Here is a 201,187-nt window from a genome sequence, read left to right as displayed (position 1 = left end):
CTGTTTGATTACTAAGAACATTAAGTACTTAATCTACAAAGAGTAGTTATTCTATATTTTAATCGACGATTGGTAAATCAATTAAAAATTGTATGGTGGCTACTACGGGATTTGAACCTGTGACCCCATCATTATGAGTGATGTGCTCTAACCAGCTGAGCTAAGTAGCCAAATTGTTTCTTACTTTCTAACTCGTCTCTCTTTCGCCTTAGCGGTGAGGACGGAGCGCATTATGCTTTTCTGAGCCCTATGCGTCAACACTTTTTTGAAAAAAATATGAATTCTTTGTTTGTTCGAACGGATTTTAATCAAAGCGTACTTTTTATATGCAAATTAGAGTGAATTGGGGTAAAAGAATAAGAATAAGAGTAGAAAACAAGATGTAGTGGTTAGGTCGATATTAGGTAAGAATGTGTTTTAACTGATTGAAATGTAGACAAGTAATAAAAAGGCCAGCAAATATGCTGGCCTTTTTTATTATACGTTGAAGCGGAAATGCACTACATCACCATCTTTAACGATGTAATCCTTTCCTTCAAGGCGCCATTTACCTGCTTCTTTAGCTCCGCTCTCGCCACTAAATTCGATAAAGTTGTCGTAACCAACAACTTCAGCACGGATAAAGCCCTTTTCAAAGTCAGTATGGATCTTACCAGCTGCTTGTGGTGCTGTTGCACCTACAGGGATAGTCCAAGCTCGAACTTCTTTAACGCCCGCAGTAAAATACGTTTGTAAAGTAAGTAGTTCATAACCAGAACGGATCACACGGTTTAGACCTGGTTCTTCGATTCCCATATCTGCAAGGAACTCTTCACGATCTTCATCGTCAAGTTCAGAAAGTTCTGATTCGATAGAAGCACACACAGGAACAACAACGTTGTTTTCTTTTTCTGCGTATTCACGAACCATATCTAAGAATGGGTTGTTCTCAAAACCATCTTCACTAACGTTAGCAATATACATTGTTGGTTTTAGTGTTAGGAAATTAAGATAAGAAACTGCTGCGATTTCTTCTTTTGCTAGTTCAACCGTACGAGCCATGCCACCTTCTGTAAATACAGGAAGTAGTTTCTCAAGTACTGAAATTTCAAACTTAGCGTCTTTATCGCCACCTTTTGCTTTCTTCGCTTGACGGAAAATAGCACGTTCACATGAATCTAAATCAGCAAGAGCAAGCTCAAGGTTGATGATTTCGATATCTTCAATTGGTGAGATTTTACCAGCGACATGAATAATGTTTTCATTTTCAAAACAACGAACAACATGACCAATAGCATCAGTTTCACGGATGTTAGCAAGGAACTTATTACCTAGACCTTCACCTTTAGATGCGCCAGCTACAAGGCCTGCAATATCCACAAATTCCATTGTAGTTGGAAGAATACGCTCTGGATTTACGATTTTAGCTAATGCGTCTAAACGTAGATCAGGAACCGGAACCACACCCGTGTTTGGTTCAATAGTACAGAAAGGGAAGTTTGCCGCTTCGATTCCTGCTTTAGTTAGTGCATTAAACAGTGTTGACTTACCAACGTTTGGAAGACCAACGATTCCGCATTTAAAACCCATGATGTAAACCTTATCTTTAGTTATACCAAGCTAAATAGAAATTTATTTAATTACTTATTCAGCTTTGAATGTATGTAAACGATTTTGTGCTTTACTTAATCCGTCTTTAAGCAAGATATCTAGACAGCGAGTAGACTCATCTACAGCAGCATCGATTAACTCTTGCTCTTTGGTAGGCGCTTTTCCTAAAACAAAACCGGCAACTTTGTCTTTATGGCCGGGATGACCAATACCAATACGAAGTCGATAAAACTCTTTCGTATTGGCTAATTTGCTAATAGTGTCACGTAAGCCATTATGGCCACCATGTCCACCACCTTTTTTGAATTTGGCAACACCAGGAGGAAGATCTAGCTCATCATGAGCGACTAAGATCTCTTCTGGCTTTATTTGATAAAACTTAGCTACAGCAGCAATAGCTTTACCTGATAAATTCATAAATGTTGTTGGGATCAATAAACGAAGATCTTGGCCATTAGTTTGAATTCGACCAGTTAATCCGAAGAATTTCGTTTCTTCTCGCAGTGATACGTTATGTACACGAGCGAGTTCTTCAACAACCCACGCGCCTGCGTTATGGCGAGTTCTTTTATATTCAAGACCAGGGTTTGCTAGTCCAACAAGAAGTTTAATTTGATTGCTCAAAGACTTATCTCTCTATTTGGATACTAATATCATTAATACACTTATCTAGAGCGTAATCGAACTAAAGACAATTAATGGTATTAGTATGTCCCATTAAAAAGGCGCGCCATATTAACACAAGAATTCCAAATACAAAAACGCCCCGCATAAGCAGGGCGTTTGAATAGATTTTTTGTTTGATTAGTGGTCAAACATTGCAGAGATAGACTCTTCATTGCTGATTCGACGGATCGCTTCAGCTAGCATGCGAGAAAGGCTAAGTTCAGTTACTTTGCCTGTTGCAGCCATTTCTTTCGATAGAGTAATCGAATCAGTAACAACAACTTGGTCTAATACTGAGTTTGCGATGTTTTGTGCAGCAGAACCAGAGAATACAGCGTGAGTTGCGTAAGCAAATACACGTTTAGCGCCACGTTCTTTAAGTGCTTCAGCTGCTTTACATAATGTACCACCAGTATCAATCATGTCATCAACGATAACACAATCGCGACCGTCAACATCACCGATAAGGTTCATTACTTCAGAAACGTTAGCACGCGGACGACGCTTATCTACGATAGCTATATCCACATCACCTAGCGCTTTAGCTGTTGCACGAGCACGGACAACACCACCTAAGTCAGGAGAAACTACAACAGGGTTTTCTAGGCCACGAGTACGCATATCATCAAGCAGTACAGGAGTACCGAAAATGTTATCTACTGGTACATCAAAGAAACCTTGAATTTGTTCTGCGTGTAGATCGATAGTTAAAACGCGGTCAACACCAACGTTTGAAAGCATATCGGCAATTACTTTTGCAGTGATTGGTACACGAGCAGAACGTACACGACGGTCTTGACGAGCATAACCGAAGTAAGGGATTACCGCAGTAATACGGCCAGCAGAAGCACGGCGAAGTGCATCGATCATCACTACTAATTCCATAATATTGTCATTAGTAGGAGCACAAGTAGACTGGATGATGAAAACATCACTGCCACGTACATTCTCGTTAATTTGAACAGCTACTTCGCCGTCAGAAAAACGATCGACAGTAGCGTCACCAAGTGAAATATATAGTCGATCAGCGATACGTTGCGCTAGTTCAGGAGTTGCATTACCAGCAAATAGCTTCATGTCAGGCACGGTGGAAACCTCAGGGTTGCGTCCAAATTGTGAGAATTTTATATTTTGCATAATGATTTATACTCTTCCAGTTGGTGGTTGAGTGGCGAAGTATTCATACCTCGGGCGATAAATCCTGTTGCATTATCAGAGATTAAAGAGTAGACGTGCTTAGCTTCTTTTTCACTGTTAAATTCAGCAAAAACACAAGCACCTGTTCCAGTTAATCTTGATGGCGCATATTCTAACAGCCATGAAAGTTGGTAATCAACCTCTGGATACACACTTCTGACAATTTTTTCGCAATCGTTTTCGTACGGAGCGTCCAAAAGTACGTTAAGTGGCTGTTTTGGTGTATTTCTAATCAAATCTGGATGAGTGAAGACATCAACAGTAGAAATGCTCACCTCTGGTTTGATCAGTAGATACCATAACTCTTTAGGAGTGGCTGGCTGTAGTTTTTCACCAATCCCCTCGGCAAAGGCGGCAAAACCATGAACAAAAATCGGTACATCTGCTCCAAGTTTGATACCTAAATCGGCTAGTACCTCATTACTTAAATTAAGACCCCAAAGAAAATTGAGGGCAACTAATACGGTTGCTGCATTTGATGAACCACCACCAATTCCTCCACCCATAGGTAATATTTTTTCTATTTCAATATGAGCACCAAAAGAGCACTGAGTGTGTTGTTGAAGTAGAGTTGCTGCTTTCCATATTAAATTGTCTTCTGTTTTAACTCCTGGAATATCAGGAGAAAGAGTAATCTTATTTGATGGATTTGCAGTGATGGTGAGGTAGTCGCATAGGTCGATGAATTGAAATAAGGTTTGCAATTCATGATAACCATTAGCTTGCTGGTCATTGATATAAAGAAATAAGTTTAATTTGGCTGGGGAAGGCCAACGAGTTGATGTCGTGATCATTGAGAAACAGTCCAATTTGAAGCAATGATTTTAATGGTTGTCTTTTGTTGGGAGAGTTTCATTGAATTAGGCAGTAGTGCTTGTCCTTTTTCAATATAACTATTGTAACGTAGGTGCCAATTAGTCTGGCCAATTTGTTTTACTAGGTGTTCAACCGTATTTAGTTCATTAAGTTGAAAGTCATCAGCAGCGGTTGGTAGTCCTTTTATCCAATCCCCTAAGTAACCAATAGGAAGATTTAACCCGGTAAGACCATACATTAATCGTCCAGGGTCTTGGCCTTCAAATGTTTGGCCATCACCGGTTTCAATAACGGTATGTCCATCAGTTATTGAAGCCTTTATTACTGTTTGCCCTAAAAAAGTGGTGAGTAATAATTGGCTACTTTCGGGTTTTTGTACCCATTGAAAATTTAAGCTATGACGTTCTTCTGGAGACTGATAACCAATTTTACCGGTGACTTGGTAATTGGTTATATTTTCTAATCGAGTTTGATGCTTATCCCAATTGGTCGATTGTTGCGGCGTTAATGGAACACTAGAACAAGCATTCAGAAAAAGAGTGATGATGAAAATAACAAAAGGGGAACGAGTAAAACGAGAACACTTCATTAGAAATCTCATGCATAATTCGAAGTAGATTTTCAGATTGTAGCAAATTGTTAGTGCATTTGGAGTTAAATAGTGTTTATTCGTCACTAATTTTCGGACTGAACGTCCTGATGCCTTTTAAAATTCTGTCGCATCAAGTAAAATTCGTCCTTGTTATTTTTTTATTGGTCTGTTTGCCGAATGTCATTGCTTGTTATTGGAATCAATCATACGTCAGCCTCTGTTGATTTGCGGGAGAAAGTTGCTTTCTCTCCTGACAAATTAACCAAGGCGCTAGATGAATTAAAAAATAGTGATGCGATCCAAAGTGGCGTGATTCTATCGACCTGTAATCGAACTGAAATTTATTGTGAAGTGAAAGTTGGGATCAGTAGTGGTTATGTACTTAACTGGCTGGCAGAGTTTCACCGTGTCTCTTTAGACATATTAATGCCAAGTATTTATGTGTATGAAGAACAAGCAGCAGTAAAACATTTAATGCGAGTATCATGTGGATTAGACTCATTAGTGCTAGGCGAACCACAAATTTTAGGTCAAGTTAAAAAAGCCTTTGCAGACGCAAGAGAGCACAATGCGGTTGAAGGGATAATAGAGAAGTTATTTCAAAGTGATTTCTCTGTAGCTAAACGAGTTCGTACTGAAACAAATATTGGCGGTAATGCCGTTTCTGTTGCGTATGCCGCTTGTATTCTTGCTCGTCAAATCTTTGAATCTCTTGCTGAATCAACTGTTCTTCTTGTTGGCGCAGGTGAAACGATTGAATTGGTCGCTAAGCATTTAGATGCAGCAGGCTGTAAACAACTTATTGTTGCCAATCGAACTCGTGAAAGAGCAATGGGGCTTGCAGAGCAATTTAACGCGGATGTTATTAGCCTTCCTGAAATTCCAGAATATCTACCAAAAGCCGATATCATTATTAGTTCAACTGCCAGTCCCTTACCTATTATTGGAAAGGGAATGGTTGAAAGTGCATTAAAGCAACGTAGGCATCAACCTATGTTATTTGTTGATATTGCTGTCCCTAGAGATATTGAAGGGGAAGTCGCAGAATTGAATGATGCGTATTTGTATTCGGTAGATGATCTTAAATCGATAATTGACCACAATATTGAGCAGCGAAAAATTGAAGCGATTCAAGCTGAAGCGATCGTTAGTGAAGAGAGTGCAAGCTTTATGACGTGGATCCGCTCTCGCCAAGCGGTGAATAGCATTCGTCAATATCGAAATAATTCAGAAGCGATTAGGACTGAATTATTACAAAAAAGTATTCAAGCATTAGCCTCTGGTCAAAATGCAGAAAAAGTATTAGCAGAATTAAGCAATAAATTAACCAATAAACTCATTCATGCACCAACACTTGCGATGCAGCAGGCTGCCAAAAATGGTGAGCCAGACAAACTTGCTGTGATCCGTACTAGTATTGGTCTAGACAACTAAGTGTAGCGTTCGCTACCAACATAAAGAATAAATATTATATGAAAGCATCAATTCGAGTAAAACTGGAGACGCTGGTTGAGCGTTATGAAGAAGTTCAACATTTATTAGGTGATCCCGGAGTTATTGGTGATCAAAATAAATTCCGAGCTTTATCTCGTGAATACTCTCAATTGGAAGAAGTGACACAATGTTTCCAAGCGTATGAACAAGCTCAAGAAGACTTGGTCGCTGCAGAAGAAATGGCTCAAGAAGATGATGCTGAAATGCGCGAAATGGCGCAAGATGAGATTAAAGAAGCAAAAGAAGCGATTGAGCGTCTTACTGATGAACTGCAAGTTTTGCTTATTCCAAAAGATCCAAACGATGAGCGTAACTGTTTCTTAGAGATCCGTGCTGGTGCTGGTGGTGATGAAGCGGGTATTTTTGCGGGTAACCTTTTCCGTATGTATTCTCGTTTTGCAGAGAAAAAAGGTTGGCGTATTGAAGTCATGAGCTCGAATGTTTCTGAGCAAGGTGGCTTCAAAGAAATGATTGCAAAAGTAAGTGGCGATGGCGCTTATGGCGTATTGAAGTTTGAATCAGGCGGTCACCGTGTACAACGTGTACCTGAAACTGAATCACAAGGTCGTGTACATACGTCTGCGTGTACTGTTGCAGTAATGGCTGAGATCCCAGAGGCGGATCTTCCAGAAATTAAGGCGGCAGATTTAAAAATCGATACCTTCCGTGCATCTGGCGCGGGTGGTCAGCACGTTAACACCACCGATTCAGCAATTCGTATCACTCACTTACCAACAGGTACTGTTGTTGAGTGTCAAGATGAACGTTCACAGCATAAAAACAAAGCAAAAGCGATGTCTGTACTTGCAGCTCGAATTATTCAAGCTGAACAAGCTCGTCGTGCAGAAGCTGTATCTGACACGCGTCGTAACTTACTAGGTTCGGGTGATCGTTCTGACCGTATTCGTACATACAACTACCCACAAGGCCGTGTTTCTGATCACCGTATTAACTTAACTATTTACCGTTTAAACGAAGTATTAGAAGGTGATCTAGCTGCGTTGATTGAACCTGTTGTATTAGAATACCAAGCAGATCAACTAGCTGCATTAGCTGAAAATAACTAATGAACCAATCTATTGATGCGCTATTAAAGCGTTCAATTCAATTGCTGCAACTTGAGGGGAGTGATTCTCCTCAAATTGATGCATCTGTTCTGCTTTGTCATATTTTAGATAAACCAAGAAGCTACTTGCTTACTTGGCCTGAAAAAGAATTGACTGATTCAGAACTTATGGCTTTTGAATCATTGCTTTCTCGTCGCCTCTCTGGTGAGCCAATCGCTTATATTATTGGTTATCGCGAATTTTGGTCATTACCGCTAAAAGTGTCACCCACTACGCTAATTCCTCGCCCTGATACAGAACGTCTTGTTGAGATTGCTCTCGACCATCTTGATGTGTCATCAACAAAAGTCCTGGACTTAGGAACAGGAACAGGAGCGATAGCATTAGCCATTGCTTCTGAGATACCAACGCTTAGTATTATTGGTGTCGATTATCAACAAGATGCGGTTGAGTTAGCACAAGGTAATGCGAAAGATAATTGTATTATGAATACTGAATTTCGTCAGGGAAGTTGGTTTGACCCAATTCAGCCTGATGAGCAGTTTTCTATTATTGTGAGCAATCCACCTTATATTGATGGTAATGATCCTCATTTATCTCAAGGTGATGTACGGTTCGAACCTCAAACGGCATTAGTTGCAGAACAAGAAGGTTTTGCGGATTTAATTCACATTATGGAACACAGCCGTACTTATTTAGTTGAGAATGGTTGGTTACTAATGGAGCATGGCTTTGAGCAAGGTAGGCAATTGCGTACTTATTTTGAAGCGCACGGCTTTGTTAATGTCAAAACAGAACAAGATTATGCTGGCAATGACCGTGTTACATTAGGTCAATGGTCAACAAAAACAGAGAATAAAGGATAATTCATGTATACCGCTGTTAAACATATTCACTTATTTATGATTGCTTGTAGCGTACTGCTATTTGTTGTTCGCTATGTATTGATGATGGTTGATTCAGATCTTCGTAATAAAGCATTTTTAAAACGAGTTCCTCACGTTGTTGATTCAGCTATGTTGTTAAGTGGTATTGCACTTATCTTTATTACAGGTTTTATTCCATTTACAGGGGCAGCTCCTTGGTTAACTGAGAAATTGACATGTGTAATGGTATATATCGCTTTGGCTTTTGTTACGTTGAACAATGGCAAGAATAAAGTATTTAAAACCTTTGCCTTTCTTGGTGCATTAGGATGGTTAATGGTTGCTGCTAAAATTGCGGTAACTAAAGTACCAACGTTTCTGGGGTAACTATGTTTCAGTTGCTTGATGAAAATTTAGAAGACCTTAATCTTGTTGAAGGAGCATTAGCGCTTAACTTAGCGATTAATCCTGAGATACAAAGACTACGAGTTGACATCAAACTGCGAGAAATGTGTATTGAGGCAGAGCAAACACTCGCTCATGAAACCAATGATGAGCAGCGTTTGGAGCGGTTGATTCAACTTTTTTATGGGGAATGGGGCTATCAAGGGGATACTTATACTTATTTTAATTCTGAAAACGCATTTATTGATCATGTGCTTGAGAGTAAAAGAGGTATTCCTGTTACGTTGGGCGCTATTTTCTTGCATCTGTGTGAATATGTAGATTTACCTGTGAGTGCGATTAATTTCCCTACTCAATTAGTGTTAAAAGTAGAGCTACCAAACCAAGAGCCTCTTTATTTGAATCCATTTGATGGGCAATATGTTAGTACCCATTTGATGACTGCGTGGCTTATTGGTTATGGCGGACCATTAGCAAAGATATTACCCGTACATTTAGAATCAATAGACAACCCAACATTGATTGGACGTTTATTAGCAGTAATTAAAACGGCATGTATTAGAGAGCGAAAGTTCTCGTTTGCTTTAACCTGTAGTAATCTTGCATTGCATATGGTGCCTGATGATCCTTTTGAGATCCGTGATAGAGGTTTGATCTATCAGCAACTACACTGTAATAATGTCGCTAAAAATGACTTAACGTATTTTATTGAACAGTGCCCTAATGATCCTTCAGCTATGCTGATGAAAGAGCAAGTTCAACTATTATTAGAACAGCACCCTACCGTTCTCCATTAAGAGTGAAGATAATGCAAAATCAAAAAACAGTAAAAATTGGCAATATCGATGTAGCAAATGATAAGCCGTTTACCTTATTTGCAGGTATGAACGTATTAGAATCTCGTGATTTAGCGATGAGAATGTGTGAGACTTACGTAGAGATCACTGACCGTCTAGGCATTCCGTACGTATTTAAAGCCTCTTTTGATAAAGCAAACCGCTCATCTGTTCATTCATACCGTGGTCCAGGTATGGAAGAGGGTCTAAAGATCTTCCAAGAACTAAAAGATACTTTTGGCGTGAAAATTATCACTGATGTTCATACAGAAGCACAAGCTCAACCTGTTGCTGATGTGGTGGACGTTATTCAACTTCCAGCTTTTCTTGCTCGCCAAACAGATTTAGTTGAGACAATGGCAAAAACAGGCGCTGTGATTAATGTGAAAAAACCACAATTTATGAGCCCTGATCAAGTGGGTAATATCGTTGATAAGTTTGCAGAGTGTGGTAACGAAAATATCATTCTATGTGAGCGTGGTTCGTGCATGGGTTACGACAATCTAGTGGTTGATATGCTAGGTTTTGGTGTAATGAAAAAAGCATCAAACGGTAGCCCAATCATTTTTGATGTAACACATTCTCTACAGAATCGTGATCCAAGTGGTAAAGCTTCTGGCGGTCGTCGTTCACAAACAGTTGAACTTGCTAAAGCAGGTTTAGCAACTGGTATTGCGGGTTTATTTATTGAAGCGCATCCAAACCCTGATAAAGCGTTATGTGATGGGCCTTCTGCATTACCATTAGATCAACTGGAGCCTTTCTTGAAACAAATGAAAGCGTTAGATGATCTAATTAAAGGTTTTGAGCATATCGATATTAAATAATCGAATGCTACAAAGATAAATAAGACAAAGCCCAAGAGAGATAACTTTCTTGGGCTTTTTTGTGTTTGGTTTAAATGCTTATTCAGTATCTGCTGAGCTTGGTGAAAACCAATCTAACTTCTTATGTAATGTTGTTACACTGCCCACAACGATAAGAGACGGGCTAATGGCTTTTTCTGCCATTTGAGCTAATTCTGAAATAGTACCTGTGAATACTTTTTGTTTTGCTGTCGTTCCACGTTCAATAATGGCACAAGGCGTATTAGCTGCTAAACCGTGTTCAATTAATTGAGTTGATATATGAGGTGATTGTTTTAACCCCATATAAAACACTAATGTATTGTTTGAACGCACTAAAGCATCCCATTCAATCTCAGCCCCATTTTTTTGTACGTGAGCAGTAATAAATTGAACGCTTTGAGCATGATCTCGATGGGTTAGGGGAATACCAGCATAAGAGGTTGCTCCTGCAGCTGCAGTAATACCTGGAACTACTTCAAATTGAACACCATTCTCAGCGAGAGTTTCTAATTCTTCGCCACCACGACCAAAAATAAATGAATCCCCGCCTTTAAGACGGACAACGTGCTTACCTTCTTGTGCTTTATCCACTAAGAGTTGATTAATTTTGTCTTGTGGTACGAAATGAAAATCGAGCTTTTTCCCGACATAAATCATTTCAGCATTGTCATTGGCAAGCGCTAAAATTTCTTTGGAAACAAGACGGTCATAAACAACAACATCAGCTTGCTGTATAAGGCGGTAACCTTTTACCGTTAATAGGTCTGCATCGCCAGGACCTGCGCCAACAAGAGAAACAAGTCCGTTTTGTTTTTTCTGCTCAGACTGAGCTTGAATACTTGGCATAATAGATTCCTGCATCATGTTTTTATTTCACTCTAGTATGTAAGAGGTGATAAAAAAAATCACCCTTAATACTTGATTAAGAGTGATTTAATTTGAATGAGTTATAACTAACTCTTCGTTATTTGTTTTTAGTTAGAGCTTAGAGATGGTGCTGTTTTTGCGTGTGTTAGATATAAAGGAACACACGTAAAGATAAGGCCACCAACTAGGTTACCTAGAATGGTTGGGATAAGGTTGAAGTTCAACCAAGTTGCAATAGTAAAGTCAGCACCTAGCATCATACCTAGTGGGAATAGGAACATGTTTACAACAGCATGTTCAAAAACTAATGCAAAGAAAATGAAGATTGGAAGCCACATTGCAGCAATCTTGCCAGCAACAGTACGAGCTGACATGTTACCAATTACACCCAAGCAAACCATTAGGTTACAAAGAATACCTTTAACAAAAACAGTGATCCAACCATTCATGCCGTGTGCTTCATAACCTGAAGTTCGAGCAGTTGCCGCTGCAATGAACTTTTGACCTACCGCTCCAGGTTCAATACTAAAATTCATCGTAAATGTTAGTGCAACAAGAAAAGCAACAAGTAGAGAGCCTAGAAGGTTGCCAAGGCCAACATAGCCCCAACAACGTAGGATTCGGCCCCAAGTTACTCCTGGACGATTATCAAATTTTGCTAGTGGAGCAAGACCAAATACACCGGTTAATAGGTCGTAGCCCATTAAACTAAGAATACAGAAACCAACAGGGAATACGAGAGCGCCAACAAGTCCAATGCCTGTTTGTGTTATTGCTGTAATTGCAACAACAACGGCTAAAGAAAGGATAATACCAGCCATAGTGCCGCGCAATATCAGGTCTCGAGTTCCTGTTTTGATTTTCGCTTCACCAACATCGATCATAGTTTGAACAATTTCTACAGGTTTTAAAGCAGACATAAATGTGCCCTTACAAAAAGTTAAAAGTTAAAATTGGATAGGAAAGGGCTCTAATCATTATTTATTATCAACAATATGAAACTAGAACCCTTGAACTATCAAATCTTATACAGCGATCTCTACTGAGCCTTTTATTACACGAGCGTTATATGTTTTTACATTAAATTGCTCGTTTTCCATGCAGACACCAGTTGTTAGATTGAAACGCTGTTTTTTCAGTGGGCTTGCTACCCAAAGTTCACCTTGGTGCTCAACAATCAAACCTCGTGATAATACATTTGCTTGGAAGTAAGGATCTGTATTGCTGATTGCGAGCACTTCTTCGCCTTGAGTTGGGCGAAATACTGCAACTTGTTCACCATTAACTAGAGCACAAACACCAGTACCCGGAACAATATCTTCTAGCTGACAGATTTTTACGAATTTAGAAGCCATGATTAATTCTCTCGCTCTTACTCAGTTGCTGCTACGTGTAGGATGTCACCCTTTGCTTCAGGGTGTTTTTCCGTAAAGCTTGCTGGACGGTGTTGTTGACGACCATCCGTAACGAACATAACGTTGTTATCACGGTCATCCGCATTAATGAAGTGAGCAAAACGTTTTAGTTGAGCTTCATCATTGATTGTGTCTGTCCATTCACATGCGAAGTTATTTACTAAGCTAGCAACATCGCTTTCAAGCTGCTCATTAATACCTAGTTTGTTATCAACAATTACTTCACGTAGGTAGTCAACACCACCTTCAAGGTTATCCATCCATACAGACGTACGTTGTAGTGGTGCTGCAGTACGAATGTAGAACATCATGAAGCGGTCGATGTATTTGATTAATGTATCTTGGTCTAAGTCGCTTGCTAATAGGTCTGCGTGACGAGGTTTCATACCACCGTTACCACATACATACATGTTCCAACCAGCATCTGTTGCGATAATACCTAAATCTTTACCTTGTGCTTCAGCACATTCACGCGTACAGCCAGATACACCAAACTTCATTTTATGAGGAGTACGAATACCTTTGTAACGATTCTCGATCATTACGCCTAGACCAACAGAGTCTTGAACGCCGTAACGACACCACGTTGAGCCTACACATGTTTTTGCCATACGCAGTGCTTTAGCATATGCCTGGCCAGTTTCGTAACCCGCAGTGATTAGTTTTTTCCAAATCGCAGGTAAGTCGTCTTTTTGAGCGCCAAATAGACCAATACGCTGAGCACCCGTGATTTTGGTATATAGGTTATATTCTGCAGCAACGTCAGCAAGAACACTTAGTGCTTGAGGAGTTACTTCACCACCCGCCATACGAGGGATCACAGAGTAAGTGCCGTCTTTTTGTATGTTACCTAGGAAGTTATCGTTGGTATCGTGCAATTTTACTAGTTCAGGCTTCAGGATGTGCTCACCCCAGCAAGACGCTAGAATAGAACCGACTAATGGTTTACATACTTCACAGCCGTAGCCTTTACCGTATTTTTCAAGCAGTTCATCAAACGTTTTGATTTCTTCGATACGGATAAGGTGGAACAGTTCTTGGCGAGAATAAGCAAAGTGCTCACATACGTCGCTTTTTACTTCAATACCCGATTTAGCTAATTCAGCATTAAGGACGGAAGTTACCAGAGGGATACAACCCCCACAGCCCGTACCCGCTCCAGTAACCGCCTTAATGTCTGCCATCGTGTGGTGACCATCTGCAACCGCTTGAGCAATTTTGCCTTTAGTTACATCGAAGCATGAACAGATAACTGCTGTTTCTGGTAAAGAATCAGCACCTAATGATGGCTTTTCTGCTCCCGCATGTGCAGGAAGGATCAGAAGATCTGGATGTTCAGGAAGATCAATATCATTAAGTTTAAGTTGAAGTAAATCGCCATAGTCAGATGTATCTCCAACCATTACCGCGCCAAGCAGTTTTTTACCGTCTTCAGAAACGATAATACGTTTATATACTTCTTGTTCTTCGTTTTGGTAAACGTAGCTTTTACAGCCTGGAGTTCGACCATTTGCGTCACCAATTGAACCTACTTTTACACCAAGTAATTTCAATTTAGCACTCATATCAGCGCCTTCAAATGCACTTTCATTGCCTAGCAAATGATCAACAGCAACTGTTGCCATTTTATAGCCAGGAGCTACTAAGCCGTAGAAAGTACGGTTCCAAGAAGCACACTCACCAATTGCATAGACATTACTATCTGTGGTTTGACAGTGGTTATTAATTTCAACACCACCGCGAGGAGCAACGCCTAGTCCCATTTGACGAGCTAATTTATCTTGAGGGCGAATACCTGCAGAGAAGACGATGAAGTCAGTCTCAAGTTCAGTGCCATCAGCAAAACGCATGACATTACGCGCATTTTTGCCTTCTGGGGCAATTTCTAATGTATTTTTGCTTGTATGAACTTGAACACCCATGCGTTCAATTTTATTACGTAGTTGTAAACCACCTTGTTGATCCAGTTGCTCAGCCATTAATACAGGAGCAAACTCAACAACGTGTGTTGTAACGCCTAATGCTTTAAGTGCGCCAGCCGCTTCAAGTCCAAGTAGACCTCCGCCAACAACAACACCGCTTTTACTGTTTTTAGCGGTTGCTTCGATAGACTTAAGGTCTTCAATAGTACGGTAGACAAAACAGTCTTTACCTTCATTACCTTTAATTGGTGGTACGAATGGGAAAGAACCGGTAGCAAGAACCAGTTTGTCATATTGAATTTCACGACCAGTGCTCGAATAAACCACTTGTTTTTCGCGGTTAATGTTAATTGCACGTTCGCCAATTAAGACATTAAGGCCATGCTTTTCATAGAATCCTTCTTTTACAAGAGAGAGCTCATCAGCCGTATGGTGAGAAAAGTAAGAAGAAAGGTGAACACGGTCATAAGCGATACGTGGCTCTTCACAGAACACTGTGATATCCATGTTTTGAACATCAGTTTTCTCTACTAAATCTTCGATATAGCGGTGCCCAACCATGCCATTACCGATGATAACTAGCTTCATCTTGCTCATAAGAATTCCTATTATATTTGATATGCATATATGATGAATTATGAATGATTATGTAGATATGACGTGGATCAATTACGAAATAAAACTACTCCAAAGGGGTAGTTCTTAGGTGGTATTAGTCTTTAATTCTAATAATTCAAAGGTTTATTTGTAGCACGTGGCTTGTGTTTGTAGTTTTTTTACAAAAATTAGAAGGATATTCGGAAATTTAAGGGATTAATGGATAAGATTCTGAAAAAAAAGACAGAATATGATATTCACATTCTGTCTTTTTTCGTTAATGAATGAAATAAGGTGATTATAATTTAAATCGTTCGATTTCTTGTTTTAATTCATTAGATAGCTCTGAAAGTTCAGAAGCTTGAATTACGGATTGTTTCGTTTCTTCTGTTAGCTCATTTGATACATCACGAACGGCTTCCGTATTGCGGGTAATTTCTTCAGTTACTGATGATTGCTCTTCCGCTGCGGCTGCAATTTGTGCTGCCATATCACTGATCTGAGTAACCGAGTTTGTAATTTGAAGTAGGCTAGCGGATGCCGATTGAGCGTCTTCTACGCTAGTATTTGCCAAGTTTTGGCTATCTTCCATTATTCCCACTGCTTTTTGAGTCGTACCTTGAAGCGTTTCAATCATTTGTTGAATTTCTTGAGTTGAAGCGTGAGTTCGTTGACTTAAAATTCGTACCTCATCAGCGACGACGGCAAAACCACGACCTTGTTCACCAGCGCGAGCAGCCTCGATTGCCGCGTTTAATGCAAGCAAGTTGGTTTGTTCTGCGATGTTTTGAATTGTTGAAAGGATCGTATTGATGTTTTGTGCATTGTGGTGAAGCTCTTCAATTACACCAGTTGCGGTTTCAACCTCTTTTGCTAGATTATCAATTGAATGCTGGCTTTGGCTTACTTGCTCGGCACCATGATTTGATGCACTTACTGTTTGTTCTGCCGTTTGAGCTGTATTGTCAGCATTTCCAGCGATTTCTTGTGTCGCTGCTGCCATCTCATTAATAGCAGTTGCTACCATGTTAATTTCATCCATCTGGTGTTGGATGCGAACATTTCGCTCTTCAGCACTTTCTGCTGTTGAGTTTGCTTGATTAGCAAGAGTGATAGAAATACTACGTAGACGACATACCATTGAGTGCATATTGCCAACAAAGGTATTAAAGTTAATCGCTAATTGACCCACCTCATCATTACTGTTTGGCTCTAAGCGTTGAGTTAAATCGCCTTCACCTGAAGATATTTCAGCAAGTGCATCAGAAACTCGAAGTAAATCTCTGAATAGAATATTCACTAACATTGTTACACCAATAGCAACAATAATCGTTAGAACAATACTAAGTAGAATAATTTCACGAAGTAGGGCTGTGTGAGCAGCTTCCTCTGTTGCTTGTGTCATCTCAACAGCAAATGTCCAATTGGTGTTTGGTACTTTTGCAAAATACACTAATTTAGTGTCGCCATTGATTTCGGCAACATCAATACGCTTTAGAGAGATAGATTCTTGGATGCTTTGTGGAGTCATATCAGAGAAGTAGCGGTTTACTTCTTTTTTGATTAGAGATTTATTTGGATGAGCTAAGAAAGTCCCATCACTGTCAATCAGCATTGTAATAGTATCTTTACCTGCATCAAGGCTGATTACATCATCAATTAATTGGTCAATAAGAACATCAGCGCCGATTACGCCTAAAAAAGTCCCATTTTTGTATATTGGTTCAGCGATGGTTACGAGGAGAGATTGAGTTATCGCATCTTGGTATGACGAGGTAATGATTTGTTTGTTTTCACGTTGAGCTTCTTGATACCAAGGACGCTGACGAGGGTCGTAATCAGCACGGTTCCTTTCTGGATGAGAACGGTACATATCACCCTGAGGAGTCCCAAAGAAAATATCATCGAATCCACCGGCTTTACGGCTAAGTTGTAAAAAAGAAACGATGTCGCTTTCTTGAGTGTAATCATTGGTTGCATGAGCGATTTCAGCTTTAATTGAAATCCAATTTGAAATACCTGTTGTAGCAGCTGAAGTGACACTTTCCGCACGAGAATAAACACCATTACGAGTTTGTTCAAAAAGTTGGTTTGAAGCCAGCCAAGTTAAGGCTGATGCAGTAATAACAACAGCGAGTACACTCGCGCCTATTAGCTTATGTTTTAGTTTCATAGTGTTACCTAAGTCCGTGGGTTCATGTTGCCATTACATTAGTTTGTAATATTGATTGCTTAATTAAGCACTGCACTTGTTATCGGAAATAACTGACAAAACTTAATTAAAAATTATCTAAAATTTTAATTTTTCTTATTTTTGCATTAATGAATTTTGTTTTTATAGCGCAGGGATTGAGGCGTAAACGTTTGCTTTGTTTGTTAAATATTCAATTGCGGATGATTTACTTTTTTTTATTTATTTATCCGCAATTTTTAGTGATCTAATAGACATATTTATGAGATCAATGTGAGAGTCCTCCGTAATTCTTTTAAACTTGGTCTGGTTATTTGACTGGATCAATCAATTATTGATTAATTTGGGCTAAATCATCCTCTTTTGAATTAATGGTGAAACATGATGGAACGTCTTTCTCTAAAAACAGCGATTGCTGCGGCATTGGTAACTACTCTTGCTGGTTGTGCTACAACAACTGAACACGCGTGGCAAGAAGATACAACATATAAACTAACGGTATTACACACGAACGATAACCATGGTCGTTTTTGGCAAAATAAATACGGTGAGTATGGCATGGCGGCACGTAAAACGCTGATTGATGAATTACGAGCAGATGTTCAAGCGGAAGGCGGTAGTGTACTTCTTTTATCTGGTGGTGATATTAATACGGGTGTTCCTGAATCAGATCTTCAAGATGCTGAGCCCGATTTTAAAGGCATGAATAAAATCGGGTACGATGCAATCGCATTAGGTAATCATGAGTTTGATAACCCATTAGATGTTCTTCAAAAGCAAATTGATTGGGCTGAGTTCCCAATGCTTTCTGCAAATATTTACGATAAAGAGACAGGTGAACGTAAGTACCAAGCTTATGAAATTTTTGAAAAACAAGGTATTAAGATAGCGGTTATTGGTTTTACAACAGAAGATACCGCAAAGATCGGTAATCCTGAATACATTGATGAATTAGAGTTCCGAGATCCAAAAGAAGAAGCGAAAAAAGTAATTGCAGAATTAGAAGAAAATGAAAAACCAGATCTTATTTTCGCTGTGACTCATATGGGTCACTATGAGAATGGTCAACGTGGTATTAATGCACCTGGTGATGTTGCATTAGCACGTTCGCTTGAGTTAGGTGAATTAGATATGATTGTTGGTGGCCACTCACAAGAGCCTGTGTGTATGGAAGGCCCTAATGTCATGAAGAAAAATTTCAAGCCGGGTGATGAGTGTCAACCAGATCAGCAAAACGGTACTTGGATTGTTCAAGCTTACGAATGGGGTAAGTATGTAGGTAAAGCTGATTTTGAATTCCGTAATGGTGAATTAGAAATGGTTAGCTACAATTTAATCCCTGTGAATTTGAAGAAAAAAGTGAAGATCGATGGTAAAAAACAACGCGTCTTTATTCAAGATGAAATTGTTCAAGATCCAGAGCTACTTGCATTCCTAACACCTTACCAAGAAAAAGGTCAAGGTCAGTTGAATGTGAAAATTGCATCAACTAACGGCAAGCTAGAGGGGGATCGCAATGTGGTTCGTTTTGAGCAAACAAACTTGGGCCGTTTAATCGCGACTTCTCATATGGTTCGTGCCAAAGCAGATTTTGCAGTAATGAACTCTGGTGGTGTACGTGATTCAATTGAAGCTGGCGATGTTACGTATAAAGACGTTTTAACGGTTCAGCCATTTGGTAACATCGTGACTTACGCAGATATGACGGGTCAAGAAGTATTAGATTACCTAAATGTAGTTGCAACTAAACCAATCGACTCTGGTGCCTATGCTCAGTTTGCAGGGATCAAGATGACGATTGAAAATGGTAAGGTATCAAATGTATTTATCGGTGGTAAACAATTACGTTTAGATAATACGTATCGCTTTACAGTACCAAGCTACAATGCCGCTGGTGGTGATGGTTACCCGAAAATTTCGGATCACCCAGGCTATGTGAATACTGGTTTTGTTGATGCTGAAGTACTTAAAGAGTTCTTAGAAACAAACAGCCCAATAGATGTGAACAAATTTGCACCTCGTGGTGAAATTACTTATAAGTAATTATTAAAAGAAGATCAGCCCCTGAATCGTTATAGTTTCAGGGGCTTTTGTTTATCAATTCAACAGTTTGTTGTTTTTGTAAGCGAACGGAAAGAAAAAACAAAATAATGCTTGTCAAAAAACTCACAGACAGTATTATAGCCCTCGTTGACACGGATAAGGTCTTTATTTAAAACCGATATCTAGTTAACAGCTCGGTGAATAGCGCAGCTTGGTAGCGCATCTGGTTTGGGACCAGAGGGTCGGGGGTTCGAATCCCTCTTCACCGACCACTTTTAAGAAAGCCGCATCAGAAATGATGCGGCTTTTTTGCGTTTGTAATATTAATTCTAATCATTTAATTTCGATATAATAGGTATTGATAGCTATCAATACCTATTATGCTTTAAAGACCTTAGTTATGTGTATTAAAGAGTGATAATTTTCCATTTTCTTTAAATGCAACAACTTGGTATTTATCTTTCTTATCGCCGTATTCCATACCTGGAGACCCCATTGGCATACCAGGAACAGCCAGACCTTTAAAATCACGAGGGTCAGCTAAAAATTTCTTGATGTCATCTGCAGGGATATGGCCTTCAAACACATAACCGTCAATAACTGCGGTATGACAAGAAGCAAGACGAGGTTCGACACCCAGTTTTTCTTTAATTGGGTTCATGTCTTCATGATCTTCGATTTTTACCGTAAATCCATTCTCTTCCATATGTTCAACCCACTCGCTACAACAACCGCAGTAAGGTGATTTGTAAGTCATTACTTCGGTAGATGCAAACGCTGAAGTGCTAAATAAAACAAAAGAAACAAAAGCAAATTTAAGGTTTTTCATAGTGGGTTTTCCTAAGGGTTATTTTGAATGGGGTGATAGCCAAAACCAGTAGATAATGGCAATAATCAATGCAATACCAAATAGATTAATCATGTAATACCTCTTGTTTTGATGATGGAGTAAATTGTTGAACTCCTAATTGAGCTCTAGGTGTAAAGAGTCTTAATCGGTTTGCATTAGTTACGACGGTAATTGAAGATAGTGCCATTGCGGCTCCTGCAACAACAGGGCTTAATAACATGCCTGTGAGTGGGAATAAAATACCTGCGGCAATAGGAATCCCAATGGTGTTATAAACAAAAGCACCAAATAGGTTCTGCTTCATATTTTTCATCGTGGCTTTAGAAAGTTCAATGGCACTTACTGCGGTTTGCAATGAGTGATTCATTAATGTCAGATGTGCACTTTCAATTGCCACATCGCTACCATTACCCATCGCAATACCAACCTCGGCTTGTGCGAGTGCTGGTGCATCATTAATACCATCCCCAATCATGGCGACTTTGTGGCCTTGTGACTGAAGATCTTTTATTACTTGTGCTTTACCGTCAGGTAATACCCCTGAAATTGCTTGAGTAATGCCTAATTGTTTGGCGACATGTTCTGCGGTTTCTTTACGATCACCGGTTAGCATCACGACAGTAATACCTAATTGAGTAAATTGTTCAACTGCGAGAGCAGAATCTCCACGGATCGCATCACTGACCTCAATAACACCAATGCATTGTTTGTTTACAGCAACAAATAAAGGCGTAGATGAAGGAGAAAGATCCACTTGGGGTACGGGTATGCCATTTTTTGATAAATAAGTCATATTACCGATAAATACTGTATCACTATCTACTTTTGCCGAAGCACCAAGACCTAGCTGAGCGGTAAAATCAAGACTAGCAATCGTCTCCCATGAATGTTGTTTTAAATAAGCCATCACAGCAAGGGCAAGTGGATGTTCTGAATGACTTTCAACCGCAGCTGCCAACGTAATTATCTGTTGTTCAGTATAGTTATTAAAGGGTGTAACCTTACCCACGGTTGGTTTTCCCTTTGTTAGTGTCCCTGTTTTATCTACAACAACCGTATCTATCGTACTTGCTGTTTGAAGTACATCAGCATCTTTTATTAAAGCACCAAATTCAGCTGCTTTACCAATTCCTACAGTAACGGACATTGGAGTAGCAAGCCCTAAAGCACAAGGGCACGCAATGATAAGTACAGTAGTGGCAACCACCAACATATAACTTGATATTGGCTCGGGACCAAAGTTATACCAAATGAGTGCTGAGAAAATAGCAATAATGATGACACTTGGAACAAATACAGATGATATTTTATCGGCCAATTTTGCAATATTAGGCTTACTGCTCTGTGCATTTCGTACCATGTTAATAATTCGAGCTAGCATGGTATGCTCACCAACGTTGGTTGCTTTAAAAGTAAAGCTTCCTTGCTGATTAATTGTCCCTGCATGCACAGTATCATTGGTTGTTTTTAAGTTAGGGAGGGGCTCTCCAGTTAACATAGCTTCATCAAGATAACTTTCACCATTAATCAAAACACCATCAACCGGAATTTTTTGTCCGGGTTTAATTTTAATGATCATTCCCTGAAGCACTTGAGATACTGGTAGCTCAACTTCTTTACCATCCTGAATAACCATGGCGGTTTGTGGTTGAAGGTTTAATAGTTTTTCAATCGCACTAGACGTTCTATTTCGTGCTTTTGTTTCAATCAAATTACCAAGCGTTATTAAACCTAAGATCATTGCTGTTGCTTCAAAATAAACATGGCGTGCTTGTTCAGGAAAAAACTCAGGTGAAATAACTAGAGCCATGGAATAAAGCCAAGCAGATCCCGTACCTAGAGCTACAAGTGTATCCATTGTTGCTCTGTGGTGGGTGAAAGCTTTCCATGCATTAACAAAAAAATGTCTACCAGCAGTGAGTAACAAACCCAAACAAATTAACCCAACTACACCCCATGTAAGTTGATCATTTATGGTGTTGATTTTCATATTGCCACCAAACACGCCCCATAACATTAATGGCGCCCCAATCGCTAATGAGGTGATGGTATTTTTTTTATGTGCAGTGGTGGTCTTTAGGTATAGCTCTTTTTGTCTTTCACGGCGTTGTTCTTCATTTAGGCTTATTTCTGCACCATACCCGCCTTTTTCTATTGCTTGAATTACCTCCATCTCATTAATATCACCAGTAACTAGAGCAGTACGTTCTGCGAGATTTACGCGAACAGATTGAACATTATTGGTGTCTGAAATGATTTTTTCAACAGACGCAACACAGCTAGCGCAAGTCATTCCGGATAAAATGAGTTGAGTTGTTTTGGTTGTATTAGGTTCTAGTATTTCTGGTTTGCTAGTGATGGCTTTGTTATCTGATTCTTCTGATGATTTATCTTCAAGAACAAGTGGAATTGTAGAGGCGTGAAAACCAATAGATTTAATCAGCGATACCACATTTTCTGTTGAGTGTATGGTATTGAGATTAAGTTCTGCTTTTGAAATAGAAAGAATAGTGGAGTGAGATAAGGTTTCTAATGCCTCTGTGGTTTTTTTTACGCACTTACCGCAATTTAATCCTGCTAAATAAAGCGTTATTACTTTTTCTTCAGGTACAGAATAACCAAGCTGAGAAATTATCTCGATAATATGTTGTTTAGAAAGGCTAGTGGTAAGAGTCAGTTCTGTTTTGGTAACAAAATATTGAGAGATATCAGTGTTGGTAGAAAGTGCTTGTTCTACTTTAGCGATACAGCGACCACAATTTAATCCTGATAAAGGAAGAGTGAATTCCTGACTCATAATAACCTCATTAACTATTCTTGATATTGCTAAGAATAAACCTTACAGTAAATGGAAGGTCAAGCAGTTAAATGAGTAAATTAAAATGAATATTAGTGAAGTGGCGAATTTAACCGGATTAACATCGAAAGCGATTCGTTTTTATGAAAGCAAAGGTGTGATCAGAGAGGCAAATAGAGGTGCTAATGGTTACCGCCAATACACCACAGCCCAAGTTGAAGAGTTACAGTTGATCAGACGTTCAAGATTAGTTGGATTTAGTCTAGAAGAATGCCAAGAACTATTAAGCTTATCAAATAATCCAAATCGTCGTAGTGCAGATGTAAAAAAGAAAACGTTAGAGAAAGTCACAGAGATAGAAGCCAAGATAGAAGAGTTAGAAGGAATGAAGCAGACATTATTAGAGCTAGCGAGTGCTTGCCCTGGTGATGAGAGCAATGATTGCCCTATTATTAGAGGGTTAACCTGCTGTCACGATAAAAAGTAACAACAGGATTAATTCGTTAGTCAGTAAGCTAGTAAAGTAGAGAATACAGCTGACGGCGGTATTTACCTGCAACTGGATTTCCTTGGCCAAGAGCAGAAAGAATATCCATCATTGTTTTCTTTACTTGTCCATCTTGAGCGTTAAGATCTTTTAATAAAATGTTCATTAAAATTTCCAAGGCTTCTTCTTGGCGATTTACTTGGCTGTATTGAACCGCAAGTTCTAAAGCCAGCTCGGTGTTGCTTTGATCTGCATTATATTTGTCTTCTAACGCTTGGATTTCAGGCGTATTTCCTGCTTGTTTATGAAGCTCTAGTTTTGCGATTAATTCTTTGTATTTACTGTCTTGATCTTGCATTAAAATTTCAGACAACATTGTTTCTGCTTGATCATAAGCTTGAGTTTCAATATAGCATTGAGCAATATGAAGTTTAATCTGGCCATTACCACCAAAATGCTCAAGCAAAGCGAGAAGGGTAGGAAGTGCTGCTTGAAATTCACCTTCTTCAACTAACTTAAATGCCTGACCTAATTGTAGCTCTTCTTGGCTCGGCAGGTGTTTATTTAACATTCCTTGAATGGCTTCGATCGTTTGAGGACCGCCCATACCATCAACCGCTTGGCCGTTTTTAAATAAAGCAATCGTTGGTAGCGCTTGAACTCCAAATTGTTGTGCAAGACCTTGCTGTTCTTCACAGTTAAGTAGAGCAAGAGTTACTGCATCGCCGTATTGCTGCGCTAGTTGTTGTAATGCAGGAATAACTGCAAGGCTTTCTTGACTCATTGGTGCCCAGAAGTGAATTAACACTGGGGTCTGCATTGAGCCTTCGAGAATTTGCTGGAAGTTTTGTTCGTTTAGTTCAACGCTATGTTCTGGCTGCATGGTCTTTTCCTAAAATCAGTATTGTCTCTGTATATATACAGTTATATGGGGTATTGCACTGATTTTCAAGGAGCCAAAGACGAAGAAAGCCACTATGAATAACATAATGGCTTTACTATCGTAAGCGAAGACAACCGTTAGATCAGTATGAAGACTGCAACCGCCACACTCACACAGATCCAGTTGATTTTACCTAGTGTCATATTCCCTCCCGAAAAAACACTTTCTACCAGATAGGAACAAATATACTTATACAATATGACACTAATATTACATTTTTGTTCTTTTCTTATATTTCTTAATTGTTACACCAAACTGACATGATAAAGCTAAGTTAATCACTCTTATTTAAGATCTTATCAAGGTACTTTGTTGGTAATAATCGTTTTAGAATAGCAAAGAGGTGGGTGGGGAAGGTTACTCGATAGCGTGCTTTTGGTCTTGATGAATTGAGAGCATGTAATAATGGAGGAACGATAGATTCAGAGGGTAAAACAAAGGTACTACCAGAGTGTTCTTTCTCAAGTCGTGTTTGTTGAATAAGGTATTTTTCTTTATGAGGGCTTTTTTCAATATCAACCCATTTTTTAAATGCTTTCAATGCATTAGATCTAAATTCTGTTTCTATTGGCCCTGGTTCGATTAAGCTTATTTTGATATTTGTATCGGATAACTCTAAGCGTAAAGTATCAGTCCAGCCTTCGATCGCAAATTTTGACGCGTTATAAGCGCCACGATATTTCATCGCAACAATACCTAAAACAGAGCTATTTTGAATAATTCGACCTTCCCCTTGTTTCCTCATAACAGGAAGAAGTTCTGTGACTAATTGGTGCCATCCAAAGAAGTTTGATTCAAACTGTTCTTTTAAGGCATCTCTTGGTAAGTCTTCTAGTGCTCCAGCCTGTCCATATGCGCCATTATTAAACAATGCGTATAATTTTCCATCAGTAAGTACAAGTAACTCCTGAATCGCTTGAGTAATTGTTTCTGGTTTACTGTAATCCAAATGCAAGCATGTTAAGCCTTCTTTTTCCAGTCGTTCAACGTCCTTAATTTGTCTGCATGATGCGATAACTTGAAATCCGTGTTGCTGTAACTGATGGGCAGCGGTATACCCAATGCCCGTAGAACAGCCAGTGATAAATATTGAACGTTGCATAGATTAACTAACACTCTGTTTATGGATGTGATTTTATAATGAGTCTAAACTAAATCTATTGCAACCAGAGCTAATTATCCTAGCAATTGTTTTAATGCTGATTCGATGCGGGAATAACGAAATTTAAACCCTTCATGAACTAAACGCTTGGGACGGATCCTTTGACTATCAGTGAGTAACACAGACGCTTCTCCTAGAATCGCCTTAATTACTATTGTTGGAGTAAAAAGAAAGTGAGGGCGTTTTAGTGTTTTTGCTAAAGTTTGACTAAAGGTAGCATTAGTCACTGGGTGAGGGGCTGTTAGGTTATAAATCCCACAACTGTCCTCTTTTTCTATTAAATGTAATATAGCAAGCACCATGTCATCGATATGAATCCACGACATGTATTGCTTACCATTGCCTATTGGTCCTCCTAAACCGCATTGGTAAGGTAATTGCATTTTTTTAAGTGCACCGCCTAAAGGAGATAAAACGACACCTGTACGCAAAATACAAACGCGGGTTTGGTTACTTTGTGCTTGTAAGGCTTTACTCTCCCATTGCTGACAGATTTGATGTGCAAAATCAGACGATAAAATTTGGGTTGTCTCATCTATATCTTGGTTGCCGTTATCGCCATAATAGCCAATCGCGGACCCAGAGATAAAACACCGTGGTGGGTTGGTTGATTTAAGACAGAGCTCGGTTAGGCTTTCTGTAAGAATACATCGACTGTTGGTTATGATTTTCTTTTGTTTGTTTGTCCATTTTTTTTCAGCAATAGGTTCACCAGCGAGATTTATGACGACATCAATATCATTAAAATTCTGGAAAGAGCTAAGACTTGAAATAAACTCAGCATGAGGTAAAGCAAGATGACTTAAGGCCGATTCTGCTTTTTTTGTATCACGGGTTAAAAGTATTAAGTTGTGACCTTTAAGGTGATCTAATAGCTGTTTTCCGATTAATCCGGTACAGCCTGTAATAAGTATTTTCATCTCGTCTCCTGCAAGATATTCCTAATATCTAATGAACTAAGTATAAATTGACTTCACTGATTGGCAACTTTCGTGCAATTTTCCTTTATACTTCTGGTTTGAAGCACCTCTTTAAATTTAAGGATTCTTTGTGAAGTTATTTTTTGCCTCAGATCTGCATGGCTCATTGCCTGCAACTCAGCGTGTTATTGATACGTTTCTTGCCTCTAAAGCGGATCATTTAATTCTGCTTGGAGACTTAATTAATTTTGGCCCAAGGAATCCAATACCTGAAGGGCATAACCCTATCGGGGTTGCTGATTTATTAAATCAATATGCAGAGTCTATCATTGCAGTAAGAGGTAATTGTGACAGTGAAGTCGATCAAATGTTACTTTCTTTTCCAATCATGTCTGATTACAACATCGTACTATTGCCAACAGGAAAAAAAATATTTTTAACTCATGGTCATATCTATAATGCGGATAAACGTCCTTTACTAAAGAAAGGCGATGTCATTGCACATGGACATACTCATATAACCGTTGCTGAATGGCAAGGGGAGCAAATTATCTTTAATCCTGGTTCGACGACCTTCCCACGTAATGAAGGCGGAAAGCCAAGTTATGGTTTGTTGGATGGAACTAACTTGTCAGTTCTAGATTTTGATGGGAATATTTTGAATTCTATTAAGTTGTAATCATACTAATCTAAATTTGTATTGGGTTGGTCTTACTTAATTTTATAACAGGTATAAAAAAATCCGAGAAGATTATCGTCTCGGATTTTTTATATTAAGCGCTATACAGTTAACTTAATGAGAAAATAAAATCCCTGAACCATAGTTGAGGCTAGTCAGTAATAATGTTTTATCATTAATCACATCAACACGTTTGCTTTGTTGAGCATCCATTCTGAATACTCGCATGATTAATTTTTTCTGTGCTCCTGTGAATTCTTTATTGTCACTTGATGTCACATCTTTAAATTCGATAGGGTCAATAAGAAGGTAATCACCGCTATATTCCCAGTTACCTGTTTCCATCACATTGATGGTTAATGGGTGCTGAGCGTTATCTAAAACACTATAAATTGTCAATTTTGACGATTTAGAGTAGGTTTTATTGGGTAAGTAAACCACATTAGATTTAATGTCAGCTCGCTTTAATGGTCCCATGTCTTCGTAATCAACGTTGCTGTCGATACGAACAGTGCTCATGCTTTGCCATTCTTTAGATGTCAGCAGTTGTTCTACTTTACTGTCACTTTCCCAGTAAAACCAGCCACTACCTATCATTGAAATAAGAAGAAGAATTACAGGGAAAAAACGCTTCATTAGAGGCAGTTGTTCGTTATTTAACCACATACTTTATCTACCTCTTTTTGATTTATTAGCAAACGAACGCTAATGCTTTGATCACTGTGTTCTTCATTATGAATATAATTCAATGTAATTTGATTTGGTTGCCCACTAGTCGCGATAACTTCTATAGGCTTTAAGGTATCAGTATGCTTTGAATTATAAAAAATGGTGCATTGTTCAATCAGAGGTTGCCATTGATCGATATTTGGGTGATTAATAGGAACTAATACTGGCGTTTCATCGTAAATTGCGACTTGGGTAAACGCGTCCGATTTTGGTGTATGATTGAAATAAGCGATGACAGGTAAGATAAAGGCAATAATTAACGTTATTGTTCCAAGCAGAGAAAGGTGTGCTTGAGGTTTATTTATATTTGATGCTACTTGGTTTGGCTGAGTGTTTTCCGCTTGAATAGTATCCACAGACTCTTCTAGCTTGATATCTTCGTGGCTATCCATAGAGATAGTATCGACATCTTCCATTGGCTCAGTGGTTAGCTCTGTATCAGAGTTAGACTCTTGAGCTACTGCTGTTGAAATAAATTGATATCCGCGCTTAGGCACTGTTTTTACATAAACAGGTAGCTTTGTTGGATCTTGTAGCATTTTTCGTAACGTAGAGATCGCTTGAGTTAAGCTCGAATCATCAACTTCAAATCCTTGATCTCTCCATACGTATTCATGTAGTTCATGGCGACTAACAACCTTCCCTGGTTCTTGAATAAGTAGGCTTAATACGCGACTTTCATTACCACCTAAGCGGATAATTTCTTCATCATTTAATGTATCGATGAGGCTATTATCGTTTGGATCGAATAGAAACCGGTTGCCAATAATAATTTTGTTATTTTCTATATTCATTGGTTGCTAACTCAGTAATGGTGATTCTTATTTATGATATCCAAGTATCATTTTTAGAATGTCTATTTTATGTCAAAACTTATCATTACGCATTTTATAGTATAAAAAAAGCAAAAAAACAGTGTTTTTTACATTGCTTTACCTTGAATTGCCATTTTAAGACCTCATTTTAATTAATAAGTTAAATACATTGCACTAATTTTGGAGTTTATTGATGAGCGAGCAAACAATTAATAATAAAGAAACACGCGGCTTTCAGTCTGAAGTGAAACAATTACTTCATCTAATGATCCACTCTTTATATTCAAATAAAGAGATCTTTTTACGTGAATTAATATCAAATGCTTCAGATGCCTCAGATAAATTGCGTTTCAAAGCACTATCAAATGGTGACCTATACGAAGGCAATGCTGACCTTGGTGTAAAACTGTCTTTTAACGAAGAAGCAAACACATTAACCATTTCTGATAATGGTATTGGTATGAGCCGTGAAGATGTTATCGAACATTTAGGTACGATAGCAAAATCTGGTACTGCTGATTTTTTCTCCAAATTATCAGATGACCAAAGTAAAGACTCTCAACTTATCGGTCAATTTGGTGTTGGTTTTTATTCTGCATTTATTGTTGCTGATGCCGTAACAGTACGTACTCGCGAAGCTGGTGTAGCAAAAGATCAAGCAGTTCAGTGGCACTCTGAAGGTGAAGGTGACTACACAATTGAAGACATTACTAAAGAAACTCGTGGTACAGATATTATTCTTCATATGCGTGAAGAAGGTAAAGAGTTCTTAAGTGAGTGGCGTCTAAAAGAAGTGATTGGTAAATACTCTGACCATATTGGTATCCCTGTTTCTCTTTGGAGTGTTGAAAAAGACGAAGAAGGAAAGGATAAAGAAGGTAAGTGGGAACAGATCAACAAAGCTCAAGCGCTTTGGACTCGTAGCAAATCAGAAATTGAAGATGCAGAGTATCAGGAGTTTTATAAGCACGTATCGCATGATTTTGCCGACCCATTAACATGGAGTCACAATAAGGTAGAAGGCAAGAACGATTACACTAGTCTGCTTTATATTCCTGCGAAAGCCCCATTTGATATGATGAACCGTGATCATAAAAGTGGTTTGAAATTGTATGTTCAGCGTGTATTCATTATGGATGATGCAGAGCAATTTATGCCAAGTTACCTACGTTTTGTTAAGGGTTTAATCGATTCAAATGATCTACCACTAAACGTATCTCGTGAAATTCTTCAAGATAATAAAGTGACTCAATCATTACGCAGCGCGTGTACTAAACGTGTATTAGGTATGCTTGAGAAAATGGCGAAGAAAGATAACGAGAAATACCTAACGTTCTGGAAAGAATTTGGACAAGTTCTAAAAGAAGGTTTAGCAGAAGATTTTGCTAACAAAGAAAAAATTGCAGGTCTTTTACGTTTTGCATCAACAGAAGCAGACAGTTCTGATCAAGCTATGGGTCTAGCTGATTACATTGAACGTATGAAAGAAGAGCAAGATAAGATCTTCTATTTAACAGCTGATAGTTATGCGGCAGCAAAAAATAGTCCTCACCTAGAGCAATTTAAAGCGAAAGGCATTGAGGTTATTTTAATGTATGACCGTATTGATGAGTGGCTAATGAGCTACTTAACTGAGTTTGATGGTAAGCAGTTCCAATCAATCACAAAAGCTGGTTTAGATTTAAGCAAGTTTGAAGATGATGCTGAAAAAGAGAAACAGAAAGAGACGGTAGAAGAATTTAAATCAGTGGTTGAGCGTACGAAAGCTTATTTAGGTGATCGTGTTAAAGAAGTTCGTACTACCTTTAAGTTAGCATCTACTCCTGCCGTTGTCGTTACTGATGACTTTGAAATGGGTACACAAATGGCGAAACTTCTAGAAGCGGCGGGTCAAGCTGCTCCTGAAGTTAAGTATATTTTTGAAATTAACCCAGAGCATGCACTAATTAAGCAAATGGCCGATGAAGCAGACGAAGAAGCATTTGGTCGTTGGGTTGAAATGTTACTTGGTCAAGCAATGTTAGCAGAACGTGGTTCTTTAGATGATCCATCTCAATTCTTAAGTGCAATGAATCAATTATTATCTAAATAATAGATAATGCCGTAATGAGATAAGTATAATGAGACTGATGTGTTTTACACTAAGGTCTCATTGTTTTTTTATTGTTACGAAATAGACTTTATTTAGCGCTTATTTTTGCTTTTTTCATCGCAAACTTGATAGCTTTATCAGTTCCGTGTATCTTTCACAGCTTATTTTTAGAAATAAAACTTATACCTAAGTTTATAAGTAGTTGTCATTTTTACTTGTAAGGTTTGGTATAAATTCCAAGATTATTTTTTAAGGGGAAAACAATGCGTATCATCCTTTTAGGTGCACCTGGTGCGGGTAAAGGTACTCAAGCTCAGTTCATCATGGATAAATATGGTATTCCACAAATCTCTACAGGAGACATGCTACGTGCTGCTATTAAAGCGGGTACTGAGCTAGGAAAACAAGCTAAATCTGTAATTGATGCTGGTCAACTTGTGTCTGATGAGATCATTCTTGGTCTTGTTAAAGAGCGTATTGCTCAAGAAGATTGCGCTAAAGGTTTCCTACTAGATGGTTTCCCTCGTACAATTCCTCAAGCTGATGGCTTAAAAGAGAATGGCGTATCAATTGATTACGTTCTTGAATTTGACGTTGCTGATGAAGTAATTGTTGAACGTATGTCTGGTCGTCGTGCACACCTTCCTTCAGGTCGTACATACCACGTTACGTTTAATCCTTCTAAAGTTGAAGGCCAAGATGATGTAACTGGTGAACCTCTTGTTATCCGTGAAGATGATAAGCCAGAAACGGTTCTTGCTCGTCTAGGTATCTACCATGAGCAAACAGCACCACTTATCGCTTACTACAATAAAGAAGCGGAAGCGGGTAAAACTCAGTATCTTAAATTTGATGGTACTAAGTTGGTTGCTGAAGTTAGCGCTGAGATCGAAAAAGCACTAGCGTAATCTTACGCAGTCAGTAATTTATTGTTATATTGAAGGCGACCTTATTGGTCGCCTTTTTTTATAGAAAATATGGATGATGATAGTGAATAATAAAAAAGCAGGGGTGCTACTTGTTAACCTAGGAACGCCGACTGCTCCAACAGCGTCAGCAGTAAAAACATTTTTATCTGAATTTTTACATGATAAGCGAGTGGTCGATCTAAATCGTTTTATCTGGTGTCCCTTGCTTCATGGTGTAATTCTTCCTATTCGAGCACCTAAAGTGGCTAAATTATATCAAAGTGTCTGGATGGATGATGGATCCCCTTTGATGGTTTATTCACAGCGACAGGTGGTTGCCTTACAAAAGCGTCTTTCAATGCCAGTGGCATTGGGAATGACTTATGGTGAGCCAAGAATTAAATCAGGTATTGAGTTATTAGAGCAACAAGGTTGTGATAAGATTATTATCCTTCCTCTATACCCTCAATATTCTAGAACGACAACCGCCGCTGTTTTTGATCAAATTGCAAAGCAATATAAAAGCACTCCTGTGTTACCAAATTTTTCGTTTGTTCATAATTATCATGATCACCCTCTCTATATAAAAGCGCTTGCTGAGTCTATCCGTCTTTCATGGGAGAAGAAGGGGAAAGGTGATTATGTTTTGTGTTCATATCATGGGATACCACAGCGCTTTGTTGATAATGGTGATATTTATGCACTGCATTGTGAGCGAACAACGGAATTGCTTGCTCAAGAATTAGGACTAACTCCTGAACAAATAGGCATGAGCTATCAATCTCGTTTTGGGCGAGAGGCATGGCTACAACCTTATACTTCTGAGACGTTAACTGAACTTACACCAAAAGGGATTAAGTCATTAGACATCATTAGCCCTGCATTTTCTTCTGATTGTTTAGAAACACTAGAAGAGTTATCAGAAGAGTGCAAAGAAATATTTATGGAAGCAGGTGGTCAAAAATACACCTTTATTCCATGTTTAAATGATGATGATCTACATATTGAAATGATGGCAGATATTGTGAGTCAGAAGATTTCTCATTAATTAAACGTATTTTTTAGAAAAAAAGTATTTATTAGGGTTGAAAAGTACTACTCATTGCCCAATTTCTTATTAAAGATTATCAACGTGTGTAGTGAGCCTCGACATAGATGGGTCAGATCGCTACAATATCGCGTCTTATTTTGCCACTTGGCTAAATGTCGTATTTTATTCAATGAAATACGCGATCTGCTTGTTGATTTAAAATGAGTAGATAAAAGAAGGTACCCACTTGGTACCACGAATCATAGGGGTTACGGTTTCTATCTTATTAGGCCTGTAACACAAGGATGCGACACGTATTTTTTGTCGCAAACTCAGAGAACCTGAGTCGATTTTGAGGTTTATATAAACATGCAAGTTACTGTTGAAACTAAAGAAGGCCTAGAGCGCGTTCTAACTATTACTGTTCCAGCTGCAAACATTGAAGATGCTGTAAATGCTGAGCTTCGCAATATCGCTAAAAATCGTCGCTTCGATGGCTTCCGTAAAGGTAAAGTGCCAATGAAGATGGTTGCTAAAATGTACGGCAGCGCAGTTCGTCACGACAAAATGGGTGAAGTTATGCAACGTCACTTCATTGAAGCGATCGTTAAAGACAAAATCAACCCAGCAGGCGCACCAACATTTGCTCCAGTAGAATTTGCTGAAGGTCAAGATTTAGTATTCACAGCAACATTTGAAATCTACCCAGAAGTAACACTTCAAGGTCTAGACAAAGTTGTTGTTGAAAAACCACAAGTTGAAGTTAAAGACGAAGACGTTGCAGAGATGCTAGAAACGCTACGTAAGCAACAATCTACTTGGACTGATGCAGACGTTGCTGCTGAAGACGGCACTCGCGCTACAATCAACTTTGTTGGTTCTATCGACGGTGAGCTATTTGAAGGCGGAAAAGCGGATAACTTCCCTCTAGAAATGGGCCAAGGTCGTATGATCCCTGGTTTCGAAGACGGCATCAAAGGTAAAAAAGCAGGCGACGAACTAACTATCGATGTTAACTTCCCTGAAGATTACCACGCTGAAAACCTAAAAGGTAAAGCTGCACAATTCGCTATCACAGTAGTTAAAGTTGAAGCTCGTGAGCTTCCAGAACTAAACGACGAGTTCGTTACTAAGTTCGGTGCTGAAGGTGGTGTTGAAGGTCTTAAAGCTGAAGTTCGTAAGAACATGGAGCGTGAATTAGCTCAAGCGGTTAAAAACAAGATCAAAGAACAAGCTATCAACGGTCTAGTTGAACAAAATGACATCGACGTACCTTCTGCTCTTATCGATCAAGAAGTTCAAGTTTTACGTCAACAAGCTGTTCAACGTTTTGGCGGCAACGCTGATACTGCGCCTGAGCTTCCACGTGAATTGTTTGAAGAGCAAGCTAAACGTCGCGTAGTTGTTGGTCTTCTTCTTGGTGAAGTAATCAAGACTGAAGAACTAAAAGCGGATGATGAAAAAGTAAAAGCACTTATCAATGAAATGGCTTCTGCTTACGAAGATCCAACTGAAGTTGTTGCTTACTACGAAGGTAATGAGCAAATGATGAACAACATGCGTAATGTTGCTCTAGAAGAACAAGCAGTTGAAGCAATCCTTGCTAAAGCACAAGTTTCTGAAAAAGCGGTAGGCTTTAACGAACTAATGAATCAACAACCTGCTTAATTTCTAAATTAATTAAGTAGTTAGTTGACTTAGTTTCACAAGATCTGCTAATAATGGTCCGAATGAAGCGTCATTCGGACCATTTATTTTATAAGGGATACGGTTATGAGCTATCAAGAAAACAATGCAATGCCTTCTATTATGGATGCACTTGTTCCTATGGTTGTTGAGCAAACTTCACGTGGTGAGCGTTCGTATGATATTTATTCCCGTCTGTTAAAAGAGCGCGTTATCTTTTTAACAGGTCAAGTTGAAGATCACATGGCCAACTTAGTTGTGGCACAGTTGCTTTTCCTTGAGTCTGAAAACCCAGATAAGGATATCTTCCTATACATTAATTCTCCAGGTGGTTCTGTTACTGCTGGTATGTCTATCTATGACACAATGCAGTTTATCAAGCCAAATGTGAGCACAGTGTGTATGGGGCAAGCATGTTCTATGGGTGCCTTCTTACTTGCAGGTGGTGCACCAGGTAAACGTTATGTATTACCTAACTCTCGTGTGATGATTCACCAACCACTTGGCGGCTTCCAAGGTCAAGCATCAGATATTCAAATTCATGCTCAAGAAATCTTAACGATTAAGAAGAAATTGAATACGCTACTTGCTGAACATACAGGCCAGCCTTTAGAAGTGATCGAAAAAGATACAGATCGTGATAACTTTATGGCAGCAGACGATGCTGTGAAATACGGTCTTGTAGATGCTGTGTTAAATAAGCGTGACTAATTAAGAAAAAAGCAGTAACGTTTACAGCAAAGAAGGTAAGTTAGTATAAACTTACAGCATAAAGGCAACGTTTAAGAGGTTAGCAAATGACAGACAAGCGTAAAGACGAAAATAGTGGAAAGTTACTATATTGCTCTTTTTGCGGAAAAAGCCAGCATGAAGTTCGTAAACTAATTGCAGGTCCTTCTGTTTATGTTTGTGATGAGTGCGTTGATTTATGTAACGACATTATTCGCGAAGAGCTAAAAGATAATACTCTGTCTCCAAAAGAGAGTAGTGAAGCATTACCAACACCGCAAAATATTCGTGAACACTTAGATGATTATGTTATCGGACAAGAGCACGCGAAAAAAGTACTAGCGGTAGCGGTGTACAACCACTACAAGCGTTTACGTAATGGCGATACTACAAAAGATGGCGTTGAATTAGGTAAGAGTAATATTCTACTTATCGGTCCAACAGGTAGTGGTAAAACATTACTTGCTGAAACGCTAGCTCGTTTCTTGGATGTTCCGTTTACTATGGCGGATGCAACCACCCTAACAGAAGCCGGCTATGTAGGTGAAGATGTAGAAAACATCATTCAGAAGCTACTACAAAAATGCGATTACGATCCAGCGAAAGCGGAACGTGGCATTGTATATATCGATGAAATTGACAAGATTTCTCGTAAGTCTGAAAACCCATCAATCACACGTGATGTCTCTGGTGAAGGTGTTCAGCAAGCACTACTGAAATTGATTGAAGGTACAATTGCCTCAGTACCACCTCAAGGTGGTCGTAAACACCCACAACAAGAATTCTTACAAGTAGATACTTCTAAGATCTTATTTATTTGTGGTGGTGCGTTTGCAGGCTTAGATAAAGTAATCGAGCAACGTGTTGCAACAGGAACTGGTATTGGCTTTGCTGCTGATGTTCGTTCTCAAGATGATAAAGCAACTGTCGGTGATTTATTGAAGCAAATTGAACCTGAAGATTTAGTTAAATTTGGTTTGATTCCTGAGTTTATTGGTCGTTTACCAGTAACCACAACATTAACTGAATTAGACGAAGAAGCGTTGATTCAAATTCTAAGTAAACCTAAAAATGCATTAACTAAGCAATATGCTGCGTTATTTGATTTAGAAGGTGCAGAGTTAGAATTCCGTGAAGATGCGTTAAGAGCGATTGCGAAAAAAGCAATGAACCGTAAAACCGGTGCTCGTGGTCTTCGTTCAATTTTAGAAGCGATATTATTAGATACTATGTATGAATTACCATCGAAAGAAGGTGTTTCTAAAGTAGTTATCGACGAGTCTGTAATTAATGGTGAGTCAGAACCACTGTTAATGTTTGAAAACACAGAAACGAAAGCAATATCTGCAGAATAGTCGATATAAGCTAATAAACAGTATAAAAAGGAGGCATTGGCCTCCTTTTTTATTTTTAATTGAAAATAATGTTGAATCTTAGCGACTTGCCCCCATATTATTTCTAAAGATACTGACGGAAAGAGAGAAGAATATGAACCTGGAGCGTTCCGAGCGCATTGAGATACCAGTTCTACCATTACGTGATGTAGTGGTGTATCCGCATATGGTTATTCCACTATTTGTGGGCCGTGAAAAGTCTATTCGTTGCTTAGAAGCAGCAATGGAGCAGAATAAACAAGTCCTACTTGTGGCACAAAAAGAAGCCGCTAAAGAAGAACCACAATTAGATGACTTACACGGTGTTGGTACAATCGCGACAATTTTACAATTATTAAAATTGCCTGATGGCACAGTTAAAGTATTAGTTGAAGGCCAACAGCGTGCAAAAATTCATCAGTTTTTAGAAGCTGATTTCTTTACTGCAGACGCTGAATTTTTACTGACACCGATTATTGATGATGCTGAACAAGAAGTGATTATGCGCTCTGCAATTAATCAATTCGAAGGCTTCATTAAACTAAATAAAAAAATCCCACCAGAAGTGCTTACGTCGCTTAATGGAATTGAAGATGCTGCACGTTTAGCTGATACCATTGCTGCTCATATGCCACTTAAATTGGTTGATAAGCAAGAAGTCTTAGAGCTTACAGATGTTATTGCACGTTTAGAATTCCTAATGGGAATGATGGAATCGGAAATCGATTTATTGCAAATCGAAAAACGTATTCGTGGCCGTGTTAAAAAGCAAATGGAAAAAAGTCAGCGTGAGTACTATTTGAATGAGCAAATGAAAGCTATTCAAAAAGAACTGGGTGACTTAGATGACGCGCCTGATGAGTTTGAAGCGCTGCAAAAGAAAATTGCAGACGCAAAAATGCCAAAAGAAGCACAAGAAAAAGCAGAACAAGAATTACAAAAGCTGAAAATGATGTCTCCGATGTCAGCAGAAGCAACGGTTGTTCGTAGCTATATTGATTGTATGGTTGCTGTGCCTTGGTATAAGCGTTCTAAAGTGAAAAAAGATTTAGCTAAAGCAGAAGAGATCTTAAACTCTGACCATTATGGTTTAGATCGCGTAAAAGAACGTATTCTTGAGTATTTAGCGGTTCAAAGTCGAGTGACAAAGCTAAAAGGTCCAATCCTTTGTTTAGTCGGTCCTCCTGGTGTTGGTAAAACATCGTTAGGTCAATCTATTGCGAAAGCGACAGGTCGTAAATATACACGTATGGCATTAGGTGGCGTGCGTGATGAAGCTGAAATTCGTGGTCATAGACGTACATATATCGGTTCTCTTCCTGGTAAATTGATCCAGAAATTGTCTAAAGTTGAAGTGAAAAACCCACTTTTCCTACTGGATGAGATCGATAAAATGTCTTCTGATATGCGTGGCGATCCTGCTTCAGCACTTCTTGAAGTACTAGACCCAGAGCAAAATAATAAATTTAGCGATCATTATTTAGAAGTTGATTATGACCTTTCTGATGTAATGTTTGTTGCTACGTCTAACTCAATGAATATTCCAGGTCCGTTACTTGACCGTATGGAAGTGATTCGTCTATCTGGTTATACCGAAGATGAAAAACTGAACATTGCTAAAAATCACTTGTTAATGAAACAAGTAAAACGCAATGGGCTTAAAGAGCATGAGATTGAAATTGATGACTCGGCTATCATGGGCATTATTCGTTACTATACGCGTGAAGCAGGTGTTCGTAGTTTAGAGCGTGAAATTTCTAAGTTATGCCGTAAAGCAGTTAAGCAAATCCTATTAGATAAATCGATAAAGAAAGTAACCATTAACCAAGACAACTTAAAAGATTTCTTAGGTGTTCAACGTTGTGATTACGGTAAAGCAGACGATGAAAATCGAGTAGGACAGGTTGTTGGTTTAGCATGGACTGAAGTCGGTGGTGACTTATTGACGATTGAAGCGGAATCAATGATTGGTAAGGGTAAATTAGCTTATACCGGTTCTCTTGGTGACGTAATGAAAGAGTCGATTCAAGCAGCGATGACAGTGGTACGTACACGCGCAGATAAATTGGGTATTAACCCTGATTTTTATGAAAAACGTGATATTCATGTGCACGTACCTGAAGGTGCAACACCAAAAGATGGCCCAAGTGCTGGTATTGGAATGTGTACTGCTTTAGTCTCAAGCCTAACGGGTAATCCTGTTCGTTCAGATGTTGCTATGACAGGAGAGATCACTCTACGTGGTGAAGTATTACCAATTGGTGGTCTAAAAGAGAAATTATTGGCAGCGCATCGTGGCGGTATTAAAACTGTCATCATTCCAAAGGATAATGAACGTGATTTAGAAGAGATCCCTGCAAATGTTATTGCTGATCTCTCGGTTCATCCAGTTAAATGGATTGATGAAGTATTAACCTTAGCACTTCAAAATGACCCTCAAGGTTTTAGTCTTGAGCAATCTAAAAAGTGATGTGTAGCAAAAAACGTTGATATAACAGGGCTGACAGGTCGAAATGACTTGTCAGTTTATATTGATGCAGCTAAGTTAAACCTTATTGCGTGATCATAACTTCACACATTTATTATCAAAATATGGACTCGTTCATTAATCATTGAATGAATAATTTAAAGGGGAATACCGTGAATAAATCTCAATTAGTTGATCAAATTGCTGACAATGCAGATATCTCAAAAGCAGCAGCTGGCCGCGCTCTAGATGCATTAGTTGAAACAGTAACTGAGACACTAAAAAGTGGTGATCAAGTAACTCTTGTTGGTTTCGGTTCATTTGTTGTTCGTGAGCGTGCTGCTCGTACAGGTCGTAACCCTAAAACAGGCGAAGCGATTGAGATTTCTGCTGCAAAAGTACCTGCATTTAAAGCTGGTAAAGCACTGAAAGATGCGTGTAACTAAGCGAAATATAGATAAAACTCTACACAAGCTAGCATAAGGCTAGTAGACTAGAGTAATGAGTCATAGGCGCATCCAATGATGCGCTTTTTTATTGTTAAAATTTTCTTTTGTTGAACTATTTTACATTTTCACTATCAATAGAAATTGACACGCTACTTGTATAAATAGTGTATTCCACTTGGTGATTAGGAGTTAAAACATATTATGATGGATCGAATTCGCGAAGGTTCAACAGGCCTCGTAGTTAAGATCATTCTCGGTCTAATTATTTTCTCATTTGTATTTGCAGGTGTAGGTAGTTATTTAGTCGGTGGGGGTCAACCACTAGCAGCTAAAGTTGGTGAACGTGAGATTACACGTAATGATTTTGAGCAAGTGTATCAAAATGAACGTAATCGTATGCAATCTCAACTTGGCGAGTATTTTTCAACATTACTTGGCGACCCAGCATACGTAGAACAATTTCGTAAATCTGTTTTAGATCGTATGGTGAACGATGCGCTATTAGATAACCAAGCTCAAGACTTAGGTCTTCGTGTTGGCGATGAACAAATTCGCCAAGCTATTTTATCTATGCCTCAATTCCAAAAAGACGGCAAGTTTGATGAAGAGATTTTTAATATATCACTTCGTCGCGCAGGCTTTAGTTCAGATAGTTTTGCTGAATATTTACGCCAAGATTTAGTTCGAAATCAACTTGTTCTTGCTCTTGAATCAACAGAGTTTACGTTAGATAACGAAGTAAAAGCACAAGGTGCTTTAGAGGCTCAACAACGTGAAATTCGTACAATTACGCTTGATACTGCCGAGTTTGCAAAGCAAGCGACAGTAACAGATGAAGAAGTCGCTGAATATTATAATGCAAATAAACAGCAGTTTGTTCGTCCTGAGCAAGTAAAAGTTTCATATGTTGAATTATCTGGTGACTCTTTAAAAGCGCAAGCGCCAATAACGAATGAAGAGATTCAAACGTATTATAATGAAAACCAAGATAAGTATTCTACGCAAGAGAAACGTGAAGTAAGCCATATCCTGATTAAAGGTGATGAAGCTGACGCTCAAGCGGTTCTTGCTCGTTTAGATGCTGGTGATGATTTTGCTACAGTAGCAAAAGAAGATTCACAAGATATCCCAACAGCAAAAGAAGGCGGTTCTTTAGGTTGGATTGAACGTGGTGTTATTGATCCCGCTTTTGAAGATGCAGCTTTCCAATTGGTTAATGTAGGCGATCATTCAGGCCTTGTTAAATCTGCATTTGGTTACCACATTATTCAACTTGATGGCGTGGAAGCACCAAAAACTAAACCACTTGCTGAAGTAAGTTCTGAAATTAAATCGTTCTTAGTTGATGAGCATGCAGCAGATGCATTTTATAGCTTACAAACAGAGCTTGCAGAAAAAGCATTTGAATCACCAGATTCTTTAGATGATGCCGCAGAAAGTGTTAATGCTAAGGTAATAACATCGGATTTCTTCTCACAAGAAGATGCGCCTGAACTTCTATCAAACCCTACGGTTCTGCAAGCTATTTATAGCCCAGAAGTGAAAGAAGATGGCTTGAACTCAGACGTTATTGAGATTGCACCAGAGCATATTGTTGTTGTTCGTGTTGAAGATGTTCGTGATGAAACGGTATTGCCTCTAGGAGATGTTAAATCTGCAGTAACCGCTCGTTTATCTCAAACAAAAGGTGAACAAAAAGCGGTTGAATTAGCTCAAGGAGTTATTAATGCACTAGATAAAGGTGAGGTTAATTATCTAACTGATAATGGTTTAAGCTTTACTGAAGCGCGAATGATTACTAGAGCAGATGAGCTGGCAAATGATGTATATCGTCTGCAAAAACCGGCACAAGGTACATCAACTTATGCTCAAGTGATGGACCGTCAGGGAAACAATGTGATTGTTGCACTTGATGGAGTTCTAGAATTAAGTAACGACGCAATGGCTCAACAAGTGTCAACGCGTTTACTTAGAACTCAAACTCAACAAGATTTAACGGCAACGTTAGATACGCTTAAAGCTAACTCTGATATTAGTTACCCATTATTAGAACAATAATCAATTTATTTGTAATTGATAAATAAGATAGACGGGCCCCTTATTGGGGCCCGTCGTGTTTTTGGGGTAAGTATAAACCTACCAGTAGGATTTCTTTCTTGGATTAATTATTATTTTTTAATGACAGGTAGGGAGTGAATCTCTGAAGTACCTGACATTATTATTTAAATATTGAACAAGGAATAGGAATGACGCGTATAACAAACTTTATTAGTGCTTTTTTATTTTCTCTTATTTTATTTTCGAGCGGTATCGCTCAGGCTAAAGAAGAAAGTGTAAATAAGCATGAAGGTATTGAAATAGTCGTTAATATTAATGAGGCAGGAGCAGAGGAGCTAAAAACATTATTAATTGGTGTTGGGGACTCAAAAGCAAAAGCTATTGTTGATTATCGAACTCTTAATGGAAAATTTGCTGCGGTCGATGACTTATCTAAGGTGAAAGGAATTGGTGTTAAGTTATTAGAAAAGAATCGCAGTAGAATTATATTATAACTTTACCTTTTACAAAAAAGGCAGCCTTAGTAAATAAGGCTGCCTTTTTATTTAGATTATCTTTAGGTTAATGAGCTTTTTCAGCACCATGCATCCAACGAATTAGTGTGCCTGAAATTGCCAGCAATAAAACACCAGAGATAGTTGCTGTAATTGCGATACCTGCAAAAATATCTAAAGCTCCAAGAGTTTCAACATGTGAGCCCACGATGCCCGCAATATAATTAGAGATAGCATTGAAACCAAACCATGTCCCCATCATGAGAGAAGCCAGACGTAATGGCGCGAGTTTAGTCACTAATGATAGTCCAATAGGTGATAAACATAATTCACCTAGCGTATGGAAGAAATAGGCACCGACAAGCCAGTACATAGATGTTTTAACAGTTAAGTCGCCACCTTGCTCCATTACTGCTCCAACCATGCAAAGAAAACCAATGGCTAAGAAAAAGAGAGCTAAAGCAAATTTAATCGGTGAACTAGGCTCTTTTGGCCCTAATTTAACCCATAGCATAGCTATTAACGGTGCGCATACAATAATGAAGAAAGGATTTAGAGATTGAAACCAAGCTGCTGGTACTTCAAAAGAACCTATCATTCTATCGGTATATTGTTGAGAGTAGATATTCATTAAGCCACCAGCTTGTTCAAAGCCAGCCCAGAAAACGATAACGAATAATCCCATAACCATAATTACTTTTAAGCGATCAATTTCGATTTTACTTAACACGTTATGAGATTTACCTTGTGCATTTTCTTTTGCTATATGGGCTGCTGGACGAACACCGATATCACCTAAGAAACGTTGAGCAAATAAAGTTTGAATGATTAAACTGATAATCATACCAATACCAGCAGCAGCAAATCCTGCTTTCCAGCCCCATATCCCTGTCACTGAGCCAGAAACAACCCCAGCAAGTAGAGAACCTAAGTTGATACCCATATAAAAGATAGTAAATGCACCGTCACGACGATTATCACCATCTTGATATAAATCTCCAACCATGGTTGATACGTTTGGTTTGAATAAACCATTACCTGCAATTAAGAAACCTAAACCGATATAAAAAAGTGCTTCAACAGAGAATGGTAATAAGTTATGAGGAAGTGCCAGTGTGAATTGACCAACGACCATCAGAAAGCCACCAATAAGCAGTGATTTTCGTTGCCCTAAGTAGTTATCTGCTAACCATCCACCAATAAGAGGAGTGATATACATTAATGCGGTATAAGTACCATATAAGCTAAGGGCGTCTTTAACTGTCCAACCTAAACCACCATTAATGGTTCTGTCTGTTAAGTATAAGACTAAAATCGCCCTCATGGCGTAATAAGAGAAGCGTTCCCATAGTTCAGTTCCAAAAAGTAAGAACAATCCCTGAGGATGCCCCATAAGTGTTTTGTTGTTGTTTGGCATAATGCTCTCTTTTAAATAGAATTTTATTCTTTTTATATAAGACAAATTTATACCCCTCGAATGATTCAACTGCAATGTTGTACATATTAATGTGATTTAGTTAACATTTTAAATCGTTGAAATATTTAGAAACAATTATTTAGTGTTACATATCGCTCATCTGTTTTTTGTGATTATATTGGCGGTTTATTTTGTTTTTATCTTTAATTGTGGTGTTTAATTTCTTTGATATCTAGTTTTTAGAGATAATGCATTTCTTTTGCCTGTTTTTTATCATTTAACATCTGAAACAAGATAGTTGTCGAGTTATTGAACCTATTTATTTAGTTGTGGTTTATGGCGTGCTATGATCTTCAGTTGGTTAGCTAGGTATATAAATAATGAAAGAATGGTATTTACTCTACTGCAAACGTGGGGAGCAACAGCGAGCAAAAGCACATCTAGAAAATCAAAATGTAGAGTGTTTTTATCCTGAGGTTGAAGTTGAGAAAATAACGAGAGGCAAAAAAAGGGCAGTTAAAGAACCTTTGTTCCCTTGTTATATGTTTGTTCGGTTTGATTTTGAAGATGGCCCGACGTTTACGACTGTTCGTTCAACTCGTGGAGTGAGTGATTTTATTCGTTTTGGTGGACAGCCTAAAATATTGTCGGGTGATCTTATTTATTCTTTGAAATTGATAGATCAAGACAATGTTAAAAATAAAGATGCAATTGAGGCATTGCCAGAAGTCGGACAAAAGGTGGCGATCAAAGAAGGCCCTTTTGTTGGTGTTGATGCTATTTATAAAGAAGCTGATGGTGAGAAACGGTCGATTTTATTAATTACTCTTATTAATAAACATGTTGAAATTAAAGTAGATAATAGTGATATTGATTATTCGAAATAAAAAAAGCGCCAAGGGCGCTTTTTTATTTCAATGATTTAATTAATCATAAGCTTTATTGTGAATCGCTTGAACAGCTCGACCTGAAGGGTCGACACAGTTTTGGAATGATTCATCCCACTCTATTGCTTTTGCTGAAGAACATGCAACTGAAGGTCCTCCAGGAACACATTTAGCAGCATCCTCAAGAGGGAATAACTCTTCAAAGATTTCACGATACACGTAGCCTTCTTTAGTTACTGGCGTATTGTAAGGGAAACGGAATTTTGCAGACTCCATTTGCTGATCTGTTACTTTTGCCTCTGCGGTTTCACGTAATGTATCAATCCAGCTATAGCCTACACCATCAGAGAATTGCTCTTTTTGTCGCCATGCAATCGCAGCAGGTAAATCGTCTTCAAAACATTCACGAAGAATGTGTTTTTCCATTTTGCCGTTACCACACATTTTATCTTGTGGATTTAATCGCATTGCGATATCAATAAATTCTTTGTCTAAGAAAGGCACTCGTCCTTCTACACCCCAAGCTGCTAATGATTTATTCGCTCGAGCACAATCAAACATATTTAAAGCCAACAGTTTTCGTACTGTTTCTTCATGGAATTCTTTTTTATTTGGTGCTTTATGGAAATATAAATAACCACCAAAGATTTCATCAGCACCTTCACCAGAAAGTACCATTTTAATGCCCATAGCCTTGATCTTACGACCTAATAAATACATTGGTGTAGAAGCGCGAATAGTTGTGACATCATAAGTTTCAATGTGATAAATAACATCACGAATAGCATCAAGACCTTCTTGAATTGTGTACGTCATTTCATGATGGACTGTACCGATTTGGTCTGCAACTTCTCGAGCCGCTTTTAAATCAGGGGCGCCTTCTAACCCTACTGCAAATGAGTGAAGTTGAGGCCACCATGCTTGAGATTTCTCGTTATCCTCAATACGCATTGCCGCAAACTTCTTTGCAACCGCTGATGTGATTGATGAATCAAGACCACCAGAAAGAAGTACTCCATAAGGAACATCTGTCATTAATTGGCGTTTAACAGCATCTTCTAGTGCTTGTTTAAGATCTTCTTTACTTGTTGGGTTGTCTTTAACTGCATCATATTCCATCCAATCACGTACATAATAACGCGTTGGCTCAATATCTTTTGATGAGTAAAAGTGACCAGGAGGAAACTCACTGATTGATTTACATACAGGGACAAGTGCTTTCATTTCAGAAGCAACGTAATAGTTACCATGTTCATCATAACCGTGATACATAGGGATTATACCAATATGATCACGGCCAATTAAATATTCATCTTTCTCTTCATCATAAAGGATAAAGGCAAAAATACCATTTAAGTCTTCTAAAAGATTGGCACCTTTTTCACGGTATAGTGCCAGAATAACTTCACAATCTGAGTCTGTTTGGAAAGCGTAATCGTCGGCATACTTTTCGCGTAATTCTTTATGGTTATAGATCTCCCCATTTACAGCTAAAATGTGTTTTTTATCTTCACTATAAAGAGGTTGAGCGCCGCTGTTTAAACCAACAATTGCAAGGCGTTCGTGTGCTAGAATTGCTTTGTCTGATGAATAAACGCCTGACCAATCGGGTCCACGGTGACGAAGTTTTTTTGACATTTCAAGTGCAGCTTTACGCAGTGGTGTTGGATCGGTTTTAATATCCAGTATTCCAAAAATTGAGCACATAAGTTCCCTCTAATCTCTTCTTAATTTTTATCATAAATTATTGTCTTAACTACAATTTGCCACGATCGCTAAAAAAAGCAACCAAGAAATACAAATAAAATTACAAATAGGCAACCTAATTAGATAATATTTAATATTTTAACCATTTTAGTTTTGAATCGTTAGTTGCAGATGGTTTTTTAAACAAAAAGAATGAAAAATGAGGGGGCATAAATAAAAAACCAGATTAGACTTTAATTAAATCCTAATCTGATTTTTGGTAGGAGAGCGGCATTAACTAAAGAATTAGTACTTCATATATTCTTTTTGTTGATTAAATTGTGGATTTAATTGTTCGCTCACATGTCGTGCAAAACCACTACCAGCCTCATGATAAATATTAAATGCGGCATCAACACCTTGTTCAAGTAATCCATCAATTTGGTCATTGTAGGCAGCAATGGCGGCGGTTTGACCTTGATAGTTTCGTGATTGTAATTGCTCTAGTGCGAACTGATTACCCTGATGATTGGGCATCGCTAATAATACTAGTTTTACATGTGAAGTTGATAAGATACGTTCCCAAAAATCTGGATCGGTAGCATCGCCAGAAATAACATTCCGTCCAAGCTCTTGGTGACGATTAGCTGATTCTTCTCGTAGCTCTATTCCTAAAATAATATCACCATATTTATCTTTTAATTCATCATAAGCACCACTACCAATACGACCCATACCAAGGATTAAGATCTGAGCTCGTCCTGGGTTGATCAATTTATCCATTGGATTTAAACGTTCGGCGGTATGTTCTTTTAACCAATGGCGAGAACGTTGATAAATCGTATGACCAAAGTTATTTAAAGGGGCTGAAATAATAAAAGAAATAGAAACGGCAATGGCAATAGCAACAAGGCTGTCAGCGGGTAACCATCCCATTTTGAATGCTAAGCCACCGACAATAAGACCAAACTCACTATAGTTGAATAACGTAAGAGAGGTAAGAAGCGAGGTTCTTACTCGGAACTTAAATTTATTAATAATTATAAAATATAGGAAGCCTTTTACTGGCAGTAATAAAATAAGGAAAATAGCGAGCGTTAAGCCTGCAAATGTTGGCGCTGCGGATAAACCGATATTTAAGAAAAAACAGATAAGAAGTATTTCTTTTAAATTAAATAATGATTTGGATAATTCAGAGGCTTTAGAGTGACCAGCCAGTAACATTCCTAAAATAAGAGCGCCAAGATCTGGCTTCATTCCAACCAGTTCAAAGGTACCAGCACCTGCAACCAAGGCTAAGAAGATACCGTAAAGTACCAACATTTCCCCATGTCCAGCCCAATCTAATAATTTAAAAAATAGAGGTCGAAGGAGAGGGAGTGCAAATAATGCTAATGCCGTTATCTCGGGTATTTTTCCTGTGGATGCGGTTAGAAAAACAACCGCAAAGATATCTTGCATGACAAGAATACCAATGGCCAAGGTTCCGTAAGTTGCATTCATTTCACCTTTTTCTTGGAGAGCTTTCACGGCAAATACGGTACTAGAGAAAGATAGAGCAAAACCAAAGAGGACTAACTGTGCAGTATCAATGTCTGCAAGCATAGTAATGCCAAGCAATTTTAGGCCAAGAAGAGCAAAAGTAAAAAAGAGAGTAGAGAATACATTATGAAGTGTTGCCCCTAGCCAAATTTCTTTAGCTAGTAAGGTTTTTATATCTAATTTTAAGCCAATTGAGAATAGAAGCAGGGTGACGCCAAGATCTGCAAAGGTAGATAGCGCATCGTTAGATTGAAAGCCAAGTGCATGTAATCCGAATCCTGCCAATAGAAAACCAACTAATGGAGGTAAATTAATTTTTAATGCTATAAACCCCATTACAAATGCTGCAATGATAAAAAGTAACTCCATATACTATTGTTCCTAAAAGTGGTCGAAAAAAAGGGCCGCAAAAAGCAGCCCTAGAGTAACATGTTAAAAATTATTTATGATTATTCATCTAATAATTTTTGTAACAATACGCCATTAAGCATTGCACGTTTCACCATTGAAAAAGCACCAATGGTTGGTTGTTCATGAAGTTCAGATGCTACGATTGGTAGATCTTTGTGGAAAGCGGTTAATGATTGGTTTTTAATACAATTACGGATCGCAGCAAAAAGAATCTTATCTGATTGAGTAATGGCACCAGAGATAACAATTTTTTGTGGATTAAATAAATTAATTGTCATTGCTATTGCTTTACCAAGCTGATTACCTACTCGTAGTAATGTCTGTGTTGCTAGTTCATCGCCATGGTTTGCAGCATGGCAAATATCAGCCATTGTAATGTTCTCTAATTGAGAAAGGCTTGAAGGGTAGCCTTGTGCAAGCAATGTTTTAATTCGTGCAATAATTGCAGGGTTTGCAGCTACAGTTTCTAAACAACCAAAATTACCACATTGACATTTATCACCAATTGGATCGATTTGAATGTGACCGATTTCACCTACATTTCTATTATGGCCTAAGAAAACTTTTCCGTTAACAATGATACCTGCACCTGTACCACGGTGAACACTGACTAGAATTGAGTCATAGCAATCTTTAGATGCACCAAAGTAGTGTTCAGCTAGGGCTAAACCACGTACATCGTTACCTACAAAACATTGGGTATTGAAAGTGTCTTTAACAAAGTCAGCTAAAGCTAATTTATCAATATCGGTATTTGGCATGTATTCTACAACACCAGTTTCTGGGTTTACTAAACCAGGGAGAGTAATACCTATAGCAATTAACTGTTTAATTGTGTCTTGATTACGAGTAATGAACATTTGAACTAATTGACGTAATCCATCCAATAGTTCTTGTTGATGTGAGTAGTTAAACTCATGATATTCTGAAGCTAATTCTTTTGTTGAAAGATCAAAAAGACTTAGCTGGATATAATCACGCCCTAAACGAACTGCAATAGAATGAAAAGGGTCGGTTTCGGTAGTCAAAGAAATAGCTCTTCGACCACCAGTTGATGCTTGTTGCGCGACTTCTTTAATTAAGCCGCGCTCTAATAGTTGACGGGTAATCTTGGTAACACTTGCTGGAGCAAGCTGACTAACGTCTGCGATTTGAATTCGAGAAATCGGGCCTTTTTGGTCGATTAAACGATAAACAGCCGCACTGTTTAATTGTTTTACTAGGTCTACATTACCAATTTGTCCGTCAGTCATATTAACTTTGCTCGTATTGTCCGTTAACAACAGTCGCTTTTACATTGAAGTCACGATCAAAAATAGCAAGGTTAGCAACCATGTTCTTTTTGATTCGGCCAAGTTTATTATCCACACCAATTGCTTGAGCAGGGTATAACGTAGCCATACGTAATGCTTCGTCTAAAGCGATTCCAACGTGCTCAACTGTATTCTGAACTGCTTCAATCATAGTCAGAGCTGAGCCGCCTAATGTGCCATTCTCATCAACACATTTACCATCCTTGTAATATACTTTCTTACCAACAAAAATAAAGTATTCCATGTCAGCACCTGCAGGAGCTGTGGCATCCGTCACTAATACTAGCTTTTCTTTCTTTATTTTGTGTGCAATACGGATGTTTGCATAGTCAACATGGAAGCCATCCGCAATGATGCCAGCATAAACATCTGGAGTATCGTAGATAGCACCAACAACACCTGGTTCACGACCAACCATTGGCGTCATCGCATTAAATAGGTGAGTTGCGAAAGTAATACCAGATTCAAAACCTTGGCGAGCTTCTGCATAGGTAGCGTTCGTATGACCAATTGACACGACAATACCTGCTTTACATAAACGTTCAATATGCTCTGGATCATTTTGTTCTGGAGCAAGCGTTACTTTTGCAATTAAATCAGCGTTATCACACATAAGTTGAATCATATCTGAATCAGAGTGACGGATATGATCAACGCTATGAATGCCTTTTTTCATTACATTCAGGTACGGGCCTTCAAGGTGTAGACCTAAAGATTGGTTTTGATATTTATTGTGGTATTCACGAGCTGCTTCAATAGAAGTACGCATGTCTTCATCTGAAGAGGTAATTAAAGTAGGTAAGAAGCTAGTACAACCTGATTTTAGGTTCGCTTCATGCATCGTTTGCATTGTTTCTGCCGTAATTTCATCATTCAACATTACGCCACCACAGCCGTTTAGTTGAAGATCAATAAAACCTGGGCTTAGAATTGCGCCATCTAAATCCTTTAACTCAATACCTTCTGGTAGTTCTGATGTTGGGCAAACGGCCTCGATTTCTGTTCCATTAATGATTACAGAATGGTTAACAAGAACATCGTTACCAGTATAAACCTTACAGTTAGTTAGCGCATACATAGCTTGAATCCTTAAGTTATAATTTATGGTACGAAAAAAATATAAACTTTTTTCGTTGAAATTTTTAAGCAAGTGAAAATAGAACTGCTTACTGAGCGGTACACTCAGTTACCTAAATGTTACGTTCAGTAATGACAAAGTTTGGTCTTTTATAGACCAAATTTTATTCCTGATGTTTTATTCTTTCGAATGATAAAATAAGTTTTATGATCTCGCTAGCAAAATACCTTAAATATTCCCTCCACAGGTGATAATGATCACAATTAGCTTGCTTTTAATTTGCGGGGCGAAATTAATCCCTTACACTGACCCTGTTAATAACGAGTAGCGAAATAAGTTTATAATGGACAAATTAAGCTATTCAAAAAAATCTAAAATCCTTATAGGGGGAATCTAAAGGTGAATATTTTAGGATATTTTCAAAAAGTAGGTAAAGCACTGATGGTACCAGTTGCTACATTACCTGCAGCAGCAATTTTAATGGGTATTGGTTACTGGATTGACCCAGTGGCTTGGGGCGGCAACAGTGCACTAGCAGCGTTTTTAATCAAAGCTGGTGCGGCTATCATCGATAACATGTCAGTACTGTTCGCGGTCGGTGTTGCTTATGGTATGTCTAAAGATAAAGATGGTGCAGCGGCACTTTCTGGTTTTGTTGGTTTCCTTGTTGTAACTACTCTTCTTTCACCAGGAGCGGTAGCTCAAATTCAAGGTATTGATCCTGCTGCAGTTCCTGCTGCATTTGGTAAAATCAATAACCAATTTGTTGGTATCCTAGTTGGTATCGTATCTGCTGAGATCTACAACCGTTTCTCTACTGTTGAACTGCATAAAGCACTTGCATTCTTCTCAGGTAAGCGTCTTGTACCTATCTTAACTTCTTTTGCAGGTATTTTAATTGCGTTCGTACTTATGTACATCTGGCCTGCAATTTACGGTGGCCTTGTACACTTCGGTGAGTCAATCCAAGGTATGGGTTCTGTTGGTGCTGGTATTTACGCATTCTTCAACCGTCTACTTATTCCTGTAGGTCTTCACCATGCACTTAACTCAGTGTTCTGGTTCGACGTTGCTGGTATTAACGACATCCCTAACTTCCTAGGTGGTGCACAATCTATCGCTAATGGTACTGCAACTGTTGGTGTTACAGGTATGTACCAAGCTGGTTTCTTCCCAATCATGATGTTTGGTCTACCAGGTGCGGCACTAGCGATTTACCACACAGCAAAAGTTGAGAACAAAGAAAAAGTTGCATCTATTATGATTGCTGCTGGTTTCGCATCGTTCTTCACAGGTGTTACTGAACCACTAGAATTCTCATTCATGTTCCTTGCTCCTGCACTATACGTAGTTCACGCAGCATTAACAGGTATCTCAGTATTCATCGCTGCATCTATGCAGTGGATTGCAGGTTTCGGTTTCTCAGCAGGTCTAGTAGATATGGTTCTTTCTACTCGTAACCCACTAGCTGTTAACTGGTATATGCTAATTATCCAAGGTATCGTATTCTTCGCAATTTACTACTTCGTATTCCGCGCTGTAATCGTTAAGTTTAATCTTAAGACTCCAGGCCGTGAAGACGACGACGAAGAAGAAAGTTCAGTTCGTGGTTCTAAAGAAACTGGTGAACTAGCTAAGCAATACCTTAAAGCTTTAGGTGGTCACGAAAATCTAGAAAACATCGATGCTTGTATCACTCGTTTACGTCTAACTCTTAAAGACACTAGCGTAATTAGCGAGAAACAACTTAAAGCATTAGGTGCAATGGGTGTGGTTAAACTTGGTTCTAACAATGTTCAAGTTATCCTTGGTCCTCTTGCTGAAATCGTTGCTGGTGAAATGAAAAAAATTCCAGCTTCTGAAGACCTAACAGCGGTTGCATTACCATAATTATTGAGTAAATTAACTCAAATCAATAAGCCGCTCTAATTAGAGCGGCTTTTTTATGGAAATAAAGCAACTATTTGATTCTATATATTGAGTATTGGTCCATAATTGTGGATCATAGGGAGATATGAACAATCTGTTCTTTCTACTAATACCAATGAGGTGCTTTAGATGAGTGAAACTGAAACTCGTCCTACCAACTTTATCCGTCAAATTATTGATGAAGACCTAAAGTCAGGTAAACATTCCAGTGTCCATACTCGTTTCCCGCCAGAGCCAAACGGTTATCTGCATATCGGACACGCAAAATCTATCTGTTTGAATTTTGGTATTGCTCAAGATTACCAGGGACAGTGTAATCTACGTTTTGATGATACTAACCCTGAAAAAGAAGATATTGAATACGTTGAATCAATCAAAAATGACGTTAAATGGTTAGGTTTTGATTGGAGTGGTGATATTCATTACTCTTCAAACTATTTCGATAAACTGTATGGTTACGCGGTTGAATTAATTGAAAAAGGCTTGGCTTATGTTGATGAGCTAACTTCTGATCAAATCCGTGAATACCGTGGTTCGCTTAAAGAGCCAGGCAAAAACAGTCCGTACCGTGATCGTAGCGTAGAAGAGAACCTTGCGTTATTTGAACAAATGCGTGATGGTAAATTCAAAGAAGGCACTATTTGTCTACGTGCAAAAATTGATATGGCATCTTCTTTCATCGTAATGCGTGATCCAGTTATTTATCGTATTCGTTTTGCTTCTCACCACCAAACGGGTGATAAGTGGTGCATCTACCCAATGTACGACTTTACGCACTGTATTTCGGATGCGTTAGAAGGTATCACACATTCAATCTGTACGTTAGAATTCCAAGATAACCGTCGTTTATACGATTGGGTATTGGAAAATATCACGATTGATTGTCAACCACATCAATATGAGTTCAGTCGTCTAAACTTAGAATACACAATTATGTCTAAGCGTAAGCTTAATGAACTTGTGACTGAGAAGTTAGTAAACGGTTGGGACGATCCACGCATGCCTACTGTTTCTGGTTTACGTCGTCGTGGCTTTACTGCGGGTTCTATTCGTGAATTCTGTAAGCGTATTGGCGTTACTAAACAAGAAAACATGATTGAGTTTGGTTCGTTAGAATCATGTATTCGTGATGATTTAAATGAAAATGCACCTCGTGCAATGGCAGTTCTTGAGCCTGTTAAAATCGTTATTGAAAACTATGAAGAAGGCAAAGTTGAAATTCTTAACGTTGCTAATCATCCTAACAAACCTGAAATGGGCACACGTGAAGTACCATTTACTCGTGAAGTGTATATTGAGCAAGATGATTTCCGTGAAGAAGCGAACAAAAAATACAAGCGTTTAGTGCTAGGTAAAGAAGTTCGTTTACGTGGTGCTTATGTAATTCAAGCCGATCGCATTGAAAAAGACGAAGCAGGTAACATTACGACTATTTTCTGTAGCTATGATGCAGAAACGCTAGGTAAGAATCCAGCGGATGGTCGTAAAGTTAAAGGTGTTATTCACTGGGTATCAGCAGATAAAGCTGTACCAGCTGAGATCCGCTTATACGATCGTTTATTTACAGTTCCAAACCCAGCGGCTTTAGAAGATTTCTCAGAGAGTATTAACCCTGAGTCATTAATTACTAAGAATGGTTTTGTTGAACCAAGCTTAGCAACAGCAGAAGCAGAAGCAGGTTACCAATTTGAACGTACAGGCTATTTCTGTATTGATAACAAAGACTCTACATCTGAGGCTCTTGTATTCAACCGTACAGTAGGATTACGTGATACTTGGGAAGGTTAACTCTCACTAAGTACTCAATTAATTGATAATAAAAAACCAGCAGATATGCTGGTTTTTTTTATGACTAAATTTTGTGAAATTGATGATTAACCGTTATGAGCATCATCATTATCAATGCAGTCACCAGTAATGCAGTGGCCGTATAGATATAAACTGTGGTTCGTTAGTCGAACATTGTATTTTTTAGCGATCTCTTTTTGACGTTCTTCAATCATTTCGTCAGAGAATTCAATTACTTTCCCGCAATCTAGACAAACAAGATGATCATGGTGGTGTTGAGTTGCTAGTTCAAAAACAGATTTACCGCCTTCAAAATGGTGACGGGTCACAATGCCGGCATCATCAAATTGGTTTAATACACGGTATACGGTAGCAAGACCAATTTCTTCACCAATATCGATTAATTTTTTATATAAATCTTCTGCACTGATGTGTTGGCAATCTGGCTGTTGTAACACCTCTAAAATTTTCAGACGTGGAAGAGTAACCTTTAAACCGGCTTTTTTTAGTGCTTGGTTGTTATCTGACATCGACTTTTCCTGTATTGACATTCTGCATCGATTTTTTGTGCAGTTTTAATAAGTTAATTATAGGGAACATTCAATCGAGTTGATACCTTATCTGCACGATCTCTTACAAAAAAATAGATGTTGATCTTTTGTTAAGAAAACTATTACTATGAGGTCAGACCAGAATCAAGGATGATAAATATGTATAAATACTTTACCCCAAAAATTGTCAGAAGGGCATTGAATATTTGGCCTCCATTTTGGGGGGCAGGGATCTCTATCCAAAATATTGCACCAGATTTTCAAGAAGTGCGGGTGATATTAAAAGATCGATTTTGGAATCGTAATGCAAATAGAAGCCAATATGGAGGCAGTATTTTTTCTATGACAGATCCCGTATTTTCGTTAATGCTCATGGGGATCTTGAGGGAAGAGTACTTCGTCTGGGATAAGCAGTCTGAAATAGATTTTATTTCCCCTGGAACTAGTGATTTGAATGCACACTTTTTTATCTCAAACGAAAAAATTCAAGAAATCAAGCAACTTACTGAAAGTGGGGATAAGTGTTTCCCGAAATTTGAAGTGTATATTTATGATAAAAAAGGAAAGGTGGTAGCAAGAGTGAACAGAACATTATATGTGAGAAAAAAACCAGAATTTAGATAATGCTCTCTATCTATTTTAAGAGATAAGTAGAGAGCATTATAGGAACTAGGATATTAGTCTTCTAATTCTGCAAGGCACATTTCTTCATGAATTTGTTTAACCCATGCAGTTACGCGATCTTCTGTAAGCTCTGGTTGACGATCTTCATCAATACAAAGACCTACAAAGTTATTTTCATCAACGAGTGCTTTAGAAGCTTCAAATTCATAGCCTTCAGTTGGCCAGTAGCCAATAACTGTGCCGCCTTTAGCTTCAACGATATCACGGATGTTACCCATCGCATCACAGAAGTATTCAGCGTAATCTTCTTGATCACCACAGCCAAAGATAGCAACAAGCTTAGTTGAAAAATCAATGCCTTCTAATTCTGGGAAGAAATCATCCCAATCACATTGAGCTTCACCGTAGTACCATGTAGGGATACCTAAAAGAAGAAGATCGAAGTTATCGATATCTTCTTTGCTGCTTTTTGCAATGTCTTGAACATGAACGAGCTTTTTACCAAGCTGTTTTTGAATCATCTTGCCAATAGCTTCAGTATTACCTGTGTCGCTACCAAAGAAGAGTCCTACACTTGCCATATGATGAATACCTGTATTTGTCTGTATTAATTAAAAATAGATGTTATTAGATCAGTGATTAGCCTAGACCTGCACCTTCCCAGCTTAGCTGAATAATCCCTTTAGCAATGAAACCTGTACATCCTAAAAAGAGTACTAGCCAAACAATTTTTCGGCCAAAAGCAGGTACGTTTGCTTGCTTTAAGACATCTTTAATAGCCATACCGATAAAAAAGAATATCGAGGCAAACAATAAATCTAAACCAATAGATTCAATGAGATCAAAATGTTCATATAGCATGAATCAGCCTTATCTTAGGTAAGTGACCTAAATCTGAACGAATAATTTGGCAAAACTATATCATAGCTTTGACATTGTTGGTATGGATTATCTATTACCAACTTTTGCTAAAAATCGATTTATGACCCGATAAATGGCTTCAGGCTTTTCTGCATGGAGCCAATGACCTGTGCCACTTACAATATGTGCTTTAGCTTTTGGAAATTGCAGCATAATTTCTTTTTGATGTGAAGCTTGGATGTAATCGGAGTTTTCACCTTTTATAAACAGGACATCGCCAATAAATGGAGAGATCGCTTTCCAGCCTATAATATGATGATAATTAGCTAATAATGCTGGCACATTAAAACGTAAACTTAACTGTTCGTTTTTTTTATATAATGACTTGCTTAGAAATTGTCGTACACCAGGGTCTACGATTGACGTTGCAAGTAATTGATCTGCTTCTTTTCGAGTTGTTGGCGGGGTATCTATAACGTGTTGAAGCCCTGAAAAGACAGCATCGTGACGACGTTCAGGGTAAGCAACAGGAGCCATGTCTAAAACAACTAATGAGGAGACGATTTCTGGTTTTTGACCAGCAATAGCCATAACAACTTTCCCTCCCATTGAGTGACCAATGAGATGTGCAGATGAAATAGATAAATGTTCAAGAAGAGTAATTACATCTAATGCGAGCGCTTGATAATTATGATCTTCTGAATGAAAAGAATGACCATGGTTTCGAAGATCAATACTGATCACTCGATAAGATGATTCTAATTGGCGCGCGAGCAGACCTAGGTTATCTAAATTCCCAAATAAGCCATGAATTAGGATCAATGGATCCCCATTTCCTTGTTCTTTATAGTTAAGTAGCTTCATTTTTCTGCGTTGTGTTAGGTTTGTCGTAGAGTATCACGATTATACAATGTATAATCGTGCCTTCATAAATAGATTATAGAATACGAACCATATAATGAAGACAATTGAAGTAGACGAAGAACTATACCGCTTTATTGCGAGCCAAACTCAACACATCGGTGAAAGTGCCTCTGATATTTTACGTCGTCTCTTAATGCAGTCATCACCTTTAGACTCTGTTATTTCTGTTTCAACACCTGTTGAAGTACAGAAAAAGGGCATAGTAGTCAGTAAGGATGCTGGTAAAGAGGCATCTGTAGATCGCGTTAAAGCGGTACGTACCTTATTAATCTCTGATGAATTTTCCTCATTAGATAAAGCGATTGATCGTTTTTTAACTGTGCTATCAGAATTATATAAAATTGACTCAAAGGCGTTCTCTGAAGCGACGGAAGTAAAAGGAAGAACTCGAGTTTATTTTGCAGACAATCAAGAAACATTGATTGCAAGTGGTAAAACGACCAAACCCCGTGAAATTAACGGCACTCCATTTTGGGTTATCACTAATACAAATACTAATCGCAAGCGCCACATGGTTGAGTTGTTGATGGAGCGTATGGGTTTCCATCATGATTTGACAGAAAAAGTGTGCGCGGCGATTTAATTTTTTGAGTTACAGCTCAAAACATAATTTGTCACAAGGAATCGTCAAATGGCTATACATCCTCGTGCTGGGCAGAAAGCTCAGCAAGAAGATTTACACAATATCCCAGCATTAGTCTCTAATTATTTCTTATTAGAGCCTGATGCATCAAATCCAGATCAAAAAGTACAATTTGGTACTTCGGGTCATCGTGGGACAGCAGATAAAGCAACGTTTAATCAGCATCATATTTGGGCGATTGCTCAAGCAGTTGCTGATGTACGTAAAGAAAATGGGGTAACTGGCCCGCTTTTCTTAGGTAAAGACACGCACGCTTTGTCCGAACCTGCTTTCATTTCGACTATTGAAGTATTAGTTGCTAATGGCGTAGAAGTTATTATCCAAGAAGATAATGGCTATACACCAACCCCTGGCATTTCTCATGCAATCTTGACGCATAACGTTAAATTTGATGATAAAGCTGATGGTATTGTTATTACCCCTTCTCATAACCCCCCTCAAGATGGCGGAATTAAATATAATCCGACTCATGGTGGACCGGCTGAAGGTGAGTTAACGACGGCAATTGAAAATCAAGCAAATCTACTTATCGCAAATGAATTGAATGGTGTGAAACGCATTCCAATCAATGAAGCGATGACATCCGATCTAGTTAAACAAGTGGATTTAGTGAAGCCATATATTGATGATTTGAAAAATGTCATCAATATAGAAGCGATTCAAAAAGCAAATTTAAAACTAGGTGTAGACCCATTGGGTGGTTCTGGCATCGAGTATTGGCGTCAAATTGGTCAAGCATTTGAGCTGGATTTAACTCTAGTGAGTGAAGCTATTGATCCTTCATTCCAATTTATGTCATTAGATAAAGATGGTGTAGTGCGTATGGATTGTTCTTCTCCATACGCAATGGCAGGTTTATTATCATTAAAAGACGATTATGATTTAGCGTTTGGTAATGATCCTGATTACGATCGTCATGGCATTGTAACTCCATCAGGTTTAATGAATCCAAATCATTACCTAGCGGTTTGTATTGATTATTTATATCGTAATCGTCCAGAGTGGAAAGCAGAAGTTGCCGTTGGAAAGACATTAGTATCTTCGGCGATCATTGACAAGGTTGTGGCTGATTTAGGCCGAGACTTGTGCGAAGTTCCAGTTGGATTTAAGTGGTTTGTTGATGGCTTATATACTGGATCTCTTGGTTTTGGTGGTGAAGAGAGTGCGGGAGCATCTTTTTTACGCTTTGATGGCACTCCTTGGTCTACTGACAAAGATGGTATTCTTTTATGCTTACTAGCGGCTGAAATCACAGCTATTACGGGTATGAATCCTCAAGAATACTATAATAAGCTTGCTGCTCAGCATGGTGAATCAAGCTATAACCGTATTCAAGCAGTAGCAAATAAAGCTCAAAAAGCAGTATTAAGTAAGCTATCTCCAGAGATGGTATCTGCTACAACGCTTGCTGGTGATGAAATTACGGCTCGTTTAACGCATGCTCCTGGTAATGGTGCAGCGATTGGTGGACTTAAAGTAACGACTGCAAACGGTTGGTTTGCTGCTCGTCCATCAGGAACAGAAGAAATCTACAAGATTTACTGTGAAAGCTTTAAAGGTGCCGAACATTTAGCATTGATTGAACAAGAAGCTCAAGAAATTGTAAGTAACGTGTTTAAAGACGCTGGCTTATAATTAAAACCAGTAAAAAATTAATAAAAAGCAGCGCATGTCGCTGCTTTTTTATTATTAAAAATGGACGGTAATGATGAATAATTTTCAGTTAGAGCAACTATTAAATAAAGAATTAAAACCTCAACTTATTAAAGATTATTGTCCTAATGGACTTCAAGTTGAAGGGAAGAAAGAAGTCATAAAAATTATTACAGGTGTAACTGCTTCTCAAGCGCTTATTGATGCTGCAATTGAAAGAAAAGCAGACGCCTTACTAGTTCACCATGGTTATTTTTGGAAGGGTGAAAGTGAATCAATTAAAGGAATGAAGGGTAATCGTATTCGTTCTCTAATTAAAAATGACATTAATCTATTCGCTTATCATCTTCCTTTAGATATTCATCCTATACTTGGTAATAATGCTGAATTAGCACGTTTATTTTCGATTGTAAATGTAGAAGGGCTAGAACCGACCCCGCAATCTATTGCGATGAAAGGTGAGTTTGAAGCGGCGCTATCTGGCGAAGAGTTAGGCGCACGAATTCATCAAGTATTGAATAGAGCTCCTCTACATATAACACCTGATGTTGATAAAGAAATAAAAACGGTGGCTTGGTGTTCTGGTGGTGGACAAGATTACATTGAGTTAGCAGCACAACAAGGGATTGATGCGTTTATTTCTGGCGAGGTATCTGAAAGAACGACGTATATTGCGCGTGAACTAGGTATTCACTATTTTGCCGCTGGTCATCATGCGACAGAACGTTATGGTGTTAAAGCTTTAGGCGAGTGGTTAGAAAAAGAGCATGGCTTTAATGTGGAATTTATCGATATTGATAATCCCGTTTAAGCTATTTTAAATAGTTACTGCCGTTATTTATATGTAAAAAAGGTTGATGCTCATGCATCAACCTTTTTTTCTTATATGTCTAATTACTTTAATTAGTATTATTCACGTTCATGAAGTGGTTTGAATTCACGAAGCTCTTCACCAGTGTAAAGCTGACGCGGACGTCCGATACGATTATTAGGATCACTGTGCATTTCGCTCCAGTGTGCAATCCAACCAACAGTACGAGACAGTGCGAAAATAACGGTAAACATAGACACAGGAATCCCAATTGCTTTTAAGATAATACCTGAGTAGAAATCTACGTTTGGATACAGTTTCTTAGAGACAAAGTATTCGTCAGAAAGTGCAATACGTTCAAGTTCCATTGCAACATCTAACAATGGATCTTTAATATTGAGTTCTTTTAGTACTTCATGACACGCTTCACGCATTACGGTTGCACGCGGGTCATAATTTTTATAAACACGGTGACCAAAGCCCATTAGACGGAATGGATCATCTTTATCTTTTGCTTTTTCAACGTATTCATCAATGTTGTCAAGAGAGCCAATTTCTTCAAGCATACGCAGACAAGCTTCGTTTGCACCACCATGAGCAGGCCCCCATAGCGAAGCAATACCTGCTGCGATACATGCAAATGGGTTTGCGCCAGAAGAGCCAGCTAGACGAACGGTTGATGTCGATGCATTTTGTTCGTGATCTGCATGGAGTGTAAATATTTTATCCATAGCACGTGCAACAACTGGATTCACTTCATACTCTTCACATGGATTTGCAAACATCATGTGTAAGAAATTTTCTGCGTAAGTTAAGTCGTTACGCGGGTAAATGAATGGTTGGCCAATTGAGTACTTGTAACACATTGCAGAAAGAGTAGGCATTTTAGATAACAGTCGGAATGCCGCGATTTCACGGTGTTCATCATTACTAACATCTAATGAATCATGGTAGAAAGCAGCCAAAGCCCCAACAACACCACACATAACAGCCATTGGGTGAGCATCACGGCGGAAACCGTGGAAGAAGCTTGAAATTTGCTCATGAACCATAGTATGGCGAGTCACAATATCTTTAAATGCTTCGTATTCTTCACGACTTGGTGCCTGACCATTAAGTAATATGTAGCAAACTTCTAAATAATCCGCATTATTGGCTAATTGATCAATAGGGAAGCCACGATGTAATAGAACACCTTTGTCGCCGTCGATATAAGTTATTTGAGACTCACAAGATGCAGTGGCAAGAAAACCTGGGTCAAATGTGAAGTAACCACTTGTTCCTAATTTTCGCACATCGATCACTTCAGGACCAATAGTACCGTCCATGATCGGCATGTCTACTGGGGCTTGACCTTCGATGTGAAGGGTTGCCTTTTTATCAGCCATAACATTCTCCTTTTGTTATATTTTTATATTATCCCGGATATGAGAGTGACAACTTTGTACCCATTACACGGGCTAATGTCAATTTTTGTGCGCTTATGTGTGCACTTGTTTATATTTTTAATGAAAAGAAAGTTAATTTTCTGTGGTGTGATGTAGGTATTATTTAACCGTTTGTAATCAGATGTTTCACATCGTATACTGCGGCTGAGTTTCTGTTCTGTCCCTTATATTATATAGGGTTAACGAGATTTTCATCTACTTAAAAATAGAGTTAGATTTGTTAAATGACTCACATAAAGAGATGTTGCTCACAATGAAAGTTATGAAAATGTTAAATTTGCATGGCTTTTGATAGATCAGAGGTATCTATAACAATAAAATGCTCAATGGAGCTGAGTGAGCCCCTTGTGAAAGTTAAAAAGTCAAGACCTGTCAACCTAGATCTACAAACGATCCGTTTTCCCTTAACGGCTATCGCCTCAATTTTACATCGCGTAAGTGGTGTGATTACTTTTGTTTCTGTTGGAATACTGCTTTGGTTGCTTAACCTATCGCTTTCTTCACCTATTGGATTCGCACAAGCTACTGATTATATCGATGGTTTTTTTGTGACATTCATTATGTGGGGGATTCTGACTGCACTTGCTTATCATATTGTCGTCGGTGTTCGTCATTTATTGATGGATATGGGCTATTTTGAGGAGCTTGAGTCAGGTACTCAAAGTGCTAAAGTTGCGTTTGCAATTACAGCGGTATTATCTCTTTTAGCAGGAGTATTGGTATGGTAGCTAACGTATCTTCTTTTGGTCGTAATGGCGTACACGATTTTATCTTAATTCGTGCTAGTGCGATCATTCTTACCCTCTACACATTATACATTGTTGGTTTCTGTGCATTTGGCCCTGAACTGACGTACCTATCATGGACAAGCTTCTTTGGCGGTTTGTTTACAAAAGTGTTTACGATGCTAGCACTTCTTTCCATATTAATTCATGCATGGATTGGCTTATGGCAAGTACTCACTGATTACATTAAACCTATGCTGTTGCGTGCTCTGCTTCAATTAGGCTTAGTGTCTGTTCTTTTAGGATATTTCTTCTCTGGTTTAGTTATTGTGTGGGGTGTGTAGTGAGTATTGCTGTTAGAGAATTTGACGCCGTAGTAATCGGTGCGGGTGGTGCAGGTATGCGAGCTGCACTACAAATTTCAGAGCAAGGCCTATCATGTGCTTTGTTATCAAAAGTATTTCCAACGCGTTCTCATACTGTATCAGCTCAAGGTGGTATTACCGTTGCTCTTGGTAATGCACACGAGGATCACTGGGAACAACATATGTACGATACGGTAAAAGGTTCTGATTATATTGGAGACCAAGATGCGATTGAATACATGTGTAAGAATGGACCTGAGTCTGTTATTGAATTAGAAAAAATGGGTTTACCGTTTTCTCGTTTTGACAACGGTACTATCTACCAACGTCCATTTGGCGGTCAATCTAAGAATTTTGGTGGTGAACAAGCGGCACGAACAGCTGCTGCTGCAGACCGTACTGGTCATGCTTTACTTCATACGTTATACCAACAAAATATTAAGCATAAAACGACTATTTTTTCTGAGTGGTATGCGCTTGATCTTGTTAAAAATGAAGACGGCGCAATATTAGGTTGTACCGCTCTTTGTATGGAAACAGGCGAAGTTTGTTACTTTAAATCTAAAGCAACAATTCTTGCTACTGGTGGTGCTGGTCGTATTTATGCATCAACAACCAATGCACACATCAATACTGGTGATGGCGTAGGTATGGCTATTCGTGCTGGTGTTCCAATGCAAGACATTGAAATGTGGCAGTTTCACCCAACAGGTATCGCAGGAGCTGGTGTTCTTGTAACTGAAGGTTGTCGTGGTGAAGGGGGGTATCTTCTTAATAAAGATGGTGAACGTTTCATGGAGCGTTATGCTCCAAATGCGAAAGACTTAGCGGGCCGTGACGTTGTTGCTCGTTCAATGATGGTCGAAATCCGTGAAGGCCGTGGTTGTGATGGTCCTTGGGGTCCTCATATTAAGCTTAAATTGGATCACTTAGGTAAAGAAACACTTGAATCTCGTTTACCTGGCGTGTGTGAATTGTCTCGTACTTTTGCTCACGTAGATCCTGTGAAAGAACCAATTCCAGTAATCCCGACTTGTCATTACATGATGGGTGGCGTACCGACACAAGTTTCCGGTCAAGCTATTAAACAAGATGAAGCGGGTACAGATGTTGAAATCCAAGGTTTATTTGCTTGTGGTGAGATTGCCTCAGTGTCAGTGCATGGTGCTAACCGCTTAGGTGGTAACTCTCTGCTTGATTTAGTGGTATTTGGTCGTGCAACAGGGCTTCATTTAGGTGAAACACTGAAAAAGCAAGCAGAAGCAAAACCAGCAACAGATGCAGACATTGAAGCCTCTCTTGAGCGCTATAATCGTTGGGAAAACAGTACGGGTGGTGAAGATCCAGTTCAAATCCGTAAAGATTTACAACAATGTATGCAAAATAACTTCTCGGTATTCCGTGAAGGTGATGCTATGGCAAAAGGCCTTGAAGAGCTTAAAGTGATTCGTGAACGCCTTAAAAATGCTTACCTTGCCGATAAATCAACAGAATTTAATACTCAACGTATTGAATGCTTAGAGTTAGAAAACTTGATGGAAACGGCATTTGCGACGGCGGTTGCTGCAAACTACCGTACAGAGAGCCGTGGTGCACATGCTCGTTTTGACTTCCCTGATCGTGATGATGCGAATTGGTTGTGCCACTCAGTATACAACCCTGAGACTGAATCAATGACAAAGCGTAATGTAAACATGGAACCTATCCATCGTGAAGCATTCCCACCTAAAGCACGTACGTACTAAGAGAGGGCAGAAAGATGAAACTGAATTTTTCAATCTACCGTTACAATCCAGACGTAGATAATGCTCCTCATATGAAGGCGTATACGTTAGAAGTAGAAGAAGGTTCTGATATGATGGTGCTAGATGCACTTATCTTATTAAAAGAGCAAGATCCTACGCTATCGTTCCGTCGTTCATGTCGTGAAGGTGTATGTGGTTCAGATGGTTTGAACATGAATGGTAAAAATGGACTGGCTTGTATTACGCCATTGTCTGAGCTTATAGGTAAGGGTGATCTTATTATTCGTCCACTACCTGGCTTACCTGTTGTTCGAGATCTGATTGTCGATATGGCACAGTTCTATGAAAATTATGAGAAAGTAAAACCTTTCTTAATCAGTGATGCTGCAACACCGCCTTCGAGAGAAAACCTACAGTCTCCTGAAGAACGTGAACACTTAGACGGGTTATATGAATGTATTATGTGTGCATGTTGTACAACATCATGTCCATCATTCTGGTGGAACCCTGATAAGTTCATCGGACCAGCTGGTTTGCTTGCGGCGTATCGTTGGTTAATTGATAGCCGTGATACAGCGACAAATGAACGTTTGTCTAATTTAGATGATGCTTTCAGTGTTTTTCGTTGCCATGGCATAATGAATTGTGTAAGTGTATGTCCTAAAGGGTTAAACCCAACAAAAGCAATTGGTCATATTAAAACAATGCTATTGAAAAAAGCGGTATAACCGATATCTCCTCAGCTAATATGTTGGTTTAGTCATATATTAGTTGAGGCTTATAAGCCCGGCACAAAAGACCGGGATATACGTGAAACTACTGGATTAAGGGAAAATAATGCAGAATAGCGTGATGAAGGCATGGTTTGAGTCTTCACATTTAGCTGGCGCTAATGCAACGTACGTAGAAGACCTCTACGAACTCTATCTCAGTGACCCGGAAATCGTTAGCGATGAATGGAGAGACGTTTTTGATTCGCTTCCAGTTGATAAGACTGGTGTATCAGAGCAAGCCCATTCCCCTGTACGAGATTATTTCCGTCGTCTTGCGAAAGAAACAAAGCAAGTTAGTGCTCAAGTTAATGATCCAGATGTAGATGCTAAGCAAGTAAGAGTATTGCAGTTAATTAATGCGTACCGTTTCCGTGGTCACCAAAATGCGAATTTAGACCCATTAGCATTACAGCAACATGAATATGTTGCAGAGTTAGAGCCTTCTTTTCATAATTTAACAGATGAAGATTTTTCAGAAACATTCAATGTCGGTTCTTTTGCTTCAGGGCAAGAGACAATGAAACTTTCTGATCTGTACAAAGCATTACGTGGAACTTACTGTGGTTCTGTGGGTGCAGAGTACATGCATATCACTAATACGGAAGAGAAACGTTGGATCCAACAGCGTTTAGAATCTGTTGCAGGTAAGCCAACTTTTACAGCTCAAGAAAAACTGACTTTTCTTGAAGAGTTAACTGCTGCTGAAGGGCTAGAACGATATCTAGGTGCTAAATTCCCAGGGGCAAAGCGATTCTCATTGGAAGGTGGCGATGCCATGGTTCCAATGGTAAAAGAAATTATTCGTCGTGCTGGTGAAAATGGTGGTCGTGAAGTCGTAATTGGTATGGCTCACCGTGGCCGACTGAACATGCTTATTAATGTTCTAGGTAAAAAACCGCAAGATTTATTTGATGAGTTTGCTGGTAAACATGGCGAATCATGGGGAACTGGCGATGTTAAATATCACCAAGGTTTCTCTTCTGATTTTGCAACTGCAGGTGGCAATGTTCACTTAGCGTTAGCGTTTAACCCCTCTCACCTTGAGATTGTAAACCCAGTAGTTATTGGTTCAGTTCGAGCTCGTCAAGATCGCCTTAACGATACAACTGGTGATAAGGTTATTCCTATTACTATCCACGGTGATTCCGCAATCGCAGGTCAAGGTGTGGTGGCTGAAACATTTAATATGTCTCAAGCCCGAGCATTCCAAGTGGGTGGTACCGTTCGTATTGTTATTAATAACCAAGTTGGTTTTACAACGTCGAATCCTAAAGATACTCGTTCTACTCAATATTGTACTGATATTGCAAAAATGGTTCAGGCACCTATTTTCCACGTAAATGCTGATGACCCAGAAGCTGTTGCTTTTGTCACTCGCATTGCGCTAGATTACCGTAATGAATTTAAGCGTGATGTTGTGATTGATTTAGTTTGTTATCGCCGTCATGGCCATAATGAAGCTGATGAACCAAACGCAACGCAACCATTGATGTATCAAAAAATTAAGAAGCATCCTACGCCTCGTAAGATTTATGCAGATACATTGATTGAACGTCAAGATCTTGAGCTAGAAACCACGACACAACTCATTAACGAATATCGTGATGCATTAGATCATGGTGAAGTAGTCGTGAAAGAATGGCGACCAATGCAACTACATAATGTTGATTGGACTCCGTTTATTGGCCATGAATGGAATATGGAATGGGCAAATCAATTTGATAAAGATCGCCTAGTCGAGCTTGGTCAACGCATTTGTCAATATCCGGAAAGCCACAAATTACATAGCCGTGTAAATAAAATGTGTAATGACCGTGTCTCGATGGTCGCAGGTGAAAAAGCAATTGATTGGGGTATGGCTGAAACACTTGCCTATGCAACTTTAGTTGATGAAGGTAAACGAATTCGTATTACAGGCCAAGATTCTGGTCGTGGTACTTTCTTCCACCGTCATGCGGTACTTCACAATCAATCAGATGCTAGTACTTACGTACCTTTAGCGAATATCCATGATAAGCAAGGCCCATTTGAAGTGCATGATTCTGTACTATCAGAAGCGGCAGTGCTTGCGTTTGAATATGGGTATGCAACGGCAGAACCAGGTGGTTTAACTATTTGGGAAGCGCAATTTGGTGATTTTGCCAACTGTGCACAAGTTGTTATCGATCAGTTCATTTCGTCTGGTGAGCAAAAATGGGGCCGCATGTGTGGTCTGACTATGTTATTGCCGCACGGTTATGAAGGCCAAGGTCCTGAGCATTCATCTGCACGACTTGAGCGTTTCTTACAAATGTGTGCTGAGCAAAATATGCAAGTTGTTGTTCCATCAACACCTGCGCAGGTTTATCACATGCTTCGCCGTCAAGTGGTTCGTCCTATGCGTCGTCCATTGATTGTGATGTCGCCAAAATCACTGCTTCGTCATCCATTATGTACATCATCACTAGAAGAGCTTTCGGAAGGTAATTTCCAACCCGCTATTCCTGAGATTGATGCATTAGACTCAGCGCAAGTGAAGCGAGTGGTGTTCTGTTCTGGTAAAGTTTACTTTGACCTATTAGAGCAGCGTCGTGTGAATGAACAGAATGATGTTGCGATTGTTCGAATTGAACAGCTTTACCCATTCCCTAAAGAAGAAGTAGAAGCTGCCATCGCACAATACACGAATGTAGTGGATTATGTTTGGTGTCAAGAAGAGCCTCAAAACCAGGGTGCTTGGTACTCTAGTCAACATAATTTCCGTTCGGCATTGCCTGCGAATGCAATCTTACATTATGCAGGACGTCCAGCGTCTGCCTCTCCGGCAGTTGGCTATATGTCAGTGCACGTGAAACAACAGAAAGCGTTAGTTGAAGACGCTCTTACCCTAGATAAGAACTAGAAAGTATAGGAAAACGGATATGACAATCGAAATTCTGGTTCCAGATTTACCTGAATCTGTAGCAGACGCTACTGTAGCAACATGGCATAAACAACCTGGTGATACAGTTGAGCGTGACGAAATACTTGTAGATATTGAAACGGATAAAGTAGTTCTTGAAGTACCCGCTCCAGAAGCTGGTGTACTAGAAGCTATTTTAGAAGAGGAAGGTGCAACCGTACTTTCTAAGCAACTGCTTGCTAAAATTAAGCCGGGTGCTGTTGTTGGAGAACCGACAAAAGATGTAACAAATGAGACAGAATCTTCTCCAGACAAACGTCACACGGCCTCTTTATCAGAAGAAAGTAACGATGCTTTGAGTCCTGCGGTTCGTCGCCTTCTAGGTGAGCATGATATTGCCCCTTCTGATGTAAAAGGCACCGGTGTTGGTGGTCGAATTACTCGTGAAGACGTTGATGCTCATGTTGCCGCGTTAAAAGCAGCATCACAAGTTGAAAAAGCAGCGGATAAACCAGCAGAAGCGCTTGCACATCGTAGTGAAAAACGCGTGCCAATGACGCGTCTTCGTAAAACAGTCGCAAGACGTCTGTTAGAAGCGAAAAATAACACAGCGATGTTAACGACATTTAATGAAGTAAACATGAAACCAATCATGGAGCTTCGTAAGCAATATCAAGAGCAATTTGAAAAACGCCATGGCACACGTTTAGGTTTCATGTCTTTCTATGTGAAAGCAGTAACTGAAGCACTTAAACGTTACCCTGAAGTCAATGCGTCAATTGATGGTGACGATATTGTTTATCACAACTATTTTGATATCAGTATGGCGGTATCTACACCGCGTGGCTTAGTGACTCCAGTACTAAAAGACTGTGATGCACTTGGTTTTGCTGATATTGAAAAAGGCATTAAAGAATTAGCGATTAAAGGCCGTGATGGAAAATTAGCGGTTGAAGATTTAATGGGTGGTAATTTTACCATTACTAATGGTGGTGTGTTTGGCTCATTAATGTCAACACCGATTATTAATCCACCTCAAGCTGCAATTCTAGGTATGCATAAAATCCAAGATCGTCCGATGGCCGTTAATGGAAAGGTAGAAATCTTACCGATGATGTACTTAGCACTGTCTTATGATCACCGTTTAATTGATGGTCGTGAATCTGTAGGCTTCCTAGTAACAATTAAAGAATTACTGGAAGATCCTGCTCGTCTATTACTTGACGTTTAATAATAAACGCCTTTTAACAGACAAAGGCTGCCATGCTCACGGCAGCCTATTATTCAACTTCATTATTGGATAAAAATAGAAAGATGCCTTAGAGCGTCTTAGGACATTAAAAATTCCCATTAAAGGGAATAACATAAAATGGATAGAACATAATGAACCTACATGAATATCAAGCAAAGCAACTCTTTGCAGAATACGGCCTTCCTGTACCTGAAGGTTATGCTTGCGATACCCCTCAAGAAGCATTTGAAGCAGCTGGACGAATCAGTACTGCTAAAAAAGTAGTTAAGTGCCAAGTTCACGCTGGTGGCCGTGGTAAAGCGGGTGGTGTTGAACTGCATGATACAAAAGAGGGCGTTAAAGAGTTCGCTCAAAAGTGGCTAGGTAAAAACTTAGTGACTTATCAAACAGATGCTAATGGTCAGCCAGTATCTAAAATTTTAGTTGAAGAAGCATCAAACATTGCCAATGAGTTATATCTTGGTGCGGTTGTTGATCGTGCAACTCAACGTATCGTGTTCATGGCATCAACAGAAGGTGGTGTGGATATTGAAAAAATCGCAGAAGAAACACCAGAGCTTATTCATCAAGCTGCTATTGACCCACTTGTAGGCCCACAAGCTTACCAAGGTCGTGAATTAGCATTTAAACTTGGTTTAGAAGGTGATCAAATTAAACAATTCGTTAAGATCTTTATGGGTCTAGGCGATATGTTTGCTCAATACGATCTCGCTCTTCTAGAAATCAACCCACTTGTAATTACTGCTGAAGGTAGCCTTCTTTGTTTAGATGGCAAGATCAATATTGATTCTAATGCCATGTACCGTCAGCCAAAACTACGTGAGATGCATGATCCATCTCAAGAAGATGAGCGTGAAGCGCATGCCGCACAATGGGAATTAAATTACGTTGCTCTTGATGGCAGCATTGGCTGTATGGTTAACGGTGCCGGTCTTGCTATGGGCACAATGGATATCGTAAACCTACACGGTGGCCAACCAGCTAACTTCCTTGATGTTGGCGGCGGTGCAACAAAAGAACGTGTAACAGAAGCGTTTAAAATTATTTTATCAGACAGTAATGTTAAAGCTGTTTTAGTAAATATCTTCGGTGGTATTGTTCGTTGTGATCTAATTGCAGATGGTATTATTGGTGCTGTTGAAGAGGTGGGTGTAGAAGTTCCGGTTGTTGTTCGTCTTGAAGGCAACAATGCACCATTAGGATCACAAAAACTGGCTGAAAGTGGCCTAAATATCATTGCGGCTACTTCATTAACTGAAGCGGCTGAAAAAGTTGTTGCTGCTGCGGAGGGCAAATAATGTCTGTACTAATTAATAAAGATACAAAAGTTATCTGCCAAGGCTTCACTGGTGGTCAAGGGACGTTCCACTCAGAGCAAGCAATTGATTATGGAACAAAAATGGTTGGTGGCGTATCACCAGGTAAAGGTGGCCAAGTACATTTAGGCCTTCCTGTGTTTAACACCGTTCGTGATGCGGTTCAAGCAACTGGCGCAACGGCTTCTGTTATCTATGTACCAGCGCCTTTCTGTAAAGATGCGATTCTTGAAGCAATCGATGCGGGTATTAAATTCATCGTAACGATTACAGAGGGTATTCCTACTCTTGATCTTTTAGATGTTAAAGTTCGTCTAGATGCAGAAGGTGTAGTGATGATCGGTCCTAACTGTCCGGGTGTTATTACTCCTGATGAATGTAAGATTGGTATCATGCCTGGTCACATTCATAAGAAAGGTAAAGTTGGTATTGTATCTCGCTCTGGTACGTTAACGTATGAAGCAGTTAAGCAAACAACAGACGAAGGTTTTGGTCAATCAACGTGTGTTGGTATTGGTGGAGATCCAATTCCTGGTTCAAATTTCATTGATATCTTAAAATTATTCCAAGAAGATCCAGAGACTGAAGCAATTGTAATGATTGGTGAGATTGGTGGAACAGCGGAAGAAGAAGCTGCTGAGTTTATTAAACACAATGTTACAAAACCTGTTGTATCTTACATTGCAGGTGTTACTGCTCCCCCTGGTAAGCGTATGGGCCATGCTGGTGCGATTATTTCTGGCGGTAAAGGTACGGCTGAAGATAAGTTTGCAGCACTTGAAGCTGCTGGTGTTAAAACAGTTAAGAGTCTTGCTGACATCGGTAAAGGTCTACGAGAAGTGACTGGTTGGTAATTATTTAAACCAATACATGAATAACGCAAAAGCCATTTATAGAAATATGAATGGCTTTTTTATATTCATCAGGTCTCGAAATGTTTTGTTACAAATAGACAGTGAAAAACAAGTATAAACAATAATCAATCCTTTGATAAGATTCGGCGCTTTTCTTTCTAAGGACATATCCAAAAGAACTCAAAGAATGACTAGCACTATTATTAATGGTTATTTAATTTGAGAATACACATGCAATTTAATACTAAATCTAAGTATGTCATTATTTATCTAATTTTTTCAGCTGCAATGTTTGGGTCTATTATTATGGGCGCATACAATGTTAGATATACATTAGAAACAAATAACGTAACAAGGTTAGAAAACTTATTAACAAATGCTAAAAATACAATTTCAACCTTAGAGAAAAAAGTAATTTCTGGCGAGTTAGATGAAATTAAAGCCAAAAGGTTAGCTAGCGAATTAATGCAAAGCTATGCGTATTCTGATAATGAGTATATCTGGATGACAGATGAAAATTTAGTTTTCTTAGCTGCGCCTCTTGATCCTCAAATTATTGGTCAATCGTTTGAGAATATTGTCAGTGCTGAAGCAAAAAGCCATATTTTAAGTAATCTTACTGTTGCTGGACAAGTCATTACTTATTCTTGGTTTACGACTCGTGACAATATTACAACAGAAGTTAAATCTATTGCGGTAAAAACTAAATATTGGAACTGGTATTTAGGTAGCGGCGTGCAAGAGAAAAAAGTAAATGATACCTTTCGTTCATTTCTTATTGAAGGTTTGACTATAGGATTTATTGTTAATCTATTTATTGGTCTTGTTATGTTTTTTGCTGTGCGAAAATATAATAAAACGCTAGGCAATGAACCCGATATTATTTTAAATGTTATTGATCGCATTTCTCGTGGAGATTTAACTCATATTAATAACACAAGCTCTAATCATGTAGGGATCTATGGTCGAATTCTTGATATGGCAAGAAATATTAAAGAATTAGTGGCAGACATTAATTCTTTAACGCTTGAGTTAAATGAGTCATCACATAACTTATCTTCTTCTGCTCATACCATGAATATAAGTATGAAAGCTCAAACCGATCAACTTGGACAAGCAGCAGTTGCAACAGATCAAGTCGTTGTTAGTATTGATGACGTAACAAAAAGCGCGATTCAAGCAACGAATTCAGCCTTGGAAGTAAACAGCACTTCTACTCATTGTATTGACACAATTGGCCACATGAATCGTGATATGCAGACCTTAGCGTTTAATATTAAAGACGTTGCAAAGGTTATTGGAAACTTACAAATTAAAACAGAAAATATAGGCAGTATTTTAGATGTGATCCGTAGCATTGCTGATCAAACCAATCTATTAGCCTTAAATGCAGCGATTGAAGCAGCAAGAGCTGGTGAAAGTGGCAGAGGTTTTGCAGTTGTTGCGGATGAAGTTAGATTACTAGCTAGTAGAACTCAAGACAGTACAGCTCAAATATCTAATATGATTATAGAGTTGCAAGATGAAGCGATAAAGTCAGTTACTTTGATGCAAAGTAATTCAGATGATGCTCACCAAATTGCAGAGAAAACAGTGAATACTCAAAATACAGTCAGTTCTATTTTTGAATCTGTTGCCATTATACAAACAATGAATAGTCAAATTTCGGCATCAACAGAAGAACAGTTAGTTGCTACATCTAGTGTGAATCAGCTCATCACAGAGATTAATGCTTTTGCTAAAGAGAATGCATCGGATGTTGATGCAACGGAAAGGCAATCGGAAAGATTAGGTTTGATGGCAGATAACTTAACAGCGATAGTCAGTCGATTTAAGCTTTAAATAAGCATATAAAGCAATACTACCTAGCGTAGTATTGCTTTACTTTATAGAATTAACTGTGTGCTTTTTTTAGTTGAGTTAGCATAAAGACAGCTGCACCAGAAACAACGACAGAAGGACCAGCTGGAGTATCGTAGTGCCATGATAGGGCTAGGCCTGAAATAACCGCAATACAACCAAAAATTGAAGCTAGCAATACCATTTGTTCTGGTGACCGAGAAAAACGTCTGGCGGTTGCCGCAGGAATGATCAGTAATGAAGTAATGATCAATGCCCCAACAAATTTCATTGAAATGGCAATCACTAAGCCAACCATTAGCATTAAGACTAAACGCATTAAATCTACATTTACTCCCTCAACTTGAGCAAGTTCTTCACTAATCGTTGATGAAAGCAGTGGCCTCCATACAATATATATCAAACCTAAAACAATAAAGACACCACTGTAGATATAAATTAAGTCATCATAAGTAACGGCAAGTAAGTCACCAAACAAATAAGACATTAAATCCACTCGCACATTATCTAAAAAGCTAACAGCAACTAAACCTAACGATAATGAGCTATGAGCTAAAATTCCGAGTAAGGTATCTGTTGCTACTAAACGTTGTTTTTGTAGCGTAACTAATAATAATGCAATGGCAATACAGCAGACGATCAGAGCTAAATTTAAATTAATATCGAATAAAAAACCAAGTGATAACCCAAGCAGAGAAGCGTGAGCAAGAGTATCACCAAAATACGCCATTTTTCGCCATACAACGAAAGAGCCTAGTGGCCCAGCAAGTAATGCAATACCTAATCCGGCCAAAAGAGCGGGAAGCAAAAACTCAATCATGATGACGCCTTTTTATTTTTACTACAGCATGATCCGTCACTCGGTTCACCAGATAAATCATGGTCGTGGCGGTGGTCATGATGATAGAAAGCTAATTGTTGATCTCGTTGCTGACCAAATAATGCAATATATTTAGGGTGTTTAGAGATAGAAGCAGGAGCACCAGAACAACAAATATGATGCTGAAGACAAATAACTTCATCTGTTTTTGCCATTACAAGGTGTAGGTCATGTGAAACCATAAATACGGCACAGTTGAAACGATGACGAATAGATTCAATTAACGCATACAAGCTGATTTGACCTTGAATATCGACACCTTGAGCTGGCTCATCAAGAACAAGTAGATCTGGGCGTTGTAACAAAGCTCTGGCAAGCAGTACGCGTTGTGATTCACCACCAGACAATTTATGCATATTTGAGTGAAGTAAGTGCTCAGCCTCAACTAGTTTTAATGCATTAAGATGTTCTTGTTGGCTGTATTTACCTGCTAATTTTAGAAAACCTTGCACAGTAAGAGGAAGAGAATCATTTAAGTGCAGTTTCTGAGGCACATAACCGATGCGTAATTTTTTCTCTCTTGTTATTTTACCACTGGTTGGTTTTTGTAATCCGAGAATCGCTTTCACTAATGTTGATTTACCAGCACCGTTAGGGCCAATCAGAGTAATGATCTTATTTGGTTCAATCGATAAAGAAATATTATCGAGAACATGGCGGTCATCAAAGACAACGCAGACATCTTGTAAAGTGAGTAAAGCAGTCATTTTTAAATAAGAGTCGTTTGCAATTAGTAAGTGTTATAATGTAACATTTTAGAAATCCAATCGCCATCACATTTTTTAAGAGAAGCAAATGAATAAAAAAATTCAATTTATTGTACTGTGTTTATGCACTCTAGTTGGGACTCAAGCCCAAGCTATGACGGTGTTGTCTTCAGTCAAACCGATTCATTTAATCGTACAAGAACTTACCGATGGTGTCTCTGAATCTACCTATTTGGTTCCACAAAGTGCCTCTCCTCATGATTATGCATTACGACCTTCAGACATAAAGAAAGTGAAAAAAGCAGACATGATCATTTGGTATGGAAATGATTTAGAACCTTTTTTAAGTAAAATATTAGAAGACCAAAAGAATGTAGTAACAATTAGTCAGTTTAGTTCTGTTGATTTTTTCCATTTTGATCAACATAACCATGATGATCATGCCGAAGAAGTTGGGCATCATCACAATACAGACCCGCATTTTTGGTTAGGTCCAAAGGAAGCATTAGGAGTCGCAAAAGAGATAACCGTACAGCTGATTAAAAAGGATCCATTGAATAAAGAGCAATATCAGTCTAACCTTGCCGTGTTTGAAAATAAGTTAACACAGGCAGTGAAGACGATTTCAGACCAATTAAAGCCAGTGCAAGATAAAGGATACTTCGTATTCCATGACGCATATGGCTATTTTGAACGTTATTTTGGAATGAATAACTTGGGGCACTTTACGGTGAGTCCGGATAGAAAACCGGGTGCAAAAACTTTGATTAATATAAAAAAATCACTTTTAAATCAGCAAGCAGTATGTGTCTTTTCAGAGCCTCAGTTTGAGCCAGCAATTGTGACTACAATTACGAGAGGCACAGAGGTCAATAAAGGAGAACTTGATCCTTTAGCGATACAGCAAGCAGATGAAGAGGGTGCTTATTTTATATTTTTGTCAACCATCAGTAATGAGTTATCACGTTGTCTAAGTCAATAAAATATAAAGAAGCTATAGCAGCTAGATTTGGTACGCTATCTAAAAGGCATAAGTTTGTTCTATTGTCTTTGTTCCTATTTACTTGCGCTATTTTCATCTGGAAACCAACACATAGCTTACAGAGTACTTCTTCTGTTTCAAATAGAAATGAGGTTTCTCTATCAAGTGAAAACCTTCAAACATTAGCAGATCAAAATAGTGAACCTGTAGGTACGATTTTTGATCCTAATGATCCTGAATTTAATGCACCTAAAGATGAGTTAGATGAGCAATTAGCCGCTAAAGATATCTTACATTCTCATACTGTAGCTTCAGGTGAGACACTAGGTGCAATTTTTAATCAATATGCATTACCAATGTCTGATATGTATTCATTACTCGAAGTGAATAAGTCAGCGGCAAATATGCGTGTCGGTGTTGATTTAGAATGGCAACAGGATGAAGATGGAAAATTAACAGAGCTTAAAATTCACCGAAACATTAAAGATACTGATGTGTACGCTTGGGCTGGGGATAAATATAGTTTTACCCAACAACAAGAAGAAGGTGAGATTAAACCTGTTTTTCTTTCAGGAAGAGTCACCAGTAATTTCTATAATTCAGCACGTTCAGCAGGACTAACCCCTGGCCAAATTCAAACATTGGCAAAGCAATTACAATGGAAATTTGATTTTGGTAAAGAAGCCCGTAAGGGCGATAAGTTTGCCGTTGAAGTTGATAAAGAATTTATTGACGGCAAGGCCGTATCATCAGGTGAAGTTAAAGCGGTGTTGTATGAAAATGCTGGTAGAGAAATCACGCTAGTTAAACACACTGATGATCATTATTATGATGTTCAAGGTCGTAGTTTAAATCGAGCGTTAGAGCGTTATCCAACACATCAACGCTTTAGAATTAGCTCTCCATTTGATCCTTACCGAAAGCACCCGATCACTGGACGTATTTCTCCACATAATGGAACGGACTTTGCTGCACCAGTGGGAACCTCGGTCTATGCAACGGGTGATGGTGTTGTAGTTAGAGCATTACATCATCCTCTTGCCGGTAATTATGTCATTATCAAGCATGGTCGTGAATACATGACTCGTTATCTACATTTAAGCAAGATTTTGGTTAAAAAAGGCCAGAAAGTATCAATGGGAGATAAAATTGCGTTAAGTGGAAATACAGGTCGTTCGACAGGTCCTCACTTACATTATGAGTTAATTAAAAATGGTCGAGCAGTAAACTCAATGAAGGTACCTTTACCACAAGCGTCACCGGTAAAAGAATCTGAACGAGCGCATTTTAAACAACAAGCTAAATTAACGATTGATGCTTTACGTGACCAAGTCTAAATTTAATTTTTAATATTTCTTAGCCCTTTTTATTTTAAATAATAGAAAGGGCTTTTTTACTTCGTTGCTATATGGACAGAGTTTTTCTATCATGTTGATACTTTTTCTCTTTTTATATTAAGGCGAGTAGATGTTTCACTTTAGAATACTTATTTTAAGTATCCTCCTCTCATTTTCTACTTACACTTATTCCTTATCTGATAACACTATTTTTTATCCCATGCCAATTCATGCTGACGGGCAATATATAACGGCCCAACAGCTTTTCTTACGTGATGATGGTGCTTTATGGATGTATGACGTCTATGGACAGGTACATCTGTTTGATGGTGCAAATATATTTACTTTAGGTAATCGAACAGATTCTGAGTTACCAAGACAAATTTCCTTTTATGATAATAAATTTTGGTTTATTAAAGACAGTAAGATTCAATCTTGGTCAAATGATCAAGGTTTAAACGTTGAATACATACTTCCTAAAACAAATAATTTACTTAATATTAATCAAAACTCAGGTGTCTTTTGGGGAAATAATAGCGAGCAATTTTTTGTTTATGAGCCAGAAACTAACGCGTTCTATACTGCAAATATTAATGAAGCTAATACCAGTGCGATTCATGATGAGATAGCGATAACCAGTGCAATCTATATTAATAAGCGTTGGGTAGTATCTACCTCAGAAGGGCTTTTTGAATTTGATACCATAACTGAAAGTTTTACTCCCTTGCATTTGGGTCAATACATAGATGCCATTTTTTATTCAGAAGAAACGGGGAAAATAATTTTAGGAACACATGATAGTATTTGGATCGCTGAGCTAGATGGTAATCAGTTAAATATTCATAATAAAATTTCAAATGATCTTACTTTATTGTCTTTTGCAGAGACTAAATGCTCTTTTTGGTTTGGAACAGAACAAGGTTTGTATAAATGGAGTTTAAAAACAAAGAAGCTAGAGTATTTTGAATCTGTTGTAAGGGATGATTATTCACTCGAAGGAAATAAAATTTATGCATTATTATCTGATAACAATAATGGTGTATGGGTGGCTACTGATAATGGTGTAAGTTATTACTCTGATGGGAGCCGTTTATTTACTCGAGTGAGATATAAAGAAGCAAATGGACATCTTGATATTCATGAAATAACGGCGATACAACAAACATCAGATCAACACTCTTGGATCGGAACTTCCACTGGCTTATTTCAATTGAATAATAATGAAATCACATCAGGTCTTACCGAGATAATGCCTTATTACATTAATGACCTATCTCGTGATAATGATTTTATATGGGCAGCAACTACCTCTGGTGTTTATAGGTTAGAAGTAAAATCAAATAAGGTCAGCAGAGTAAAGGGACTTGAAGTTATAAATAATGAGAATATTGAGCATCTCTTAATGGACACCTCAGGAATACTATGGCTATCAAGTTCTAAAGGGTTATATAAATACGATTCAACAACAGATGAACTTGTCTATTTAGGTTTCTATTGGGCCTTAGAACAAAAATACTCAACTCAAATAACGCATATCTATGAAAACAAAAATGGTCAGATATTGATTGGAACCAACATGGGACTGTATAGGTATGAGAATGGGGCTCTAACCTTTGATTATGCTTATATTAGAGCGGGTAGTATTCTTGATATGGTAGATACTGAGTATGGCGATTCTTGGATCGTCAGTAACTATGGTTTACAGATCAGTGATTCTAAAGGCGGTAGAAAAGACGTTGAGTTATCTGCTGAATATACAACGCCACACTGTGTATTATCGACCAGTAACGGAGTTTGGTTAACATCAAGTAAAGGCCTTTCTTTATATACACACCAAGGGCGATTGACTAAGCATTTTGGAAGCCAAAGAGGGTTAATTAATAATGAATTATTAACTGATTTGTGTTCAATTTCAGATGATGGGACCATGATGTTTGTTAGTAAGGATGGGCTGTTTTTTGCTGATGAACAAGAATTACTTGAATACCAAATTACTAAACCACACGTGGTTATTGGACAAGTAAAAGTAGATCATTTGGCAGTTAGTTATGGCTCTGAGAAAAAACTTAAAACCCCAATTCCTTATGAAACCAGTATTTCGTTCTTATTCGGTATTCTTCCTGAGTTCCAAAATAAATTGTTCTCATATCAGCTTGTTGGATCAAGTGATGAATCATGGCAACACTTTGAAGGAAGTTCATTAATTTTTGATTCCCTAAAACCTGGGAAGTATGTCTTACGGATTAAGCCTGGTAATAATGGTCAACGAAGCAGTAATGTCACTGAGTTCTTATTTTATGTCGAGGTTCCTTGGTTTCTTGCGCCATGGTTTATCTTTTTGCTTTTTAGTGTCGCTATTTTTACTGTCTTAGGTGTCTATTCATGGCGTTCAAAAGAAATTAAAAAGAGTAATGAAAAATTAAAGAAAAGCGTTGAAATAAAAACACAGCAGTTGAGAAACCAAGGAAAGGTGTTGGTTTCAAGTAATCGCCAATTACAAAAATTATTGACGGTAAGGCAACATGTAATTTCAGAAATGGCAGAGCAAGCCCAACAACCTATAAAAGATATTCAACATGATTTACAAAAGAAAGGGTCGTTAACAAACTTAGCATTAGCTAATCAATGTGAATACAGTTTGTCTTTATTAAAACAGTTGACTCATATTGAACCATTAGTGATGCAACAGAAGAATAATAGAACGAACCAAGTCTTATCAACCTTACTAAGAGCTGCGGTTAAAGGCTGGAAAGAGGAATATCACTTAAAGGGAGTCAATCTCTGTTTAGAGGACAGTTCTAAAAACTGTTCTATTTTTGTTCAGCCTTTATTAATTGATGCGATTTTTAATAATGTGTTATTTCATTTATTAAAAAGAAGTCAGTTTAGTGAGCGGGTAGTAATCCAAATTCATTGTGATGAAGAAAGAGTGACTACTCACTTTATTAGTGATGGTGAGTGTATTATTGAAAGTGAACTTGAGGCATTAAAGAGAGTCGATTTAACTCAAACTATAGAAGTTATACATCAAGCTTTAGGCCTTTCTTCTGTTAAGCAACTTACGGTACAAAATGGTGGGCACTTTGAAGTTAAACAGAATGTGCTAGGCAACAACAAGCTTGTTTTATCATGGCCTATAGCGATAGATAGCTTAATTGATAAAGTACCTTTAGCGAAGTTTGGTGAACAAATTAATGATGACGCCTATTTACATCAACGTTGGTTAATTGGTGTTTATAAAATAGTGGAGGACAATTATCGAAATCCAGCCTTCGGTACAAGTGCAGCTGCCAAAGCGTTATTTATTTCAGAAAGAAACTTCCAACGGAAATTTAAGCAGTTAACACAACGTTCGTTTATGGAATATTTAATTGAAATTAAATTAGAGAAGGCCTGTGAATTGCTTATTTCAGGTTATAAGGTTGCAGATTCTGCTTTTGAATCAGGATTTAACGACCCATCTTATTTTAGTAAGCGATTTAAGCGTCATTATGGACTATCTCCAACTCAGTTTGTGAGTGAAAATGAAGATAAAGAAAGTGATGAGTTGTAATAATTAAGAAGAGAGTAACGAAAGAAAAAAAGATCGTGACGTAGCCGGGGGGACTACGCCACGGGTGTCAATGACACCTTCGCTTGCTGCCGAGGTAAGAAGATTACTCTTATTACCTCTATTAGAATAAAAGATTAAGAGGTTCCCCTCTCGATGAAATAACTATACCTCTACCACTCTTATTTCACATATTAAAATAACGACAACGTATTAGTACAAAAGCGACATTTGTCGTTTCTTAATTCAAGTTATTGATTTTAAATGTTTTTGTTTTTGTTGTCGTTTTTGTCCTAATTCTGAGTATTTTTAACGTCAATTTTAAGTATGCTATAATTGACGTAATTAACGTGTTCATGGAAGCGGTATCACATAAAGATAATTTTCATAAAACCCCTCTATTTGTAAGAGTTTTGTCAATTTACTGACAAAACTTGATTTAGCGCAAGATAAAACTGGTTGTTAGCGATAGAATGAAACTAAATAATAACGATTCTCACTATCGTGGAGCTTTAGATGAACTTAGCGCAATTAGAAAGCGGAAAAAAAGCCGTTGTAACAGACATGTCTTTATTACCTACAGATACTAGAAAAAAATTAATGGTAATGGGCATGCTTCCGCATACTGAAATAGCTATATTGCGTAAAGCGCCAATGGGAGACCCGTTACAAATTAGCGTAAGAGGTACTTCTCTTGCTATTCGTAAAAATCTAGCAGAACAAATTACAGTTAAGGAATTATAAAAATGCAGTATCAAGTATTAACTGTAGGTAATCCAAACAGCGGTAAAACAACCTTGTTTAATGGCCTGACTGGTGCGAAGCAGCAAGTAGGTAACTGGGCTGGTGTAACCGTAGAGAAAAAAACAGGACGTTATACATGTTCTGGTGATGAGTTTTTATTAACGGATCTACCTGGTATCTATGCATTGGATAGCGGTAATGACGTTAATAGTCTTGATGAAACAATCGCTTCTCGTGCGGTACTCACACATGAGGCTGATGTCATTATCAATGTTGTTGATGCATCGTGTTTAGAGCGCAGTTTATACATGACATTGCAGTTACGTGAATTGGGGCGTCCAATGATCGTTGTACTAAATAAGATGGATGTACTTAAACGTCAGCGCCAAGTATTGGACATTAAAGGACTAGAAAAAAAACTAGGCTGTCCTGTATTAGCGCTTTCAGCTAATAACAATGGTCAAGTTCATAAGTTTAAAGAGAAATTGCATAAGTCTATTGCCCAAGGCATTAAGATGGCTCCTTTAGGGTTGTCATACGGCGAAGATGTAGAAGCTGCAATCACAGAAGCATCTGATTTATTTAATAGTGAGTATGCGTCTAGTCGCTCTCTGGCAATTCGAGCATTAGAAAACGATGCATTAGTGTTAAACACATTAGAATCAGAGAAAAGAAATACCGTTGCTAACATCGTTAATGTACTAAGCACAAAAATTGAAGCTGATTTCCACATTGCTGATTGTCGATACACTTATTTACATCAATTATGCCAGCAATTACGTCGTCAAGAAGGTGGATTGAGCCACAGTGTCAGTGAAAAAATAGACAGTGTGATATTAAATAAATGGGTTGGTATCCCATTCTTCTTTTTCGTTATGTATTTAATGTTTATGTTCTCTATTAATATCGGTAGCGCATTCATAGATTTCTTTGATATTGGTGTCGGTGCTTTATTAGTTGATGGTGGACACTACTTATTAGATGGTCATTTACCAGTTTGGTTAGTCACTTTAATTGCCAACGGTGTTGGTGGTGGTGTTCAAACTGTTGCTACTTTTATCCCTGTTATTGGTTGTTTATATTTATTCCTATCATTACTTGAAAGCTCTGGTTACATGGCTCGTGCAGCGTTTGTCCTTGATAAAGTAATGCAGAAGATTGGTTTACCAGGAAAAGCATTCGTACCTCTAGTGCTTGGTTTTGGCTGTAATGTGCCTGCTATCATGGCAACTCGTACATTAGAACAAGAGCGTGAACGTAAACTTGCAGCGTCAATGGCTCCTTTCATGTCATGTGGTGCCCGTTTACCTGTGTATGCATTATTTGCTGCAGCTTTCTTCCCAGAAAATGGCCAGAATGTAGTATTTGGTTTGTATTTCTTAGGTATTTTAGCGGCTGTATTTACTGGCTTATTGTTGAAGCACACTATCTATCCGGGTCGTAGTGATACGTTCATTATGGAAATTCCAGATTATGAATTCCCAACAATGCGTAACATCATGATTAAAACATGGCAAAAGCTGAAGCGTTTTGTTCTTGGAGCAGGTAAAACAATTGTGGTTGTAGTTACTATTTTAAGCTTCTTCAATTCCCTAGGTATGGATGGTACATTTGGTAATGAAGACAGTGAAAATTCTGTATTATCAAAAGCTGCTCAAGTCGTGACACCAGTATTAGCTCCAATTGGTATTCAAGAAGATAACTGGCCAGCAACGGTTGGCATTATTACCGGTATTTTTGCTAAAGAAGCGGTTGTAGGTACATTAAACAGTTTATATGCGGACCCTGCAGATGAAGACGCTGAATTTGATTTAATGGCTAGTTTGGAAGAAGCAGTAATGTCTATTCCTGATAATTTATCTGGCTTAAGTTATTCAGATCCTCTAGGTGTTGAAGTGGGTGATTTAACCGATGCTAGTGCGGTCGCAGAAGATCAAGGTGTTGCTGATTCTATCTTTGGTAATTTACAAGCGCACTTTGTGACAAGCGCAAGCGCAATGGCTTATTTAATCTTTATCTTGTTATACACACCATGTGTTGCAGCTATGGGGGCATATATGCGTGAGTTTGGTCGCCAGTACTCTTACTTTATTGCTGGTTGGACGATGTTATTAGCTTATGTCGCGTCAACGTTATATTACCAAATTGCAAACTTTGCTAATGCGCCAATGACAAGCAGTATGTGGATCGCAATTTCTCTGATTGTAATGGCGATCACTTATCTCGCATTAAAACGTAAGAGTAGAGAAGTCGAGCAACAAGAGGCAGCCTTAGTATGATTCTAACAGAGCTTAAGCAATATATTGACGAAGAAGGTCGTGTAGAGCGAATTACCTTAGCAAAAAAATTCAGTATGAGTGAAGATGGTGTTGACGCTATGCTTGAGCTCTGGGTGAAGAAAGGGAAGTTAACTCGTGAACTCATTGGTTGTGACAAAACTCAGTGCTGCCAAGAAGCAGAGCGTGTTTGGTATCGTCCGGTGTATAAAGATGAGTTAATGACAACTTATATAAGATAGCCATCGAGTTTATATTAGAGTGTTTAATAAAGACGAGAATCGAAAGGTTCTCGTTTTTTTATGGGCGAAAGGGAAAGGCTGTTATAGATGTTATAGCTTCACTTGCAATATTCGAGAGGTATTCTTAGTTTCTCGTTGGGAGGAATTAGACCTTGAGAGTTCTGCTCGCTCTTACTTAATCCCTAATTACTCGTCCCTAGTCCCTGTTTTAAGCACAAAAAAAGACACGCAATTTACATCGCGTGTCTTTCTATTTTCATTAACTAAACTCTATTGCTAGAGCATTAAATTAGTTAATTACTTTTTCTCCAGCTTGCTCAGCTTGAGAAGCTTGGATAGCCGTTAGAGCTACAGTGTAAACGATATCGTCTACTAGAGCGCCACGAGACAAGTCATTTACTGGCTTGCGCATACCTTGAAGCATTGGACCGATAGATACTAGGTCAGCAGAACGTTGAACCGCTTTGTATGTTGTATTACCAGTGTTTAGGTCTGGGAATACAAATACAGTTGCTTTACCTGCTACAGGAGAGTTAGGTGCTTTAGAAGCAGCTACGTTTTCCATGATTGCAGCATCGTACTGTAGAGGACCATCGATCATTAGATCAGGACGTTTTGCTTGAGCAAGTTTCGTTGCTTCACGTACTTTATCAACGTCTGCACCTTTACCAGATTCACCAGTAGAGTAAGAGATCATTGCAACGCGAGGGTCGATACCAAATGCCGCTGCAGAGTCAGCAGATTGGATAGCGATTTCAGCAAGTTGCTCAGCTGTTGGATCAGGGTTGATCGCACAGTCACCGTATACAAGAACTTGATCAGGCAAAAGCATGAAGAAGATTGAAGATACGATAGAAGCATCAGGAGCTGTTTTGATGATTTGGAATGGAGGTACGATAGTGTTTGCTGTGGTATGAACCGCACCAGAAACAAGACCGTCAACTTCACCCGCTTCAAGCATCATAGTACCAAGGAATACAGAATCTTGTAGTTTCTCACGAGCCACAACTTCAGTCATGCCTTTCGCGCCACGTAACTCAACTAAACGAGCAATGTAGTTTTCACGTACAGATTCAGAATCGATGATCTCAACGCCAGCACCAAGTTCAACACCTTGCTGAGCTGCAACACGACGGATTTCTTCAGGGTTACCAAGAAGAACACAAGTCGCGATACCACGCTCAGCACAGATAGCCGCAGCTTTAACTGTACGAGGTTCATCACCTTCAGGAAGAACGATGCGCTTAGCCGCTTTACGAGCGAATTCAGTTAACTGGTAACGGAATGCTGGTGGGCTTAGACGACGGATGCCTTCAGTACCTTCAGATAGAGAATCAATCCAAGGGCCGTCAATGTGGCTAGCAACGTGTTCGTTAACAAACTCAATACGCTCTTTATCATCTGCAGGAACTTCAAGGCTGAAGCTTTGTAGATTAAGAGAAGTCTGCCAAGTGTTACCTTGTGCTGTGAAGATTGGAAGACCAGCATCTAGTGCAGGTTTACAAAGTTCAGCAATTGATTTAGGGATCTCGTAACCACCAGTCAGTAAGATCGCACCGATTTCAACGCCGTTCATTGCAGCAAGACATGCAGCAACAATTACGTCAGGACGGTCAGCAGAAGTTACTAGAAGAGAACCTGGTTTGAAGTGCTCAATCATGTGCGGAAGAGAACGTGCACAGAAAGTGATGCTCTTAATACGACGAGTTGCGATTTCACCTTCGTTAATGATTTCAGCATTAAGGTGCTTAGCCATATCGATAGCACGCGTAGCGATTAGATCGATTTTCCAAGGCACACAACCAAGAACACGAATAGGACTAGAGTTGAAGATTTGCATTACTTCAAGATTAGTCTTAGTCGTTGCATCTGCATCATCGAAGATTTCAGATAGGTCTGGACGAGTACGACCAGCTTCATCAACAGGTGCATTTAGCTTGTTGATGATAACGCCAGCGATTTGTTTGTTCTTAGTGCCGCCGAAGTTAGAACATGCTACTTCGATACGCTCTTTAAGTTGAGAAGGATTATCTGTACCAGGAGTAGCTACAAACACAATCTCAGCGCCCAGAGTTTTTGCGATTTCACCATTTAATTGGTTAGCAAATGGGTGCTTACGAGTAGGAACAAGACCTTCGATAAGCGTCACATCAGTGTCTTCACTGATAGACTTATAACGAGCAACGATTTCTTCTAAAAGAACATCAGTTTGATCGTTACGTAGAAGTTCTTCTGCACGAGAAACTGTTGTAGGTTCTGCTGCTTTAATATCGCTACTGCTAGTCACTATTGAAGTAGTTAGATCAGGTTGATCACCACCGTGACGAGGTTGAGAGATAGGTTTGTAAAAAGAAACGCTTACGCCTTTACGTTCCATAGAACGTAAAACACCCAAACTTGCGCTAGTTAGACCAACACCAGCACTGATTGGAACAAGCATAATAGTACGAGACATGGAAGATTCCTCTACACTATTGGGGCAAGAGACTTTAAATAGATAAAGCCATAGAAAGAAAAAAGGCTAACCTAATGGCTAGCCTTTTAGGAGATATTATAGACCAGTTAGTTTAGCTGTGTCTTCTGCGATTACTAGCTCTTCGTTAGTAGAGATAACCATTGCAGGGATGCGGCTGTTTGCTGTAGTGATAGTACCTTCACCACCAAAACGCGCTTTAAGGTTAGCTTCGCTATCAACTTCGATACCGAAGATGCCTAGGCGGTTAAGAACCATTTCACGGATTGGAGCAGAGTTTTCACCGATGCCGCCTGTAAAAGTGATTGCGTCTAGACGACCTTCTAGAGTTGCTGTGTAACCTGCAACGTATTTAGCTAGACGGTGACAGAATACATCCATTGCACGAGTTGCTTCTTCTTTCTCGCCGTAGTTGTCTTCAACGAAACGACAATCAGAAGTCACTTGAGTTAGACCTTGTAGGCCAGACTCTTTAGTTAGCATAGTGTTGATTTGCTCAACAGAGTAACCAAGTGCGTCATGTAGGTGGAAAACGATCGCAGGATCGATATCGCCACAACGAGTACCCATTACTAGACCTTCAAGAGGAGTAAGACCCATAGAAGTATCTACAGATTCACCGTTCTTGATTGCACATACAGATGCGCCGTTACCTAGGTGACAGTTGATGATGTTAACTTCTTCAACTGGCTTGTTTAGTAGACCAGCAACTTCACGAGTGATGAACAGGTGAGAAGTACCGTGCATGCCGTAACGACGGATACCGTGATCTGTGTATAGGTTGTATGGTAGAGCGTATAGGTAAGACTCTGCAGGCATTGTTTGGTGGAACGCAGTGTCAAATACAGCAACGTTTTGAAGTTCTGGGAAGTTATGCTTCGCAGCTTCGATACCGATGATGTGAGCAGGGTTATGAAGAGGTGCAAAAGTTGCAGCGTCTTGAATACCTTTAAGTACTTCGTCAGTGATTAGTGCTGACTTAGTGAATTGCTCACCACCGTGTACGATACGGTGACCGATAGCGCCTAGGTTAGCTTTAAGCTCTGGCTTAGAAGCAAGGATAGTTTCTACCATAAATGCTAGTGCTTCTTCGTGTGCTGCACCTTCACCTAGTTGAGCTTCATGCTTGCCATCAAGTTTCCACTTCATACGAGCTTCAGGAAGACCAAGACACTCAGCAAGACCAGTTAAGTGCTCAGCACCAGATTCTGCGTCAACAACCGCAAATTTAAGAGAAGAACTACCGCAGTTTAAAACTAAAACCAGCTTAGACATGTATAAATACCTATTTATTCATCAGTAATTAAAGTTATGTCGTAGTGACATAACAATGACAAATGCAGTTAATTTGAAAATTATTACCGCATTTGCATAAAAAAGTTGGCTATCCTTAGAAAGAGCATTACAGCAGTCCTTGCCGATTTATCCTTTTTTAGCTTATAGTAGAACTACAGCAAAAAATAAATCAGCGCATAGGATAACGATTGTGCGCTAAGATAACAAAAATATTTTAAGATAATATTAATTCTAATCAAGTTTATTCTGTGTTTTTTTGAATATTTAAACTTTTGTTTAGAAATTAAGGGGGCAATATGAGTGAAAGCGGTTTTCTATTCCGATTTCGAGATGGCCAAACCTATATGGATACGTGGCCAGAGCGAAAAGAGTTAGCTCCAATGTTCCCAGAGCAACGAGTGATTAAAGCCACTAAGTTTGCAGTTAAGGTTATGCCAGCGGTTGCCGTCATCAGTGTATTGACACAAATGGCCTTTAATAATACGGCTGGTTTACCACAAGCGATTATCATTGCGTTATTTGCACTGAGTATGCCATTGCAAGGATTTTGGTGGTTAGGTAATCGAGCAAATACAATATTACCGCCCGCACTAGCTAGTTGGTATCGTGAGTTGTACCAGAAGATCATTGAATCAGGGGCAGCATTAGAGCCAATGAAGAGTCAACCTCGCTATAAAGAGTTGGCGAATATTTTAAATAAAGCGTTTAAACAGTTAGATAAAACAGTCTTAGAACGTTGGTTTTAATATTCCCTTACATAAATTTTATGTAATAAAAAAGGAGCTAAAATTAGCTCCTTTTTTGATCTTCTTTTATCAATACTCTGAATATACAAATACCCAGCGTATTAAAATAAGGAATTACATACGCTCTAGCGTTTCAATACCTAATAAGTCTAGACCTTGCTTGATCGTTTTAGCTGTTAATGCAGCTAGTTTCAAGCGGCTTTGTTTAACAGCTTCGTCTTCGTTGTTGAGGATAGGGCATGCTTCGTAGAAGCTAGAGAACTGACCAGCAAGTTCAAATAGGTAAGCACACATTAAGTGAGGTTGACCTTCACTTGCCACTGCTTGAACTGCCTCTTCAAATTGCATTAATTTAGAAACAAGTGCTTTTTCTTTTTCATCAGTGATCTTAACTTCACCAGTTAACTCATCCATAGACAAGCCAGCTTTGCTGAAGATAGAAGCGACACGAGTGTAAGCATATTGCATGTAAGGCGCAGTGTTGCCTTCAAATGCAAGCATGTTATCCCAATCGAAGATGTAATCTGTCGTACGGTGTTTAGAAAGATCAGAATACTTAACCGCAGCCATTGCAACCGTAGTAGCAATCTTCGCTTTTTCTTCTGCTGATAGGTCTTTATTTTTCTCTTCGATTAGTGTTGTTGCGCGTTGTTCTGCTTCATCAAGAAGATCAGCCAGACGAACGGTACCACCGGCACGAGTTTTAAATGGACGACCATCTTTACCTAGCATCATACCAAACGCGTGGTGTTCTAAAGATACGCTCTCAGGAACATAACCTGCTTTACGAACGATAGTCCATGCTTGCATTAGGTGTTGGTGTTGACGTGAGTCGATGAAGTAAAGAACGCGATCAGCATTCAATTCTTCGAAACGGTATTTAGCACAAGCGATATCTGTTGTTGTGTAAAGGAAGCCACCATCACGTTTTTGAACGATAACGCCCATTGGCTCGCCATCTTTGTTCTTATATTCGTCAAGGTAAACAACTTGAGCGCCATCACTCTCAACTGCTAGACCTTGTTTTTGAAGATCAGCAACGATTGGAGCAAGCATACTGTTATACATGCTTTCGCCCATTACGTTATCACGAGTAAGTGATACGTTTAGACGATCGTAGTTGCGTTGGTTTTGAACCATAGTAACGTCAACAAGTTTCTTCCACATCTCTGCGCAGAACTCATCGCCGCCTTGAAGTTTAACTACGTAACCACGGGCAGTTACGGCAAACTCTTCGTCTTCGTCATACAGTTTTTTAGATTCACGGTAGAAACCTTCAAGATCAGACAGCTCCATAGAAACTTCGCCTTTCTCTTTTTGGATGCGCTCAAGGTTTGCGATAAGCATACCAAATTGAGTACCCCAGTCACCGATGTGGTTAGCACGAGTAACGTTGTGGCCTAAAAACTCAAGAGTACGAACAACAGCATCGCCAATGATGGTTGAACGTAAGTGACCAACGTGCATTTCTTTTGCAACGTTTGGTGCTGAGTAATCGGCAACGATGTTTTGTTGTTGTTCTTTAGCAACACCTAAGCGCTCATCAGCTAATGCTGCTTCTGCTTGTTTTGCTAGAAATTCTTCAGACAAGAAAATATTGATAAAGCCAGGGCCTGCAATTTCAGTTTTGCTAGCGATGCCATCAAGATCCAAAACATCCAGTACTTTCTGAGCAAATTCTCGTGGGTTTGTACCTAGTCGCTTAGCTACGCCCATTACGCCGTTAGCTTGGTAGTCACCAAATTGTGCTTTTGCAGATTGACGTACTGCGGCAGGGCTGCCTGCTGGCGCGCCGGCTGCTTCTAAGGCTTGAGAAACTTTGTCGTTAATAAGTGATTGAATATTCAAAGAGTTATCCTTCATATCGCTGTTAAACAGGAATGCTGTTGCATGGAAAGCAAAATAGTCGCTAATAATAGCAATAAAATAGGGGATATTTAATAGTTTCTGCTATTTTTTCTTAAGAGTCTAAACATCAAGTAAAGAGGTTGCTACAATTCGGTTTCTCTTCTTCAATCGTTAGGTTGCTTTCATGTCATCGTTATTATTAAAAGAACAACAATTAGAGCCTCAGCAGTTAATTAATGCCTTACCTGCTTTTATGGACAACATTCAAACCTTACTTGATGTGCTGGGATTAGATCTGAGTGATTACCAAGCGGATCATATTGCTTTGCGAATTAATGATCGTGACGTGGCTGAAACGGCTCATCAAACGTGGTTGCAACGATCTGAAGAATGGTCAAATAACGAGATTAATGGTCGACCAATAATCGCGTTAGGCTTTAATGAAGCACTAAATATCAATGGCTGGTCTATTGAATGCTTAGAATTACCTTATCCAGGGGAGAAATCTTACCCTCAGCAAGGGTGGGAGCATGTAGAGTGGGTTATTCCATGCGATGTTAATTCTCAGGAAGAATTTCTGACTTACTTATTTTCTATATTTCCAGTACTCAAAGAAAAGTGGTCAAAATTGACGTCTTTGGGTGTAAAAGTAAAGCAGAGTTGTCCATCTGGTGAGGCAGAACGAGTTGCAAACTATACCGTAGCTTTTAAGTATCAAGGCGTGTGTATTAAATTGCATCCACACAGTTTAAAAGCGGTTATCGAGAGCGAACAGGCATAAGTCGGCTTGATATATAAAAATATAAAAGGCACCCAATGTAGAATTTGGATGCCTTTTTTGGTTTTTTTAGCTATACAGATATTACTGAGTCAATGGCTTACATAGCTCAGCAATAACTTTTAGTCGACGTTCAGGCTCTGCGACAAATGGATTCTCTTCATCCCATGCATAACCCGCCAAAATAGCGCTGATCATTTGTTTAATTTTGGGATTAGGATCTTTATGGAAGATGACGTTTTGGAAGGTCCCTTCATACCACCCTTCAACATAACAACGAAACGTATTTACGCCCTTCATCAGTTTGTCTGAATAATCAATTTGCCAATTAACCTCTTCGTGATTGAATTGCTTAATCAATAACTCTGCCGCTAATTCTGCTGATTTCATCGCAATGGTTACACCAGAAGAAAACACAGGATCAAGAAATTCACCAGCATTACCTAAAAGAGCAAAATTACGATCAAATAGCTTAGTTACATTCGCTGAGTAGCCCATAATTTGACCCGATGGATTTGGGTATTCAGCCGCAGAGAGTAATTGCTTCAGGTTACTGTCTTCAGTCGCTAATTGTTTTAACGCTTCAATATTATCTTCAGGATAAAGATCAAAAAATTCAGGTTTACCAACGACACCAAAAGAGCAAGTACCATTACTGAATGGAATTAACCAATACCACACTTGTGTATTCGTGGGGTGTACAGAGATAAGAATTTTATTTCTGTCATAGTTGACGTCAGTAATATTGTCATTGATATGAGTGAAAATAGCTTTTCGTGGTGGAAGACAAGAAGGTTCTTCAAGATCTAGTAGCTTTGGTAATACACGTCCAAACCCACTTGCATCTAATACAAAGTCAGCTTTAACTTGATAAGGATTACCATCAGAGTCTAAAACAGAAAGTAATGCTTTAGTTTGAGAAACATCAACATCGGTAATTTCGTGTTGATAACGAATCTCTACCCCTTGTTCTTGGGCGCTATCAGCCAATACCTTATCGAAATTGCCACGTTGAACTTGATATGTCGTTCCTGCACCCTCTGAAAACTTATCAGTAAAATCAAATGAGGTAAACGTACCATTGAAATGGAATGCTGCCCCATTTTTATATTGAAAAGAGGTGTTGTTTACCGCTTCAAGCATACCCGCGTTTTTCATCGATTCCATGCACGCTGGAAGTAAACTTTCACCGATAGAAAAGCGAGGAAACGTAGATTTCTCTAAAATAATGCAGTCAATATTGTGTTTTTTAAGTAATGCTGCAGCAATAGAGCCAGATGGACCTGCACCAATAATAGCAACCTGAGTGGATTCTACGTTGATTGATTGTTCTGATAGCACAGATGGCTCCTATTTAGCTTTAAGCTCAAGTAGCGTATGACCTAAACCAATATCATTAGTTTGTTCAGCAACAGCAAAACCAGCCTCTTCGATGATCTCTAAGAAGTCACTACAGCGATAGAAACGACTATTGCCGTTTGCTAAACAAGTAAAGTATAGCGAGGTTGCATTTAGGCTGTATGATGCAGCATCGTATTTTTGAGCATCCCAGAATAACTCAAGAATATAAACTTTAGCATCAGTAGACATTGCTGCACGAACACGTTTTAAAATGCTTAAAATCTCCATAGGAGAAAAGCAATCTAAGAACTGGCTCATCCACCATACGTCAGCGCCTTGAGGTAATGGCAGTGTTTTATCAAGCATATTAGTTGGGTAACCATTTATGCGCTCAGCAAAGCCTTGTTGTTCTGCATTTTTTAATGCCATTTCGATTTGTTGTGGAAGGTCAATAATAGTGACATTCACATCTTTATCATAGTTACAGCACTGTAATGCCCACTTACCCGTGTTACCACCGATATCAAAAAGACGCTTAGGTTTTTTGCTTAATACTTTTTCTAATAAAATAGGGAATGAACGGTCAGAATAGAAATGATCAAATTTAAACCAGCTTTCTTTTGCTTTTTCAGGTAATCGAGATAAGCCTTCATAAATGGTTGGCCAGTCTCCAAGTTCTTTCAAACCCGCAGGAGTACCTTCTTGAATTGCCTCAGTTAGATGCATCATTGCAGCGTAACAAACATCAGCCGTAAAATCTAAGTTCGCATTAGTCATGCCATCGTGTAATAAAAAATGCCCTAAATTTGCTAACACATAGTTAGGCTCATCCCACGTAACGATATGAGCACTTAACGCCATATCAAGTAAAACTTTTACGCCATATTCAGACACGCCAGTGTCTTCTACTAATTGTTTTGCGTTTAAACCTTGGCTTGCTGCTTTATCAAGTGCTGCGAGAATACCAAGATCTCTAAGTGTACGAGCGGTATGAAAAACGATAGGGGCGAATGAAAGCTTTTGAGCTTCAGTTTTAGCTTCTAGCGCATTGAAAGGGTCATTTTTATATTGAGTCACGAAATTAACCATATTATTAGAAGATGAATGGATCATATCAGTGGTTTAAAGTGAAACTTTGTTCAAAAGCAAGAAACCACGGATATTAAATAAAGAACAGTCAATTAATCAATGATATTAGAAACGCGATTATCTTTGAATTCGACTTTGAATGTATTAAATCGGTTTTTCCAATATAGCCATTCGTTACTGTTTAAATCTGGTGTTTTATGTTCTGGTGGAAAACCTATCGCATATTCCACACCTTCTTTTGTCATTCCTTTTTTAGCAATGCCTTCTTTAATCCCTGTTTGATCTAATGCACTGAGTTTTTTAATTTTTGAGGTATTACATTCAGTACCAAAATAGTGACCTAGGTACTTCGCAAAATCAGGAGATGAGCGATGTTTATCAAGGATGTATTGTTCTTTAGTTCCTTCTACTTTGAACGTAAGGCGCTTATTTTGAACATTAATAATATCTACTTTTGTGCATAATGGTATTAAGCCATCTTGCTGATAATTAACCGAATAAAGCTTAAGGCGAGTTGCATCTGGATGCAAATTAACTAAAGTATAAACTTGTTTGTTTGTTTGTAATAAATCTTCGCCAGTTGTCGCATCACTAAGTGTCATTACACTTGCACACCCAGATAAAAACAATAAACCACTCGTTAATAATAATGGTGCTGAAATTTTCATTGTTAAAACCCTTTAATTATCTATTTTTATGTTTTTTTACAGAATGGCTTGCTGTTTTTGTATTTGCGCCAAGTCACTGAATTCATATATCCTATACGAGTAGAGTTACAAAATGTAATGTTTTTACTATTAGTGGGCATCATGGCATACGCAAATTTTAATATTATCGATTGGCACGCAATTTCAGCTGGCATAGAAAGCAAAGCGGCGTGGCGACAATGGCAAGAAAATAATTTCACTTGGCCAGAAGGTGAAAAAGCGTCAGTTGATAAAATTCCTGCAATGGCACGACGCAGAATGAGTTCACTAAGTAAATTAGCGGTTCAAACGGCCTTGCTATTAATTGAAGACCAAAATGTTGATTATTTGGTATTTGCCAGTCGTCATGGTGAGCTCACTAGAACCAGTGCATTATTAGAAGATATTTTAACGGGTAATGACGCATCTCCAATGGCATTCTCTCAATCTGTTCATAATACCGCGGCTGGCTTATTTACTATTACCGCAAAACAATCCATTCCAGTGACGTCTATTGCTGCTGGAGAAAATACGTTTCATTCTGCATTAATCGAAGCATCTGCTTATTTATATGACAATCCAAGCCATCGTGTTCTTGTTGTTGATTTTGATGAACCACTCCCTTCTCACTATGAAATATTCGAGAAAAAAGGATATCAAGGCTATGCATTAGGGATGATTTTAAGCGCTGGAGAGGATATTAGAGTTGAGTGGTGCAATAAACCATCAGTTAGTCCCGAAGTTTTACCTCATGGGTTGCAATGTATTGCTAACTTAGTAGGATCAAATGAACAATGGGAAGTAAATAGTCAATCAACTCAATGGATATGGACTTATAATAAATAAATGACGGTATTTTCACGGATAGATAAATATTGGCGAATAGTAGCAACAGGGCTTTGCTTTTCTCTTTTTGGTATTGGCGCGTTGTGTTTAACGTTTATTATTTTTCCTACGCTTACGTTTACCGCAAAGAATGCGCAACAGCGAGAAATGCGTGTGCAATTGATTATTCAACGTAGCTTCTTATTGTTTTGCAAAACCATGCATTATAGTCGGGCTATTCGGTATCAATTTGACGGCGCTGAACTTTTAAAAAATGATAAAAGCTGCTTAATTATCGCTAATCACCCTAGCTTGATTGATTATGTTTTAATTGCTTCACAATTACCGCAATGTGACTGCATTGTAAAAGCGGCGCTATGGCATAATCCGTTTATTCGCGGGATAGTGAGAGCGGCGGGGTATATTCCCAATCGTGAACCAGAAGCATTTTTAGAAGAGTGTTCAGATAAGTTAAATTCAGGGAATGTATTGTTAGTCTTTCCTGAAGGAACTCGGACAACACCTGGTATTAAATCTAAACTTCAGCGTGGCGCGGCACAAATAGCCGTCCGTAGTGAAAGTGATTTACGCATTATTCATGTCACAGTAACGCCAAGTTTCTTAACTAAAGAAGCAAAATGGTATCAAGTTCCAGATGTGCGCCCATTCTTTCATATACAAGTGAAAGATAAAGTGGCGATTGCTCCATATATTGAAGACGCTGATTCATCGTCATCAGCGGCTCGAAACGTAAATCGATTTTTAGATACAGCCTTGTATCCACAAAATGAATTTAAAACATCAAAAGAAAATAAGTAGGTTATTGATGGAAGTATTACATAACGAAATTAAACAATTAATTATTGAAGCGCTTAACCTAGAAGATATCTCTGTGGATGATATTGAAACAGAGGCGCCATTATTTGGTGACGGTTTAGGTTTAGATTCTATTGATGCCTTAGAATTGGGTTTAGCAATTAAAAAGCAGTACAACCTAGTATTAGATGCTGACGATACTCAAACTCGTGAACATTTTGCGTCAGTAGCAAACTTGGCTGCTTACATTACTGAAAATAAAGCGTAAGAGAGTAAGTCATGACAGATGTAAATAGAGAACAAGTATTAGAGCAAGTAACAACGGCATTAGTCGAATTATTTGAAATTGATGAGGCTGATATTACCCTTGATGCTCAGCTGTATACTGACCTTGATTTAGACAGTATTGATGCCGTTGACTTAGTTGTTCACTTACAAAAAGTCACTGGTAAAAAAATTAAGCCAGAAGAATTTAAAGAAGTTCGCACTGTTGAAGACGTAGTTAACTCTGTCGCTGCGCTTCTAAAATAATGCGTTGGCTGACGGTATTGTCAGCCATTGCACTGCTCGCTTATCCGCTAGCGGTTTACTACGGTCTCCATTTTGGTGGAATTACGACAGTAGCAGGCGTGCTAGCGGTGTTGTTTGTAGTGCGAATGGTCGGTGGCAAACAGGTCCCAATTAAAGAACTTAAATACATCGCAATGATTAGCGGATTAGCAGGGCTTATTCTGGCTGGTCTGGGATGGATATTTCGTTCTGAAGGGTGGTTTACTTTTTACCCTGTGATTGTCAACGTAGTGATGTTTATCGTCTTTTGTTGGAGTTTATTTCAACCACAAAGCATGATAGAGCGCTTTGCTCGCCTTCAAGAACCCGATCTTCCGCCTAGTGGTGTTGCATATACTCGCACAGTAACAAAAGTATGGTGTGTATTTTTTGTTATTAATGGTTCAATTTCACTCTCAACTTGCTTTTTAGATATGAAAGTATGGATGTTGTATAACGGTTTTATCAGCTATTTACTGATTGGAACCTTGTTCATAAGTGAATGGTTAGTTCGTCAATGGATAAAGAGAAAAGAAGCATGAGTTATCAATCTCTCTCTGATGTAGTCTTACAAAGTCCCCTGACTCATGCTGTCTGTTTTGATGAGCAGCATAACAATGTTAGCTATCAAACATTTCAAGCGGACGTTCAACGTGTATGTGCATTTCTTTCTCATCAATCAGAAACTAAGTGGGCATTGTGTTTTGATGACAGTTATCAGTTTGCTGTTTCTTTTCTTGCATTAGCTCATGCTAACAAGCACATCATTTTGCCTGGTAATCATCAACCTGCAGCATTAACTGAATTATCTGAGCATTTTGATGCACTACTGCATGATGACATTATTCAAGTCATGCCATGTGAAAGGCATATAAAGTATTCAAACATTACTGATGATGTTTCTGCTTCATTATCTCCATTAGTATTGAATCAGGTTTGCCTTACTTTATTTACATCAGGCTCTACTGATACGCCAAAGCCAATTGAGAAAACGCTGCAATTATTGGATAACGAAATTCAGCAATTAGAGTCGCTTTGGGGTAATCAAGTCGGGTCGTCAGAAATCTACAGCACCGTCTCCCATCAACATATTTACGGCTTATTATTTAGAGTGTTATGGCCATTATGTGCAGGGCGTGCATTTAGTCGTAGTAACTTTACTTATCCTGAGCAAATTTTATCTCATCGTCTAGATCATAAGAAAACGCTAATTTGTAGCCCTGCATTATTAAAACGTCTTGCTGATCATGAAGGTTACAATTGCTATCAAATGGTATTTTCTTCAGGTGGCCCGTTAGCCATTGAAGGTGCAAACCAAAGCGAGCAGAAATTATCTTTACGTCCATTTGAAGTGTATGGAAGTACGGAAACTGGCGGGGTGGGCTATCGACAACAAGTTGAGCCGACATCACTGTGGACTTTTTTCCCTTCCCATAAAGCACGATTGAACATTGAACATTGCTTAGAGCTTTTATCTCCATTTATTGATGATCATCTCTGGTATCCAACCAGTGATTATTGTGACTTATTAGATAATGATCAGTTCATGCTAAAAGGGCGTGTAGATAGAGTTATTAAGATTGAAGAAAAACGTCTTTCACTAACAGAAGTAGAAAAACGTTTAATGCAGCTTGAATGGATTGATGAAGCTGCTGTGATACCAATGGAAGAAGCCAAACGAACTGTGCTAGGCGCTGTAATTGTTCTTTCTCAAGCAGGGAACGAATCAATCAAAAAAGGTTCTAAAGGGAAGTTCTGGTTAAAACTGCGTTCTGAATTAAGAGAATGGTTAGAACCTGTAGGTATTCCTCGCCGTTTTAGAGCCGTTAAAGACATTCCATTAAACAGCCAAGGTAAGCGTCAAATGCATGACCTACAGCAGCTGTTTAATGACGTTAATGATTAAAAGAAGTACTCATGACAAAACGTAAACCGACAATTATTTCGACTGACATGTCAGTTCAAGATGAAAATCAATCCAGCGTGATTATTTCTATGCGAGTGGATGATGATCTTTTAGATTTTACTGGTCATTTTCCTAATCACCCATTATTACCAGGTGTGACTCAGGTGGACTGGGCTATTTATTATGGCCAACAACACTTACAAGCACATTCTGTCTTTAAAGGGATGGAAGTTTTGAAGTTTCAAGAACCAATCCTGCCGAATACTTATGTTGAGCTAGAATTAAAGTGGGTTAAAGATAAAGAGAAATTGTATTTTTCTTTCAGTTCTAAACATGAAGATATTGTAAGTAAGCACTCTTCTGGGCGTATTTTATTAGGACAACAATAATGACAACTTTCCGTCCTTGTTTTCTTATTCCTTGCTATAACCATGGAGCAACGGTACCAGCGGTTGTTGAGTCATTAATGACTTTTGGCTACCCAATGCTTATTGTTGATGATGGCAGTCAGGCTGACACAAAAAGAATTCTAGCGGATGTTGCAGCATCGTATGATGATGTGACCCTAATTACATTGGCTAATAATCAGGGTAAAGGCGGAGCGGTTATTGCTGGTATTGAAGCGGCTTATCAGCAAAGCTTTAGTCATGCGATTCAAATTGATGCAGATGGTCAACATGATTTAGAAGCATTACCTAAGTTGATTCAAGAATCACAAGCTCATCCCACAGCGTTGATCTCTGGTCAACCAATCTATGATGAAAGCGTGCCTAAATCTCGCTTGTATGGGCGCTATGTCACCCATGTTTGGGTATGGATAGAGACGCTCTCTTTTGCGATTAAAGACAGTATGTGTGGTTTTCGTTCTTATCCAATAGGGCCAACTATTAGCGTTCTTGAGCGTGCTGTTTTGGGGCGAAGAATGGATTTCGATACTGAGATCATGGTTCGTATGTATTGGAATGACACGGATATCCGTTTTATTAATACTCGCGTGATTTATCCTGAAGATGGTATTTCTCATTTTGATGCTTTATGGGATAACGTCAAAATCAGTTGGATGCACACGAAGTTATTTTTTGGCATGTTGCCGCGGATCCTATCATTATTAAAACGAAAACCAATACAGGATGATCATTGGTCGTCTCATGCAGAGCGTGGCACTATTCTTGGAATGCAAGTGCTGTTGTGGGTTTATTCTACTTTTGGTCGTCATGTTTTCTCGTTACTGCTAAAACCCGTTATGGCGTATTACTACTTACGTGGTGGCCCTGTAAAACAAGCATCTGATGATTTTATTCAACAAGTAAATGCTTATGCACGAGTAAAAAATATTACGTTACCTGAAAAATTATCTCCATATCGCCACCTAGTTTCATTTGGTGAAACCATGTTAGATAAATTGGCAGCATGGCGTGGCGATTTTTCTGAGAAGAATTTAGTTGTGCATGGTACTGAGCATTATGAAGCGTTATCCAAACGAGAAAAAGGCATCGTAATGCTAGGTTCCCATTTGGGTAATTTAGAGTTATGTCGTGCTCTGAGTCGTCGACATAAAGATCTTAAAATTAATGCTTTGGTGTTTACTGAGCACGCAGAGCGTTTTAATGCAGTAATGAAAGCGGTTAATCCTCAATCTGAGGTTAATGTGATTCAAGTCAGTAAAATGGGCCCTGATACCGCTATTTTATTACAACAAAAAATAGATGCAGGTGAGTGGATTGTTATTGTGGGTGACCGCACCTCAGTTACCAAAGAAGATCGTGTTGTTTGGGCGGATTTTCTTGGTAAACCAGCGCCATTCCCACAAGGGCCATTTATGTTGGCTTCTATTTTAAAGCAACCGGTTTATCTTATGTTTGGCCTACGTGATGATTCACAAAAAGAGCCACGTTTTGATGTGTATTTTGAACCGTTTTCAGAACAAATTATTTTACCTCGTGGTAAGCGAGAAGAGGCTTTGCAAGAAGTCGTACAGAATTATGCTCAACGCTTGGAGCATTTCACACTGAAAGCCCCATCGCAATGGTATAACTTTTTTAATTTTTGGCAGTTAACTGGAAAGAAAGATGACAACTAATTCAATTACATTTGGTAAGGGACGTCTGACGATTGAAGACGTTGTTGATATTGCAAATGGTGCTGATGCACAACTTAATAACTCTGATGCATTTACTGCTAAAATTGACCGTGGTGTTGAGTTCTTAGAGCGTCTTTTAAAAGAAGAAGGCGTAATCTACGGTGTAACGACAGGGTACGGTGATTCTTGTACTGTTGCGATTCCTATGGATTTAGTCGATGAACTGCCATTACATTTAACTCGTTTTCATGGTTGTGGCTTAGGTGATAATCTCGATGAGCAGCAATCACGTGCGGTATTAGCAACACGTTTATGCTCATTATCTCAAGGCGTGTCTGGTGTTACTCACGATTTGCTAAATCAAATTGTTACTCTGATTAATCATGGCATTTCACCTCGTATTCCTCAAGAAGGTTCAGTGGGTGCAAGTGGCGATTTAACTCCGCTTTCTTACCTTGCGGCAGCTCTTGTTGGTGAGCGTGAAGTTATCTATAAAGGTGAAATTCGCGCAACGGCTGATGTTTTTAAAGAGTTAAATATCACACCAATTAAACTTAAACCAAAAGAAGGTTTAGCGTTAATGAACGGTACGTCAGTGATGACGGCATTAGCCTGTTTAGCGTATAAACGTGCTGAATATTTAGCACAAATGGCGACTAAAATCACAGCAATGGTTTCTGTTGGTATGCAAGGTAATGACTTCCATTTTGATGAAGCATTATTTGCGGTGAAGCCACATCCAGGTCAACAACAAATCGCATCATGGTTACGCTCAGATTTACACAATGAAACGCCGCCAAGAAACAGCGACCGTCTACAAGACCGTTATTCTTTACGTTGTGCTCCTCATGTTATTGGTGTTCTTCAAGATAGCTTGCCGTTCTTACGTCAGATGATTGAAAACGAACTAAACAGCGCTAACGATAATCCAATTATTGATGGCGATAATGAGCGCGTTCTTCATGGTGGTCATTTTTACGGTGGTCATATTGCTATGGCAATGGACATGCTAAAAACGGCAGTGGCAAACATTGCTGATTTGCTGGATCGTCAAATGGCACAGTTAATGGATTATAAGTTCAATAATGGCTTACCATTTAACCTAACTGGTGCAACTGGTGCTCGTAAACCAATTAATCATGGCTTTAAAGCGGTTCAAATTGGTATTTCAGCATGGACAGCAGAAGCACTTAAAGGCACGATGCCAGCAAGCGTATTCTCTCGTTCAACAGAATGCCATAACCAAGATAAAGTGAGCATGGGTACGATTGCTTCTCGCGATTGCTTGCGTGTTCTTCAGTTAACAGAGCAAGTGACGTCGGCTTCTCTATTAGCGGCAACTCAAGCGTTAGTATTGCGTGAAAGACAAGGTGAATTGAGCGATAACGAACTGAGCCTTGAACTAAAAACCATGCGAGATGCGGTTTTATCTGAATTTGCTTTTGTAGATGAAGATCGTCCATTAGAGCAAGACTTACGTAATTTTATTAATAAAATTCAACAACAACATTGGACGCTATATTAATGTCAGACACTGTGATTAATACTGATGGATCATCAACGTTGAACGTATTAAGTTCAGAAGTGTTGATCACAACTGCTTTTCAAGATGCGGATCCAATGGGCATCATTTACCACGGTAACTACTTCCGATTTTTCGAAACCGCTCGTCATGAGATGCTGAAAAAAATCGGATATAGTTATAACGATATGGTTGAATCGGGTTATCTCTGGCCAATCATTGACGTTGGTGTCCGATACACTAAATCTATACGTTATGACCATACTATTCGAGTGGTGGCAACATTGACCGAATGGGAAAATCGTATGCGTGTAGATTATGTTATTTATGATGCGGAATCTGGAGTCAGAATGACAAGAGGGCATACAATGCAAGTTGCTGTTGAGATGGAAAACGACGAAATGTGCTTTGTATCACCTAAGGCATTTACCGATAAAGTAGAGGCTTACCAGAATGCATAGTATCAAACGATACATCTCAATCTTGCTATTGTCGTTAAGCGTTTTATTCAGTGCGAATAGCTTTGCTTTTGATGTAAACGATTTACAGCAACAACTCGCTCAGTCAACGTTAGTGCGTGGCGATTTTCAACAAGTTAGAACCATGCAGATGTTTAGTCAACCGTTATTAACATCAGGGTCTTTTTTGTTAGATCATGAGCAAGGACTATTGTGGCAACAAACTAAGCCATTCCCTATTACACTAACGTTAACGCAGAATAAACTTCGTCAGTTAATAAATGGCGAAGCCCAAGTGATGAATGACACTCAAAATCCAATGGTATTCTACTTTACGCGATTATTCCTTTCGTTATTTAAAGGCGATACTGACGCGATTAAAGAAAATTTCACCTTAACATTATCGGGCGAAAAAGAAGCATGGACGTTGTTATTAACACCAACTACATCACCGATTGATAGCGTGTTTAAATCGATCAAAATCGAAGGCGGTACTTACTTGAATCGCGTTGTGTTAACTGAAGTGCGTGGTGACGTAACAGAAATGCTTTTTACTAAGCAATCAACCAAACCTATGACATTAACAGAAGAAGAGTTACGTGCATTTACCTTCTAACTGGTTCAAGCCTCGACAGTTTGCTTTAAGTTGGTTATTGATAATTTTAGGACTTGTTGGTCTATTTGTTTATCAAGCTAACACAAAAGGCGTTCTTCCTGTTGAGACCAATATATTAGCGCTACTGCCTGATAATCAACAAGATAAGGTTGCTCAACAAGCGTTTGACACCATAGCAAATACCATGAGTGATAAAGTGGTGTTTGTTGTTAGTCAAAAGCAGAATGACAATAAAAAACTTATCAATGCCGTTGAGCAATTTAGTTTTGGTTTAAAAGAATTGCCTTTATTTGATTCTGTTACAGCAACAGTAAGCAAAGACCAGCAGCAAGCGTGGGGACAGTATTATTTTCCTGCACGCGCCCAGCTATTAACTGAAAAACAACAGCAGCAATTAACTTCTGCACCAGAGCAACAAGTTCAATTGGTATTACAGGCACTGTATAATCCTTTCTCTGGTGTAACGGGGGTTGAATTAGAAAATGATCCATTCCTATTATTTAGAGACTATTTGTCGGGTTTAACAAAAAGCTCAGGCAATATTAAAATAGAAAATGGTTATCTCACAGCAACGGTTGATGACCATAAATACATTGTGATCACAGCAGATCTTGCTGGCTCATCTTACCAACTTTCTTTACAGCAGCAATTGCCCGATTTAACAGCATTAGAGCAAAGCATACAGAAGCAATTTTCTATTGATGTGCAGCATACTGGTGTCATTTTTTATGCCGCTCATGGTACAGAAAGTGCGAAAGGAGAGATTAGTACTATTGGACTCGGTTCTCTGATCGGTATTCTTGTTTTAGTTCTTGTTGTGTATCGAAGTGCCATGCCATTAGCGCTTGCCTTATTATCTATAACGACAGGTTTATTCTGCGCTTATGTATTAACTATTGCCTTGTTTGGATCAATACACCTATTTAGTTTGGTATTCGGTGCTAGCTTGATAGGCGTCTCTATTGATTATGCTTTCCATTTCTTAACTGATCGCTTGAATGCCGGTACAAAATGGAATTCAGTAGAGGGTATAAAACAACTCTTTCCAGCAATTACCCTAGGGCTCATCACAAGCTTGATTGGTTATTTAGGTATGTTGATAGCACCATTCCCAGGCTTACAACAATTATCACTATTTTCAGCTATTGGGTTAACTGCCGCTTACTTTACAGTCGTGTGTTGGTATCCGTTACTTGCAAGAAAACCAAGTAACTATCATGTAATTCCTGCTCAGCGAGCATTAAGCCAATGGTTACTTGTATGGCAGCAACCCTTGTTGCGATTAGTTTTGCCATTAAGCTTATTAGTTGCCGCTGTATTTGGGGTAACACAAGCAAAGTACGATGATGATATTCGTCAGCTTCAAGCCTTACCACAAGCACTTCAGCAACAAGAGCGAGAGATAAAAAGCATTACAGGTGTAGGCGGTTCTCAACAATTATTATTGGTTCGAGATAACTCAGAAGAAGGGCTGTTACAGAAATTAGAAACAATCTCACATGAGTTAGATCAAGAGCAGGGGTTTGGTGGATTTCAATCCATCAGTCGCTACGTGCCTTCGCAAAAAACACAGCAAGCAAATTACCAATTGGTTAACGGCTTATATCAAGGCCAAGCTAATACTTATCAAAAAGTAATACAACAAAAGCAAGCATTAGCTAAATTACAGCCATATCATGCGCTGACCATTGAGAGTTTTTTAGCATCTCCAATCTCAGAGACAGTAGGTTTCTTGTGGCTTGGAAAAATTGATAATGTATTCGCATCTGTTATTACCTTTAATCAAGAAGTTGATAGCGCAGCGTTAAGTGAATTTGCTCAAAATAATGGAGCAACTTATCTTAATAAAGCAGAAGAGATTTCGACTTTATTTGCTCAATATCGACAACGAATAACTGAACTGTTATTGATGGCGTATCTTGCGATATTTTTATTGTTGCTACCTCGTTATAAAGTAAAACAGGCTTTCTTAATTGTATTACCTCCCTTTATTGCTGGGTGCGCAGGACTTGCGGTTACGATATTAACCGGAGTACCACTAAATCTGTTTAATTTATTAGCCTTGATGTTGATATTGGGAATAGGGATCGATTACACCCTTTTCTTTGCAGAGCAGAATAAACAAGGCGATCATTCACACAGAGAAAGCACTTTATTAGCGATTTCATTATCAGCGCTAACCACAATTCTTTCTTTTGGGCTATTAGCATTAAGCGAAACCCAAGCGATTCACAGTTTTGGTATCACTGTATTAACAGGTATCATTGTGGCTTGGCTACTCGCACCATTAAGTCAGTTACCTCAGTATCATTTACATAATAGAAGAGAGAAATAATGATGAGTCAGCGTTTAATACTTCGTTATTTTAACGTCTTTATTTTGTCGTTTATCGTCATGGGATGTACATCAAAACCGATTAAGCAAGCTAACCAAGTAGAGGTTGCTCAAGGTAAATTTATTACGCTTCCTCAGCCTGCACAATATGGCAATGATTTATCATTGAGCCAACTAATCTCAGTAGAGTTTCAAGGTAAGAAACAACAACTGCCTGTTCAATTGCAATTGACTGGTAATGACCTTGTTCTTGCAGGGTTTGCCTCGTGGGGCTCTCGATTATTGAGTTTAGATTATGATGGTTTAACTCTAGATACGTATGTTATGGCAGGGCTTTCCGATACATTACCCCCACCAGAACAAGTATTATTTAATGTAATGATCACTTTATGGCCGATGGAAGCTTGGCAAACATCATTAGATAATATTGGTTGGAAGCTGAGTGAAAGCGATAATCATAGAGTGTTGGTTGATGAATCAGGCAAAACGGTCTTAGATATTCGTTATGACTCAATAGCCAATAAGTTTGATGGTGATATTCTCTTAACCAGTCCTCATTTAGGTTATGTCATTAAAATTAAAACGTTTTCACATTCATAAGAAGCGTAAACTCAAAAAATAATGGATAAATAAAATGAGTGAATTTCCTGTATATATTCATGCCTGTGGTTCGCATTCAGCATTAGGCAAAGAGATAAGTGATATTCATCAGTCTCTTAGTGGAAATAAAAAACCATCAATGATAGCTGAAGATGGGTGGTTAAATGATGGTAAATCGACCGTTGTCGGTAAAGCCGAAGGTTCGTTGCCAACAATCCCATCGCGTTTAGCTGCATTTGATACCCGAAATAACCAATTAGTGCTTTCAGCATTACAACAAATAGAGCCTCAAATCCAAAAGGCAAAAGCAACCTACGGTGCTGATCGTATTGCGGTTGTTGTGGGGACCAGTACTTCTGGGATCTCAGATGGTGAAGTGGCGCTAAGTGCTAAGCTAAATACTGGCGAGTTTTCTGATGGCTATCATTACCACAAGCAAGAGTTAGGTAATCCTGCGGAATTTATCGCAGAGTATTTAGAGCTAACTGGCCCTACGTACGCGATTTCAACGGCATGTTCTTCAAGCGGTAGAGTGTTTTTATCCGCAAAACGATTATTAAAATCAGGCTTTGTTGATGCGGTTATTGTTGGTGGTACAGACTCCTTATGTAAACTCACTCTCAATGGGTTTAATAGCCTTGAAGCATTATCAAATGATTCTTGCTTACCATTTAGTCCGAATCGTAAAGGGATTAATATCGGAGAAGCCAGTGCGTATATGCTACTGAGCGCAGAGCAAAAAGACTCCGATGATCCCATTGCTTTATTGGGCGCTGGTGATAGCTCTGATGCACATCATATATCGGCACCTCATCCAGAAGGGAAAGGGGCTATTGAAGCGATGGAAAAAGCATTAAAAGACGCAGGACTTGAAGCGTCTGAGATTGGTTACATTAATGCTCATGGTACAGCGACTCCATTGAATGATGCGATGGAATCAAAAGCCGCTAATGCCGTGTTTGGATCTCAAACACCGATCAGTTCAACTAAGCCGTTAACTGGCCACACGTTAGGGGCGGCTGGTATTATTGAAGCCTCGATTTGCTGGCATATACTAAAATTTAATTTACCTTTGCCAGCACAAATTAATGACGGTGTAAAAGACAGTAAACTTGCCGACATTAACCTAGTGACCAATCAAGTATTAGAAAAGAAAGCAATCATCAGTAATTCATTTGCTTTTGGTGGTAACAACATCAGTTTAATTTTTGGATATCAATCATGAATACTATTCCTGACCTAATCGACCTTTTACCTCATGATACGCCGTTGGCATTAGTCGATAAATTGATTGATGTTCAAGAGCTATCTATTCATTGCCAAGTTATCATTAGTGATAAGAACGTATTTTTTAATCATGAAACCAACACTATCCCTGCATGGGTAGGTATTGAGTTTATGGCACAAACCATCGCTGGATGGTCAGGCTATCATGCGTGGAAAAAAGGCAATAAGTCACCAATAGGCTTTTTGCTTGGCAGTCGAAAATATAAAGCGGAATGCAGTGAATTTCAGCAAGGCGACACACTCGACATTTTTGCAGAGCAAATCTTAGAGAATAATGGCATGGCGGTATTCAGTTGTTATATTGAATGTAATGGTCAACAAATAGCATCAAGCCAATTAAACGTATTCGTGCCAACAGAAGAAAAATTAGAAGAGCTTTTAGCTCCTAAGCAAGACGAGCAGTAGAGGGAATCATGATGAGACAAGTATTAGTGACCGGAGCCAGTAAGGGGATTGGTCGCGCAATTTCAGAGCAGTTAGCAAAAGATGGTTTTTTTGTGGTTGTTCACTATATGAGTGACAAAGCGGGAGCAGAACAAACATTAGCGACGATTGAAGCGAATGGTGGTTCAGGCCGTTTAATTCAGTTTGATATTAGTGACCGCGTTCAGTGTCGACTCATGCTTGAACATGACATCGAAATGAATGGTGCGTATTACGGCGTCGTAAGTAATGCCGGAATTACTCGCGATACGGCTTTTCCTGCAATGACAGAGGGAGAGTGGGACAGTGTCATTCATACTAACTTAGACAGCTTCTACAACGTACTTCATCCTTGTGTTATGCCTATGGTTCAAAAGCGTAAAGGTGGCCGTATCGTAACGCTAGCGTCAGTATCAGGTATCGTTGGTAACCGTGGCCAAACTAACTACAGCGCTGCTAAAGCGGGTGTTATTGGCGCAACTAAATCGTTAGCGTTAGAATTAGCAAAACGAAAAATTACCGTTAACTGTGTCGCTCCAGGGTTGATAGATACTGGTATGGTCGATGAGCATGTAAAAGAGCATGCCTTGCCACAAGTACCACTGCGCCGTATGGGTGATCCAGAAGAAGTTGCAGGTCTTGTTAGTTACCTAATGTCAGATGTTGCGGGTTATGTGACTCGCCAAGTTATTTCTATTAATGGTGGTTTAGTATGAATCGTCGTGTTGTGGTAACAGGCATGTCAGGCGTAACAGCCTTAGGCAGCGATTGGAACACCGTAGGCGAAAATCTGCGTAAGTGTGAAAATGCCACTCAATATATGCCAAGCTTTGAAGTTTATGATGGTCTTAACACTAAGCTTGCCGCACCAATTGATGACTTTACTCTACCAAAGCATTATACCCGTAAGAGAATTCGTTCAATGGGGCGAGTCTCATTATTATCTACTGTTGCTTCTGAACAGGCGTTAGAACAAAGTGGTTTGATTGGTAATGATGTTCTAACAAACGGCCAAACAGGTATCGCCTTTGGTTCATCTACAGGCTCTACTGATGCGGTAGGCGCTTTTGGCGTTATGTTAAGTGAGAAAAGCACTAAAGCGATCACGGCTACAACCTATGTAAAAATGATGCCTCATACCGCAGCAGTAAATGTCGGTTTATTCTTTGGTTTACGTGGTCGTGTTATTCCAACAAGCAGTGCGTGTACTTCAGGAAGCCAAGCCATTGGTTATGCTTATGAAGCGATCAAGCACGGTTATCAAACCGCAATGGTTGCCGGTGGTGCAGAAGAGCTTTGCCCAACAGAATCAGCCGTATTTGATACCTTATTTGCAACGAGCTTAAAAAATGATGAACCTAAAACTTCGCCGAGTCCATACGATCAAGACCGAGATGGTCTAGTTATTGGTGAAGGCGCAGGTGCATTAGTACTTGAAGAGTACGAACACGCAAAAGCACGTGGTGCGACGATTTATGCTGAATTGATTGGCTTTGCAAGTAACTGCGATGCGGCTCATGTAACACAACCTCAAATGGAAACCATGCAATTATGTATGGAAATGTCACTAAAAGATGCGAACCTATCTCCAGAGCAAATTGGATATGTATCAGCTCACGGCACAGCAACTGAGCGTGGTGATATTGCAGAGAGTACAGCAACAGAAAACGTATTTGGCTCATCAATGCCAATCAGTTCATTGAAATCCTACTTTGGTCATACACTTGGTGCTTGTGGAGCGATTGAGGCGTGGTTATCGATCGAGATGATGCGTAACAATTGGTTTAGCCCAACACTGAACTTAAATAACGTCGATGAGCGCTGTGGTAAACTAGATTACATTACAGGAACAGGGCGTGAGATTGATTGTAATTACATCATGAGCAATAACTTTGCGTTTGGTGGAATAAACACATCACTTATCTTTAAGCGTTGGACTGAAGCGTAGTTTTATTTTCTAATTTATCGGTTCATAAGTAGCAGATAGTAAAAAACCGGTGAGGGGAATTCACCGGTTTTTTTATATCTTCAGATTGGTTAGATTGAAGATCAACAGCTAGATAGCTGGATTAGTTAACCCAATCACGCAATGTGAAAGTTAACTCATGGTCTTGACCTTGAAGGATCAAGTTCTCTTTAGTAAGCGTAATGTCGCTCCATGTAGACAGTGTGCTTGATACAGCTTGTTCAGTCGTCATCACATCACCCATACACATTTTCATTGTCATTCCCATTTTCTCAATGCGGAATTGACCTTCTTTATTTAGCTCGCCTTGGCCAAAGAAGTTGTTACAGCCAGCGTTACCGTTTGCTGTCATTTTTTCGCCAATTTCAAGACGAGGAGCTTCCATTTTTTCAGGAGTGGCTATGTCTTTACCATCAACTTGCGTTAACTGCCAGTTGTGGTGTTGAAGCATGTCAGCAGAAACTTGAGTGTCAGCCATTAGGTTATCACCATTGCTTGCACATGCAGCCATTAATACAGGTAGAGATACAGCCACTAATAATTTTTTCATTTTAACTCCTAACTGGTTTATGAAGTTTAACTTTTTTTAATACACAGAAGTATAGAAGAGAATAACCCAATATTGTCAGTAAAAAGTAAAAAACACTGTCCAATTACTGTTGTCTTATAAATTAGAATACAAAATGAGAAGGGGATCTTAGTTTTTAAGTAGAAGAATATTAGGAGGGTCTATAATTGAGTGCGTCAGATAGATTAAAGCCCCGATACTGGTAATATCAGGGCTTTAAAGGGGTTGTTATTTCAATTGGTAAGAAAGAAATAACATAATGCAAAAGAGTAAAACAGACTCGAATTAGATGCGGATGAAGTCCATGTGCTCAACTTTAGGCTTAAACGCGTGACGTTGAACGTCTTGCGGTTTAACCTTAACAGTAGCGCCATCGATTACTAGCTCAATTGCTTCGTAAAATTCAGGCTTATCCATTTGGTTGATGATATCACTGTGGATTAGTTCGATTGATACTGGAGCTTCTGTGCCACCGTAAACGATTGCAGGGAATTTACCAGCGTGACGAAGGCGGCGGCTCGCACCCTTACCTTGTTCAGTACGTACTACTGCTTCAAATTTCATAGTCTTTACTCTCAAAATAGTAAAATAAAAAAATGCCATTAAGCTTAGCGACCTAACTTAACAGACTTTTCGTTTCGAAAAACGAGCGCGAATAGTACCACCCCATTATTTATCTAACAACCTATTTTAGTGTGTTTTTAAGGGGATTTTGATAATGTAGAGATCTGATGGTTAAAAATGGAATAACCAATACTAATTTATCGATAATGAAAGGAATCAAAGATGAAAAAAATAGGAATAGTTACGTTATTTTCTTTTTCAGTGATTGCCGCTGATTACTCTCAAGAGATAGAAACTCGTCAAGATAATTTCCAACACCTTGATGCAACTGTCGATTTACTCGATGACGCGTTTGATAAAGAAGCGATAGATTGGGATCGAATTATGCCATTAGCCCAAAGTGCGCATTTAACAGTAGAAGAGCAGAAAACCCTGTTTCCAGAAGGAAGCGCAGACAACAGCCGAGCACGGACTAAAATTTGGGTTCAAAAAGCAGAGTTTGAGGGCAAGTTTGATACGCTATCTCAGCAATTCATGCTAATTAGCGAAGCCGCAGTTGAGCAAGATGAAGAGGCAGCACGCGCTGCGCTTGATAAGGCTTTTTCGCAGTGCCGCTCTTGTCACATGAATTATCGTTCGCTGTGGTAATCGTGTTTTACAAGCGGATGACTTTATAAACAGATTACTCTTCAAAGATCTTATCGCGAATCGACCAAAACTTACCTTGTTTACGCGCAATCACAAAACTCGGTGGGCGAAAACGGTGTTGGTTATTCGCGATTTTAATTGCGGTTGTTTCTTCAAATGGACGATGTCTATCAACCAAATGGGGACGAACAAAGTGATTCAAAAATAATTGTTTCTGTTTTTTAGTCGTCATTTGCCACACTTCATGCAGCTCAGAATCATCATCGCCTATATAGGTAACTTTAATTTGTGGCTTATCGAATTGGTTTTTTCCTGCTGTAAGTGTCAAATCAATACAGTTGAGAATTCGAGCGTCTTTTAATTTAAGCGCTTCTTTTAGCTTTTTATCTGGATCAACTAAGATCGCATCGCATTCATGACAGATACGTGCAGCAATATCATTGTCTGCGCCACACTCGTTACAATATTTGGCTCTAAAGCGATAACCACACTCTTCACGAGTCCCTTCATCATCTTCAAAATAGCCTTGGCAACGACGACCAAAATGCTCAAGTAAAAAGCCATTACTGTCTAATTTGCCCCAGAAGTTATTATTAAAACCGCAAGCAGGGCAGGGAATAGTAATAATTTCGCTGTTACTGTCGGGTTTAGGATCTCCCACTTCAGGTTGATAGAGATCGTAGCAATTGCCTGCGTAATCCAAGATGGTACATTCCGTTTTCCCTTCCGCTAAGCGCAGTCCTCGACCAATGATTTGTTGGTATAAACTGACCGATTCGGTTGGACGTAAAATAGCAATAAGATCAACATGAGGCGCATCAAAGCCGGTGGTTAATACTGAGACATTAACTAAAAATTTGGTTTGTTGTTTCTTGAAGCGTTGAATGATGGCATCACGTTCAATCACTTTCGTATCGCCAATCACCAATTCGGATTGATCTGGTGGCAGTAGTGACAATATTTCTTGAGCATGACGAACCGTTGCTGCAAATATCATCACGCCTTTTCTGTCTTTTGCGTATTCCACTATTTGTTGCACGATTTGTGGCGTCGCACGCTTGGACTCTTCGATCACCAAATCCAATTCTGATTCTTTGTATTTGCCAGTAGAAGCAGGCTTTAATTGCGAAAAGTCGTAACTTAATACTGGGGCATCTAACAGTTTTGCTGGGGTCAAAAAACCTTCATCTAATAAGTACTGAATAGGCAATTCAAAAATGCAATCACGGAAAAAACGAGGCGTGTCGGTTTTGACTTGTCCACGAGTGTGGTACTGATAAATCCATCCCATGCCTAAGCGATAAGGCGTTGCCGTTAATCCAAGAACCTTAATGCCAGAGTTTTGAGCTTGTAGGTGCTCAATGACTTTACGATAACTGGTGTCCTTGTTATCTGGCACTCGGTGACATTCATCTATGACTAATAATGAAAATTGGTCTTTAAACGAATCAAGGTTTCTAACCACTGATTGCACCGAAGCAAATACCACTTTTTTATCGTTTTCTTTACGACCTAAACCAGCAGAGAAAATAGAGGCCTCTTCACCATACCCTTCGTATTTTTCATGGTTTTGTTCAACCAATTCTTTAACGTGAGCTAATACCAATACGCGACCTTTAGCAATACGAGCCAGCTCCGCAATAACCAAACTTTTTCCTGCTCCAGTAGGCAGCACCAACACTGCCGGAGAGGTGTGCTTTCGGAAATAATGAATAACGGCTTTCACTGAATCTTGCTGATAAGGGCGTAACGTATACATGGATATAAACACAGTGGTTGAGGTAAGCGTGAATCATATCAGAATATAAAAGATTACTCTTTGTTTTCTTGCTAATATTAAAATAGATAAAATCAGGATTGATTATTCCACGTTAAAAAAGGAAGTTTAATAAATGTCAGTGCTTCAACGCATTAATATCACGCTATTTTTCGTCGCCATTCTTTCAGGGTGTGGTTCACTTCCTGATCTGGTTGAGCACGCTAATGAGCCAGTTGTTACGCCATTAACAAGTCGCTTATCTGAGTTGAGAGACACATCGTTACCTCAGAAAACAACAAAAGAAACCAGTGCTGTTTTGATACAAGATGCAGGGTGGGATGCGCTTGCTCAGCGATTAGCATTAATTGAAACTGCTGAACACACCATAGATATCCAATATTACATTTGGAACTCAGATGCATCCGGTCATTATCTTGCGAGTCGTTTATTAGCAGCGGCTGATCGCGGCGTAAAAGTTCGCGTTATGCTTGATGACATCAACTTAAATGAGCGTGAAGATCTTTTGATTGCGCTTAACTCTCATCCTCAAGTCGAGATCCGTGTATTTAACCCCATTCCAACCCGTCGTGGAGTAACCAAATGGGTGAACTTCTTAGGGGACTTTTCTCGCCTAAATCGACGTATGCACAATAAATCATTTACTGTTGATGGTGCTTTTTCGGTTGTCGGTGGGCGCAATATTGGCGATGAGTATTTTGATCTCTCTGATGACATTAATTTTCGTGATCGTGATGTGTTAGTAACAGGCTCTGTGGTGGCCGATATTCAAACGAGCTTTATTCAATATTGGGACAGCACTTGGTCTTACCCTGTTGATTTATTGGGTGAGGTAACATCACCAGAACAACCCGTATTAGATGAGATAGCAGCGCCAATTTACACAAATTATCCAGCGTTACCTGAGGGCAATGAAATCGCCTATCAGTTCTTAGAAGAGTTAACAGCAAAAATGACTTGGGTGAATGCACATTTTGTGTCTGATCGACCTGTTCCTTTAGATAAAGATAACACCAGTGAGCCAAAAGCAACGGCGAAAGCGCTCGCGAAATTAGCCAGTGAATCAGATAAAGAGGTCTTATTAGAATCGGCGTATTTAATTTTTGATGATGCCCAATTAGAAGGGTGGCAAGAACTGGTTAATAACGGTGTTGAGATAAAAGCGCTAACTAACTCAATGGCATCGAACGATTTAACCACTAACCATTCAGGTTATGCAGGTCGCCGTAAAGATATGCTTGAGCATGGTATTCAGTTATATGAATTAAAACCAGAAACTGAATTGTGTGAAGAATCGACCCGTAACGTGTCTAAATGTGCCCCAACTATTGCTTATGGTCTCCATGCAAAGTCTGCGGTTTTTGATGATCGAATAGCGAGTATCAGCTCTTTTAATTTCAATTTACGATCGACTTATCTTAATACCGAATCAATTTTAATTATTGAAAATCAAAAGATAGCAGAGCGTCTTGCGAGCGATATAGAAAAAGCGATGGATGAAAAGAACAGTTGGCATTTAAAGCTGCAAGAGAACGAAGTCCGTTGGTATTCAGGTGATAAAAGTTGGGAAGACGAGCCAGAAACAGGGCGATGGGAGCGTTTTGAATCCCAATTTTTGCAGTTATTGCCAATAGAGAAATACCTATGATACGAATAATCGTAATGTGCTAAGTTGTGATTTAGCACTTACTATAAATTAAATAATAGCAGACTTATTAAACATTCAATTGCTCACACAAAAAAAGGATTGGTATTTCTACCAATCCTTTTTTAATACCGCTTTTGCTAGAGTTTGATTACTCGTAATCGGCAGCGTATGTTTCTTCATATGTATGAGAATAAAGCTCAAATAAGTTACCAAACGGGTCTTCTAGGTAAACCATTTGGCTTGTATTGTTATCATCTTCTGGGTGGTAACGCATGATATCCATACGTACCTTGCCACCAAATTCTTCTGTGCGCTTAATTACACCATGAAAGTCATCGGTTTGAAGACAAAAGTGGAAAATCCCGATACGAGAAAAATCTACGTTATGACGTTCTTGACGCTCTTTCATTTCAAATAATTCAAAGCCAATGCCATCTTTAGTTAATAAATGCGCAATGTTAAACCCTTTAAAGCCTTCACCAAAAACAGCAATACACATACGGCCAATTGCAGTTTCACGTTCCTCTGTAACTTTGGTATTGCCCATTACAATCTCAAGGCCTAACGCTTTAGTGTAGAATTCAACAGCTTTATCCATATTGCCAACCATGATACCAACGTGATTCATTTTCATAATGTGCTCCAAATACGTTTTATTAATTCGTTATGTTGTTTCGATGTAGGAGAGTATAGGTAAGAATGCAGATTACGTGAAATTATCAAATTTTATTTAAATAATAATATTTTGTTATTATCGTAAGAGGGATATAAGAATATTTATGATTAACGGAATGATGTGATTTGAATATCTTTATTTAAAGTTGAGCTTGGGGGAGAGTAATCAAATGGAACTTGGTATTTTGACGAGCGTAAGACCGCTCGTCTCAGTAGAAAGATGAATCCTATTTTGATTGTTCAAGCTGTGATGGGTTATCAAACATCGCTTGTAATACTTGTATGAATTGCCCCATATGCAAGCCATCCATCAAACCATGATGAACTTCAATGGATAACGGCATACGCCATTGCTCACCTTGTTGAACTAATTTCCCAAATGCCATTTTCGGCACACTATCTGGGAAGTTAACGTCTCTAGCATGAGTCATGCTGGTGAAATCGACCCATGGCAATACAGTTAAATGAATCGTGTTCTGCTTCATTTCTTGGCCAATAAATTGCTCTACGATAAAAGGCGTGTTCTTAATCCTAGTCTCGGATTTTGCTGCACTGATGGTAAAGTCAGAAAACGTAGGCTCATGGTCTAAATCGCAAAAGCGTACCGTATTATCATCGGCGAGCAGCGCGACACTGACACACATAGGCGAGTAAATACGTACTTCTTCCCCTACAAGGCGATAGCTCATCGGTTCACATTTATTTAGTGCTTGCTGAGTTAGGTAAAGATAAGCGTGAAAGAAACGGTGATTGTGCTGCTTACAATATTGGTGCAGCGCCGTTACGTCGATATTAGAGCAGATGTTATACCAAGGGTGACTAAAGCCTTGATAGAATTTCAAGTGTTGTGCTCGCGCCCACTGGCTGACATCTAGTACTTCATATGCCATTTTATTTCCCTATAGAGTTCACTGATTTTGATTGGGCTGATTCTATATACCTAAGAGACTTCAAGATACATTTGAGTGTAGAAAAGCACGAGAAACGGTACAATACCCAAATTGCGATATCGCAACATAAGATACTCATTCACCTAAAACCGTAAAGTAGCCATATATGTCTAAAGATTTTAGTGTCACCACAGAATACACACTCGACAAGACTTTCTTTGCAGAGTGTTATGATCAAACTAGCCATCCTGTTAAATTTCCAAAAGCCTATTTAAAAGGAATATTATTTCTTCTTTTTGGTGTGGTTTTATTAAAACTTGAACTATTACCTAATGGGTATGTTGGTTGGTTCTTTATTGTTTTGAGTATTATTGAGGGGCTTAGTATCTACTTTAAAAGAACGTGGTGGTTATGGCGACAAAAAATCAGCTCGCTCTCTGGCACTAAAGTGGTGTTTCAGGCTGACGCTAAAGGAGTGAGTTATAAAAGCGCTAAAATCACTCGTAGCATCACATGGAGTGAAATTGATCAACTTGAACAAAGCGATTTAGGGTTTATCTTGCATATAGGTAAACAGCGTCAATATGTCAGTAAATCGTGCTTAAATGATAAAGAAATCGCTTTCATTGCAGAGCAGCACACAATATCAAAAGCAAAGTAATTCCCATTTCAGCGAACAACAAATCTGAACAACTCAAATCGTGCGACAGTGTCGCACTATTTCGATTTGCTACAAAAAATAGACTCATCCACTTACATTCCCACACTGCGAGTTTTTCAAGCATTACTATAAATACTTTGTATTTGAAACTGCCACACAGCTTAATATCGTTTAAGATAATATTGATCGAAAACGTTTTTAAAGGTGTTAAATAGGAAGTTTGCATTATGCGTAAATCAGATAAGAAGATTGAAAATCAAATTAGAGACGTGTTAACCGAAGTTTGTGAAGATACGTTAAAAGGCTACGAGGGTTTTCTTTGGGTGACTCACACGGTCAAATATTCTTCTTTTCCACAGAGCTTAAAAATTATCTGCGTATTTGAAACGGATCAAGATAGAGCACACTTTTTAATGGGAGAAGATCCGCTTCATGTTTCAGCAACTATCCAAAAGGCGTTTGATAAGGTTGGGGTTCAATTAAAGAACGTAGATAAACACATCAGTTACGATACGCAGAAAAATCGCGAGTAGTGGTCATCAAAGGCTTTATATACAGTTTGATATAAAGCCTGAAAGCTAATGTCTGCCCTCTGTGTCAGGGTGACGAATAGCTTACTTAAGTCTAGGGATACCGCTATTTTCAGTCCATTCGGGTAATAAAGGTTTGCTCGTCATCCACAAAAGCGACAAAGCCGCCGTGATAGATAAATACTCGACCACGCCCCTCAACTAGGCAGGCAAGCTGTGGGTTTAAATCTTCTTCATTACTCTGACTTTGAAATGTGCCAGTATCGGTGATTACGCCGCTGAGTGTAGGCAAATATCCATAAGTGCGCTTGGCTTGATCAATCAGGCTCAATTCACTGGCGGTAGAGAAGCAAGAAGGGATCGCACCTGCTTCTTCGATAAACATAGTTTTCAGTTCTTCAAAAGCGGTAATCACCAGCCAGTCGATGTCGTTAACATGATGAATATACATAGAGTTTCTCGGTAATTCTGATGCGGAGATTGTATCACTATCAAGGGAGTGCGTAGTAGAGGTTTAGCGAATAAAGGCAGTGATACTCTGCCATTTTCGGGCTCTCACTAGGTCAACTTGAAATACCTTTGGCTTGTCGTGAGTTGAATAGCACCTCTAATCTAATCACGTTTTGATGTGAATAGGGTGCTTAATCGCATCGCAAAATGATTTGAATAAGCGGGCTATTCGCATCATACTGTGAGTAGATTAAGCGAAATTGGATCAGAGGAAGGCATTATGTGGATATGGCAGCAAGATAAATGGCCTCACTTTTATTGGGATGAACGCGTTATTGAACCGTTATTAAGGTCGGTTAGATTTAACCAAGGGCTTTTATTAGGGAAGATGACGAGCCAAGACCAAGAAAAAACCATGCTTGATACGTTACTTGCCAATATTGTCCATTCAAGCGCGATTGAAGGTGAAACGTTAAATGCGTTCTCGGTGCGTTCTTCGCTAGCGAATAAATTAGGATTAAGTGAAGAGAGACCTTTTCCTACTACTGAGCAGACTGATGGCCTTGCTGAGATCATGCTTGATGCGGTAGAAAACTTAGATACGCCTTTAACACTCGATCGTATTTTGCATTGGCATAGTCGTTTATTTCCTCAAGGCTACACCATGTTTAATCCTGTGGTGGGTGGGCAATTACGTGGTGATGTACCTATGCAAGTGGTATCAGGCCGTATTGATCGTCCTGTTGTCCATTTTGAAGCACCAAGTAGAGATATTCTTGATGTTGAATTGAGTCAGTTTATTGATTGGTTTAATACATCAAAAAGCGATGCTTCTTTAGATCCTCTATTAAGAGCGGCAATAACGTATTTATGGTTTGTGACGCTTCATCCACTTGATGATGGTAATGGAAGAATCACTCGTCTACTTACGGATCTCGCATTAGCGCAAGCCGAGCATCAATCGGTTCGATTCTATGCGATGTCCGTTGGTATTTTGGCGAACCGCAAAAGCTATTATGAGATTTTAGAGCAAACCCAAAAAGGGGAGCTAGATATTACCGCTTGGCTACAATGGTTTTTTGAAACTCTTGATAGTACGTTTGCAGAAGTTTTTAACGAGATAGACAGAACGATTTTTAAAACCAACTTTTGGCGCAAGGTTGATCAAACCAAGCTGGCAGAAGAACAAGTCAAAGTGCTTAATAGAATGTTAGATGGCGATTTTGAGGAGGGCATTAACACCTCTCAATACCATAAAGTTGCAAAGGTCAGTAAGCCCACAGCATCTCGGCATTTAGCAACGTTAGTTGAGCTTGGCTGTTTGGTTAAAACAGGGGCGGGTGGTCGAAGTACTCGTTATGTTTTGGGGAGAGTAAAAACATAGATGAGTTGACTTACTAAAGTTGAATACATAAAAGAAGCTCTGATTTTGTCAGAGCTTTCTCTCATTTTCATAAATCATTCCGGATTACCTAGTTAACACCATGTCTTGCATGGTCACCGACATACACTCTAACCCGACATTACTCGCTTAAAATGCTGTTTTAGTCAGCGGGAGGAGAGGATATTTCAATCCGACTTAGTCTCTCTCTTACCTTGTAGGTCAATATACCTACAAAATGATCTTGGATGATCTGGTTGGTAAATGCAAGTTCTAATATTGACGGTTATACATTGAACCAAGCTGACAGAAGAGCAAGTCAAAGTGCTTAATCGAATACTAGATGGGGATTTTGAAGAGGGGGTTAATACTTCTCAATATCATAAAGTAGCAAAGGTCAGTAAGCCCACATAATCTCGGCCATTTAGCAATTAGTTGAACTTGGTTGTTTGGTTAAAACTGGGGTGGGTGGTCGAAGTACTCGTTATGTTTTGGGGGGAGTAGAAAGTTTGGTTATGATGAGTTTTTAATTGGTCTATTCTTAAAATTAAAATTATTGAGTTTATTTGATATATGGATCAACAATGTATATACGATTTAATATTAAAATAATTGCTTAATGGTAACCTGATGAGAAACTCATGAAAATTAGCTTTGTAGATATTCAAAATTTTAGAAAATTAAAGCGTTGTCGTGTGGATTTTTCGGAGGAGCAAACACTTTTAGTTGGTGCAAATAATAGTGGAAAGACTTCTGCGACAGATGCGTTGATTTGTTTTCTAGATAAAGGGAAAAAAATAACGTCAACAGATTTTACTTTATGCAATTGGATATTTTTGAATAGATTTGCTCAATCATGGATGAATGAGGATACAAGTGCTTTTATTGGATTAGATTTATTAAATTGGCAACCTTATTGTCCGTCGTTGGATGTTTGGATTGAAGCGGACGTTAGTGAGGTTCAGAGAGTTTCTCACTTGATACCTACGTTGAAGTGGAATGGCGAGCCTTTGGGGGTTCGCTTGGTATATCAGCCAAAAAATTTGGATAATTTACGGGAAAATTACGTACGTGAGCGTGAAGCTGTAGTTAAAGTGAATGGTGAGAAACAACTATCACTTTGGCCAAGAGACTTTAAAGATTATCTCAAGGAAAAACTACATGTTGAATTTGAAATCAAAGCGTTCTTACTTGACCCTGCTAAGAGAGATATAACACAAACGCTTACAAATGACGCTATTTGTTTTGATTCTGATCCATTTAAGGGTATTTTTCGAGTCGATACAATTGAAGCGCAAAGAGGCTTTTCTGACCCTCACTCCGATTTAGGAAAGCCTGCTAGCAGTCTATCTTCACAGCTAAATGAATACTACAAGCGTCATTTAAATCCATCTGATATGCCTGAGGCTGAAGATTTAGATGCGTTAGAGGCAGTTGAAAAGGCTCAAATCGAGTTTGATTCTCGATTGGATAAAGCCTTTGAAAAAACTCTTGGCGAGATAAAGGAGCTTGGATATCCAGGGTTTACCGATCCTGATATTAAGCTATCGAGCAGGTTGAACCCGATCGATACTTTAGAGCATGATGCTGCTGTAATCTTTGACGTTAGAAAACAGAATTTCGGTGACAATACATTTTCTCTTCCTGAGCAATACAATGGATTGGGTTACAAAAACTTGATCCATATAATTTTTCAGTTGATTACCTTCCGAGATCGTTGGTTGAAGGTCGGAAAAATAGGCAAAAAGCGTTCGGAAGAAGATGCGGCGATTGAACCTATTCATTTAGTTTTGGTTGAAGAACCAGAAGCTCACCTTCATGCTCAAGTACAACAGGTTTTTGTTCGTAAAGCCTATAAGGTACTCAGAGAATATGGAGCCGTTGAAGATAATCTGACGACCCAAATGGTTATTAGTACCCACTCTAGCTACGTTGCTTATGAAGCAGGTTTTGAATCCCTTCGCTATTTCAAAAGAAAACCTGCTTCTAGAGAACAACCTACTCCTCAGGCTGAAGTGGTGAACCTTGCGACAGTTTTTCCCTCCGAGAAGAAAAGTGAAACTGATGTATCGTCCACGAACAAATTTGTTTCAAGGTATCTAAAGACAACTCATTGCGACTTGTTCTTTGCTAATGGGGTGATTTTGGTAGAGGGGGCTGCGGAACGGATGCTTCTACCACATTTCATTTCCAACCATCATAAGGATTTGAGACGAAGCTATATTTCAATATTGGAAATTGGTGGTGCTCATGCGCAAAGATTACGTCCTCTAATTGAACTACTAGGTTTACCAACATTAGTCATTACCGATACTGATGCGTGTGACTCTCTAAGAAATAAAGCACGCCCGAAAAGAGGGGCTTCTTTAGAGTTTGGCAGTGAAACACTAAAAACTTGGTTTGATTTTAGTAAGTTGACTTTGGATGACCTGCTTGACCTACCGCCTGAGCGAAAAGTTCAAGGTAACGTTCGCGTATCTTTCCAATATGGTATTCAGACTAAATTCACGCCGAATGCGAGAACGACGAAAGAAGTTATTCCTTATACGTTCGAAGATGCAGTAGCTCTGACGAACTTCGAGCTCTTTAAGACGCTAAGAAACTCAACTGGAATGGTAAAGAAAATGCATTTAGCTACAAAAATGACAACACTAAATGCTTGTTGCAATGCTATGTATAAAGCTCTCGATGGAGAGAAAGCAAAAATGGCTTTAGACCTACTGTTTGATGTTGAACCTAACGAGCTGCTTGTCCCAGAGTACATAAGCGAGGGGCTAGTTTGGCTAGAGAGTGAGCTAGAGACGATGAGCTTAGACTATACATGGGTACCAGAAAATCAAGCCTCTAAAATTATGGAGGAAATGATTGGTGAGTAAGCCTAACAGCCTAATCGGGGTCGATCATGAAATCTACGGATATCTAAACCTTGATAACCCCAAGAGCTTTCTATTATTTGCTGGTGCTGGTTCTGGTAAAACTAGAACTCTAGTAAATGTATTACAAGAAATACGAGAGAACAACTTAGGTCGCCTTATCCAAAATGGTCAACGGGTCGGGGTCATAACATATACCAATGCAGCGTGTAACGAAATTCAACGACGTTTGTCTTATGACCCATTGTTTCACGTATCCACAATCCATAGCTTTGTTTGGGAGATGATTAAACCGTTTACAGAAGATATTAAAGGGTGGCTTAAGACAAAACTTAGTGCCGATATCGAGGATCTTAACTTAAAAATCTCGAAAGCCAGAGACATTAACGGGAAGACAGCTCAGCAAAATATTAGAAAAAGAGAGTCTAAAGTTACGAGATTAGACGAATTACGATTGGTTAAAAAATTTTCGTACTCGCCTACAAGTAATAGAGCCGAAAGAGGTACGGTTTCTCATGAAGAAGTGATACAGATTACTGCAACTCTATTGAATGAGAGCCAGTTACTCCAAAATATACTTACGAATAGGTATCCCATACTTTTAATAGATGAAAGTCAGGACACTAGAAAAGAGCTCATGGAGGCTTTCATTCAAACTCAAAGTTTGAATTGTTCGAAGTTTTCTCTTGGGTTATTTGGAGATCTCATGCAAAGGATATATGGAGGAGGGAAACATGATCTTGAATCCTCATTGCCTGACGATTGGAAGACCCCATTAAAGACGATAAATTACCGCTGTCCGCAGCGAGTAATAGAGTTAATTAACAGTATTCGCGAAGAGGATGACAAGAAAAAGCAGGAGCCAAAAGCAGGAGCGTCGCTTGGAATCGTTAGGTTGTTTATTATTGATTCTGATACTGTGCGTGAGCGAGATGTAGAAGCTTCAATTAGAGCTAAGATGTCAGCTATTTCAGATGATTCTTTTTGGCTTGAACCAAATAAGATAAAAGCTCTTACTTTGGAACATGCAATGGCAGCTATCAGGGGGAACTTCGATAAGTTTTATTTGCCACTTGCAACAGTTGACAGTCTGAGAGATTCCTTACTTAACGGAACAAATGTTTCTTTAAGGTTTTTGTGCAATAGCTTGTTACCTCTTGTTAACGCAATTCGAGTTCGAGATGAGTTTGCTATTGCAAGTATTATCAAAAAATACTCTGGAGTTATTAGCTCCAATAACGTGGATTTTTGCTTAGATCCAATATTGACTCTTAAAAATACAGATAAGTCAGTTGATAAAGTAAGAGTCATAGTCTCGAAACTTGATCCTCCTTTAGCACAGGTTCTGCGTTTGATAAAAGATTGCAAGCTACTTTACATTCCTGATGAACTAAATGTTCTTCTTGTAGGTTCATCTGACGAGACAAACGACGAGGAAGAAGAGAATTTAAGTAAACGATCAATTGCGTGGAATCAGGCTTTTTTAGCTCCTATCAGTCATTTGGAAAACTATGCTCTTTATATTAATGAAGAGTTAGGGTATGGAACACATCAAGGGGTTAAAGGGTTAGAGTTTGAGCGTGTTATGGCAATTATGGACGATAATAGTGCAAATGGATTTTTGTTCCGCTATGAAAAACTATTTGGTGCTCAAGAGTTGTCCCAGACGGACATACGAAATCAATCAGAAGGTAAAGACTCTGTTCTATCAAGAACTAGAAGGTTATTTTATGTGATATGTAGTAGGGCAGAAAAGAGCTTAGCTGTCGTTGCATATACAAAAGATCCTGAAGCTGTTAAGAGGAAGAGTTTAGAGTCTGGTTGGTTTAGGGAAGATGAAATTGAAATGATGTAGATAGACTTTTCTACCTTAAACTAATGCTAGCTAGTGTTGTTGGAGATAAAAGTTTATGGGCTGTTTTGATTAATTTTTGTGGCTAGTTTTGAGTCTTTTCCTATTGAATTTTCATACTTAAGCTATCTATTTTTTGTTCATTTAGTACAGTTACTAACTCATTATTGTCCAGTAATTACATTCCACCCACAAAAAAGGGACCCAGCCTAAACCAGATCCCCCAACATCAGCCGCATTCCCTGCGGCTTTTTACTGTCTATTATCTAAACCTAAACCAATCTCTACGGCTCTTCAGAAATAGGTTTTGGTTTGTAGTGATCCGAATTCAAACCAAAGTACTCAGGTAGACTTGTACCTACTGAGATAGAAGACCAAGTACCTGTCACGATACCGATGAACATCGCAATCGCAAAGCCTTCTAGTGGACCGCCACCTAATAACCATAAAGAACCAACAGTGATTAAGGTTGTTCCTGATGTCACCATAGTACGAGAGAAGGTTGCAGCAACCGCTTCGTTATTGACCTCTTGGATAGATAACTCAGGTTTGGCAATTAATAGCTCACGAATTCTATCTGCAATGATAATCGAGTCATTTAACGAGTAACCTAAAATCGCTAAAATAGCGGCTAGGGTGGTTAAGTTAAACTCCATTTGAGTGGCAGCAAAGAAACCAAGCACAAACACGATATCGTGGGTTAGGGCAAACAAAGAGCCAGAAGCCAAACGCCATTCAAAACGGTAGCTTAAGTACGCTAAGATAACCAGAACCGACACCAATAACGCCATGCCGCCTTGTTCAGTTAGCTCTTGGCCTACTTGTGGACCAACAATACTGGTATTCAGCACTTGAACCTCTGAATGCAGTGGAGCAAGTACTTCAGTCAGTGGTGGAAGCTCAACGCCTTTTGGTGGAATCGCGTAACGCAACACCCAACGACCCGGCTCACCAGAGGCAATCACTGCCACATCTTGCTTAAAGCTTGCATCTAATAACGGAGCAATTTCACTGCTTGTGATTTTGCTATCAATTTGAACTTCACTCACGATACCGCCAGTGAAATCTAAACCCCAGTTAAGGCCTTTCATCGCTATCATTGATAATGCAAAAATCATCAAACCGATAGAAACCACACTCGTCATGTGACGCCATTTTGTTGCATTTTTCATATTTATAAACATAACTTAAATCCTAACATCATGACGAGAATCACGACCCCAAACTAAATTGATAATGGCACGTGAAGCGAAGATGCCTGTGAACATACTGGTTAATAGACCTAAGCCCAGAGTTAATGCGAAGCCTTGGATAGGGCCGTTACCGATAGTGTAAAGAACCACGGCGGTAATCATTGTGGTGAAGTTGGCATCGAAAATCGTACCAAATGCACTACTAAAGCCTCTATCAATTGCTTGCGCTAATGTTCGACCTTCTTTTTGTTTATCTTTAATACGTTCAAATATTAGAACGTTGGTATCAACCGCCATACCGACCGTTAATACTAAACCTGCAATACCCGGAAGAGTAAGAACCGCACCCGGAATAAGCGCAAGTAAACCAAATAGCATCACCATGTTGCCGACAAGTGCAATGTTCGCCACCCAACCTAAACGACGATACCAAACCGCCATAAATAGCAGAGTTAAGCCAAGACCAAGGCCTAAAGCAGCAAAACCATTTTGAATGTTCTCAGCACCAAGAGTTGGACCAATAGTACGCTCTTCAACGATAGTGACTGGCGCAGTTAGTGAGCCTGCACGTAGTAGCAATGCAAGTTCTTGAGATTCTTGGAGTGAACCAGAACCTGTGATTCTAAAGCGGCTACCTAGTTGACTTTGAATTGTCGCAACACTGATGATTTTGTTACTTTGAGTGGTTTCACCTTTGCTGTTACGACCGTATTCGTTATACGACGTAGCCATTGGTTTACCAACATTGTGACGAGAGAATTCAGACATAATTTTGCCGCCTGAACTATCAAGAACAATGTTTACTTCTGCCATACCCATTTCGCCTAAGCTTGCGCGGGCATCAACAATGTGGTCACCACTTAGTACGGGTTTTCTACCCACACGAACAGGACGGCCATTCTCATCAGGCACTTCCATTGTGCTGCCAGTGCCTTGCTCTTTTACTGCGTAGAACGCAAGACTCGCGGTAGCACCGATAACATTTTTTGCAGCAGCTGGATCTTGAACACCCGGAAGCTCGATACGAATTCGGTTTTCACCTTGACGTTGAACTAAGGCTTCAGTGATACCTAATTCTTCAATACGGCTACGCATGGTTTGTAAGTTTTGTTGAACCGTTAGGTTACGAACAGCAACTTTTTCAGTTTCTTTTAGCGTTAACTTAAGATCAAAGTCATCACCGTTAGATACTTGCCATGTAGGGTAGTTTTTATGGATAAACTCACGAGCGGCATGGCTTGCTTCTTCTGATGGAAGACGAACCACTAGGCTATCACTGCCTTCTTTTTGGAAGCGAACTGAGCGAATACGTTCATCTCTCAACTCTTGTTTTAGTGAATCAGCAAGTTCATTACGTTGTGCTTGGTAAACTTGGTTAACATCAACATCTAATAAGAATTGAACACCACCACGTAAATCTAGACCCAGTTTAATCGGTTCAAAGCCCATGTTTTGTAACCAAGCAGGAGCAGCAGGCGCTAAAGATAACGCTAGGGTTGTTCCTTTTTGGTCTTCATCAATCACAGTAGCCAATACATTTTTGGCTGCGGCTTGTTGAGCTTCATCTTGCAAAATAACGATGGTTTTATCGCCTTTTTGTTCAATGCGTTTAACGATAATTCCTTGGTCGGTTAACGTATTTTGTAATTGAACAATAGAAGGGATTTGTCCGTCTTTATTGGTAATTTGAACAGCGGCATCTTCACCATACCAAGTAGGGATAGCGCTTAATAATAGAATCACAAGAGTCGTGATAAGTACGATGTATTTCCATTTAGAATAATGGTTCAATCGCTGTATAGGTTGTTTTCTTTGCATATTAATTTCACCTCACACACGAAAATCGTATGCGAAAAAGTCATAGACAATCACTCAATCATTATTCTTTATTTAATGAATGATAAAGCGATGTAGATAAATTACGGTTGATTGTGAAATTAAGAGTGAGGGTACAGTCGCTGGCTATAGAGGAGGTTACTTTCTTTCCAAGCCGATACACGAGAGCTTGAAGAGTAGCTATTAAGCGCCCAATTTACCGTTGGCTTTGGTTTTTCTTGATAACCAATAACTAATTGTTCAGCAGGGATTGCAGGGATTTCTGAGGCAAGCTCATAATGTGGGATGACTTCTTCTGGCTCATGTCGCGCTAAATTCGCCATGCGAGAAGAGTAGCCAATGCCTAAATTTACATTGTGTCCGAGTGATGAACTTTGTGTATTTTTAGAGACATTATTTTCTGTAGATTGCATTACCTGACACGTCGCAAAATCAGCAGATTCAGGTACTGGGACATTGTATTTTGCGCTTGGCTGAGTGGTTGAATGCTGCTCAATAGTCAGTGGGGCTTGCATCGTATTTATAATATCGTGATGTGCAGAAGCATGAGCTAGCGAGGCTATCCCAAAACAACAAACCACCATTATTATACGAAACAATCGTATCACTACAGACTCACCGTTCAATATACAGAAGATCGCATCCTATAATGGAGAACGGTTTCTGACAAGATATAACTTACGATTAATAAAAATTGATTCAATTTTAGAACTTTACGAGTTTGCTTTATCTTGGCGTTTCTTTAATTCAAAGAGTTCTAATACGTGATCAATAAATGCTCTTAGTCGTTTAGGAAGCAATTTATTTTGAGGAAAGACCAAGCTGATAGCGGCTTTAGGTAAATCCCAATCAGGTAGGATTTGAATTAATTCTCCGCTTTTAATGTGTTCTCGACATAAAAATTCAGGCAAAGAGGCGATACCTAACCCACTTAAGCAAGCGGATTTACACGCGGTGATGGTATTTACTTTTAATCGGTAGGGTAAATTAACGCGAATGGCTTTATCGACCTGATTAAAATACAGATTAGGGACTTTAACTGCGTTAACGACTTTGATTTGATGATGAGGTGCTTGAAGCTCTTCGGGTGCAATGATATTCCCATACATTTTTAAATAATTAGGGCTTGCTACAATGACGCGCTCTGAAAAATCAATCGTTCTGGCGACTAAAGAAGAGTCATTGATTTCACCTATCTGAACATAGAGATCAATACCATCTCCAATAATATCAACTTCTCGGTTAGTCATTTCTACATTAATAGACACTTCAGGGTAACGGATAAGAAAGCTATTAATGTAATCAGACATGACGCTGTGTCCAATCTCTACGGGCATTGCTAAGTTAAGGTGACCACGGATCAGGTTTTGATTTGCAGTCAGCTCGAGTTCGGTTTGTTGCATGATATCAAGCACTTTGACACTTGCTTGGTAAAAGATCTCACCCTCTTGGGTTAAGCCTAACTTTCTGGTTGAACGAGTGATAAGCTTCACACCTAAGTGCTCTTCAAGCTCCGCTAACTTTCTACTTACTGTTGATTTTGTCATGCCAAGATTGGTGGCTGCTTGAGTAAAACTACCTGAATCAATGACTTGGTTTAATATGGTGATATTATTTAAATCCATCATTATGTTAATTCTCTCAATTAGTAAGATTTATGCAACAGTGTTTCCTTTTTTTCCTATCTAATCAATAAATCATTTTCGTTTTATACTGTTTCCCTCTTATTTATTACATTCATGTTTATGACAAACGTGGATGGCATCATTTTCAAGTGGGTACGCGCAGTGGCAGAACAACAAAAGAAAAAAAATAAAGCACCTTTGATTGCGACAATCGTTATTATTCTATGTGGCCTTGCTGGTGGTGGGTATTGGTATGGTTATGGTCAGTATTTTCAATCAACAGACAATGCGTATCTGCAAGGCGATATTACGACAATCAGCCCTAAAGTTGGCGGCTACATTGCAAAAACATTTGTTGAAGATAACCAAGTGGTTAAAGCGGGAGATTTATTGGCAACGATAGATAGCCGTGATTTTGTTGCAGAAAAAGAAAAAGCTGAAGCCAACGTATTAGTGAGTGCTGCGTCGATTAAAAATTTAGCGGCAGAGCGCAAATTACAAGACATTCGAATTCGCCAAGCGGCCAGTGAAATTGAATCTGCTAAAGCTGAATATGAACGTACTCAACAACAAGTGAAACGTACTAAAGCATTAATTAAAAAGAATTATTCATCACAAGATGAGTTAGATAACAACGTGTCTCACCTTAAAGTCGCATTAGCAAATGTTGACGCAGCAAAAGCGAATTATCAAGCATCAGAAGAGCAAATTAACGTCATCGAAAGTGAGATCGCTCAAGCTGAAGCGGCACTTAACCAAGCGAAAACAGCGTTAAAACAAACAGAGCTTAATCTGTCTTATACCAATATTTATGCACCCATTGATGGGGTGGTTGGTAAACGTAGTTTACGCAGCGGTTTGTTAGTTCAAGCGGGTATGCCTTTACTGAGTTTAGTACCAACGACTGAAGTATGGATAGAAGCAAACTTTAAAGAAACACAGCTTGGTGATATTCATAAAGGACAGAAAGTATTTGTTGATCTTGATGCGTATCCAGATCTGCACCTAAAAGGCATTGTTGATAGTTTCTCTCCGGCAACAGGCGCTAAATTTGCGCTATTACCACCAGAGAACGCTACAGGTAATTTCACAAAAATCGTACAACGTGTACCGGTTAAAATCAATATTCTTAATGCCGATCTACTAGATGGTAAATTGATCCCTGGTCTTTCTGTTGTTGCTACGGTTGATACTCGAGGCTAATCATGACTCAAGAATTAACCACCGTGGAACAACTAAAAACCACGGGCGCACAAGTAGAACCTGAAATCCCAAGACGTAATTGGATCGCCTTATTTGGTGGTCTGCTTGGTGCCTTTATGGCGATTTTAGATATTCAAATTACCAATTCATCTTTAAAAGACATTCAAGGTGCATTATCTGCCACCATGGATGAGAGTTCTTGGATCTCTACGTCTTATCTTGTTGCTGAAATGATTGCTATTCCATTGAGTGGTTGGCTTTCGGTTGCGATTGGTAAACGCCGCTATTTAACGTGGACGACCATTATTTTTGCGATGGCTTCTGTGCTGTGTTCTATTTCTTGGAACATGGGTTCGATGATTGTTTTTCGTGCAATCCAAGGCTTTAGTGGTGGTGCATTAATTCCATTGGCTTTCTCACTTGTCGTGCAACTATTACCGTTAAATAAACGTGCGGTAGGGATGGCGTTGTTTGGGGTGACAGCAACATTTGCACCGTCAATTGGTCCAACATTAGGTGGCTGGTTAACCGAGAATTTCTCGTGGCACTATATTTTCTATATCAATATCCCGCCAGCTATCGCATTAATCTGCATGGTTAATTATGGCCTTGATGATGAGCCACTAAAATTAGACAGTTTATTAAAAGCCGATTGGTTTGGTATTACAACCATGGCGATAGGGCTAGGCTGTTTGGAAGTTGTGCTTGAAGAAGGTAATCGTGAAGAGTGGTTCAGCTCTAGTTTTATTGTTACGTTATCGATTATTTCTGCGATTAGTTTGATTTATTTTGTCATTAATGAGTTGCAGCACAAGAATCCGCTGGTGAATTTGCGGCTATTGAAACAGAGTCAGTTTGCCATGTCATGTGTAGCTTATTTAATATTAGGGATGGCACTTCTCGGTTCTATTTATGTATTACCTATGTATATGATCCAAATTCAAGGATATAACGCCTTGGAGATTGGTGAAGTCTTAATGTGGATGGGCTTTCCTCAGTTATTGATTTTCCCATTAGTGCCTAAGCTAACTCAGATTATTAAAGCTAAGTATCTGGTATTTTTTGGCTTCTCAATGTTTGGTATTAGCTGTTTTGTAAATACACACATGAGCTATGATTTTGGTGGTGACCAACTGATTTTCTCTATGCTACTGCGTGCTATTGGTAGCCCATTTATAATGGTGCCGCTGTCATTAGTTGCAATGGAAGAAATTCAAAAGCATCAAGTATCGGATGCATCAACCATTACTAACGTACTTCGTAATTTGGGTGGGGCGTTTAGTATCGCGATTATTGCAACGTTATTGGATAATAAAACTCGTGAGCATTTAGGGCATATCAAAGAGACACTAACAGCAGTGAGTACGGATGGTTGGTATCAACTACAACAAAGTGCGGCAATGTTTGTGTCAAAAGGAAGTGATCCTGCAACCGCAATGCTGCAAGCTAAAGCATCATTAACCATGACAATGCAACGTGACGCGGCAATTATGGCGTATAATGATGTATTTTTAATGATGACGTGTTTCTTAGCTTTTGCTGCATTTATGATGTTTTTTGTTAAATCTAATTCGAATCCAGGCTCAATGGAAGGTGGGGCGCATTAATTTTTTATGTGCGCTCGCTTCTTTAGGTGGTTTGGGTATAATGCGGCAGAATATTGAAATGAGGTTCTCATGCGTTTAGATAAATTTTTGTGCGAAACATTAGGTGCTACCCGTAGCGAAGCTACTCGAATTATTAAAAGTGGTACCATCACTGTTAATGGCGTAAAAACAAAAGTTACTTCAGTAAAAGTGACTGATGATTCAACTGTTGAGTTGGATGGCCGCGAGCTTAAATTCCATGGTCCTCGTTATATTATGCTATTTAAGCCAGATGGTTATGTATGTTCTCATGAAGACAGCACTCATCCATCGGCATTGACGCTGTTAGATGAAGTAAATGTAGAGAAATTACATTTTGCTGGTCGTCTAGATGTTGATACAACAGGTTTAGTGCTAATTACTGATGATGGCCAATGGTCACATAAGATCACATCACCAAAACGTAAGTGTTCTAAGACTTACCGTGTATGGTTAGCAGAACCAATTGGTGCTGATTATGCTGAGCAATTAGCAGAAGGTATTCAACTGAAGAGTGAGACTGGCTTAACAATGCCTGCGACAATGGAAATTGTTGATGAAGACGAAAATGAGCTTCTATTAACTATCCAAGAAGGCAAATACCACCAAGTGAAACGTATGTTTGCTGCTTTAGGTAATAAAGTTGAAGGCCTACACCGTTCTCAGATTGGTGGTTTAGGTTTAGATTACTCACTAGAACCTGGTGAATATCGTTACTTAACTGCTGAAGAAGCAGAAGCGGTTCTTCGCAAATAATTCACTCTGTTTATCAGTGGTAAAAAAAAGCGGCGTGGCAGGAATGTCACGCCGCTTTTTGTGTAAATTCTTGCAAAGATATCGAATATAAAAAGCATGTTGTAAAAGGGCGTGATAATATTCTAAGTCTTTTCCTGTTTCTAATTATTGCTTGGTTTCTGCCCTATGTCATCGACTGCCACAGATCACCCGGAATCACCTTCATTAAGTATCTTATTGATCATTATTTTAGGTGCAATTTCAGCGCTAACCCCACTTGCTATTGATATGTATGTCCCTGCAATGCCAAGTATAGCGGCAGACCTTGGGGTATCTGCTGGCTCTGTTCAAATGACATTAACGGCATATACCGCCGGTTTTGCAATTGCACAGTTAATTCATGGGCCATTAGCGGATAGTTACGGGCGACGACCAGTATTAATTATAGGTACCGTCTTATTTGCGCTTTGTGCTGTTATTGGTGCATTGGTTGGTGGGATTGAATCATTGATGTATATCCGTGTATTGCAAGGTGTGGCGGGTGCGGCATCAGCGGTGGTGGTTCAAGCCATTGTTCGTGACATGTTTAATAAAGAAGATTTTGCGCGCATGATGGCGTTTATCACGCTTGTAATGACCGTAGCTCCATTAGTTGCTCCTATGATTGGTGGGCACATGGCGGTCTGGTTTGGGTGGCGCTCAATCTTCTGGTTATTGGCTATTTTTGCTGTTCTTATTATTTTTGCCATTCTGTGGCGTATTCCTGAAACGTTAGCAGAAGAAAATCGTTCCCCGTTTAATCTGGTAACCTCATTAAGAAACTACCGTTCATTGTTTAAGAATCCAGTGTCTCTTGGGTTAATTTTTTCTGGTGCTTTTTCTTTTGCTGGGATGTTTTCATTTTTAACGGCAGGATCGTTTGTTTATATCGATATTTATGGTGTCAGTGTTTCTAACTTTGGCTACCTGTTTGGCTTGAACGTTGTTTTCTTAATTGTTATGACCACGATTAATGGGCGCATGGTTAAGAGAATGGGTTCGCATAACATGATTAAATTCGGTCTTTCAATTCAATTGGTTGCTGGCGTACTGATGGTCGTAGGGCAATTATTGAATTGGGGATTGTGGGGAACAGTGGTTCCTGTGGTTCTATTTGTTGGTTGTATATCAACAATTGGTAGTAATACGATGGGGCTATTATTAAGTCATTACCCTAAAATGGCAGGAACGGCATCATCACTCGCTGGTACATTAAGATTCGGCACTGGATCTCTTGTTGGTGCGTGTATTGCTATGTTTCCTGCCGATTCTGCTTGGCCTATGGTGAGTTCCATGGCAGCATGCTCAATCTTATCTTTTGGTTTTTATTTTGTTTTTGGACGTAAAGCGTAAATGAGTAAAGAAACAAACACTGTGAATTATTATCAAGAAATTCAAAAAGTCGTTAACGAAGCGCTAAAAGACTTACAAGAAAGTAAGGATAGTGGACGTTTACCTAAGAATCCGGTGAGCGCAAATCACTTTTTGATTCGCTGGGTGACAACTGCGATTAAGTCTCAACGTTTTTCACGTTGCGTAGCAAAAGATTTGATGACGTGGCAGAAAGAAGGCCGAACAAAAGGTACAGGAACACAACTGCCTGTTCGTTTTGAGTATTATTCTCGTTTATATGCAGCATTGGCTCCAGTTGAGACGGTAACACCAATTACAAAATCAGGATTAATGGCGTGGTGTGAGTCTTTAGAAGAGCAAGATTGGTGTGTAACGACTGATTATGAAGTGTTAGAAAAAGCGTCTTTGTTCTCAGACGGTGATCACTCTTTAATTATTTGTGCAACGCAATTGACTTCGTGTTTTGAAGGCGATGATGAAGACACTCAATCTTTAGTGAAACCATTAACGTGTTATGTTCGTGGCAATCACCATGAATTCGTTGAATCCGCTTTTGAGCACGGTTTAATGGTACATAAACGTTCTGATTATAAATCGAAAGTGAAATATCACGGTGAGTACCTGATATTCCCAAATAATCATGGTTTACAGTTAGGTGAAACGCCGTTTTCATTTAATGTGAAAAAGTAATCGAATTAAGATTATAAATATCTAAAAAAAGCGCAGATCTTCTGCGCTTTTTTATATCTGGTAATTAGCATTTTGTTAATGTTTTTATTCTTCAGCTTCTGCCTTTTTACAAATGGCTTTAACCATGCCTTTAAAAATAAAGAGGTGAGCAGGAAACATAGCAAACCAATACATCAATCCCCAGAATCCTTTTGGGTGCCACCAAGCACGAACATCTAACTGTTTATGGTGTTCGTCAATGTCTTTAATTGAAAATTCTAATCGCCCTAGTCCCGGAGCTGTCATACCAAAAAGTAATGATAAGAATTTATTTTCTTCGCAACGAATGACTTTCCATGAATCAATATGGTCGCCTAATTGAACTTTTCCTGATTCAGGCCTTCTTCGGATTGGAAAAGACCCCCCTAATAAAGGATCTAACCATTCTCGGGTTCGCCATAACGCGTTAGCAAAGAAATAGCCTTCTTTACTGCCTAGTCGTTCAATAACAGTCCAAAGTTGTTGGGCTGACGCTGTGGTGGTAAAGCTTGCTCCGGCTTGTTTGGGATAAAAACCATAGTCGGATTTCCAGCGTTTTAAGGCGCTTGGGTCAAATCCCCATATCTCGGTTTTTATTGTTTCGTCATTGGTCTCTTGAGCCTTGTTGATTGCTTCTGATAAAGAGAGTAATGCTTGAGGAAAGGCTTCTTGTATTTTTGTGTTATCAGCGATTAAGTCATGATCTATACCGGCTAATAATGCTCGCCCTAAATCGGAAGGGACAGAGGTGACAACACCAAGCCATAAGCCTGCAAAACTTGGGCTAATAAAACGAGTAGGAATGATTTTAATTGAACGGTGGTTACGTTGAGCAATGAGTTGAAATAAAGATTGATAGCTAACGGTTTCAGGCCCACCCGCTTCAAAGGTGATGGATTCAGTGAGCGGATAATCAATACATTGAATTAGGTAATAATTAAGATTTTCTATCGCAATAGGGTTTGCTTGGGAGTTAATCCAAATAGGGCAGATTAATAACGGAAAATGATTTACAAAATCGGTCATGATCTCAAAAGCAGCCGATCCTGTCCCAATGATAATGCCTGAATTGATCTCTATGGTTGGTATGCCTGTTGAACGCAGTAATTCACCCGTTTTTTTGCGAGCAAGTAAATGTTGAGATTGATAGCCTTCCGGTTGTAATGCACTTAAATAAATGATTTTAGTCAGTGAAGATTGTTCTGCGGCAGCTTTAAAGTTTTCAGCAAGAGAGACTTCATAGTCAATAAAATCATGACCATGGGACATGCCATGAACTAAGAAATAGGCAATGTCGCAACTTTCCATTATAGGAAGAATAGAACCTGCGTCTTCTAAATCAAGGTAATGGCATTGTAAGTTTGGATGGTCAACAACCCTATCAAGTAGGTAGTCAATATTACGAGCACAAGCAATAACGTTATGCCCTTGTTGTAATAATTGTGGGATTAATTGTGAGCCTACATACCCTGAGGCACCAACGATTAGGATTGTGCTTTTTTTATTCAAGATTGCTCCTTTACCTTGTGAATATAAATATTAATTACGTTTTGATTCTAGTACAATTTGTAGGCATATACCTAATGGATCTTGTGTAGTGCAAATAGTTAATTTGTTGTTTATTTGAGGTTCTTCATGTCTGTTTTTCTTTCTAATGTCATTGGTCATACTCGGGGTGACTTTCTTAAGCGATTAATTATGATCGCAATCCCGATTGCACTACAAAATATCATGTTTTCAAGCCGAGGATTAGTTGATGTCTTAATGCTTGGTCAATTAGGCGAAGCTGAGATTGCTGCTGTTGGTGTTGCGAGCCGAGCGACGTTTGTTACGACTATCATGTTGGTAGGGGTAACTACTGGTGGTGCTCTATTAACTGCTCAATATTGGGGTGCACAAAATAAAGAAGGGGTCCGCCAAAGTACCGCATTAACTTGGATGGTCAGCATGGCTATGGCAACGATCCCTGTCGTGCTGTTTTTATTTATCCCTCATCAAATTATGTCATTGGCGACAGACTCTCAAGAAGTTATCGACTTAGGGGCTGATTATTTATTCATCACCGCGTTAACCATGTATGTTGTGTCTTGTGGCAGTAGTATGGCGGTTGGCTTACGTTCTATCCATCAGCCCGGTGTCAGCACATTTTTTAGTGGCATTGGTATTGTCTCTAATGTCTTTTTTAACTGGGTATTAATATTTGGTAATTTAGGCGCGCCAGCCATGGGAATTAAAGGAGCGGCATTAGCGACATTGATCAGTGGTGTTATTGAGATTATTTTCCTTTATGGTTATCTCTATAGTCGTTCGCATTTATTAAGCTTTGGTTTAGAAGAAATAAAAGCGGTGTTGAATTGGCCAAAAATTTCTAAGTTCCTTTCCCTTTCTTTGCCAACAACATTTAACTTTTTAGTATGGGCTGCAGGTATTTTTACTTACCACGCCATTATGGGGCAATCAGGCGTACAAGGATTAGCTGCGCTATCTGTGATTTCACCGATAGAATCTATCGCACTTAGTTTCCTGATTGGTGCAGCGGGTGCGGCATCGGTATTGATCGGTAATCAGCTGGGTGCAAAAAAATATGAAGCGGTTTATTACCAAAGCTGGGGAGTACTTGCATTAAGCGTGGGGACCAGTATGGTCATTGCTTTGTTTGTTATGGTTTTCCAGCATCAGATTTTAGATATGTTTCCAGCGCTAACGGAAGACACTCGCGCAATTGCTGAAAAGTTTATGGCAATTCTGGCTATTATTATAGTGATCCGCAGTGTGCCACTGACGGCTATTGTTGGGGTATTACGTGCCGGGGGTGATGTTAAATATTGCTTATATCAAGATATTGTCTCCCAATGGTTTATAGGGATTCCTATTGCTGCTATTGGTGCATTAGTCTTAGGATTCCCTCCTGAGTACGTTTATGCCCTGTTTGTAGTGGAAGAAATAGTGAAATGGTTTGGTTCAATTTATCGAATGAAATCAAAAAAATGGATTAAAAATCTGGTAGATGTGTAACAAAAGGTGGGTTTTTGGTTGGTATCGGTGAGTAGGGGGTTTTAAGGGCATAAAAAGCTTTCTGAAAGAGGGCTTATAGTGTAAATTCTGTTACCGATATCACAAAACATCTTTGAGAGGGTACATGTTAACACTGACAAACCTGAATAAAGGGTATTTGGATGGCGGAGAGTTTCATCCAATACTTCAAGGGGCAGAATTAACAATTGAGCAGGGCGCTCAAATTGCATTAATGGGTGAAAGTGGCTCAGGCAAAAGTACCCTTTTGAACCTTATCGCAGGTTTAGACAGTGTAGACAGTGGTGAGATAGATCTTGCCGGTTTTTCTATGCATTCACCAAAGCAAAGCTCTCGAACTTCCTATCGTCGAAATAATATTGGACTTGTTTTTCAACAGTTTAATTTACTCCCTACGTTAACTGTTGCTGATAATATTCGCTTTTGCCGTCAACTCAAAGGATTGAGAGATGATGATGCTTTATGGCGTCAAATTATTTCAGCACTGGATCTTATGCCTTTATTAGGTCGTTACCCTGAAGAGGTTTCTGGTGGTCAGCAACAACGAGCAGCCATTGCGCGTGCCCTATATATGGAACCAAAATTACTTCTGGCTGATGAACCTACGGGCAGTTTAGATGAAAAAAATGCTGAAGCCGTAATGCGATTGTTAACGCGATTGTCTCGTGATCTTCACTGTACATTATTATTGGTTACGCACAGTGAGAAAGTGGCGGATCATATGGATGGATTAGTGAGGCTTCAGGGAGGACAGTTAAATGTTATTTCCGGTAGCTAAAGCACTTCTTGGTCACTACCGTCGGCATCCATTACAAATATTTTTAGTGTGGCTTGGTTTAACACTTGGCGTTGCACTGCTTGTTGGTGTCCTTGCGATCAACCATCATGCGAAAAACAGTTATAGCGCGGGTGAAAAATTATTCTCGAACCCTTTTCCTAACCGTATTCGTGCTATTCAAGAAAATATATCTATTCCTCAAGCCTTCTATATTAATTTACGTCGTGCAGGCTATACCTCTTGTATGCCTATTCAAACCTTACACTTGGCGACAGATGATGATATTGATATTTCGTTAGTTGGTATTGATCCTGTCGCTTTAATGCAAATATCGTCGAATAACCTTGCTAGCACCGTTGATATGCTTGCATTAATGCACCCTCCGTTTCCTATTTTAGTCAGTCAGCCTCTTGCTTCTTATTTTGGTTTAGATGATGGCGACTCTATTACGTTACAAAACGAATCTAAGGTTGGTCCTGTTATTATTGATAAGGCTCAGCGTTTATCTGGATCTCGAATGTTCTCAGATATTGCGTTAACCAAAATGTTAGGGCATAAGGCAGGATTCGATATCATTCTTTGCGGCGAGATGTCCGAAAGTCAAACCGAACGTTTAGAGAGAATGCTGCCTAGAGGATTACAGCTAGAAACACATAAAGAATCAGGATTAACCGCATTAACCAAAGCATTCCATACCAATCTGTTGGCCATGGGGATGCTTTCTTTTGTCGTTGGTTTATTCATTTTCTACCAAGCGATGTCGCTTTCTTTTGTCCAACGTCAACCGTTAGTTGGTACGCTTAGACAGATTGGTGTATCAACCAAAGAACTTATTCTTGCGATGAGCCTTGAGGTTGGTTTATGGGCAATCATTGGTTGGATAAGTGGTAACTTCTTTGGACTCTTGTTGGCGAATCAATTGATCCCCGCAGTATCAAACAGTTTGTACTCCTTATATAGCGCTGATGTGGATCTGCTGATCACGTGGAGCTGGAGTTGGAGTTACCAAAGTCTATGGATGGCTATTTTAGGGTGTATTTTAGCCTGTGGTTGGCCGCTTTATCGTTTATTAAGCACTGAACCAATTAGATTAACAGCACGTTTGTCTTTAGCTCGTTTCGCAGGTAAAGAGTTTGAGGTTCAAGCCATTGTGGCTTGTGTCTTCTGTATTGCAGCTTACTTAATGAATTTATTACCTCATAGCCATGAAAATGGGTTTATGTTGATTGGTTTCTTAATGATTAGCGTTGGTTTATTAACGCCTTTCATGCTTTGGAAGCTTTTTGATTGGTTGTCTTATCGATTATCTTCAGCAAAAGCTCGCTGGTTCTTTTCTGATTCTGCGGCAAGTTTAAGCTATCGCGGTGTGGCTGCGATGGCCTTTATGCTTGCGCTATCTTCTAACATCGGGGTAGAAACTATGGTTGGGAGCTTTAGAGCAACGACGAATAATTGGTTAGAACAACGTCTTGCCGCAGATGTTTATATTCAACCAAGTAAAGCGTCTGCCAGTAGGATCAGTTATTGGCTAGAGAAACAACCTGAAGTTGAATCTGTTTGGAGACAATGGACTATTGATTATCAAACAGAGTATGGAAGGTTAGAGATTTTAAGCACTGGTTCAACTCTCGGTGAAAAAAATGCTCTTACGATGAAGGTCGCTATTCCTGAATTTTGGTATTCACTTCATCATGAACGAAGTGTGTTGATCAGTGAATCTATGGCACTTAAATGGAATTTAAAACCGGGTGATAGTTTAGACTTACCTGTACCAATGGGAGATAACTGGAAGATCTCTGGTGTGTATTATGATTATGGTAACCCTTATAACCAATTGTTACTTTCTCATCATGCGTGGTTAAAAGCATTTGGTGGGCAAGGTAAGACTGGTATAGGAGTCGTGTTAACTGATAAAGAAAAACGAACTGAGTTGATCGGTCGGATTTTAAAGAAATATCGATTACCGATTGAGCAAGTTAGTGATAATAATAATATTCAAACTCAAGCAATGAGAGTGTTTGATCGCACTTTCATCGTGACAGGAACCTTGGGTAATTTAACTCTCGTGATAGCGGTATTTGGGTTGTTTTTTGCTACCTTAGTTGGCGAAGTATCACGACAAAGGCAAACCGCGTTATTACGTTGTTTAGGTTTATCTGGCAAAGAATTGGTTTTACTCGGTGGCTTACAATTATTAATGATTGGATTGTTTACTATGTTGATTGCTTTGCCATTGGGGATTGTTCTTTCCCAATTATTAATTGATATCGTAATGAAATATGCGTTTGGTTGGACGATGGAAATTAATTATTTCCCTGTGGAATACATCACAACATTTTCTTGGACATTGCTAGCGTTAACACTTGCTGGCGCGGCAACGGTTTGGAGAGTCACTAAACGACAAGCAATTGTTTCATTGAGGGAATCCCTATAATGCAGCCAAGTCATATGAATAACAGTAGTGTAAAGATATCGCTTCTTGTTGTGGTGCTTATTTTGGTTTTTTCGATTGCGTATTATATGAATTGGAAAGATGTTGATACGGAAGGAAATAATGAGATTAATTCAATTTTTGCACAATCAAATAATTCCTATTTTGATCCTGTCCTCCCTAATTCAGGGTTAAGTTTCCCAAAAGATTATTATGAGCACCCTGGTTTTCAACACGAAAAATGGGTCATGACAGCAAACGCCATCAATCAACGTGGTGATAGTGTCGGTATTCAATGGACGATGTTTCGAGTTTCAAGCGATGATAGAGAAACAAAAGGGTGGTTAGATCCTCGTTTATATATTGCTAAAGTGGTTATCACGACAAAAAATAAAAAGTGGGTTGGTGAACGTTTAGCAAGAGGAGGTATTGGGCAAGCTGGTGTTAATAAGCGCCCGTACCGAGTTTGGATTGATGATTGGCAGTGGCGAAGTTTAGGGAAAAGTCCTTTTCCAGGTCTGCTGTCGGCAGTATCGAATGATTTTTCATTAAAGCTATCAATTAATTCAAACAGCAAATCTATTCCATTAGGAGAGAACGGTTACTCTAAAAAGCACGATTTGCTTCCAATTGCTTCTTATGAATACATTGTTCCCTTTCTTACGGTACGTGGAAATATTACTTTAGGTGATGAGGCGTATACGATTTCTGGTAAGGCTATCTTAGAGCATGAATGGGCAAGTGGATTTTTAGATGAGTACCAGCAAGGTTGGGATTGGTTTATTATTAATTTAGATAAGAATCGTAAGTTATTAGTTACTCAATATCGACATACGGATCAATTGCCGTATAAGTATGGTGCTTTATTATATAAAAATGGTGATTCGGTAGCGTTAGATGATACTGATTTTACTCTACAAACCTTACCTGCTCGTGAGCTTAGTAATGGTCGAAAATTGCCATTGGAATGGATAATCAACGTTCCGAAATATAATATTAATTTAACAACACAAGTAGTCAGAAACGAGCAGTGGCTTGATACGTATATTCCTTATTGGCAAGGGCCGATCACGACAACGGGTTCTCATCAAGTAACAGGATTTATGCAACTAACTGGGTATTGATACAAGGAAGGTATTATCGATGCGAATAAATCAGAGTATAGCGATAAATACTTCGGTATTTCCGAGCTATTCACTCTGAACAAGCGATTATTCTTGATCTTGAACAACGGGTAGACTTTCTTTTTCGTTTTTCCGTAAACTATAATTATAAGTGAAGGACATCTTATGAGTGATGTTATTAAGAATTTTTTTAAACTAGAATCAGCAGGCGGCATCCTTCTTGTGATTGCAGCTGCTATCGCGATGATGATCGCTAACTCTTCTTTTGCTCCAATGTATGATACTTTTTTACATACCTATATTGGCGGTATGTCTGTTTCGCATTGGATTAATGATGGTTTGATGGCTATCTTCTTCTTCCTAATTGGTTTGGAAGTAAAAAGAGAGTTACTTGAAGGCGCTTTAAAATCTAAAGAAACGGCTATCTTCCCTGCAATTGCTGCAGTGGGCGGTATGCTTGCACCTGCTCTTGTTTATGTTGCGTTTAATATGGGCGATCCAGAAGCATTGTCTGGTTGGGCTATTCCTGCGGCAACCGATATTGCTTTTGCATTAGGCATCATGGCACTACTTGGTAACCGTGTTCCTGTGAGCTTAAAAGTATTCTTACTTGCTTTAGCAATTATTGATGACCTCGGTGTTGTAGTAATTATTGCCTTCTTCTATACGAGTGATCTCTCTATCTTAGCACTTGTGATTGGCTTTATTATGACAGGGATTCTGTTCTTACTAAACGCGAAGCATGTATCTAAGATCCGTTGGTACTTATTGGTTGGCTTTATCTTGTGGGTGAGTGTACTTCAATCTGGTGTTCACGCTACATTAGCCGGTGTTGTACTTGGCTTTGCAATTCCGCTAAAAGGTAATAAAGGTGAACGCTCTCCATTAAAACACATGGAACACGCATTACACCCATATGTTGCATTTGGTATCTTACCGTTATTCGCATTTGCTAATGCGGGTATCTCATTAGAAGGTGTATCACTAGATAGCTTAACAACAACGTTACCATTAGGTGTTGCATTAGGCTTGTTCCTTGGTAAGCCACTAGGTATCTTTAGCTTTAGTTATGTAGCGGTTAAATCAGGAATCGCTAAACTGCCTACCGGCGTGAACATGAAGCATATCTTCGCAGTTTCAGTTCTTTGTGGTATTGGTTTTACAATGTCTATCTTTATCTCATCACTGGCATTTGGTGGCGTGAATCCAGAATTTGATAAACTAGCTCGACTAGGTATCTTGATGGGCTCAACTTTAGCTGCGGTTGTTGGTTATGTCTTACTGCACATTAGCCTTCCTAAAAAAGCATAATGAATCGTTAAGTTAACGTAGATACCTCGCTCAGGCGGGGTATTTTTTTGTCTAAGTTAATATTGTGTGACTAAACGCTAGACAAAAAAAAGCCCAAACAAATTGAATGGGCAAAAGGAATATAGGAATTATGAAAAAGCTATGCAGTTGATGATAGAAAACTTGGCGGCCTGCTAAATTTCAATCATTAATCATCAACGGGTACTTATTCAGACTTGCGATATTTAAGTTAGTTCAACTTTTTCTTTTTCTTTTTTACAATAGCTAAAAAAGAAAAACCCGTTATCTATAAGCGCTAAAAGCGAGATAACGGGTTACTTGAATCAATCAAGAAAAAGCAGTGGAATTATGAACATAACATCAGACTTCACTTTATTTAGATAGTTCAAAAAAATGCGAAGATAATGCTATTTTTTATTAAAAATATATTCTGACACCTCCAACCACTCACTATTTTGACAAAAATTGTCATAAATGGGATGCGAACTGGATAAGAACCTTTTATCCTAGAGGTAATTATTAAAAGGAAAGTTGAACATGATCATCAAACCTAGAATTCGTGGATTCATTTGTACAACCACTCACCCAGTTGGTTGTGAGAACAACGTGAAAGAACAAATTGCCCTAACTAAAGCGCAAGGACCAATTGTTAATGCACCAAAACGTGTATTAGTTGTTGGTTCTTCAAGTGGCTATGGTCTTTCTTCTCGCATTACTGCTGCGTTTGGTGGCGGTGCATCAACTATCGGTGTTTTCTTCGAGAAAGCAGCGACAGAGAAAAAACCAGGTACTGCGGGTTGGTATAATTCAGCTGCTTTTGACAAGCTTGCAAAAGAAGAAGGCCTTTATTCAAAAAGTTTGAATGGCGATGCTTTCTCTAATGAAGCAAAACAAAAAACGATTGATCTAATCAAAGAAGACCTAGGTCAGATTGATATGGTGGTTTACTCTCTGGCTTCTCCAGTACGTAAAATGCCTGAAACGGGTGAAGTTATCCGTTCTTCACTAAAACCAATTGGTGAAACGTATACAGCAACAGCTGTTGATACCAATAAAGATGCGATTATTGAAGCGTCGGTTGAACCAGCAACAGAGCAAGAAATCCAAGACACTGTGACAGTAATGGGCGGTGAAGATTGGGAATTATGGATGAATGCATTATCTGATGCTGGCGTTCTAGCTGATGGCTGTAAAACTGTTGCTTATAGCTACATTGGTACAGAGTTAACATGGCCTATCTACTGGGATGGTGCGTTAGGTAAAGCTAAGATGGATTTAGATCGTGCAGCGACTGCGCTAAACGAGAAATTATCTGCAACGGGTGGTACAGCAAATGTAGCAGTACTTAAATCTGTTGTAACTCAAGCAAGCTCAGCGATCCCTGTTATGCCTCTTTATATCGCTATGGTATTTAAAAAGATGCGTGAAGAAGGCGTACATGAAGGTTGCCAAGAGCAAATTCTACGTATGTTCAGTCAACGTTTATACAAAGAAGATGGATCAGCTCCTGAAGTTGATGACCAAAACCGTCTGCGTTTAGATGACTGGGAATTACGTGAAGACATTCAAAAGCATTGTCGTGAGCTATGGCCTCAAGTAACGACTGAGAACCTAAAAGACTTAACTGATTACGTTGAATATAAAGAAGAGTTCTTAAAACTGTTTGGTTTTGGCGTTGATGGTGTTGATTACGACGCAGACGTGAACCCAATGGTTGAGTTTGATGTTGCTGATATTTAATTAATTCTTTTGAGGATTAATAATAGATAAAATAAAACCCCAGAGTGTTTAATCATTCTGGGGTTTTTTATTGCCTTCCATTTAACGTAGAAGCAAATATATAATCAATCTGTTTAAGCGAGCAGGATCATAATGGTACCAGCTACCGTCATCAATATATTAGCAATCGCATAAGTACCGGCATAACCAAGCGCAGGGATTGTACTGCGAGCGTGCTCATTTACAACATCCATTGCTGGACCACACGTACGGGCACCAATGATCGCACCTATCAATAATGCACGGTTCATATTTAAAATGTAAGCGCCAACAAGATAAGCAAGAATTACGGGAACCACACTAACAATGAGAGCAGCGGCTAATACCTTTAAACCATCTTCAGAGAAGTATTCAACAATGTTGCCACCAGCACTAAGACCAATACCAACCATGAAAACCAATAAACCAAGGTTCTTAGTCATATTAAGCGCCCCTTGAGGTACGTAACCAAAAGTAGGGTGGTTTGCTCTTAAAAAGCCTAAGGTGATGCCAGAGATCAATAAACCAACCGCATTACCTAAACCAAAAGTAACTTGCCCAAAGCTCATGGTGATCATTCCAAACATAATACCAAGGATAAAAAAGCTACAGAAAGCTAATAAATCTGAAACCTGACTATGGATAGAGATAAAACCAATTTTATCGGCAATATGGTGAACTTTACTCTTTTCACCACTGACCTGAAGGATATCCCCTTTTGCTAAAACGATGTCATGTTCTATTGGCATTTCAATTTGAGCACGAACTACACGGTTTAAGAAACAACCGTATTCTGAAAGATTTAATTCAGAAAGACGTTTGCCTGCGATATTGTCATTTTTTACAACAATTTCTTCTTCCGCAATACGTAAATCGAGTAGATTGCGGTCAAATACTTCTTTACCGTTTCTAAAGCTTGGATCCAAACGCGCATGGCTATCTGGGTAGCCTACTAAAGCAATTTCATCACTTTGTTGAAGAATATAATCGCCATCAGGGTTAGCAAGAATGCCGTTACGACGTATACGCTCAATATGACAACCTGTTTGACGGTGTATCCCTAGTTCACGCAGGTTTTTCCCATCAGTCCAATCAATCAATTCTTGCCCAACACGGTAAGCTCGGATGATTGGTAGGTAGACTTTTCTTTGTCCCGCACTACCGATACCACGTTCTTGAGCAATTTGCATTGCACTGTCTTGTAGGTTTTGTTTTTGTAGCTGAGGTAGTAAGCGGGCCAGTAAAATTAAGCTCGTCAAACCAATCAGGTAAGAGAAAGCATAACCAACACTGAGATTATCAATTACTTTACTGAAATCGACGCCTTCAGGTAATACGGCTAAACCGGAGTTTAAGGCGTCTTTTGCTCCAACTAATACTGGTGTTGCTGTTAGTGCTCCTGCCATCATTCCGGTAGATAGACCGTAATCTAATTCGAAGTAATGGTCGATTAAGAAACTAAGAGAGATAGCAGAGATAAGAACAACTAATACGAGTAATAAATAATGCTTACCGTCACGAAGGAAAATACCAAAGAAGTTTGGACCGGCTTCGATACCTACGCAAAAAATAAACAGCATAAAGCCGATATTGAGTGAATCAGCAGTAAAGGTATAGCCGAGACTTCCCATAAAGAGGGCGGTGATAAGAACACCAATAGAACTGCCTAATTGAAAGCTACCGATTTTAACTTTAGCGATAAATAAGCCAAGAGCGAGAACAACGAATAAAAGTAATATATCGTTTTGCGATAACAAGGTCGCAACATCAATGTTCACTGTATTTTGCCTGAAATATGGAAGAAGAAAATGTGATGCAAGTCTAACTTAAAAATGGCGAATGTATAACCATATTTATAAATAAAATGAAAAAAAATCACCGCTAAAGAGCGGTGATTTAGAATACATTGGTATAGGTTATAGATTAATCAAAAAGGCCTAGGTTTTCTTTTGCATAGGCTTCAAATTCTGTGCAACCACCAATATGATCTTGGTCGATGAAAATTTGAGGAACAGTATCAACAGGTTTGCCAACTGTTTTTTCTAAATCCGCTTTTGAGATCCCTTCAGCATGAATATCTACATAACGGTAGTTAAAATCTTCACGCTTTTCTTTTAGTGTTTCAGCATGCTCTTTTGCACGAACACAGAAAGGACAACCAGGACGACCAAAAATTACAACAAACATAGCTTTACTCCAAATAGTAAGGGATGCGTATTACTCGCAATCAATGAGTACACTATGCCTGTTGATACAAATAAAGTAAAGATGGTTTGTCCTCTTTGATTAATAGCCGAAACCTATCAGTTAGTCAGTTTGATTATAAGGAAGTAAAACGAGTTAAATCAATGTGATTTATAAAAAAGAACCAGCAAATTAGCTGGTTCTTAAAATAGAGTTGAGTACAAAAAAGAAATTAGTGTGAATTATCTTTTTCGTAGCGTGAGTCTTTAAGTGCGTCTTTTACACGTTTCAAATTATCTCTAAAACCAGCACCACGACGTAATGTAAAGCCTGTTGCTAACACATCAATGACTGTCATTTGTACAACACGACTTGCCATTGGCATATAAACGTCAGTGTCTTCAGGAACATCTAAACAAATTGCAAGTGACGCCATTCTTTCAAGAGGAGACTCTTTTGCTGTAATTGCGATGACTGTTGCGCCGTTTGATTTCGCAAGTTCAGCGACTTCAACTAAACTTTTTGTACGCCCTGTATGGGAAATCAGAACTACAACATCATTTTCAGTACTGTTAATGCAGCTCATTCGTTGCATTACAATGTCATCAAAACAAGTGATAGGGATGTTGAAGCGGAAGAACTTATTCATGGCATCATGCGCAACAGAAGCGGATGCTCCAAGGCCAAAAAATGAAATCTTTTTTGCTTGAGTTAATAGATCAACAGCGCGATTTACTTGCATAGGATCTAAGCTGTTTTTAGCTACATCCAAACAAGCCATGGTTGATTCAAAAATCTTATGAGTATAAGCATCTGGGCCATCATTTTCTTCAACATTACGATTCACATAAGGTGTACCGTTTGCCAAGCTTTGTGCTAAATGAAGTTTAAAATCAGGGAACCCTTTAGTGTCTAATCGACGACAGAAACGGTTAACGGTAGGTTCACTAACATCTGCCATTTTGGCTAAAGTAGCAATACTAGAGTGAATAGCTGTTTGTGGTGAAGCCATAATAACTTCAGCTACTTTGCGCTCTGACTTACTAAAGTTGTCTAAATTGTTTTGTATCTTCTCAATGGTATTCATATGCGCTCTTCTACATTTGTCTGCTATAACCTTAACCAGAATAATCATGATTTACTCTGGTTAAAGCTATAAATATCTGGATTAATCTAAGTATATACGTTTGTGTTGCTTGCCTCTAACAAATGACCGTCTTGATTGTATTTTTATAACAATAGTATGACAGAACTCTAAAAATACTTTCTAAATTGAAAGCGTTTTTATTTATAAATACGAGATTATCGTCATTTTATTGGAAATTCTGTGATTAAATTTCAGAGTTGAGGGAAAATAATTACAAAAAAGCAGATTGTTTCTTGTGATAAAACAACCTGCTTTAGAAGATAGATGAACTATTTTAGGATTGAATTGGTGAGTTCTATAAGCTGAGGTAGTGAGATTTCACTGCTGTTAGCGATCTCTCTTTGCTCGATAAGTACATTCTGTAAAATTTCTTTGGTTGTTAGCGGATTAGCTAATACGACTCTAAAAACAATCGTTGGTTGAGACTGATAAGCATCAGGTGTTAAACGAGTACGAGAAACGAAGGATTTACCTGTTTCACGTTGTGTTTTTTGAATATATTTAGTGAGATTATCGAGATGTTCATATAATTCAGCTCGTTGCTCTGGTGTTGCTAGTAATAAAGCGGCTTTTACGTTACTTGGTACGTATCGATAAGTCAGTAAGCACAGTTCTGGCTCTGAGATTAATTCAAAGTCATCTTGTTGTTTGATCAATTCTGAAAAATATTTTGCTTTTTCAATGCTTTGGTTTATTAATAGCTCATAACCTGGACGACTAATCACATTAAAGCAAGAGTAAAGTAGCATTGCCATGCCACTACGGGAGCCTTCAAGTGTATGACGCCCTAGATCTTTAGAACCTTTACGTAGAATATATTCAGCGTGATGTTGGATAGATGACATTAACTCAGGGTCTTTGAAGATAACCATCCCTGCGCCCATTGGAACATAGAGTTGTTTATGTGCATCAATAGTGACTGAATCGGCTAAATCAATACCATCAAGTAAATGTCGATAGGTATTAGACATTAATGTCGCACCACCCCAAGCCGCATCAACATGGAAGTGGCAACCTTCGCGCTGTGCTACTTGAGCAAGTTTACGTAGTGGATCTATCGTGCCAGTTTCTGTTGTACCGGCAACACCAATGATCGCTAATGGTTTAATGTTCTTTTCTTTTACGGCGGCAATTTTTTTGTTTAGATCAGTTAAACAAATACGGTTATTGTTGTCAGTTTTTATGGCAATAACGCCGTCTTGGCCAATGCCCAATACATCTGCTGCTTTTTTAACTGAGTAATGGCCACGTTCAGAAACAAAAATGGCAAGTCCATTACATTTATAATGAGTGAGAGCAGCAAAAAGACCTTGTTTAGCAATGCCTTCAAAATCCCCATCGGGTTGTAATAGGCGATTTCTTGCTACCCACAATGCAGTGATGTTGGCAATGGTGCCACCAGAACAAAAAGCACCAAGAGAATGATCAGCACTGTGCATCCAATGGCTATAGAAGTCGTCTTTTTGGCCATAAATAAGGCGATGTAACATACCCAACACTTGGCGTTCTAATGGCGTAAATGCTTTAGAGGTTTCAATTTTTACCAAGTTTTGGTTTAAGGCAATCATGATCTTTGATAACGGCATTAAAAAATAAGGCAATGCAGATGTCATGTGGCCAATGAAGCTTGGTGCTGAGGTATGAACAGATTGAGAGACTACCGAATCTAATAGATGCTCAGTATGCTCTGATACATAAGTCGGAGATTCTGGCATTGAAGAGTCAGTAAAATCTTTTTCGATTTCTGTCAGTGGTTTTTCTTCAGCGACGATGTGTTCTCTTAAGAATTTATTCAGATTTTGAGAGAGTTCTTGTTCAATTTTTCCAAGCGTCGAATCGGGAGCTTCCGGAACAGTAAAAATTCGCAACATGCTCTCTAGGTTGGCATCCGCTGTTTTGTTGTCTGTTACCATGGTATCTGTTCTATTCTGTTGATGATTGAAAAGCAAAGTGGGCGATCTCTTTACCTACGAATAAGGGCACAATTTAGAACAAAATCGCGTAAATGTCTCGTCTAAAATGTGCCGCATCGATTTTTGATAGGAATTATTATTATAAAATCGGTTTTATTGGTGAAATAACAATCAAATTATTTGCAGCTTATGTCACTAATTTCGGTCATCTTTTGGTTGTATGCATTTAGTGGAGCATCAATTTCTTTAGGATGACTTAGGATATCTGCAAATGCTGAACGTAATTCATAGTTTTGCTTATGAGGTTGAGCTTGGCGATCGTCAAAAGTTACTTTTGCTATTTTTCCTAGCTCGTCATTATTTGACGCGAGTGTTTTTATCTCTTTTTGATCTAATTGTAACCAAGATTCGATAGATTGGTTTGTTTTTACTTTTGATGGGTCATTCTTTAGATAAAAATCCACTGCCGCACGATTTAATTCAAAATGGTGTTGACGTCCTTCTAAGAACCAATTACCTACACTTTCTAAATTAGGGTCTCTTTTAACCGTAATTGAAATCAGTTCTTTATACCAAGTTAAAGACGCATCAACGTATTGACTGTATTGGTTGCTTAGGCATTCCGTATCAGCAGCTTGAGCAGACGTTGTTAATAAAGCGAATGGTAAAAGAAGAGCAGCTAGTTTCATTACAAATCCTTAGAATGAATCATTATTGTTGAATGTGATTGTAGGCATCAGATAACTAAATGCAATTGAAACAACCCACAATGTGATGCTTCCCTCTGAACTTATTTATAGGGACACAAAAAAGAGCATTAAAAAAGGCACTAACAAACTTAGAATAAAGCCACTTACAATAGCGATAGGAACACAACGAATACCGCCACAGTTTTGAATGACAGGTAAGGTAAAGTCCATTGCTGTTGCTCCGGCATAGCCAATAGAAGTGACGGGATAACGATTTATGAGTGTAGGGATTAATAAAAGAGCAACTAATTCGCGCATTAATTCATTCAAAAAAGAAGCGCCACCATAAACGGGGCCAAGCGCATCACCCATTAAGATCCCAGCTAGAGAATACCAGCCAAATCCTGATGCCATTGCCAATCCATGATTTAATGGAATATCCAAAAAGAGAGCAGCAATCAGCCCGCCAATTAATGATGTTGATAAAATAACGACAGCAATAATTATTCCGTGTTTATTAAGAAGAATTTGGCGCAGTGATAATCCACTGTTTCGTAATTGGATACCGATAAGAAAAAGAAGGACTAATAAGATAAGCTCACTTGCGCTTTCAACCCAAGCAAGATCAATACCACTAACTAAACCAAAAACTAAACCAGCTGCTACTGCAAGTAATAGTTTTGCTGACTCTAAAATCATCTTAAAAAGAGGGAGTGTGTTTTTATTTCCTTCTGAATTTAGAGGGAAAAGTTTATCCATAAAAGGAAGAACGGCTAAATTACAAGTGCTAATAGAAACAAAGAAAACCGTAGTAATTGTCACTATCTGATTTAAATTTTGAGCGAGATTATCCAAAGCTGCGAGGCTAAGGCCCATTAGTGCAAGGATGACAGTGACTAAATGACTTGTTGCTGCATTAATTCGCTGAAGAGGTTTTTGAGAATGAAGCGGAATTAAATAGCCAAAAAGTAGTGGTAAAAAAACAAATAACATTCCAGAAAGCATTATTATTAATCTCATCCATGAAGAAGGCCTTGAGAATATCAAGGCTTCTTAATGACATCAATATAAGTTGTTCGTTTTATTGTAATTTAATTACAAACCACTGCTTCTTAGTGTTTCTTTAATGCGGTTGTTGAATTGACTATTAGTTAAATTACTTAATGTATAAAGTGCTTCAGCGCCTTCAAGAGTAATTTCAATGTCGTGTTCTTCAATGGCATCATCTTTATTTCTAAACATTAAAAGGTGACTAGCAATACGGGCTATGTCTATATAATTAATAGGATGCTCAGTGTTTTTGGTACTGTTCTTGTTGGTAGCAACAGCTAAAAAATCCACATCAAATTGCCAATGATTTAGTACGTGATAGCTGGTTGCATTACATTCGTTGTCGAAAATATAGATAGCTAACTCAAGATCCAGATAATTACCTTGCTCAAGATAATCATAATATTCATTCACAAGGCAGAACAACCCGATATCGGCCAGTAAGCCAGTAAGTAATGCCTTTTCTGGTTCAAGGTAATCGAGAGAAGCATCTTCACACTCAATTATCATTTCTTCGCAGATCATTGTCATTACCGCTGCAAATTCACGAGAACGTGCAGCACTTTTACGAAGAAGTGCATTACATTCTTTATTTAAGTCACTTGAATGTTTTAACTGTTCAATAGCTTGAGCAGTAACTATATCGCGAACACGGAATATCCCTAATCGAGATACCGCTGTTAGAACATCAGTACAGGTAATGTTTCTGCGGTTAAATACAACAGAGTTAGCCATGCGTATAACAATAGCAGTTAGGCTTGGGTCCTCTAATAAAGTATCTGAGACATCTTTAATTACAGTGCCTTCAAGAGTACATAACTTTTGAATCTTAAGTACAACATCAGGGATAGGAGGCAATTTTATTTTTCCTGATGAGATGCTTTTCGATGCTAATCGACTAAATTCACTTCTTAATGCAGTCAGTACTTTGTCTTTATCGTGGGATAGCCAGAAAAACGATAAATGAGTCATTCTTAATTCATATTTTAAAATAATGGGTTAATCATACAGCGTTTTTCTGATTTCTAAGAAAAAAGTCAAAAAAATGAGACCATTTACGAAAAATTTAAGAGTTTTTACTCAGTTCAAGAAGGATAGTTATTATTAATAGATAAATAAGAGTCAAATTATTGGTGTTGTAAATGAATCTTGTGAGCCTCATCAATGAATCTATAGGTTAAGTTGTGAGACTATAATGTGATAGAAGGCTGAAGAAAAACTTAGTTCGTTACATAAAATAATACTTAAAGGTGTGATCGGACCTAAGAAATATGCTGTAGATTCAGCAGTTAATGTAAAAAGGCTAGAAACTTATTTATTGTATGTTTAATATTCAATTGCTTGATGTCAATTTTCTGACAGGGACGGGGGTCGTAAGTTTTAGATCAAGGAGATCGAAATGAACCATTTAGAGGAACGCTTTTTTAATTTTGTAAAAAAACTGGGAAAATTTAATAAACGCTCGATGTTTGGTGGCGTTGGTTTATTTACCGAAGATGCGATGTTTTCATTAGTTACTGAAGGACGATTATACGTTCGAGGTGGTGGATTAGTCGATAAACAGTTTGAAAAATTAGGATGCGAACGCTTTAAACACGTGAAAAAAACGACAGTCGCGACAGTTAACTATTTTGACATCAGTGAGCTTTTTGAGAAAAAACCAGCTTTATTGCTTAGTATCATCAAAGAGGTGATGGAAAATTCACGTGTAGAGCGTGAGTTTAAAAAATCAAAAGAGAACCGCCGCTTACGTGATTTGCCGAACATGCAATTAACGTTGGAAAGAATGGTAAAAAAGTCAGGGGTTCCTGATGTTGATGCCTTCTTAGAAATAGGTGCTGTTGATGTATTTAGAAAAGTAAATACTACCTACGGTGGTGATGTAGATGTAAAACTTTTGTGGAAATTTGCAGGGGCAGAATCAGGTGTTCATTGGACATTATTACAAGAACCAATGAAAAGAGCTTTGCTTCAACAAGTTTAATTTGAATAAATAAAAAAACCTCGTTATTCCTTTTGTTGTCTAAGGTATAACGAGGTTTTTTTTTAACTAAATTTAATTAGTATTTAAAGCGAGCGGTCAGTAATAGTTGGTCGCCATAGATACCATTAAAACGACCTTCAGCACCGATAGAGAACAATTCTGTTGAGTGGAATCGACCATAAACAGAGAATAGAGTATCGTCATTATCTTCAATAGATAAGTAACCTACTTTACCACCAACTTCTAATTGAGGACCTAACCATTGACGAACGCCTAAGTTAAGTTCCATACCTGTGTCATTTTTGTAGTGTTTATTATCATCAACAACACGAAGTAGCATTTCACCTGTAATGTCAGCCCAGTTATTTACTGGAGCGTGAAAGCCTAGACCAGCTGCTAAATCGTAATCACCATCTAGTTCAGAGTCTACAGAGGCAATAGCGTGAGCATTAGGGTGGATTGATTTACTAAAACCAGCACCAAATGTTGAAGGGCTAAAGCCAATGCGAGCTTCAACATAGTCATAACTAAAGTTGCTCATGATGGCATTGTTTGGATCATTATCTGCAGCCATTGATGTTGCTGAAATAAACATTAGGCTTGAAGCTAAAAGTGTCTTACGGATCATGATATTTGAAACCTATCAAAGTGAGTGCTGTAACCAAAAATATACGTCAAATACTAACAGAAATAGGTATTTTTGCTAGAAGTGAGTCTACAAAATTTGGAGTAACAGCAATTAGTCAAAAAATTAACGTGCTATTTATATACTTTAATTAAGCAAAATATAAGCCAAGTTCAGTTACAGAGAGGCCTTAAAGTTTGTTTATCTTATTAAATAGAGGTGTATTGATCTTATTGTCTTAGGTAAACTAATTTAAATCGTTAAAAATGGATAATGAAATGAAAGAATTAAGAAAATATGCAGCCATTGGTGGCGCAGTTGCACTAGTTGCGTGTTGGCCATTTGCTACAGGGAAGATAGGCGAAGCTATTTTTAAAGATGGAATTGCGTCGTACAGTAACTCTATTATTGAAGTTGAATCAATTTCTTATGACCGTGGTTACTTAAGTTCAACGGCTCAAAGTCGTATTCATGTTGTTGATCAAGGGTTGAGTGAAGAGCTTAAACAAGCAGGATACCCAACAGATATTTTGGTTGAACACGATATATCTCATGGTTTATTTTCAATTTCTTCGACATCTACGTTTGTAAGTACAGAAGATACATCAGAATTTGTTCAAGGTTTAACATTAACGACAGAAAGCGAATTAACAGGAACTACGAACCTATTACTAACAAGTAAAGATACTGATTTTGCAACGGAAGACTTAAAAGCTCAAGGTGTTGAAAAACTCTTTTTAGCAGCAAGCCAAATCTCGGCGACGGTAGCAAAGGACGGACAATTTACTGTTTCTTACCAATTGCCTAAAACAGAATTACGATTAGATAATCAGTCTGAAATGACTATTGATAACGTTGCTGGTCAAAGTGTCGGTCATTATGTTGATGATATTTTCATTGGCGAAGCGAGTGTTGGTTTTGATAAATTAGTATTAAATGATATTGAAACTCAACTTAATAATGAAGTTAAAGGCTTTAAGTACACAAGCGTTAACCAGATTAACGAAGTGAAAGATAAAACAGAAGATAATACGTTTACGTCAAAAAATACGTTAACACTGGCAGAAGCTGCAACAAGCGCTGGTGTATTGAAAGATGGTGTATTTGATATTAGTTTTGAAAACTTAAATTATGATGCGCTTCTAAAACTAGTACCTTTGCTTCAAGAGCAAGAGTTAACAAATGAAAATGTTGAGCAATTAATGTTGTCATTTGATTTATTAGCGGCAAAAGGCTTTTCATTAAATATTAATGAATTCAGTGCAAATGTGTTAGGCAGCAAAGTTGATAGTAAAGTATTACTGACTTTACCAGCTGGCACAGCAAGAGCATCGCAAAATGCAGATAAATTAATCCAGACACTACAAGGCAATACGGAGTTAGTTATTGCTAAGAAATTAGTTGATGAGACTCCAGAACTTCGTATGCAAATGGATGAGTTGTTAATTAATGAGTTTGCCGTAGAAGATGGCGATAACTATCGTTTGTCGGCTAAAATTGCTGATGGTCAAATTGAATTGCTTAATGGACAAAAAATGCCGTTATTTATGCTGTTAGGTTTTTTAAGTTACCTACGTTAATACCGGATATATCAAATTAAAATAGCTCACTAAGGTGGGCTATTTTTTTATTTAGTGAATTAGATCACTTTCTGATTTCTTTGTAAGAGAAAAGGTGGTATTAATTTCTACACAATATTTACTGATAGTAACTTAGATAAATATTTAATCAGTGGTTTATCTAAGTTGATATGATTGATTTTTATAAATAGCAGGAGCCTTTGAGAAACATGGAAAAAGTATTTAACTTTTGTGCTGGTCCAGCAATGCTGCCAGCAGACGTTCTAGCCCAAGCTCAAAAGGAATTGGTGAATTGGAACGGTTTAGGCACTTCAGTGATGGAGATTAGCCACCGTAGTAAAGAATTTATTAAAGTTGCGCAAGAGTCTGAACAAGATTTACGTGATTTATTATCAATTCCAGATAATTATAAAGTGTTGTTTTGCCAAGGTGGTGCTCGTGCTCAATTTGCAGCAGTGCCATTAAATTTATTGGGCAATAATACTAAGGCTGATTATATTGATGCTGGTTATTGGGCACAAAGTTCAGTAACTGAAGCAAAAAAATACTGTCAACCAAATGTCATTGATGCAATTACAAAAATTGATGGTAAGCGAGCAGTAAAAGCGGCGGCAGAATGGCCATTGAGTGAAGACGCTGCTTATGTGCATTTTTGTCCAAATGAAACTATTGATGGTATTGAAATTAATGATTTACCAGTAACGGACAAGCCTATTGTTGCCGATATGTCTTCGACGATTTTATCTCGTCAAATTGATGTTTCTAAATATGGTGTTATTTATGCGGGTGCCCAAAAGAACATTGGTCCAGCAGGATTAACGATTGTTATTGTACGTGATGATTTACTCGATCTTGCTGCTGAAGCACTTCCAAGTGTATTAAGCTATGGTGTACTAGCAAATCAAGAGTCGATGTTTAATACTCCTCCGACGTATGCTTGGTATTTAGCGGGTTTAGTTTTTAAATGGTTAAAACTAAATGGTGGTATTGAAGCGATGGAAGCACGTAATCGCAAAAAAGCGTCTGCATTATATGATTATATCGATCAGTCTGATTTTTATCGTAACGAGGTTCATACGAATAATCGCTCTCTAATGAATATTCCATTCCAACTAGCGAATTCAGAGTTAGATACTCAGTTTCTTGCATTAGCAGATGAAGCGGGTTTAAAAGCATTGAAAGGACATCGAGTTGTGGGTGGGATGCGAGCGTCTATTTATAATGCAATGCCATTAGAGGGTGTTCAAGCACTAGTTGATTTTATGAAAGCATTTGAAGAGCAATACGCGTAATCTTTATTTGTCGATAAACAAATACTAAAAAGCCGATACTGAATAAACAGTGTCGGCTTTTTTATGGCTTCAGAATAAGCAGATGATTAATGAGTTAATGCTTTATTTAGAAACGTTGCCACAACTGATGATAAGCTCCATTGAGTGCAAGTAAGCTCTCATGTGTGCCTTGTTCAGTTATTTCACCATGATCCATAAGACAAATGTGGTCCATGTTTTCTAAATTAACCAGGCGGTGGGTAATAAATACCACCGTTTTATCTTTAATATGATCATTTAGTACAGACATTATTTGTTGCTCTGTTTTTTGATCTAGCCCTTCGGTAGGTTCATCTAATAAAACAATAGGAGCATCATGCAGTAGAGCTCTAGCAATACCAATTCGACGACGTTCACCACCCGAAAGTTGGCGTCCACCATCTCCAAGCCATGCATTTAAGCCTTCATTAACAGCGAGATCGTGTAAGCCTACTTTCTCAAGTGTTTGGCTCAATATTTCATCGCTGGCTGAATCATTTGCAAGTCTTAAGTTATCACGTAAAGAACCATTAAGAATATCGACTCTTTGGCTTACGACGGACATTGCACTACGCAGGCTTGATTCTTTCCATCTTGGTAATTGAACACCATCAATGGCAATAGAGCCTGATTTAGGGTCCCACTGACGAGTCAACAATTGCAATAAGGTGGATTTCCCCGAGCCTGTTTGACCCACAATCGCCATTTTTTGACCTGCAAGTAAATCTAATGACACGTGTGTGATTGCATCTGTATCTGCATCAAGATATTGATAACTCACATCAGAGATGGTTAAGTTACCTTTTATCTCTTGAGTCACGCCATTTTCATCAAAGACGGTATCTGGTTCAGCGGTGATGATTTCATTTAAGCGACGAGCAGAACTTAATGTCTGACCTAAATACTGGAAAGCACCAGCAATCGGCATTAATAATTCAAAGCTTGCCATCGTAGCAAAAGCAACCATAGCGACCATTGGATCGGGGGTCATTCCTGCAATGCCATCGGCAGAAATCCATAACATTAATAATAATGTCCAACCGTTGGCCAACAACAGTAAGCCATTAGCTAAACCTGTTAATGTTGCCATGTGGCGTTGATTGGAGAGTAGGGCCACTTGAGCATCAAGAATACGTTGTTGGTATTGCTCTTCTGCACCAAAGATACGAAGTTCAGCATTACCTTGTAACCAGTCTAATGTTTTTATGCGTAAAGCGGCTTTGTTTTGAGTTAATTCTGCACCATTTTGTTTACCAAGCTTATAGAAAAGCGTAGGCCAAATTAATAATAGAGAGAATAAAATTGCCCCAAGTGTTAAACCAATTGTAATGTCAAACCACGCAAGGAAAGCGGTTAATCCGATAATGCCTAATGTACCAACAATTATTGGGCTGATAAGACGTAAGTATACGTGATCCATCGCATCAACATCTGCGACAAGGCGGTTTAATAAATCGGCATCACGCAGTTTTGAAAAACGTCCTGGGATTAATGGTATTAACTTTTTAAAGAAGAAAATACGCAGCTCAGTTAATAGCTTAAATGTGGCATTATGACTTACGACACGTTCTCCCCATCGACCAGCAGTACGACCAATAGAAAAGCCTCGTACCGCCCCCGCAGGAAGCATGTAATTAAAGGTTTCTCGCGCAATCGTTAACCCTGCAATGGCAGATGCTGAAATAAACCAACCAGAAATGGTCAATAATCCAATAGAGGCAAACAAGGTTGCGAAGCTTAAGATCATGCCCAATGTTAAGCCAAACCAATGTTTCTTATATAATTTAATATACGGTAATAAATCACGCATCAAGATCACCTTGCTTTGGTTGTTTTGCGGTCAGCATGGTTGAAAATAAGCCAGAATTTTTAATTTCTTCAAACGAACCTGACTGAACGATTTGGCCTTTGTCCATGACAAGAATCGTATCCATAGCATGAAGCTGATCCAAGCGATGGCTGATCATTAATGTCGTTAGACCTTGAGTCGCGTCATTGAGACTTTTCATTACCAGACGTTCACTTTTTGCATCTAGGCTGGCTGTTGGTTCATCTAAGATCCACAAGCGGCCTTGTTGTAATAATGCTCTTGCTAACGCTAATCGTTGTGCTTGACCGACGGATAGCCCGCCAGAACGATCAGATATTTGATGTTGATAACCAAGCTCATTAATAAATTCATTAGCAAACGCTTGTTGGCTCACTAAATTTAATTGATCTTTAGAGACGCCTTCCTTACCAAGAGTGATGTTCTCTTCAATGGTGCCATGAACCAATGTTGGGTTTTGTCCAACCCAATTGATGTCTTGGTACCAAAGCTTTTTATCTAATTCAGAGAGTTCAGAATCATTGATTTTAATGCTGCCTTGATAAGGTAAAAACCCAAGAATCGCGTTAATTAGGCTTGTTTTACCTGCACCACTAGGCCCAACCAATGCAGTTTGAGAGCCTTCATGAAGATGAAAACTAATTGGACCAAGTAATGTTTTACCATCATGGCTTGTCACTATGAGATCTGTGACTTCAATATCAAGTGTGGTGGATTGGGATACTTTCTGACTTTGAGTTTTATCATTGTCTTGAGTATTACTATCAATAGTTAAGAACTCAACAATAGATTCTGCAGCACCTACGGCTTGAGCCTTCGCATGATAAAAAGTACCTAAATCACGTAATGGTTGATAAAACTCAGGCGCTAAAATAAGGATAAATAAACCAGTAAATAGCGTTACGGTTGTACCGTAATGACCAAAATCAAGTTCACCGATAAAAGTAAAACCAAAATACACAGCAACAATAGCAATTGAGATAGAAGTGAAGAATTCCAATACTGCAGAGGATAGGAAAGCTAATCGTAATACTTCCATTGTACGTTTACGAAAAATCTCTGAAGCACCATGTAGGTGTTCTGTTTCTTGTGCTGTTTTATTAAATAAACGAATGGTTGTCATTGATTGTAAACGGTCATAGAAGTGACCAGATAAACGTTGTAATGCTTTAAAATTACGACGGTTAGCATCAGCAGCTCCCATGCCTACTAGTGCCATGAACAATGGAACTAATGGTGCAGTAAGTAAAAATACTAAACCTGCGGCCCAGTTTTGAGGGAATACAACGATGAGAATGACAAATGGAATTAATACGGATAGTGACATTTGGGGTAGATAGCGAGAAAAGAAATCTTGCATATCTTCGACTTGTTCTAACAACAAGGTTGCCCAAGTACCAGCAGGCTTGCCTTTAATGTATGCGGGGCCTAACTCTTGGAGTTTATTTAATATTAATTGACGTATATGAATACGAATATGTTCGCCACAGCGATAGCCTGCAATTTCACGGCCCCAACTGCAAGCAGCTCGGATCCCGACAATAACGAGAATGGCAATGAAATGCGGAAGAAGATCGTACTTATCCACTTGCTCAATAATTAATTGGTGCAAGATATCAGCAAGCAGGGCTGCTTGTATAATAAGGAAAATACTAGAAAGGAAGCCGAGCCCAATAGAAAGGGTTAGCCATTTTTTTGCAAGCTTACTTTGGCTCTTGAGCCATTGTCCTAACTCGCGTTGTTGTTTTTTATCCATAATATGAAGGCTTACGTTTTGTATTATTTTGCACGCACTAGAATTTCTCTTTTTATTATCAGAATATAAGAAACCATAGGCACATCAACAAAATAAGATGAGCAAAAGAAACCCGAAGGCTGACTTCGGGTTTAACGTTAACGAGAGACAGTTTAACTTTCTTTTGCTTCTAACGCATCTAAAAAGCGTTCAGCATCTAATGCAGCCATACAACCCGTGCCCGCAGAGGTGATTGCTTGGCGGTAATTGTGGTCCATTACATCGCCCGCAGCAAAAATACCTTCAATGCTTGTTTGAGTTGCATTGCCTTCTAAGCCTGATTTTACCTTGATATAACCATTTTCCATATCAAGTTGATCATTGAAAATTGCAGTGTTTGGTTGGTGTCCAATAGCAATGAAAGCGCCCATTACTTCTAGATCTTCAGTTGCGTCAGATTTAGTATCTTTTAATCTTACGCCAGTCACGCCCATCTCATCACCTAGAACTTCTTCTAGAGTGCGATCTGTATGAAGAATGATATTGCCGTTTTCAACTTTATCCATTAAACGGTCAATAAGGATCTTTTCTGAACGGAAGGTGTCACGGCGGTGAATGAGGTGAACTTCAGCAGCAATGTTTGATAAATAGAGAGCTTCTTCAACCGCGGTATTACCACCACCAACAACAGCAACTTTTTGGTTACGATAAAAGAAACCATCACAGGTAGCACAAGCAGAAACGCCACGGCCTTTAAATGCTTCTTCAGATTCTAAACCTAAGTATTTTGCAGAAGCGCCGGTAGAAATGATTAACGCATCACAAGTATATTCTGCAGAGTCACCTTTTAAGCGGAAAGGGCGCTGGCTGAAATCAGTTTCATTGATGTGGTCAAAAATCATCTCAGTATTGAAACGTTCTGCGTGTGCTTTCATCTCTTCCATTAAACCTGGACCTGTCATATCTGCAGTGCCGCCAGGCCAGTTTTCAACTTCTGTTGTTGTTGTTAATTGTCCACCTTGTTGCATACCAGTGATCATCACTGGATTTAAATTTGCTCGTGCAGCATACACGGCGGCAGTATAGCCCGCTGGGCCAGAACCAAGGATCAATAATTTAGAATGCTTAACGTTGCTCATAGGATCTCCGAGCTAAAATCAAAAAAAACAGAAAGTAGGGTGGGAACAAGAAGCGTTCATCATCCTCTGCATGGGATGATTGTAGGGAATTTATTAACGTAAAGAAAGGGCACCGCAATGGGTGCCCTCAAATGATTTTGTTATAGGATATGTATTTTATGCACTTAATGCGGTTTCTGGATCAACATATTCTAAATCAAAGCTTTCTGCGACTTCTTTGCAGGTTACTTTTCCGTGAATAACATTTAAACCATCAAGGAACCCTTTGTCTTCAAGAAGAGCTACTTTATAGCCTTTATCAGCTAATTTAATAATATATGGAAGTGTCGCATTATTAAGAGCAAAGGTAGAAGTACGGGCAACCGCACCTGGCATATTAGCTACACAATAATGAACAACGTCATCCACGATGTAAGTAGGGTCTGCATGTGTTGTTGCATGAGAAGTTTCAAAACAACCACCTTGGTCGATGGCAACGTCAACAACGGCAGCGCCTGGTTTCATGCGTTTAATGTGGTCAGCTGTAACTAGTTTAGGTGCTGCAGCGCCAGGAATAAGAACAGCACCAATGACAAGGTCAGCGTCTAATACATGTTTCTCTATTGCATCTACCGTTGAATAAACGACTTTTGCACGGCCTTGGAATTCTTCATCAAGAGCACGTAGAGTATCAATGTTGCGATCTAGAATAGTCACATCAGCACGCATACCTACTGCCATGCGAGCGGCATTAGCGCCAACCACACCACCACCCACAACCACCACTTTTGCAGGTTCAACACCAGGTACACCACCAAGAAGTAAGCCACGACCACCGTTTGATTTTTCAAGAGTTTGAGCACCTGCTTGAATAGACATACGGCCTGCAACTTCAGACATTGGTGCTAATAGTGGCAGACGACCCATATAATCTGTTACAGTCTCATATGCGATGCAGACAGCTTTACTCTTGATTAGGTCTTCTGTTTGTGGAAAATCTGGTGCAAGATGTAAATACGTGAATAAAATTTGCCCTTCGCGGAGCATTGCACGTTCAACTGCTTGTGGCTCTTTAACTTTGACTATCATATCAGCTTGAGCAAAAACGTCTTCAGCTGTAGAAAGAATGGATGCGCCTACCGCGATATAATCATCGTCGGTAAAACCAATGCCTGAACCCGCTTTTGTTTCGACAAAAACGCTATGGCCATGAGATATTAATTCTCGAACACTTGCTGGGATCATACCAACACGGTATTCGTGATTTTTTATTTCTTTAGGTACTCCAATGATCATCCTGATTTCCTTCTATGTTATAGTTATTTTGACTGCTTGTAGGGTTTTTGTTTCGAATTTTTATCTAGTATAGATTGTAATTGGCAAAATTTGATGCTAAATATTAAAAAGTTGTAGTATATTTTTTTGCAAGGAAGTAATAAGGTGGAATAAAAAATGGTAGATAATAAGAAACCATCCAAGGAACTGGATCGTATCGATCGCAATATTTTGAATGAGCTCCAAAAAGACGGACGAATTTCGAATGTTGAATTATCTAAAAGAGTAGGCTTATCGCCAACTCCATGTTTAGAACGTGTTCGTCGTTTAGAACGTCAAGGGTACATCAATGGCTATACTGCCTTGTTGAATCCGCAATATCTTGATGCATCACTCCTCGTTTTCGTTGAGATCACTCTTAATCGTGGTGCGCCAGATGTATTTGAGCAATTTAATACGGCGGTACAACTATTAGACGATATTCAAGAATGTCACCTTGTTTCTGGTGATTTTGATTATCTTTTAAAGACCCGTGTATCAGATATGAGTGCCTATCGTCGATTGCTTGGTGATACACTATTACGTCTTCCAGGGGTAAATGACACTCGTACGTATGTCGTTATGGAAGAAGTAAAGCAAACCAATCATTTAGTGATTAAAACTCGCTAATTGAATCAAGGTTGTAAATTAGAGAATTTTCTTTCTTTAATTTACAAAATCTTGAAGTGCTTAAAGGCTATTAGGTATATTCTATCTATTATGCCTTTAAGTAATGACGAGCGGCGTTATGCCGCTCGACTTGTTTTTAATTTCTACAGATTTAGTGATCCTTACTTTTTTCTCTTCGAATGCATTTATAATTAAAGAGGGATGACTAAATCTAAGCACAGTAACATTGGATAGTATTTTGTTTACAAAGATTAAAGAAAAAATCGCTGAAAGAAAGATGCAACTAACAACGTTAAAAGTAGAGTCGGTTGCCGAGCCTGAAAAAGCGAGGCTTAATGGCAATCAACGATTACAAGAGGCGTTATTTATTGTCGGCTTACTCGCCACTATTTTTATTACCATTTCTTTATTTAGTTTTGACCCAGCAGATCCATCATGGACGCAAACTGCGTGGGCAGGAACAGTACAGAATGCAGGTGGTTCTTTTGGGGCATGGATAGCTGATACTCTTTTCTTTTCTTTTGGCTCTCTTGCCTATTTATTGCCTATTATTCTTTTAGGTAGTACATGGATTGCTTTTCGTAAAAAAGACGAAGACCAAGATAAAGACCTCGATCTTATGATGATTGGGACACGTATTCTTGGCTTGTTAATCTTGTTTCTAACCAGTTGTGCGCTTGCTGATATCAATTTTGATGATCTTTGGTATTTCTCTTCTGGTGGTGTTGTAGGAGATGTACTTACTAGCATCACAACACCTGTTCTTAATTTGCTAGGGTCGACTCTTATCTTCATGTTTTTATGGGGAGCCGGATTAACACTTTTTACTGGTGTTTCTTGGTTAACGATTGTTGATAATTTAGGTGGTTTTGCTTTAGAAGCAACCAGAACATGTGTTAATAAACTAAGAAAAACAGAAGATGAAACTTATCAAGTTGAAGATGACGTAGATAATAAGAAAATGTCAGCTAGCGCAGTTTCTGCCTTTGAAACGGCGGCGAATGAGCCATCTGAGATTAATGTTGACCCATTTGAAACACCAAAGATTTCTTCTCGTGAGTTATCAATGTTTGCCAATGCACCAGATGCAGAACAAGATAACTATGCTCGTTCGTTTGAAACGAATGACGTCTATACTGACGATCCTTTATTCTCAACGCCTAATACGGATGAACCAACGTTTGAGTCAGAGTTCAATGACGCCTCTTTGACACAAGAAGAATCGCCGTTGGTAGGACGTCAACCTGAGTTAAGCAATCAAATAATGGATCCTACAGTCTTAAAAGATATTGCTGAACCTGAGCAGTTAGAAGATGGCATAGATTTAGCGATGCGAAGTAATGCGACAATTGCAGAGCTTGATACTGAAGCTTTAGACCAAGATCCTTTATTAAGTCAGGTTGATGCTGAGCACGCTTTTTCACATACACCGATGGTCGCAGCAGTGAGTTCAAGTGCTATGGCTGTGGGAGCTGAAGATATAGGTGTTATTGATGTTCCTGAGTTGGTTGATTATTCTGAGACCACATTAGAGGCGGAGAATCTTGAATCTCTAAGCTTGCAATACAATGAACAGCACAGCAATCAATATGAAGAGCAATGTTCTGATGTTACGGTTGAATCGTTTGCTGAAGAGATAGCAGCAATACCTTCAATTGGTGATGAAGAGAAAACCTACTTATCTCCTGAGTTGGAGTCATTAACGGCCAGTTCAGAGCAAGAAGCTATCAATCCTGCAGAAGAAATTTCTGTACCAACTTTCAATGCCATTGAAGAAATCGAGTTTGAAGATGTTGAAGAGTTACATCTTAACGCGGTTGAACCTTCTTTTGATGAAGAAGATATTCAAGAAACCAAAGAAATGCCTATCATCAATGATGTTGTGATTGAAGAGGTTATTGTCGAAGAAGAACCGACACACTCAGATGCAGATATTGCAGCATTTCAAGCATTAGTCGCGAAAGAGAAAGCGACGCAAGCGGCATTGCAAAACCCATTTTTGGTTAACTCTGAACCTAATTTACCAAAACCAACGTCACCAATGCCAACGTTAGATTTGCTATTTGCTCCAGATACTCGTGCAGAGATGGAATCTCGTGAATCACTAGAGCATACGGCTCGTTTGGTTGAAGCAAAACTGGCTGATTACAAAATTAAAGCGCGAGTGGTAGATATTTTCCCTGGTCCTGTTATTACTCGTTTTGAATTAGATTTAGCACCGGGTGTTAAGGTAAGCCGTATCTCAGGCCTTGCAACCGATTTAGCGCGTTCTTTATCGGCAATGGCGGTGCGTGTTGTTGAAGTTATTCCTGGAAAACCTTACGTAGGTTTAGAGCTTCCTAACTTTAATCGTCAAACTGTTTTCTTCTCAGATGTGGTTGGTAGCGATACATTTAAAAATGCGAAATCTCCAACAACCGTTGTTATGGGACTTGATATTGCAGGTGAAGCGGTTATTGCTGATTTAGCTAAAATGCCTCACGTACTGGTTGCTGGTACGACTGGTTCTGGTAAATCGGTTGGTGTAAACGTCATGATTTTGAGTGTGTTGTATAAAGCAACCCCAGAAGATGTACGTTTTATCATGATCGATCCAAAAATGTTGGAACTTTCTATCTATGAAGGAATCCCACATTTATTGACTGAAGTTGTTACTGACATGAAAGATGCCGGTAATGCATTACGTTGGTGTGTTGGTGAAATGGAACGTCGTTATAAATTAATGTCAGCGCTAGGGGTTCGTAACCTACAAGGCTTTAATGATAAATTGAAAATGGCAGCAGCTGCAGGACACCCAATTCATGACCCGTTATGGAAACCGGGTGACAGCATGGATGAGATGCCACCATTGTTAGAAAAACTGCCATCTATCATCGTTATTGTTGATGAATTTGCCGATTTGATGATGGTTGTTGGTAAGAAAGTGGAAGAACTGATTGCACGATTGGCTCAAAAAGCGCGTGCTGCTGGTATTCACTTAATTCTTGCAACACAACGTCCGTCAGTTGATGTTATTACCGGTTTGATTAAAGCAAACATTCCAACACGTGTCGCGTTTACGGTATCAACGAAAACTGACTCAAGAACTATTCTTGACCAAGGTGGTGCTGAATCCCTACTTGGTATGGGTGATATGTTGTATTTAGCACCAGGATCTAACCATACCGTTCGTGTTCATGGCGCCTTTGCCTCTGATGATGATGTACACGCAGTCGTTAATGATTGGAAAGCTCGTGGTCGTCCAAATTACATTGAAGCGATTACTAAGAGTGAGCAAGGCGCTGAATCTTTGCTTCCTGGTGAGAAATCAGATAGTGAAGAAGAGCTTGATCAGCTGTTTGATCAAGTGGTTGAATTTGTAACGACCTCTCGAAGAGGCTCTGTTTCAGGTGTTCAACGACAATTTAGAATTGGTTATAACCGTGCAGCTCGAATTGTTGAGCAATTAGAAGCTCACGGTATTGTTAGTACTCCGGGCCATAACGGTAACCGTGAAGTAATTGCTCCTCCTCCTGTAGGCAGTGGCGATTAGTCCTCTATTTTAAATAAGCGATAATTAATAATGAAAAAGTTTTTGATTTCTTTGTGTTTATTAAGTTCAGGTATGTTTAGTACGTCAGTGTTAGCTTCACCTCAAAGTGAGTTAACAGGGCGTTTAAATCAGAATGCAGGATTTGAAGCTGATTTTACTCAAAAAGTAGTGAGCCCTGAGGGTGATGTATTAATGCAAGGTGAGGGAGATGTAAAAATATTACGTCCTAATTTATTTCGCTGGCATACACAAACACCTGATGAAAATCTATTGGTCACTAATGGTGAAACATTATGGTATTACAACCCGTTTGTTGAACAAGTCACATTGATGGGATTAGACAAAGCAACGACACAAACACCATTTGTTTTATTAACTCGTAATAAAGCATCTGATTGGGACAATTATTCAGTTACTCAAAGTGGCGATGCATTTACGGTTTCACCTAAAGCTGACTCTGCAATTAAAAGCGAATTCATTGTACGTATTCAAGCATCGGGTGAAGTGACAGGTTTCTCTGTCGTTGAGCAAGATGGACAACGCAGTGATTTTAGCTTCTCAAAATTTGAAGCAAAAAAACCAGCACAGAATAATTTTAGCTTTACGGTCCCTGCGGGTGTTGATATTGACGATCAACGTTAATAGATGCCTAAGCAACTAAAAGGATAAACGTGAGTAATTTCAGTTTAGATTTTTCAGCAGGGGACGATTTTCGTCCCCTTGCTGCTAGAATGCGCCCTCAAAATATTGAGCAATATATTGGTCAACAACATCTATTAGGTGTTGGTAAGCCGTTGCGCCGTGCACTTGAGGCGGGTCAAATCCATTCTATGATTTTATGGGGCCCTCCTGGCACTGGTAAAACAACATTGGCTGAAGTTGCAGCAAATTATACCAATGCAGAAGTAGAACGGGTATCCGCAGTTACTTCTGGTGTCAAAGATATCCGAGCGGCAATAGAAAAAGCGAAAGAGAATCAAACCACAGGCAGAAGAACCATCATGTTTGTTGATGAGGTCCATCGTTTTAATAAAAGTCAGCAAGATGCGTTTCTACCGCACATTGAAGACGGTACGATTACCTTTATTGGTGCGACAACAGAAAACCCTTCTTTTGAACTTAATAATGCCTTGTTATCGCGTGCACGAGTATACAAATTAAAGTCATTAGAAAAGCAAGATATCGTTCAGGTTATTGAACAGGCGCTTTTAGATAAAGATCGTGGCTTAAACGATGATAATTTTGTACTTCCTGATGATGTGAAATTACAGCTGGCAGACTTAGTCTCTGGTGATGCGCGTATGTCGCTTAATTACCTTGAGCTTTTGCATGACATGGCAGAAGAAGATCACGATGGGAAGAAAGTGGTAGACTTGCCTTTATTAGCGGAAGTTGCGGGTGAAAAACTGGCGCGTTTCGATAATAAAGGGGACATGTGGTACGACTTAATTTCAGCGGTTCATAAATCAATTCGTGGATCTAACCCTGATGCCGCGCTTTACTGGACTGCTCGTATTATTGCCGCAGGTGGTGATCCTTTGTATGTTGCTCGTCGCTTATTGGCTATTGCTTCTGAAGATATAGGTAATGCCGATCCTCGGGCAATGGAAGTGGCTATGAATGCATGGGATTGTTTTACGCGAATTGGACCAGCAGAAGGCGAAAGAGCGATTGCACAAGCGGTTGTTTATTTAGCTTGTGCACCAAAAAGTAATGCCGTTTATACGGCATGGAAACAAGCGCAAATGGACGCAATTAATTCGCCAGATTACGACGTACCAAACCATTTACGTAATGCGCCTACGTCATTAATGAAAGACATGGGTTACGGTGCTGACTATCGCTATGCTCATGATGAGCCAAACGCGTATGCGTCAGGTGAGAATTATTTTCCGCCTGAAATGCAGGCTCGTAAGTATTACTTTCCTACAAAACGTGGTCTAGAAACCAAAATTAGCGAAAAGCTAGAGTATTTAGCCAAATTAGATCAAAACAGTACCTTAAAACGCTACCAATAAAAGACCATTTTCGGTATCTTATTCGAATCGCAATTTAGAAAAGAAAATTGCACAAAATTTTATTATTAAGTGGGTTCGTTTAGTTTGAACACACAATGACCATAAGGCATAGGATTACAAATGCTTGATTCAAAATTACTTCGTACAGAGCTGGATGAAACAGCAGAGAAACTGGCACGTCGTGGCTTTAAGCTAGACGTAGAGACACTTCGCAACCTTGAAGAACAACGTAAGTCCCTTCAAGTTAAAACTGAAGAGCTTCAAGCGCAGCGTAATTCCCGTTCGAAGTCCATTGGTCAAGCAAAAGCGAAGGGCGATCACGAAGAAGCTGATCGCATCATGGCTGACGTTGCAAACCTAGGTTCTGAATTAGATGATGCAAAAGCAGCACTAACAGAACTTCAACAGCAAATCGAAACCATCGCATTATCTGTTCCTAACCTTCCTGATGATTCTGTACCTTACGGTAAAGATGAAGAAGAAAACGTAGAAGTATTACGTTGGGGTACACCTTTAGCGTACGATTTTGAAGTAAAAGATCACGTTGAACTTGGTGAAATTGCTGACGGTCTTGATTTTGCAAGCGCAGTTAAAATTTCAGGTTCTCGCTTTATAGTAATGAAAGGCCAATTTGCACGTCTACACCGTGCTTTATCGCAGTTCATGCTTGATCTTCATACAGAAGAACACGGCTACATGGAAATGTACGTTCCTTACTTAGTTAACCACGACAGCTTATACGGTACAGGTCAATTGCCTAAATTCGGTGAAGATCTATTCCATACAAGCCCATTGACTGAGCAAGTAAGTGACGTTCCTCTTAAGATGCTATCGCTGATCCCAACAGCTGAAGTACCAGTAACTAATATGGTGCGTGACACGATTACTGAAGAAGCGGATCTTCCACTGAAAATGACGGCACACACACCGTGTTTCCGTTCTGAAGCAGGTTCTTACGGTCGTGATACTCGTGGTCTTATTCGTATGCACCAATTCGACAAAGTTGAATTAGTTCAAATTACGAAACCTGAAGATTCAATGGCTGCGCTTGAAGAGCTAACAGGTCATGCTGAGAAAGTACTTCAGCTACTAGAACTTCCTTACCGTAAAGTGGTTCTTTGTACTGGCGATATGGGCTTCGGTTCTCGTAAAACTTACGATTTAGAAGTATGGGTTCCAGCTCAAGAAACGTACCGTGAGATCTCTTCTTGTTCAAACATGTGGGATTTCCAAGCGCGCCGTATGCAAGCGCGTTTCCGTCGTCAAGGTGAGAAGAAACCAGAATTAGTTCACACACTGAACGGTTCAGGTCTTGCTGTAGGTCGTACAATGGTTGCGATTCTAGAGAACTTCCAACAAGCGGATGGCAAAATTGCAATTCCTGAAGTACTACGTAAGTACATGAATGGCGTTGAGTTCATCGGTTAATCTATTTTTAAATAGATAGAAATTGAAAGCCCCTTTATTGGTTATCCAGTAAAGGGGCTTTTTTGATTTTGCTTTTTACTTTTTATATATGCGTATTATTTGGTTAATGCTTGGTTCAACCATTGATCAAATTGGCCTTTTGGTAACGCACCATTGATCATATCTACGCGTTGACCATTCTTAAATACCATAATCGTAGGGATAGAACGGATCTGATATTGCGCGGCAATCTGTTGCTGCGCTTCGGTATTTATTTTTACACAACGAACTTGGCCATTACGTTCAGTTGCAACGTCTTCAAATACCGGAGAGAATCCAACACATGGATTACACCAAGGGGCCCAGAAATCGATAATAACAGGTTTATCACTATTGATTAAAGCAGCAAGATTATCAGGTGTTCCTTCTAGTGGTTTTCCATCCAATAATGGTTCTTTACAGCGACCGCACGTTGCTGTGTCATTAATTCGTTCAATAGGAAGGCGATTGAGTCCATTACATGATGGGCAGCGAGATTGAAATTGAGACATGGTATTCCTTTATAATTTTATAGCGAAGATCGCTTGTGAGCATAAAGAAATAATGGGGATGATAAGTGAGATATTCAATTAAAAAGAGCAATAAAAAAGGAGCAAATAAATGCTCCTTAGTATGAAATGCTAAGCTTGGTGAAATTAATCACGCTTCCATAACATGTGGCAGAACTTGTGTTCAGGATCACGACTTACTAGCATACGAGCAAATACATCATCCAATACGTCAGATTCTTCATTGACTAAGCCAATTAGAACTTCTGCGTATACTTCGCCATCAACTTCGAAGCCAACGTGCTCAGCCCAATCATCACGAGTATCTACAACTTCAGCGGCACCGCGGTCATCAAATTGAAGAGTGAATAATGCAACATCAGCAGGTTCAAGATTGTCTTGAGCCATTTCAAGGAAAATATCGTAAGCGACTTCGATTACGTCATCATAGCTAATTAGTTCAGTTGTCATGGTGGTTACCTTTAAAAAATACGCTCATAAATTATCACGAATGTCCTCTATAAGGCTAGAGCTATCAACAAATAGAAAGAGCAAACGTTTGCCTTTCGTTGAGGCTAATATCAGTAGTTGCGGCAGAGTTATTCAGCGGCTAAACTTCGCACTTCTTCCATTAGCCAGTTGAATGATTATTTTATGAAATTTCCAGGTCAGCGTAAATCCAAGCATTATTTTCCAGTTCACGCTCGTGATCCATTAGTTAGCCAAGCTCAAGAAACCAAAAAAATGTCGCGTACGCACATTATCGGTATTGACCAGACGTTAGTGGATATTGAAGCTCGAATTGATGATGCTTTTATTGAAAAGTATGGCTTGAGTAAAGGGCACTCACTGGTTATCGATAATGATAAAGCGGAAATGCTTTATAACGAGCTTAAAGATAACAACATGATCACCAACGAATTCGCTGGTGGTACTATTGGTAATACACTTCATAACTATTCAGTATTAGCAGACGATAAATCGACTCTATTAGGTGTTATGAGTGAAGACATTCATATTGGTAGCTACTCATACCGCTACTTATGTAATACGTCTAGCCGTATGGATTTGAACTATCTTCAACCTGTTCCGGGCGCGATTGGTCGTTGTTTTGCACTTATCAGCCAAGATGGTGAACGTACGTTTGCGATCAGTGAAGGCGATATGAATCAACTTCGTGCAGAAAGCATTCCTGAAAAGATTTTCAAAAATGCATCAGCACTTGTACTGACCGCTTACCTAGTTCGTTGTAAAGATGGTGATCCAATGCCAGCTGCAACAATGAAAGCGATTGAGTACGCAAAAAAATACGATGTGCCAGTAGTATTAACTATGGGTACTAAGTTTGTTGTTCAAGATGATCCACAATACTGGCGTGACTTCTTAAACGACCATGTAACCGTTGTTGCAATGAACGAAGAAGAAGGTGAGGCGCTTACAGGAGCATCTGACCCTCTACAAGCAGCAGATAAAGCTCTTGAATGGGTTGATCTTGTATTATGCACTGCTGGTCCTGTAGGGCTTTATATGGCAGGTTATACGGAAGATGAAGCAAAGCGTGAAACTTCTTTGCCATTACTTCCTGGTACGATTGCAGAATTCAACCAATATGAATTCAGTCGCCCAGCGATTAAAGATAGCTGTGAAAACCCAATGAAGGTGTATTCTCACATTTCACCATACATGGGTGGCCCTGAGAAAATTAAGAACACCAATGGTGCGGGTGATGGTGCATTATCAGCATTATTACACGATATGGCAGCAAACCATTATCACCGTAACAATGTGCCGAACTCAAGTAAGCACCAACATTCATACTTAACGTATTCTTCTTTCTCTCAAGTATGTAAATACTCAAACCGCGTAAGTTTTGAAGTATTAGCACAGCATTCACCACGTTTATCTCGTGGTTTACCAGAGCGTGAAGATTCTTTAGAAGAGTCATACTGGGAAAGATAATTTTTTGTCTTTTATGAAATAAAAAACGGAAGCTGAGATGCTTCCGTTTTTGTTTTTTTGTGTCTAAACTTTGTAATTAAGCTTTAATGCTAGTTGCTAATACAAATGACTCATTAGGCTGGATAACCTTAGCCGCTTCAAGGCTTGTTGCATGATAAGTTGATTCCACACATACCATCGTTTGGTAACCATCGTTATTCATATCACCCATAGATTCTGCGCCTTCAATCCAAGGATTCCAAATAACCGCTGCATTATGTCCAGAGTTAGTTACTGATAAAGTGCGTTGTGCATCAGAAATTAAAATGGTGTCTTCAGGTTGTGTATAAACACGGTCAACTGCGGTATCAATAGATAATACTTCGCCACCAAAGCATACTTTTGCTTCTAATAGTCCATCAATATAGCTCGAACCCATTCCTGTAATTGTTGTAGAGGTTATATCTGCAATATTTAAATAAGTATGAAGAGCTCCTGAACAATTCCATGCTTTATCATCTGTATTCTTTGCATCTAGAGTAATTAGTAACTCATCACCAATTTCGATAGTTAAGCGAGCTTTAAACTCAAAAGGCCAAATAGCTTTAGTTTCTTCTGATGCACTCAAACCAAGAACTACAATAACACCGTTTTCATTCTCACGATGTTCGATTAAAGACCAAGCACTATTACGAGCAAAGCCATGCGCTGGGTTTGCTATACGCCCAAACCAAGGCCAACAAACAGGAACACCGCCACGAATAGCTTTCTCTGGGTTAAAGATAGCCTCTTTACTCATCCAAATAAGGTCTTCTTGCCCTTTTGGAGTGAAAGATAATACATGTCCACCATGTAGTGAAATCGCGGCTTCTGCTTTCTCGTGAAGCACTCGGATAATCTTAACGTCATCAAGTTGAGCAATGGTAACGCTATCAGATAACACACTGATGGTTGGAAGGTGAGTGAGGTTCATAGGTAACTCCTAAAATAATAAATACATATTCTTTTTCAGGTAGCAATTGTTGTATTGGATTTAGAAAAAGAATAGGTACTTGGTTGTAATACTAATTCCAGTGATTATTTTTATTACTGGTTAAATCACAGATACAAAAAAGGCGACAATTAAGTCGCCTTTCATTTTTAAAAGATATTAAAACCTTTTAAGTTAGCTTTCAAAGAAAGTCTAAACTAATGCTTACTTAGAAACGTGAGCGATTAGGTCAAGAACTTTGTTTGAGTAACCGATTTCGTTGTCGTACCAAGATACAAGTTTAACGAATTTGTCAGTTAGAGCAACACCAGCTGCAGCATCAAATACTGAAGTTTGTGTTTCGCCGATGAAGTCTTGAGAAACAACAGCTTCTTCTGTGTAGCCTAGAACGCCAGCAAATTCATTTTCAGAAGCGCGTTTCATTTCAGCACAGATTTCTTCGTAAGTTGCAGCAGTTTTTAGGTTAACTGTAAGGTCAACAACAGAAACGTTTGCAGTTGGTACGCGGAAAGCCATACCAGTTAGAAGGCCGTTAAGCTCAGGAATTACTTTACCTACTGCTTTAGCTGCACCAGTTGAAGATGGGATGATGTTTTGAGAAGCACCACGGCCACCACGCCAGTCTTTCGCAGAAGGACCATCTACAGTTTTTTGAGTTGCTGTAGTTGCGTGAACTGTAGTCATAAGACCAGATTCGATGCCCCACTTGTCGTTAAGTACTTTAGCGATAGGTGCAAGACAGTTAGTAGTACAAGAAGCGTTAGAAACGATATCTTGACCAGCGTAATCTGCAGCGTTAACGCCCATAACGAACATTGGAACGTCACCAGAAGGGCCAGTAAGAACTACTTTCTTAGCGCCAGCTGTGATGTGTTTACGAGCAGTTTCGTCAGTAAGGAAAAGACCAGTAGCTTCAGCAACAACGTCAACGTTGATTGCATCCCACTTAAGATCTTCTGGGTTACGTTCAGCAGTTACACGTACTGTGTTACCGTTTACTACTAGGTTACCGTCAACTACTTCAACAGTACCGTTGAAACGACCGTGAGTTGAGTCGTACTTAAGCATGTAAGCCATGTATTCAACGTCGATAAGATCGTTAATACCAACAACTTCGATGTCGTTGCGCTCTACAGATGCACGGAAAACAAAACGTCCAATACGGCCAAAACCGTTAATACCTACTTTGATAGTCATTATATGTTGCTCCACAACTTAATTTGATTTTCAGGTTTAAATTAACTGGTAGTAAAATTACAAAATCCTGAGCCAACCTGCAAGCAAAAATGCCATTTATCTTGTTTAAAATCAAAAAAAACACCATATCCTGTTAACATAAAGAAAAAATCTTACGTAATTTATAGAAAATTCGGTTATTTAGTGACCTTAATGACATGTTATGAAAAAAAGTTACATAACTATTAATGTCATTTTGTGAGGCTGCTGTAAAATTACTTTAGCAAATTATGTGCTACAAAGGTGACAGTTAGCAAGGTTTAATTTAAATAAGTCTTAAGGGGTAGTATTTCAGATGGATAAATCAAAGCCATTTTTAGAACTAACAGAAGTAGATTGGCAGGAACGATTGACTCAAGAAGAGTTTGATATTTGCCGTAAACAAGGAACTGAAGCACCTTTCTCTGGTAAATTATTACACAATAAATCAACGGGTTCTTACGCTTGTACTTGTTGCCAGACCGTTTTGTTTGAGTCAGATAACAAATATGATTCAGGGTGTGGTTGGCCGAGTTTTGACGCACCAATAAACGATCAAGTTATCCGTTACATTAAAGATACAAGCTACGGAATGGAAAGAATAGAGATCTGCTGCCGTCATTGTGATAGCCATTTAGGTCATGTATTTAATGATGGCCCTAAAACAACGGGCGAACGTTTTTGTGTTAATTCAATCTCTTTACGCTTTGATGGCGAAGCTGAATAATTGTTTAAGTCAAAAAAGGAGCGATATCGCTCCTTCTGTAAATTCTACTATAGATGGTGTTAAATCTTTTTATCTAAATTCGGTAATAATGAAGACCTGAATGTTTGATTCTCAATACTTTCTTTTATTACGTCACTGGTAAGTTTTAATTGTACTTTTTCCGTATCAGAGAGTTGATATAACAAATCAAGCTGTCTTTCTGAAGCGACTTTTAGTTCAAACCCCTTGCCAACTAACGCCCATACATAAGCGAGCTTTTTATTATTTTCCTTATGGTTGATGCTAGCTAATGATTTAATAATGATTGCATGTAGGCCATTTTTGTAATCTTGTTCTGTTAATAGTTCCAATGAGTGATTTAAAATTAAAATGGTTTTTTTGCCGTCTCTTTGAGTATAGAAAGTCGCGAGTGCATATTGCATCTCGGTTGATTCAAGCTTTTTACTTCCTTCTAATTGCAAAAACTCACGCAATGCATTTTTATCACCAGTCGTCCAAAGGTAGAAAAGAACTTTAGGCTCTTTAGAGTGTTGTAATTCTAACGATAGAGCATCAATAGCATCGTAAGAATGAAGTAGAGCTTCACTGCGTTTAGATTTAATTTCCTTTGCTGTTATAGGTTCTATCTGTGCGGCGGAAGTTAAACAGATTTGATATTCATGAGTGGCTTTGATTGTTTTTAATTTATCTAAGTCACTATTACTTTTTAATACGTCAAATCGATTAAGGATCAGAGTATCGCGTTGATGACGACATTGGCCATCACGCATATTTAATTGATCGCATTGTAAAGCGGCATGATCTTCACATAACTGTTCAGTTGTCGGTTTTACTCCAAAACATGCTGATAATAAAAGAGTACTTAGAGTAAGCAAAGAAAGTCGTTGAATAGTTAAAAACATGATGACCCCATAGATAGAAAAAGGAAACGTGATCCATTACTCCTATTTATCGGCACCTTGTTGACTAACATTAATGAAAAGATATCGTTTGGTAGTTGCTAATATAGAGAGAGAATAATGGATATTAATAAATTATTAGAATCAATGACACCTGAGGTTTTCGAAAATTTGCAATATGCTGTCGAAACAGGGAAGTGGCATAATGGCACTTCATTGTCTACTGAGCAAAGAAGTACTTGCATGCAAGCGGTGATGCTATATCAATCAAAGTATAATAAAGAAGCCCAGCATATGACAGTGGCAGAAGGTGGAGAAATTAGTTTTAAATCAAAAGCTGAATTAAAAAAACAGTTTGTGCAGGGACAAGAAGATATTGTTCGTGTAAATGTTTCATCTGACTGATTTTATCTTTTTTTTGCTTAATATCTCAACAATAAGAATTTTAATGCCACATTGATCCCAAAAAGAATTTATAAAATTGTCGATAAGGATGTACTCACGTAGATTATCGACAGTTTAATAAATTAAGAAAAATCATAATGAAGAAGACTAAAGGACAAGTCCTTACTAAATTTGCGGCATTTGCTGCGGTATTTGTGTTACTTGCTGTTATTGCGGCACCCAAATTTCTTGGCAATGGTCCTGAAAATAGCACATCACAAGGATCATTAACGCTGTATTCGGAATAACAGCGCTAACCTCGTCCCTGTTTGATTAATGCGAGCCTGTGTTCACTATTCTTTTATGTGGCTCAGGAAGCTCGCTACCACAATGCTTACAATGCATTGCATCAGATTCATGCCCACCTTTAATACAGTTAGGACAACGTACTAAATCTCGGTGCGCATTCATTTCTTGATTTAATTCTGCCGTAATTATCCCTGTAGGAACCGCTAAAATAGAATAACCAAGTAGCATTGTGAGTGACGCAATTGCCTTTCCCAGGGCAGTATGAGGTACGAGATCTCCATAACCTACAGTTGTTATCGTCACTATTGCCCAATAGATACTCTGCGGAATACTAGTGAACCCATTATCCGGTCCCTCGATTACAAACATCAAAGATCCAAAAACAGACACTAAAATAGCAACGGTACTAAAGAAAATAAGTATCTTTCTTTTGGCCATTAATAATGACCGTAAAAGAATATTAGAGTCTTGTAGGTAACGTACTAATTTTAAAACCCTAAAAATTCTCATTACACGTAGTAATCGAATAATCGCAATGTAACTTGCACTCGGAAAAAACAGTGCTAAGTACGTGGGCAAAATCGCTAGCAAATCAATAACCCCATAAAAGCTTTTCGCATATGAACTTGGTTTTGGTGAGCAATATAATCGTAAAATATATTCGAGTGTGAATATTGCGGTAAAAATATATTCTAAACGCCACAGTAGTTCCCCATAGACAGCGTTGACTGAACTAATAGAGTCTAAGATTAGTGTTGCTTGAGAGGTGAGGATTAAGATTATCAGTGTGATATCAAATCGTCTTCCTCCTTTAGTGTGTGTACCAAAGATAGTGGTATATAAATAATGTTTAATACGTTTTGTTTTCATAGTTACCGCTGCATTCCAACTTATTGCTCTTAAACAAGAATAATGAAAAAAAGAGCGTCTCTCCACTATATATTTTCTTTTCAAGCAACATAACCTCTTATAAATGTATAAGAGAATAATAATAAAGTGATCTAGAGCAAGTTATTGGACGGATAAAAGATGTGAATTTTATTCTAGTTATACTACTCTTTAGTGGCACGAGTATTTCGCCATAATTTGTCATTTCTGACCGCAATTGTGTAACTTTATTACAACTTGTAACTTTGTTAATTATTGAGTTGTCATTAGTTATTACTTTGAATTAGATCATAAATAGATGTAACTATGTGATCTAAATCATAATTATATTGTGCTACCCGTTGGGGGTAAGTCGAAAGTGGTAAATAAATTCTCATAACTGATCTGAATCAATACTTTTCAAATTGTGAAAGAATATAATCAGTTTTGAAAGCAATTTACTAAGAAAGTAAAGCAAGACAACCAAGAAAAATGGTTAAGCTTAACTGCAAACAAGGATGAAAAGCAGAGTCCTTACTAAATAGTTTTTAATGAATTTTATAGTTTTTATTTTTAGGAGAAACAATATGCCTGTAACGAATTTAGCTGAACTTGATGCTCTAGTAGCTCGTGTTAAAGCGGCGCAAAAAGAATTTGCGAATTTCCCACAAGAGAAGGTTGATGAAATCTTCCGTGCAGCATCTCTAGCAGCTTCAACAGCTCGTATCGAACTAGCAAAAATGGCAGCAACTGAATCTGGCATGGGTATCATGGAAGATAAAGTTATCAAAAACCACTTTGCTTCTGAATTTATCTACAATAAATATAAAGATGAATTAACTTGTGGCATCATCGATCGTAATGATGAAGGTGGCACGATCACTATTGCTGAACCTCTAGGCATTGTTTGTGCAATCGTTCCAACGACAAACCCTACTTCAACAGCAATCTTTAAAGCGTTAATCTGTCTTAAAACACGTAACGGTTGTATCTTCTCGCCACACCCACGAGCTAAAAATGCAACTAACTATGCAGCTAAAGTTGTATTAGACGCAGCAATTAAAGCGGGTGCGCCAAAAGACATCATTGGTTGGATTGACCAACCATCTGTTGAATTGTCAAATACACTAATGAAACATGACGACATCAACATGATCCTTGCTACTGGTGGTCCAGGCATGGTTAAAGCGGCTTACTCTTCAGGTAAACCTGCAATCGGTGTTGGTGCGGGTAACACACCTGTAGTTATCGATGAAACTGCTGATATCAAACGTGCTGTTTCTTCAATCTTAATGTCTAAAACATTCGATAACGGTGTTATCTGTGCTTCTGAGCAAGCGGCAATCGTTGTTGAATCTATCTATGACGAAGTTAAAGCTCGTTTCGCTAAATATGGCGCGGTTGTTCTAAGCAAAGAAGACGCAAATAAAGTACGTAAAGTACTGCTTATTGATGGCGCACTTAACGCTAACATCGTTGGCCAACCAGCATACAAAATCGCTGAGTTAGCAAATGTTAAAGTACCTACATCTACTAAAATTCTTATCGGTGAAGGCTTAGAAGCTTCATGGGATGACGAATTTGCTCATGAGAAACTATCTCCAACATTAGGTCTATTCAAAGCGAAAGACTTTGAAGATGCTGTGCGTCAAGCGGGCATCGTATTAGATATAGGTGGTGTTGGTCATACTTCAGTACTTTATACTGACCAAGATAACAACGAAGAGCGTATCGCGTACTTCGGTGACAAAATGAAAACTGCTCGTATTCTTGTGAATACACCAGCATCTCAAGGTGGTATCGGTGACCTTTACAACTTTGAATTAGCACCTTCACTAACGTTAGGTTGTGGTTCTTGGGGTGGTAACGCTATCTCTGAAAACGTAGGTCCTAAGCACCTTATCAACAAGAAAATTGTAGCTAAGCGAGCAGAAAATATGTTGTGGCATAAACTACCAAAATCTATCTACTTCCGTCGCGGTTGTTTACCAATTGCAATGACTGACCTTGAAGGTAAAAAACGTGCATTAATCGTTACTGACCGTTTCTTATTCAACAACGGTTACATCGATGACCTACGCTCAATCTTAAAAGAGAAAGGCATGGAAGTTGAAGTGTTCCATGAAGTAGAAGCAGATCCAACATTAGCAGTAGTTAAAGCAGGTGCTGAAGCATGTGCAAGCTACCAACCTGATGTTATCTTAGCGGTTGGTGGTGGTTCACCAATGGATGCTGCGAAAATCATGTGGGTTATGTACGAGCACCCAGAAACTGATTTCGAAGACCTATCTATGCGCTTTATGGATATCCGTAAACGTATTTACAAGTTCCCTAAAATGGGTCAAAAAGCTGAACTAGTATGTATCACAACGACTTCTGGTACCGGTTCTGAAGTTACACCATTTGCTGTTGTAACTGATGAAAAAACGGGTCAAAAATACCCATTAGCAGATTACGAGCTAACGCCAAACATGGCTGTTGTTGATGCTAACCTTGTAATGGATATGCCTAAGTCTTTATGTGCATTCGGTGGTTACGATGCAGTAACTCACGCATTAGAAGCTTACGTTTCTGTTCTTGCAAACGAATATTCAGATGGTCACGCTCTGCAATCACTTAAGATGCTTAAAGAGTACTTACCAAGCTCTTACGCTAACGGTAAGAAAGATCCAATTGCACGTGAGAAAGTTCACAATGCAGCAACAATCGCTGGTATGTCTTTTGCGCAGTCTTTCCTAGGTGTGTGTCACTCAATGGCGCATAAATTAGGTGCAGAATTCCATATTCCACATGGCCTTGCGAATGCGTTATTAATCTCGAATACTGTTCGTTTTAATGCGACTAACAACCCAACTAAACAAGCTGCATTCTCTCAATACGACCGTCCTAAAGCACGTGCTCGTTACGCTGAAATTGCAGAGCATTTAGGCTACCGTGAAGGTAATACTGAAACGAAAGTTAATGCGTTACTTGGTTGGTTAGAAGAGCTTAAAATTGCATTGGATATCCCACTGTCAATTCAAGCTGCTGGTGTTGATGAAGCGGCGTTCATGGCTAAAGTGGATTCAATTGCTGAAGATGCGTTTGATGACCAATGTACAGGTGCTAACCCACGTTACCCATTGATTAAAGAACTTAAAGAAGTATTAATCGCTTCTTACTACGGCAAAGCATTTGTTGAAGGCGAAGCATTTGTTGAAGGCGAAGCAGCAGTAAGTAAAAAATCTGAAGCGCCAAAAGCGAAAAAAGCAAAGAAATAATTCGATGCTAATTAGTTGAGATGTTTTCACTTATAGTTTGAAAATATTGAAATGAAAAAACCACCTTATTCGTAAGGTGGTTTTTTTATATTTGTCATTTTTATAAAGCAAAGAGTGAGATGTTGGGGATAGATACTTATATCATCAAGGTATTAAGCGGTAGCTTCGATTATACGGCCATTAAAATATTCATTCTGAAGAATGTATTCCGTATTTTTTATAAGTTCTTGGTTGATTAGATTGGCATTTGAATCTGAATATTCATTAGAAAGGCGCGGAGCCACCCCTCCAACTCTGATATTAAATGGGTTTAATTCTTTAGCCCAGCTTTTGGTTAAGCCTGCTAATAATGCGGTTGAATTGTCTAAGTATTGCTTTTGTGAAGAATGCTTGCGGTAGCCTAAATTAATGATCACACCTTCTTTGCAATGATCTCTCATGTTTTGAGCTGCATACTGGCCGTAGGTAAATAGGGTTGCTGCTAATTCAGTTAACTGAAACGGACATTCTTTATCGTATGGAGCGAGTAAGCTCGGTAATGCAACGTCGGTATAATTGTTTATTAACACATCGATCCCGCGACTAAATTCTCTATCAATAGCATGAAATAGATGCTGAATACTCTCTAGAGACTGATCTTTGAGCTGGAAACTGATGACGTTTGAGTTGATTTGACGGCATAAACGATGAGTTTCATTAAGTCCATCATGGTTTGAATCTGCAATAATAAGACATGCGCCAAGAGAGGCAAAATGGTATGCAACGTCTCGACCCATAAAGTTACCAGCCGATGTGATTAGAATAGTTGAATGTTCAATTTGCATAGCATTCCTTCCTTAAAGCATTTCATTATTATCGTTGGATAAGGTGCTTTAATAATGGGATAGAAATATGACATCTGCTGTGAGCTTGACGAGAAATGCGGATTAATTTGTATTCAATTGTAGGATTTATGCACTAACTCACATAATGATTCTGAATGAATGAGAAATAAAGCAGAAATATTGATAACGCATAAGATAAGAGTAGAAAGAATATTATTAGGCTTAAACGTACAGATTCATTTCCGAATGACGTTTAGCTGTGACTAATTCATTATAAAGGTCTTGCGGAATGGCATTAAAGATTTCATTGCCAGATTCTAATTGACGTCGTTGATGACCTGATAGGTTATGGTAAACCTCTTCAGGCAGCTCACAAGTATCTTGTGGCATATAAGCCATCGCATCAGGCGCTAAGCCATATTGTAATTTAGCACTAGCTAAACCGCCATTGTGAAATTGGTTTGCTTGTGAAGCTGCACGTGAGTAGCTTTCTTCATTGCTACGGAGTATTTGAGCGTCTGCAAGTTGAAAGCGTTGGCGAAGCAGATCTTCGGTTATTTTTTTTTCGTCTATTTTTTCAACGGGTGTATTTTCACGTAAGTCATTAGATAGTAAAGACATCATTAAGGCGAAATCCGCACGGCGACCCGCTTCCATAGCATGGTTTAGGTTTGAACCGTATTGAATCTCACTGATTAACTCTGCTTTATCTAAAGTATGTACTTTCATGAATCAATTCCTCTTGATGATAAATACTTATCGGAAAAGAATTGAAAACCTTTAGCTTTTTTAGGAAATTAATTGCCGTTTTTTTGAAAATATTTTAGATGTAGGGCAAAGTGTTACCGCAACATTGAGTAAATAAAAAAGGCCAGTATAAATACTGACCTTCTTGCTTTGATAATATGACTCTTATAAAACAGTCATTCAAAGGATATGATTACTTAGCTAGGTTTTCTTCTACGAAAGACCAGTTTACTAATGCCCAGAACGCACCCATGTAATCAGGACGAACGTTACGGAAATCGATGTAGTAAGCGTGTTCCCATAGGTCAACAGTTAGAAGAGGAGTAACGCCTTCATCTGTTAGGGGAGTTGCAGCGTTAGATGTGTTAACGATAGCTAGAGAACCGTCAGCATTTTTAACAAGCCAAGTCCAAGAAGAACCAAAGTTGTTGATTGCTGAATCTGTAAATTTAGCTTTGAATTCTTCGAAAGAACCAAATGCAGCGTCGATAGCAGCTGCTACTGCACCAGTTGGTTGGCCGCCAGCGTTTGGAGCTAGACAGTTCCAGTAGAACGTATGGTTCCAAATTTGTGCTGCGTTATTGAAAACGCCACCAGTAGATGTCTTAACAATCTCTTCTAGTGTTTTGCCTTCAAACTCAGTACCAGGAATAAGACCATTTAGTTTAACAACATAAGTGTTGTGATGCTTACCGTGGTGGTAATCTAAAGTCTCTGCAGAGATGTGTGGTTCTAATGCGTCTTTTGCGAACGGTAGAGCTGGTAATTCAAATGACATTGCTCATGTCTCCATTTAATAAGAGGTCTACGCCTCACTAAATTCCAAAAAATATGCGCTCTATTAAACGTAGAGCTTTATCTGACTTCGAATTGATTCTAGCAAGTTTTGATTTTATTAAAAGAAAAAGTGGTGAATTTTCAATAAATAATACCACTACAAATATTAGGTATTTTTTTCTGAGAGCATAACAAGTAGAATGGATACAACTTAGTGTCGACCCATTAGAGGATACAATGGAAACTATCGATAAGATCAAACAACAAATTGCTGAAAATCACATCATTCTATACATGAAAGGCTCTCCTAAGCTTCCAAGCTGTGGCTTTTCATCTCAAGCATCTCAAGCACTAATGAATTGCGGTGAGAAATTTGCTTACGTAGATATCCTACAAAACCCAGACATTCGTGCTGAACTTCCAGCATACGCGCAATGGCCTACCTTCCCACAACTTTGGGTTGAAGGTGAGTTAATTGGCGGTTGTGACATCATTCTTGAAATGTTCCAAAAGGGTGAGTTAAAGCCTTTAGTTCAAGAAGCAGCACAACGCAATGCACCTGAAGCTGAGTAAGAATTAAAACGGTCATAATTTATTTATGATTTATTTAATTAAAAAGCCACGTATTTTTGATAATACGTGGCTTTTTTAATCGCTATAGATTTAATACTTACCTCAAGAGTAAATAGGTTATCTATCCGGATGCTTTCGCTTTTTCAAAAGCAAGAGTTTGCAGTTTTGCTAAGGTCGATTTTCCTTGCTGTAATCTCGCGAGCCATTTTGTTTCAATATACTCTTTCTCATCATCAAGTTTCATCTCGCAATACACTAAATAAACGATATAAGCCGTTTCATAATCAGTAATATCAGCATGTTGAATATCTGATATTAATCGATTTGCTTCGCCATAACGGTTCATTCTTAGCTGAAATAAAGCGGATAATGCTCGTTGTGCAGAGATACATGGAATACCACGCAGCCGTCCTTTTAATTTAGCACTCACTCGTTGCCATGCACTTTCTGGTGACCATTCTTGCAGAACTTCTTCTGGAGCAAGAAAAAGATCTCCCCAAGCAGCCATTGCACGTTTTCCAGCAGAATCAAAAGCCGAGTTGGGTAATAAATAAGCGTACTTTGTTAATAGATCAAATGCGTCATAACGATCGCCTTTTGCTATCAATGACCAAGTATAGTAACTAAAGCGCAAGTAGGAATAAGGGGCGAGTTCAAAACCTTTTTTCCAATAGCGCGTGGCAATTGGTAAGTTATTTCGACGAAAGGCAATATCGGCTTTTAGATCGAGAAGATGAAGATTACTTGTTTCATGTTTTGGTAATAATAAGTCGGTAAGTTGATTTGCAGTATCAAAATCTTCTTGAGCGATATAGATTTCAATCTGCTGTAGTTCAGCTTCTATTGATTCTTTGATAATAGACAACAATGCTTTATTTACGCTTAGTGCTTCCGTTAAACGATTTACCCTTATTAAACGAGCTGCAAGTTTAAGCATTGAATCTTTAAGAATGATTTTATTTGGAGATTTAAAGATCAAAGGTTTTACACCTGCTAACCCATCTTTTGTATAGGCCGCAATCATTCCCATTGAGAATTTACGTTTAATTAAATCATGATTAATAACGGTAATAATTTCTTCTGGACGGATCGGTTTTTGTATGTATTTAGCAGGGTTGTAATCACTGTAAGCTAATTCGATTTGTGGGTCTTCATTGCCGGTAATGATATAAACAAGTGTATTGTCGTTTATTAATTTGAGTAAACGCAATTGTTCTAGCATTTGAAGTCCAGTACTTCCGTGACCTAAATTATGGTCGACAAAAAGTACATCAAATTTTTGTTGTTTACAGTTACCCACTGCTGCACCTGCGGTTGGGCAGCAAGCAATGTTGTTTGTTGGAACTCCAATACGGCTGAGCAACGCTCTAATAGCATTTTGAATAACAGTGCTGTCATCAATGATGAGAAAAGAGGAAAGCTTAATTAATTTCATGTGAGTATAGTTGGAGGTAACGAAACAAGTGCCCGAGTATAACAAGTGTCTCTAGTAAATATAGATAAAACTAACAATAGAAGATGAAATATATTTGATCTTAGTACAAAAAAGCGACAGGAGGACCTGTCGCTTTTATTTGTTCTATCTAAATGATTAATATCATTAAATATTAGGGAGTGGATTACCTATAGAACCATCGCAGCTATCCAACCAAAAACAATTAATGGCAAGTTGTAGTGTAGGAACGTAGGAACAACGGTTTCCCATACGTGTTCATGTTGGCCATCTGCGTTTAGGCCAGACGTTGGACCTAATGTTGAATCAGATGCTGGTGAACCTGCATCACCTAGTGCAGCAGCAGTACCTACTAAGGCAATAGTCGCCATTGGTGAGAAGCCAAAAGCAAGAGCAAGAGGTACATAAATAGTAGCGATGATTGGGATAGTAGAGAACGATGATCCAATCCCCATTGTTACTAATAAACCAACGATAAGCATCAATAGAGCGGCAAGAGGTTTATTATCCCCAATCGTAGTTGATAATGCTTGAACTAGGGTTTCAACACCACCTGTAGCTTTCATTACTGCAGCAAAGCCTGCAGCAGAAATCATAATGAAGCCGATCATTGCCATCATGTGAACACCACGAGTAAAGACATCTTGAGTCTCTTTCCACGCAATAACACCGCCAAAAGTGAAAACCATAAAGCCAGCTAAAGCACCAACAATCATTGATCCTGTTGCTAATTGAACAGAAAGAGCAGCAATAATAGCAACAATAGATATTTGAATATGGCGTTTGTTGAATGTAGGAGTCGCATTTGTTGCTTGCATTTCAGCGTTATCAACATCAGCGTAAGTTCGAGGTTTACGGTAAGAGATGAAAACAGCAATTAATAAACCAGTAACCATACCAAGAGCAGGTAAAGCCATGGCTAAAGGAACTTGGCTTGCAACAACATCTAAGTTGTTGTCATGAAGATTTTTCAGCAAAATATTGTTTAGAAAAATGCCACCAAAACCGACAGGAAGAATCATATATGGGGTAACTAAACCAAACGTCAATACACATGCGATCAAACGACGATCTAATTTTAATTTATTAAAAACTTGGATTAGTGGTGGGATCAAAATTGGAATAAATGCGATATGCACAGGAACGACGTTTTGAGATGAAATTGTGATTAATAAAATCAAGCAAAGCAGTAGGTATTTAACACCAGTGGCTGCATGTAGGTTATCTTTACCGTTAATGCGTTTAATTACATTATGAGCAAGTAAATCAGTAACACCTGATTTGGAGATAGCAACAGCAAAAGCGCCAAGCATGGCATAGCTTAATGCAATAGTGGCACCGCCGCCTAAGCCACCTTCAAAGGCTGAGATAGTATCAGATAATGATAAACCACCGACTAATCCGCCGATTAGTGCACTGAATGTTAAAGCAACAACAACGTTAACTCTAAGCAAAGCGAGGATAAGCATTACTGAAACAGAAAGAATGATTGGATTCATTTTGTTTAGTTTCCCTGTAAATATTGTGTATTTATATCAATCCAAATAAGTGTTTGATCATTCTTGTTCAGCTACTTATTTGAATTGGTATTAGCAAAGTAGCCAATTAAGTATTATTAGTATTATCTTCTTCTGGTTCTGGCAGTAGAGGCCAGCCACCAAGATCTTTCCATTTATTCACGATATGGCAGAAAAGCTCTGCTGTTTTAACCGTGTCATAAAGTGCTGAATGGGCTTCTTTTCCGTCGAAATCCATTCCGGCTGTTTTACATGCTTTTGCTAATACCGTTTGTCCAAGTGCTAAACCACTAATCGCTGCGGTATCAAAGGTACAAAAAGGATGAAAAGGAATACGTTTTAATTTTGCTCGCTCAGATGCTTCCATAACAAAGCTATGATCGAAATTTGCATTATGAGCGACCATAATTGCACGGCGGCAATCATGTTGTTTTTGTTCTTTACGGATTTGCTTGTAGATTTCTTTTAGCGCAATGTCTTCTGTTACTGCACCACGTAACGGACTGAATGGGTCACGAATACCATTAAACTCTAATGCTTCTTTTTCAAGGTTAGCACCTTCAAAAGGAGCGACATGATAGTGGATAGTTGTTGCTGGCTTTAAATAGCCTTCTTCATCCATTGCCAAAGTGACTGCGCAAATTTCAAGTAAAGCATCAGTTTTTGAATTAAAACCAGCGGTTTCAACATCAATAACTACAGGGAAATAACCACGAAAACGGTTTTTTAATAAATTATGTTGCTCTACTTCAGTCATCATTCGGTACGTAAGAAAATGTTGCCGCTATTATTACAGATTATCGTTAGCATAAAAACTGTAAATAAGGTGTGATGAGGATATATTTATGAGAGATTCACAGAGCATAAATGAAATAGAACGAAGAAATGGGTATTGTTGGTCTAAATTTTGCTTTACTTAAACAATCGTCAACGGCATGACCAATAGATTTAGGTATTATGAAAAAAACACTTTTTACTTCAGCTTTGCTAGTAAGTTCATTGATTACAGCTCCTGCATTAGCAAATAAAAACTATGTTGCTAAGCCTGAGCAATCAAAATGGGTGATGTTACAAAACTCACCATTGGAGTGTCGTTTATCTCATAATATTCCAAATTATGGTACCGGAGAATTCTCTTCGTATGCCAATAAAAAGATGAATTTAGATTTTGAATTGAAGATGAACCGCCCTATGGGAGAAACTCGCTCGGTAAATCTAGTATCAATGCCGGCTCGTTGGATGCCTGGTGACAGTGCGGATTCAATGATGAATTTAAAGTTCTTCAAACAATTTGATGGTTATGTTGGTGGTTCTACGGCATGGTCGATGCTGGCTGAGTTAGAGAATGGTCGTTTTCCTACATTTACTTATGCTGATTGGCAAAGCCCTAAACAGTTAATTGAAGTCGCTTTGTCTCCTGTTGTGTTCCAAGAGCAATATAATGTGTTCAGTATGTGTGTTGCTAATTTATTGCCTTATAGCTTTGAAGATATCTCATTTACGATCTTACATTTTGATAAAAATAGTGATGAGTTAAATAAGGCGTCTAAAAAACGCTTATCTCAAATTGCTGATTTTATTCGATACACTAAGGATGTTGATTTAGTATTGGTCGCGACTTATACGGATTCTAGTGGTGCTAAAAACGTAAACCAACAAGTATCAGAAAGACGAGCGGTGAAATTACAAAATTACTTTGAATCAATTGGATTACCTGCCGATCGTATTCGAGTTCAGTCTTATGGTGAACGTCGTCCAATTGCAGATAATGCGACACCACTTGGTAAGAATAAAAACCGACGAGTTGTTATCTCTCTAGGTCGAACGATTATTTAATTGTCCATACTAAGGCACTCTGATTAGGGTGCCTTTTTTATTGAAGCTTAAAACTCGCAATAAGTTCACATTGAACTGTTGTGTCAATATGTTGGATGTGACGGGCTATCTCTGGATTAGGGTGACGTTTCATAAAATCCAATAACGCACTTTTACAACAACCTAAATTAGATATGAAAGACTCACAATCGCTACGTGGACACTGAGGAACAAGAGTGAGAATTTTTTCAGACGCTAATTGTAAGTATTTTAACTCAAAGCGACTGTCATTTTGGCTTCGCCAAAACTGGGCTAAGTTGTGGCATGAGATGACAGATATTGTCGTTTGCTCAATGAGACTAACTTCATTTTGTTTTGTGAGTTCTTCGGCAATCGCAAACGCTTGTTGATAATGTAAGATCGTACGCCAAGAATCATTATTCTTAAAGGATTGTTCTGCCAATATTGTATGTTTTTCCCAAAGCTCTATCATCATATTTCCCTTATAAGAGACTAGCTAGATTTATACTTTAATTGAGAGTCATTATCATTAAAAGGCTTTGATATAAAAAAACCTGCGCAGATCGCAGGTTTTATGAAATAGATATAGTTTTCTTTAATTTAGGCTTTCAGTTATTAACCTTCTAAGCCTGCTGAAGCGCTGCTATTTTGAATCAGTTCAATCATGTAGCCATCTGGATCTTTAACAAAAGCAATGTGTGTAGACCCGCCTTTTACTGGGCCCGCTTCACGCGTGACATTTCCACCAGCCGCTTTAATTACATCACAAGTTTGGTAGACATCGTCGACACCAATAGCAACATGACCAAAAGCATTCCCCATATCATATTCCTCTGTGCCCCAGTTATAAGTCAATTCAATAACTGCACCTTGAGATTCATCACCATAACCAAGAAAAGCTAAGGTGTATTTGTATTCTTCATTCGTGTTTTGACGAAGAAGATCCATTCCCATTACTTTTGTATAAAACTCAATTGATTTATCTAAGTTACCTACACGGATCATCGTGTGTAAAATGCGTCCATTAGCCATTGTTTTGCTCCAGTTTTTAATTTAATTATTCAGATCGGTATTAAACTTCTGTTTTTTCTTTAAATTCGCATAGGTCTTCAATCATACAGCTACCACAACGTGGTTTACGAGCGATACAAGTATAACGACCATGAAGGATAAGCCAGTGATGAACATCTAATTTGAATTCTTTTGGCACCACTTTAACTAATTTCTTTTCAACATCGTTAACGGTTTTACCCATTGCTAGCTTGGTTCGATTAGATACGCGATAAATATGAGTATCAACCGCAATAGTTGGCCAGCCAAAGGCAGTATTAAGTACGACATTTGCGGTTTTATGCCCAACCCCTGGAAGTGCTTCTAATGCATCTTGATCTTCTGGGATCTCGCTGTCATGAAGATCAATTAACATGCGGCAGGTTTTAATCACATTTTCAGCTTTGGTATTAAATAAACCAATGGTTTTGATATACGTTTTTAATCCATCAACGCCTAAATCTAAAATAGATTGAGGTGTATTAGCGACAGGGTAAAGTTTACGTGTCGCTTTGTTAACACTGATATCAGTGGCTTGCGCAGATAATAAAACAGCAATTAATAACTCAAATGGTGTTGACCACTCAAGTTCCGTTTGTGGGTGCGGATTATCAGCTCGTAAGCGTTCTAATATTTCTCGTCGTTTTATATTATTCATACTGCTTTCTATGTCCTTATCTATGAAACTCGTGCGCGCTCAATTTCTGCTTTTTGCTGCTTAGGTTGTCGGTCACTTATTTTCTTATCAATGATATTCTTTAATGCAATGAGAAAGCCAACGCCTAAAAAAGCACCGGGAGGAAGCATTGCTAATAGGAAATGACTATCTACTTGGAATAATTCAATTCGTAATACGGTTGCCCAATCACCAAGTAATAAGTCAGCACCATCAAATAGAGTGCCATTGCCTAAAGCTTCGCGCATAGCACCAAGTAAAACTAAAACTGCAGTCATACCTAAACCCATCCATAACCCATCTAATATTGCAGGGATAGGATCATTTTTTGATGCAAAAGCTTCTGCTCGACCAATGATGATGCAGTTTGTAACGATCAAGGGGATGAAAATACCAAGAGACAGATATAAACCATACGCATAAGCATTCATTAGTAATTGAACACAGGTAACTAGTGCAGCAATGATCATCACAAATACGGGAATTCGTACTTCTTGTGGGATCCATTGACGCACAAGAGAAACGATTAAATTAGATCCAATAAGCACTAAGGTTGTAGCAATGCCTAAGCCTAATGCATTGGTTACGGTTGCTGAAACAGCAAGTAAAGGACATAGCCCCAATAGTTGTACTAGGGCAGGGTTGTTATCCCATAACCCATTTTTTATTAATTCTTTATGCGTTGTCATTAGTTAGCCTCACAATTAAGTGGAAGAGTTTGCAGTTCATCTTGGTGTGTTTTATAAAACCAAACTGCTTTTTTTACGGCTTTAACTACGGCTCTAGGTGTAATTGTGGCACCAGTAAATTGATCAAATTGACCACCGTCCTTTTGAACTGCCCAACTACTGTCGTTGGCTGAATCTACACTTTTTCCTAGAAATCCATCAACCCAGCGGGTAATTCTTGTATCAATTTTATCGCCTAATCCAGGGGTTTCTTGATGCGATAATACACGAACGCCTGTTACCATTGAGTTAGCATCAACACCGACGATAATTTTAATTGCACCGCTATAACCATCAGGTGCGATAGCTTCAATTGCAGCACCAGAATGGTTGCCATTTAATGAAGCTAAATAGATTGGCATTGCTTCCTCTGTGCCTAGTGCATCTACATTTGAGATTAGGGTACAAGCTTTAAATAATTCATTGTCATGTTGCTTAGTTGGTACTACTTGATTCAATACTGACAATAATTGTTGCTGTTGTTGGTAAGCAATTTGGTCTTTAGTTAACGTATAAGTAATGGTAACTAATGCGGTTGAAGCAATAGCAAATAAGACCAAAACAAGGCTGCTTTTTTTCATCGTTTGTAGCATAAAATTACCCTTTTTTGTGGCCGTAAGTTCTTGGTTTTGTGTAGTAGTCAATTAAAGGTACACACATATTGGTTAAGAGAACCGCAAAAGCAACTCCGTCAGGGAAGCCACCCCAAGTACGAATAATGTAAACTAGAGCGCCAATAAGAGCGCCATAATATAAACGGCCTTTAGGTGTTGTTGCCGCAGAAACGGGGTCGGTTGCAATGAAGAAAGCACCGAGCATCGTCGCCCCAGAGAATAGATTAAATAGCGGCGATGTAGCAGTATCTGGTGAGAAAAGAGCAAATAAGCTACTTATTATAAATAGACTTGCTAAAAAGCTCACAGGAATGTGCCAATGAATAAGACGTTGTTGGAGTAAGAAAAGACCGCCAAGTAAGAAACCAATATTTACCCATAACCAACCTAGTCCTGCAATACTATTAAAAATAGGCGCAGTTAAAATTTCATTGGTCGTCAGTCCGGCTTTGAGGCCTGTCTTTACGGTATCTAGTGGTGTAGCCATTGTCATTCCATCAACATTCATAGTGAGTTGATGTACAGAAAAGCCGTCTTGGCTTAATCCATTAAGTATTAACCAGATGGAATCAGAAAAACTGATGGTTTCAGTAAGTAATTCTTTTACTGGTAACCAAGTAGTCATTTGTACAGGAAAAGAGATCAATAGCACTACATAAGCAGCCATTGCAGGATTAAAGAGATTTTGTCCTAATCCGCCATATAAGTGTTTAGCAATGACGATGGCAAATATCACACCAATAACCGTTATCCACCAAGGAGAGAGTGGTGGAATAGCAAGAGCAAGTAATACCCCTGTTAGTAAGGCACTATTGTCACTGATATAAGGTTTAAGTGGTCTTTTTCGACACTTTAATACAAATGCTTCTGCTGAAATTGCAGTAACTATAGCAATCAGAACTTGTAAGAATGTTCCCCAACCAAAAAAGTAAGTTTGAGCGAGTAAACCGGGTATTGTTGCTAAGGCAACCAGTTTCATTATGGTTCTTGTGCTCTTTTTACTGTGAGCATGTGGTGAGCTAGTGATAAAAAAGGCCACTGTTACTCTTCCTTATTTTTTTCAATTTGTTGTGCTGCTTTGCGTGCTTTTGCTCGCGCTATTGCAGCGGCTACCGCTGCTTTTTTAGGGTCTGTTGGTTCAGAAGTTTCATCATTTTCAACGGTCGTTTCAGTGACAGGTTGATCTGATTCAGTTTCTTTTTCAGCTTGTGCTGCTTTGCGTGCTTTTGCTCGTGCGATAGCTGCCGCCACAGCTACTTTTTTAGGGTCTTCTGATTCGGTTGTTTCATCACTTTCAACAGCCGTTGTTGTGACTGTTTCATTTGATTTACTGTCTTTATCTGCTTGCGCTGCTTTACGTGCTTTTGCTCGTGCGATAGCTGCCGTTACAGCCGCTTTTTTAGGATCGGCTGATTCAGTTGTTTCATCATTTTCAACAGCCGTTGTTGTGACTGTTTCATTTGATTTATTATCTTTACCAGCTTGTGTTGCTTTGCGTGCTTTTGCACGGGCGATGGCAGCCGCAACTGCGTCTTTTTTGTTAGCTGTATCTACTGTTTCTTCCGAGCCTATACTATTAGCTTCAGAGTTATTATTTTCTGCTGCAAGATTTGCTTTTCGTTCACGAGCTTGTTGTTTACGCTCTTCACGTAATTTTGCCATTTCAGAATTATCAGGTTCAGCGGTATTAGCTTTGGCTGCTTCTGCTTGTTTCGCTTTAGCGTGAGCAATGGCAGCAGCAACAGCAGGTTTAGGACTGGCGACACCGGATTCTTCAGCCGCTTTTTGGGCTTTGACTCTCGCAATTGCAGCAGTAATAGCGTCATTTCCTGAACCAGAAGTCACTTCTGTTTTCATTTCTTTACGTCGATTTTCTGCAGCCAGTTTGAATTTGTTTTCGCGTTCTGCTTTATCACGCTCCATTCGGGCATTCTTTTCTTCAAAACGAACTTTGGCACGATCAGCCGCTTGCGCATCTTGCTTGCGAGCGTAAATTTCTGATTTTGCTTGGCGATAATATTGAACCAGAGGGATCTCACTTGGGCAAACATAAGCACAAGCACCGCACTCAATACAATCAGATAAATGGTATTCTTCGCATTTATCAAACTCTTCTGATTTTGCGTACCAATACAATTGTTGAGGTAATAAAGCCGCAGGGCAGGCGTCAGCACAGCTACTACAACGAATACAAGCCATTTCATGATTATAAAGAGGCAGCTCTTTTCTATCTGGCGTAATAATACAGTTAGTAATTTTCGTTATAGGGATCTGTTTATGTGGGAGAGTAAATCCCATTAACGAACCACCCATAATAATTCTAGGATGTTTTTTATCGGCTTTATAACCAGCTAATGTCATTAAATGATCAACAGTCGTCCCTAAGCGAACCCAAAAATTTCCCGGGATATCAAGACTATTTCCAGTCAATGTGACGACTCGTTCAATTAAAGGTTCAGCGTCACAGATCGCACGTTTAACAGCAAAAATAGTACCTACGTTTTGTACGATAACGCCTATATCTGTAGATCGGCCACTAGCAGGAACTTCTTTACCTGTTAAAATTTTAACTAACTGGCGAGAGCCACCTGATGGGTATTTTGTTGGGATTACTCGGATCACGATATTATCATGATCAGTAATTACCTTATTTAATGCTTTTATTGCTTCTGGTTTATTATCTTCAATACCGATAACGGCTAATTTAGGCGTTAATATATGTTGGAGGATTTTAATACCAGTTACCACTTCCTCTGCATAATCTTGCATTAAACGATCATCGGCAGTGATATAAGGTTCACATTCTGCGGCGTTAATAATTAATATATCTGCTTTGCCAATACCACTTTGTAGTTTTCTACTGGTAGGGAAGCCTGCACCACCCATACCTGAAATGCCTGATTGACGAATACGTTCAATCAGATCTATTGGATCTTGAGTGGAAAAATCAGAGATAGGATTTCGCCCTTCAATCCATTGGTCTTTATTATCCGACTCAATAACAATACAAAGATCAGTTAAACCTGAAGGGTGAGCAACCGTTCTTGGCTCTATTGCTGTTACTATGCCAGACGTTGGCGCATGAATAGGTACACACATTGCAATATTACCTTGCGTGAGCGGTTGACCTTTTAATACATGTTCACCAACAGTGACTAAAATGTCACCTTTACCACCAATATGTTGTTTTAGTGGCAAAATAAGCTCACTTGGAACGCCGGCTTGCTGAATCGTATTTTGAGTTGAAATTGTTTTATTTTCAGGTGGATGAATACCACCATGAAAGTCCCATAGTTGGCCTTGTTTAATTTGTTCGATAATGGACAACATGGGTTACAGCTCCGATGTTTGAGAAGGCTTATCTGCCGGGATATTAACAACAGGGATTGTATTTAAATCCCACTTCCAGTTATCAGGTGTCGTGCTTACAGGGATCATTTCAATACAATCAGTTGGGCAAGGAGCAACGCATAAATCACAACCAGTACATTCTGCTTCAATGACGGTATGTAATGCTTTTGTACCACCCACAATGGCATCAACAGGACAGGCTTGAATACATTTGGTACAGCCAATACACATGTCTTCATGGATAAACGCGATTTTTTTTATGTTTACAACTTCATCATCAGCACTTGGTACATCAACCCCCATAAGGTCAGCTAACTTTTCAATTGTCGCTTGTCCGCCAGGAGGGCACTTGTTTATCACATCGCCATTGGCAATAGCTTCTGCATAAGGTTTACAGCCGGGATAGCCACATTGACCACATTGTGTCTGCGGCAAGATAGCGTCGATCTGTTCAACGATAGGATCTGATTCAACTTTAAATTTAATTGATGCGAAGCCGAGAATTAATCCAAAGATTAAGGCCAGTGCAGCAATAGCAATAACAGCGATTAGAATTGAACTCATGTTTATAATTTCACTAAACCAGTAAAGCCCATGAAGGCTAAAGACATTAAACCTGCGGTGATCATTGCAATAGATGCACCTTTAAAAGGCAAAGGAACATCAGCAGCAGCAATACGTTCACGCATAGCAGAGAAGAGAATGAGAACTAATGAAAAACCAACGGCAGCACCAAAACCATAAATGATGGATTCAATGAAATTATGATTCTCAGTAACATTAAGTAACGCCACGCCGAGAACAGCACAGTTCGTCGTGATTAAAGGTAAAAATATACCAAGAACACGATATAAAGTAGGGCTTGTTTTGTGTACGACCATTTCAGTAAATTGAACAACAACCGCGATCACAAGGATGAAACTCATGGTGCGTAAATATTCAATGCCAAGAGGGGCTAAAACATAGGTTTCAACAAGGTATGAACATACAGAAGCCAATGTAAGGACAAATGTTGTAGCAAGGCCCATTCCGATTGCACTTTCTAGTTTTTTAGATACGCCCATAAATGGACAAAGACCTAAAAACTTAACCAGTACAAAGTTGTTCACTAAAACAGTACCAACAAGTAGTAATAGATACTCAGTCATGCCAATGATTTTTATGATAATAGATGATCTGGTTATTATCGGACTTTAAGAGCCTGATAACAACCTTAGAAAGAATAGGTTTTTACTCTTTAAGCAAAAAAAAGATAAAAAAAAGCCTCGTCATTTAGACAAGGCTTTAAAATTTGGCTCCCTTTGCTGGACTTGAACCAGCGACATACGGATTAACAGTCCGGCGTTCTACCAACTGAACTAAAAGGGAATTGGTTTTAGGCGGACGATATTAACGAGTCTAAAATAAACTGTCAAGCGCAAAAAGAGAGAAAAGAGACTTGATTTTTTTGTCATCAATTGAGTCTATTTTCCATAAAAAATCGTTGACATCACCTCTAGGCTATATCCATCAATGCTTGTGGGTAGTTATCCACTAAAACTGTGGATAAGTATGTTAATGAAACTATATTAACTTCCTTAAAGCTAGCTGTGGCGAGGCTTCTAGAGTATGGGTACTCTGCTTTGGGTGTTTTGTATACATAAAATCAATGTGTTATAGCATCGTTGCTGTTTGAATATGCGATATGTATATTTTTTATTCAAATATTAGAGTAAATACTAAATTCGAATGTATTTTAACCGTTGTTGGGGAAAACTTTTATAATTAAGAGTTTCTATAAAAATAAGAGTGGATTTGTTAGTGTGTATGTCCTAGATAATATGAGTCCATGTGGAGTGTTATAAATGGCCAATGCGTATGAATTAATTTCGAACTATCAGCCAGCAGGTGATCAGCCTCAAGCAATTAAGACGTTGAATGAAGGTTTAGAGAATGGACTTGCTCATCAAACACTGCTTGGGGTTACTGGATCGGGAAAAACATTTACTTTAGCAAATGTAATCGCGCATTCGGGGCGACCAACCGTGATCATGGCTCATAATAAAACGTTAGCTGCTCAGTTGTATGGTGAAATGAAAGCATTTTTCCCAAATAATGCAGTGGAGTACTTCGTATCTTACTTTGATTATTACCAACCAGAAGCGTATGTACCAACAACTGATACCTTCATAGAAAAAGACTCTTCTGTGAATGAGCACATTGAACAAATGCGGTTGTCGGCAACTAAAGCGTTATTGGAACGTAAAGACGCCATTATTATTGCTTCAGTATCTGCCATTTATGGTCTTGGAGATCCGCAAGCTTATTTAAGTATGATGCTTCATCTACGCCGTGGAGATATTGTTAATCAAAGAGATATTTTACGCCGTTTAGCAGAGCTTCAATATAAACGTAATGACATGGCATTTGAACGCGGTACTTTTCGTGTTCGTGGAGAGGTGCTTGATGTTTTTCCTGCCGAGTCAGAGCATGAAGCAATTAGAATTGAATTGTTTGATGAAGAAGTGGAGCGTATTAGTAAATTTGACCCTCTTACTGGTTCGATCATAACGAAAGATATGCCGCGTTGCACTATTTATCCTAAAACTCATTATGTTACACCAAGAGAAAAAGTGCTTGAGGCAATTGAACAAATTAAAATAGATTTGGCGATACGACAAAAAGAATTATTAGCGAATAATAAATTAGTTGAAGAGCAAAGGATCACTCAGCGTACTCAATTTGATATCGAAATGATGAATGAATTGGGATTTTGTTCAGGTATCGAAAACTATTCTCGCTATTTGAGTGGCCGTCCTGAAGGTGAGGCGCCACCCACGTTATTCGACTATTTACCAAAAGATGGTTTATTGATCATCGATGAATCACATATTACGGTCTCTCAGATTGGTGCAATGTATAAAGGTGACCGTTCTCGTAAGGAGAATTTGGTTGAATACGGCTTTAGACTTCCATCAGCTTTAGATAATAGGCCAATGCGTTTTGATGAATTTGAAGCGTTAGCACCACAAACTATTTATGTTTCGGCCACCCCAGGAAAGTATGAGATTGAAAAATCGGGTGAAGACATCGCTGAACAAGTAGTAAGACCAACAGGATTGCTTGACCCACTTATTGAAGTACGTCCGGTTGGAACTCAAGTTGATGATCTCTTATCAGAAATCCGGATAAGAACAAAAGTGGGTGAACGTGTACTTGTAACTACGTTAACCAAACGAATGGCTGAAGATTTAACTGAATACCTTGATGAACACGGGGTTAAGGTTAGATATTTACACTCGGATATTGATACGGTTGAACGCGTCGAAATTATTCGTGATTTACGTTTAGGTAAGTTTGATGTGTTAGTTGGTATCAACTTATTACGTGAAGGTTTGGATATGCCTGAGGTGTCTTTGGTTGCGATCTTAGATGCAGATAAAGAAGGCTTTTTACGTTCCGAACGCTCATTAATTCAAACAATAGGTCGCGCAGCTCGTAATTTAGAAGGTAAAGCTATTTTATATGCAGATAGAATTACAGGATCAATGGAAAAAGCGATAGGCGAAACAGAAAGACGACGAGAAAAACAGATTTTACATAATGAAGCGTTGGGTATTGTCCCTACGGCATTGAAAAAAGACGTTGCTGATATCCTTGAATTGGGTGATATGACGAAGAACAAGCGCAAAATCGTTGCTCCAAAGATTAAATTATCGGAAGTGGCAGAAGAGGGTGCAAGTTATCAATCGATGACACCACAGCAATTAGATAAAGAAGTTAATAAGTTAGAAACTAAGATGTATCAACATGCTAAGGATTTAGAATTCGAATTGGCTGCTCAAATAAGGGATGAAATTGATAGATTAAGACGTCAATTTATTACGAACAGTTAATGAGAATTTTATAAAATACAAAATTTAGGCAAAAAAGAAGCCAACCGCAATGTCCCGGTTGGCTTTATTGTTCATGTGAAAGTAAATTTCACTAACAACGTCAGTTGGCTAGGTGACCCTTTGGCTTAAAGGGTCAATATACATATAGCAGGTAGTGTGCCAACTTTTTCACTTAAGATTTTAAGGCAATTAAGTCTAAAAAACGCGTAAAGTCACAGTTTATTTGCAAATTGCAAATTGAAATTTGCATTCTGCAGTTGCATAATGCAAATTCTTAGGTTTATTACAGGTAGCTCGTTTTTATTATGCAGAAAAAATACTTATTAATGGTTGAAGATACTGCTTCAGTTGCTGCGCTATATCGTTCTTATCTTAATCCACTTGGTGTGGAAATTAATGTTGTAGCTAGAGGGTGTGAAGCGATAGAAGCCGTGGCCTTACGTGTACCTGACTTAGTATTACTTGATTTGCGTCTGCCTGATATGACAGGTTTTGATGTATTAGCCGAAATTAGAAAGCATAATAAAGAAGTTCCAGTTGTTCTAATGACTGCACATGGTTCAATTGATGCCGCGGTAGAAGCCATGCAACTTGGGGCTCAAGATTTTTTAATCAAACCCTGCGAAGCCGATAGACTTAGGGTTACGGTTAATAATGCGTTACGTCGCGCACAAAAAGATCAAGATGAAATAAAAGAAAATCCAGACAAGTCCAATAAACAGTATCAGGGCTTCATTGGTAGTAGCTCTCAAATGAATCAGGTTTATCGAACTATTGATTCTGCGGCACCGAGTAAAGCAACTGTATTTATTACAGGAGAATCGGGCACAGGTAAGGAAGTATGTGCAGAGGCTATTCATGCTGCGAGTAAGCGTGGAGATGCTCCATTCATTGCGATTAACTGTGCTGCGATACCTAAAG

At 38.8% G+C, this 201,187-nt stretch carries 174 protein-coding genes, 3 tRNA genes and 1 pseudogene (1 of these 178 only partly in view); 97 read left to right on the top strand and 81 right to left on the bottom strand.

The features are described 5' to 3' along the window. Nucleotides 1-93 precede the first annotated feature (93 nt). The 6 genes from BTO23_RS08155 to lolB all read right to left on the bottom strand — a co-directional run bounded on the left by BTO23_RS08155 (nt 94) and on the right by lolB (nt 4,858). Nucleotides 94-170 (bottom strand) — tRNA-Met (locus tag BTO23_RS08155). 307 nt (nt 171-477) lie between these two features. Then, nucleotides 478-1,569: a redox-regulated ATPase YchF gene (gene ychF / locus BTO23_RS08150; protein WP_060990390.1), complete on the bottom strand. Its 1,092-nt coding sequence runs from the start codon at nt 1,567-1,569 to the stop codon at nt 478-480. Nucleotides 1,570-1,623: 54 nt separating this feature from the next. Continuing rightward, on the bottom strand, nt 1,624-2,214 hold the full coding sequence (gene pth / locus BTO23_RS08145) for an aminoacyl-tRNA hydrolase (RefSeq protein WP_060990391.1): 591 nt from the start codon (nt 2,212-2,214) through the stop codon (nt 1,624-1,626). A 180-nt stretch (nt 2,215-2,394) separates the two neighbouring features. Further along, entirely contained in the window at nt 2,395-3,342 is a 948-nt protein-coding gene (locus BTO23_RS08140; RefSeq protein ID WP_060991800.1) for a ribose-phosphate pyrophosphokinase, read from the bottom strand. A gap of 38 nt (nt 3,343-3,380) precedes the next feature. After that, a complete protein-coding gene (ispE, locus tag BTO23_RS08135) occupies nt 3,381-4,247 on the bottom strand; it encodes a 4-(cytidine 5'-diphospho)-2-C-methyl-D-erythritol kinase (protein WP_105063330.1) in 867 nt (288 codons plus the stop codon). After that, a complete protein-coding gene (lolB, locus tag BTO23_RS08130) occupies nt 4,244-4,858 on the bottom strand; it encodes a lipoprotein insertase outer membrane protein LolB (protein ID WP_105063329.1) in 615 nt (204 codons plus the stop codon). The genes ispE and lolB overlap by 4 nt, the downstream gene beginning before the upstream one ends. Nucleotides 4,859-5,038: 180 nt before the next feature. Between lolB and hemA the strand changes: the two genes are divergently transcribed. The 6 genes from hemA to kdsA are packed head-to-tail and all read left to right on the top strand — an operon-like array spanning nt 5,039 to nt 10,356. Then, entirely contained in the window at nt 5,039-6,295 is a 1,257-nt protein-coding gene (hemA, locus tag BTO23_RS08125; RefSeq protein ID WP_105063328.1) for a glutamyl-tRNA reductase, read from the top strand. Nucleotides 6,296-6,333: 38 nt separating this feature from the next. After that, a complete protein-coding gene (gene prfA / locus BTO23_RS08120; protein ID WP_060990395.1) occupies nt 6,334-7,422 on the top strand; it encodes a peptide chain release factor 1 in 1,089 nt (362 codons plus the stop codon). Further along, on the top strand, nt 7,422-8,288 hold the full coding sequence (prmC, locus tag BTO23_RS08115; RefSeq protein ID WP_105063327.1) for a peptide chain release factor N(5)-glutamine methyltransferase: 867 nt from the start codon (nt 7,422-7,424) through the stop codon (nt 8,286-8,288). The genes prfA and prmC overlap by 1 nt, the downstream gene beginning before the upstream one ends. A gap of 3 nt (nt 8,289-8,291) precedes the next feature. After that, nucleotides 8,292-8,675 carry a SirB2 family protein gene (locus BTO23_RS08110; protein WP_060990397.1) on the top strand — a complete coding sequence of 128 codons (384 nt, stop codon included), beginning with the start codon at nt 8,292-8,294 and terminating at the stop codon, nt 8,673-8,675. A 2-nt stretch (nt 8,676-8,677) separates the two neighbouring features. Beyond that, nucleotides 8,678-9,490, top strand: a complete 813-nt coding sequence (locus tag BTO23_RS08105; protein WP_061013498.1) for a SirB1 family protein — start codon at nt 8,678-8,680, stop codon at nt 9,488-9,490. Nucleotides 9,491-9,501: 11 nt separating this feature from the next. Continuing rightward, entirely contained in the window at nt 9,502-10,356 is an 855-nt protein-coding gene (kdsA, locus tag BTO23_RS08100; RefSeq protein ID WP_060990399.1) for a 3-deoxy-8-phosphooctulonate synthase, read from the top strand. A 78-nt stretch (nt 10,357-10,434) separates the two neighbouring features. On the opposite strand, the gene cobA is transcribed toward kdsA, so the two are convergent. The 5 genes from cobA to BTO23_RS08075 all read right to left on the bottom strand — a co-directional run bounded on the left by cobA (nt 10,435) and on the right by BTO23_RS08075 (nt 17,351). Further along, nucleotides 10,435-11,223, bottom strand: a complete 789-nt coding sequence (gene cobA / locus BTO23_RS08095; RefSeq protein ID WP_060990400.1) for a uroporphyrinogen-III C-methyltransferase — start codon at nt 11,221-11,223, stop codon at nt 10,435-10,437. Between the two features lie 128 nt (nt 11,224-11,351). Further along, the gene (locus tag BTO23_RS08090) at nt 11,352-12,164 is read right to left on the bottom strand and encodes a formate/nitrite transporter family protein (protein ID WP_060990401.1); all 813 of its coding nucleotides are present in this window, start codon (nt 12,162-12,164) and stop codon (nt 11,352-11,354) included. Between the two features lie 105 nt (nt 12,165-12,269). Then, a complete protein-coding gene (gene nirD, locus BTO23_RS08085) occupies nt 12,270-12,599 on the bottom strand; it encodes a nitrite reductase small subunit NirD (RefSeq protein WP_061001822.1) in 330 nt (109 codons plus the stop codon). Between the two features lie 17 nt (nt 12,600-12,616). Next, a complete protein-coding gene (gene nirB, locus BTO23_RS08080; protein ID WP_105063326.1) occupies nt 12,617-15,178 on the bottom strand; it encodes a nitrite reductase large subunit NirB in 2,562 nt (853 codons plus the stop codon). A 298-nt stretch (nt 15,179-15,476) separates the two neighbouring features. Beyond that, nucleotides 15,477-17,351 carry a methyl-accepting chemotaxis protein gene (locus BTO23_RS08075; protein ID WP_060990404.1) on the bottom strand — a complete coding sequence of 625 codons (1,875 nt, stop codon included), beginning with the start codon at nt 17,349-17,351 and terminating at the stop codon, nt 15,477-15,479. Between the two features lie 399 nt (nt 17,352-17,750). Here BTO23_RS08075 and ushA point away from each other — a divergent pair, with 399 nt between their 5' ends. Both ushA and BTO23_RS08065 read left to right on the top strand, forming a co-directional pair. Then, on the top strand, nt 17,751-19,412 hold the full coding sequence (gene ushA / locus BTO23_RS08070; RefSeq protein ID WP_170066706.1) for a bifunctional UDP-sugar hydrolase/5'-nucleotidase UshA: 1,662 nt from the start codon (nt 17,751-17,753) through the stop codon (nt 19,410-19,412). 195 nt (nt 19,413-19,607) lie between these two features. Continuing rightward, nucleotides 19,608-19,684: transfer RNA gene (locus BTO23_RS08065), tRNA-Pro, on the top strand. A gap of 122 nt (nt 19,685-19,806) precedes the next feature. Here the strand turns inward: BTO23_RS08065 and BTO23_RS08060 are convergent. Together BTO23_RS08060 and BTO23_RS08055 are read right to left on the bottom strand one after the other, a co-directional pair. Further along, a complete protein-coding gene (locus BTO23_RS08060) occupies nt 19,807-20,241 on the bottom strand; it encodes a DUF411 domain-containing protein (protein WP_061001825.1) in 435 nt (144 codons plus the stop codon). Between the two features lie 85 nt (nt 20,242-20,326). Then, nucleotides 20,327-23,059, bottom strand: coding sequence for a copper-translocating P-type ATPase (locus tag BTO23_RS08055; protein ID WP_105063324.1), 2,733 nt, complete (start codon nt 23,057-23,059; stop codon nt 20,327-20,329). Nucleotides 23,060-23,144: 85 nt separating this feature from the next. On the opposite strand from BTO23_RS08055, the gene cueR reads away from it, so the two are divergent. Beyond that, nucleotides 23,145-23,546, top strand: a complete 402-nt coding sequence (cueR, locus tag BTO23_RS08050) for a Cu(I)-responsive transcriptional regulator (protein WP_060990408.1) — start codon at nt 23,145-23,147, stop codon at nt 23,544-23,546. 28 nt (nt 23,547-23,574) lie between these two features. Here cueR and BTO23_RS08045 read toward each other — a convergent pair whose 3' ends face one another. From BTO23_RS08045 to BTO23_RS08035, 3 genes are all read right to left on the bottom strand, one after another. Further along, nucleotides 23,575-24,429, bottom strand: coding sequence for a co-chaperone YbbN (locus BTO23_RS08045; protein WP_060990409.1), 855 nt, complete (start codon nt 24,427-24,429; stop codon nt 23,575-23,577). A gap of 334 nt (nt 24,430-24,763) precedes the next feature. Then, complete coding sequence (locus BTO23_RS08040; RefSeq protein ID WP_061028297.1) at nt 24,764-25,591, bottom strand: SDR family oxidoreductase; 828 nt, start codon at nt 25,589-25,591, stop codon at nt 24,764-24,766. Nucleotides 25,592-25,665: 74 nt separating this feature from the next. Next, a complete protein-coding gene (locus BTO23_RS08035) occupies nt 25,666-26,571 on the bottom strand; it encodes a TIGR01777 family oxidoreductase (RefSeq protein WP_061001831.1) in 906 nt (301 codons plus the stop codon). A 130-nt stretch (nt 26,572-26,701) separates the two neighbouring features. Between BTO23_RS08035 and yfcE the strand changes: the two genes are divergently transcribed. After that, nucleotides 26,702-27,250, top strand: coding sequence for a phosphodiesterase (gene yfcE, locus BTO23_RS08030; protein WP_060990412.1), 549 nt, complete (start codon nt 26,702-26,704; stop codon nt 27,248-27,250). Nucleotides 27,251-27,364: 114 nt separating this feature from the next. Here the strand turns inward: yfcE and BTO23_RS08025 are convergent, their stop codons facing one another. Further along, complete coding sequence (locus BTO23_RS08025; protein WP_060990413.1) at nt 27,365-27,916, bottom strand: regulatory protein ToxS; 552 nt, start codon at nt 27,914-27,916, stop codon at nt 27,365-27,367. Continuing rightward, on the bottom strand, nt 27,907-28,773 hold the full coding sequence (locus BTO23_RS08020) for a winged helix-turn-helix domain-containing protein (protein WP_060990414.1): 867 nt from the start codon (nt 28,771-28,773) through the stop codon (nt 27,907-27,909). The genes BTO23_RS08025 and BTO23_RS08020 overlap by 10 nt, the downstream gene beginning before the upstream one ends. A gap of 214 nt (nt 28,774-28,987) precedes the next feature. Between BTO23_RS08020 and htpG the strand changes: the two genes are divergently transcribed. The 10 genes from htpG (at nt 28,988) to BTO23_RS07970 (ending at nt 42,080) form a co-directional block, all read left to right on the top strand. Further along, nucleotides 28,988-30,886: a molecular chaperone HtpG gene (htpG, locus tag BTO23_RS08015; protein WP_105063323.1), complete on the top strand. Its 1,899-nt coding sequence runs from the start codon at nt 28,988-28,990 to the stop codon at nt 30,884-30,886. Nucleotides 30,887-31,149: 263 nt separating this feature from the next. Continuing rightward, complete coding sequence (gene adk / locus BTO23_RS08010) at nt 31,150-31,794, top strand: adenylate kinase (RefSeq protein WP_060990416.1); 645 nt, start codon at nt 31,150-31,152, stop codon at nt 31,792-31,794. Nucleotides 31,795-31,876: 82 nt separating this feature from the next. Next, a complete protein-coding gene (gene hemH / locus BTO23_RS08005) occupies nt 31,877-32,842 on the top strand; it encodes a ferrochelatase (RefSeq protein ID WP_061028853.1) in 966 nt (321 codons plus the stop codon). 351 nt (nt 32,843-33,193) lie between these two features. Next, nucleotides 33,194-34,492 carry a trigger factor gene (gene tig / locus BTO23_RS08000; RefSeq protein WP_060990418.1) on the top strand — a complete coding sequence of 433 codons (1,299 nt, stop codon included), beginning with the start codon at nt 33,194-33,196 and terminating at the stop codon, nt 34,490-34,492. 105 nt (nt 34,493-34,597) lie between these two features. Next, a complete protein-coding gene (clpP, locus tag BTO23_RS07995; protein ID WP_012549607.1) occupies nt 34,598-35,221 on the top strand; it encodes an ATP-dependent Clp endopeptidase proteolytic subunit ClpP in 624 nt (207 codons plus the stop codon). Between the two features lie 86 nt (nt 35,222-35,307). Beyond that, nucleotides 35,308-36,594, top strand: a complete 1,287-nt coding sequence (gene clpX, locus BTO23_RS07990; RefSeq protein ID WP_060990419.1) for an ATP-dependent protease ATP-binding subunit ClpX — start codon at nt 35,308-35,310, stop codon at nt 36,592-36,594. Nucleotides 36,595-36,727: 133 nt separating this feature from the next. Further along, the gene (gene lon / locus BTO23_RS07985) at nt 36,728-39,082 is read left to right on the top strand and encodes an endopeptidase La (protein WP_060990420.1); all 2,355 of its coding nucleotides are present in this window, start codon (nt 36,728-36,730) and stop codon (nt 39,080-39,082) included. 170 nt (nt 39,083-39,252) lie between these two features. Then, entirely contained in the window at nt 39,253-39,525 is a 273-nt protein-coding gene (locus BTO23_RS07980) for an HU family DNA-binding protein (RefSeq protein ID WP_060990421.1), read from the top strand. A gap of 204 nt (nt 39,526-39,729) precedes the next feature. Continuing rightward, a complete protein-coding gene (gene ppiD / locus BTO23_RS07975) occupies nt 39,730-41,586 on the top strand; it encodes a peptidylprolyl isomerase (RefSeq protein ID WP_105063321.1) in 1,857 nt (618 codons plus the stop codon). 188 nt (nt 41,587-41,774) lie between these two features. Continuing rightward, nucleotides 41,775-42,080, top strand: a complete 306-nt coding sequence (locus tag BTO23_RS07970; RefSeq protein ID WP_060990423.1) for a ComEA family DNA-binding protein — start codon at nt 41,775-41,777, stop codon at nt 42,078-42,080. A gap of 67 nt (nt 42,081-42,147) precedes the next feature. Here BTO23_RS07970 and BTO23_RS07965 read toward each other — a convergent pair whose 3' ends face one another. Continuing rightward, nucleotides 42,148-43,497, bottom strand: a complete 1,350-nt coding sequence (locus BTO23_RS07965; RefSeq protein ID WP_060990424.1) for a peptide MFS transporter — start codon at nt 43,495-43,497, stop codon at nt 42,148-42,150. A gap of 380 nt (nt 43,498-43,877) precedes the next feature. Here BTO23_RS07965 and rfaH point away from each other — a divergent pair, with 380 nt between their 5' ends. Then, a complete protein-coding gene (gene rfaH / locus BTO23_RS07960) occupies nt 43,878-44,384 on the top strand; it encodes a transcription/translation regulatory transformer protein RfaH (RefSeq protein ID WP_060990425.1) in 507 nt (168 codons plus the stop codon). A 39-nt stretch (nt 44,385-44,423) separates the two neighbouring features. On the opposite strand, the gene asnB is transcribed toward rfaH, so the two are convergent. The 4 genes from asnB to nagA all read right to left on the bottom strand — a co-directional run bounded on the left by asnB (nt 44,424) and on the right by nagA (nt 50,414). Continuing rightward, nucleotides 44,424-46,091: an asparagine synthase B gene (asnB, locus tag BTO23_RS07955; protein ID WP_105063320.1), complete on the bottom strand. Its 1,668-nt coding sequence runs from the start codon at nt 46,089-46,091 to the stop codon at nt 44,424-44,426. A gap of 285 nt (nt 46,092-46,376) precedes the next feature. Further along, on the bottom strand, nt 46,377-47,981 hold the full coding sequence (locus BTO23_RS07950) for a cation:proton antiporter family protein (RefSeq protein ID WP_105063319.1): 1,605 nt from the start codon (nt 47,979-47,981) through the stop codon (nt 46,377-46,379). 80 nt (nt 47,982-48,061) lie between these two features. After that, entirely contained in the window at nt 48,062-49,276 is a 1,215-nt protein-coding gene (gene nagC / locus BTO23_RS07945; RefSeq protein WP_060990428.1) for a DNA-binding transcriptional regulator NagC, read from the bottom strand. Nucleotide 49,277: 1 nt separating this feature from the next. Continuing rightward, nucleotides 49,278-50,414, bottom strand: a complete 1,137-nt coding sequence (gene nagA, locus BTO23_RS07940; protein ID WP_060990429.1) for an N-acetylglucosamine-6-phosphate deacetylase — start codon at nt 50,412-50,414, stop codon at nt 49,278-49,280. A 399-nt stretch (nt 50,415-50,813) separates the two neighbouring features. Here nagA and nagE point away from each other — a divergent pair, with 399 nt between their 5' ends. Next, a complete protein-coding gene (gene nagE, locus BTO23_RS07935) occupies nt 50,814-52,304 on the top strand; it encodes an N-acetylglucosamine-specific PTS transporter subunit IIBC (RefSeq protein ID WP_060990430.1) in 1,491 nt (496 codons plus the stop codon). 168 nt (nt 52,305-52,472) lie between these two features. Continuing rightward, entirely contained in the window at nt 52,473-54,131 is a 1,659-nt protein-coding gene (gene glnS, locus BTO23_RS07930) for a glutamine--tRNA ligase (RefSeq protein ID WP_061001841.1), read from the top strand. A gap of 86 nt (nt 54,132-54,217) precedes the next feature. Here the strand turns inward: glnS and fcrX are convergent, their stop codons facing one another. Continuing rightward, nucleotides 54,218-54,661: a ferric iron uptake transcriptional regulator FcrX gene (gene fcrX / locus BTO23_RS07925; RefSeq protein ID WP_060990432.1), complete on the bottom strand. Its 444-nt coding sequence runs from the start codon at nt 54,659-54,661 to the stop codon at nt 54,218-54,220. A gap of 180 nt (nt 54,662-54,841) precedes the next feature. On the opposite strand from fcrX, the gene BTO23_RS07920 reads away from it, so the two are divergent. Then, on the top strand, nt 54,842-55,306 hold the full coding sequence (locus BTO23_RS07920; RefSeq protein WP_060990433.1) for a hotdog fold domain-containing protein: 465 nt from the start codon (nt 54,842-54,844) through the stop codon (nt 55,304-55,306). A 53-nt stretch (nt 55,307-55,359) separates the two neighbouring features. Here the strand turns inward: BTO23_RS07920 and fldA are convergent, their stop codons facing one another. From fldA to BTO23_RS07905, 3 genes are all read right to left on the bottom strand, one after another. After that, the gene (fldA, locus tag BTO23_RS07915; RefSeq protein WP_061001843.1) at nt 55,360-55,887 is read right to left on the bottom strand and encodes a flavodoxin FldA; all 528 of its coding nucleotides are present in this window, start codon (nt 55,885-55,887) and stop codon (nt 55,360-55,362) included. 58 nt (nt 55,888-55,945) lie between these two features. Beyond that, complete coding sequence (locus BTO23_RS07910) at nt 55,946-56,167, bottom strand: DUF2788 domain-containing protein (RefSeq protein ID WP_060990435.1); 222 nt, start codon at nt 56,165-56,167, stop codon at nt 55,946-55,948. 87 nt (nt 56,168-56,254) lie between these two features. Beyond that, nucleotides 56,255-57,031, bottom strand: a complete 777-nt coding sequence (locus tag BTO23_RS07905; protein ID WP_060990436.1) for an alpha/beta fold hydrolase — start codon at nt 57,029-57,031, stop codon at nt 56,255-56,257. Between the two features lie 94 nt (nt 57,032-57,125). Between BTO23_RS07905 and seqA the strand changes: the two genes are divergently transcribed. From seqA to BTO23_RS07890, 3 genes are all read left to right on the top strand, one after another. Further along, nucleotides 57,126-57,674 (top strand): replication initiation negative regulator SeqA, encoded by a 549-nt coding sequence (seqA, locus tag BTO23_RS07900; RefSeq protein ID WP_060990437.1) that lies wholly within the window; start codon nt 57,126-57,128, stop codon nt 57,672-57,674. 48 nt (nt 57,675-57,722) lie between these two features. Beyond that, on the top strand, nt 57,723-59,369 hold the full coding sequence (gene pgm / locus BTO23_RS07895) for a phosphoglucomutase (alpha-D-glucose-1,6-bisphosphate-dependent) (RefSeq protein WP_105063318.1): 1,647 nt from the start codon (nt 57,723-57,725) through the stop codon (nt 59,367-59,369). 73 nt (nt 59,370-59,442) lie between these two features. Next, nucleotides 59,443-60,198, top strand: coding sequence for a Nif3-like dinuclear metal center hexameric protein (locus BTO23_RS07890; protein ID WP_061013482.1), 756 nt, complete (start codon nt 59,443-59,445; stop codon nt 60,196-60,198). A 98-nt stretch (nt 60,199-60,296) separates the two neighbouring features. On the opposite strand, the gene BTO23_RS07885 is transcribed toward BTO23_RS07890, so the two are convergent. After that, on the bottom strand, nt 60,297-61,586 hold the full coding sequence (locus BTO23_RS07885; RefSeq protein WP_105063317.1) for a citrate synthase: 1,290 nt from the start codon (nt 61,584-61,586) through the stop codon (nt 60,297-60,299). Nucleotides 61,587-61,978: 392 nt separating this feature from the next. Between BTO23_RS07885 and sdhC the strand changes: the two genes are divergently transcribed. The 9 genes from sdhC to BTO23_RS07840 all read left to right on the top strand — a co-directional run bounded on the left by sdhC (nt 61,979) and on the right by BTO23_RS07840 (nt 73,399). Further along, nucleotides 61,979-62,374 carry a succinate dehydrogenase cytochrome b556 subunit gene (gene sdhC / locus BTO23_RS07880; RefSeq protein WP_060991801.1) on the top strand — a complete coding sequence of 132 codons (396 nt, stop codon included), beginning with the start codon at nt 61,979-61,981 and terminating at the stop codon, nt 62,372-62,374. Continuing rightward, the gene (sdhD, locus tag BTO23_RS07875; RefSeq protein ID WP_060990441.1) at nt 62,368-62,715 is read left to right on the top strand and encodes a succinate dehydrogenase, hydrophobic membrane anchor protein; all 348 of its coding nucleotides are present in this window, start codon (nt 62,368-62,370) and stop codon (nt 62,713-62,715) included. The genes sdhC and sdhD overlap by 7 nt, the downstream gene beginning before the upstream one ends. Further along, entirely contained in the window at nt 62,715-64,481 is a 1,767-nt protein-coding gene (gene sdhA, locus BTO23_RS07870; RefSeq protein ID WP_061001846.1) for a succinate dehydrogenase flavoprotein subunit, read from the top strand. Before sdhD ends, sdhA begins: the two co-directional genes overlap by 1 nt. Before the next feature lie 14 nt (nt 64,482-64,495). Then, a complete protein-coding gene (locus tag BTO23_RS07865) occupies nt 64,496-65,209 on the top strand; it encodes a succinate dehydrogenase iron-sulfur subunit (protein ID WP_060990443.1) in 714 nt (237 codons plus the stop codon). 109 nt (nt 65,210-65,318) lie between these two features. Then, nucleotides 65,319-68,135: a 2-oxoglutarate dehydrogenase E1 component gene (sucA, locus tag BTO23_RS07860; RefSeq protein WP_105063316.1), complete on the top strand. Its 2,817-nt coding sequence runs from the start codon at nt 65,319-65,321 to the stop codon at nt 68,133-68,135. A gap of 19 nt (nt 68,136-68,154) precedes the next feature. After that, nucleotides 68,155-69,366: a 2-oxoglutarate dehydrogenase complex dihydrolipoyllysine-residue succinyltransferase gene (gene odhB / locus BTO23_RS07855; protein WP_061001848.1), complete on the top strand. Its 1,212-nt coding sequence runs from the start codon at nt 68,155-68,157 to the stop codon at nt 69,364-69,366. Nucleotides 69,367-69,518: 152 nt separating this feature from the next. Beyond that, the gene (gene sucC, locus BTO23_RS07850; RefSeq protein ID WP_060990446.1) at nt 69,519-70,685 is read left to right on the top strand and encodes an ADP-forming succinate--CoA ligase subunit beta; all 1,167 of its coding nucleotides are present in this window, start codon (nt 69,519-69,521) and stop codon (nt 70,683-70,685) included. Then, complete coding sequence (gene sucD, locus BTO23_RS07845) at nt 70,685-71,557, top strand: succinate--CoA ligase subunit alpha (RefSeq protein WP_105063315.1); 873 nt, start codon at nt 70,685-70,687, stop codon at nt 71,555-71,557. Before sucC ends, sucD begins: the two co-directional genes overlap by 1 nt. A 231-nt stretch (nt 71,558-71,788) precedes the next feature. Then, nucleotides 71,789-73,399 (top strand): methyl-accepting chemotaxis protein, encoded by a 1,611-nt coding sequence (locus BTO23_RS07840; RefSeq protein WP_060990448.1) that lies wholly within the window; start codon nt 71,789-71,791, stop codon nt 73,397-73,399. Nucleotides 73,400-73,451: 52 nt separating this feature from the next. Here BTO23_RS07840 and znuB read toward each other — a convergent pair whose 3' ends face one another. Beyond that, on the bottom strand, nt 73,452-74,237 hold the full coding sequence (gene znuB / locus BTO23_RS07835) for a zinc ABC transporter permease subunit ZnuB (RefSeq protein WP_060990449.1): 786 nt from the start codon (nt 74,235-74,237) through the stop codon (nt 73,452-73,454). Beyond that, a complete protein-coding gene (gene znuC / locus BTO23_RS07830) occupies nt 74,234-75,004 on the bottom strand; it encodes a zinc ABC transporter ATP-binding protein ZnuC (protein ID WP_081091952.1) in 771 nt (256 codons plus the stop codon). The genes znuB and znuC overlap by 4 nt, the downstream gene beginning before the upstream one ends. 88 nt (nt 75,005-75,092) lie before the next feature. On the opposite strand from znuC, the gene znuA reads away from it, so the two are divergent. The 6 genes from znuA (at nt 75,093) to BTO23_RS07800 (ending at nt 84,135) form a co-directional block, all read left to right on the top strand. Next, nucleotides 75,093-75,986 (top strand): zinc ABC transporter substrate-binding protein ZnuA, encoded by an 894-nt coding sequence (gene znuA / locus BTO23_RS07825; protein ID WP_060990450.1) that lies wholly within the window; start codon nt 75,093-75,095, stop codon nt 75,984-75,986. Next, nucleotides 75,983-77,323 (top strand): murein DD-endopeptidase MepM, encoded by a 1,341-nt coding sequence (gene mepM / locus BTO23_RS07820; protein ID WP_105063532.1) that lies wholly within the window; start codon nt 75,983-75,985, stop codon nt 77,321-77,323. Before znuA ends, mepM begins: the two co-directional genes overlap by 4 nt. A 130-nt stretch (nt 77,324-77,453) precedes the next feature. Continuing rightward, entirely contained in the window at nt 77,454-80,876 is a 3,423-nt protein-coding gene (locus tag BTO23_RS07815; protein ID WP_105063314.1) for an AraC family transcriptional regulator, read from the top strand. Nucleotides 80,877-81,389: 513 nt separating this feature from the next. After that, on the top strand, nt 81,390-81,617 hold the full coding sequence (locus tag BTO23_RS07810; RefSeq protein ID WP_005418316.1) for a FeoA family protein: 228 nt from the start codon (nt 81,390-81,392) through the stop codon (nt 81,615-81,617). A 2-nt stretch (nt 81,618-81,619) separates the two neighbouring features. Beyond that, the gene (gene feoB, locus BTO23_RS07805; protein ID WP_061001854.1) at nt 81,620-83,896 is read left to right on the top strand and encodes a Fe(2+) transporter permease subunit FeoB; all 2,277 of its coding nucleotides are present in this window, start codon (nt 81,620-81,622) and stop codon (nt 83,894-83,896) included. Further along, entirely contained in the window at nt 83,893-84,135 is a 243-nt protein-coding gene (locus BTO23_RS07800; RefSeq protein ID WP_061001856.1) for a FeoC-like transcriptional regulator, read from the top strand. The genes feoB and BTO23_RS07800 overlap by 4 nt, the downstream gene beginning before the upstream one ends. 289 nt (nt 84,136-84,424) lie before the next feature. Here BTO23_RS07800 and pta read toward each other — a convergent pair whose 3' ends face one another. After that, nucleotides 84,425-86,590 carry a phosphate acetyltransferase gene (pta, locus tag BTO23_RS07795; RefSeq protein ID WP_061001858.1) on the bottom strand — a complete coding sequence of 722 codons (2,166 nt, stop codon included), beginning with the start codon at nt 86,588-86,590 and terminating at the stop codon, nt 84,425-84,427. Between the two features lie 96 nt (nt 86,591-86,686). Further along, nucleotides 86,687-87,883, bottom strand: a complete 1,197-nt coding sequence (locus BTO23_RS07790) for an acetate kinase (RefSeq protein ID WP_061001859.1) — start codon at nt 87,881-87,883, stop codon at nt 86,687-86,689. A 317-nt stretch (nt 87,884-88,200) separates the two neighbouring features. Between BTO23_RS07790 and yfbV the strand changes: the two genes are divergently transcribed. After that, nucleotides 88,201-88,650, top strand: a complete 450-nt coding sequence (yfbV, locus tag BTO23_RS07785; RefSeq protein ID WP_060990456.1) for a terminus macrodomain insulation protein YfbV — start codon at nt 88,201-88,203, stop codon at nt 88,648-88,650. A gap of 114 nt (nt 88,651-88,764) precedes the next feature. Here yfbV and argS read toward each other — a convergent pair whose 3' ends face one another. Beyond that, nucleotides 88,765-90,498: an arginine--tRNA ligase gene (gene argS / locus BTO23_RS07780; protein WP_061001861.1), complete on the bottom strand. Its 1,734-nt coding sequence runs from the start codon at nt 90,496-90,498 to the stop codon at nt 88,765-88,767. Nucleotides 90,499-90,682: 184 nt separating this feature from the next. On the opposite strand from argS, the gene BTO23_RS07775 reads away from it, so the two are divergent. Then, nucleotides 90,683-91,279, top strand: a complete 597-nt coding sequence (locus tag BTO23_RS07775) for a VOC family protein (RefSeq protein ID WP_060990458.1) — start codon at nt 90,683-90,685, stop codon at nt 91,277-91,279. Nucleotides 91,280-91,360: 81 nt separating this feature from the next. On the opposite strand, the gene BTO23_RS07770 is transcribed toward BTO23_RS07775, so the two are convergent. From BTO23_RS07770 to BTO23_RS07760, 3 genes are all read right to left on the bottom strand, one after another. After that, a complete protein-coding gene (locus BTO23_RS07770; RefSeq protein WP_060991803.1) occupies nt 91,361-92,599 on the bottom strand; it encodes an NAD(P)/FAD-dependent oxidoreductase in 1,239 nt (412 codons plus the stop codon). Nucleotides 92,600-92,626: 27 nt separating this feature from the next. Continuing rightward, nucleotides 92,627-93,694: a methyltransferase gene (locus tag BTO23_RS07765; RefSeq protein WP_060990459.1), complete on the bottom strand. Its 1,068-nt coding sequence runs from the start codon at nt 93,692-93,694 to the stop codon at nt 92,627-92,629. 104 nt (nt 93,695-93,798) lie between these two features. Then, on the bottom strand, nt 93,799-94,374 hold the full coding sequence (locus BTO23_RS07760) for a hypothetical protein (protein ID WP_060990460.1): 576 nt from the start codon (nt 94,372-94,374) through the stop codon (nt 93,799-93,801). A 141-nt stretch (nt 94,375-94,515) separates the two neighbouring features. On the opposite strand from BTO23_RS07760, the gene BTO23_RS07755 reads away from it, so the two are divergent. The 17 genes from BTO23_RS07755 to BTO23_RS07675 are packed head-to-tail and all read left to right on the top strand — an operon-like array spanning nt 94,516 to nt 109,756. After that, complete coding sequence (locus tag BTO23_RS07755) at nt 94,516-95,238, top strand: beta-ketoacyl synthase chain length factor (protein WP_060990461.1); 723 nt, start codon at nt 94,516-94,518, stop codon at nt 95,236-95,238. Beyond that, nucleotides 95,239-96,036, top strand: coding sequence for a lysophospholipid acyltransferase family protein (locus BTO23_RS07750; RefSeq protein ID WP_060990462.1), 798 nt, complete (start codon nt 95,239-95,241; stop codon nt 96,034-96,036). It abuts the gene before it with no gap. Nucleotides 96,037-96,043: 7 nt separating this feature from the next. Then, nucleotides 96,044-96,301, top strand: coding sequence for a phosphopantetheine-binding protein (locus tag BTO23_RS07745; RefSeq protein WP_060990463.1), 258 nt, complete (start codon nt 96,044-96,046; stop codon nt 96,299-96,301). An 11-nt stretch (nt 96,302-96,312) separates the two neighbouring features. After that, entirely contained in the window at nt 96,313-96,564 is a 252-nt protein-coding gene (locus tag BTO23_RS07740; protein ID WP_061028320.1) for an acyl carrier protein, read from the top strand. Continuing rightward, entirely contained in the window at nt 96,564-97,124 is a 561-nt protein-coding gene (locus tag BTO23_RS07735; protein WP_061013465.1) for a COG4648 family protein, read from the top strand. Before BTO23_RS07740 ends, BTO23_RS07735 begins: the two co-directional genes overlap by 1 nt. After that, nucleotides 97,100-98,488: an AMP-binding protein gene (locus BTO23_RS07730; RefSeq protein ID WP_170066705.1), complete on the top strand. Its 1,389-nt coding sequence runs from the start codon at nt 97,100-97,102 to the stop codon at nt 98,486-98,488. The genes BTO23_RS07735 and BTO23_RS07730 overlap by 25 nt, the downstream gene beginning before the upstream one ends. An 11-nt stretch (nt 98,489-98,499) precedes the next feature. Next, nucleotides 98,500-98,877, top strand: a complete 378-nt coding sequence (locus BTO23_RS07725; RefSeq protein WP_060990467.1) for an ApeI family dehydratase — start codon at nt 98,500-98,502, stop codon at nt 98,875-98,877. Continuing rightward, complete coding sequence (locus BTO23_RS07720) at nt 98,877-100,568, top strand: glycosyltransferase family 2 protein (RefSeq protein ID WP_105063312.1); 1,692 nt, start codon at nt 98,877-98,879, stop codon at nt 100,566-100,568. Before BTO23_RS07725 ends, BTO23_RS07720 begins: the two co-directional genes overlap by 1 nt. Beyond that, entirely contained in the window at nt 100,558-102,093 is a 1,536-nt protein-coding gene (locus tag BTO23_RS07715) for an HAL/PAL/TAL family ammonia-lyase (RefSeq protein ID WP_105063311.1), read from the top strand. Before BTO23_RS07720 ends, BTO23_RS07715 begins: the two co-directional genes overlap by 11 nt. Beyond that, nucleotides 102,093-102,551, top strand: a complete 459-nt coding sequence (locus tag BTO23_RS07710) for an acyl-CoA thioesterase (RefSeq protein ID WP_061013457.1) — start codon at nt 102,093-102,095, stop codon at nt 102,549-102,551. Before BTO23_RS07715 ends, BTO23_RS07710 begins: the two co-directional genes overlap by 1 nt. Beyond that, nucleotides 102,544-103,164, top strand: coding sequence for an outer membrane lipoprotein carrier protein LolA (locus tag BTO23_RS07705; RefSeq protein ID WP_105063310.1), 621 nt, complete (start codon nt 102,544-102,546; stop codon nt 103,162-103,164). Before BTO23_RS07710 ends, BTO23_RS07705 begins: the two co-directional genes overlap by 8 nt. Beyond that, a complete protein-coding gene (locus tag BTO23_RS07700; protein ID WP_105063309.1) occupies nt 103,148-105,499 on the top strand; it encodes an MMPL family transporter in 2,352 nt (783 codons plus the stop codon). Before BTO23_RS07705 ends, BTO23_RS07700 begins: the two co-directional genes overlap by 17 nt. After that, nucleotides 105,499-106,098, top strand: coding sequence for a DUF3261 domain-containing protein (locus BTO23_RS07695; RefSeq protein ID WP_105063308.1), 600 nt, complete (start codon nt 105,499-105,501; stop codon nt 106,096-106,098). The genes BTO23_RS07700 and BTO23_RS07695 overlap by 1 nt, the downstream gene beginning before the upstream one ends. A 34-nt stretch (nt 106,099-106,132) precedes the next feature. Further along, a complete protein-coding gene (locus BTO23_RS07690) occupies nt 106,133-107,323 on the top strand; it encodes a beta-ketoacyl-[acyl-carrier-protein] synthase family protein (RefSeq protein WP_061013451.1) in 1,191 nt (396 codons plus the stop codon). Beyond that, nucleotides 107,320-107,790, top strand: coding sequence for a hotdog family protein (locus BTO23_RS07685; RefSeq protein ID WP_061001872.1), 471 nt, complete (start codon nt 107,320-107,322; stop codon nt 107,788-107,790). Before BTO23_RS07690 ends, BTO23_RS07685 begins: the two co-directional genes overlap by 4 nt. Before the next feature lie 8 nt (nt 107,791-107,798). Then, nucleotides 107,799-108,524 (top strand): 3-ketoacyl-ACP reductase FabG2, encoded by a 726-nt coding sequence (locus BTO23_RS07680; RefSeq protein WP_060990476.1) that lies wholly within the window; start codon nt 107,799-107,801, stop codon nt 108,522-108,524. Then, nucleotides 108,521-109,756 carry a beta-ketoacyl-ACP synthase gene (locus BTO23_RS07675; RefSeq protein WP_060990477.1) on the top strand — a complete coding sequence of 412 codons (1,236 nt, stop codon included), beginning with the start codon at nt 108,521-108,523 and terminating at the stop codon, nt 109,754-109,756. The genes BTO23_RS07680 and BTO23_RS07675 overlap by 4 nt, the downstream gene beginning before the upstream one ends. Nucleotides 109,757-109,877: 121 nt before the next feature. Here the strand turns inward: BTO23_RS07675 and BTO23_RS07670 are convergent, their stop codons facing one another. Then, complete coding sequence (locus BTO23_RS07670; RefSeq protein WP_060990478.1) at nt 109,878-110,324, bottom strand: META domain-containing protein; 447 nt, start codon at nt 110,322-110,324, stop codon at nt 109,878-109,880. Nucleotides 110,325-110,627: 303 nt separating this feature from the next. Continuing rightward, complete coding sequence (gene rplY, locus BTO23_RS07665; protein ID WP_060990479.1) at nt 110,628-110,906, bottom strand: 50S ribosomal protein L25; 279 nt, start codon at nt 110,904-110,906, stop codon at nt 110,628-110,630. A 222-nt stretch (nt 110,907-111,128) separates the two neighbouring features. On the opposite strand from rplY, the gene BTO23_RS07660 reads away from it, so the two are divergent. Then, a complete protein-coding gene (locus tag BTO23_RS07660; RefSeq protein WP_061001873.1) occupies nt 111,129-111,554 on the top strand; it encodes a cytochrome c in 426 nt (141 codons plus the stop codon). A gap of 34 nt (nt 111,555-111,588) precedes the next feature. Here BTO23_RS07660 and radD read toward each other — a convergent pair whose 3' ends face one another. After that, the gene (gene radD, locus BTO23_RS07655) at nt 111,589-113,313 is read right to left on the bottom strand and encodes a DNA repair helicase RadD (protein ID WP_105063306.1); all 1,725 of its coding nucleotides are present in this window, start codon (nt 113,311-113,313) and stop codon (nt 111,589-111,591) included. Between the two features lie 133 nt (nt 113,314-113,446). On the opposite strand from radD, the gene BTO23_RS07650 reads away from it, so the two are divergent. Continuing rightward, on the top strand, nt 113,447-114,979 hold the full coding sequence (locus BTO23_RS07650; protein ID WP_105063305.1) for a phospholipase D family protein: 1,533 nt from the start codon (nt 113,447-113,449) through the stop codon (nt 114,977-114,979). A 148-nt stretch (nt 114,980-115,127) separates the two neighbouring features. On the opposite strand, the gene BTO23_RS07645 is transcribed toward BTO23_RS07650, so the two are convergent. Then, a complete protein-coding gene (locus BTO23_RS07645) occupies nt 115,128-115,613 on the bottom strand; it encodes a VOC family protein (protein WP_105063304.1) in 486 nt (161 codons plus the stop codon). Nucleotides 115,614-115,881: 268 nt separating this feature from the next. Beyond that, nucleotides 115,882-116,544: a CatA-like O-acetyltransferase gene (locus BTO23_RS07640; protein ID WP_105063303.1), complete on the bottom strand. Its 663-nt coding sequence runs from the start codon at nt 116,542-116,544 to the stop codon at nt 115,882-115,884. Between the two features lie 166 nt (nt 116,545-116,710). Here BTO23_RS07640 and BTO23_RS07635 point away from each other — a divergent pair, with 166 nt between their 5' ends. Further along, nucleotides 116,711-117,205, top strand: coding sequence for a YcxB family protein (locus BTO23_RS07635; RefSeq protein ID WP_105063302.1), 495 nt, complete (start codon nt 116,711-116,713; stop codon nt 117,203-117,205). Nucleotides 117,206-117,432: 227 nt separating this feature from the next. After that, nucleotides 117,433-117,738, top strand: coding sequence for a Fis family transcriptional regulator (locus tag BTO23_RS07630; protein ID WP_105063301.1), 306 nt, complete (start codon nt 117,433-117,435; stop codon nt 117,736-117,738). Between the two features lie 109 nt (nt 117,739-117,847). Here the strand turns inward: BTO23_RS07630 and BTO23_RS07625 are convergent, their stop codons facing one another. Then, nucleotides 117,848-118,186, bottom strand: a complete 339-nt coding sequence (locus BTO23_RS07625; protein ID WP_105063300.1) for a cytosolic protein — start codon at nt 118,184-118,186, stop codon at nt 117,848-117,850. Between the two features lie 279 nt (nt 118,187-118,465). Here BTO23_RS07625 and BTO23_RS07620 point away from each other — a divergent pair, with 279 nt between their 5' ends. The 4 genes and pseudogenes from BTO23_RS07620 to BTO23_RS07605 all read left to right on the top strand — a co-directional run bounded on the left by BTO23_RS07620 (nt 118,466) and on the right by BTO23_RS07605 (nt 124,294). After that, on the top strand, nt 118,466-119,569 hold the full coding sequence (locus tag BTO23_RS07620; protein WP_105063299.1) for a Fic family protein: 1,104 nt from the start codon (nt 118,466-118,468) through the stop codon (nt 119,567-119,569). Between the two features lie 294 nt (nt 119,570-119,863). Next, a pseudogene (locus BTO23_RS21485) lies at nt 119,864-120,096 on the top strand (hypothetical protein); the annotation flags it as partial. Between the two features lie 111 nt (nt 120,097-120,207). Further along, nucleotides 120,208-122,442, top strand: a complete 2,235-nt coding sequence (locus tag BTO23_RS07610; protein WP_105063298.1) for an ATP-dependent nuclease — start codon at nt 120,208-120,210, stop codon at nt 122,440-122,442. After that, nucleotides 122,435-124,294 carry a UvrD-helicase domain-containing protein gene (locus tag BTO23_RS07605; RefSeq protein ID WP_105063297.1) on the top strand — a complete coding sequence of 620 codons (1,860 nt, stop codon included), beginning with the start codon at nt 122,435-122,437 and terminating at the stop codon, nt 124,292-124,294. The genes BTO23_RS07610 and BTO23_RS07605 overlap by 8 nt, the downstream gene beginning before the upstream one ends. Before the next feature lie 281 nt (nt 124,295-124,575). Here BTO23_RS07605 and secF read toward each other — a convergent pair whose 3' ends face one another. From secF to BTO23_RS07585, 4 genes are all read right to left on the bottom strand, one after another. Next, nucleotides 124,576-125,475, bottom strand: coding sequence for a protein translocase subunit SecF (secF, locus tag BTO23_RS07600; protein ID WP_060990499.1), 900 nt, complete (start codon nt 125,473-125,475; stop codon nt 124,576-124,578). Between the two features lie 3 nt (nt 125,476-125,478). Continuing rightward, nucleotides 125,479-127,302 (bottom strand): protein translocase subunit SecD, encoded by a 1,824-nt coding sequence (secD, locus tag BTO23_RS07595; protein WP_105063296.1) that lies wholly within the window; start codon nt 127,300-127,302, stop codon nt 125,479-125,481. A 119-nt stretch (nt 127,303-127,421) separates the two neighbouring features. Continuing rightward, entirely contained in the window at nt 127,422-127,928 is a 507-nt protein-coding gene (locus BTO23_RS07590) for a hypothetical protein (protein WP_061001898.1), read from the bottom strand. A 105-nt stretch (nt 127,929-128,033) separates the two neighbouring features. Continuing rightward, nucleotides 128,034-128,948 (bottom strand): LysR family transcriptional regulator, encoded by a 915-nt coding sequence (locus BTO23_RS07585; protein ID WP_060990502.1) that lies wholly within the window; start codon nt 128,946-128,948, stop codon nt 128,034-128,036. 159 nt (nt 128,949-129,107) lie between these two features. Between BTO23_RS07585 and BTO23_RS07580 the strand changes: the two genes are divergently transcribed. The 5 genes from BTO23_RS07580 to BTO23_RS07560 all read left to right on the top strand — a co-directional run bounded on the left by BTO23_RS07580 (nt 129,108) and on the right by BTO23_RS07560 (nt 134,590). Further along, nucleotides 129,108-130,148 carry an HlyD family secretion protein gene (locus tag BTO23_RS07580; RefSeq protein WP_060991804.1) on the top strand — a complete coding sequence of 347 codons (1,041 nt, stop codon included), beginning with the start codon at nt 129,108-129,110 and terminating at the stop codon, nt 130,146-130,148. A 2-nt stretch (nt 130,149-130,150) separates the two neighbouring features. Next, nucleotides 130,151-131,755 (top strand): DHA2 family efflux MFS transporter permease subunit, encoded by a 1,605-nt coding sequence (locus tag BTO23_RS07575; RefSeq protein ID WP_060990503.1) that lies wholly within the window; start codon nt 130,151-130,153, stop codon nt 131,753-131,755. A 69-nt stretch (nt 131,756-131,824) separates the two neighbouring features. Then, nucleotides 131,825-132,529, top strand: coding sequence for a 16S rRNA pseudouridine(516) synthase RsuA (gene rsuA, locus BTO23_RS07570; RefSeq protein ID WP_060990504.1), 705 nt, complete (start codon nt 131,825-131,827; stop codon nt 132,527-132,529). Nucleotides 132,530-132,694: 165 nt separating this feature from the next. After that, on the top strand, nt 132,695-133,900 hold the full coding sequence (locus tag BTO23_RS07565) for a Bcr/CflA family multidrug efflux MFS transporter (protein WP_060990505.1): 1,206 nt from the start codon (nt 132,695-132,697) through the stop codon (nt 133,898-133,900). Continuing rightward, nucleotides 133,901-134,590: a DUF2913 family protein gene (locus BTO23_RS07560; RefSeq protein ID WP_105063294.1), complete on the top strand. Its 690-nt coding sequence runs from the start codon at nt 133,901-133,903 to the stop codon at nt 134,588-134,590. A gap of 84 nt (nt 134,591-134,674) precedes the next feature. On the opposite strand, the gene BTO23_RS07555 is transcribed toward BTO23_RS07560, so the two are convergent. Further along, nucleotides 134,675-136,117, bottom strand: a complete 1,443-nt coding sequence (locus tag BTO23_RS07555) for a DUF2867 domain-containing protein (protein ID WP_060990507.1) — start codon at nt 136,115-136,117, stop codon at nt 134,675-134,677. A 126-nt stretch (nt 136,118-136,243) separates the two neighbouring features. Between BTO23_RS07555 and BTO23_RS07550 the strand changes: the two genes are divergently transcribed. From BTO23_RS07550 to fabV, 6 genes are all read left to right on the top strand, one after another. Continuing rightward, entirely contained in the window at nt 136,244-137,623 is a 1,380-nt protein-coding gene (locus BTO23_RS07550; RefSeq protein WP_105063293.1) for an MATE family efflux transporter, read from the top strand. A 124-nt stretch (nt 137,624-137,747) separates the two neighbouring features. Continuing rightward, nucleotides 137,748-138,419, top strand: a complete 672-nt coding sequence (locus BTO23_RS07545; RefSeq protein ID WP_060990509.1) for an ABC transporter ATP-binding protein — start codon at nt 137,748-137,750, stop codon at nt 138,417-138,419. Continuing rightward, the gene (locus tag BTO23_RS07540; protein ID WP_105063292.1) at nt 138,400-140,853 is read left to right on the top strand and encodes an FtsX-like permease family protein; all 2,454 of its coding nucleotides are present in this window, start codon (nt 138,400-138,402) and stop codon (nt 140,851-140,853) included. The genes BTO23_RS07545 and BTO23_RS07540 overlap by 20 nt, the downstream gene beginning before the upstream one ends. After that, nucleotides 140,853-141,974 (top strand): lipocalin-like domain-containing protein, encoded by a 1,122-nt coding sequence (locus BTO23_RS07535; protein ID WP_060990511.1) that lies wholly within the window; start codon nt 140,853-140,855, stop codon nt 141,972-141,974. The genes BTO23_RS07540 and BTO23_RS07535 overlap by 1 nt, the downstream gene beginning before the upstream one ends. A 165-nt stretch (nt 141,975-142,139) precedes the next feature. Further along, nucleotides 142,140-143,285: a Na+/H+ antiporter NhaA gene (gene nhaA / locus BTO23_RS07530; RefSeq protein WP_060990512.1), complete on the top strand. Its 1,146-nt coding sequence runs from the start codon at nt 142,140-142,142 to the stop codon at nt 143,283-143,285. A gap of 537 nt (nt 143,286-143,822) precedes the next feature. Then, nucleotides 143,823-145,025 (top strand): enoyl-ACP reductase FabV, encoded by a 1,203-nt coding sequence (gene fabV, locus BTO23_RS07525; protein WP_060990513.1) that lies wholly within the window; start codon nt 143,823-143,825, stop codon nt 145,023-145,025. Nucleotides 145,026-145,138: 113 nt separating this feature from the next. On the opposite strand, the gene BTO23_RS07520 is transcribed toward fabV, so the two are convergent. The 7 genes from BTO23_RS07520 to BTO23_RS07490 form a co-directional block, all read right to left on the bottom strand. Further along, nucleotides 145,139-146,821, bottom strand: coding sequence for an aspartate:alanine antiporter (locus tag BTO23_RS07520; RefSeq protein ID WP_060990514.1), 1,683 nt, complete (start codon nt 146,819-146,821; stop codon nt 145,139-145,141). A 145-nt stretch (nt 146,822-146,966) separates the two neighbouring features. Continuing rightward, nucleotides 146,967-147,230, bottom strand: coding sequence for a GrxA family glutaredoxin (locus tag BTO23_RS07515; protein ID WP_060990515.1), 264 nt, complete (start codon nt 147,228-147,230; stop codon nt 146,967-146,969). Nucleotides 147,231-147,459: 229 nt separating this feature from the next. Then, complete coding sequence (locus BTO23_RS07510) at nt 147,460-148,314, bottom strand: MurR/RpiR family transcriptional regulator (protein ID WP_060990516.1); 855 nt, start codon at nt 148,312-148,314, stop codon at nt 147,460-147,462. 329 nt (nt 148,315-148,643) lie between these two features. After that, nucleotides 148,644-150,287: a pyridoxal-dependent aspartate 1-decarboxylase PanP gene (gene panP, locus BTO23_RS07505; protein WP_105063291.1), complete on the bottom strand. Its 1,644-nt coding sequence runs from the start codon at nt 150,285-150,287 to the stop codon at nt 148,644-148,646. Between the two features lie 176 nt (nt 150,288-150,463). Next, nucleotides 150,464-150,976: a hypothetical protein gene (locus BTO23_RS07500; protein ID WP_060990518.1), complete on the bottom strand. Its 513-nt coding sequence runs from the start codon at nt 150,974-150,976 to the stop codon at nt 150,464-150,466. 105 nt (nt 150,977-151,081) lie between these two features. After that, nucleotides 151,082-151,981, bottom strand: a complete 900-nt coding sequence (locus BTO23_RS07495) for a LysO family transporter (protein ID WP_061028360.1) — start codon at nt 151,979-151,981, stop codon at nt 151,082-151,084. Nucleotides 151,982-152,071: 90 nt separating this feature from the next. Further along, nucleotides 152,072-152,998 carry an HDOD domain-containing protein gene (locus BTO23_RS07490; RefSeq protein ID WP_061028362.1) on the bottom strand — a complete coding sequence of 309 codons (927 nt, stop codon included), beginning with the start codon at nt 152,996-152,998 and terminating at the stop codon, nt 152,072-152,074. A gap of 427 nt (nt 152,999-153,425) precedes the next feature. On the opposite strand from BTO23_RS07490, the gene BTO23_RS07485 reads away from it, so the two are divergent. Continuing rightward, complete coding sequence (locus BTO23_RS07485; RefSeq protein WP_060990521.1) at nt 153,426-154,010, top strand: TfoX/Sxy family DNA transformation protein; 585 nt, start codon at nt 153,426-153,428, stop codon at nt 154,008-154,010. Between the two features lie 76 nt (nt 154,011-154,086). On the opposite strand, the gene BTO23_RS07480 is transcribed toward BTO23_RS07485, so the two are convergent. Continuing rightward, the gene (locus BTO23_RS07480; RefSeq protein WP_060990522.1) at nt 154,087-154,638 is read right to left on the bottom strand and encodes a hypothetical protein; all 552 of its coding nucleotides are present in this window, start codon (nt 154,636-154,638) and stop codon (nt 154,087-154,089) included. A gap of 275 nt (nt 154,639-154,913) precedes the next feature. On the opposite strand from BTO23_RS07480, the gene BTO23_RS07475 reads away from it, so the two are divergent. Beyond that, complete coding sequence (locus tag BTO23_RS07475) at nt 154,914-156,215, top strand: DUF945 family protein (RefSeq protein WP_060990523.1); 1,302 nt, start codon at nt 154,914-154,916, stop codon at nt 156,213-156,215. Nucleotides 156,216-156,424: 209 nt separating this feature from the next. After that, entirely contained in the window at nt 156,425-157,507 is a 1,083-nt protein-coding gene (gene serC / locus BTO23_RS07470) for a 3-phosphoserine/phosphohydroxythreonine transaminase (RefSeq protein WP_061037001.1), read from the top strand. Nucleotides 157,508-157,613: 106 nt separating this feature from the next. On the opposite strand, the gene cydC is transcribed toward serC, so the two are convergent. The 4 genes from cydC to ald form a co-directional block, all read right to left on the bottom strand. Beyond that, nucleotides 157,614-159,335 (bottom strand): heme ABC transporter ATP-binding protein/permease CydC, encoded by a 1,722-nt coding sequence (gene cydC, locus BTO23_RS07465; RefSeq protein WP_105063290.1) that lies wholly within the window; start codon nt 159,333-159,335, stop codon nt 157,614-157,616. Next, entirely contained in the window at nt 159,328-161,109 is a 1,782-nt protein-coding gene (gene cydD / locus BTO23_RS07460) for a heme ABC transporter permease/ATP-binding protein CydD (RefSeq protein ID WP_105063289.1), read from the bottom strand. The genes cydC and cydD overlap by 8 nt, the downstream gene beginning before the upstream one ends. Nucleotides 161,110-161,261: 152 nt before the next feature. Continuing rightward, complete coding sequence (trxB, locus tag BTO23_RS07455) at nt 161,262-162,227, bottom strand: thioredoxin-disulfide reductase (protein WP_061001916.1); 966 nt, start codon at nt 162,225-162,227, stop codon at nt 161,262-161,264. Between the two features lie 156 nt (nt 162,228-162,383). Next, nucleotides 162,384-163,502 (bottom strand): alanine dehydrogenase, encoded by a 1,119-nt coding sequence (gene ald / locus BTO23_RS07450; protein WP_061001918.1) that lies wholly within the window; start codon nt 163,500-163,502, stop codon nt 162,384-162,386. Between the two features lie 156 nt (nt 163,503-163,658). Between ald and lrp the strand changes: the two genes are divergently transcribed. From lrp to serS, 5 genes are all read left to right on the top strand, one after another. After that, nucleotides 163,659-164,150, top strand: coding sequence for a leucine-responsive transcriptional regulator Lrp (gene lrp, locus BTO23_RS07445; protein ID WP_045101653.1), 492 nt, complete (start codon nt 163,659-163,661; stop codon nt 164,148-164,150). 277 nt (nt 164,151-164,427) lie between these two features. Next, nucleotides 164,428-167,682: a DNA translocase FtsK 4TM domain-containing protein gene (locus BTO23_RS07440; protein ID WP_170066724.1), complete on the top strand. Its 3,255-nt coding sequence runs from the start codon at nt 164,428-164,430 to the stop codon at nt 167,680-167,682. A 30-nt stretch (nt 167,683-167,712) separates the two neighbouring features. After that, nucleotides 167,713-168,324, top strand: a complete 612-nt coding sequence (lolA, locus tag BTO23_RS07435; protein ID WP_105063287.1) for an outer membrane lipoprotein periplasmic chaperone LolA — start codon at nt 167,713-167,715, stop codon at nt 168,322-168,324. Between the two features lie 29 nt (nt 168,325-168,353). Continuing rightward, the gene (locus BTO23_RS07430; protein WP_105063286.1) at nt 168,354-169,700 is read left to right on the top strand and encodes a replication-associated recombination protein A; all 1,347 of its coding nucleotides are present in this window, start codon (nt 168,354-168,356) and stop codon (nt 169,698-169,700) included. A 120-nt stretch (nt 169,701-169,820) separates the two neighbouring features. Continuing rightward, the gene (gene serS, locus BTO23_RS07425) at nt 169,821-171,128 is read left to right on the top strand and encodes a serine--tRNA ligase (protein WP_060990532.1); all 1,308 of its coding nucleotides are present in this window, start codon (nt 169,821-169,823) and stop codon (nt 171,126-171,128) included. A 95-nt stretch (nt 171,129-171,223) separates the two neighbouring features. Here serS and trxC read toward each other — a convergent pair whose 3' ends face one another. Further along, on the bottom strand, nt 171,224-171,658 hold the full coding sequence (gene trxC, locus BTO23_RS07420) for a thioredoxin TrxC (protein WP_105063285.1): 435 nt from the start codon (nt 171,656-171,658) through the stop codon (nt 171,224-171,226). Between the two features lie 144 nt (nt 171,659-171,802). Next, a complete protein-coding gene (locus BTO23_RS07415; protein WP_060990534.1) occupies nt 171,803-172,126 on the bottom strand; it encodes an HI1450 family dsDNA-mimic protein in 324 nt (107 codons plus the stop codon). A gap of 183 nt (nt 172,127-172,309) precedes the next feature. Between BTO23_RS07415 and BTO23_RS07410 the strand changes: the two genes are divergently transcribed. Further along, the gene (locus tag BTO23_RS07410) at nt 172,310-173,614 is read left to right on the top strand and encodes an inosine/guanosine kinase (RefSeq protein ID WP_061001924.1); all 1,305 of its coding nucleotides are present in this window, start codon (nt 172,310-172,312) and stop codon (nt 173,612-173,614) included. A gap of 76 nt (nt 173,615-173,690) precedes the next feature. Here BTO23_RS07410 and BTO23_RS07405 read toward each other — a convergent pair whose 3' ends face one another. After that, nucleotides 173,691-174,566, bottom strand: coding sequence for a D-hexose-6-phosphate mutarotase (locus BTO23_RS07405; protein ID WP_105063284.1), 876 nt, complete (start codon nt 174,564-174,566; stop codon nt 173,691-173,693). A gap of 222 nt (nt 174,567-174,788) precedes the next feature. After that, complete coding sequence (gap, locus tag BTO23_RS07400; protein ID WP_012550424.1) at nt 174,789-175,781, bottom strand: type I glyceraldehyde-3-phosphate dehydrogenase; 993 nt, start codon at nt 175,779-175,781, stop codon at nt 174,789-174,791. Between the two features lie 334 nt (nt 175,782-176,115). Between gap and msrB the strand changes: the two genes are divergently transcribed. Continuing rightward, nucleotides 176,116-176,526 carry a peptide-methionine (R)-S-oxide reductase MsrB gene (gene msrB / locus BTO23_RS07395; protein WP_105063283.1) on the top strand — a complete coding sequence of 137 codons (411 nt, stop codon included), beginning with the start codon at nt 176,116-176,118 and terminating at the stop codon, nt 176,524-176,526. Between the two features lie 59 nt (nt 176,527-176,585). On the opposite strand, the gene BTO23_RS07390 is transcribed toward msrB, so the two are convergent. After that, nucleotides 176,586-177,428, bottom strand: a complete 843-nt coding sequence (locus tag BTO23_RS07390) for a DUF2989 domain-containing protein (RefSeq protein ID WP_060990538.1) — start codon at nt 177,426-177,428, stop codon at nt 176,586-176,588. Nucleotides 177,429-177,545: 117 nt separating this feature from the next. On the opposite strand from BTO23_RS07390, the gene BTO23_RS07385 reads away from it, so the two are divergent. Next, the gene (locus BTO23_RS07385; RefSeq protein WP_060990539.1) at nt 177,546-177,830 is read left to right on the top strand and encodes a YeaC family protein; all 285 of its coding nucleotides are present in this window, start codon (nt 177,546-177,548) and stop codon (nt 177,828-177,830) included. A gap of 137 nt (nt 177,831-177,967) precedes the next feature. Beyond that, nucleotides 177,968-178,117 carry a hypothetical protein gene (locus BTO23_RS07380; RefSeq protein WP_105063281.1) on the top strand — a complete coding sequence of 50 codons (150 nt, stop codon included), beginning with the start codon at nt 177,968-177,970 and terminating at the stop codon, nt 178,115-178,117. A 25-nt stretch (nt 178,118-178,142) separates the two neighbouring features. Here the strand turns inward: BTO23_RS07380 and BTO23_RS07375 are convergent, their stop codons facing one another. Then, complete coding sequence (locus BTO23_RS07375) at nt 178,143-178,988, bottom strand: ion transporter (RefSeq protein ID WP_060990540.1); 846 nt, start codon at nt 178,986-178,988, stop codon at nt 178,143-178,145. 584 nt (nt 178,989-179,572) lie between these two features. Between BTO23_RS07375 and adhE the strand changes: the two genes are divergently transcribed. After that, the gene (gene adhE / locus BTO23_RS07370) at nt 179,573-182,245 is read left to right on the top strand and encodes a bifunctional acetaldehyde-CoA/alcohol dehydrogenase (protein WP_105063280.1); all 2,673 of its coding nucleotides are present in this window, start codon (nt 179,573-179,575) and stop codon (nt 182,243-182,245) included. Nucleotides 182,246-182,397: 152 nt separating this feature from the next. Here the strand turns inward: adhE and BTO23_RS07365 are convergent, their stop codons facing one another. The 3 genes from BTO23_RS07365 to sodB form a co-directional block, all read right to left on the bottom strand. Next, complete coding sequence (locus tag BTO23_RS07365) at nt 182,398-183,069, bottom strand: SDR family oxidoreductase (RefSeq protein WP_060990542.1); 672 nt, start codon at nt 183,067-183,069, stop codon at nt 182,398-182,400. Nucleotides 183,070-183,291: 222 nt separating this feature from the next. After that, on the bottom strand, nt 183,292-183,798 hold the full coding sequence (locus BTO23_RS07360; protein ID WP_061013403.1) for a VC2046/SO_2500 family protein: 507 nt from the start codon (nt 183,796-183,798) through the stop codon (nt 183,292-183,294). Nucleotides 183,799-184,009: 211 nt separating this feature from the next. Then, nucleotides 184,010-184,594: a superoxide dismutase [Fe] gene (sodB, locus tag BTO23_RS07355; protein WP_060990544.1), complete on the bottom strand. Its 585-nt coding sequence runs from the start codon at nt 184,592-184,594 to the stop codon at nt 184,010-184,012. Between the two features lie 236 nt (nt 184,595-184,830). Between sodB and grxD the strand changes: the two genes are divergently transcribed. After that, entirely contained in the window at nt 184,831-185,166 is a 336-nt protein-coding gene (gene grxD, locus BTO23_RS07350) for a Grx4 family monothiol glutaredoxin (RefSeq protein WP_060990545.1), read from the top strand. Between the two features lie 121 nt (nt 185,167-185,287). Here grxD and BTO23_RS07345 read toward each other — a convergent pair whose 3' ends face one another. The 3 genes from BTO23_RS07345 to rnt all read right to left on the bottom strand — a co-directional run bounded on the left by BTO23_RS07345 (nt 185,288) and on the right by rnt (nt 188,893). Further along, nucleotides 185,288-186,601, bottom strand: coding sequence for a response regulator (locus BTO23_RS07345; protein ID WP_060990546.1), 1,314 nt, complete (start codon nt 186,599-186,601; stop codon nt 185,288-185,290). Between the two features lie 188 nt (nt 186,602-186,789). After that, nucleotides 186,790-188,118 carry a Na+/H+ antiporter family protein gene (locus tag BTO23_RS07340; RefSeq protein ID WP_060990547.1) on the bottom strand — a complete coding sequence of 443 codons (1,329 nt, stop codon included), beginning with the start codon at nt 188,116-188,118 and terminating at the stop codon, nt 186,790-186,792. 106 nt (nt 188,119-188,224) lie between these two features. Continuing rightward, the gene (gene rnt, locus BTO23_RS07335) at nt 188,225-188,893 is read right to left on the bottom strand and encodes a ribonuclease T (protein WP_060990548.1); all 669 of its coding nucleotides are present in this window, start codon (nt 188,891-188,893) and stop codon (nt 188,225-188,227) included. 200 nt (nt 188,894-189,093) lie between these two features. Here rnt and motY point away from each other — a divergent pair, with 200 nt between their 5' ends. Continuing rightward, complete coding sequence (motY, locus tag BTO23_RS07330; RefSeq protein WP_060990549.1) at nt 189,094-189,972, top strand: flagellar protein MotY; 879 nt, start codon at nt 189,094-189,096, stop codon at nt 189,970-189,972. Nucleotides 189,973-190,009: 37 nt separating this feature from the next. Here motY and BTO23_RS07325 read toward each other — a convergent pair whose 3' ends face one another. From BTO23_RS07325 to BTO23_RS07280, 10 genes are all read right to left on the bottom strand, one after another. Next, the gene (locus BTO23_RS07325; RefSeq protein WP_060990550.1) at nt 190,010-190,444 is read right to left on the bottom strand and encodes a DUF2753 domain-containing protein; all 435 of its coding nucleotides are present in this window, start codon (nt 190,442-190,444) and stop codon (nt 190,010-190,012) included. A gap of 143 nt (nt 190,445-190,587) precedes the next feature. Then, nucleotides 190,588-191,004, bottom strand: a complete 417-nt coding sequence (gloA, locus tag BTO23_RS07320) for a lactoylglutathione lyase (protein ID WP_060990551.1) — start codon at nt 191,002-191,004, stop codon at nt 190,588-190,590. Between the two features lie 40 nt (nt 191,005-191,044). Beyond that, a complete protein-coding gene (nth, locus tag BTO23_RS07315; protein WP_105063279.1) occupies nt 191,045-191,680 on the bottom strand; it encodes an endonuclease III in 636 nt (211 codons plus the stop codon). Between the two features lie 20 nt (nt 191,681-191,700). Continuing rightward, the gene (locus tag BTO23_RS07310) at nt 191,701-192,387 is read right to left on the bottom strand and encodes an electron transport complex subunit E (protein ID WP_060990553.1); all 687 of its coding nucleotides are present in this window, start codon (nt 192,385-192,387) and stop codon (nt 191,701-191,703) included. After that, nucleotides 192,387-193,019 carry an electron transport complex subunit RsxG gene (rsxG, locus tag BTO23_RS07305; protein WP_060990554.1) on the bottom strand — a complete coding sequence of 211 codons (633 nt, stop codon included), beginning with the start codon at nt 193,017-193,019 and terminating at the stop codon, nt 192,387-192,389. Before rsxG ends, BTO23_RS07310 begins: the two co-directional genes overlap by 1 nt. Nucleotides 193,020-193,023: 4 nt before the next feature. After that, the gene (rsxD, locus tag BTO23_RS07300; protein WP_061001934.1) at nt 193,024-194,079 is read right to left on the bottom strand and encodes an electron transport complex subunit RsxD; all 1,056 of its coding nucleotides are present in this window, start codon (nt 194,077-194,079) and stop codon (nt 193,024-193,026) included. Nucleotides 194,080-194,081: 2 nt separating this feature from the next. Beyond that, nucleotides 194,082-196,370 (bottom strand): electron transport complex subunit RsxC, encoded by a 2,289-nt coding sequence (gene rsxC, locus BTO23_RS07295; RefSeq protein WP_105063278.1) that lies wholly within the window; start codon nt 196,368-196,370, stop codon nt 194,082-194,084. Between the two features lie 3 nt (nt 196,371-196,373). Next, nucleotides 196,374-196,955 carry an electron transport complex subunit RsxB gene (gene rsxB / locus BTO23_RS07290; protein ID WP_060990557.1) on the bottom strand — a complete coding sequence of 194 codons (582 nt, stop codon included), beginning with the start codon at nt 196,953-196,955 and terminating at the stop codon, nt 196,374-196,376. 2 nt (nt 196,956-196,957) lie between these two features. After that, nucleotides 196,958-197,539 carry an electron transport complex subunit RsxA gene (gene rsxA / locus BTO23_RS07285; protein ID WP_060990558.1) on the bottom strand — a complete coding sequence of 194 codons (582 nt, stop codon included), beginning with the start codon at nt 197,537-197,539 and terminating at the stop codon, nt 196,958-196,960. A 144-nt stretch (nt 197,540-197,683) separates the two neighbouring features. Further along, nucleotides 197,684-197,759, bottom strand: a tRNA-Asn gene (locus tag BTO23_RS07280). Between the two features lie 476 nt (nt 197,760-198,235). Here BTO23_RS07280 and uvrB point away from each other — a divergent pair. Together uvrB and luxO are read left to right on the top strand one after the other, a co-directional pair. Further along, nucleotides 198,236-200,266 (top strand): excinuclease ABC subunit UvrB, encoded by a 2,031-nt coding sequence (gene uvrB, locus BTO23_RS07275; protein ID WP_105063277.1) that lies wholly within the window; start codon nt 198,236-198,238, stop codon nt 200,264-200,266. A 305-nt stretch (nt 200,267-200,571) separates the two neighbouring features. Continuing rightward, a protein-coding gene (gene luxO, locus BTO23_RS07270; protein ID WP_245922089.1) for a quorum-sensing sigma-54 dependent transcriptional regulator LuxO crosses the window boundary here: on the top strand, nt 200,572-201,187 show its 5' end (the start). It continues 803 nt past the right edge of the window; the window shows 616 of its 1,419 coding nt (coding positions 1-616); it begins with the start codon at nt 200,572-200,574; the stop codon falls past the right edge of the window.

This window comes from Aliivibrio sifiae, from assembly GCF_002954715.1.
Taxonomy (GTDB): Bacteria; Pseudomonadota; Gammaproteobacteria; order Enterobacterales; family Vibrionaceae; genus Aliivibrio; species Aliivibrio sifiae.
Note: the sequence above shows the minus strand (reverse complement) of the source record. Positions and strands in the feature narration are given on the sequence as shown.

Coding starts and splice junctions, on each gene's coding strand:
- BTO23_RS07585 (WP_060990502.1), bottom strand. CDS start 128,948: ATGATGGATTTAAATAATATCACCATATTAAACCAAGTCATTGATTCA.
- grxD (WP_060990545.1), top strand. CDS start 184,831: ATGGAAACTATCGATAAGATCAAACAACAAATTGCTGAAAATCACATC.
- BTO23_RS07755 (WP_060990461.1), top strand. CDS start 94,516: ATGGCATACGCAAATTTTAATATTATCGATTGGCACGCAATTTCAGCT.
- rsxB (WP_060990557.1), bottom strand. CDS start 196,955: ATGAGTTCAATTCTAATCGCTGTTATTGCTATTGCTGCACTGGCCTTA.
- BTO23_RS07890 (WP_061013482.1), top strand. CDS start 59,443: ATGAATAATTTTCAGTTAGAGCAACTATTAAATAAAGAATTAAAACCT.
- rsxA (WP_060990558.1), bottom strand. CDS start 197,539: ATGACTGAGTATCTATTACTACTTGTTGGTACTGTTTTAGTGAACAAC.
- fldA (WP_061001843.1), bottom strand. CDS start 55,887: ATGGCAAGTGTAGGACTCTTCTTTGGTAGCGACACAGGTAATACTGAA.
- BTO23_RS07695 (WP_105063308.1), top strand. CDS start 105,499: ATGATGAGTCAGCGTTTAATACTTCGTTATTTTAACGTCTTTATTTTG.
- rsuA (WP_060990504.1), top strand. CDS start 131,825: ATGCGTTTAGATAAATTTTTGTGCGAAACATTAGGTGCTACCCGTAGC.
- cobA (WP_060990400.1), bottom strand. CDS start 11,223: ATGCCAAGTATTCAAGCTCAGTCTGAGCAGAAAAAACAAAACGGACTT.
- odhB (WP_061001848.1), top strand. CDS start 68,155: ATGACAATCGAAATTCTGGTTCCAGATTTACCTGAATCTGTAGCAGAC.
- BTO23_RS08060 (WP_061001825.1), bottom strand. CDS start 20,241: ATGAAAAACCTTAAATTTGCTTTTGTTTCTTTTGTTTTATTTAGCACT.
- BTO23_RS07810 (WP_005418316.1), top strand. CDS start 81,390: ATGAACTTAGCGCAATTAGAAAGCGGAAAAAAAGCCGTTGTAACAGAC.
- BTO23_RS07965 (WP_060990424.1), bottom strand. CDS start 43,497: ATGCCAAACAACAACAAAACACTTATGGGGCATCCTCAGGGATTGTTC.
- BTO23_RS07480 (WP_060990522.1), bottom strand. CDS start 154,638: ATGATCCGTAAGACACTTTTAGCTTCAAGCCTAATGTTTATTTCAGCA.
- BTO23_RS07415 (WP_060990534.1), bottom strand. CDS start 172,126: ATGACAACTGAACTAATTAGCTATGATGACGTAATCGAAGTCGCTTAC.
- BTO23_RS08035 (WP_061001831.1), bottom strand. CDS start 26,571: ATGAAAATACTTATTACAGGCTGTACCGGATTAATCGGAAAACAGCTA.
- BTO23_RS07325 (WP_060990550.1), bottom strand. CDS start 190,444: ATGATAGAGCTTTGGGAAAAACATACAATATTGGCAGAACAATCCTTT.
- BTO23_RS07725 (WP_060990467.1), top strand. CDS start 98,500: ATGACAAAACGTAAACCGACAATTATTTCGACTGACATGTCAGTTCAA.
- fabV (WP_060990513.1), top strand. CDS start 143,823: ATGATCATCAAACCTAGAATTCGTGGATTCATTTGTACAACCACTCAC.
- BTO23_RS08090 (WP_060990401.1), bottom strand. CDS start 12,164: ATGTCTGCTTTAAAACCTGTAGAAATTGTTCAAACTATGATCGATGTT.
- BTO23_RS07740 (WP_061028320.1), top strand. CDS start 96,313: ATGACAGATGTAAATAGAGAACAAGTATTAGAGCAAGTAACAACGGCA.
- BTO23_RS07475 (WP_060990523.1), top strand. CDS start 154,914: ATGAAAGAATTAAGAAAATATGCAGCCATTGGTGGCGCAGTTGCACTA.
- BTO23_RS07790 (WP_061001859.1), bottom strand. CDS start 87,883: ATGTCTAAGCTGGTTTTAGTTTTAAACTGCGGTAGTTCTTCTCTTAAA.
- BTO23_RS08045 (WP_060990409.1), bottom strand. CDS start 24,429: ATGCAGCCAGAACATAGCGTTGAACTAAACGAACAAAACTTCCAGCAA.
- nhaA (WP_060990512.1), top strand. CDS start 142,140: ATGAGTGATGTTATTAAGAATTTTTTTAAACTAGAATCAGCAGGCGGC.
- lrp (WP_045101653.1), top strand. CDS start 163,659: ATGGTAGATAATAAGAAACCATCCAAGGAACTGGATCGTATCGATCGC.
- feoB (WP_061001854.1), top strand. CDS start 81,620: ATGCAGTATCAAGTATTAACTGTAGGTAATCCAAACAGCGGTAAAACA.
- ispE (WP_105063330.1), bottom strand. CDS start 4,247: ATGATCACGACATCAACTCGTTGGCCTTCCCCAGCCAAATTAAACTTA.
- trxB (WP_061001916.1), bottom strand. CDS start 162,227: ATGAGCAACGTTAAGCATTCTAAATTATTGATCCTTGGTTCTGGCCCA.
- BTO23_RS07390 (WP_060990538.1), bottom strand. CDS start 177,428: ATGTTTTTAACTATTCAACGACTTTCTTTGCTTACTCTAAGTACTCTT.
- BTO23_RS07950 (WP_105063319.1), bottom strand. CDS start 47,981: ATGGAGTTACTTTTTATCATTGCAGCATTTGTAATGGGGTTTATAGCA.
- BTO23_RS07550 (WP_105063293.1), top strand. CDS start 136,244: ATGTCTGTTTTTCTTTCTAATGTCATTGGTCATACTCGGGGTGACTTT.
- motY (WP_060990549.1), top strand. CDS start 189,094: ATGAAAAAAACACTTTTTACTTCAGCTTTGCTAGTAAGTTCATTGATT.
- BTO23_RS07800 (WP_061001856.1), top strand. CDS start 83,893: ATGATTCTAACAGAGCTTAAGCAATATATTGACGAAGAAGGTCGTGTA.
- htpG (WP_105063323.1), top strand. CDS start 28,988: ATGAGCGAGCAAACAATTAATAATAAAGAAACACGCGGCTTTCAGTCT.
- ushA (WP_170066706.1), top strand. CDS start 17,751: ATGATGGAACGTCTTTCTCTAAAAACAGCGATTGCTGCGGCATTGGTA.
- BTO23_RS07840 (WP_060990448.1), top strand. CDS start 71,789: ATGCAATTTAATACTAAATCTAAGTATGTCATTATTTATCTAATTTTT.
- nth (WP_105063279.1), bottom strand. CDS start 191,680: ATGAATAATATAAAACGACGAGAAATATTAGAACGCTTACGAGCTGAT.
- kdsA (WP_060990399.1), top strand. CDS start 9,502: ATGCAAAATCAAAAAACAGTAAAAATTGGCAATATCGATGTAGCAAAT.
- BTO23_RS07715 (WP_105063311.1), top strand. CDS start 100,558: ATGACAACTAATTCAATTACATTTGGTAAGGGACGTCTGACGATTGAA.
- BTO23_RS07610 (WP_105063298.1), top strand. CDS start 120,208: ATGAAAATTAGCTTTGTAGATATTCAAAATTTTAGAAAATTAAAGCGT.
- BTO23_RS07690 (WP_061013451.1), top strand. CDS start 106,133: ATGAGTGAATTTCCTGTATATATTCATGCCTGTGGTTCGCATTCAGCA.
- BTO23_RS07970 (WP_060990423.1), top strand. CDS start 41,775: ATGACGCGTATAACAAACTTTATTAGTGCTTTTTTATTTTCTCTTATT.
- glnS (WP_061001841.1), top strand. CDS start 52,473: ATGAGTGAAACTGAAACTCGTCCTACCAACTTTATCCGTCAAATTATT.
- BTO23_RS08020 (WP_060990414.1), bottom strand. CDS start 28,773: ATGAATATAGAAAATAACAAAATTATTATTGGCAACCGGTTTCTATTC.
- sucC (WP_060990446.1), top strand. CDS start 69,519: ATGAACCTACATGAATATCAAGCAAAGCAACTCTTTGCAGAATACGGC.
- BTO23_RS07905 (WP_060990436.1), bottom strand. CDS start 57,031: ATGAAGCTACTTAACTATAAAGAACAAGGAAATGGGGATCCATTGATC.
- ychF (WP_060990390.1), bottom strand. CDS start 1,569: ATGGGTTTTAAATGCGGAATCGTTGGTCTTCCAAACGTTGGTAAGTCA.
- hemA (WP_105063328.1), top strand. CDS start 5,039: ATGTCATTGCTTGTTATTGGAATCAATCATACGTCAGCCTCTGTTGAT.
- BTO23_RS07365 (WP_060990542.1), bottom strand. CDS start 183,069: ATGCAAATTGAACATTCAACTATTCTAATCACATCGGCTGGTAACTTT.
- BTO23_RS07495 (WP_061028360.1), bottom strand. CDS start 151,981: ATGCTTTCTGGAATGTTATTTGTTTTTTTACCACTACTTTTTGGCTAT.
- BTO23_RS08110 (WP_060990397.1), top strand. CDS start 8,292: ATGTATACCGCTGTTAAACATATTCACTTATTTATGATTGCTTGTAGC.
- BTO23_RS07360 (WP_061013403.1), bottom strand. CDS start 183,798: ATGAAAGTACATACTTTAGATAAAGCAGAGTTAATCAGTGAGATTCAA.
- adhE (WP_105063280.1), top strand. CDS start 179,573: ATGCCTGTAACGAATTTAGCTGAACTTGATGCTCTAGTAGCTCGTGTT.
- BTO23_RS07620 (WP_105063299.1), top strand. CDS start 118,466: ATGTGGATATGGCAGCAAGATAAATGGCCTCACTTTTATTGGGATGAA.
- BTO23_RS07640 (WP_105063303.1), bottom strand. CDS start 116,544: ATGGCATATGAAGTACTAGATGTCAGCCAGTGGGCGCGAGCACAACAC.
- BTO23_RS07660 (WP_061001873.1), top strand. CDS start 111,129: ATGAAAAAAATAGGAATAGTTACGTTATTTTCTTTTTCAGTGATTGCC.
- BTO23_RS07410 (WP_061001924.1), top strand. CDS start 172,310: ATGAAATTTCCAGGTCAGCGTAAATCCAAGCATTATTTTCCAGTTCAC.
- BTO23_RS07650 (WP_105063305.1), top strand. CDS start 113,447: ATGTCAGTGCTTCAACGCATTAATATCACGCTATTTTTCGTCGCCATT.
- nirB (WP_105063326.1), bottom strand. CDS start 15,178: ATGAGCAAGATGAAGCTAGTTATCATCGGTAATGGCATGGTTGGGCAC.
- rplY (WP_060990479.1), bottom strand. CDS start 110,906: ATGAAATTTGAAGCAGTAGTACGTACTGAACAAGGTAAGGGTGCGAGC.
- BTO23_RS07705 (WP_105063310.1), top strand. CDS start 102,544: ATGCATAGTATCAAACGATACATCTCAATCTTGCTATTGTCGTTAAGC.
- BTO23_RS07675 (WP_060990477.1), top strand. CDS start 108,521: ATGAATCGTCGTGTTGTGGTAACAGGCATGTCAGGCGTAACAGCCTTA.
- BTO23_RS07535 (WP_060990511.1), top strand. CDS start 140,853: ATGCAGCCAAGTCATATGAATAACAGTAGTGTAAAGATATCGCTTCTT.
- lolA (WP_105063287.1), top strand. CDS start 167,713: ATGAAAAAGTTTTTGATTTCTTTGTGTTTATTAAGTTCAGGTATGTTT.
- lon (WP_060990420.1), top strand. CDS start 36,728: ATGAACCTGGAGCGTTCCGAGCGCATTGAGATACCAGTTCTACCATTA.
- nagA (WP_060990429.1), bottom strand. CDS start 50,414: ATGTATGCGCTAACTAACTGTAAGGTTTATACTGGTAACGATGTTCTT.
- BTO23_RS07515 (WP_060990515.1), bottom strand. CDS start 147,230: ATGTTTGTTGTAATTTTTGGTCGTCCTGGTTGTCCTTTCTGTGTTCGT.
- BTO23_RS07720 (WP_105063312.1), top strand. CDS start 98,877: ATGACAACTTTCCGTCCTTGTTTTCTTATTCCTTGCTATAACCATGGA.
- gloA (WP_060990551.1), bottom strand. CDS start 191,004: ATGGCTAATGGACGCATTTTACACACGATGATCCGTGTAGGTAACTTA.
- BTO23_RS07560 (WP_105063294.1), top strand. CDS start 133,901: ATGAGTAAAGAAACAAACACTGTGAATTATTATCAAGAAATTCAAAAA.
- BTO23_RS07380 (WP_105063281.1), top strand. CDS start 177,968: ATGAAGAAGACTAAAGGACAAGTCCTTACTAAATTTGCGGCATTTGCT.
- BTO23_RS07625 (WP_105063300.1), bottom strand. CDS start 118,186: ATGTATATTCATCATGTTAACGACATCGACTGGCTGGTGATTACCGCT.
- BTO23_RS07710 (WP_061013457.1), top strand. CDS start 102,093: ATGTCAGACACTGTGATTAATACTGATGGATCATCAACGTTGAACGTA.
- serS (WP_060990532.1), top strand. CDS start 169,821: ATGCTTGATTCAAAATTACTTCGTACAGAGCTGGATGAAACAGCAGAG.
- fcrX (WP_060990432.1), bottom strand. CDS start 54,661: ATGTCAGATAACAACCAAGCACTAAAAAAAGCCGGTTTAAAGGTTACT.
- uvrB (WP_105063277.1), top strand. CDS start 198,236: ATGGCCAATGCGTATGAATTAATTTCGAACTATCAGCCAGCAGGTGAT.
- BTO23_RS07490 (WP_061028362.1), bottom strand. CDS start 152,998: ATGACTCATTTATCGTTTTTCTGGCTATCCCACGATAAAGACAAAGTA.
- serC (WP_061037001.1), top strand. CDS start 156,425: ATGGAAAAAGTATTTAACTTTTGTGCTGGTCCAGCAATGCTGCCAGCA.
- BTO23_RS07540 (WP_105063292.1), top strand. CDS start 138,400: ATGTTATTTCCGGTAGCTAAAGCACTTCTTGGTCACTACCGTCGGCAT.
- BTO23_RS07760 (WP_060990460.1), bottom strand. CDS start 94,374: ATGAAAATTTCAGCACCATTATTATTAACGAGTGGTTTATTGTTTTTA.
- BTO23_RS08105 (WP_061013498.1), top strand. CDS start 8,678: ATGTTTCAGTTGCTTGATGAAAATTTAGAAGACCTTAATCTTGTTGAA.
- msrB (WP_105063283.1), top strand. CDS start 176,116: ATGGATAAATCAAAGCCATTTTTAGAACTAACAGAAGTAGATTGGCAG.
- lolB (WP_105063329.1), bottom strand. CDS start 4,858: ATGAAGTGTTCTCGTTTTACTCGTTCCCCTTTTGTTATTTTCATCATC.
- BTO23_RS07775 (WP_060990458.1), top strand. CDS start 90,683: ATGTCATCGTTATTATTAAAAGAACAACAATTAGAGCCTCAGCAGTTA.
- rsxG (WP_060990554.1), bottom strand. CDS start 193,019: ATGCTACAAACGATGAAAAAAAGCAGCCTTGTTTTGGTCTTATTTGCT.
- yfbV (WP_060990456.1), top strand. CDS start 88,201: ATGAGTGAAAGCGGTTTTCTATTCCGATTTCGAGATGGCCAAACCTAT.
- BTO23_RS07645 (WP_105063304.1), bottom strand. CDS start 115,613: ATGAAAATGAATCACGTTGGTATCATGGTTGGCAATATGGATAAAGCT.
- BTO23_RS07635 (WP_105063302.1), top strand. CDS start 116,711: ATGTCTAAAGATTTTAGTGTCACCACAGAATACACACTCGACAAGACT.
- znuB (WP_060990449.1), bottom strand. CDS start 74,237: ATGATTGAGTTTTTGCTTCCCGCTCTTTTGGCCGGATTAGGTATTGCA.
- BTO23_RS07680 (WP_060990476.1), top strand. CDS start 107,799: ATGATGAGACAAGTATTAGTGACCGGAGCCAGTAAGGGGATTGGTCGC.
- tig (WP_060990418.1), top strand. CDS start 33,194: ATGCAAGTTACTGTTGAAACTAAAGAAGGCCTAGAGCGCGTTCTAACT.
- BTO23_RS07500 (WP_060990518.1), bottom strand. CDS start 150,976: ATGAAACTAGCTGCTCTTCTTTTACCATTCGCTTTATTAACAACGTCT.
- pta (WP_061001858.1), bottom strand. CDS start 86,590: ATGTCTCGTACTATTATGCTTGTTCCAATCAGTGCTGGTGTTGGTCTA.
- sucA (WP_105063316.1), top strand. CDS start 65,319: ATGCAGAATAGCGTGATGAAGGCATGGTTTGAGTCTTCACATTTAGCT.
- nagC (WP_060990428.1), bottom strand. CDS start 49,276: ATGACTGACGGACAAATTGGTAATGTAGACCTAGTAAAACAATTAAAC.
- clpX (WP_060990419.1), top strand. CDS start 35,308: ATGACAGACAAGCGTAAAGACGAAAATAGTGGAAAGTTACTATATTGC.
- prfA (WP_060990395.1), top strand. CDS start 6,334: ATGAAAGCATCAATTCGAGTAAAACTGGAGACGCTGGTTGAGCGTTAT.
- BTO23_RS07910 (WP_060990435.1), bottom strand. CDS start 56,167: ATGCTATATGAACATTTTGATCTCATTGAATCTATTGGTTTAGATTTA.
- panP (WP_105063291.1), bottom strand. CDS start 150,287: ATGGTAACAGACAACAAAACAGCGGATGCCAACCTAGAGAGCATGTTG.
- BTO23_RS07750 (WP_060990462.1), top strand. CDS start 95,239: ATGACGGTATTTTCACGGATAGATAAATATTGGCGAATAGTAGCAACA.
- sucD (WP_105063315.1), top strand. CDS start 70,685: ATGTCTGTACTAATTAATAAAGATACAAAAGTTATCTGCCAAGGCTTC.
- prmC (WP_105063327.1), top strand. CDS start 7,422: ATGAACCAATCTATTGATGCGCTATTAAAGCGTTCAATTCAATTGCTG.
- BTO23_RS07565 (WP_060990505.1), top strand. CDS start 132,695: ATGTCATCGACTGCCACAGATCACCCGGAATCACCTTCATTAAGTATC.
- cydD (WP_105063289.1), bottom strand. CDS start 161,109: ATGGATAAAAAACAACAACGCGAGTTAGGACAATGGCTCAAGAGCCAA.
- BTO23_RS07745 (WP_060990463.1), top strand. CDS start 96,044: ATGGAAGTATTACATAACGAAATTAAACAATTAATTATTGAAGCGCTT.
- BTO23_RS07670 (WP_060990478.1), bottom strand. CDS start 110,324: ATGAAAAAATTATTAGTGGCTGTATCTCTACCTGTATTAATGGCTGCA.
- BTO23_RS07630 (WP_105063301.1), top strand. CDS start 117,433: ATGCGTAAATCAGATAAGAAGATTGAAAATCAAATTAGAGACGTGTTA.
- rfaH (WP_060990425.1), top strand. CDS start 43,878: ATGAAAGAATGGTATTTACTCTACTGCAAACGTGGGGAGCAACAGCGA.
- secF (WP_060990499.1), bottom strand. CDS start 125,475: ATGTTTATAAATATGAAAAATGCAACAAAATGGCGTCACATGACGAGT.
- BTO23_RS08055 (WP_105063324.1), bottom strand. CDS start 23,059: ATGAGTCAGGAATTCACTCTTCCTTTATCAGGATTAAATTGTGGTCGC.
- BTO23_RS07375 (WP_060990540.1), bottom strand. CDS start 178,988: ATGAAAACAAAACGTATTAAACATTATTTATATACCACTATCTTTGGT.
- BTO23_RS07485 (WP_060990521.1), top strand. CDS start 153,426: ATGAACCATTTAGAGGAACGCTTTTTTAATTTTGTAAAAAAACTGGGA.
- clpP (WP_012549607.1), top strand. CDS start 34,598: ATGAGCTATCAAGAAAACAATGCAATGCCTTCTATTATGGATGCACTT.
- BTO23_RS07685 (WP_061001872.1), top strand. CDS start 107,320: ATGAATACTATTCCTGACCTAATCGACCTTTTACCTCATGATACGCCG.
- sodB (WP_060990544.1), bottom strand. CDS start 184,594: ATGTCATTTGAATTACCAGCTCTACCGTTCGCAAAAGACGCATTAGAA.
- BTO23_RS08075 (WP_060990404.1), bottom strand. CDS start 17,351: ATGAAACTAAAACATAAGCTAATAGGCGCGAGTGTACTCGCTGTTGTT.
- BTO23_RS07885 (WP_105063317.1), bottom strand. CDS start 61,586: ATGGCTGATAAAAAGGCAACCCTTCACATCGAAGGTCAAGCCCCAGTA.
- BTO23_RS07345 (WP_060990546.1), bottom strand. CDS start 186,601: ATGAAATTAATTAAGCTTTCCTCTTTTCTCATCATTGATGACAGCACT.
- BTO23_RS07545 (WP_060990509.1), top strand. CDS start 137,748: ATGTTAACACTGACAAACCTGAATAAAGGGTATTTGGATGGCGGAGAG.
- radD (WP_105063306.1), bottom strand. CDS start 113,313: ATGTATACGTTACGCCCTTATCAGCAAGATTCAGTGAAAGCCGTTATT.
- asnB (WP_105063320.1), bottom strand. CDS start 46,091: ATGTGCTCAATTTTTGGAATACTGGATATTAAAACCGATCCAACACCA.
- cueR (WP_060990408.1), top strand. CDS start 23,145: ATGAATATTAGTGAAGTGGCGAATTTAACCGGATTAACATCGAAAGCG.
- BTO23_RS07310 (WP_060990553.1), bottom strand. CDS start 192,387: ATGACAACGCATAAAGAATTAATAAAAAATGGGTTATGGGATAACAAC.
- pgm (WP_105063318.1), top strand. CDS start 57,723: ATGGCTATACATCCTCGTGCTGGGCAGAAAGCTCAGCAAGAAGATTTA.
- znuA (WP_060990450.1), top strand. CDS start 75,093: ATGAATAAAAAAATTCAATTTATTGTACTGTGTTTATGCACTCTAGTT.
- BTO23_RS07385 (WP_060990539.1), top strand. CDS start 177,546: ATGGATATTAATAAATTATTAGAATCAATGACACCTGAGGTTTTCGAA.
- rnt (WP_060990548.1), bottom strand. CDS start 188,893: ATGACTGAAGTAGAGCAACATAATTTATTAAAAAACCGTTTTCGTGGT.
- znuC (WP_081091952.1), bottom strand. CDS start 75,004: ATGACTGCTTTACTCACTTTACAAGATGTCTGCGTTGTCTTTGATGAC.
- sdhD (WP_060990441.1), top strand. CDS start 62,368: ATGGTAGCTAACGTATCTTCTTTTGGTCGTAATGGCGTACACGATTTT.
- BTO23_RS07865 (WP_060990443.1), top strand. CDS start 64,496: ATGAAACTGAATTTTTCAATCTACCGTTACAATCCAGACGTAGATAAT.
- secD (WP_105063296.1), bottom strand. CDS start 127,302: ATGCAAAGAAAACAACCTATACAGCGATTGAACCATTATTCTAAATGG.
- ppiD (WP_105063321.1), top strand. CDS start 39,730: ATGATGGATCGAATTCGCGAAGGTTCAACAGGCCTCGTAGTTAAGATC.
- BTO23_RS07815 (WP_105063314.1), top strand. CDS start 77,454: ATGTTTCACTTTAGAATACTTATTTTAAGTATCCTCCTCTCATTTTCT.
- seqA (WP_060990437.1), top strand. CDS start 57,126: ATGAAGACAATTGAAGTAGACGAAGAACTATACCGCTTTATTGCGAGC.
- BTO23_RS07405 (WP_105063284.1), bottom strand. CDS start 174,566: ATGAACCTCACTCACCTTCCAACCATCAGTGTGTTATCTGATAGCGTT.
- BTO23_RS07340 (WP_060990547.1), bottom strand. CDS start 188,118: ATGAATCCAATCATTCTTTCTGTTTCAGTAATGCTTATCCTCGCTTTG.
- BTO23_RS07575 (WP_060990503.1), top strand. CDS start 130,151: ATGACTCAAGAATTAACCACCGTGGAACAACTAAAAACCACGGGCGCA.
- BTO23_RS07920 (WP_060990433.1), top strand. CDS start 54,842: ATGTATAAATACTTTACCCCAAAAATTGTCAGAAGGGCATTGAATATT.
- ald (WP_061001918.1), bottom strand. CDS start 163,502: ATGATCATTGGAGTACCTAAAGAAATAAAAAATCACGAATACCGTGTT.
- adk (WP_060990416.1), top strand. CDS start 31,150: ATGCGTATCATCCTTTTAGGTGCACCTGGTGCGGGTAAAGGTACTCAA.
- BTO23_RS07510 (WP_060990516.1), bottom strand. CDS start 148,314: ATGAATACCATTGAGAAGATACAAAACAATTTAGACAACTTTAGTAAG.
- BTO23_RS07730 (WP_170066705.1), top strand. CDS start 97,100: ATGGATAAAGAGAAAAGAAGCATGAGTTATCAATCTCTCTCTGATGTA.
- cydC (WP_105063290.1), bottom strand. CDS start 159,335: ATGCGTGATTTATTACCGTATATTAAATTATATAAGAAACATTGGTTT.
- nirD (WP_061001822.1), bottom strand. CDS start 12,599: ATGGCTTCTAAATTCGTAAAAATCTGTCAGCTAGAAGATATTGTTCCG.
- BTO23_RS07735 (WP_061013465.1), top strand. CDS start 96,564: ATGCGTTGGCTGACGGTATTGTCAGCCATTGCACTGCTCGCTTATCCG.
- rsxC (WP_105063278.1), bottom strand. CDS start 196,370: ATGTTGTCCATTATCGAACAAATTAAACAAGGCCAACTATGGGACTTT.
- BTO23_RS08025 (WP_060990413.1), bottom strand. CDS start 27,916: ATGTGGTTAAATAACGAACAACTGCCTCTAATGAAGCGTTTTTTCCCT.
- gap (WP_012550424.1), bottom strand. CDS start 175,781: ATGACTATCAAAGTAGGTATTAACGGTTTTGGCCGTATTGGACGTTTT.
- trxC (WP_105063285.1), bottom strand. CDS start 171,658: ATGTCTCAATTTCAATCTCGCTGCCCATCATGTAATGGACTCAATCGC.
- BTO23_RS07440 (WP_170066724.1), top strand. CDS start 164,428: ATGCAACTAACAACGTTAAAAGTAGAGTCGGTTGCCGAGCCTGAAAAA.
- BTO23_RS08040 (WP_061028297.1), bottom strand. CDS start 25,591: ATGCAACGTTCAATATTTATCACTGGCTGTTCTACGGGCATTGGGTAT.